At 43.3% G+C, this 230,686-nt stretch carries 192 protein-coding genes, 1 tRNA gene and 2 pseudogenes (2 of these 195 cut by a window edge); 145 read left to right on the top strand and 50 right to left on the bottom strand.

What is annotated here, in order from left to right; translation table 11 throughout:
• From tpiA to MHM87_RS01525, 5 genes are all read left to right on the top strand, one after another.
• Window positions 1–288, top strand: the 3' end of a protein-coding gene (tpiA, locus tag MHM87_RS01545; protein ID WP_039229431.1) for a triose-phosphate isomerase. Its footprint begins 456 nt before the window's first position; only the last 288 of its 744 coding nucleotides appear in the window; its start codon lies beyond the left edge, outside the window; it ends in the stop codon at window positions 286–288.
• 10 nt (window positions 289–298) lie between these two features.
• The gene (secG, locus tag MHM87_RS01540) at window positions 299–712 is read left to right on the top strand and encodes a preprotein translocase subunit SecG (protein ID WP_039232721.1); all 414 of its coding nucleotides are present in this window, start codon (window positions 299–301) and stop codon (window positions 710–712) included.
• A gap of 9 nt (window positions 713–721) precedes the next feature.
• Window positions 722–807: transfer RNA gene (locus tag MHM87_RS01535), tRNA-Leu, on the top strand.
• A gap of 235 nt (window positions 808–1,042) precedes the next feature.
• Complete coding sequence (locus MHM87_RS01530; protein ID WP_239257581.1) at window positions 1,043–3,337, top strand: GGDEF domain-containing protein; 2,295 nt, start codon at window positions 1,043–1,045, stop codon at window positions 3,335–3,337.
• Between the two features lie 193 nt (window positions 3,338–3,530).
• On the top strand, window positions 3,531–3,689 hold the full coding sequence (locus MHM87_RS01525; protein ID WP_014949371.1) for a YqaE/Pmp3 family membrane protein: 159 nt from the start codon (window positions 3,531–3,533) through the stop codon (window positions 3,687–3,689).
• A 162-nt stretch (window positions 3,690–3,851) separates the two neighbouring features.
• Here the strand turns inward: MHM87_RS01525 and MHM87_RS01520 are convergent, their stop codons facing one another.
• The 3 genes from MHM87_RS01520 to MHM87_RS01510 form a co-directional block, all read right to left on the bottom strand.
• Entirely contained in the window at window positions 3,852–4,307 is a 456-nt protein-coding gene (locus tag MHM87_RS01520) for a hemerythrin domain-containing protein (RefSeq protein ID WP_049587787.1), read from the bottom strand.
• Window positions 4,308–4,536: 229 nt separating this feature from the next.
• Window positions 4,537–5,892, bottom strand: coding sequence for an NADP-specific glutamate dehydrogenase (gene gdhA / locus MHM87_RS01515; RefSeq protein ID WP_239239986.1), 1,356 nt, complete (start codon window positions 5,890–5,892; stop codon window positions 4,537–4,539).
• Between the two features lie 7 nt (window positions 5,893–5,899).
• Window positions 5,900–7,528 carry a diacylglycerol kinase family protein gene (locus MHM87_RS01510; protein WP_239239988.1) on the bottom strand — a complete coding sequence of 543 codons (1,629 nt, stop codon included), beginning with the start codon at window positions 7,526–7,528 and terminating at the stop codon, window positions 5,900–5,902.
• A 150-nt stretch (window positions 7,529–7,678) separates the two neighbouring features.
• Between MHM87_RS01510 and MHM87_RS01505 the strand changes: the two genes are divergently transcribed.
• Both MHM87_RS01505 and MHM87_RS01500 read left to right on the top strand, forming a co-directional pair.
• On the top strand, window positions 7,679–8,209 hold the full coding sequence (locus MHM87_RS01505) for a DUF2878 domain-containing protein (RefSeq protein ID WP_239220225.1): 531 nt from the start codon (window positions 7,679–7,681) through the stop codon (window positions 8,207–8,209).
• 20 nt (window positions 8,210–8,229) lie between these two features.
• Window positions 8,230–8,934, top strand: a complete 705-nt coding sequence (locus MHM87_RS01500) for an SDR family NAD(P)-dependent oxidoreductase (RefSeq protein ID WP_014979228.1) — start codon at window positions 8,230–8,232, stop codon at window positions 8,932–8,934.
• A gap of 71 nt (window positions 8,935–9,005) precedes the next feature.
• Here MHM87_RS01500 and MHM87_RS01495 read toward each other — a convergent pair whose 3' ends face one another.
• Window positions 9,006–9,836 (bottom strand): HAD-IIB family hydrolase, encoded by an 831-nt coding sequence (locus MHM87_RS01495; RefSeq protein WP_187447564.1) that lies wholly within the window; start codon window positions 9,834–9,836, stop codon window positions 9,006–9,008.
• 179 nt (window positions 9,837–10,015) lie between these two features.
• Entirely contained in the window at window positions 10,016–10,606 is a 591-nt protein-coding gene (locus tag MHM87_RS01490; RefSeq protein ID WP_187447563.1) for a hypothetical protein, read from the bottom strand.
• 583 nt (window positions 10,607–11,189) lie between these two features.
• Here MHM87_RS01490 and MHM87_RS01485 point away from each other — a divergent pair.
• From MHM87_RS01485 to MHM87_RS01465, 5 genes are all read left to right on the top strand, one after another.
• Window positions 11,190–12,236 carry a DNA topoisomerase IB gene (locus tag MHM87_RS01485; RefSeq protein WP_239257580.1) on the top strand — a complete coding sequence of 349 codons (1,047 nt, stop codon included), beginning with the start codon at window positions 11,190–11,192 and terminating at the stop codon, window positions 12,234–12,236.
• A gap of 367 nt (window positions 12,237–12,603) precedes the next feature.
• Entirely contained in the window at window positions 12,604–14,118 is a 1,515-nt protein-coding gene (gene putP / locus MHM87_RS01480) for a sodium/proline symporter PutP (RefSeq protein WP_239257650.1), read from the top strand.
• A 16-nt stretch (window positions 14,119–14,134) separates the two neighbouring features.
• Entirely contained in the window at window positions 14,135–15,244 is a 1,110-nt protein-coding gene (gene proB / locus MHM87_RS01475) for a glutamate 5-kinase (RefSeq protein ID WP_049587803.1), read from the top strand.
• The gene (locus MHM87_RS01470) at window positions 15,241–16,488 is read left to right on the top strand and encodes a glutamate-5-semialdehyde dehydrogenase (protein WP_039229394.1); all 1,248 of its coding nucleotides are present in this window, start codon (window positions 15,241–15,243) and stop codon (window positions 16,486–16,488) included. Before proB ends, MHM87_RS01470 begins: the two co-directional genes overlap by 4 nt.
• A 132-nt stretch (window positions 16,489–16,620) precedes the next feature.
• The gene (locus MHM87_RS01465) at window positions 16,621–17,571 is read left to right on the top strand and encodes a mechanosensitive ion channel domain-containing protein (RefSeq protein WP_239257579.1); all 951 of its coding nucleotides are present in this window, start codon (window positions 16,621–16,623) and stop codon (window positions 17,569–17,571) included.
• A 3-nt stretch (window positions 17,572–17,574) separates the two neighbouring features.
• Here MHM87_RS01465 and MHM87_RS01460 read toward each other — a convergent pair whose 3' ends face one another.
• Entirely contained in the window at window positions 17,575–18,129 is a 555-nt protein-coding gene (locus MHM87_RS01460) for an HNH endonuclease (RefSeq protein ID WP_239257578.1), read from the bottom strand.
• Between the two features lie 339 nt (window positions 18,130–18,468).
• On the opposite strand from MHM87_RS01460, the gene pnp reads away from it, so the two are divergent.
• From pnp to MHM87_RS01420, 8 genes and pseudogenes are all read left to right on the top strand, one after another.
• A complete protein-coding gene (gene pnp, locus MHM87_RS01455; protein ID WP_044583850.1) occupies window positions 18,469–20,580 on the top strand; it encodes a polyribonucleotide nucleotidyltransferase in 2,112 nt (703 codons plus the stop codon).
• Window positions 20,581–20,741: 161 nt separating this feature from the next.
• On the top strand, window positions 20,742–21,035 hold the full coding sequence (locus MHM87_RS01450) for a DUF1244 domain-containing protein (protein ID WP_012518312.1): 294 nt from the start codon (window positions 20,742–20,744) through the stop codon (window positions 21,033–21,035).
• A gap of 451 nt (window positions 21,036–21,486) precedes the next feature.
• A complete protein-coding gene (locus MHM87_RS01445) occupies window positions 21,487–21,846 on the top strand; it encodes a hypothetical protein (protein WP_239257577.1) in 360 nt (119 codons plus the stop codon).
• 107 nt (window positions 21,847–21,953) lie between these two features.
• Window positions 21,954–22,421 (top strand): hypothetical protein, encoded by a 468-nt coding sequence (locus MHM87_RS01440; protein ID WP_239257576.1) that lies wholly within the window; start codon window positions 21,954–21,956, stop codon window positions 22,419–22,421.
• 141 nt (window positions 22,422–22,562) lie between these two features.
• The gene (locus tag MHM87_RS01435; RefSeq protein ID WP_239257575.1) at window positions 22,563–23,231 is read left to right on the top strand and encodes a hypothetical protein; all 669 of its coding nucleotides are present in this window, start codon (window positions 22,563–22,565) and stop codon (window positions 23,229–23,231) included.
• 470 nt (window positions 23,232–23,701) lie between these two features.
• Entirely contained in the window at window positions 23,702–24,136 is a 435-nt protein-coding gene (locus MHM87_RS01430; protein WP_187447554.1) for a hypothetical protein, read from the top strand.
• A gap of 48 nt (window positions 24,137–24,184) precedes the next feature.
• Window positions 24,185–24,406, top strand: a pseudogene (locus MHM87_RS01425) (acyltransferase); the annotation flags it as partial.
• Window positions 24,407–24,667: 261 nt separating this feature from the next.
• The gene (locus MHM87_RS01420; protein WP_239257574.1) at window positions 24,668–24,910 is read left to right on the top strand and encodes a hypothetical protein; all 243 of its coding nucleotides are present in this window, start codon (window positions 24,668–24,670) and stop codon (window positions 24,908–24,910) included.
• On the opposite strand, the gene MHM87_RS01415 is transcribed toward MHM87_RS01420, so the two are convergent.
• Window positions 24,907–25,056, bottom strand: a complete 150-nt coding sequence (locus MHM87_RS01415; protein WP_239257649.1) for a type II toxin-antitoxin system CcdA family antitoxin — start codon at window positions 25,054–25,056, stop codon at window positions 24,907–24,909. The two genes, MHM87_RS01420 and MHM87_RS01415, sit on opposite strands and share 4 nt — an antisense overlap.
• 380 nt (window positions 25,057–25,436) lie before the next feature.
• Between MHM87_RS01415 and MHM87_RS01410 the strand changes: the two genes are divergently transcribed.
• From MHM87_RS01410 to MHM87_RS01395, 4 genes and pseudogenes are all read left to right on the top strand, one after another.
• Entirely contained in the window at window positions 25,437–25,637 is a 201-nt protein-coding gene (locus MHM87_RS01410; protein ID WP_239257573.1) for a hypothetical protein, read from the top strand.
• 291 nt (window positions 25,638–25,928) lie between these two features.
• Window positions 25,929–26,285 carry an acyltransferase gene (locus tag MHM87_RS01405; RefSeq protein WP_239257648.1) on the top strand — a complete coding sequence of 119 codons (357 nt, stop codon included), beginning with the start codon at window positions 25,929–25,931 and terminating at the stop codon, window positions 26,283–26,285.
• Window positions 26,286–26,428: 143 nt separating this feature from the next.
• A complete protein-coding gene (locus tag MHM87_RS01400; protein WP_239257572.1) occupies window positions 26,429–26,674 on the top strand; it encodes a hypothetical protein in 246 nt (81 codons plus the stop codon).
• Window positions 26,675–26,932: 258 nt separating this feature from the next.
• Window positions 26,933–27,205 (top strand): annotated as a pseudogene (locus tag MHM87_RS01395) (AAA family ATPase); the annotation flags it as partial.
• Between the two features lie 543 nt (window positions 27,206–27,748).
• Here the strand turns inward: MHM87_RS01395 and MHM87_RS01390 are convergent.
• The 3 genes from MHM87_RS01390 to MHM87_RS01380 form a co-directional block, all read right to left on the bottom strand.
• Window positions 27,749–28,066 carry a CcdB family protein gene (locus tag MHM87_RS01390; protein WP_239257571.1) on the bottom strand — a complete coding sequence of 106 codons (318 nt, stop codon included), beginning with the start codon at window positions 28,064–28,066 and terminating at the stop codon, window positions 27,749–27,751.
• Complete coding sequence (locus MHM87_RS01385; RefSeq protein ID WP_156086393.1) at window positions 28,066–28,311, bottom strand: type II toxin-antitoxin system CcdA family antitoxin; 246 nt, start codon at window positions 28,309–28,311, stop codon at window positions 28,066–28,068. Before MHM87_RS01385 ends, MHM87_RS01390 begins: the two co-directional genes overlap by 1 nt.
• A gap of 141 nt (window positions 28,312–28,452) precedes the next feature.
• Complete coding sequence (locus MHM87_RS01380; RefSeq protein WP_239257570.1) at window positions 28,453–29,430, bottom strand: transposase; 978 nt, start codon at window positions 29,428–29,430, stop codon at window positions 28,453–28,455.
• A 353-nt stretch (window positions 29,431–29,783) separates the two neighbouring features.
• Here MHM87_RS01380 and MHM87_RS01375 point away from each other — a divergent pair, with 353 nt between their 5' ends.
• The 18 genes from MHM87_RS01375 to MHM87_RS01290 all read left to right on the top strand — a co-directional run bounded on the left by MHM87_RS01375 (window position 29,784) and on the right by MHM87_RS01290 (window position 41,796).
• Window positions 29,784–30,098, top strand: a complete 315-nt coding sequence (locus tag MHM87_RS01375) for a hypothetical protein (protein ID WP_239257569.1) — start codon at window positions 29,784–29,786, stop codon at window positions 30,096–30,098.
• A gap of 202 nt (window positions 30,099–30,300) precedes the next feature.
• On the top strand, window positions 30,301–30,915 hold the full coding sequence (locus MHM87_RS01370; RefSeq protein WP_239257568.1) for a hypothetical protein: 615 nt from the start codon (window positions 30,301–30,303) through the stop codon (window positions 30,913–30,915).
• A 333-nt stretch (window positions 30,916–31,248) separates the two neighbouring features.
• On the top strand, window positions 31,249–32,268 hold the full coding sequence (locus tag MHM87_RS01365) for a hypothetical protein (protein ID WP_014998281.1): 1,020 nt from the start codon (window positions 31,249–31,251) through the stop codon (window positions 32,266–32,268).
• Between the two features lie 162 nt (window positions 32,269–32,430).
• Window positions 32,431–32,925 (top strand): AAA family ATPase, encoded by a 495-nt coding sequence (locus tag MHM87_RS01360; protein ID WP_239257567.1) that lies wholly within the window; start codon window positions 32,431–32,433, stop codon window positions 32,923–32,925.
• A gap of 42 nt (window positions 32,926–32,967) precedes the next feature.
• Complete coding sequence (locus tag MHM87_RS01355) at window positions 32,968–33,435, top strand: nuclear transport factor 2 family protein (RefSeq protein ID WP_239257566.1); 468 nt, start codon at window positions 32,968–32,970, stop codon at window positions 33,433–33,435.
• A 106-nt stretch (window positions 33,436–33,541) separates the two neighbouring features.
• Complete coding sequence (locus MHM87_RS01350) at window positions 33,542–34,573, top strand: serine hydrolase domain-containing protein (RefSeq protein ID WP_239257565.1); 1,032 nt, start codon at window positions 33,542–33,544, stop codon at window positions 34,571–34,573.
• 176 nt (window positions 34,574–34,749) lie between these two features.
• On the top strand, window positions 34,750–35,067 hold the full coding sequence (locus MHM87_RS01345; protein WP_239257564.1) for a DUF6419 family natural product biosynthesis protein: 318 nt from the start codon (window positions 34,750–34,752) through the stop codon (window positions 35,065–35,067).
• Window positions 35,068–35,193: 126 nt separating this feature from the next.
• Window positions 35,194–35,475, top strand: a complete 282-nt coding sequence (locus tag MHM87_RS01340; protein ID WP_039232803.1) for a hypothetical protein — start codon at window positions 35,194–35,196, stop codon at window positions 35,473–35,475.
• A gap of 55 nt (window positions 35,476–35,530) precedes the next feature.
• Window positions 35,531–36,472, top strand: a complete 942-nt coding sequence (locus tag MHM87_RS01335) for a hypothetical protein (protein ID WP_049587828.1) — start codon at window positions 35,531–35,533, stop codon at window positions 36,470–36,472.
• 24 nt (window positions 36,473–36,496) lie between these two features.
• Window positions 36,497–36,901 carry an MAPEG family protein gene (locus MHM87_RS01330; protein WP_049587829.1) on the top strand — a complete coding sequence of 135 codons (405 nt, stop codon included), beginning with the start codon at window positions 36,497–36,499 and terminating at the stop codon, window positions 36,899–36,901.
• Window positions 36,902–36,915: 14 nt separating this feature from the next.
• On the top strand, window positions 36,916–37,140 hold the full coding sequence (locus tag MHM87_RS01325) for a hypothetical protein (RefSeq protein WP_049587831.1): 225 nt from the start codon (window positions 36,916–36,918) through the stop codon (window positions 37,138–37,140).
• Between the two features lie 21 nt (window positions 37,141–37,161).
• Window positions 37,162–37,419, top strand: a complete 258-nt coding sequence (locus MHM87_RS01320) for a hypothetical protein (RefSeq protein WP_049587833.1) — start codon at window positions 37,162–37,164, stop codon at window positions 37,417–37,419.
• A 46-nt stretch (window positions 37,420–37,465) separates the two neighbouring features.
• Complete coding sequence (locus MHM87_RS01315; protein WP_014976510.1) at window positions 37,466–38,011, top strand: hypothetical protein; 546 nt, start codon at window positions 37,466–37,468, stop codon at window positions 38,009–38,011.
• A 78-nt stretch (window positions 38,012–38,089) separates the two neighbouring features.
• Window positions 38,090–39,136 (top strand): DUF2157 domain-containing protein, encoded by a 1,047-nt coding sequence (locus MHM87_RS01310; protein WP_239257563.1) that lies wholly within the window; start codon window positions 38,090–38,092, stop codon window positions 39,134–39,136.
• A 407-nt stretch (window positions 39,137–39,543) separates the two neighbouring features.
• Window positions 39,544–39,720, top strand: coding sequence for a sporulation YhaL family protein (locus MHM87_RS01305; RefSeq protein WP_239257562.1), 177 nt, complete (start codon window positions 39,544–39,546; stop codon window positions 39,718–39,720).
• A 100-nt stretch (window positions 39,721–39,820) separates the two neighbouring features.
• Window positions 39,821–40,513, top strand: coding sequence for an energy transducer TonB (locus tag MHM87_RS01300; RefSeq protein ID WP_239257561.1), 693 nt, complete (start codon window positions 39,821–39,823; stop codon window positions 40,511–40,513).
• A 9-nt stretch (window positions 40,514–40,522) separates the two neighbouring features.
• Complete coding sequence (locus MHM87_RS01295; RefSeq protein WP_239257560.1) at window positions 40,523–41,125, top strand: RNA polymerase sigma factor; 603 nt, start codon at window positions 40,523–40,525, stop codon at window positions 41,123–41,125.
• Between the two features lie 2 nt (window positions 41,126–41,127).
• The gene (locus MHM87_RS01290; protein ID WP_239257559.1) at window positions 41,128–41,796 is read left to right on the top strand and encodes a hypothetical protein; all 669 of its coding nucleotides are present in this window, start codon (window positions 41,128–41,130) and stop codon (window positions 41,794–41,796) included.
• Window positions 41,797–41,889: 93 nt separating this feature from the next.
• On the opposite strand, the gene cdd is transcribed toward MHM87_RS01290, so the two are convergent.
• Window positions 41,890–42,297: a cytidine deaminase gene (cdd, locus tag MHM87_RS01285; protein WP_041693482.1), complete on the bottom strand. Its 408-nt coding sequence runs from the start codon at window positions 42,295–42,297 to the stop codon at window positions 41,890–41,892.
• Between the two features lie 135 nt (window positions 42,298–42,432).
• Between cdd and nlpI the strand changes: the two genes are divergently transcribed.
• Together nlpI and MHM87_RS01275 are read left to right on the top strand one after the other, a co-directional pair.
• Window positions 42,433–43,335 carry a lipoprotein NlpI gene (gene nlpI / locus MHM87_RS01280; RefSeq protein ID WP_014949420.1) on the top strand — a complete coding sequence of 301 codons (903 nt, stop codon included), beginning with the start codon at window positions 42,433–42,435 and terminating at the stop codon, window positions 43,333–43,335.
• Between the two features lie 12 nt (window positions 43,336–43,347).
• On the top strand, window positions 43,348–45,012 hold the full coding sequence (locus MHM87_RS01275) for a sel1 repeat family protein (protein WP_239257558.1): 1,665 nt from the start codon (window positions 43,348–43,350) through the stop codon (window positions 45,010–45,012).
• A 35-nt stretch (window positions 45,013–45,047) separates the two neighbouring features.
• On the opposite strand, the gene cysZ is transcribed toward MHM87_RS01275, so the two are convergent.
• Entirely contained in the window at window positions 45,048–45,785 is a 738-nt protein-coding gene (gene cysZ, locus MHM87_RS01270) for a sulfate transporter CysZ (RefSeq protein ID WP_014979262.1), read from the bottom strand.
• A 262-nt stretch (window positions 45,786–46,047) separates the two neighbouring features.
• On the opposite strand from cysZ, the gene smc reads away from it, so the two are divergent.
• The 3 genes from smc to ligA all read left to right on the top strand — a co-directional run bounded on the left by smc (window position 46,048) and on the right by ligA (window position 53,513).
• Window positions 46,048–49,587, top strand: a complete 3,540-nt coding sequence (gene smc, locus MHM87_RS01265; protein ID WP_239257557.1) for a chromosome segregation protein SMC — start codon at window positions 46,048–46,050, stop codon at window positions 49,585–49,587.
• A gap of 20 nt (window positions 49,588–49,607) precedes the next feature.
• A complete protein-coding gene (zipA, locus tag MHM87_RS01260) occupies window positions 49,608–51,185 on the top strand; it encodes a cell division protein ZipA (protein ID WP_239257556.1) in 1,578 nt (525 codons plus the stop codon).
• Between the two features lie 291 nt (window positions 51,186–51,476).
• Window positions 51,477–53,513, top strand: a complete 2,037-nt coding sequence (gene ligA / locus MHM87_RS01255; protein ID WP_239257555.1) for an NAD-dependent DNA ligase LigA — start codon at window positions 51,477–51,479, stop codon at window positions 53,511–53,513.
• 224 nt (window positions 53,514–53,737) lie between these two features.
• On the opposite strand, the gene MHM87_RS01250 is transcribed toward ligA, so the two are convergent.
• Complete coding sequence (locus MHM87_RS01250; RefSeq protein ID WP_014949426.1) at window positions 53,738–54,265, bottom strand: DUF2062 domain-containing protein; 528 nt, start codon at window positions 54,263–54,265, stop codon at window positions 53,738–53,740.
• Window positions 54,266–54,475: 210 nt separating this feature from the next.
• Between MHM87_RS01250 and MHM87_RS01245 the strand changes: the two genes are divergently transcribed.
• From MHM87_RS01245 to MHM87_RS01220, 6 genes are all read left to right on the top strand, one after another.
• A complete protein-coding gene (locus tag MHM87_RS01245) occupies window positions 54,476–57,070 on the top strand; it encodes a DNA internalization-related competence protein ComEC/Rec2 (RefSeq protein ID WP_239257554.1) in 2,595 nt (864 codons plus the stop codon).
• A 207-nt stretch (window positions 57,071–57,277) separates the two neighbouring features.
• Complete coding sequence (msbA, locus tag MHM87_RS01240; protein WP_014976526.1) at window positions 57,278–59,026, top strand: lipid A export permease/ATP-binding protein MsbA; 1,749 nt, start codon at window positions 57,278–57,280, stop codon at window positions 59,024–59,026.
• A complete protein-coding gene (gene lpxK, locus MHM87_RS01235; protein ID WP_239257553.1) occupies window positions 59,023–60,054 on the top strand; it encodes a tetraacyldisaccharide 4'-kinase in 1,032 nt (343 codons plus the stop codon). Before msbA ends, lpxK begins: the two co-directional genes overlap by 4 nt.
• Before the next feature lie 5 nt (window positions 60,055–60,059).
• A complete protein-coding gene (locus tag MHM87_RS01230) occupies window positions 60,060–60,254 on the top strand; it encodes a Trm112 family protein (RefSeq protein ID WP_014949430.1) in 195 nt (64 codons plus the stop codon).
• A gap of 42 nt (window positions 60,255–60,296) precedes the next feature.
• Entirely contained in the window at window positions 60,297–61,046 is a 750-nt protein-coding gene (kdsB, locus tag MHM87_RS01225) for a 3-deoxy-manno-octulosonate cytidylyltransferase (RefSeq protein WP_014976528.1), read from the top strand.
• Between the two features lie 131 nt (window positions 61,047–61,177).
• On the top strand, window positions 61,178–61,837 hold the full coding sequence (locus tag MHM87_RS01220; RefSeq protein ID WP_014949432.1) for an SDR family oxidoreductase: 660 nt from the start codon (window positions 61,178–61,180) through the stop codon (window positions 61,835–61,837).
• A gap of 158 nt (window positions 61,838–61,995) precedes the next feature.
• Here MHM87_RS01220 and MHM87_RS01215 read toward each other — a convergent pair whose 3' ends face one another.
• Both MHM87_RS01215 and rimO read right to left on the bottom strand, forming a co-directional pair.
• Window positions 61,996–62,808 (bottom strand): transporter substrate-binding domain-containing protein, encoded by an 813-nt coding sequence (locus MHM87_RS01215; RefSeq protein WP_168533538.1) that lies wholly within the window; start codon window positions 62,806–62,808, stop codon window positions 61,996–61,998.
• Window positions 62,809–62,969: 161 nt separating this feature from the next.
• Window positions 62,970–64,424 (bottom strand): 30S ribosomal protein S12 methylthiotransferase RimO, encoded by a 1,455-nt coding sequence (gene rimO, locus MHM87_RS01210; RefSeq protein WP_014949434.1) that lies wholly within the window; start codon window positions 64,422–64,424, stop codon window positions 62,970–62,972.
• 305 nt (window positions 64,425–64,729) lie between these two features.
• Between rimO and MHM87_RS01205 the strand changes: the two genes are divergently transcribed.
• The gene (locus MHM87_RS01205) at window positions 64,730–65,200 is read left to right on the top strand and encodes a DUF2919 family protein (RefSeq protein WP_239257552.1); all 471 of its coding nucleotides are present in this window, start codon (window positions 64,730–64,732) and stop codon (window positions 65,198–65,200) included.
• A gap of 90 nt (window positions 65,201–65,290) precedes the next feature.
• Here MHM87_RS01205 and MHM87_RS01200 read toward each other — a convergent pair whose 3' ends face one another.
• Both MHM87_RS01200 and tcdA read right to left on the bottom strand, forming a co-directional pair.
• Window positions 65,291–65,704 carry a hypothetical protein gene (locus MHM87_RS01200; protein WP_014949436.1) on the bottom strand — a complete coding sequence of 138 codons (414 nt, stop codon included), beginning with the start codon at window positions 65,702–65,704 and terminating at the stop codon, window positions 65,291–65,293.
• A 111-nt stretch (window positions 65,705–65,815) separates the two neighbouring features.
• Window positions 65,816–66,592 carry a tRNA cyclic N6-threonylcarbamoyladenosine(37) synthase TcdA gene (gene tcdA, locus MHM87_RS01195; protein ID WP_239257551.1) on the bottom strand — a complete coding sequence of 259 codons (777 nt, stop codon included), beginning with the start codon at window positions 66,590–66,592 and terminating at the stop codon, window positions 65,816–65,818.
• 220 nt (window positions 66,593–66,812) lie between these two features.
• On the opposite strand from tcdA, the gene MHM87_RS01190 reads away from it, so the two are divergent.
• The 4 genes from MHM87_RS01190 to MHM87_RS01175 all read left to right on the top strand — a co-directional run bounded on the left by MHM87_RS01190 (window position 66,813) and on the right by MHM87_RS01175 (window position 71,002).
• Window positions 66,813–67,778, top strand: coding sequence for a glutathione S-transferase family protein (locus tag MHM87_RS01190; RefSeq protein ID WP_239257550.1), 966 nt, complete (start codon window positions 66,813–66,815; stop codon window positions 67,776–67,778).
• A gap of 86 nt (window positions 67,779–67,864) precedes the next feature.
• Window positions 67,865–68,728 (top strand): pirin family protein, encoded by an 864-nt coding sequence (locus MHM87_RS01185; RefSeq protein ID WP_014979277.1) that lies wholly within the window; start codon window positions 67,865–67,867, stop codon window positions 68,726–68,728.
• A gap of 115 nt (window positions 68,729–68,843) precedes the next feature.
• Window positions 68,844–69,347: a GNAT family protein gene (locus MHM87_RS01180; protein ID WP_049587865.1), complete on the top strand. Its 504-nt coding sequence runs from the start codon at window positions 68,844–68,846 to the stop codon at window positions 69,345–69,347.
• A 194-nt stretch (window positions 69,348–69,541) separates the two neighbouring features.
• On the top strand, window positions 69,542–71,002 hold the full coding sequence (locus tag MHM87_RS01175; RefSeq protein ID WP_049587867.1) for a phosphomannomutase/phosphoglucomutase: 1,461 nt from the start codon (window positions 69,542–69,544) through the stop codon (window positions 71,000–71,002).
• Window positions 71,003–71,517: 515 nt separating this feature from the next.
• Here MHM87_RS01175 and MHM87_RS01170 read toward each other — a convergent pair.
• A complete protein-coding gene (locus tag MHM87_RS01170; RefSeq protein ID WP_014949443.1) occupies window positions 71,518–71,940 on the bottom strand; it encodes a DUF3429 domain-containing protein in 423 nt (140 codons plus the stop codon).
• Window positions 71,941–72,039: 99 nt separating this feature from the next.
• On the bottom strand, window positions 72,040–73,317 hold the full coding sequence (locus MHM87_RS01165) for a citrate synthase (RefSeq protein ID WP_014949444.1): 1,278 nt from the start codon (window positions 73,315–73,317) through the stop codon (window positions 72,040–72,042).
• Window positions 73,318–74,021: 704 nt separating this feature from the next.
• On the opposite strand from MHM87_RS01165, the gene sdhC reads away from it, so the two are divergent.
• The 19 genes from sdhC (at window position 74,022) to MHM87_RS01070 (ending at window position 107,180) form a co-directional block, all read left to right on the top strand.
• Complete coding sequence (sdhC, locus tag MHM87_RS01160; protein WP_014949445.1) at window positions 74,022–74,396, top strand: succinate dehydrogenase, cytochrome b556 subunit; 375 nt, start codon at window positions 74,022–74,024, stop codon at window positions 74,394–74,396.
• Complete coding sequence (gene sdhD, locus MHM87_RS01155) at window positions 74,390–74,737, top strand: succinate dehydrogenase, hydrophobic membrane anchor protein (RefSeq protein WP_014949446.1); 348 nt, start codon at window positions 74,390–74,392, stop codon at window positions 74,735–74,737. Before sdhC ends, sdhD begins: the two co-directional genes overlap by 7 nt.
• Before the next feature lies 1 nt (window position 74,738).
• Window positions 74,739–76,511, top strand: coding sequence for a succinate dehydrogenase flavoprotein subunit (gene sdhA, locus MHM87_RS01150; protein WP_014949447.1), 1,773 nt, complete (start codon window positions 74,739–74,741; stop codon window positions 76,509–76,511).
• Window positions 76,512–76,525: 14 nt separating this feature from the next.
• Window positions 76,526–77,236, top strand: a complete 711-nt coding sequence (locus MHM87_RS01145) for a succinate dehydrogenase iron-sulfur subunit (RefSeq protein WP_012518362.1) — start codon at window positions 76,526–76,528, stop codon at window positions 77,234–77,236.
• A 176-nt stretch (window positions 77,237–77,412) separates the two neighbouring features.
• Window positions 77,413–80,232 (top strand): 2-oxoglutarate dehydrogenase E1 component, encoded by a 2,820-nt coding sequence (gene sucA, locus MHM87_RS01140; RefSeq protein ID WP_239257549.1) that lies wholly within the window; start codon window positions 77,413–77,415, stop codon window positions 80,230–80,232.
• 9 nt (window positions 80,233–80,241) lie between these two features.
• On the top strand, window positions 80,242–81,753 hold the full coding sequence (odhB, locus tag MHM87_RS01135) for a 2-oxoglutarate dehydrogenase complex dihydrolipoyllysine-residue succinyltransferase (RefSeq protein ID WP_014949449.1): 1,512 nt from the start codon (window positions 80,242–80,244) through the stop codon (window positions 81,751–81,753).
• A gap of 152 nt (window positions 81,754–81,905) precedes the next feature.
• Window positions 81,906–83,072 (top strand): ADP-forming succinate--CoA ligase subunit beta, encoded by a 1,167-nt coding sequence (gene sucC, locus MHM87_RS01130; protein WP_014949450.1) that lies wholly within the window; start codon window positions 81,906–81,908, stop codon window positions 83,070–83,072.
• Entirely contained in the window at window positions 83,072–83,944 is an 873-nt protein-coding gene (gene sucD, locus MHM87_RS01125) for a succinate--CoA ligase subunit alpha (RefSeq protein ID WP_012518366.1), read from the top strand. The genes sucC and sucD overlap by 1 nt, the downstream gene beginning before the upstream one ends.
• A 328-nt stretch (window positions 83,945–84,272) precedes the next feature.
• Window positions 84,273–87,089, top strand: a complete 2,817-nt coding sequence (locus tag MHM87_RS01120) for a TonB-dependent receptor (protein ID WP_239257548.1) — start codon at window positions 84,273–84,275, stop codon at window positions 87,087–87,089.
• A gap of 130 nt (window positions 87,090–87,219) precedes the next feature.
• Entirely contained in the window at window positions 87,220–88,740 is a 1,521-nt protein-coding gene (locus tag MHM87_RS01115; RefSeq protein WP_239257547.1) for a tryptophan halogenase family protein, read from the top strand.
• 289 nt (window positions 88,741–89,029) lie between these two features.
• The gene (locus MHM87_RS01110; protein WP_239257546.1) at window positions 89,030–92,080 is read left to right on the top strand and encodes a TonB-dependent receptor; all 3,051 of its coding nucleotides are present in this window, start codon (window positions 89,030–89,032) and stop codon (window positions 92,078–92,080) included.
• Window positions 92,081–92,163: 83 nt separating this feature from the next.
• A complete protein-coding gene (locus tag MHM87_RS01105; RefSeq protein ID WP_239257545.1) occupies window positions 92,164–96,495 on the top strand; it encodes an alpha-1,6-glucosidase domain-containing protein in 4,332 nt (1,443 codons plus the stop codon).
• Between the two features lie 167 nt (window positions 96,496–96,662).
• Window positions 96,663–97,523: a patatin-like phospholipase family protein gene (locus MHM87_RS01100; RefSeq protein WP_014949455.1), complete on the top strand. Its 861-nt coding sequence runs from the start codon at window positions 96,663–96,665 to the stop codon at window positions 97,521–97,523.
• Between the two features lie 784 nt (window positions 97,524–98,307).
• A complete protein-coding gene (locus MHM87_RS01095; protein WP_207198495.1) occupies window positions 98,308–98,796 on the top strand; it encodes an RNA methyltransferase in 489 nt (162 codons plus the stop codon).
• A gap of 96 nt (window positions 98,797–98,892) precedes the next feature.
• The gene (locus tag MHM87_RS01090; protein ID WP_014949457.1) at window positions 98,893–99,789 is read left to right on the top strand and encodes a PEP-CTERM/exosortase system-associated acyltransferase; all 897 of its coding nucleotides are present in this window, start codon (window positions 98,893–98,895) and stop codon (window positions 99,787–99,789) included.
• A 122-nt stretch (window positions 99,790–99,911) separates the two neighbouring features.
• Complete coding sequence (locus MHM87_RS01085) at window positions 99,912–101,864, top strand: alpha-amylase family protein (RefSeq protein WP_239257544.1); 1,953 nt, start codon at window positions 99,912–99,914, stop codon at window positions 101,862–101,864.
• Window positions 101,865–102,020: 156 nt separating this feature from the next.
• Window positions 102,021–103,961 carry a glycoside hydrolase family 13 protein gene (locus MHM87_RS01080; RefSeq protein ID WP_239257543.1) on the top strand — a complete coding sequence of 647 codons (1,941 nt, stop codon included), beginning with the start codon at window positions 102,021–102,023 and terminating at the stop codon, window positions 103,959–103,961.
• Between the two features lie 38 nt (window positions 103,962–103,999).
• Window positions 104,000–105,481 (top strand): MFS transporter, encoded by a 1,482-nt coding sequence (locus tag MHM87_RS01075; RefSeq protein WP_239257542.1) that lies wholly within the window; start codon window positions 104,000–104,002, stop codon window positions 105,479–105,481.
• Between the two features lies 1 nt (window position 105,482).
• Window positions 105,483–107,180, top strand: a complete 1,698-nt coding sequence (locus MHM87_RS01070; protein ID WP_239257541.1) for an alpha-amylase family glycosyl hydrolase — start codon at window positions 105,483–105,485, stop codon at window positions 107,178–107,180.
• A gap of 102 nt (window positions 107,181–107,282) precedes the next feature.
• Here MHM87_RS01070 and MHM87_RS01065 read toward each other — a convergent pair whose 3' ends face one another.
• Window positions 107,283–108,305 carry a LacI family DNA-binding transcriptional regulator gene (locus MHM87_RS01065; protein WP_014949462.1) on the bottom strand — a complete coding sequence of 341 codons (1,023 nt, stop codon included), beginning with the start codon at window positions 108,303–108,305 and terminating at the stop codon, window positions 107,283–107,285.
• A 296-nt stretch (window positions 108,306–108,601) separates the two neighbouring features.
• On the opposite strand from MHM87_RS01065, the gene glnS reads away from it, so the two are divergent.
• Window positions 108,602–110,269, top strand: a complete 1,668-nt coding sequence (glnS, locus tag MHM87_RS01060; RefSeq protein ID WP_239257540.1) for a glutamine--tRNA ligase — start codon at window positions 108,602–108,604, stop codon at window positions 110,267–110,269.
• Window positions 110,270–110,364: 95 nt separating this feature from the next.
• Here glnS and MHM87_RS01055 read toward each other — a convergent pair whose 3' ends face one another.
• On the bottom strand, window positions 110,365–111,108 hold the full coding sequence (locus tag MHM87_RS01055; protein WP_014949464.1) for a YciK family oxidoreductase: 744 nt from the start codon (window positions 111,106–111,108) through the stop codon (window positions 110,365–110,367).
• Window positions 111,109–111,428: 320 nt separating this feature from the next.
• Between MHM87_RS01055 and MHM87_RS01050 the strand changes: the two genes are divergently transcribed.
• The 4 genes from MHM87_RS01050 (at window position 111,429) to MHM87_RS01035 (ending at window position 118,681) form a co-directional block, all read left to right on the top strand.
• Window positions 111,429–114,026, top strand: coding sequence for a VolA/Pla-1 family phospholipase (locus tag MHM87_RS01050; protein WP_239257539.1), 2,598 nt, complete (start codon window positions 111,429–111,431; stop codon window positions 114,024–114,026).
• 240 nt (window positions 114,027–114,266) lie between these two features.
• Window positions 114,267–116,789: an acylase gene (locus tag MHM87_RS01045; RefSeq protein ID WP_239257538.1), complete on the top strand. Its 2,523-nt coding sequence runs from the start codon at window positions 114,267–114,269 to the stop codon at window positions 116,787–116,789.
• Window positions 116,790–116,909: 120 nt separating this feature from the next.
• Entirely contained in the window at window positions 116,910–117,956 is a 1,047-nt protein-coding gene (sohB, locus tag MHM87_RS01040; RefSeq protein WP_039227763.1) for a protease SohB, read from the top strand.
• A gap of 101 nt (window positions 117,957–118,057) precedes the next feature.
• Window positions 118,058–118,681: a TetR/AcrR family transcriptional regulator gene (locus MHM87_RS01035; protein ID WP_014949468.1), complete on the top strand. Its 624-nt coding sequence runs from the start codon at window positions 118,058–118,060 to the stop codon at window positions 118,679–118,681.
• A 175-nt stretch (window positions 118,682–118,856) separates the two neighbouring features.
• On the opposite strand, the gene MHM87_RS01030 is transcribed toward MHM87_RS01035, so the two are convergent.
• Window positions 118,857–119,204 (bottom strand): hypothetical protein, encoded by a 348-nt coding sequence (locus MHM87_RS01030; RefSeq protein ID WP_014976552.1) that lies wholly within the window; start codon window positions 119,202–119,204, stop codon window positions 118,857–118,859.
• A 230-nt stretch (window positions 119,205–119,434) separates the two neighbouring features.
• Between MHM87_RS01030 and MHM87_RS01025 the strand changes: the two genes are divergently transcribed.
• Both MHM87_RS01025 and MHM87_RS01020 read left to right on the top strand, forming a co-directional pair.
• A complete protein-coding gene (locus MHM87_RS01025) occupies window positions 119,435–120,196 on the top strand; it encodes a Nif3-like dinuclear metal center hexameric protein (RefSeq protein WP_343213308.1) in 762 nt (253 codons plus the stop codon).
• 15 nt (window positions 120,197–120,211) lie between these two features.
• Window positions 120,212–120,958 (top strand): methyltransferase, encoded by a 747-nt coding sequence (locus tag MHM87_RS01020; protein ID WP_239257537.1) that lies wholly within the window; start codon window positions 120,212–120,214, stop codon window positions 120,956–120,958.
• A 93-nt stretch (window positions 120,959–121,051) separates the two neighbouring features.
• Here MHM87_RS01020 and MHM87_RS01015 read toward each other — a convergent pair whose 3' ends face one another.
• Together MHM87_RS01015 and MHM87_RS01010 are read right to left on the bottom strand one after the other, a co-directional pair.
• Window positions 121,052–122,092, bottom strand: coding sequence for a 2-hydroxyacid dehydrogenase (locus MHM87_RS01015; protein ID WP_061094988.1), 1,041 nt, complete (start codon window positions 122,090–122,092; stop codon window positions 121,052–121,054).
• A gap of 174 nt (window positions 122,093–122,266) precedes the next feature.
• Window positions 122,267–122,752: a glutathione peroxidase gene (locus tag MHM87_RS01010; RefSeq protein ID WP_061094989.1), complete on the bottom strand. Its 486-nt coding sequence runs from the start codon at window positions 122,750–122,752 to the stop codon at window positions 122,267–122,269.
• Between the two features lie 88 nt (window positions 122,753–122,840).
• Between MHM87_RS01010 and MHM87_RS01005 the strand changes: the two genes are divergently transcribed.
• Window positions 122,841–123,716: an NAD(P)-dependent oxidoreductase gene (locus tag MHM87_RS01005; protein ID WP_239257536.1), complete on the top strand. Its 876-nt coding sequence runs from the start codon at window positions 122,841–122,843 to the stop codon at window positions 123,714–123,716.
• 145 nt (window positions 123,717–123,861) lie between these two features.
• Here MHM87_RS01005 and MHM87_RS01000 read toward each other — a convergent pair whose 3' ends face one another.
• Window positions 123,862–125,445: a response regulator gene (locus MHM87_RS01000; RefSeq protein ID WP_343213309.1), complete on the bottom strand. Its 1,584-nt coding sequence runs from the start codon at window positions 125,443–125,445 to the stop codon at window positions 123,862–123,864.
• A 258-nt stretch (window positions 125,446–125,703) separates the two neighbouring features.
• Between MHM87_RS01000 and MHM87_RS00995 the strand changes: the two genes are divergently transcribed.
• From MHM87_RS00995 to MHM87_RS00985, 3 genes are all read left to right on the top strand, one after another.
• The gene (locus MHM87_RS00995) at window positions 125,704–126,858 is read left to right on the top strand and encodes an acyl-CoA dehydrogenase family protein (protein ID WP_039227752.1); all 1,155 of its coding nucleotides are present in this window, start codon (window positions 125,704–125,706) and stop codon (window positions 126,856–126,858) included.
• A gap of 59 nt (window positions 126,859–126,917) precedes the next feature.
• The gene (locus MHM87_RS00990; RefSeq protein WP_239257534.1) at window positions 126,918–128,048 is read left to right on the top strand and encodes an enoyl-CoA hydratase/isomerase family protein; all 1,131 of its coding nucleotides are present in this window, start codon (window positions 126,918–126,920) and stop codon (window positions 128,046–128,048) included.
• A 136-nt stretch (window positions 128,049–128,184) separates the two neighbouring features.
• Window positions 128,185–129,033 carry a putative RNA methyltransferase gene (locus MHM87_RS00985; RefSeq protein WP_239257533.1) on the top strand — a complete coding sequence of 283 codons (849 nt, stop codon included), beginning with the start codon at window positions 128,185–128,187 and terminating at the stop codon, window positions 129,031–129,033.
• Window positions 129,034–129,568: 535 nt separating this feature from the next.
• Here MHM87_RS00985 and MHM87_RS00980 read toward each other — a convergent pair.
• Window positions 129,569–131,095 (bottom strand): DUF3413 domain-containing protein, encoded by a 1,527-nt coding sequence (locus MHM87_RS00980; RefSeq protein ID WP_239257532.1) that lies wholly within the window; start codon window positions 131,093–131,095, stop codon window positions 129,569–129,571.
• A gap of 8 nt (window positions 131,096–131,103) precedes the next feature.
• The gene (locus MHM87_RS00975) at window positions 131,104–131,322 is read right to left on the bottom strand and encodes a DUF1414 domain-containing protein (RefSeq protein ID WP_069944332.1); all 219 of its coding nucleotides are present in this window, start codon (window positions 131,320–131,322) and stop codon (window positions 131,104–131,106) included.
• A 159-nt stretch (window positions 131,323–131,481) separates the two neighbouring features.
• Between MHM87_RS00975 and yejK the strand changes: the two genes are divergently transcribed.
• The 3 genes from yejK to MHM87_RS00960 all read left to right on the top strand — a co-directional run bounded on the left by yejK (window position 131,482) and on the right by MHM87_RS00960 (window position 134,477).
• Complete coding sequence (gene yejK, locus MHM87_RS00970; protein WP_014979307.1) at window positions 131,482–132,588, top strand: nucleoid-associated protein YejK; 1,107 nt, start codon at window positions 131,482–131,484, stop codon at window positions 132,586–132,588.
• 66 nt (window positions 132,589–132,654) lie between these two features.
• The gene (locus tag MHM87_RS00965) at window positions 132,655–133,530 is read left to right on the top strand and encodes a 6-carboxytetrahydropterin synthase (protein WP_239257531.1); all 876 of its coding nucleotides are present in this window, start codon (window positions 132,655–132,657) and stop codon (window positions 133,528–133,530) included.
• A gap of 38 nt (window positions 133,531–133,568) precedes the next feature.
• Window positions 133,569–134,477 (top strand): M23 family metallopeptidase, encoded by a 909-nt coding sequence (locus MHM87_RS00960; protein ID WP_239257530.1) that lies wholly within the window; start codon window positions 133,569–133,571, stop codon window positions 134,475–134,477.
• Between the two features lie 96 nt (window positions 134,478–134,573).
• Here the strand turns inward: MHM87_RS00960 and MHM87_RS00955 are convergent, their stop codons facing one another.
• A complete protein-coding gene (locus MHM87_RS00955; protein ID WP_239257529.1) occupies window positions 134,574–136,400 on the bottom strand; it encodes a PDZ domain-containing protein in 1,827 nt (608 codons plus the stop codon).
• Window positions 136,401–136,592: 192 nt separating this feature from the next.
• On the opposite strand from MHM87_RS00955, the gene MHM87_RS00950 reads away from it, so the two are divergent.
• From MHM87_RS00950 to MHM87_RS00935, 4 genes are all read left to right on the top strand, one after another.
• Window positions 136,593–137,276, top strand: a complete 684-nt coding sequence (locus MHM87_RS00950) for a PilZ domain-containing protein (RefSeq protein ID WP_239257528.1) — start codon at window positions 136,593–136,595, stop codon at window positions 137,274–137,276.
• A 60-nt stretch (window positions 137,277–137,336) separates the two neighbouring features.
• Window positions 137,337–137,798: an Mpo1-like protein gene (locus MHM87_RS00945; protein ID WP_239257527.1), complete on the top strand. Its 462-nt coding sequence runs from the start codon at window positions 137,337–137,339 to the stop codon at window positions 137,796–137,798.
• A gap of 147 nt (window positions 137,799–137,945) precedes the next feature.
• Window positions 137,946–139,019 carry a histidine kinase gene (locus tag MHM87_RS00940; protein WP_239257526.1) on the top strand — a complete coding sequence of 358 codons (1,074 nt, stop codon included), beginning with the start codon at window positions 137,946–137,948 and terminating at the stop codon, window positions 139,017–139,019.
• 1 nt (window position 139,020) lies between these two features.
• On the top strand, window positions 139,021–139,848 hold the full coding sequence (locus MHM87_RS00935) for a LytTR family DNA-binding domain-containing protein (protein WP_061095002.1): 828 nt from the start codon (window positions 139,021–139,023) through the stop codon (window positions 139,846–139,848).
• 111 nt (window positions 139,849–139,959) lie between these two features.
• On the opposite strand, the gene MHM87_RS00930 is transcribed toward MHM87_RS00935, so the two are convergent.
• A complete protein-coding gene (locus MHM87_RS00930; protein WP_014949508.1) occupies window positions 139,960–140,964 on the bottom strand; it encodes an ATP-dependent 6-phosphofructokinase in 1,005 nt (334 codons plus the stop codon).
• Between the two features lie 176 nt (window positions 140,965–141,140).
• Here MHM87_RS00930 and MHM87_RS00925 point away from each other — a divergent pair, with 176 nt between their 5' ends.
• Entirely contained in the window at window positions 141,141–141,983 is an 843-nt protein-coding gene (locus MHM87_RS00925; RefSeq protein WP_239257525.1) for a DUF6279 family lipoprotein, read from the top strand.
• A gap of 120 nt (window positions 141,984–142,103) precedes the next feature.
• On the opposite strand, the gene MHM87_RS00920 is transcribed toward MHM87_RS00925, so the two are convergent.
• Both MHM87_RS00920 and MHM87_RS00915 read right to left on the bottom strand, forming a co-directional pair.
• Complete coding sequence (locus MHM87_RS00920; protein ID WP_039227739.1) at window positions 142,104–142,649, bottom strand: hypothetical protein; 546 nt, start codon at window positions 142,647–142,649, stop codon at window positions 142,104–142,106.
• Between the two features lie 19 nt (window positions 142,650–142,668).
• Window positions 142,669–144,309, bottom strand: a complete 1,641-nt coding sequence (locus MHM87_RS00915; protein ID WP_069944342.1) for a response regulator — start codon at window positions 144,307–144,309, stop codon at window positions 142,669–142,671.
• Window positions 144,310–144,430: 121 nt separating this feature from the next.
• Between MHM87_RS00915 and MHM87_RS00910 the strand changes: the two genes are divergently transcribed.
• From MHM87_RS00910 to MHM87_RS00900, 3 genes are all read left to right on the top strand, one after another.
• Complete coding sequence (locus MHM87_RS00910) at window positions 144,431–144,985, top strand: VC2046/SO_2500 family protein (RefSeq protein ID WP_239257524.1); 555 nt, start codon at window positions 144,431–144,433, stop codon at window positions 144,983–144,985.
• Window positions 144,986–145,134: 149 nt separating this feature from the next.
• Window positions 145,135–146,130, top strand: coding sequence for a rhodanese-related sulfurtransferase (locus MHM87_RS00905; protein ID WP_239257523.1), 996 nt, complete (start codon window positions 145,135–145,137; stop codon window positions 146,128–146,130).
• Window positions 146,131–146,188: 58 nt separating this feature from the next.
• On the top strand, window positions 146,189–146,431 hold the full coding sequence (locus tag MHM87_RS00900; protein WP_012518428.1) for an EF-hand domain-containing protein: 243 nt from the start codon (window positions 146,189–146,191) through the stop codon (window positions 146,429–146,431).
• 331 nt (window positions 146,432–146,762) lie between these two features.
• Here MHM87_RS00900 and MHM87_RS00895 read toward each other — a convergent pair whose 3' ends face one another.
• From MHM87_RS00895 to MHM87_RS00870, 6 genes are all read right to left on the bottom strand, one after another.
• On the bottom strand, window positions 146,763–147,278 hold the full coding sequence (locus MHM87_RS00895) for a hypothetical protein (protein ID WP_049589234.1): 516 nt from the start codon (window positions 147,276–147,278) through the stop codon (window positions 146,763–146,765).
• Between the two features lie 842 nt (window positions 147,279–148,120).
• Window positions 148,121–149,140 carry a tryptophan--tRNA ligase gene (trpS, locus tag MHM87_RS00890; RefSeq protein WP_239257522.1) on the bottom strand — a complete coding sequence of 340 codons (1,020 nt, stop codon included), beginning with the start codon at window positions 149,138–149,140 and terminating at the stop codon, window positions 148,121–148,123.
• Window positions 149,141–149,740: 600 nt separating this feature from the next.
• Window positions 149,741–150,274, bottom strand: coding sequence for a hypothetical protein (locus MHM87_RS00885; protein ID WP_187447591.1), 534 nt, complete (start codon window positions 150,272–150,274; stop codon window positions 149,741–149,743).
• Window positions 150,275–150,518: 244 nt separating this feature from the next.
• Entirely contained in the window at window positions 150,519–151,844 is a 1,326-nt protein-coding gene (locus tag MHM87_RS00880; protein ID WP_239257646.1) for a DEAD/DEAH box helicase, read from the bottom strand.
• 278 nt (window positions 151,845–152,122) lie between these two features.
• A complete protein-coding gene (locus MHM87_RS00875; RefSeq protein ID WP_239219623.1) occupies window positions 152,123–152,776 on the bottom strand; it encodes a CoA transferase subunit B in 654 nt (217 codons plus the stop codon).
• Window positions 152,776–153,483, bottom strand: coding sequence for a CoA transferase subunit A (locus tag MHM87_RS00870; protein WP_039232997.1), 708 nt, complete (start codon window positions 153,481–153,483; stop codon window positions 152,776–152,778). The genes MHM87_RS00875 and MHM87_RS00870 overlap by 1 nt, the downstream gene beginning before the upstream one ends.
• Window positions 153,484–153,605: 122 nt before the next feature.
• Here MHM87_RS00870 and MHM87_RS00865 point away from each other — a divergent pair, with 122 nt between their 5' ends.
• Complete coding sequence (locus tag MHM87_RS00865) at window positions 153,606–154,490, top strand: LysR family transcriptional regulator (protein WP_239257521.1); 885 nt, start codon at window positions 153,606–153,608, stop codon at window positions 154,488–154,490.
• Between the two features lie 37 nt (window positions 154,491–154,527).
• On the opposite strand, the gene MHM87_RS00860 is transcribed toward MHM87_RS00865, so the two are convergent.
• Together MHM87_RS00860 and MHM87_RS00855 are read right to left on the bottom strand one after the other, a co-directional pair.
• Window positions 154,528–155,286 carry a hypothetical protein gene (locus tag MHM87_RS00860; protein ID WP_014949522.1) on the bottom strand — a complete coding sequence of 253 codons (759 nt, stop codon included), beginning with the start codon at window positions 155,284–155,286 and terminating at the stop codon, window positions 154,528–154,530.
• 95 nt (window positions 155,287–155,381) lie between these two features.
• Window positions 155,382–156,086, bottom strand: coding sequence for a HAMP domain-containing sensor histidine kinase (locus MHM87_RS00855; protein WP_014976578.1), 705 nt, complete (start codon window positions 156,084–156,086; stop codon window positions 155,382–155,384).
• Between the two features lie 208 nt (window positions 156,087–156,294).
• Between MHM87_RS00855 and cysB the strand changes: the two genes are divergently transcribed.
• The gene (gene cysB / locus MHM87_RS00850) at window positions 156,295–157,269 is read left to right on the top strand and encodes an HTH-type transcriptional regulator CysB (RefSeq protein ID WP_014949524.1); all 975 of its coding nucleotides are present in this window, start codon (window positions 156,295–156,297) and stop codon (window positions 157,267–157,269) included.
• Window positions 157,270–157,354: 85 nt separating this feature from the next.
• Here the strand turns inward: cysB and MHM87_RS00845 are convergent, their stop codons facing one another.
• The 3 genes from MHM87_RS00845 to pabB form a co-directional block, all read right to left on the bottom strand.
• The gene (locus tag MHM87_RS00845) at window positions 157,355–158,728 is read right to left on the bottom strand and encodes an L-serine ammonia-lyase (protein WP_049586260.1); all 1,374 of its coding nucleotides are present in this window, start codon (window positions 158,726–158,728) and stop codon (window positions 157,355–157,357) included.
• A gap of 153 nt (window positions 158,729–158,881) precedes the next feature.
• Window positions 158,882–159,454: a CoA pyrophosphatase gene (locus MHM87_RS00840; protein WP_049586261.1), complete on the bottom strand. Its 573-nt coding sequence runs from the start codon at window positions 159,452–159,454 to the stop codon at window positions 158,882–158,884.
• A 62-nt stretch (window positions 159,455–159,516) separates the two neighbouring features.
• On the bottom strand, window positions 159,517–160,956 hold the full coding sequence (gene pabB / locus MHM87_RS00835; RefSeq protein ID WP_239257520.1) for an aminodeoxychorismate synthase component I: 1,440 nt from the start codon (window positions 160,954–160,956) through the stop codon (window positions 159,517–159,519).
• A gap of 268 nt (window positions 160,957–161,224) precedes the next feature.
• Here pabB and MHM87_RS00830 point away from each other — a divergent pair, with 268 nt between their 5' ends.
• Complete coding sequence (locus MHM87_RS00830) at window positions 161,225–162,754, top strand: fumarate hydratase (protein ID WP_014949528.1); 1,530 nt, start codon at window positions 161,225–161,227, stop codon at window positions 162,752–162,754.
• Between the two features lie 234 nt (window positions 162,755–162,988).
• Window positions 162,989–164,278 carry a DNA recombination protein RmuC gene (rmuC, locus tag MHM87_RS00825; RefSeq protein ID WP_049586265.1) on the top strand — a complete coding sequence of 430 codons (1,290 nt, stop codon included), beginning with the start codon at window positions 162,989–162,991 and terminating at the stop codon, window positions 164,276–164,278.
• Window positions 164,279–164,320: 42 nt separating this feature from the next.
• Here rmuC and MHM87_RS19810 read toward each other — a convergent pair whose 3' ends face one another.
• Window positions 164,321–168,286 (bottom strand): S8 family serine peptidase, encoded by a 3,966-nt coding sequence (locus tag MHM87_RS19810; RefSeq protein WP_275442929.1) that lies wholly within the window; start codon window positions 168,284–168,286, stop codon window positions 164,321–164,323.
• A 501-nt stretch (window positions 168,287–168,787) separates the two neighbouring features.
• Between MHM87_RS19810 and MHM87_RS00805 the strand changes: the two genes are divergently transcribed.
• The 28 genes from MHM87_RS00805 (at window position 168,788) to rmf (ending at window position 209,177) form a co-directional block, all read left to right on the top strand.
• Window positions 168,788–169,975, top strand: coding sequence for a thiamine pyrophosphate-dependent dehydrogenase E1 component subunit alpha (locus MHM87_RS00805; RefSeq protein ID WP_014976583.1), 1,188 nt, complete (start codon window positions 168,788–168,790; stop codon window positions 169,973–169,975).
• Window positions 169,975–170,952 carry an alpha-ketoacid dehydrogenase subunit beta gene (locus MHM87_RS00800; RefSeq protein ID WP_061095031.1) on the top strand — a complete coding sequence of 326 codons (978 nt, stop codon included), beginning with the start codon at window positions 169,975–169,977 and terminating at the stop codon, window positions 170,950–170,952. Before MHM87_RS00805 ends, MHM87_RS00800 begins: the two co-directional genes overlap by 1 nt.
• A 16-nt stretch (window positions 170,953–170,968) precedes the next feature.
• Window positions 170,969–172,669: a dihydrolipoyllysine-residue acetyltransferase gene (locus MHM87_RS00795; RefSeq protein WP_239257519.1), complete on the top strand. Its 1,701-nt coding sequence runs from the start codon at window positions 170,969–170,971 to the stop codon at window positions 172,667–172,669.
• A gap of 147 nt (window positions 172,670–172,816) precedes the next feature.
• Window positions 172,817–173,695: a 23S rRNA (adenine(2030)-N(6))-methyltransferase RlmJ gene (gene rlmJ / locus MHM87_RS00790; RefSeq protein ID WP_239257518.1), complete on the top strand. Its 879-nt coding sequence runs from the start codon at window positions 172,817–172,819 to the stop codon at window positions 173,693–173,695.
• An 83-nt stretch (window positions 173,696–173,778) separates the two neighbouring features.
• Window positions 173,779–175,659, top strand: coding sequence for a phosphotransferase (locus tag MHM87_RS00785; RefSeq protein WP_239257517.1), 1,881 nt, complete (start codon window positions 173,779–173,781; stop codon window positions 175,657–175,659).
• Window positions 175,652–176,512, top strand: coding sequence for an acyl-CoA thioesterase II (tesB, locus tag MHM87_RS00780; protein WP_014949536.1), 861 nt, complete (start codon window positions 175,652–175,654; stop codon window positions 176,510–176,512). The genes MHM87_RS00785 and tesB overlap by 8 nt, the downstream gene beginning before the upstream one ends.
• Window positions 176,513–176,522: 10 nt before the next feature.
• Entirely contained in the window at window positions 176,523–177,047 is a 525-nt protein-coding gene (locus tag MHM87_RS00775; RefSeq protein ID WP_110289107.1) for a gamma carbonic anhydrase family protein, read from the top strand.
• 520 nt (window positions 177,048–177,567) lie between these two features.
• On the top strand, window positions 177,568–178,689 hold the full coding sequence (locus MHM87_RS00770; RefSeq protein WP_239257516.1) for an alanine--glyoxylate aminotransferase family protein: 1,122 nt from the start codon (window positions 177,568–177,570) through the stop codon (window positions 178,687–178,689).
• A gap of 391 nt (window positions 178,690–179,080) precedes the next feature.
• A complete protein-coding gene (locus MHM87_RS00765; RefSeq protein WP_239257515.1) occupies window positions 179,081–179,812 on the top strand; it encodes an SIMPL domain-containing protein in 732 nt (243 codons plus the stop codon).
• Between the two features lie 12 nt (window positions 179,813–179,824).
• Entirely contained in the window at window positions 179,825–180,280 is a 456-nt protein-coding gene (locus MHM87_RS00760; RefSeq protein WP_014949540.1) for a GAF domain-containing protein, read from the top strand.
• Window positions 180,281–180,282: 2 nt separating this feature from the next.
• Complete coding sequence (locus MHM87_RS00755; protein ID WP_014949541.1) at window positions 180,283–180,573, top strand: hypothetical protein; 291 nt, start codon at window positions 180,283–180,285, stop codon at window positions 180,571–180,573.
• Between the two features lie 16 nt (window positions 180,574–180,589).
• Window positions 180,590–181,258 carry an RNA chaperone ProQ gene (gene proQ / locus MHM87_RS00750; RefSeq protein ID WP_239257514.1) on the top strand — a complete coding sequence of 223 codons (669 nt, stop codon included), beginning with the start codon at window positions 180,590–180,592 and terminating at the stop codon, window positions 181,256–181,258.
• 3 nt (window positions 181,259–181,261) lie between these two features.
• Window positions 181,262–183,304: a carboxy terminal-processing peptidase gene (prc, locus tag MHM87_RS00745; RefSeq protein ID WP_014949543.1), complete on the top strand. Its 2,043-nt coding sequence runs from the start codon at window positions 181,262–181,264 to the stop codon at window positions 183,302–183,304.
• Window positions 183,305–183,386: 82 nt separating this feature from the next.
• Complete coding sequence (locus MHM87_RS00740; protein WP_014949544.1) at window positions 183,387–184,721, top strand: sodium-dependent transporter; 1,335 nt, start codon at window positions 183,387–183,389, stop codon at window positions 184,719–184,721.
• 72 nt (window positions 184,722–184,793) lie between these two features.
• Window positions 184,794–186,269 carry a Na+/H+ antiporter NhaC gene (gene nhaC, locus MHM87_RS00735; protein WP_171337039.1) on the top strand — a complete coding sequence of 492 codons (1,476 nt, stop codon included), beginning with the start codon at window positions 184,794–184,796 and terminating at the stop codon, window positions 186,267–186,269.
• Window positions 186,270–186,316: 47 nt separating this feature from the next.
• Window positions 186,317–188,926 carry an aminopeptidase N gene (pepN, locus tag MHM87_RS00730; protein ID WP_239257513.1) on the top strand — a complete coding sequence of 870 codons (2,610 nt, stop codon included), beginning with the start codon at window positions 186,317–186,319 and terminating at the stop codon, window positions 188,924–188,926.
• Window positions 188,913–189,155, top strand: a complete 243-nt coding sequence (locus tag MHM87_RS19805) for a DUF2835 family protein (RefSeq protein ID WP_014949547.1) — start codon at window positions 188,913–188,915, stop codon at window positions 189,153–189,155. The genes pepN and MHM87_RS19805 overlap by 14 nt, the downstream gene beginning before the upstream one ends.
• Window positions 189,156–189,488: 333 nt before the next feature.
• Window positions 189,489–191,549 (top strand): DUF1302 domain-containing protein, encoded by a 2,061-nt coding sequence (locus MHM87_RS00720; protein ID WP_239257512.1) that lies wholly within the window; start codon window positions 189,489–189,491, stop codon window positions 191,547–191,549.
• Window positions 191,550–191,560: 11 nt separating this feature from the next.
• Window positions 191,561–192,928, top strand: coding sequence for a DUF1329 domain-containing protein (locus MHM87_RS00715; RefSeq protein WP_239257511.1), 1,368 nt, complete (start codon window positions 191,561–191,563; stop codon window positions 192,926–192,928).
• A gap of 79 nt (window positions 192,929–193,007) precedes the next feature.
• Window positions 193,008–194,054, top strand: coding sequence for a YCF48-related protein (locus tag MHM87_RS00710; RefSeq protein WP_061485904.1), 1,047 nt, complete (start codon window positions 193,008–193,010; stop codon window positions 194,052–194,054).
• Window positions 194,055–194,069: 15 nt separating this feature from the next.
• Window positions 194,070–196,388: an MMPL family transporter gene (locus MHM87_RS00705; RefSeq protein ID WP_061485905.1), complete on the top strand. Its 2,319-nt coding sequence runs from the start codon at window positions 194,070–194,072 to the stop codon at window positions 196,386–196,388.
• A gap of 196 nt (window positions 196,389–196,584) precedes the next feature.
• On the top strand, window positions 196,585–201,423 hold the full coding sequence (locus MHM87_RS00700; RefSeq protein ID WP_239257510.1) for an NAD-glutamate dehydrogenase: 4,839 nt from the start codon (window positions 196,585–196,587) through the stop codon (window positions 201,421–201,423).
• A gap of 166 nt (window positions 201,424–201,589) precedes the next feature.
• The gene (gene pyrD, locus MHM87_RS00695) at window positions 201,590–202,597 is read left to right on the top strand and encodes a quinone-dependent dihydroorotate dehydrogenase (protein WP_014949553.1); all 1,008 of its coding nucleotides are present in this window, start codon (window positions 201,590–201,592) and stop codon (window positions 202,595–202,597) included.
• A gap of 67 nt (window positions 202,598–202,664) precedes the next feature.
• On the top strand, window positions 202,665–204,761 hold the full coding sequence (rlmKL, locus tag MHM87_RS00690) for a bifunctional 23S rRNA (guanine(2069)-N(7))-methyltransferase RlmK/23S rRNA (guanine(2445)-N(2))-methyltransferase RlmL (protein ID WP_239257509.1): 2,097 nt from the start codon (window positions 202,665–202,667) through the stop codon (window positions 204,759–204,761).
• A complete protein-coding gene (locus MHM87_RS00685; RefSeq protein WP_014949555.1) occupies window positions 204,758–204,991 on the top strand; it encodes a glutaredoxin family protein in 234 nt (77 codons plus the stop codon). The genes rlmKL and MHM87_RS00685 overlap by 4 nt, the downstream gene beginning before the upstream one ends.
• Window positions 204,988–206,928, top strand: a complete 1,941-nt coding sequence (locus MHM87_RS00680) for an ABC transporter ATP-binding protein (RefSeq protein WP_049586295.1) — start codon at window positions 204,988–204,990, stop codon at window positions 206,926–206,928. The genes MHM87_RS00685 and MHM87_RS00680 overlap by 4 nt, the downstream gene beginning before the upstream one ends.
• Before the next feature lie 12 nt (window positions 206,929–206,940).
• Window positions 206,941–208,698 (top strand): DUF3466 family protein, encoded by a 1,758-nt coding sequence (locus MHM87_RS00675; RefSeq protein WP_014949557.1) that lies wholly within the window; start codon window positions 206,941–206,943, stop codon window positions 208,696–208,698.
• Window positions 208,699–209,000: 302 nt separating this feature from the next.
• Window positions 209,001–209,177, top strand: a complete 177-nt coding sequence (rmf, locus tag MHM87_RS00670) for a ribosome modulation factor (protein WP_014949558.1) — start codon at window positions 209,001–209,003, stop codon at window positions 209,175–209,177.
• A 101-nt stretch (window positions 209,178–209,278) separates the two neighbouring features.
• On the opposite strand, the gene fabA is transcribed toward rmf, so the two are convergent.
• A complete protein-coding gene (gene fabA, locus MHM87_RS00665; protein ID WP_014949559.1) occupies window positions 209,279–209,797 on the bottom strand; it encodes a bifunctional 3-hydroxydecanoyl-ACP dehydratase/trans-2-decenoyl-ACP isomerase in 519 nt (172 codons plus the stop codon).
• Window positions 209,798–210,005: 208 nt separating this feature from the next.
• Between fabA and MHM87_RS00660 the strand changes: the two genes are divergently transcribed.
• Window positions 210,006–210,293 carry a hypothetical protein gene (locus MHM87_RS00660; protein ID WP_014976601.1) on the top strand — a complete coding sequence of 96 codons (288 nt, stop codon included), beginning with the start codon at window positions 210,006–210,008 and terminating at the stop codon, window positions 210,291–210,293.
• A 5-nt stretch (window positions 210,294–210,298) separates the two neighbouring features.
• Here MHM87_RS00660 and MHM87_RS00655 read toward each other — a convergent pair whose 3' ends face one another.
• On the bottom strand, window positions 210,299–211,930 hold the full coding sequence (locus MHM87_RS00655; protein ID WP_239257508.1) for an FAD-binding domain-containing protein: 1,632 nt from the start codon (window positions 211,928–211,930) through the stop codon (window positions 210,299–210,301).
• Window positions 211,931–211,942: 12 nt separating this feature from the next.
• Entirely contained in the window at window positions 211,943–213,250 is a 1,308-nt protein-coding gene (locus MHM87_RS00650) for a DASH family cryptochrome (protein WP_239257507.1), read from the bottom strand.
• 111 nt (window positions 213,251–213,361) lie between these two features.
• Here MHM87_RS00650 and MHM87_RS00645 point away from each other — a divergent pair, with 111 nt between their 5' ends.
• From MHM87_RS00645 to MHM87_RS00620, 6 genes are all read left to right on the top strand, one after another.
• Entirely contained in the window at window positions 213,362–214,786 is a 1,425-nt protein-coding gene (locus tag MHM87_RS00645) for a deoxyribodipyrimidine photo-lyase (protein WP_239257506.1), read from the top strand.
• Window positions 214,787–214,789: 3 nt separating this feature from the next.
• Window positions 214,790–216,328 carry a cryptochrome/photolyase family protein gene (locus MHM87_RS00640; protein ID WP_239257505.1) on the top strand — a complete coding sequence of 513 codons (1,539 nt, stop codon included), beginning with the start codon at window positions 214,790–214,792 and terminating at the stop codon, window positions 216,326–216,328.
• Complete coding sequence (locus MHM87_RS00635) at window positions 216,315–216,464, top strand: DUF2256 domain-containing protein (RefSeq protein WP_239257504.1); 150 nt, start codon at window positions 216,315–216,317, stop codon at window positions 216,462–216,464. The genes MHM87_RS00640 and MHM87_RS00635 overlap by 14 nt, the downstream gene beginning before the upstream one ends.
• Window positions 216,465–216,586: 122 nt before the next feature.
• On the top strand, window positions 216,587–217,891 hold the full coding sequence (locus MHM87_RS00630) for a DUF2254 domain-containing protein (RefSeq protein ID WP_239257503.1): 1,305 nt from the start codon (window positions 216,587–216,589) through the stop codon (window positions 217,889–217,891).
• Window positions 217,892–219,634: 1,743 nt separating this feature from the next.
• Entirely contained in the window at window positions 219,635–220,831 is a 1,197-nt protein-coding gene (locus tag MHM87_RS00625) for a tyrosine-type recombinase/integrase (RefSeq protein ID WP_239257502.1), read from the top strand.
• Window positions 220,832–221,035: 204 nt separating this feature from the next.
• A complete protein-coding gene (locus MHM87_RS00620; RefSeq protein WP_014949580.1) occupies window positions 221,036–221,386 on the top strand; it encodes a hypothetical protein in 351 nt (116 codons plus the stop codon).
• A 38-nt stretch (window positions 221,387–221,424) separates the two neighbouring features.
• On the opposite strand, the gene MHM87_RS00615 is transcribed toward MHM87_RS00620, so the two are convergent.
• Window positions 221,425–221,781: a diacylglycerol kinase gene (locus MHM87_RS00615; RefSeq protein WP_069944377.1), complete on the bottom strand. Its 357-nt coding sequence runs from the start codon at window positions 221,779–221,781 to the stop codon at window positions 221,425–221,427.
• Between the two features lie 125 nt (window positions 221,782–221,906).
• Window positions 221,907–222,329 (bottom strand): universal stress protein, encoded by a 423-nt coding sequence (locus MHM87_RS00610; protein WP_039233081.1) that lies wholly within the window; start codon window positions 222,327–222,329, stop codon window positions 221,907–221,909.
• Between the two features lie 203 nt (window positions 222,330–222,532).
• Here MHM87_RS00610 and MHM87_RS00605 point away from each other — a divergent pair, with 203 nt between their 5' ends.
• Window positions 222,533–223,009, top strand: coding sequence for a c-type cytochrome (locus MHM87_RS00605; RefSeq protein ID WP_014949583.1), 477 nt, complete (start codon window positions 222,533–222,535; stop codon window positions 223,007–223,009).
• Between the two features lie 78 nt (window positions 223,010–223,087).
• Here MHM87_RS00605 and MHM87_RS00600 read toward each other — a convergent pair whose 3' ends face one another.
• Complete coding sequence (locus MHM87_RS00600) at window positions 223,088–224,719, bottom strand: FMN-binding glutamate synthase family protein (RefSeq protein ID WP_239257501.1); 1,632 nt, start codon at window positions 224,717–224,719, stop codon at window positions 223,088–223,090.
• Window positions 224,720–225,058: 339 nt separating this feature from the next.
• Between MHM87_RS00600 and MHM87_RS00595 the strand changes: the two genes are divergently transcribed.
• The 3 genes from MHM87_RS00595 to bfr (MHM87_RS00585) all read left to right on the top strand — a co-directional run bounded on the left by MHM87_RS00595 (window position 225,059) and on the right by bfr (MHM87_RS00585) (window position 227,708).
• The gene (locus MHM87_RS00595; RefSeq protein ID WP_239257500.1) at window positions 225,059–226,630 is read left to right on the top strand and encodes a cation:proton antiporter family protein; all 1,572 of its coding nucleotides are present in this window, start codon (window positions 225,059–225,061) and stop codon (window positions 226,628–226,630) included.
• A 134-nt stretch (window positions 226,631–226,764) separates the two neighbouring features.
• Window positions 226,765–227,241: a bacterioferritin gene (gene bfr, locus MHM87_RS00590; protein ID WP_014949586.1), complete on the top strand. Its 477-nt coding sequence runs from the start codon at window positions 226,765–226,767 to the stop codon at window positions 227,239–227,241.
• Entirely contained in the window at window positions 227,241–227,708 is a 468-nt protein-coding gene (gene bfr, locus MHM87_RS00585; protein WP_014949587.1) for a bacterioferritin, read from the top strand. Before bfr (MHM87_RS00590) ends, bfr (MHM87_RS00585) begins: the two co-directional genes overlap by 1 nt.
• 122 nt (window positions 227,709–227,830) lie before the next feature.
• On the opposite strand, the gene MHM87_RS00580 is transcribed toward bfr (MHM87_RS00585), so the two are convergent.
• Entirely contained in the window at window positions 227,831–228,310 is a 480-nt protein-coding gene (locus MHM87_RS00580; protein ID WP_014976621.1) for a hypothetical protein, read from the bottom strand.
• A gap of 229 nt (window positions 228,311–228,539) precedes the next feature.
• Here MHM87_RS00580 and ccoN point away from each other — a divergent pair, with 229 nt between their 5' ends.
• The 3 genes in view from ccoN to MHM87_RS00565 are tightly spaced (at most 15 nt apart) and all read left to right on the top strand, a layout consistent with a single transcriptional unit that may run on beyond the window.
• The gene (gene ccoN, locus MHM87_RS00575; RefSeq protein ID WP_014949589.1) at window positions 228,540–229,973 is read left to right on the top strand and encodes a cytochrome-c oxidase, cbb3-type subunit I; all 1,434 of its coding nucleotides are present in this window, start codon (window positions 228,540–228,542) and stop codon (window positions 229,971–229,973) included.
• A 15-nt stretch (window positions 229,974–229,988) separates the two neighbouring features.
• Entirely contained in the window at window positions 229,989–230,594 is a 606-nt protein-coding gene (ccoO, locus tag MHM87_RS00570) for a cytochrome-c oxidase, cbb3-type subunit II (RefSeq protein WP_014949590.1), read from the top strand.
• A gap of 1 nt (window position 230,595) precedes the next feature.
• Window positions 230,596–230,686, top strand: the 5' portion of a protein-coding gene (locus MHM87_RS00565) for a cbb3-type cytochrome c oxidase subunit 3 (RefSeq protein ID WP_014949591.1). Its footprint extends 71 nt past the window's final position; the window shows 91 of its 162 coding nt (coding positions 1–91); it begins with the start codon at window positions 230,596–230,598; the stop codon falls past the right edge of the window.

Below are 230,686 nucleotides of genomic sequence, written 5' to 3'. Positions count from 1 at the left end.
GTAGATGAACTCAGCAAAACTGTTATTGCATACGAGCCGATTTGGGCAATTGGTACTGGTAAAACAGCCAGCCCTGAGCAAGCACAAGAAGTACACGAATTTATTCGCGGCTACTTTAATAAAGTAGACGCACAATTGGCTCAAGGCCTTCGTATTTTGTACGGTGGTAGTGTTAAGCCAGATAATGCTGAAACCCTATTTGCACAGAAAGATGTAGATGGCGGTTTAATTGGCGGAGCCAGTTTAAAAGCTGAAGATTTTATTTCAATTTGCCAAGCGGCAAACTGACGAGGTATTTATGATTTACGAAGTGCTATTAGTAGCATACCTAATTGTAGCGCTATTACTTATTGGATTTGTATTGATCCAACAAGGTAAAGGTGCAGATATGGGCGCTTCATTTGGCTCAGGCGGTTCAAACACTGTTTTCGGTTCATCAGGTTCAGGTAACTTCATGACTCGTACAACCGCTATATTAGCAGGCTTGTTCTTCTTAATTAGCCTTTCTTTGGGTGCAATGACTGCAAACCGTGAAAGCGCAGAAGATGAGTGGAACAACCTAGAAGTTCCAGCGGCAGTAGAAGAGCCAGTAGAGCTACCAGCTGATCAAGACGTACCAGTTATTGAAGATGCAGCTCAAAGTGACGTTCCTGTTGTTGAAAGCGATGTAACAGACGTACCAAAGTCTGACGACGCTGAAGGTTCAAACTAAAAAGTTTTCGCGGAAGTGGTGGAATTGGTAGACACGCCATCTTGAGGGGGTGGTGAGCATAGCTCGTGCGGGTTCAAGTCCCGCTTTCCGCACCAAATAAATGTAAAGGCCAGCGCAATGCTGGCCTTTTCTGTTTTTACACTGTGTAATTCTTGTTAAGGTGACCCTGTACGCTCACTTTTAACTGGCCTTGTTAATTGTAACAAAGCGTTAAAATCTAAAATTTACAGGATGTTATGTCTGTTCCTATTTTTATTATTCGGCTATGCTTTTCAATACTTAGTCACACTGTCTGCGACATAAACAAAACAATTTTTACGAGGCACTATAGTGCAAAAAACACTTAGTCAGAGTTTGTTCCAAACCCTATTCATAGGGATTGTGATAGCATCACTTCTGATAATTGGAGCAGTGTGGCGCTCAGCCAATACTCTCGTTGTTCAAAACATTGACCACAATATTGTTTTAGCAGAGAAAGTATTCGATAAAGTGGTTGCGGATCGTCAAGCTGTCATACGCAACGTTTCAAAAGTACTGTCTCGCTCATTTGATTTCAGGCGTGCGGTTGGCACAGAGAATATACCCTCTATTGAAGCGGCGTTTACCAGTTACGCGCAGCGACTAAACACAGATATCATCGCTCTGGTAAGTCTAGACCATCAAGTAGTTGTAACGCGTACAGACCTATTCGAAGTCGGTCAAAATGTGGAAAGTAGCCTAGCATTGGTTGCTAAAGGGAAAGACAGCGGTTTCTTCGTAGTCGATAACAAATTAGTACAGTTAAATCTAATTCGCGTAGAAATACCTACGCTTAGATATTACATGCTAATAGGCGTTGAGTTTGATAGCAGATTATTAGAAGAGCTAAAAGCGCTCGTAGACGCTGAAATTATTATCTCAAGAACTGATACCAATGACGTTCTTACGACTACCTTAAAAGAAAATGATGCGCAACGGATCCTCGCGTCAGAACACGACCCCTCGTGGATAGATGTAACGTTTAATGACGAGCTTACTTACTTTGCCCGTGAGGTGAATATTGCCTCTGATGGCAATTTGCCGGTTAAGATAACTCTAGCTGTAGATACAACGTCTTCATTTAGTGCTTTTACACGTATTCAATTGACGATTCTGGCATTTTGCTTAGTCGCAATATTCATTGCTCTGGGTCTTTCTCTGCTGCTTGCCAGGAACGTGAGTCGACCAGTGTCTACCTTGGTAAAAGCAGTGAATAAGGTCGCGTCAGGAAGCTATGGCGCAACCCTTGACGCACCGTCGAACCTCAAAGAGATTACCGAACTTGCCAACGCAGTCGACAGCATGCAAGCAAGTATTAAAAGCCGTGAAAATCATATTCGTTATCAAGCAGAACACGACGTGCTTACCGGGCTTTTCAATCGGAACTATGTTGAAGGCTTCTTCGAGTCACAACTGCAAGAAGAAAGAGAGTTACAGGTTGTTGCCATTACCGTAATCGGATTTCGAACCATTAACGACCTCTACGGTTACTCTAACGGCGATAATACACTGAAAGCATTGGCCGAGAGGCTTCAGCGTTGGCCTGGTACATCCGCAAGATTAGCTGGCGGTGAGATTTTATATATTACGCAAGATTCACTTAATGATGACCAGCTCGAAACGCTCAAGCACATATTGGAGCAACCAGTGGAAAGTAACCTGATTGCAATTCCAGTAAAAGTCGCCATGGCGGTTATCCAGTGCCCGCAAGATGCAACAACATCAGAAGAATTATTCAGAAAAATGAATATTGTTACTGATGAAGCGATACATAGCGACAGCTGGTGCGTTCGCTATAGGACAGAACTAGAAGATAAATACAATCGCAGACTATCAATTACCACTGAACTAAAACGTGCACTGGCTAGCCAGCAAAACGAACTGTCCATGGTTTACCAGCCAAAAATAGATCTGCAGACAATGAAAGTATGCAGCATGGAAGCGCTTATTCGCTGGAATAATAGTGTTCTGGGCTTCGTTCCACCTGATGAGTTTATTACCATCGCTGAGCAAGCAGGGTTAATTGAGCAAGTTACAACTTGGGTAATGAAGCAAACCATTTCAGACTTAGCTTATTTTAGAGGCATGGGGTATGGGTTCACCGTTGCGATGAACTTATCTACTCAGGATATTCAAAATAAGGTACTTCTAGGGAAGCTGGTGTCGCTTTTAACTCAGGAAGGTCTGTCACCTGAAGCTCTGGAACTTGAAATAACAGAAAGCGATTTAGTTGCTGACGCCTCGCTTGCTATAGAGAACCTTAATGAACTAACGGCGCGGGGCTTTCATTTCGCCATCGACGACTTTGGTACAGGCTATTCGTCGTTAGCCTATTTAAAGAACTTGCCCGTAAAAACGATTAAAATTGATAAGAGTTTTATTCTGTCGCTCGCGAGTGATGAAAACGACCAGCAAATTGTTCATACCGTGCTGAGTTTGGCGAATGTGTTTAATTTAAAGGTTGTGGCTGAAGGTGTTGAAGACGTAGCGTCGCTTGAAATCTTAAAGGACTGGGGCTGTGATATCGTTCAAGGTTATTACATTAGTCGCCCACTTAGCCGTTCAGACCTTGAAGACTGGCTTCAAAATACGCCTTTCGGTGAATAGCTATTTTTTCAAATTAAATTTATTGTTTTACAGTAATCACCATGCCTTTGCCGCAGTATTTGGCGACATGGCATCGTAAATGCAAAACAAATAATGAAGCGTGTAAAACGCTCTGCGGGCCTGATTTCTTCGCCAAAGTGTGAGTATTTTGCCCACTGAGTTGTGAAATTACTTCAAAAACAAGGAATTTATTATGGACATCATTCGTATACTTTTATCGATTTTACTTCCACCGCTGGGCGTATTTTTACAAGTGGGTATCGGTGCTCACTTTTGGATTAATATCCTTTTAACTATTCTTGGCTATTTCCCAGGTGTTATTCACGCTGTTTACATCATCGCTAAAAAGTAGGTGGTGAAAAACGCTGTATTGGCGGCTATGCAATAAATTGCATAGTCGTCGCGAGTACAGCAACCAAATATGAAATAAACAAAAGCCAGCTTTAATAGCTGGCTTTTTACGTGATGACTGTTTGTCGAATAGGACGATTTCGGCAACGTGACATATCCCATGTTAGGCGGTGAGCTTTTCGTCGTCTAACTCTTGCTTCATCTCTTTTTGATATTCATCTGCAAGTTTTGTTTTTTGGCGGTCATTAAGTACATTGCCTGCAACTTGGAAGAATTCCTGTTCTTCGTCGGCAAGGTGATGTTCCACCTTTTCCTGAAGTGTTTTCAAATGACGCAACCAAGCTGGTGAACTCATATCCGTATCATCGAGCTTTGCGAGTAGCTCATCAATTTCGTGATGCTCTGCAATGCCGTGACGTGTTAAATCTACAGTGGCATCTTTCTCCAGAAGATGAGAATAGAAATGGCGTTCTTCAGCGATGGCATGACTTTCAAGCTGTGTCTTAAGCTCTTGAAAATATTCACGGCGCGCAGCAGTGTTTCCGCTTGTTTCAGCTAGTATTTTAAGCAGTAAACGTTGCTTTTCATGGTCTTGACGCAAAGCTTCAAAAATTTTCATGGGTAGTTCCTTATAAATACCTAAAAAATGAATCACACCTGTGGTAATGCTATTTTTATTCCATGAATGGAATATCTGTTACGCGCTGATTTTTATAAGAAATTTCAAATGAAGTGACACAGAGTCATTGAATTGGGAAAGGGGACAACGCAAATTTTACAAGTCAGTTTCCGATAAATTCACGGCAGTAAGTCCGTGAATTTACCGAAAGAGGGAGATGGGATATGCGCTACACGCCTTGTGCGACCATGGCGTCAGCGAGTCTACGAAATGCTGCTACATTGGCGCCTTTCATATAATCAACGTAGCTGCTTCCAGCATCGCCTTCAGATTTACCCTCATCAACACAGCGCTGATGAATGCTTTCCATAATTGAATAGAGCTGTTCATCGAGTGCGCTTGCGTTACGTTGATTGAACATGGCGTTCTGGCTCATTTCTAAGCCCGATAGCGCAACGCCGCCAGCGTTTGATGCTTTGCCTGGTACGTATGCAATTTGGGCGTCTAAAAACAAAGCCTGCGCTTCATTTGTGCACGGCATATTCGCACCTTCTAGTACCATTTGGCAGCCGTTATCTAGCAGTGATTTTGCATCTTCTTCAAGTAGTTCGTTTTGCGTAGCGCAAGGCAGTGCTATGTCGCATTTTAAATGCCAAGGCTTTTTATCAGCTATCCACTTGCCCATGTTTTCATCTGCCATGTCAGCAAGGATATTGTTGCGGTTTGCATGGTTGTCGATTGCCCATTTAAACGCGGTATCAGTTAACCCATTCTCATTATGTAAAAGCCCTCGGCTATTAGACAGCGAAATAACTTTTCCGCCTTTCTCTACCGCTTTAAGTGCAGCATGCAACGCTACGTTTCCGGCTCCAGACACTGCAATGGTTTTGCCTTCAATTGGAGTACCTTGATGTCGACATACCGCTTCTAAAAAGTAAATTAAGCCAAAGCCTGTAGCTTCAGTACGTACATAGCTACCACCAAATTCTAAGCCTTTACCAGTTAATACGCCTTCGAACTTATTGTTTAGCCTGCGATATTCGCCATAAAGGTACCCTATTTCTCTCGCGCCGACGTTTATGTCACCTGCAGGTACATCGGTGTTCGCGCCAATATGTCGCTGTAATTCACGCATGAAGGCTTGGCAAAACAACATAATGTCGCGATCAGTACGCCCTTTGGGGTTAAAGTCTGACCCGCCTTTACCTCCACCCATGGGTAAGCCGGTCAGGGCATTTTTGAAACACTGTTCGAAAGCAAGAAACTTAAGCACCGATAAGTTGACGGTAGGATGAAAGCGCAAGCCACCTTTGTAAGGACCCATGGCTGAATTGTGCTGTACACGCCAACCTTGATTGACTTCAATATTGCCATCACTGTTCATCCACGACACGGTAAAATAAATAATGCGTTCAGGCATGCAAATGCGTCTTATAATATCGAACGCTTTGTAGTCTTTGTTTGCATTGTGAATAGGAACAATATCTTCTAATACTTCGTGTACCGCTTGTAGATATTCCGTTTCGTTAGCAAACTTCTCATTAAGAAAGGTATAGATTTCTTCAAAGTTACTTTTCTGAGTCATGTACTGCTTAATCCTTTTCTTCAAAATTGGTGAGAACGTTAAGGCTTCGAGGGCATGTTTTTATCTCAAGCTTTTCGCCTTCGTAGATCTCGCCGTCGACAGCATACGCCGTGGGCTTATCAAATGTTAACGTTATGCTTGATGCGCGTTCGTGCCGTATTGATTCAGATTGCTTCTTTGCTTCAGCTGGACTTAGCACTAGCTCTGCTAACGATGCGAATTGTTTATCAGAGCTGGGCTGAGGTAATAGCCAGGTCAAATCAAGCTTCCCATCGGTGATGTCAGGCGGCTCTGCGCCCTGAGCAAGTGCTGTGGTCATTGGGGCTGCGTTTGCAATAACAAAGCTCGGCGTTTCTAAGGTTTCAGCTGGCTGGTTGTCTTTTGCTACTTTAAACGTCATGTTTTCATTATTTGAAATCGCGTTCCATAGCCCTTTTAGGTAGGCAAACTGGCCGCCTACATTCTTTTCGTCGCGATCAGCGGCCGAAATCATTTTTTCCTCGAAGCCAACTGCTGCTACCAAAAGCATAACGTGGTCGTTACAGGTCGCGGTATCTATGGCTAAGGTGTTGCCCTCTATAATGATGTCGCATGCTGTACTAATAGGCATGACTTTACTAATGTAGCCATGCAACACTTGGCTCAGTGCGTTTGCTGTACCAAAAGGGATAATCCCCATGGTAACGTCGGTGTTGACCAAAGCCGAGGCGACTTCAGTTAACGTTCCATCGCCGCCGCATGCGACAATAATGTGGGCGCCGTCTTGTTTTGCCTTTTCTGCTAGTGCCTTACCATCTACTTCAGGTGTGGTTTCTTTCACGGTCACTTTGAATTTTTCATTTAATCGAGAAAGAACGTCATCTCGGTATTGCTCCCATTTACCGCCCCCGGCAACTGGGTTAACGATAAGGGTTAGATTCTTTTGTAGTGAAAGTAAGCCACCATCTCTAATCTGCTGCAGCGATGCTAATTGACGTTTGTTGAGCCTTGCTGTTTGGCGTATCTGGTTAATTTCATGTAATGCATCATCTACACTCAACGTAGGGTTTTTGGCCAGCAAATAGGCTGCAACCACCAGAACAGAGCGACCTCGTCCAAGCGCACAATGCACAACAACATTTTTCTTTTCAGAAATTTGCTGATTTAACCAATTTATTGCTAAAACAAGCTGTTCAGGAGTGGGGCTGGTATGGTCGAGTACCGGTACGTTTAAATAGCGGTAATCTTCTTGATATGCCGTCCAATCCAGTCCATCAAATTCAGCGGTTACGTCAAGAATGGCATCAATGTTGTTTTCGTTTAAAAGGCTAACGTGTTTTCCCGACATGCGGCACGCAAGGAATAAGTGCGGCTCAATTTTTTGTAGGGGGGGGACTTTATCCGTTCTGCGTGCGAATTCATTGTAAAGCCAAGAGCCCAGTAAAAAAGGTACAAAAATCCAGCGTATGTAGAATGGTATTGAGCCATCCTCACGTTTGCGAAACAGGCTTGGATAGTTGAGCAAATAGGCGCTGCTTACGGCAATAAGGGAAAATGCAATCCAACCAAATACCACTTTTAATAATATCACTGGCACGGTCAACGTTAGTGCTAACGCCACTAATGCACCAAGTACGTAATACTTCACCATTTTCACGATTAATACATCCTTTGTAATTGGAAAGAGCAAACAGTCTATGCATCTATACTTACACTAGAGCGTTTTCGTTTACTTTTGTCGCAATAGGGTTGAACTATCACTTACCGGTAAACGTATGCTTTGATATTGAAAATATGAGCGTTTCAAATGAAGAATAGTGCGGTACTAAAGGTTGCGAACTTTGTATGGTTCCAAGGAATTTGGTGGCTGGTCATCTTGTTCCAGAACAAAGCAGTAATTCCAGTGTTAGGGTTGATCCTTCTATGGATAACCATTTCGCCCAAGCGAGAGGAAGATATAAAGCTAATGGGCACGGTATTTTTACTGGGCACGGTGGTTGATGCACTTTTAACCCAAAGCGGGCTGTTCATTTTTAACGAGAAAGAAACGCTAGTCAGCTTCTGGCCAATTCCAATTTGGCTAAGTCTTCTATGGGCAGCCTTTGCAGGTACGGTCTATCACAGTTTAACCGCCTTTAATGGTCGAATGGCCGTTGCGGCGCTTGCTGGAGCTATCTTCGCGCCGCTCAGTTATATCGCCGGCGCCAAATTCGGTGCGGTTGAATTGGGCGCAAGCGTTATGCTTTCTTATATTTTTATCGCTCTAGTGTGGAGTGTAATCTTCCCGCTGTGTTTTTATTTATCCAATCGTTTTGAGGCAAAACAAGCCCAAGCGTAAATGCAAGGAGTGTATTGGCAATGACGAAAAACGTATTAGTTACAGGTGGAAACAGAGGTATAGGTCTAGAAATAGTAAAAGGAATGCTGTCTAAAGGCTATAAAGTGCTAATGGGGTGTCGAGACGAAGAGGCCGGCCTTGAAGCCAAGAAAGATATTGTGGGAGGGGATTTGCATATTATTGAGATGCCTCTTGATAACGAAACAGCCATCGTCGATGCGTTTGTTCGAGCTGAGGCCGTGTATGGCCCTATTGATATCCTCATAAACAATGCAGGTATCTTAGACGACACGCCATGGAAAGATGTAAATTCTGAGACGTTGGCTAAATCGATGCAAATTAATGTGAACGCCCCGCTTACACTTATCCAGCAAACGTTACCGCAAATGATTGAGCGAGGTTTTGGACGTATTATCAATGTAAGCTCTAGTTACGGTAGCTTCGCCGAGGGGCTGAAAGGGCCAATGTGCTATGCGATAACAAAGGCTGCTATTAATGCGCTTACGGTTAAGATGGCAGCGGTAGTTGATGAAGCTGCTGACGGTAAGTCTCTTGATGTAACCGTTAATAGCATGACCCCGGGTTGGGTGCATACCAGAATGGGTGGAAGTGATGCGCCCAAAACGCCCGAGGAGGGAGCAGATACGGCTATTTGGTTAGCAACCATGGAAGAGGGCGGCCCCCATGGCCAATTCTTAAAAGATAGAGAGCCTATAGAGTGGTAGCCTTAATTAACTAGCCTAATTCATATAGTTTGAAGGCTACCATTTTCACGATGCTTTTTAATCAGCATCTTCTAAAGTGAGAATCGCTCTCGTAGAAAGCGGGCGATTCCATCTTCATCGTGATGCCCAATGACGGAAGTGGCGGCGTCTTTGATATAAGGTTTAGCGTTAGAAGGTGCATAAGCCTCGTCTGCTAGCTTAAACATACTTAAATCATTATCACTGTCGCCAAACACAATAACGTTGCTTGCATTCAACTGTTGGCGCAAAAGCTCTACCGCACTACCTTTATTCGCAAGATTGTGGTGTACATCCATCCAACGGTACTCATCCCCTTCGATAGCTGGCCCAGAGTACGCTATCAGTCCTCCGTGCATGTTAAGCTGCTTATACATGTCATAGACTAGCGGTGCATCTCCGATCATACTAATGTTTGTAATATGTGCATTAGCAGGTAGCGACTCAATAGACGCTAGTCGCGCTTTAGTGCGCGAAAAATACTTTTCAATTAAATCGTGTTCCACCTGATGCTTAGGCGACGAATGGTAAATCACGTGCTCGTGATCTGGACTATCCATATTCACTGTGTTAATGAAAGGCGTGATATTGTTGTTTACGGCGTGCTCGATAATAAGATTTACTTCACTGGGCGCGAGCAAATTTTCGAGTGTTAGCGCGTTTCCGGCAGGATCCCAAATTGCCACCCCATTATTATAAATGTGAGGGAGTACAAAAGACTGACCTTGTAGCACAAATTGCGCTGAATGCATGGTACGACCCGTCGCTACGGTGAATGCAATGTCTCTCTCACCAAGCAAGCCCAACGTCTCTTTAGTAAACGAGGAGATTTCAGAAGACTTATTTAATAAAGTGCCATCTAAATCAAAAAATAGTAAATCCATACAATTGGTGCCTAATCTCTCTTTCAGAATAACGCCGACCAAACGACGAAGGGCAATAAACGTGGAGTGCGTTATATTGCCCTTCGAAAATATTGGAACAGCTAGATTGATAACTCCGCTATGATTACTGTATCACATTCTGCTTTGAAGCAGCGTTCCATATTATGTCGCTAGTCTTGCTACCGAATAGATTCGACCACTTTGTCGGTGTGCTGCTTCAGTAATTGCGAGACTTTAGAAGCAGACTGTGACTTTTTAAGGTTAATTACCAGCGCAACTTTACCATATCTAACCGCGTGTCTTACGGTCTGTATAACCTCATTTCTGTCTGGACGTAAACCGATTAAACCCGCTATGAATAACCCAATGAATATGCCTGGGCTAATTAGTGCTATGTAGGTAAATAAGGGATTTTGTTGAGTAAGCGCTGGGCCAAACTGCGTTAACAAAAATGCCGCCACTAAACCTACAATCAGACCGATTGAACCAAGCAACAGGTGGGACGACCACATGCTTTTGCCAATGGCAGCGCTGTTACGTTCAAGTTTTTCACTCATTTTAGGGTCGCCAGCTTCGATAATTTCTACTTGAGATACCTCAACAGATGTTTGGTCTTGAACTATCTCAAGTACTTCCTGCACTTTAAGTTTTGACGGAAATACAGCCGCGACTTGCAAATCACCGGTTGATACAACATGGGCTCTCAAATTCTCATGTTCATTACTGTTTTCGCTTTTTGACTCTACGTTTTTCGAACTTTGAACATTCATCTTTAAATCCTCGACTTCTTACTTGGACTCTCTAAATCAATCCACTTCACTTGCACTTCAAAGGGTATTGCTGTTCGGCTTCACCCAAGTGCATAGGTAACTCGACAACTATTGTTCATACTTATTCAAGTTGCATTCCGACGAAGAAAAGTAGCGGTTTATACTTTAGTATAAAAAAGAGAAAGTTCGTTTTTATACTATTGTTTTTTAGGGTTATTTTCGGAAGGTTAAATATGATTTATTAAGCTGGAAGGCGAAATAAAGAAGGATTTCGAAGCGATATGCTGAGTTTTAGCAAGCGTCGCTGCCGGACCAAACAACCGGTACTGTGATAATTTTACACATAGCGTGAAAATTCGTTATGGCCTTTAAAATCACTGTCTTGCCGTGGAAGCATCGGCTTGCGGCAAGGTTACTTGCGTGTAGTGATCATTTCTGTACGTTCTTCTGTAGATTCTATTTATAAATTGAGATTTGGTACCGTTGTTTGCAATCTGACTAAGAAAGCACAGCGAGCATCTACGGCCGTAGCAGCACCTTAACAGTCGGTCTTCTTAGCTGGTAAGGAAAGGAGTATCTATAAATGAAACGGATTAAGGGCTATTGCAACGTCTACTCTGATGATAGCCATCTATCAATAAGGCGCATCGCTTGCGGTAATAAACGGTTTTACTATCGCTATGCAAGTGGAAAAAAAGTCACAGGAGAGCGCGTGCTAAAGCGTATCAAAAAGCTTGTCATTCCTCCAAATTGGCGCGACACCTTTATAAGCCGTGACAGTAAAGCCAGCGTTCAAGCCGTCGGCTATGACGAAAAAGGGCGAAAACAATATATCTATCACGACAAATGGCACGAGCAGCAGCAAGTAAAAAAATTTGAGCGTTTGGTTGCCTTTGGTAATGCACTTCCTGAGTTCCGTAAGCACTGTCTTTCATTAATTTCACAGCCAACATGGACGCAAGAAAGAGCTTGCGCGCTGGTGTGCCTGTTGCTCGATTACACAGGTGCTAGAGTTGGCAACGCTCAATATAGCAAGGAAAATAACACATATGGGTTAACTACATTGCGGCGCAAGCATGTACAAGCGCAGTGTGACGATAGTGTTGAACTTGCTTACATTGGTAAGCACGGCAAACCAAGAACACTAAAAGTAAACGACCCTGAGCTTGCTTCATTAGTTTGTGACTGTGCGCAACAACAAGGTTACTGTTTATTTCGTTATCAAGATGAGAATAAACAATGGCACGACGTAACGAGCGAAGACGTTAATGCGTTCATCCACAACGAACTAAGTGAACAGTTCAGTTGTAAAGACTTTCGAACGTGGGCTTCAAGTCGATTTGCACTAACAAACCTGCCCAGTGTGTATGAACAGATAGCAAACTCCAGAACCAAGAAATGGGAGAGTACGTTAAGTAAGTGTGTTGCAGCAGAACTTGGCAATACTCCCACCGTTTGCAGGAAATATTATATTCATCCGAAACTATTTACTGTGAAAAATGACGAAAAGGCATGTGAGAAGCTAATTAATCGGGTTCGCTCGCTACATGGTGAAGATTGTACGCAACTTACCCATTTACTGCCTGTAGAAAAGCTTCTTTTGGATGTTATTTCGTCTGAGTGCGCGTAACAAAGTATTTTTAATGAAAATGTTTTAGCTGATAGTAAAGTTGCTGTTTTTTGCGACTTTTCAGCTAAAGTTAAATTGTTTCATAAATGACTTAGTGTTTTTAAGTTAATGAATACTAATGGTAATTTTGGATTTTATTAGCGTAATATGCTGTGAAACATGGTTGGTGCTAATTTAAACATAAGTGCCTGTTAAACGATGTTGTTTAAAAATTGCACTTGAAATTTTCTGTCAGATCCTTATATTGTTAGAGCTCTAATGATTATTGTTCGATTTAATTATTTGCTTTTGAATTTGAATTAGCAAAGGTTAAATGGCGTTATCATTTACGAGTTTTCGAAGAGCAATAGAGGAAATAGCGAACGTTATGCCAATGGAAAGTTACCTATCACTAGCGGTGTATTTTATAGCGATGTTAGGGATAGGGTTGTTTGCTTACCGACAATCTACCAGTGATATTTCTGGTTATATTTTGGGAGGGCGACAAGTTAGCCCTCAAGTAACCGCACTGTCTGCGGGGGCGTCTGACATGTCTGGTTGGATGCTAATGGGCTTACCAGGTGCAATGTACTTAACCGGTTTCGATGCGGTTTATATTGCAATAGGGTTGGTTGCAGGTGCGTTGGCCAATTATTTACTAGTAGCACCAAAACTTCGCGTTTATACCGAAGTTGCCAACGACTCGCTGACTGTGCCTGAGTTTTTTGCCAAGCGTTTTAATACGCCTAACTCAAGCTTACGCATTGTTTCAGCAGTGATTATCGTACTGTTTTTCACGCTATACACCTCTGCCGGGTTAGTTGCAGGTGGTAAGTTGTTTGAAAGCGCGTTTTCAGTCGATTATCAGTTAGGCTTATTTATCACGCTGGGTGTAGTGGTATCTTATACGCTACTTGGTGGTTTCTTGGCAGTAAGCCTTACGGACTTTGTACAAGGGTGCATTATGTTCGTGGCGCTGGTACTAGTTCCAATTGTCGCGTTTACCGAGTTCGATAGCGTGTCGCAAATGACAAGCGCCGCTTATCAATCTGTACCCAATTTTTCTGAATCGTTAGAAACGCTAACGATTGTAGGGTTGCTATCGAGTTTAGGTTGGGGCTTAGGTTACTTTGGACAGCCGCACATTATTGTTCGCTTTATGGCAATTCGTTCTGTTAATGCCATTGGCACAGCGCGAAATATTGGTATGTCGTGGATGTTAGTGACCATCATTGGTGCACTGGCAACAGGATTCGTAGGCATTGCTTATGCCAATCAGTTTGGTCTTGCTGTCGACGACCCTGAGACGATATTTATTGTTTTCTCACAATTGCTGTTCCACCCACTTATCAGTGGATTTTTAATGGCCGCTATTTTAGCCGCTATTATGAGTACAATTTCGTCGCAACTGCTGGTTAGCGCAAGTTCGTTAACCGAAGATATTTACCGCGTAATGGTAAATAAAAAGTCTTCAACCAAGGCGCTGAGTGAAAAGCAAACGGTAACAATTGGCCGTTATGGTGTAGCAGGTGTAGCTGTGGTTGCATTGTTATTAGCCATGGATGCGTCGAACACAATTTTATCTTTAGTAAGTAATGCTTGGGCAGGTTTTGGTGCAGCATTTGGTCCGTTAGTACTGTTTTGTCTGTATAAAAAGGACCTTACAGCGAAAGCGGCAATGGCGGGCATGATTGGCGGTGCGGTAACCGTATTGTTCTGGATTTATGCGCCCGTTTTAGCTGACGGTAAAACGTTAAGCAGCGTTATTTATGAAATTATTCCAGGGTTTGCGGTAAGTACGTTAACGCTTTATTTGGTAAGTCGCTTTAGCGAAAACCCATCGTCAAACGTACAGGCAACATTCGCGCAAGCCAGTGAAGAATTAGCAAATCAACAATCTTAAGGTTAAAAAGTTTATTATGAGTCATCCAAATTGGAAACGCGTAGTCATCAAAGTGGGTAGTGCATTGATATCGCCCAACCAACAAGGTTGTAGCAGTCATTACCTTTTGAGCATTGCGCAATTTATCGTGCGATGCAGAGCCAACGGTACACAAGTTGTACTCGTGTCTTCTGGTTCTGTCGCAGCGGGCGCGCATTTGTTTCCAGAGCAAGAAAAGTCAGATATTGCAGTTAAAAAAGCAATGGCAGCAGCGGGTCAAACCGAAATGATTGCCACATGGGACAGACTGTTTGATTTTCCGTCTGCTCAGATGCTTTTAACGCATGCTGACTTACGAGACAGAGAGCGTTACGTAAGTATCCGTGAAACGATATTTAGTTTATTGGACAACAATATTCTGCCTATCGTGAACGAAAACGACACTGTTACCACTGACAAATTGAAAGTGGGTGATAACGATAATTTATCAGCCATGGTGGCGTCGGCAGCTGAAGCAGATGCACTTATCATCTGTTCAGACATTGATGGGTTGTACGATAAGAACCCGCATGAACACGACGACGCACAATTGCTTAAATCAGTTAATACCATTGATCAAAGCATTTATGACATGGCTGGCGGTGCGGTAAAAGGCGGTGTAGGCACCGGTGGTATGCGCACTAAAATTGAAGCGGCCGAAAAAGCCGTTTCGCATGGTATAGATACATATATTATTAACGGCTTTACTGAACTGTCGTTTAATATGCTGCTAGCAGGTGAAAACCCAGGCACGCATTTCAAACCTCACGCCACGCCAATGCAAGAGAATGTGCATTGGATGCGCCATACGTCAAACGCGCAGGGTGAGGTGATAGTAGAAGGGGACTTTGACGCCTCTTTAGCTGGCGACGCAGAGCAACTGACAAGTAGCGAAATTATTGACGTGAAAGGTGAGTTCTCGGTAGGCGACACCATTCTAGTACGTAAAGAAGACGGTACTAAACTGGTAAAAGCCAAGTCGAATTACAGTAGCTGTTTATTGAATTTCATTGCGAATCAGGAAAACGAAGAATTCGCCCATGAGTTTGAGGAAAAGACTGGGCCAATTATTTCTGATCAGCACATAGCAAATCTGGAGAAAGAATGAGCATTATTACAGAGTTAGCACAACAGGCAAAAAAAGCTGCACGTACACTGGCTATTTTAAGCGAAAGCCAGAAAAACGCGGTGTTAACTGATATGGCCGCGGCAATTCGTGCAAATAAAAGCAAAATTATTGAAGTAAACGAAAAGGAAGTCGCGCGCGCCAAAGAGAATAACTTAGACGCAGCGATGGTTGACCGCTTAATCCTAAACGACGAGCGTATTGAAGCCATGGCTGAAGGCATCGAAGTTATCGTTGAACTAGACGATCCTGTGGGTAAAGAGCGCGTTATCGGTACACGTCCAAACGGTATTGAGATTAAGAAAATGCGTATACCGCTTGGTGTTGTGTGCATGATTTACGAAGCACGACCTAATGTTACTGCCGACGCAGGCGCGCTGTGCTTTAAATCGGGTAACGCAGTAATATTACGTGGTGGTAAAGAAGCACTAGATACAAGTTTAGCCATTGCTGAGCTTATGCAAGACGTGCTGGAGAAGCACAATTTACCAAAAGCGCTGGTAACGGTAGTTCCGAATCCAGATCGTGCATTAATGCAAGAGCTAATGGAGCAGCGTGATTATATCGACGTAATTATTCCTCGTGGTGGTGAAGGTCTAATCAACTACGTGACTGACAACGCTAAAGTGCCGGTAATCCAGCACTTTAAAGGTGTGTGTCACCTTTACGTAGACAAAGATGCCAATTTAGATAAAGCCATGGCGCTACTTCTAAATGGTAAAACACAGCGTACTGGCGTGTGTAATGCCTTAGAAGGATTGGTTGTACACCAAGCCGTTGCGGGTGATTTTCTGCCTAAAGTAGCCGACGCATTCAAAGAAAAGGGTGTCAAGGTTCACGTAAACGAAAAAGGCAGCCAATACTTTGATGGTGCTGACGTTATTTCTGAAGACGCGTACGGTGAAGAATATCTTGGCCTTGAAATCGCTATCCGTGTAGTTGACGATTTCGAAGCAGCGGTTGACCACATTGCGCAATTTGGTAGTAACCACACGGAAGTAATTTGTACGGAAGATGCTGAAAAAGGCAAGTTATTCCAACGCGCAGTTGATGCAAGTGTAGTAATGGTTAATGCGTCTTCACGTTTTTCTGACGGTAGCCAGCTTGGCTTAGGTGCAGAAATTGGTATTGCAACCACTAAGCTACATGCTTATGGCCCAATGGGCTTGGAGTCGTTGACTTCAGAAAAATATTTAGTGAATGGCGAAGGCCAAATTCGCGACTAATAAAAAGATGTTTTAACTGGTCGGCATTGTGCCACGAGTTTACATGCTTCATAATTAAAAGCGCTGACATTCGTCGGCGCTTTTTTTTTCGCCTATTCAAATATTTACCCTCGGAGTACAGACGGAGCTTACATGGAGATTGTGATAGACCCCGCGCAGTTATGGCATCAATTTATAAGTTTTGCCAATGATTATAAACTGCTGACATCTCTAGTACTTTTAATTGTACTGCTCTTTCTTAAAAAGGGTGTGTTGCGCCTTATCAGGCGCATTAGTTCTCATCGTGGCGAAGACCGCCGAAACCAAATCAATATCCTAGAGCAGCTGGGTAATGCCTTTATCATTATTGTATTAATGATGGTGTGGAGCTCTGAAATCCAAACACTGGCAATCTCCATTGCTGCCTTTATGGTGGCAATTGTGTTGGCAACCCGCGAGTTTATTCAGTGTTTTATGGGGTTCATTTACTACCTGGGCGCTCGGCCGTTCAGGGTAGGCGACTGGATCCAAATGAACAACATCATTGGTGAAGTGGTAGAAATGGACTGGGCAAAGACAGCGCTTTTAGAAGTAGACCCTGAAAGCTTTAACTACACGGGTAAACACGTGTACGTACCTAACAGTCAGCTAGTGACCCAAACCGTACGAAATCTTAACTTTATGCGTCGCTACCGTTTACACTCGTTTGAAATTGTTAACGAGCCTACGGTAAATGCATATAGCTTGTTACCCGCTTTTCATGCCCGAGCACAAGCGCACTGTGAATACTTTCGCGACGTAGCAGAGCGCTACAAAGGCCTAATTGAACGTCACTTAGAACAAGAGTTTATTCGCATTGACCCAGAGGTTGAGATTAAAACCAATGAACTTGCCAAAGTGGTGGTAAAGGTAAGCCTGTTTTGCCCTACAGCCGAAGCTCACGAGTTAGAGCATAAAATGTGCTCAGACTGGTTAAGTCTGTGGTTCAAAGCGCAAAAAGAAGAGCAACGCCAGCTTCATGCACAGCATAGCGATTCTTCTTCAGTGCAAAATCAAGCTAAAGCAATGCCCGAAGCACAGACAACTACTAGCGGTGCGCTATAGCGTTTATTCCAAGCACGTCCATGCTCTGTGGCTGGTAAAGTGGCCTTGTAAAAAGGCCATTTGGTCAGCCAAAATTCGCCTGTTCATTAAATAAAAACGCTCGTACACATTTGGCCTAAACGGAACTGCTAGTAGAGGCATGTTGGCTTCTTCTGGCGTTTTAGCACCTTTCGCGTGATTGCATCGCTGGCAAGCAGTGGCAACGTTCGTCCAACTGTCTTTTCCGCCGCGAGAGCGGGGGATAATGTGGTCTCGGGTAAGCTGCTTTGGCGTAAACTTATTGCCGCAGTACATACACAGGTAGCTATCGCGCCTAAACAAATAGCGATTAGTAAGGGCAACTTTGCCAGATAAATCTGTTACCTTGCCGTCGCACGCGATAATACTAGACAGGGTAAGCTGACTTTGCAGCCCTTCGTGATTCCAGCCTCCCTTAAGCGTAATAGCATCGCTACCTAGCTCAAATAGCACCTTATCTTGACTGTAAAGCTTTGCGGCTTGTTCAACATCTATCCACTCTTGTGGCATGCCTGCTTTATTAAGTCGAAGTACCAACATGGTTATCTCCTTTAGCACACTAATATTAGACGTTCTTGTTGTGGTTAATCACTTCTGCGCATTGGTCGCACGTGATGTTTATTTAAGTTCTTACGTTGTTCGCTTTTTGTTCTAGCATACGCTGTTTTGTGTCAGTATGATGAAAATATAGTCAATAATTGAAATTTCACAGATATTTCATATAGTCATGGTGCTATAGGTGGTAGCGGTTAATGACCAAATAACACGACAAATTCCGCGCGGGGCTACATTTGACCATGGTATTAACGCCACTTCATGGCTATACTATGCGCCGCGTTTAAAAGCGATAAAATAAAGATTGAAATTAAAGGACAAATAGTGACTCCTATTACTAAATCATTTCAGTATGGACAGCATACTGTAACTCTAGAGACGGGTGTAATTGCTCGTCAGGCAACAGCTGCGGTTCTTGCGAGCATGGACGATACGTCTGTACTGGTAACAGTAGTTGGTAAAAAAGAAGCCAAAGCAGATCAAGACTTCTTCCCACTTACTGTTAACTACCAAGAAAAAGCGTACGCTGCGGGTAAAATCCCAGGTGGTTTCTTCAAGCGTGAAGGTCGTCCATCTGAAGGTGAAACACTGATTGCACGTCTTATCGACCGTCCAATCCGCCCATTATTCCCAGAAGGTTTCAAAAACGAAGTACAAGTTGTTGTTACTGTAATGTCTGCTAACCCAGATATCCCTACAGACATCATCTCTATGATTGGTACTTCTGCAGCCCTTGCTATCTCTGGTATTCCTTTCAACGGCCCAATTGGTGCGGCTCGTGTTGGTTATAGCAACGGTGAATACATTCTAAATACACGCGCAGAAGAGCAAGCTGAAAGCGAGCTTGACCTTGTTGTTGCGGGTACTGAAGGCGCAGTACTTATGGTTGAATCAGAAGCAAGCGTGCTTTCTGAAGACACCATGCTAGGTGCGGTTATGTTCGGTCACGAGCAAATGCAAACTGTGGTTAACGCAGTTAACGAATTTGCTGCAGAAGTTGGCACTGAGAAGTGGGACTGGGCACCAGAAGCAGAAAACACTGCGCTTAAAGACAAAGTTAAAGCACTAGCTGAAGCAGAAATGACTGCGGCTTACCAGATTTCTGACAAGTTAGAGCGTAAAGACGCAGTAACTGCAGCAACTGAAAAAGCACTAGAAGCTATCCTTGCTGAAGACGAAGAACAAGATAAGAAAGAAGTACTAGACCTTCTTCACGACCTTGAGTCTGACGTAGTTCGTTCTCGCATCCTTTCTGGCGCACCGCGTATTGACGGTCGTGACCCAGCAATGATCCGTGCACTAGACGTAGCGACAGGTATTCTTCCTCGTACTCACGGTTCTGCACTATTTACTCGTGGTGAAACGCAGGCACTTGTGGCTGCCACGCTTGGTACAGAGCGTGACGCACAGATGATTGACGAGCTTCAAGGTAAGCGCGACAGCCGTTTCATGCTTCACTACAACTTCCCTCCATACTGTGTTGGTGAAACCGGTATGATTGGTTCACCTAAGCGTCGTGAAATTGGTCACGGTCGTCTAGCGAAGCGTGGTATTCAAGCAGTAATGCCAAGTGAAGAAGAATTCCCGTACGTAGTACGTGTGGTTTCTGAAATCACAGAATCAAACGGTTCATCTTCAATGGCGTCGGTATGTGGTACTTCACTAGCGCTTATGGATGCAGGTGTTCCAATTAAAGCGTCTGTTGCGGGTATCGCAATGGGTCTAGTTAAGAGTGACGACAATTTTGTTGTACTTTCAGACATCCTTGGTGACGAAGATCACCTTGGCGACATGGACTTTAAAGTAGCGGGTACTACCGAAGGTATTACTGCACTTCAAATGGACATTAAGATTGAAGGTATTACTAAAGAAATCATGCAAATTGCGCTTAAACAAGCAAAAGAAGCACGTTTGCACATTCTTAAAGTAATGGACGAAGCGATTGGCGGTCACCGTGAAGAGCTAAGTGAATTTGCTCCACGCATTTACACAATGAAGATTGACCAAGACAAGATTCGTGACGTTATCGGTAAAGGCGGCGCAATGATCCGTCAAATTACTGAAGAGTCTGACACTAACATCGAGATTGAAGACGACGGTACTATCAAAATCTTCGCGACAGAGCGTGCGAAAGCAGACATCGCTATTAGCAAGATTGAGCAAGTAACGGCTGAAATTGAAGTTGGTAAGACTTACAACGGTAAGATTACACGTATTGTAGACTTCGGTGCGTTCGTAGAAGTACTTCCAGGTAAAGAAGGTCTTGTTCACATTTCACAAATCGCTCACGAGCGTGTGAACAAAGTAACTGACTACTTAGAAGAAGGCCAAATGGTTGACGTTAAGGTTATGGAAATCGACCGCCAGAACCGTGTACGCCTAAGCATTAAAGAGCTTCTAGAAAAGCCTGCGCCTAAGTCTGACGACGCAGAGTAATGGCAATTAGGTTTTAAACCTAGTTAGCTGTATATAAGTAAAAAGGGAGCTTGGCTCCCTTTTTTCGTTTTGGGTTTTAAAAGAGATAGCGGGTTGGGTTTCATCCGTTAACCCACACATTCAAACCATAACGAAAAACGCTTTTTTAGAGGTATTAGATAATGGATAAGCAAACGCAAACCGAAGTAGAAGCAGCGGTATTCCGCCGCTTAGTAGAACACCTAGACGCAAATAAAGACGTTCAGAACATTGACCTGATGATTTTGGCCGACTTCTGCCGTAACTGTTTAGCAAAATGGTATTCGGCAGCTGCAAGCGAGCAGGGTGCTGATATCGACTACGAAGCCGCGCGCGAAGTGGTATATAAAATGCCGTATTCAGAGTGGAAAGAGAAGCATCAGCTTCCTGCTACTGATGAGCAGTTGGAGAAGCTAGCTGCTAGGCAGGGGAAGTAGTTTTTAGATAGGACGACATTTGTTTTTGTGTTTTGAAAGTCAGCTTATGCTGGCTTTTTTGTTTTTAGCTTGCGTGAAATACATCAAAATCATCTGCATGTCGATTTGGTGTTTTTAACTTTTGCGCAAAAAACGACGTTACGTTTTTTTCTTTATTTTTATGGTGGTTGTGGTTAAAGTAGTTGCATATACAAGGAGAAATTGTCCCAAAGTGGTGTGGATTAGCATGACGGTTTGGGGACGAGTAGACTGTTAGGCTACTCGATTAAGTTAAAGGATTATCATGGAAAATTTAGAGTTTCTTAAAGAGCCAGTATTTTGGGTATTAACGACAATTGGCTCAATAGCTCTTTCAATAATCGCAAATTTAGTAACCCCTAAAATTTAAAAAGTTTTAGCCAAAAACTCACAACAAAAAAAGGAAACGCTGGAAGCTAAAAATAGAGAGACATTGAGGAAAGTATTAAAGATTCAGCTTTCCGATACTTATAGAACGTCTTGGCAAATCGATGCTGTTCTAGAGTGTGTCAAAGGGGTGGGCATAATCTTATTATTTTTAGCCTTTTCAAGAGTATTCGCCATTTTTCCAATCTATGAATTAAGACTTATTGTTTATCCTGTTCTAGCTATAGGTGCGATCTATGGGTATAAACATATTCAATCGGGTCTTACAAATGCTTCATTGACTAAGCTAGCAGATGAACGTCAGAGCCTTTTTGAAGGTTCAAAAAATGGTTCAACAGATGATGAAGTACAAGAAATACTAAAAAAATGGGACATGGAGAATTTTGGTGTAACTGTTGAGCCGTAGCCTAACAAGTTGCTCAAGTAGGACGTAAAAAGCTTGGTTTGCGCTCCTGCGTCGCTAATTTTAGCCAAGCATTTACGCCTCTTAGCAAGGCGTTAGGGCTATTAGTCATGGATGAGTTCATCACGATAGATAAATTAATTACTTCAGTTCTGGTAGCCATACCAACAGCATTTTTGTCTGTTTATTTAGCTTTGAAGAAATATCGAACAGAAAAATGGTGGGATACTAAGTTATCTTGCTACTTAGACACAGTTAAAGCTTTAAATAGCTTGATTACATATTGCGATAGCCAGTTAGATGTCGAGTTTGAAGAGGTCTCTTATACAAAAGAACAAATTCAAACTAATGAGTCGGAGTTTCACGTAGCAAGATCTCACCTACAGGCACAAGTAAATTTGGGTGAGTTGTTCTTGAACAAAGCATCATATAAAGCAATATTCGACTTTAATAATCGCTTGTTTTCAGCAGAGCGCGAAAATGATAATGCAAAACGCATAGCTAGCATCCGAGTGGTCGCTGAAGAGTGCGTAGGAATTCTAGTTGATAATGCTAAAAAGGATCTTGGTGTAAAATAGCCCTAACAAGCGTATCAACGCATGGACTAATAAAGCTTGGCTTGGTTCGTGCCTCACCAATTTTTGCCAAGCTTTATTAGCCCGTCATGCGGGCGCTAGCTTACTTAAAATGGATATAACCACAATGGAAGCACCAAAAATATGAAGTCATTACTTTTTGCATTCTCTATGATTTTTTCATTCCCAACCTATTCTGCTTTAATTTCAGTCGATTTAGATTCGGCAGGAGATGGTCTTTTAACATACGATACTAGAACTAACCTTGAGTGGCTTGATTTGTCACTTACTGGCAGAAACTCGGTTAACAATATGCTTAATGGGATTAATGGCCGTGACTTTTTTTCTGAAGGCTTTACTCTTGCCTCGTATGATCAAGTTATAGATATATTCACTAGTGTAGGTATTTCAGAGTTTGGATTTACTAGACCAAATGCCGTCAACGATGCGGGAGCCGATCTATTAGCTAGTTTTGGTTTATTCCCTGAAGATGGTATGAGTAGAATAAATGGTATGGAAATATTTGTTTTTGGCCAATCTGGTGGATCCGCTAGTACATCACGTTATATCAGTATGGACAATAGAAATACCTTATCTGCAAGTGTGTTACCTGGATATTACTATGAGTTGAGCGGTGGAAAAATTGTTGCAGGTAGTCAACTAGCTATTAGAAATAGTACAGTCTACCCCTACCAGATTGGCCATGTTCTAGTCCGTCAGGCAACATCTGTGCATGTAACTGAGCCATCAATGTTCACCTTAATGAGCTTAATTATCCTTGGTTTTGCTTTCTCTCGGCGCGCCAAGCACTAAAGAAGACAGGCATTTCCACTACTGCCCCTATTTTATTACACTGATATCACTTCCTCCCGATGATCTGAGATTCTGTGTAGCGTGATTTTTTCATAGTCGTCTCCTGCATTAATCATTGCAAAAAACTCCAATTAAGTCTGTCTCAGTTTAGGGGAAGTGGACAGCTACCTATGTATTGCTGAGTGAAATATGTACAGTAAAGATCAACAGGCCCTAGAAAGACAGGCATGTTTATGTACTCCAGCTAATGCTGGCTTTTTTGTTTTTGGCATGCGTGAAATAAGACTAAACAAGACAGGCATGTTTAGTTCATTAAAGATGACATAACAGTTTTTCTTTATTTTTCTGTTGGTTGTGGGTTATTGTGGTTATTAATACAAGGACAGGTTTCCCGAGAGTGGTGTGGAATCGCATGACGGTTTGGGGATGAGTAAGCTGTTATATCTTTTAACCAAGTTAAGCACTTTTTTATGACTAAAAACGTTCATGAAGATATAAGAGCAACACAAGCGAAATGGCTTTACTCGGCGATATCAGGGTTTTGTGCTGCTTTTTTTCTGGCTTTATTTAGTGGGGCAGAGCAAATAAATACTTCTTGCAGTCTTGAGATCTCAACTATTTTATTTGCGATAGCTCTTCCTTTATTTTGCGTATTTTCAATAACTCACATTTATCTTCATGAGCAAACTCTTAAAATTGAGGATTACGAAAATATTCTGCGTAAAAAGTGGGTGCCTTGGTTAACCATTTTTGCCTTCGGTGTTCTAGTCTTTGCTATCGGCTTTTTAATTAATCACTTTTCGGCGATTGCATCATACGCTTATGTCTTGAGTATAGTGTTTTGCTTCATAACATTTTCTTTTATATACATAACAACGCATAAGGTCAAAGCGAGTTCAAAGTAAATATAAGACTAAATAAGACAGGCATGTTTGTGGATATACGGAATCACCATGAAAAGCAAACTTTCACTTGCACAATATGTTAAGAAGCGGAATGGGGTTCCATTAGGGGCAAGTGGCTCCATGACAAACATGCTTTCGCGCTCTTTTGGTGCCGCATCTTTTCCAATTTTTTGGCACTATTGGAATCCGATCTGGAGTTACTACTTATCTCGCAATGTCATGCGTCCACTTGCGAGTTTTCTTCCTGTTTCGTTAGCTACTTTTCTTACGACTAAATAAGACAGGCATGTTTAAAAACGACTAAATAAGAGAGGCATGTTTATGTACTCCAGCTGATGCTGGCTTTTTTTGTTTTTGTCTTACGTGAAATACACCAAATTCATCTGAACGTCGGTTTGGTGTTTTCTATAAATGGGCGAAAAACGACATTACAGTACTTTATTTCTCCGTTTGTTGTGGATTAGCATGACGGTTTGGGGACGAATAAACTATTTTGTAATTAAAATAAATCCACTTCGAAGGGGGAAGTAAATGGAAGCTTCCAAGGCACTAGGGCTTGCGGGTTTCATAATAGTAGGTGCAATTGGGCTATTAGCATATCTTTGTTATGACGCAAATCTTTTTACAGTAAAGGACTTTTTTAATTCGTCTTCTATTAAGGAAGACATGAAGTGGGTGGCTGGTATAGGTGCAGCAGTTGCCCTTCTACTTCTATCAGTTCCTGGCTTAATACTACTTTGGATGTCTGAAGTGGGTCATGAAATAGCGGACTAAAAAGACAGGCATGTTTGCGTAATACAACCGTTCTCAGCAACAAACTCGTTATACGCAGCTATGGCAGCTTTGTTTTCTTTTTTCCATCTTTCTTCTTCAACACTTTTTAACTTGTCTTTAAGTGCCTGTTCTAAGGTTGCAGACAGATTAACTTTTAAGTCTCTAGCTTTTGCAATAAGTCGCTGTTTAAGCTCAAATTAGTCGATTTTTTGGGCATTACTAAACAAGACAGGCATGTTTATGTCTACCCTCTAATACACATGAAGCGGAATGAAACATAACAAAAAATTAAGCCACTCATTTCGTTCGCTGGGTCGCATACATGCGGGGCGGCTTCGCTATTATGCCCCACTTGTATGCGCCCCTTATTTAAAAGTTAACTCCTTAAGAACCAAGATCAAATAATGAGTGATAAAAAGAAAATACTACTTTTGAGGTTGATGGTGATACCGTCGTTAGTTTTTTTCTATGTCTTTTTTCTGCAGCCTTTACACCTAAAGATACGCCCTCGGTAGATGCAAGTGTCATGAAAAAATGGGTGGAAGATAATAGAAAAACCGATAGTTATATGGTTTATTTGAGCGGGGGAAGTGTCAAAAAGAAGAAGCAGGCAATTCCTCAAGGGTTGTATAGAAAAATTGAAATTGGTGATCAAGTCAAGTTGAACATCCTAGATATTTTGTTTTTTGCTGTAGGAACACTAAACAAGACGGGCATGTTTATATAATGTCGTCAGACCACGGTAAATCCGATGGTGGTGGTACCGGAGATATCGGAAGCGACGAGTACTTGCACTATAAAATCCTGTAATATGTACTAGCTCATCGCTTCAAACATATTTGTTTCGGACTAAATAAGACAGTCACCTTTATGTGTATTAAACGACTAAAAAAGACAAACATATTTGTTTCAATAATGAACCACACTTAAAATACTTACTTACTTAACAGGACAGGCATGTTTATGTACTCCAGCTAATGCTGGCTTTTTTGTTTTTGGCTTGCGTGAAATACACTAAATTCATCTGGGGACTAAACAAGACAGTCATCTTTTTTATTGGAATCCGATCTGGGGTTACTACTTATCACGCAATGTTATGCGTCCACTTGCGAGTTTTCTTCCTGTTTCTTTAGCTAGTTTTCTTACATTTCTCGTTAGCGGCGCGCTTCATGATTTAGCGGTCTCAATCGTTGAGCTGAAAACCATTATCTTCTTCACACCTTGGTTTGGGTTAATGGGTTTGATTGTTGTAGTTTCTAAAAGGGCAGGGCTCTCATACGGCCATGTAAGTTGGCCTGTTCGTGCGTTAATAAATTCATCGTTTATTTTAGTATCGTTAGGTTTAATGTACTTCGTGGAAAAGTTGTATACATAACAAGACAGAGATAGGCGTATAGTCTTGCGTACATGAAGAGGAATGGTGGCTTAAAGACCTAGAGTTATAGTCTCGAAATTAAAAGCTCACTTTCAAGTGTCTCAAATTAGAAAAATAAATATCAATAAAAATTAGGAGAGAAAATGCACCCAAATAGACATGCTATCGCTTTTGGAAGTCTAGTATTTTTGGTGGTATCGATTGTTTTAATTATTGCGGCATTATTTTGGGGTTGGCCAAAATATAAAGTCTATAAGAAAGAAATGGATGGTATTGCTGCACTGAAAGAAGCAGAGTGGAGCAAGCAAATACTTATTGAAGAAGCCAAGGCTAGAGAGCAAGCAGCGTTAATGCAGGCGAAAGCCAGAGTCACACTGGCTCAAGCATAAGGTGAGGCTAAAATTGTACAAGCTAAAGCCGAAGGGCTAGCTGATATTGAGCGAGCAAAAGCCGCTGCTGAAGCTAATAGGATTATTGGCGAATCGCTTAAAGGCAATGAAGAATACCTTCGCTACGTTTGGATTAAAGGTCTTCAAGATGGAAATGGTGAACGCATTTATATTCCTACTGAAGCTGGCCTTCCAATACTCGAAGCGGGTAAGGCAGGGAAGTAATGCTCCTCTACTGGATAATAAGGGTTAAGAGCTATGGCAAAAATTTTAATATTTGGAAACTCTGGTTCAGGAAAATCTACGCTGGCAAAGCACTTATGCAAAACACAAGGTTTAGCTCATTTAGATCTAGATACATTAGCGTGGAAACCTACTAGTCCTCCTGAGAGAAAGCCTATTGATGAGTCTGCAGAAGAGATAAACACTTTTATTTCTTCCAACGACAAGTGGGTAATTGAAGGCTGTTATACAGACTTACTAAAAACTGTAGAACAGCAGTCTACTGAAATTATATTTATGAACTTACCTACTAAAAAAGACAGGCACCTTTACAAAGAATACTAACAATCGCCAGCGACAAAAATCCAAGGGCTCGTTTGGCTTTGCCCCTTTTTAAACAACATATGTCGTTAAACATTTAGGAATTAGTCACTATGGGACTAAATAAGACAGTCACCTTTATGTGTATTAAACGACTAAAAAAGACAAACATATTTGTTTCAATAATAAACCACACTTAAAATACTTACTTACTTAACAGGACAGGCATGTTTATGTACTCCAGCTAATGCTGGCTTTTTTGTTTTTGGCTTGCGTGAAATACACTAAATTCATCTGGGGACTAAACAAGACAGTCATCTTTTTTATACTTTGGATTGCGCTAAAAACGATGCAGTCAATGAATACTAAACAAGACAGGCATGTTGGCAATTCCGATGGTGGTGGTACCGGAGATATCGGAAGCGACGAGTACTCGCACTATAAAGCCCTGTAATTTTTACTAGCTCATCGCTTTACTTTTCTAGCCAAATTACGCCGTCATGTCCACTTGGCGGAGCCTGAAATCGAAGGCTATATCCCAGTAATAGCAAAGTCTATTGCATCTATTAGCAATTCGCGGGATTGCGCTAAAGAACCGATGCAGTCCTGTAGCACATCTTCGGGTATGGAACTCAGTTGTTGAGTCAGGAATAGGTATGTCTCGCCTTCGAATTCTATCTCCGGCGTAAGGTTTTTCATATAAAGACTATTTTTAGTCTTATTCTTCGTCAGCGGTACAACTAACCTTGTTGCTAATTGGTCAATTACAGAGTTCTGAACATCTACAAGAAAGGGGTAAGCTCTATTTGTTTTTGAGCTTGGGTTTCTGTAAACATCAAACTGTGCCATTAGAAATTCCTGTACTCATCACCTATACTGCCGTTCTCAGCAACAAACTCGTTGTACGCAGCTATGGCAGCTTTGTTTTCTTTTTTCCACCTTTCATCTTCAACACTTTTCAACTTGTCTTTAAGTGCCTGTTCTAAGGTTGCAGACAGGTTAACTTTTAAGTCTCTAGCTTTTTGCAATAAATCGCTGTTTAAGCTTAAATTAGTCGCTTTTTTTGGGGCATGGATGTCATATAAATCTTGCATGCTATCACTCCAAATTGTTCTACATATTAAGTATACGCATAGGGATGCGCATTGCAAAAAATAGGTTCTTAACAAGCCCGGAATTGTTATGTAGAGATGTATACATATAGTGCCGGTCTTACTCTCAATTAAACTGCAAAATTAACCGAGTAATCGCATCGCACTGTGTCGGCACTGAACCCGTTGCTGATGTTGATTCTGCGCGTATAGCTCTAGGTGAATTACTTTGCCGGCGGCGTGCTTAAAGCAGGTTTCAAATTGCGTGGTTAATGTTATCCAATGTTCGTGTTCAATATTGAGACGCTCTAAAATAGGGGGTAGGTTATGTTGAACCTTGCCGCGCTTGTTTGGATGAAGATGTCGGCTGGTTACATCTACAAGCTGTAAGTAGTCTGGAAGAGTAAAAGGTAAACCGTGTGGCATCTCTTGTCTTGGATTGCCTGCAAAAGGCATAAGTCTTTTAGGTGTTTTGCCTAGCCTGGCTGCGTTAATACGGTATTTAATACTGGTATGATCCGATGCCTCAGGAGTTTTGGCCATCTTTGCTCGTACTGGGTTTAAATCAACATAAGCCATACAGGCGGCAAGGGCTGACTCATCTAATAGCGCTTGTGACTTAAACCGTCCTTCCCAAAAATGACCAGTACAGTCATCCTCTTTATTTGCGGCCCTGGCAATGTATTCATTCAGTGCACGCATAAACCAACTGATATCGACTAGCCTTTTACGCCATACTTCAGCCGTTAACTCAACCGTTTTAATTTGGATTTCACGTAATTCTTTGCGTAAATCTGGTGATAGGTAGCGCTGTGAGATTAATGTGCCTTTGTACAGTTTATGCCAACGTTGAATTACGTCTTCTGTACTTAGTGCGTCTGCTTTCTCTTTGTTTACGTGTAATACCAGATGCGTATGATTACTCATTACCGCATAAGCGCATACATCGATGGCAAAAACCTCACTTAAAATATGAATACGGTCTTCTACCCATTGGCGACGATGCTCAAAGCTTCTACCGTTTTCCTCGCCACATAGGAAAGCACGACGAACGCAGCGGGAAACACAGTGGTAATAGGGCGTATCCGATAAACTAATTTGAGACTTTCGGGCTTTAGGCATTGCGACTGTCCGACTCTGATTAACTCGATTAGCAGTTTGGATGGGTATTTAGATTAAAGAAAGTGTACGAAGGGACAGTTTGGGTGTTTTCGAATTATGTCTGTCTTGCTTACGTTGTTGTACTCACTCTCTTGCGCCAAAAAAATTCAATAAAGTCTTTTTAAGCTGCCATAATTATTACTGATCTGTCAGAACACCAATAAAAGGATATTACTATGACACTTTGCAAGACTAACGCTTTTTTTATGGCTTGTTTAATTATGTTAGCAGGCTGCTCGAAAAGTCAGCAGGAATTATTAAAAGGCCATTAGGAATGTAATGGACAAGACGATGGCGTCAAGTTCACGGGGAGTGTGGAGTATGTAAGTAATGGCAGCTCAAACGTGATGCTTGAAATGAGTATGAAAGAGTCGGGTACAGAGGTTGAATTCGATGTTATAGCTCAAGGCACTTGGGAGCTCAATAAAAACGAATTACTTGAGTCATTTACTAAGCTTACTATTACCCGTTTTATTGTAGATGGACGCAATTTACCACCTGAACAATTTCCTCAACAATTGAAAGAAGCCTTTATTGGAACCGCCACGGGTTCAGAAATCATACAGTTGGATGAAAGGGTTTTATTAACTAAAAATGGGGGCTCTAAAACTACTTGTTCTCGTCAATAATCTGAAAGTCTTTGAATTCTAGAAACTAAACGCTGGCTCTGTTGTGCCAGCGAGGACTAAGCAAGACACAGGACAAAACGAGACAGGCATCTTTGTCTAAAAGGGTCTACATTATGGGTCTGTCTAACTCGTTATTTTTACGTCGGTATCCGCTATATATGGAAGCCCACTGTAGTGGATAAAACCAAGTTGGAATCAAGGAATGATGAAGAGATTACTGATAGTTATAACTGCTCTTGTTGTTATAGGCTGTAATGAAAATCAGCCGAAAAACCACTCCCCAGAAATTGCATTAGCGAAGATAATCGGCAATGGAAATCAAACCGTTGTAAATGACGTTAAACTCTACCTTTCTGATAAGAATGCATACAAACTAAAACACAAAGACGGACTAGAAGAAAGCGGATTTGATGGAGCCTTTGAAAATTCATTTGACCTTACATTTGTAATTATAGAAGGTCTAAAAAGCATCAACCGTGTAGTGATTGTAGATTGGAGAGAGGATGCGCAACATGTCTTCGATTTATTAAACGATTTATCTAAAAATGCACTTTCTACTTGCAGCATATCGAGCCAGCTGGCGGACGATATGATGCAAACTCAGTTCAATATATCTTACTACTTAGAATCTAGTGAATCTGGCTTTTTATTCTCAACCTGTGCAAAAAGCATGGGGTTAGAAATTATTGGCATTGACGATGGATCAGACTCGTTCGTCTTGTCTTTAATACCAAGTGGCAACGCGGCAAAACTCAAAACATATTCGCAGCAACTAAAATTGAATATAAAGACATACGATAACCGTGTGACTAGTTAGTTGGAGCGAAGAAGAACGTGCTGCGATAGCTTTTTTGTACTGCTTAAATTTTTCTATTTTTTTTCGAGGCAAAAATGACCAAAAATGAATTACCTATTATTACTAAACAAGCGCTGTCTGAATATCTAGAGGAACCAGGAAGCGTTCTCTATAGTAGTCATGAAGCATAAAGGCCTACCTCATTTAAGTCGCTACTCTCCTGTAGGTAAAACTGAAGTTATCAAGTGGCTGTTAAGTAAGATACAACAAGTCAATTAACATCGCAGCTTTGATGCAGCCGCAGAAGGCTGTATCAAAGCTGTTACCTGTTACTCACTTAAAGGAATGCAAAGCATGCTCTACAAAATAGAAGAACAAGCAGAAGTATTTGAAAAGTTGGAACCCGTAGAGTTCAAAGACTTTTCTAGCTTTGGAAAATTAGAGAAAGATCTAGAAAACTTAATTGCGAACAGTATTTTAGACGTCTTATTTGAAGACGCTAGATTGATGCCGGTGTTTCAAGAACGACAATGGCAGGCAGAAGCTGACATATATGCACTGAATGAAAGTGGCGAATTAGTTATATTCGAGCTAAAGCGTGCATCTGCCGGGAAAGATGCTGTTCATCAAGCGCTGAGATATGCGCAAGATGCTGGTCAATGGAGCTATCAAAAATTAGAAAATAAGTTCAAAGAATATAGCAAAGGCGACATGTCGCTAGTTGAAGCACACAGAGAGGCTTTTAGTCTTGAGCACCAATTAGAGCCTAAAGAAATTAATAATAAACAGCACTTATTAGTTATCGGCAGTGCAGCGGATGACTCACTAATATCTTCCGTCGATTACTGGAAGAAAAGTGGTATATCTATCGATTTCTTGCCCTATAGAATTTATGAACTTGCTGGCGAAAAGTACTTTGAGTTCTTTGCGCTTCCCTATGATAAGCACAAAAACCCAAGTGATGTAAAAGGTGTATTATTTGATACAAATCGCAGTTGGAATGAGGACTCTATTTGGTCGATGATGGATAATAGTCGTCTGGAGGCGTATGGAGACGCCAAAAGGTTTGTTCACCATGTTCATATAGGCGACATTGTTTTCTTTTCCCACAAATGGTGTGGCTTGATAGCTGCTGCAAAAGTGAAAGGTGAGGTTAAAGCGCCAGACAGTGAAACACTGTATCGAGACGTAGAGTTTTTAACTCCCATCCCAAACCGAAACGATAACACGTTATTGGCTATGCCTTTTTCAGAAGTGAGTTCTAAAACAGGTAAAAGTTTCTTTTGGGCCAGAACGATAAAAGTACCTTACTTAACGAAAAGCGAAGCACTTGAGTTAGTCGATGAGCTTAATAATTATTTACATCGCACTTAACAAGTTAACGCGGTTGGGGTTCTTCACAGTCAAAACCTTAAGCGCTAGTGCACTTTTAATGGCCTTTTGGTAGTTTCTGGCTACGTTGCCGTGGACTGTTACAGGTCGTTTAAAACGCATTGTTAGTTCAGCATTTTATTAGTTGATTTAAGGAGGGTGGTTTTGGCAAAAATTTTAATATTTGGAAACTCTGGTTCTGGAAAATCTACGCTGGCACAACACTTATGCAAAACACAAGGTTTGGCTCATTTAGATCTAGATACATTAGCGTGGAAACCTACTAGCCCACCTGAGAGAAAGCCTATCAAGGAGTCTGAAGAAGAGATAAAGGCTTTTATTTCTTCTAACGACAAATGGGTAATTGAAGGCTGTTATACAGACTTACTAAAAACTGTAGAACAGCAGTCTACTGAAATTATATTTATGAACTTACCCATTGAATCCTGTATTTCAAACGCAAAGACGAGACCTTGGGAGCCCCATAAATACAAGACAAAGCAAGCCCAAGATGACAACTTAGCAATGCTTATTGATTGGATTGGGCAATATTCCGATAGAAACGATACATTTTCTTATGCGGCACATAAGCAGTTTTATGATAGCTACCAAGGTCATAAAAAGATGATTACGCAAAATGTCCCAGCCGAGACAAGTTAGGCAAATTCGTTAATATATGAAATAGGTGAAACGGAGTTTTTAGTGAAAATAAATCTGCTTCTTGCATTATCACTTCTAGTGTCAGCTACGGTTTCGGCTGAAGACATTAAAATAGATCTTAATCAGCTTGCCCAACAGTACTTCGACACAATGGTTGCAACTCAGGCTCCTGGCGCTACAAAAGTTGAGCTTGAAAATCACTTAAATTTGCTCGCGGATGATGTTGGTCATTCACATTTGCCATGGGTGATAGACGATACGCGATTACCTGACGGTAAGGAGCAAATGAGAGAGGGCATGACGTTCTATCTAGGCGCACACACAGAATACAGTGCAGAGCTGTTAGATGTTTTTACATTTAATCATTCTGCTATTGCTATCAGATATAAGAATTATGCCAAGGGCGTGCACCCGCAAAACAATCAACCTATTGAATACAGTCAAGTAATGATGGAAGTACTAGAAATAGAGAACGGTAAGATTGCTGTAATTCGAAAGTACCATGAGTAAGTTTCATTTTCGATAGCCGTTTAGGTAACAATTGTATTTTCGGTTGCAATAAGTTGGCGTACACCTAGTGATAGTGTTACAAGATGATCTTTAAGGGCAGGGTAAAATGACGAAGAACCGAAGAACAGCCATTATCAGGCTTCTTCTGCTAGTCAGTACTATTGTTTCCTTGTTTTTCGTTCCGTGGATATTGGTTAAAGCCTGGATCCTACCTTTGCCACACACAGTACAAGAACAAGTTGATGAGGCAATTAGCCATGGCTTTGACGGCATGATTGTTTACGTGGATCAGGCGGGAAAACCTCCAGCTTTCTACACAGCAGGCTGGAAAGACAGAGATAACAGAATACCCGCTGCCCCCGACGCTTTATTTAAAATTGCCAGTATCAGTAAGTTGTACATTGCTGTGGCTATCACCAAAATGGCGCGAGAACAGCGACTATCCCTAGACGATTTACTCGTTGATCATTTACCCGAACTCAAAGACAGAATTGAGCATTCAGAAAAAATAACGCTTAAAATGATGGTGCAGCATAAGTCAGGAATCCCTAACTTTACTGATAATGCTGCCTACTGGGAAAACGAACCGGAAAACGGCAAGCGAGCGCTCGACTTCGCGCTAGATCTTCCGGCGAGTTTTGAGCCCGGTGATGGATATGAGTATTCCAACACGAACTATCTGCTGCTTCGCAATATTATGGATAAGGTTTTGGGGTACAGTCACCACGCGTACATTAAGCAAAACATCTTACTTCCACTTCAATTGAACAACACCTATTTTTCATTAAGCGAAGTCAATATGGACAACGTGATGAGCGGCTATTACGTTGGTTACGAGGAAGATGTTAAGGCGCGTGACTACGGTATGCTAGCGACAGCAGAAGACGTGGGTAAGTTCTTACGAGCGCTAAATAACGGCGCTATTTTCGATGAAGGCGAAGCGGAACTTTACCCTTATGTTTTCGAGCATGGAGGCTTGGTTATCGGTTACCAGAGCCTTGCAGAATATGACAAAGACCTCGATACCGTGGTTGTTCAATTTATCAATACCACTGACTTTGACGGTTATGAATGGAACTTGTCTGAAATCACAATAAGCCGAATCTTTAAAATACTAAGAAAAGCAGAAAACGAGTAGGTGGTAGGCTTGGTTCAACGCTTTTTCAGTGTAGGCCAATCATTACAAGTTAGAAAATAATGGGTGGCAACAGAACGGTTTTTATTATGTGCTTAGTATATTAATTCGCCGTTTTTACTCTATGCTTTTAGTGGTTATTTTGTATCTTCAGCTGCTCGGCAAAAAAGGGGCAAAACGTGAAAAAACTCTTCTTATTGTTATCTGTGCTTATATCGGTTTTATGTTTGCTACTGGCCGCTGCGCCATTTACTCCGGCAGTTGCGGGCTCGTTTTTAATGCTTGTCCTCGCTGGAGTTTTAGGCTTTAAAGGGTATTCAAAAATAAGCTTGCTTTTGCTTTGTATCAACACCTTTTCGATAGTTGTCAGCCCCAACATAAACGAGTCTAGTTTTGCCGGATTAACTGTAATATCGATTATCTTTATTTTCTCTTTCACCGGTGTAGCACTTGGTCTGCCGAAAGGTGTTCAAAGATATGATAGTTGCGTTGATTGATGTTTGAGTATTCAAATATTCAGATGTTAGAGTGGATAATTAAAGGGATTAAAAAAACGTTGCCCCGTTTTGTTTCAACCGCTAGAGTTTAAAAACTCGCCGCCTACAAAAGCAAGGATGTTATTTATGGTCAAGTATGAACTTCCCGCCAGAATTGTATTATCGCTATTTACTGTCATTCCTCTTTTTTTCGCTTATTCCACGCTTCAAAGCAGTCAGCCGTTGCTATTCATTTCAATGCTTCTTGCATCGGTACTGTTTTTGGTAACGCAACTAAACATAAAACAGTTTTTAATGCCTAAACGCCAACCCAATGCCAAATTACTTAATATGCAAAAGGCCTTAGGAACCGCTTCGGTTGTTTTATTGATGTTAAATATTGCGTTCAAAGACATAATGTTGTTCTAGAAGAATTTACTTTTTTGCCCAGAAAAAATAAAAAAACAACGCCAAAGGAAGGCCAATGAAGAAGCATTTAGTATCGCTTTTAATCTTATCAATCCCTTTTATTTGTCTTTCTGAAGTGTTACCCAGTGAATTTAAGAATAACTTAATTTACCTCAAACCAAAGCTCGCGGACGGAACTACCCTGACGTTTTTTACTGATACTGGTGGTGGTTGGAATGCGATCTCACGAGAGCTTAGCGAAAAATATGGTTGGGAGATAAGTCAAAAAGAATCTGAAAATGGGGTTATCGAGGTTACCGATATGCCTCAGTTTGATCCAGAAGCGTCAATCCCCATGGCGGGATTGAATAATTGGTGGGCTGGAAAATTACAAGTAGTACCATCCGAAGAATTTAGTTCGACTACGAAAAGCGACGGAACGCTAGGCGGACGTTGGCATGCTGAAAAAGTAATTAGTTTTAATTACCCTGAGAAAAAAGTAGAAGTGCTAGATGAAACTCCTACATCAACTGCGTTTTCGACGGTTCCTTTGGGATTTCAAAAGGGCCTGGATGGTGGTTATACAATGGCTTTTCCAAGTATCGATATCTCAGTTAATAACAGAAGCATTCCGATGTTATTAGATTCAGGTGCTTCGGCATGGCCATCGACAGAGGCGATGGAAAAAGGAGGGCTAGAAAGCGGTCAAGTTGCGACTTCTTTCATTGTCGCTTCAATATTCGATGATTGGGTGAAGTCTAACCCGGAATGGTTAGTGATTGAGGATGCCTGTGATTTTTCTCATCAACCCATGATTCGTGTTCCTCATGTAAGAATTGGAAATAAAACCGTTGGCCCAGTTTGGTTCACAAGAAGAGCAGACAGTAGTTTCCACCAATTTATGTCTTCGATGATGGATAGGCGCATTGATGGCGCGTTAGGAGGTTCAGCGCTTCTGTACCTAAGACTCATTGTTGATTACCCCAACGAGCAAGCGTTGATAGCTAACGAAATTTGATAACAACGAGATAATTAAACCAAGATGTCTAATTTAATAACCCTTATGTTTATGCACATTCTTCTTTGTGCATTGCTCTACGTATTTCTCACGCTAGCTCGCGCGCCTTCGGTATGGGGAGTAGGGAAAAACAAAGATGGTTCAAACCCGTTTGCTGATATACAGCCTAAAGTAAGTGCGAATCTGAGCAATCAGTTTGAGTGGCCGTTATTTTTTCACGCTGTTTGCGCCTTGCTAATTGCCTTAGGTGAGCCAATTAGCAATTCGCAAATCTCCCTTGCGTGGGTATTTGTTATTGGCAGGGTGCTGCATAGTCTTGTACAAATATTTACTGACAATATTAGGTTGCGTGGTTTGGTGTTTACTGTCAATTTCGTAGCTGTATTAGCAATGTGGTTGTTGCTTTTTATAGAAAAGGTTTTAGGTTAAAGAGCGTAAAGGTTATGGAAGAAGTATTTGAACCGCTGGGCCGCTTTATACTTCGAGTAATAAAGTGGATTATCATAGACGCTATTATGGAATTCGTTTTGAAGGGCACGGGCCATGTGGTGCTCAAATTGCTGACCTTCGGCAAGTATCCAAGAGCAGGTCGTGATGAGGGAAGGACCGTTGCTGTTGGTTTTATAAGCTTTGTGGTGGTTTTTGTCTGTCTTGCAATGATTGCTTAGTATTAAAAAAGGATATCTGCGATGAAATTAGAAAAGTGGGCGAGCATAAGAGAAAAAGGAAAACAGCGCTTCGTTCTAGTTTACGGCGTTTTAGGCTGGGGAGTCTCTACTGGTTTATTATGGTCATTACTTATGGCGTTTATAGAGCCTTCCGAAAATGTCTGGGGTAGACTCGTCATTGCGATGATCATCTTTCCCATTGCGGGTATCGTTTTTGGCCACTTAACGTGGGATAAATCTGAAAAAGCTTTTGGAAAAGAAACGACGAAAACTGTATAGAATTGCTAGAACATGTCTTGTAATAACCAATGAAGGGAAGCCGCTGTTGTTAAGTATCAAAAAATTATTTGTTGTTTCATTAACTTTGCTTGTAGTTAGTTGTGCCAATATACCTATTGCAACAATGCTTGAGTTTCGCTCATTTGATGAGGAGAAATTTGTTGAACTCGACCCCAATCATTTACTTACGAAGATTCACTTAGACAAGCCTGCCGAAATAAAACCAGAAAGCACCTGGCTTACCTTGGGTGTTAGCTCCTCAGAGCAAGAAAGAAGTTTTAAGTATAATCTTGAGGTTATTTCAGAAAAAACACTGCCGGCCGAGTCAGGATGGCTGAGTAAAACGCCAGTGCGAACTGAGTACATTTTAGGGTTAAGTGCCGACGCAATAAAAGAATTCACTGAACTTCAAGAGTTCATGGGTTCTGCATCGCCAACGGGCTTTGATCTTCACGTCAATACTGGGTTTAAAGAGGCGGCAAATGAAATGACAAGCATCACTATGTCTATCTTTTTAAAGCTTTACGCTGATGAAGACTATTTTACGCTAATCGATAGAGCGGAATTAGATATCGAGAAAGGAAGCGAGTAACTTCTATTAGGCTGGCTTTTTACCCATAACAAAGTAAAGTAATAATCTTCAGCTCTTCAAGCTTATTTAGAGAAGTACATGGAAGTATCTAAAGCCAGTATTCAAAAAGCAGTAGCTAACAATATCATCTCCGAGCAACAGGGCATTGCTCTGTACAATTTCTTCCAAGAAGAAAATCAGCATACTCCCTCTTTCACCTTCACGCATATTCTGTACTACTTAGGTGGCCTTATTGCAATTGGCGCCATGACTCTATTTATGAATTTAGGTTGGGAGCAATTTGGTGGTGCCGGCATCGTATTTATCTCTATGCTTTATGCTGGCGTGGGCTTAAAGCTTGCCAATTCCTTTGCTCGTAAGCATTTAATAATACCAGCAGGGATCTGTGCCACGTTTGTAGTTTTTTTAACGCCAATTGCTATCTACGGAGCTCAGCAATGGTTAGGGCTATGGCCCGACGACAATACGGTTTTTCGCCAGTTTCACCACCGCATTAAATGGCTATGGTTATATATGGAACTTGGAACGCTAGTAACTGGACTTGTCGTAGCATGGCGATATAAATACCCGTTCTTAATAATGCCGATTGCGGTAACGCTCTGGTATATCAGTATGGACGCTGTGATGCTCGTTATTGACCATGAGGACTTATGGAACAGCTACACGTGGCAATTTCGAGCACTTGTGTCGATGTACTTTGGCGCGTTGATGACGCTATTGGCGTTCTGGGTGGACATCAGGGCGCGAAACACAGCAGATTACGCGTTTTGGCTTTATCTTTTCGGCGTTTTAGCGTTTTGGGGCGGCCTTACCAGCCAAGATTCAGACAGCGAACTGTCTAAATTTATCTATTTCTGTATAAACCTTGCCATGATTGGCGCTGGTGCTCTGTTGGTTCGACGTGTATTTGTCATATTTGGTGCTTTGGGATGCTGTTTATATTTAGGTCATCTTGCTTCTACCGTTTTTGAAGATAGTTGGCTTTTTCCAGTGGCGCTATCAGCGATCGGTTTAGGCGTCGTATATTCGGGAATTTGGTGGCAAAAGAATGAAGCTCGTATAACAAAGAGTGCGCAAGCGATACTGCCGAAAGCGCTACAGGAACTATTAGCTAATAAAGTCTAGATAAGCGAATCAATAGCCAGAAACTGCAGGAGATTCAGATTTACAACCCGCAAAATAGTAGTATCCATTACGCTAGTTGCTCTGCCACAAAAGTAGGGCCTCATTGTGTAGGCGTGGTTGGGGCTTTTTTGTGGGGCGGTGATTTTATTGTTGGCTCGATAGGTATCTCTTCCCATCATCTTTGGCTACTGTACTTGGGCTACGGCGTACTCGGCGGCTTCGGGCTTGGGCACGGTTATGATGGTTAATCAAATGCCAGCCATCAAAGACGGACAGTCTGTAATGGCTATTGGTGTTGAAGTTTCTGAATAACTAAGCTGGTGGTGTAGTTACAATGGTGATCTAATTAACCTACTTAAACAAATAGATGTTAAAGTTATTTCACGAAATTGTGATTTGGGAATGATATGGACTTTCTTTTTAATGTTTTGATTTGGGTAGGCGTTGTTATTTTTGCCATATTTTTTATTGGATTTATGGCCGCTGCTAAGCTGAATAAACGCCAAGAAGAAAACCGCGCCAATCAGACGTCTGTAGAGCCTACTCGTGAAGGCGAAAAGCCGAGTAACCAAAATAAAAGTTAACCTTTCGTTCATTGTAAAACGTCAACGTTAAATAAAAACGTTCACATTTATTCACCCCTTTATATCAGTTCCCCCGTTTAGTGAAAAAAGGGGGAACATTATGCAAACAACAATTTTACCAAACGCCAACCCAAAGCACTTAACACACCAAAGTGTACTACCGTTTGAAAAAGCGCCTTTCGCTAAACGTGCTTTAAACGCGGCCACAATTGCTATAGCTGGATGTACCGTTACGGCAGGGCTTTTCGTATTAATGGCAGAGCTCATTAAGCAAGACAAAGTAAACATAAGCGAAGCCCCACCGGTGTTCTTTGAGCCCATTATTTACCAACCTGAAGACGAACGGACCATCACTAAAAAACCTATGGTGCCAATTGAGCAGGTAATTAAAACGCCACCTCAAAAAGTTATCGAGATTGACCCTGAGCCCAATGAAGGCCCAGGCGGCTTTGAGATAAAAACGCACATACCTAATACGGGGTTAGATTTGTCGATTAACTTGAACAGTGCGCAAGGTGATATGCAAGCCACACCCCAATTTAGGGTAGACCCCACTTATCCACCTGAGGCCAGTCGCGACGGTATTGAAGGCTGGGTAAAGCTAGGGTTTACAATAAGTGCTAGTGGCTCAGTGTCTGATATTACAGTACTAGATTCAGAGCCCAAGCGCGTGTTCGATAGAGCTGCGCGCAGAGCGCTTAAAAAATGGAAGTACAAACCCAAGCTGAATGGCGGTAAACCTGTTAGTCAATCAGGTATGGTTGTAGTATTAGATTTCAAATTAGAACAATAAGGACTGCCTATGAGTATAGGCGCAAGCTTGCAAAGCCTGTTTCAAGGCAAGCGCGAAAAAGTGCTGGGAGTGAGTGAAAGGCTAATGCTGCGGTACAGCGCAAAAGGTGATGAAGCATCGTTAGCCGCGCTGTTTGACTTACACAGCCATAAGCTATTTTATTTTTTGAAGGTGTTAAGTGATAGCACTGTTGCAGAAGATATGTGTCAGCGCACTTGGATTAAGGTTATCGAAAATCGTCACTTATTTAAAAGCGGCGATAATTTTCAGGCTTGGCTTTTCACTATTGGTAGGCGGACGCTTATTGATGAATTCAGAAAAAACGCCAAGCTTGAATTTAACAACGAGGCAGTTGAGTCGTTTTCGTTAAGCGAGTTACTTAAAAATGCACAGTCTTCGGTAGAGGACGATGTAGCAAAAGGGATAGAAAAAGACGTGTTTAAGGCATGTATTCAGCAGTTACCCTACAAGCAGAAAGAGGCGCTTTCGCTACAGTTTGAAGGTTTTTCGTTAGCGGAAATCGCCACTATTTGCGGCGCTGAAAAAGAAACGATTAAAACCCGAATACGTTATGCCAAAGACAGCCTTAAAACCATGCTGGAGAAAATGTAATCATGTCTACATCAGATAAAGAGCTACAAGATGCGTTCAAACGCAGCCAGCAGGTACAAAAGCAAAATGATGGAATGAGTGAAAAGGCTAATGCTCGAATTCGTGAAAGGGTTCTCGCGCACAACAAGGCAATAGAAAGTGATAGTGGAATAAAACGCGTATTTGCCGTTACGGCTGCTAATATTCGAGCGTACTTCGCTTCTTCAACCCTACGTTTCACGGCTGTGGCATTTGCTATTGTCGCAATGTTGGGCGTATACAATATCGGTACATTCCAACGTAATAGTTCGTCGCCTTTTCAAACGGCAGCACACCGTGTAGACATTGTTCAATATCACGGATTCGAAGGGGAAGATAAGCTGCTAGCTGGTAAAGCCGGTACTGATTATAAAGCGCGATTTAATGCCTATACTCAACAATATCTTGAAAGCAATTTAGTCGCTAGAGCGGTTACGTTAGAGCCAGCCACGCTTACGGCGCAAAATGGGTATTGGCTCTTGGTGAGCTGCAAAAATCAGCAAGTTGTGGTTTCTGAAAACCTTATCGCATCATTAAATATTAACGGTCGCATAGAAGGGGATATCAATATTGGCACGCATGTAGCGCTCGCCTTTGATGCGCAAGGAAGAATACTTTCAATTAAACAGTCGAGTAAGCCGTTGATGTGCTGATTTATATGGCGTTTAGCTGGATGCGTTCGTAAACGAGGTAAGGGCGGTGAAACTCGCTCGAGCCTCGATTACGAACAGTATTTTAGGAATGACTTATTTGTCTAAATCGTGTGCTCTAAAGGCATTTGGAAGTAACTCACCAATGGTGGTTTCGAATGTCTCGCCGTTTTGACTTACCATGGTAACGGGAGTTTCATCTGGGGCAAATTCAGCAATTTTCTGTCTGCATCCACCGCACGGAAAGCAAAACTCGTCGTTCGGGCTCGCAATAACGATATGCGAAATACGTTTTTGTCCCTGTGTGACCATATTGCCAATAGCTGTAGCTTCAGCACATTGTCCTAATGGAAAAGCAGCACTTTCTACATTACAACCAGAGAAGGTTTCGCCACTTGGAGTAAGCAACGCAGCACCAACTTTAAAGTTGGAATAAGGTGAGTGTGAGTTTTTCTGTGCGTCAAAAGCAAGTTGTGATAGTTGTTCTAAATTATTTTTCTTCATAGCTACCTGTGTTAACCACCCAATACGCTTTACTTTTATCATCAAATGCGAGAAGGTTGGCGGCATTAGCGCCGCAACAAGCGTATACTTAATGCTCAGGCGGTTTTTTCTTTTTTTATAGAATGCTTTTTTACCATGTGCAGAAACGTTAGTCTCATCTTTTTTTCTCTATTCGCTGCTATTTTAACCGGTTGTGCGCAAACACCACCTGTTTCAGAAAGACCACAAATGGGAAACCTGCTTTTAGCCGAACCTGCACCCATTAATCCTCGTTCCGAAATGGCTATTGCTCGTTACAATCAGGTGCTTACCAGCCCTGCGTTATCAGATGAAGACAAAGCTGAACTGCACTTTCAGCGAGGCATGTTGTACGACAGCGTGGGCCTATCGGGCTTAGCGCAGTTTGATTACACCCAAGCCATTAATTTAAAGCCAGATTTGGCTGAAGCCTATAATTCTATGGGTATTCACTATATTCAGCAGAACGACTTTATTCAGGCTTACGACGCATTCGACTCCACGCTGGAAATCAACCCAGAGTATGATTTCGCGTTCCTAAATCGCGGTATTGCGCTTTATTACGGTGGCCGCGCCGAACTCGCGACCAACGATCTTAACCGCTTTTTTGAAAAAGATGACAGCGATCCATTTCGCGCTCTGTGGGCTTACTTTGCGCATCACGACGTGTCAGAGCTTGAAGGACAAAAATACTTGGCTTCTATTCGACCAACGCTGGACAACCAGCACTGGGCTACTACGCTGGTGGATTTGTTTTTAGGTACTGTTGATGAGAACGATGTACTTAACTCATTGTTAGACGGTGTGAAAAGCCAAAAAGCGTTAACAGACAGGTTGTGTGAAGCGTATTTTTACTTAGGTAAATTTCATACCCAGCGCGGCAACAGCGGTATTGCATCAAATTACTTCAAGCTTGCATTAAGCACCAATGTATTTGATTACGTTGAACACCGCTACGCACGAATGGAACTTAACCGTTTGCGTGAACTAGCTAGCAGCGATCTGGTTAGCGAAGAGTAAGCAGCAAGCGTTATGCGAGGCTTATTTTTAGCAGTGTTCGCACTGCTCATAGTTGCGGGCGATAGCGGACGCTATGTCCCGCAACTAATTGCTAATGCAAGCAAGGTACTTACGCCGGCAAGCCTAGTGTCAGATAGCGACCCAACTGAAAAGGCGAGCTCTGCTTCAGCAAATACTGCCGACGGCATGGCACAGGACAGCACAGAATCTTCTCCCGACGCTCAAACTTCGGATATTACCGAACGTTTCAATTATTCTGACTATCACCTTAAGCATGACGCACTAGCGCTACTTTGGTTAGCTGCAAAGCAGGGCAGTGAAAATGCACAGGCACGCTTGCTCGGTGAATTTGAGCGTGCGTATAACGCAGGCTTCATTGCTACTGACTATATCGATGAAGCCACTGCAACCTATTTTCTAGAGAAGCTAGTGAATCTTGAAAACGCAGACGCTGCATGGCTGCTGTACCAAATATTAGGTGAAGAAGGTGCGTCACAGCGCTTTATGCGCTTAGCGGCGCTCGGCGAGGTCGCAGAAGCACAGCTTGCGTTTGCAATGTCTACCGATTCGCCAGAAAAACGTGAGAAGTGGCTGGTACGCGCGGCTTCACAAAACTACGTACCCGCACAGGCCGCATTGGCCGATTGGTATCTTCTACACGGGCAACAACAACTAGCGAAACCACTGCTCGCAGCAACAGCAACCTTAGACATGCAAAGTGCATTTAAGTATGCTCGCCTTCTGTGGGACGAAAGGGAATTTTCTGAGGCCAAGCAGCATTTTAGCTTTGCCGCGAAGAAAGGGCATCTTCAAGCGGAAAAAGCCTTAGAGGCCATCAATCTCTACTCGCCGTATTCTATACAGCAAGCACTAAAGCAGTCTCCTTCATTTAACTGGGAGAATGAAGGGAAATGCCTTCAGCGTATTCAGCCTTTTGCTACCAGTTTAGCTACTATCATGCGTGCTCACAGTCTTTATAACTCATTCAACGACGACAAGCGCCTGCAGAACCTTTCTATTTGCCTGGCCCCGCCTATTTGGCTTAAACCCGATGTACTAAGCTGCGATCCGGATTATAAGAACGCTGGGATCTTAGGCTGTAGTATTACTCCTTTGGCAAGCATTGCGAAAAAGCAGAAATTTAGTCATGCAGTAGTAGTGGCAGAGCAGGGTAAGGCAAATGTTCAAAACGGCGTAATGTACTTAGACATTAGTGACGCTTATTCAGTGTTTGTTCACGAGCTAGCGCACTTCGCAGGCTTCGCTGACGAATATCCTATTGGCAAGGGCATGGCGAATAGGCTGTGCGATGAAGATGGAATAAGCGATTTTGCACCACCAAACCTAATCGTAGACTCTGAGTATTGGTACGCACCTCACGAAACGGTTGAAAATTGGCTAGAGATAGATCCTGCAACCATTATTGCACGCGCCAAAACGTGCACCGTATTGGGGAAAAACAGCTATAAGCCCAGCCGCAGAATTACCTTTATGGAACATCACGATAGCGGCGTGATCCCGCCATTATATTTGGTACTGTGGCAGCAACAGTTGGAAAAACAAAATGCCCAGCGACCTATCTCAATGAATTTCTTCCAGGCGTTCCACAATAGCGGCAACCAAAAAGAAGCCGCACACTGGTTAGCTGAATACGAAGCGTTTACTGGTGGCAAATAACCGCAGTTGTCATCATTAAAACAATACACTCGCCACTATTTGGCGAGTGTATCTTTAAGCTCTCTTACCCACATAGACGTTGCACCACAAATTGCTACGGGCATAACGATAAAGTTAACCACGGGAATAAGTGAGAATATATTCACCATCATTCCGAACGTCATCGCTTTCCCTTTGTGTTCACCAAGGTGCAGGCGCATGCGCGTAAAATCTATTTTGTGGTTGTCGTATGGGTAATCGCAGTACTGAATTGCCATCATCCAGGCGTTAAATAAAAACCACAAGACTTGCCCAATAATAGGTAGGAAAAAGAACAATAACAAAAAACCAATAGCGCGAGGTAAATACCAAACGAGCTTGGTAAGTTCACGGCCTACAGTTCTAGGAATGTCTTTAACTAAAGACATCACGCCCTCGTCACCTAAATCTTGACCCGTTAAATGACGCTCAACCTTTTCTGATAACACACCGTTAAACGGCGCTGCAATCCAGTTTGCCAGTGTGCCAAAGATCAGTGCGAAAATGAGCAATACGCTGATGACTGCTAGGGGCCACAAGAAAAAGCTGATCGCTGTTTTGATCCAGCCTAACCATTCAGGTACGAGATCAATCACATAAGCGATACCCATTTCTATTTGGCCAAATAAGAAGTAAAAAGCCACAGAAAAAAGCACTAAGTTTATTGTTAGGGGTACAAAAACAAAACGCTTCAACCCTTTGGTTTTTATAAGCGAAAAGCCTTCAAAGAAATAATGTACACCGCCTGAACTCATTCGTACTCCTTCGCGTTTGAAACGCTGTGTTTGTTAACTATCTGCTCTATCATACGCGCTTGGCGTATTCTCTGCCTAACTCAGTGAAATGGTAATTGTTACAAGCTGTTAGATTTGGTAGAGTCGAAGCATAATAACAAAAGAATCTTCCGTGTGATTGCATCATTTCTACATCAACTGCTATTTCAGCCGATGGTTAGCTGGTTTCTGGCTAATATCAAGGCGATACCGCGTGCAGCTTTGTGTTTAAGAGGGATGATGTGTGAGGCTTAAAAAGATTAAGCTCGCGGGTTTCAAGTCCTTTGTTGAGCCAACTACTATTCCATTCCCCGGCGAAATGACCGCCATCGTAGGTCCTAACGGCTGCGGCAAGTCGAATGTCATTGATGCTGTACGTTGGGTTTTAGGTGAAAGTTCTGCCAAAAACTTACGCGGCGATGCAATGACCGACGTGATTTTTAATGGCTCTTCGTCTCGTAAGCCAGTGGGGCAATGTAGCGTTGAACTTGTTTTCGATAACAGTGCAGGGCGGATAGCGGGTGAATTTGCCAACTACAATGAGCTATCTGTTAAACGCTTAGTTACACGGGACGCCACCTCTACCTATTTTCTAAACGGCACTAAATGTCGCCGGCGTGATGTCACCGATCTGTTTTTAGGAACAGGGCTAGGCCCCCGGTCTTACGCCATCATTGAGCAAGGTATGATCTCGCGGCTTATTGAATCTAAGCCACAGGATTTGCGTGTATTCATAGAAGAAGCCGCGGGTATCTCAAAGTACAAAGAGCGCCGCAGAGAGACAGAAAACCGTATAAGGCACACGCAAGATAACCTTGAACGCTTGAATGATGTGCGCGATGAATTGGGCAAGCAGCTCGAAAAATTACAGCGTCAGGCTGCTGCGGCTACTCGATACAAAACGCTACGTGCACAAGCCAGAGAGCTAAAAGGCCAGTTAGCAGCCCTTCGTTTTCTGAAAAATAGTGAACATATTGAAGCGCTGCAAAAACAGCAGCAAGCACTCCAGTTAGAAGTTGACGACTTAGTGGCTCGACTACAGGGCGATGAAGCGGGGCTTGAGTCGTACAAAACCAAGCAGCTAGAAACAAAACAAACGATAGATGATCTTCAGCAGCAGCTGTTTACTACCAGTAACGCAATAACACGACTAGAGCAAAATGCGCTGCACGCAAAACAACGCAAAGGGCAGGTAGAGCAAGAGTTAGCACGAATTAGCGAGCAACACGGATTGCTTAACCACTCTATTGATGAGGCACAGGAAGCGCTTGCGGTATCAAACGAGGCGCTTGAAAACATTGAGCCTGAATTTGCCCTTAAGGAAGCAGAGTTAGAGCATGCCAAAGAGCGTTTTGAAGACGCTGAACAAGCGCTAAGAGAATTTAACGCACAAGCGCGAGCGCAAGAACAAACCTACAATCAACTTCGTCAGAATGTTCAGCAATGCCATAGCCAAATTCAGTCAACGATGAGCATGCAGTTACGCACTTCTCAGCGTATCAGCGAACTACAAGACGAGCTAAAACAGCTAGATGAAGAAGATTTTGCCAGTCAGATAACACTTTTAGAAGAGCAATGTAGCGAACTCGATTTTGACATTGATGAAGCTAAGCAATTACTTCAAGAGTCCAATCAAAAGGTGTCGCAGCAACAAGGCGAAGTCAACGCTATAGAAGCGAAGCGCCGTGATACCCAGGGCCAGTTACAAACTGCACTGTCGACAAAAGCTGCGCTAGAAGCGCTTCAACAAGATGCCTCAAATAATGAAGACGTAACGTTAGACGGGATAGAAAAGCTGTGGCAGCAGTTTAGCTCTAACCAAACTCTTGCACCTTGTGTAGAATCGATTTTACAACACGCTAAAGACCCCGTTGTTGCCAAAAGCCATGACATACAGGCACTGCTTCAAAACCACGCTTATTTGCCAAGCGGCATTAAAGTGTTTACCGATAAGGCGTTTGTAAGCACTGCCAAATCGGGTTCACTAGCACACGCTCTATTAACTGAAACACGCAGTAATGAATCGTCAATACAGCGTGTTCCCGCATTTTTTAATGACATTTACCTTTGTAGCAACGATGACGAACTTGCGGAAACGATTGAAAGTGCTTTTGTAAGCGTTCTTGATAAAGAAGATGAACCTGAAGGCCTAGCCAAGGGGTTTACTAGCGCAATCTCGCCTTCAGGGTTGTGGGCAAGCTCACAGTGGGTAGTGAAACCTGGCGAAGCAAGCGACGGTGCTTTGCAGCGGGCGAACAAAATTAAGGGACTGGTAGACAGCATTGAAGAAACTGAAAGCCTTATAGATGAGATTGAGCATTCATTAGAGCGCGCCAAACAGGCACTTGAACAGAGCGAAGCGCAAAAGCAGGCTATTCAGAGCGCCTTGGGTGAAAAAGAAAACCAGCGCGCACAGATTAAAAATAAACTTTCTTTGCTTGAAATGCAGCAAGAGCAACAGTCTACACGCACTGCCAAACTTAATGACGAGTTAGCAAAGCAAGAGTTAATGTTAGCGAAAGAAGAAGAGCAGTTAGCTCAGCTTTCGGAAAAGTTAGAGCTTCAAGAGGCACAAATTCTTGAACACGAAGTACACATTGACGATGTGAATGCTAAGCGAGATGCAAATGAGCGAACTATGTCAGAGTTGCGCGTGTTAGTAGATACATTAACATCGCAAAATCATGAACTTGCACTTAAGAAGCAGCAACTAGAGAACCATAAGAATTTATATAGTCAACAGGTTACACGTAACCTTCAGCAGCGTGAAGAGTACATAAAAAACAAAGAAAGATTACAAAAAGAACTTACACAGCTGACGTCTCCTGAAGAAATTCAAGAAGCAGAGCTACAGTCGTTGTTAGAGAATAAAGCGGAATTAGAACAGCTGAAAAGTGCTAAGCAAAGTAGTCTTGAAGATATAGAGCAGTGGTTGCGAGAAGCCGAAAAAGGGCATCAAGCTCTGGGTAAAGATATTCAAACGCGACAGACAAACATCGATAAACTCAACATTGATATTGAAGGATATCGGGTACGTGCGAATACGATTTTAGAACAGCTTGATGAAACGCAGCAATCGCTGAAGAGCATTCTAGAAACCTTACCTGAAGATGCCGAAGAGAAGCGCTGGCAAGAAGACCTTGAAAAAACGCAGGCTAATTTGCAGCGCTTAGGTGCTGTGAACTTAGCTGCGGTTGAAGAATATGAAACCCAGTCGGAAAGAAAGTCACATTTAGATACACAGCACAACGACCTTACTGAAGCCTTGGAAACGCTACAATCGGCCATTCGGAAAATTGATAAAGAAACCCGCACGCGCTTTTCTACTACCTTTGAACAGGTTAACGAAGACCTTAAAACGTTATTTCCCAAAGTGTTTGGGGGCGGTTCGGCGTATCTTGCGCTTACCGATGACGATTTGTTAGAAACTGGGGTGACGATAATGGCTCGCCCCCCTGGTAAGAAAAATAGTACGATTCACCTCTTAAGCGGTGGAGAAAAAGCACTAACCGCTTTATCATTGGTGTTTGCTATTTTCAGATTAAATCCGGCTCCATTTTGTTTGCTGGATGAAGTAGATGCACCATTGGATGATGCAAATGTAGGGCGCTTTTGTAACTTAGTGTCAGAAATGTCACAAACAGTGCAGTTTATTTATATCACCCACAATAAAATAGCGATGGAAATGGCCAGTCACCTCACCGGTGTTACCATGGCGGAACCGGGAGTTTCGCGCATGGTGGCGGTAGATGTGGACGAGGCTGTAGCCTTCGCAGAAGCATAACAAAGGGCGAAAGAAATTAAATGGAAGATCAATTACGTCTATTTTTACTCCTTGGAGGCACGGTTTTTATCATCGCAGTGCTTGCCCATGGTATTTGGAAAATTCGTAAAAACAGTAAGCCTTCGGAAAAAGAGCGCTTAGAGCCCCGTCAGTGGCAAGATGATGACAACGATTTCGAGTCCGACGAGCAAGAAGGCTTTGACGAGCTTGGCATTGGCGCGGTGCGCGTGGTGAGCAAATCACAAAACCAAGAGCATGAGGCTGCAAGCAATGTATCGACGAATACGGCAAATGGCCCTGCACATCACGATATCAATGAAAAACATGCTTACAGCAGCGAAGAACTTGATGACGACGATAGCTTGTCTCAACATGCCACGTCAAAAGAGCACGGTGATGGAAAAGAGGGCGCACACGGTGAGCATGCGGGTAAACGCTCAAGCAGCGTTGGTAATTCAGCTATGCCGTCTGACGGGAAAGAAGAAGCTGAGAAAGCACCAAAGCTCTATGGCTCTGTGGTTACGAATCCGAAGCCACACATGAAAGGGCAAACTCGTCCCGATGGCCCATCAACAAAAGGTGCTAACAGAGGCGACGAAAACCTTGCCGCGTTCCCTGAACCTCCAGGCTTCTTACTTCGTGAAGGCGAAGAGCAAGAGGAAACGTCTTTAGCGTCGCATGCTCAGCGTGAAGAGAGTGAACAGCCAAATACTCCAAGTATTCAAGAGAGAGCGGATAACGCGCAATCGCATGACCCAATTCAGAGTCAGGCGGGCGGTCATCAAGAAAGAGGGCGTGCAGAGCCAGTTCGTCCTGCACAGAAGTTTTATATCGACCCAACGCTGGAGGAAGAGCCTGAAACAGTGCAGCCGCCGGCTAAAAACGAAAGAGAAGTTGCTGATTTTAGTTTAGATGCACCCGAAGAGTCTGTTTCATCCAGCGATGTTCATGAAGAAAATGAACAGCCGCGACGTTTTGCACGTAACAAACGAAGCAAAACGCCAGTGAGAAGACGTGAAGAGCCGAATTTTGGTGACGATCAAATGCGTATTGATTTTGACACCAGCGAAGCAGCTAGCGCTGATTTTGGCGATGAAAGCTTTAGTGCTAATGAATCAGGCATTGATGGTGCTGGAAGTACACCAAAGACCGCTAAGTCGTCGATTGAACCCGAGGTTTTAGTATTAAATGTAAGAACGCCAGAAGGCGAGCCCATTTCAGGCGCGGCGCTACTACCTATGCTATTAACATTAGGGTTTAAATTTGGCGATCAAGACATCTTCCACCGTCACGTAAACTCAAATGGCAAAGGGCCAGTATTGTTTAGCCTTGCTAACATGTTTAAGCCTGGGGTTTTCGATATTGATAACCTAGAGAACTTTGAAACCCAAGGTATTTCGCTGTTTATGATATTGCCTATTGAGGGTGACCCTCATCAAGTGTTTAACATGATGCACAATGCAGCCCGCAAATTGGCAGATGAGTTCGGCGCACAAGTACTTGATGGACGCCGAAGCGTATTAACGAAGCAGGGCTTACAGCAATACGTCGAGAAAATTCGTGAGTTCGAGCGCAAGCGTATGATTGCGCGCAGCTAGCGTTAATTTATCACTTGCGCCTCAATCTTATGGATTATTCATGTAGGTGCAAAAACAAAAAAGGACTTGGCCCATACCCAGGTCCTTTTCTATTGATTAGGGTCTGTTGATCTTTGATGTATAACAAGGGCTAGCAAGCCATAGCATTGTAGCGTGGCTGTACGTTTCACAACCTGACTGAAATAGATCAGGTTTTTGCAGCCCATTTGGAACATACAGCGGCTTGGGCGAATAGGCCTTGGCAACGAATTGTAATACTTTTAACTATTTAAACGGCGTGACAACAACTCCATGTCAGATTCTTTAGAACAATCAAAGCAACAAATAGCAACACTTCGCAACACACTTAATGAGTACAACTATCAGTACTATGTGATGGATGACCCTTCGGTTCCTGATGCAGTATATGATAGAGATATGCAGGCGCTTATTGCGCTAGAAAAACAATATCCTACGCTTCAAAGCCCGAACTCTCCCAGTCAAAAAGTAGGGGGCGCAGCGTTATCGGCCTTTGAACAAGTTACCCATGATGTTCCTATGCTGTCGCTGGATAACGCCTTTGATGAAGATTCACTGCTTGCCTTCGAAAAACGTTTAAAAGACAGACTAAAAGATTCGGCAACGTTAGATTTTAGCTGCGAACCCAAGCTAGATGGTTTAGCGGTAAGTATTCTGTATGAAAATGGCGAATTAGTGCGTGCTGCAACCCGTGGTGACGGTCAGGTAGGAGAGAATATCACGGCTAACGTGCGTACCATCTCTAATGTGCCGTTAACGCTTCGTGGTGATCATTATCCTGAGCGCGTAGAAGTGCGCGGTGAAGTGTTTATGCCCCGTGATGGCTTTGCAAAACTCAACGAACACCAAAAAGAAACGGGGGGTAAGGTTTTTGCCAACCCTCGTAATGCTGCGGCCGGCAGCTTACGACAGTTAGACTCTAAAATTACGGCCAAGCGCCCGCTGATGTTTTATGCTTATTCGCTAGGCGTAGTGCAACCTGAAAGTTTTGAACTGCCCACAACACACAGCGAGCGCCTTAAGCAGTTGGGTAATTGGGGGCTGCCGCTGTGCCCTGATATCGATACTGCTGATGGCGGTAAGGGCTGCTTGGCATACTACAACCACATTCTGGAAAAGCGCGACAGTTTGCCATACGACATTGACGGCGTGGTGTTTAAGGTAAACCGTATTGACCTGCAAAATGCCCTTGGCTTTGTGGCGCGAGCGCCTCGCTGGGCCATTGCACAGAAGTTTCCTGCACAAGAAGAAGTAACTAAGCTACTTGACGTTGAGTTTCAGGTAGGAAGGACTGGTGCGATCACGCCGGTTGCCCGTTTAGAGCCCGTGTTTGTAGGCGGAGTAACAGTATCTAATGCTACTCTTCACAATCAGGACGAAATTTCCAGATTAGGCGTTAAAGTTGGCGACACCGTGGTAATCCGCCGTGCGGGTGACGTTATTCCTCAGGTCGTGTCTGTGGTAGAAGCTAATCGCACAGGTAGCGAAACTGACATTAGCTTCCCAAGCCAATGCCCGGTTTGTGACTCGCAGGTTGAAAAACTAGAAGATGAAGCGGTTGCCCGCTGCACCGGTGGATTAATTTGTGCCGCACAACGCAAACAGGCGCTTAAGCATTTTGCTTCGCGTAAAGCATTCGATATTGATGGTCTGGGCGACAAGTTAGTCGATCAGTTAGTTGACGCTGATCTTGTGCACAGTCCCGCCGACTTTTTCACGCTTTCGTTAGGCGATGTTGTTGGGCTAGAGCGCATGGCTGAAAAGTCTGCCAGTAAGCTACTGGCATCGCTTGAAGCTTCAAAGCAAACCACGCTTGCCAAGTTCCTATACGCATTGGGGATCCGTGAGGTTGGCGAAGCTACTGCGGCAAACTTGGCTGCGCACTTCGAAACCTTGGAGGCTATTCGCGAGGCGTCGCTTGAAGCACTGGTTAAAGTCCAAGACGTTGGTGAAGTGGTGGCTACCCACATTTTCAATTTCTTTAACGAGTCACACAATACCGATGTTATTGATGCGCTATTAAAAGAAGGAATTAATTGGCCAGCTATTGTAAAGCCAGATTCGGATAATTTGCCTCTTGAAGGCAAAACATGCGTTATTACAGGTACGCTCAGCGAAATGGGGCGTTCTGACGCGAAAGCACGTTTGCAGTTACTTGGTGCAAAAGTGGCAGGCTCGGTAAGTAAGAATACCGACTTCCTAGTTGCAGGAGAAAAAGCGGGTTCCAAATTAACTAAAGCACAAGAACTAGATGTGGAGGTATGGGACGAAGCTGCGCTTATCGCTTTTTTATCTGAGCATGAAAAGTAGCCTGCTTGGCTTAAATTCAATAAGAGAGCTCGGCGTAATGGTTTTCCTGAATAAATTAGCGCCGAACTCATATTGATTGTTACCAATAAAAAACGCCACTTATACGAAGTGGCGTTTTTTGTAATTCTTGCTCTGTCTTTTACGGCGTACTTTGTACTGAACGTTGTAAGGGGCTTGAGAAAAGGTAAACATTTCTACAAACCCTCAAGTGTAGGGCTCTCACGCTAGTGGGCTTCTTGATTCCGCATTTGTCTGCGTCTTTCCCAGGCTTTTTTCACTTGAAAGCGCCAAACCCAGTTCAAAGAGAAATAACCCGCTAGCCCAAACACGACCGAGCAAATTCCACACCCGACTAAAAATGCAGGGCCAATGGTATTAATGCTTTCTACAACCCACTGCCAACTAAACTGAAATTCAAAATGCTCAGGCTTGGTCCCAAGTACAGTAGTACCAACCTTGTAAGCCCCATAGAATATAGGCGGAATAGTAAATGGGTTAGTCACCCAAACAGTTGCAACAGATAAGGGCAGGTTTGCTCGAAATGGAATAGCTAAACCGGCAGAAAGCCACATTTGAAACGGTACCGGCCAAAACGCGAAAAATAAACCTATGCCAAATGCACCAGATGCAGAACGACGGTTTAAGTGCCAAAGATTAGGCTCGTGCAATACGCTACCAAAAATTTTTAAAGCTTTGTTTTGCTTAATGCTTTGGTGATCTGGCAAAAAACGTCGGATAAATTTCTTAGGCATAAATATCAATGCATCTCGAAAATAAAATCAAAAAAGACAGAAAAAATAACAGTAAACGGAATTGCGCAACATGAATTTGCACCACCCACATTCACTCACTGTCAATTGCTACGTGAAAACATGGTCAATCGTATCACAATTTGCTTAAGCTGTTTTTGCGCTAGCGCAATAAGTGCAGTTTTCTGGCAAAAACTTCCAAGTACTCACAGCATGGCACTGATGATTGCCATTTTAATAATATCTGTGACTATCATTATATTCATTTCGACGACAAAACCCGCTGAACATCATGCATTTCCAGAGGTGCTGCTATGTTGGGCAGTGAGCGGGCTGCTGTCTGGAGTACTTTGGGTGGCGAGTGTAGGGCATTTTTACTACGCTTGGCAACTGCCCCAAGGGAAAATTCAACAAGATGTCACAATTTCAGGTCGAGTTGTGTCGGGGGGATGTGTCTTCGGCACAGCTAGGGTGCCGGAAGCGACTTATCACTATGTTGTCGCTATTGAGTCTGTCGACCGTGAAAGCACAGCGACATTTCTAGACAACGGTATACTTTCCCCCTTGCCTAAGCGTGTTTTAACTAGCACGTTTAATTTCAAAGCTCGTCTTACTCACCAACGTTATGAATTCCCAAATGATCGAAAAAGCGAAGGCTTAGCCAACAAGAAAATCGCATATGCTCAACAGGGGACTATAGGCGTGCGGCCTCAATCAGTTTCTCCGTCCCAGGTGAAATTAAATTGTTTGCACAACGGTGATACCTTCACCGCAATTGTAAAACTTAAACCTGCATACGGTACGGCTAATCCTGTTGGAGCTAGCCGACAACAGCAGTTGGTTAGCCAATTTATTCATGCAACTGGTTATATCAAGTCGATAGAGCACGATAAAACAAAGCATAATCACTCAGTGCGTTATGAACTTGCTACAACATTGCAGAAGCTAGACCTTGTTCATGAAAAATGGTGGCGCACATTGCTGCTAGGGGATAAAACGGGCTTTACGTTGGGTGATTGGACGCTGTTACAACGCACCGGCACTGGGCACATGTTTAGTATATCAGGCATGCATCTATCACTTATCGCTGGGGTCTGCTTATTGTTTTTTAACCCTGTTATATTTTTACTCACGCATGTTACTAGCCTATTAGGCAGAGCGAAATATTGGTTAGTACGTTCAGCCTCCATCAACTATCCGGCAACAGGTCGAAAGAATAGAGTGCGGGAAATAAGTAAGATGTTTCAAACCAGCGCGCCAATTAGAGCCTCTGTACTTTGTGTGCTTATTGTTGCTTGTTTTTGTTACGCATTGCTTAGTGGAAGCGCGTTGCCAGTTGTGCGTGCGCTGATACTGGTAACTATGGGGTGCGTGCTGTCTCTTACTCGACATGCATGGCGGCCAGTAAATGTTGCGCTCACAATGCTTACTTCGAGCTTGTTGCTCTTTCCTCTCTCTATATTAGGCGCTAGCTTTTACTTGAGCATAGGGGCTGTACTGTGCATTTGGTTTTTAGTTGTTGTTTGGGGGCTACAGCGAGCACCATGGTATGTGTCTTTGTTTAAACTACAAGTAGCGCTTACCGTAATAATGATGCCGCTAACCCTAATATGGTTTGGTAGCGCCAGTTTTGTTGCAGTTGTTACCAACTTAATCGCCTTGCCCGTCATATCGTTACTTTTACCTATTTGTTTAATTTCGTTGTTAGTCCTTCATTTTGCTGAGTTGCCTTTCGCACAACAAGTTACGGGCATGCTTATGCATTACAGTGATGTGTGTTTAGGGTATTTGTTATCGCTTTTGAACGTTCTTAGTCAGTTTTCTGGGAGCGCTATCAATTTTTACGTAAGTAGTGGTGCGGCACTTTGTCTAATTGTCGCTTTTTTTATTTTTCTTTTGCCAACATGGCGTTACAAAGCTATCTGCGTAGCGCTTCTCTTGCTCCCATCGCTAAGCATTTTTCAAAAGTGGTTACCTACCAATGAATCGATATGGGCGCTGCATGTATTTGATGGGGGCCAGGCCAGTGCTATTGCAGTGACTGCGGGAGGCCGGGCTATGATTATTGATTCTGGTGCTCAGTTTAATGGCAATGCTCATACTGCAACGAAACACCTGTTACCTTTTTTGGAAAGTAGGCATATTTCAAATATAGATGTTGTAGTTCATACGCATAGTGACAACGATCATGCAGGAGGCGCATTAGCCATTGAACAACACGCCTTAGCTAAAGAAGCCACTTTCTATACACCAACATTAGGTTGTGAGCGAGGAAAGCGTATACGCTGGCAGAATTTAACAATCAATTTTCTATGGCCGCCAAATGGCAACAAAGAAGACAACAATGCCATGTCGTGTGTGGTTAAAATAACAAGCGACGCTGGTAGCGTGTTAATTCCTGGTGACATTGAGAAAACAAGTGAGTACGCGTTGATAACCCGTGAAATCATGGATGGTTTTTCAGAGGGGGCTTCAATGGATACTTTAGCGAGTTCTACAAATCTAAGTGCCGACATTCTTATTGCGCCGCATCACGGAAGCAAAACGTCTTCTACTAATGTTTTTATAGAACACGTTGCACCAAAAGCTGTGATCTTTACGCAAGGTTATGAGAATCGATGGCAGTTTCCTGCGTATGTTGTGGCTAAACGTTACGAGCGTTTGGGCGTAACGCAATATTTAACAAGCTATCACGGATATATAAGCGCAACTTTCGATAAGGATTCTTTTCACATAGATTCCCAACGTGGAACGTTGAACAATCGCTGGTATTTACCAGGCATTACACCGCGACACCTCAAAGACTAAATAATATCGTCAAATGCCAAAAATATTAGCTTGTAACGAAACGAAGATGTGCACGAATACCTTTAAATAGGTATGAAGTGGCCACACATTATTCACTTAGTTGGCAGACTAACCAATTTTGCCGCTATATTAGTGAATTAGAGCGAGAACGAGTACAATACTTTCAACGCGTTTTTGTTAACGTTTCAAACAGGTTAAAAAAACTACATGCAACAAGCCGACAACTCGGATTATCAAATTAAGCGCTTTTTACAGTACCTTAAAGCGTATAAAGTGCCTTTCGTTTTTGCCATCATTGGTATGATTGGTTATTCCGCGGTAGATACCTTCGTATTTTCCCAGCTTCAGCCAATGATTGACGAATCACTGGGGAAAAACGATCATGACTATCTACGTCTAGCCGCATATGCGATTGTGCCGCTCTTTTTGTTACGGGGTGTTTTCAACTTTTTAGGTAGTTACACGCTAAGCTGGATTGGTGCTCAGGTGGTAATGCGCATGCGCCAGCAGTTGTTTGAAAAATACATTCATCTTCCAGTGGCATTTCACGATAATCATGCAGTTGGCGGGCTTATCAGTAAAGTCACCTACGACACAGAGCAAGTGGCTAATGCATCTGGTAAGGCGCTGCTAACATTGGTGAGGGAAGGCGCACTGGTCATCGGTTTGCTGTGTGTCATGTTCTATTACTCATGGCAGCTTTCGCTCATATTTCTTTTAATTGGCCCAATTGTGGCGGTGATTGTTTCTATCGTCAGTAAGCGTTTTCGCGTTGTAAGTAAAAACATTCAACAATCAATGGGCAACCTAACATCGTCGGTAGAGCAAGCGGTGAAAGGTCACAAAGTTGTGATCATGTTTGGCGGTCAAGAAATAGAGCAAAAGCGTTTCGAGCAGAAAAACAATCACAACCGTCAACAGTCAATGAAGCTGAATGTCACCTCTATTTTGAGTGTGTCTTCAATACAGGTAATAGCGTCAATTGCCCTTGCAGTCGTTCTGTTTATTGCCAGCACGCCCGGTATGCTTGAAAAGCTTACAGCAGGCGTATTTATTAATGTGGTCTTTTGTATGGTGATGCTGCTTAAACCTCTTAAACAGCTCACTACCATTAATAACCAATTTCAAAAAGGTATGGCAGCCTGCGCCAGTATTTTTGAAATTCTTGATGAAGCAGACGAAGAAGATAAAGGGAAAACCAAAGTAGAGCGCGCAACAGGAAAAATTGAATTTGACGACGTTACATTCTCTTATCCAGGAAAACAGACGCCCGCGTTATCTAATGTGAGCTTTATCGCAAACCCTGGGCAGTCGATTGCTTTGGTAGGGCGCTCGGGAAGTGGTAAATCGACTATCTCGTCGCTGCTTACACGCTTTTATGTACCGCAAGAAGGTGAAATTCGCTTGGATGACACGGCGCTCAACGATATTGATCTTAAAGATCTGCGGGCGCAGTTCGCCGTGGTATCGCAAAACGTTACGCTATTTAACGATACCATAGCTAACAATATTGCTTATGGTGCGCGCCAAAATGTATCTCGCAAAGACATCGAGAATGCGGCAAAAATGGCGCATGTTGAAGAGTTCTTATCGAACTTACCTGAAGGACTAGATACGGTAATTGGTGAAAACGGCTTGATGCTTTCGGGCGGCCAGCGTCAGCGTATTGCCATTGCAAGGGCAATACTTGCCGAAGCGCCCATACTTATTCTGGATGAAGCGACATCTGCCCTTGATACAGAGTCTGAGCGTTTGATCCAAGACGCATTAGAAACGCTGCAAAAACGATGCACCAGCATTGTTGTGGCGCACCGTTTGTCTACCATCGAAAACGCAGATTGCATTATGGTAGTGGAGCAGGGGCGCATTATTGAAAAAGGTAAACACAACGAATTGCTTGAAAAAGGTGGTCATTACGCGCAACTGCACGCGTTGCAATTTGGTGAGACTAAGTGAGTCAATCACAAAGCAAAACCAAGCACGATAAATGGTATTTCGGCCATCCTTTAGTGTGGCTGCTCTCACCATTTGCGCTGCTGTTCTACTTTATTTCCGCAATTCGCCGGTTACTTTTTAAAATTGGATTCAAAAAGGCCTTTACGGCTAACGCTCCCGTGATTGTCGTTGGCAACATATCAGTGGGCGGCAACGGAAAAACGCCAGTCGTATTAGCTTTAGCCGATTATTACCAGAAGCAGGGCATAAAGGTCGGTATTTTAAGTCGTGGTTATGGCGCTAAATCATCAGAATACCCGCGATTAGTGAAAGGCGAAGATGATGCGTCTGAAGTGGGTGACGAACCTCGTTTACTGGCCATTAGAAGCCAGTGCGACGTTGTTATCGATCCAGTCCGCGCACGTGGAGCCGCGTACTTAAGTGACGAATTACACTGTGATTTAATTATTTGTGATGACGGTCTTCAACATTACGCGCTTCATCGCGACGTTGAAATTGTAGTGATGGACGACAGAAAAGTAGGCAGTGGTTATTTGCTGCCAATGGGGCCCCTTCGCGAAGGACAATGGCGCCTTGGTACCGTTGATGCGCTAATACATAATAGCCGTTCGATGCCGACATTTAGCCATGCTGTAGCGCCTCAATATTTAATGACCTTAGTAGCAGGGGACTTCACCTCTGTTTCAAACAGAGTAAGAACCAGTCCCCTTGAAGAGATACATAAAGTGCCGTGCAGCGCAATTGCTGGAATAGGTTCACCTCAGCGTTTTTTCTCTCAGCTTAAAGAAATGGGTATCCAGCTTTCTTCGGCTACACCGCTGGCGGATCACCATGCGATCACACGGTCAGACATACCGAATGGCAGAGTGTTAATGACAGAAAAAGACGCCGTTAAAGCTGCACCTTTTGCTCATAACGACTGCTGGTTTTTACCTGTTACCGCGCATTTAGCGCCAGACTTTTTTAATTTAGTAAATGTGAAACTTGCCAAGGCAGGTTTAAAGATCAACCAAGACGGACAGGAATAATAACAATGGCCTTTGATAAAAAGCTTTTAGAAGTTTTGGCTTGCCCAGTGTGTAAGGGAAAATTAGTTCTAAGTGATGATAGCACCCAGTTAGTGTGTCGATTTGATAGATTGGCTTTCGATATAAAAGATGGCATCCCTGTACTTATCGAAAGTAAAGCAACAGCATTGTCGTTAGACGATGTTGACGCAACACGGTAATAAAACGTTAAACTAAGTGGTAAATAAGGGCGAAATAAAGTTATGTCATTTACAGTTGTGATCCCTGCTCGATACGGCTCAAGTCGGTTTCCTGGCAAACCCTTAGCGCTTATTGACGGAAAGCCGATGATTCAACATGTGGTTGAACGTGCTAAAGAAGCTGGAGCCGATAACGTCATTGTTGCCACGGACGATGAACGTATTCAAAACGTTGTGCTTGGTTTTGCTCAAGTATGCATGACGTCTGTCAACCACCAATCTGGAACAGAGCGCATTGCCGAGGTTATCGAAAAAGAAGGCATTGCGAGTTCTACTATTGTGGTTAACGTACAGGGGGATGAGCCATTTATTCCCGCTGAAAACATCAGGCAGGTTGCAGATAATCTTGCCAATGCGCCCCAGTGCCAGATGGCTACGTTATCTACGCCTATTGAACGTGTTGAGGATGTGTTTAACCCCAATATCGTTAAGGTGTTGGTAAACGAAAAGGGTGAGTCTATCTATTTTTCACGTTCTCCTATTCCTTTTGAACGCGATCACATGATGGCAAACCCGCAATCTGCAAATACGTCGCTGTACAAACGCCATATAGGTATTTATGCCTATCGTGCTGAATACGTTAAGCAATATGTTGCCTATGCGCCTAGCTCTCTGGAGCAAATTGAATCCTTAGAACAGCTTCGAGCCATATGGTATGGCGATAAGATTCACTGTGAGGTGGCGATAGCGCCACCGCCAGTTGGAATTGATACCCCGGAAGATCTAGAACGTCTTTTAAAGACTATAAGTTAATAAGAAATGAGTGCTGAAATAGGGCTGACGCTTTGTAGTAAATTAGCAACAAGCTTTATCTAAACAGCCAGTTCTTGTAAAAGGTGAGTGAAACCTTTTAAACGCATACACATAGTAACAAGGGAACCGTTATGAACGTAGTTATTACCGGTGGCAACAGAGGCATAGGCCTTGCGCTCACCAAGCAATATAAAGCACGTGGTGCGAAAGTTTATGCTACCTGTCGAAACAGTTGCGACGAGCTAAACAGTGCTGGTGTGACAATCATCAAAGGTGTGGACGTATCCCAACCAGAAATGTTGGCTGAAAAGCTTGCACCTTTAATGGACGTTAACATCGATTTGCTCATTAATAATGCCGGAGTGCTCGGACGCGAGAGTATTGACGATTGGGATCCAAATACCATCGACTATCAATTTAGGGTTAATGCATTAGGTCCATTGTTAGTTACTCAAACACTATTACCGGCAATGGCAAAAGACGGTAAAATTGCCATGATTACCAGTCGCATGGGTTCAATGGCAGACAATGGGTCAGGCGGCTACTATGGCTACCGAATGTCCAAAGCCGCACTAAACGCGGCGGGAGTGTCCATGGCGAATGATCTGAAACCCAAGGGAATTGCAGTAGGTATTTTCCATCCTGGATTCGTTCAAACAGAAATGGTGAATGGAGCGGGAGATATTGATGCTGATACCTGTGCTGAGCGTTTGTCACAACGCATAGATGAGCTAAATGTATCTAACGCAGGTCGCTTCATCCATTCAAATGGTGACGAGTTGCCTTGGTAGGTTTAATGTTGGCTTGCCACAAACTCAATCAATAATGCATCACACCAAGAGAGCGCTTACGAAAAGCGCTCTTTTACTTTTAAACTACACCTGTCTTTAATTGCACGTGTCCTTAACTACACGTGTTCTTAACTACATGATTCCAATGCGCCCTAGCTTTAGCGCGTTAAATCATACGTATCAATGATTTGCTTAATAGACCCGTCTTTTAAACGACCGCTAAGGGCTTGGTTAAACTCTGGAAATAGTGATGCGCACTTAGATTTGGCGGAGATAGCAAAATGTACATTGTTTGAAGATATAGGTGACTGGCTTATTCGCATGCCATCATTTTCTGGGTCGTTCAAGTGGCTTAGTGCTGCGCTTTGTGGTGAAACTGCGTAATCAGCACGATGTCGACGCATCATTTCATACATTTTGTCGTGGTTTTTAACTTCGATAATATTCAAGTTTGATTTAATGCTATCGAATTTTTCACCTAAGCTTATTCCTCGAGGCATCACACCAATATATTGCGCGAGTGCGTTAAGCGAAAGATCGGTACCTCGCGTTTGAGAAAGCGAAGGAGAGAGCACAACGTAAACCTCTTCTGCTGCAAACGGTGCGGTGATAAGCCATTTTCGACTACGAGCTTCGTTCCAATAGTTTCCCGCCAAAATATCAAGCTCGCCCGCGTCGAGTTTGGATTCTATTCGTTTCCAGGGGAGCCCGGTTTCTATCTTTAGTGCGACACCTAAATCCCGTGCTAGCAGGGTTAAAACGTCAAATGCTATCCCCGTAGCTTTCAACCTTCCTTCAAACTCGTTAAATGCGTAGGGAAACCACTGTTGTGCTCCCGCGGTGTGTAAAGTCTTGCACTCTGTACTGGCGAGTGCACGAGGGTTGAATACGAAAGTCAAAATGAGCACTATGCCAAATGACAAGATGTGGCGGGAAGAGTGTTTCAGTTTGGAGTAGGGTAACATTGCCATATTTTATTCACGTACCACAGAAGATGGCATTGATAGTTTTACTTGTTTAATTATGTATAGGGTCTGTTATACATAAAACCCTATCGACTGGCAATTAGCCGATAGGGTTACAAAAATAACGAATAGATGACTTTCGAGTTTAGACTGCAGTTAATCGAAAGTTACAGCGCGGGATCAGCGCCTTCGTCTTCTTCGTCTTGGTCTTCAGACAATACTGCCCATACGTCGTGTTCGTTAGCGTGAATAACTTCAGCCCATACACGATCGCCAGGTTTTACGTCATAAACACCGTTTAAATGAACCAGACCATCAACTTCCGGTGCGTCTGCATAGGTACGGCCGACGGCACCTTCCGCATCAACGCTGTCGATAACAACTTGATATTCGTTACCGATTCTCGCTTGAAGTCGCGCTGCGCTTATTTCGCCCTGTACTTCCATAAACCGTGCAAGGCGAGCTTGTTTCACTTCTTCTGGCACTGGGTCAGGGAGGTCATTTGCTCTTGCACCTTCAACAGGGGAATAGGCGAATGCACCAACACGATCAAGCTGCGCTTCGCGAAGGAAGTCCAATAACTCTTCAAACTCTTCTTCCGTTTCGCCCGGAAAGCCGACGATGAATGTCGAACGAATGACTAATGATGGGCACTGTTCGCGCCACTTTTTAACGCGCTCTAGCACGCGCTCAGCACTACCTGGGCGTTTCATTAACTTAAGAATACGTTTGTTGGCGTGTTGAAACGGAATATCCAAGTAAGGAAGGATTTTACCTTCGTTCATTAGTGGAATTAGGTCATCCACATGCGGGTAAGGGTACACGTAATGTAATCGGACCCAAATGCCCATTTCGCCCAGCTTTTCACACAACTGTTGCATGTGTGCTTTAACCGGCATGCCGTTCCAAAAGCCCGTTCTATGCTTAACATCAACACCATAGGCGCTAGTGTCTTGTGAAATAACCAATAGCTCTTTAACACCAGCATCTTTCAAACGCTTAGCTTCATCGAGTACGTTACCCACTGGGCGGCTGACAAGGTCGCCACGCATAGAAGGAATGATACAGAACGTGCAACGGTGGTTACAGCCTTCTGAAATCTTCAAGTAAGCATAATGACGAGGCGTTAATTTAACGCCGTGATCAGGAATAAGGTCTTCAAACGGATTGTGCTGGGGTTTTGGAAGATGATCGTGTACTTGCTCAACTACCGTTTCGTAGGCATGAGGCCCCGTGATAGCCAGTACATTCGGATGAAGCTCTCTAATTTCGTCTTCTTTAACACCTAAACACCCGGTAACGATAACTTTGCCGTTTTCTTTAAGTGCTTCGCCTATAGTGTCTAATGACTCTTCTACCGCCGCGTCAATGAATCCACAGGTGTTAACGATAACCAAGTCGGCATCGTTGTAGGTAGGGACTACGTCATAACCTTCGGTGCGAAGTTGAGTAAGAATACGCTCTGAATCAACTAAGTTCTTAGGGCAACCTAAGCTAACAAAACCAATTCTGCTGCCATTGCTTTGTTGCGAAGGTTTGTTGTCACTTAATACCTTCACTGGCGTTTCTAGCGTGGTGGTTTTATTTACTACTTTGTTTGGATTAAACGTTTCTACTGTCATCTAAAATATCACCTGGAAAATGACTGAGCTTAAAATGGCCGCGGATTATACAGGAAAACACGCTTGTACGCAGTATATATAATTAGCGACCAAGATATAAATTATTGACGCATTCTCACAGTACAGCCGTAATTTAGGCACTAAACGTGAAAACAAGTGTAAACGGCCACGGGTTTCATTGTAAAAGCGGCACGAACAAGGTTTAAAAACACCTTACTCACCCCCACATTTATCACTTCTTGAAAGTAAACATATCAGAGTTGAATGCGCTTTAGGGTTCAAATTAATAAAATAGAAGTGAATGCATGCTTAAATTACCGCTAACTTTTTATGATGAGTCAGGGCGAATTCTACCTCCCCGTTGGCTTTACAGCGTGTTTATACTTCTATGCATTGACTGGCTCGCGTTCGTCTTTTCTCTGGCTTCCCGCACTCAAACTAGTGAGTTACTTACGTTCTTTTACCCACAAAAAGAAACGTTAGGGTTGGGGTTAGCGGCAAGTTTACCGGTGTTAATTGCGTTATCTTTGGTTAGTCAACGAGATCGCTTATGGAAAAAAGGCTTTTTAGCATGGTGCCGATGGGTTATTCCGCTGGCTCAATTGGGGGTGTTGGCATTGTTAAGTGTTCAGCTTTACTACGCTATGCATCATCACTGGGGGTTTGAAACTATTACGGGTGTAAAAATCGTTTTTTACAGTATAGCCTTGTACGCAATTTCAAAAAGTCGTCATTTAAAGTGGATGGTAGAGGATTGGGAAACACCTAACCCCTGAACCTCATTCTCCAAAAACATCTTTATCGGAAATATATTAAATGCACTCAATTGAACAGACGTAAAACTGAGTGCAAAATCTGTCAGAACGTTAGTGGCTGCGTAAGTGGTTCCCCAACGCCTGTTCATAGTAGGCAAATACGCTGATTTGACTGTCGTTAACCAGACGTTCATAGCAAATACCCGCTAAGGCATAGGTATTTTCACCAACCTGAAGAAAAACGGCAGGTGCTTTAGGATTTGACTGATCGTAAATCCATTCACCATCTAGCTGCGCTTTTAAAATTTCTCCAACGTAAGCGCCAAAGATATTACAGATGGTGAACACTGCTTCATCTTCTAACGCTAAATCGTGATATTTATCTACGAAACTAAGTAAAATGTCGTCCACCAGTGCTACGCTAGCGGGTGAGTGGTCGAGTACAATATCGAACTCATCAGCTGCTGTTACCACAGCGTCCTTCGCGCAATCTGCCATTAATTTATTGAGTTCATCAGGTGACATGTTGTTCTCCTTCTCACCGATACTTTTGGTATAACAAGCTAACGCTTAAAAAGTCGTTAAGACAAGGTGTTATAAGTTTTTGACTATTGTGCGCAAGTTATCGGCTAAAGTCTATTTTTGTCCAGTTAATCTATTTATTACACTTGCAGCGGCAAACATACCAAAGGTGGCGGTTACCGTGACCACAGCACCAAAGCCGCCTGCACAGTCTAGTCGAGTACCACCTTCCATTGCAGATTTGTTGTAACAAACCGAGCCGTCAGGTTGTGGGTAGCGCAATTGCTCTGTTGAATAGATACACTCAACGCCAAAGCGGCGTTTTGGATTTTTACTAAAATTATAGTTACGTCTAAGCTCACTGCGTAGCTTAGCTGCTAGGGGGTCTTGTGTTGTTTTAGCTAAATCGCCTTTAGTGACTTGAGTTGGGTCTATTTGACCGCCCGCGCCGCCAACCGTAACAATGTGAATTTTATTGCGTTTACAGTGAGCTATCATCGCCGCTTTAGCGCGAATACTGTCGGTGGCATCGACCACAGCGTGCATTTCTTTGGTTAAAAGTGTGGCCGTATTGTCTGGGGTGACAAAATCCTCAATACATTTCACTTTGCAAGCAGGATTTATCAAGTGAATTCTCGATGCAACGGCGTCGACCTTTGCTTCTCCTATGGTATTAGAAAGCGCGTGAATTTGGCGATTTGTATTAGTTACGCAAACATCGTCTAAATCAATAAGGGTTATAGTACCAATGCCCGAACGAGCTAGTGCTTCTGCAGTCCAACTTCCCACACCGCCAATACCGACTACAGCCACATGACTGTTGGCTAAATTATTAGTTTGCTGTGCGCCATATAAACGCACAATACCGCCTAAACGTGGATCATCAGACATGTTTCACTTCACTTAAAAATAAACTAACTCAAAGGCGTGTGTTTACACAAAAACGTGCAAGCACGCTAGCAGGGCGCGCATCATCTCAAAAGTGGACACTAAAGATCAATACACTCCAGTTTTTTCGAATAATAAATCCGATTTTAAGCGACATACGTTCTACCCAATACATGTTTAAATGAATTCATTGTTTAATGAAGTAATAAAAAGGGGCAGGCATATGGGCTTACTCATTGATGGAAAATGGCAAGATAAGTGGTACGACACCAGCAAAAATGGTGGGAAATTTGAGCGCCAAGCATCTAAATTTCGTGACAAAGTCAGTAACGAAGATGGTTCCACGTTTCCCGCTGAATCTGATCGCTATCATCTTTATGTCTCGTTAGCTTGTCCTTGGGCCCACAGAGCGCTCATATTTAGAAAGTTAAAGGGATTGGAGGCGCATATTGATGTTTCGGTGGTACACCCTGAGATGCTTGATCAAGGCTGGGAGTTTAAAGATTACCCAGGATCAACGGGGGATAAGCTTTATAACTTCGATTATGCGCATCAAATTTATACTAAGGCAGAACCTGAGATAACCACCCGTGTCACTGTTCCAATCCTTTGGGATAAACGAACAGAAACTATCGTTAATAATGAATCAGCTGAAATTATCCGTATTTTTAACAGTGGGTTTAATTCACTGACTAATAATGAAGACGATTATTATCCTAACGCCCAACGTGAAGAAATTGATGCCATCAACAATATGGTGTATCACGACATAAATAATGGCGTGTATAAAGCTGGATTTGCTACAACGCAAGAGGCCTATGAAGAGGCAGTAACTGCATTGTTCTGCGCGCTAGATAGGGTTGAAGAAAGGTTGAGTAAACAACGTTATTTGGTTGGCAGCAAAATAACAGAAGCTGACTGGCGCTTATTTACCACGCTGATACGCTTCGACGCTGTGTATCACGGGCACTTTAAATGCAATAAAAAACAAATTGCAGACTATCCAAATATTTACGGCTATATGAAAGAACTTTATCAAGTTCCGGGTGTTGCTGAAACGGTAAACTTCGACCATATCAAAAGGCACTATTACTACAGCCATACTATGATAAATCCAACCCAGGTAATCCCCGTTGGGCCAGAGCAAGATCTTATGTCGCCTCACGGTCGCGATAAAATAGGACGTTAAAGCACCCAAATGGTCAGTAATACAAAAAGCTAAACGCGAAGTTCGTAAAAGATAGTGAAGGTTAAGATTTAAGGTAGATACACATTATGTCAGTGGAAGTGAGTGAACAAAAATCGATAGAGAAAGTGGTTACAGGTATGCCAACAAGTGATGGTGCAGGCGTGTCGCTTACTCGTATTATCGGACAACCTGATCTACCTCGCCTCGATCCCTTTTTAATGTTGGATTTTTTTGGTTCAGATAATCCAGGTGAATACATTGCTGGTTTTCCACCACATCCTCACCGTGGTTTTCAGACAGTTACTTATATGCTTGCAGGAAAAATGCGCCATAAAGACTCTGTAGGCAATGAGGGGGTTATTGATGCTGGTGGCATTCAATGGATGAATGCGGGTCGAGGCATAATACATGAAGAAATGCCAGAGCAGGAGGAGGGCTTGTTACAAGGCTTTCAGCTGTGGGTGAATCTTCCGGCCGTAGAGAAAATGTCAGCGCCGAACTATCAAGACATACAGCCAGATAGTGTGCCTACAGTACACATTCAAGATGCAGTAATAAAAGTGTTAGCAGGTGAAATTGACGGTGTGAAAGGGCCTGTGAAGACAACGGCGGTTGCTCCTACTTTTTTAGACGTTGCACTACGAAGCGGGAGTTCGGAAATTGCACTGGGTTCGGATGAAGCTGCCTTTATTTATGTGTACGAGGGAATCGTGGTCATTAATAGCGGCGAACTTAGCAAAGAAACAATTGTGTCGCAGGGAGAGCTGGGTGTTTTGTCACAAAGTGGCAAGCAGCTATCTGTATCCGCTGATACGGGTTGTAAGTTTATAGTGGTCTCAGGTAAACCTATTGAAGAGCCTGTGGTCCAATATGGGCCTTTTGTAATGAACACTCAGCAGGAAATTGTTCAGGCATTTAACGATTACCAAAGCGGTTCATTAGCAAAGTAGATACAAGGTTTGCCTGTTTTGATTCGACGATGGGTAATTATCTATGCGGACTGGTATTAGACTGGGCTTTTAATCAATACCTTTTCGTTAGGTTCAGCAAGGAGTAGCACTGCCAATGCATTTTGAAAGCGTCGCCGAAAAACACGTGCTATCACTTTTAGAATTTGAACGTAGTAACAAAGCCTATTTTGAATTGTCTATAGCACCAAGAGAGGCAGCGTTTTATTCATTGGATGGCGTTGGCTACCACATTAGCGAATTGCTTTACTTACAACAGCAGAAAAGAGCTTGGGGTTATGTGCTTGTTGATGAGCTACGAAATAACCAGATTGTAGCGCGTGCTAACATCAAAAATAGAGCAGGCGACAAGGCGGAAATCGGCTATCGAGTTGCAGAGAAGGATTGTGGAAAAGGCATTGCTTCTCACTGCGTCTCATTTTTAATTGAGGAGGCCAAAAGCATGGGCATAAAATTGCTCACTGCTGAAGTCATGGATAATAACGCCGCTTCTGAAAAAGTTCTTATCAAGAATGGTTTTAGTCCAAAGCTGTGCTTTCGCCGAAAGTATCGTCATCAAGGCGCTTTCCATAACAGTATCTACTTCGAACTCGCGCTTTAAACTCATCGATTGAAAACAGCGTGAGCAAAACGTTGCGCTGTTCAAATTGAATTAGTAATTCACTCCCTCTAATGATTTAATATCAGTATGTCTAATCTCTTTTACGACAATAACAAAGGGGCGTATGCGCTTTTTTGTTGTAAAAAGCGATAATGTAATCATAAATAGTTAAAACACAGGGAATTTCGATCCAAATGGCAACCCCAATTACCTGCTTTAAAGCGTACGATATTCGTGGCGAATTGAACTCACAACTGACTGAAGATGTAGCGTATCGAATTGGCTATGCTTTTGCGCAAGAATTAAGTGCGAAAACTGTTGTTGTTGGTAGTGATGTGCGTCTTACGTCAACACCATTAAAATTAGCGTTAAGCGCGGGTCTAATCGATGCTGGTGCAACAGTGACCGATATTGGCATGGCAGGAACAGAAGAAATTTATTTCGCTACCAAACACCTTGGCGTTGATGGTGGTATTGAAGTAACGGCAAGTCATAACCCCATTAATTACAACGGTATGAAACTGGTGAAGTCAGGCTCTGTTCCAATTAGTGGCGACACAGGCCTAAACGCGATAAAAGAGAAAGCGGAAGCACTAGAAGATAGCTTCGTGTCAGAGCGATTAGCACACTACACTGAGGGGGCGTTGATTGATGCTGATGCGTTTTTTAACGGTACGGCCCATGTAAAAGAAGACAAGCTTTCTGAAACCGATAAATATGCAGTTAAATCGTGTATGTCTGACTATGTTTCTCACATGCTTTCTTACGTTAATTTGAGCAATTTTACGCCGTTAAAAGTGGTGGTTAATGCAGGTAATGGTGCCGCAGGCCCCGCGCTAGACGCTATTGAAAAAGAAATGAAAGTGCAGGGTGTTCCGATAGAGTTTGTTAAAGTACATCACAATGCTAATGGCACATTTCCAAACGGCATCCCCAATCCATTGTTGCCTGAAAACCGTGCTGACACGGCTGACGCTGTTAAAGCGTCGGGAGCTGATTTTGGCATTGCATGGGATGGTGATTTCGACCGTTGCTTCTTGTTTGACGCTGATGGTGAATTTATTGAAGGATATTATATCGTTGGCTTGCTTGCTGAAGCCTTTATCGAGAAAAACACCGACAGTAAAATCATTTATGACCCTCGCGTATACTGGAATACAGAAGATATCGTAGCGAACGCAGGTGGTACACCTATTAAGTCGAAAACCGGCCATGCGTTTATTAAGGAGCGTATGCGCAAAGAAGATGCGGTCTATGGCGGTGAAATGAGTGCTCACCATTACTTTAGAGATTTTGCCTACTGTGATTCAGGCATGATCCCTTGGTTGTTAATTGCCGAATTGGTGTGTGTGAAAAAGCAAACACTAGCGAGTATGGTAAAAGCGCGAATTGAAGCGTTTCCATCTTCTGGTGAAATTAACAGTAAACTAAAAGATGCTGACGCAGCGCTGGAACGCGTTACAAGTAAATATCAGCCACTAGCCAGCGTAATCGATACTACCGATGGTTTGGGTCTGGAGTTTGGCACATGGCGCTTTAATTTACGTAAATCGAATACTGAGCCAGTTATTCGTTTAAACGTCGAAAGCAAAGGCGACATTGCGTTGATGGAACAAAAAACCGAAGAGCTACTTTCACTTATTCGCGCTGAATAATCACGGTACTTTTCGTTATTAACGCTAGGGCCTGTTGACCTTTGGTGTACGAATTTTGGTCTAAGTGGAAGCCTTTCAATCGCGAAACAGTCCTGCAAGCCTAGCGGGCTAAGTTAAAGGACTGTGACAAAGAGTAAAAGGCTTCCATAACGACCCCTTCGGGCAGCGCCTTTGAGCCATCTATACTGCGTTGAATGTTTTCGATTTAGAACCACTAAACCGCCAAACATCCGCCTTGTCTAGATGGCACACAGACCGCTGCAAAAATGTACAGCAAAGGTCAACAGGCCCTAGATAAGTAAAAAGCGAAGGCGATAATATAGCGATATTATCGCCTTTTTTGTTTTCGAGATTTATACCTGTTAAATCATTGTTTATCAATTATTTATAAAGGTTATGCGTAACCGCTTTGATTGAGTTAGACACTCGCTTAATCACTGCAGCCTTTTGCCTCTATTACTTTTATTGCAATTAACTAATGTCATGCCTTTAACGCTAAGCTGTGAGTAACAACGTTAGACGAGCAAGTAAATCATCCAGGCGTGACAGATAACAACGACACTTGTTAATCCCATCCGCAAGCTTATGTAACTTACAATCTGCTCTTTAGGAAGACTAAGGATAAACTTGTCGTAAATAAGTACGGCGACGTAGCTTAGCGATAAAACACCAAACACCTTCACGTCGTGAGAGAACACTAAACACAACCACCCAATTATGGTCGGCAACATAGCGACTAGCATTTGCTTGTCGTAACGTTGATTACTTATTGCGTCCCACCAATGGATACCACCAAAGAAAGATAATAGCACGGCTGAGTATTGGACAAAGTAAACGGCGCTTTGTGTAAGCGATAACAGGTTAAGCTGATAAGCCAGTGGCATAGCCACAAAAGGAATGAGACCGGCAATACCTAGAAAAACCGCTGAATAGGGCATTGTTGTTCCTTGAAGTAATCTTGTATAAACAAAAATAGCGCCTTAAAGGCGCTATTTTTACTATTAAGCGTAATACTTAGTTCAGTATTTACTAATTTACTACTTAATTGGCGTGTACTTACGCTGGTTATGACCAGTGTAAAGCTGACGAGGACGACCAATTTTTTGTTTAGGGTCGCTCATCATTTCATGCCAGTGTGAAATCCAACCTACTGTACGGGACAGGGCAAAAATACACGTAAACATGTTCGTTGGAATACCAATCGCTTTAAGTACGATACCAGAATAGAAGTCTACGTTCGGGAACAGTTTCTTCTCTGCGAAGTACGGGTCACTTAACGCAATCTTTTCTAGTTCCATCGCTACTTCTAGTAGTGGATCTTTTACATTAAGCTCGCTTAATACTTCGTGGCAGCTTTCACGCATTACTGTTGCACGTGGATCGTGGTTCTTATAAACACGGTGACCGAAGCCCATAAGACGGAATGGGTCATTCTTGTCTTTAGCGCGTGCAATAAACTCAGGAATACGATCAACTGTGCCAATTTCTTCTAGCATGTTCAGACATGCTTCGTTTGCACCACCATGAGCAGGACCCCAAAGTGAAGCAACACCAGCTGAAATACATGCATATGGGTTTGCACCAGAAGAACCGGCAAGACGAACGGTAGACGTTGAAGCATTCTGTTCGTGGTCTGCGTGAAGCGTAAAGATACGGTCCATCGCACGCTCAACAGCTGGGCTGATTTGATATTCTTCTGCCGGTACAGAGAACATCATGTTCAGGAAGTTAGCTGCATAGCTTAAGTCGTTTCGTGGATAAACAAACGGCTGACCTACATTGTACTTGTAGCACATAGCAACAAGAGTAGGCATTTTAGCAATTAGACGGTGCGCGCTGCGAATGCGCTGTTCTTCATTAGAAACGTCTAAATCGCTGTGGTAGAACGAAGACATCGCGCCAACAGTACCACATAGCATTGCCATAGGGTGGGCGTCGTTGCGGAAACCGTGGAAGAACATGTTAATTTGTTCATGTACCATGGTGTGACGAGTAATTGTCTCTTTAAATTCTTCGTACTGTTCTTTTGTTGGTGCATCACCGTGAAGAAGCATGTGACAAACTTCTAAGTAGTCTGCGTCACGCGCTAGTTCTTCGATAGGGAAACCGCGGTGTAATAATACACCTTGAGCGCCATCAATGTAGGTAATTGAAGACTCGCAAGATCCTGTCGCCATAAAACCTGGGTCGTACGTGAAATAACCGTGCTGGCCTAACGTACGGACATCGATTACATCTTGTCCTTCGGTGCCAGACAAGATAGGAAGCTCGATTTCCTTACCGCCGGCTTTAAGAATGGCTTTCTGATCTGCCATAAAATGCTCTCCTCAGAATGGTTCTGTTTGCAGCGAAAACGGACGAAAATATCCGCTTCGTTGGGAAAAGTGGGCGTATTTGTACTTTATTATGCACCAACAAGTCAATTTAATTGCATATTTGCACAATAAATATTCCGAATTGCTTAAAAAAATACTAGCAATCAGATAACGATTAATTAACTCGTTGGGATTTCACTTTGCCCGATACGGTGCAATTATCAATGGCTTTTCGATAAAGGTAAACCACCGAACGATAAATATATTAACAGGTTAGTTTAAAAAGTAACCTTTTGATGAGGAATAAATACGCATACAGATTAAAAGTGCTTAATTTCTCGTTGTTATGCATAGTTATTCCATTTAGCTGCTGGTAAACTTCTTAACACTGTAATTGCGCTCGTTTAAACGAGTTGCGCTCAATTTTGATCTCTTTTTATTCAAAATAATTATCTTAAAAGTGTATATAGCGACTAAAGTCTTACTACGGCACAAAAAATTGTAATTATATACTACGCTGGATATACTCAGCGGTGCTTTGGAAATGGAATAATTATTCTGTTACAGGCATTAAAGAATAATTCACAAATTGTTAACAACTCAATGGATGAGGCAATTAACAGGTTAAAAATCGAATTCACTTACTCAGGACATAATAAAGGTAAGAAATTCATTATCCCCTACGGATTAAACAGGCATACATTGTGAAAAAGCAAAGACCAGTAAATTTAGAACTCAATACTATTAAATTTCCGCCCTCTGCTATTTCGTCAATTCTCCACCGTGTAACCGGTGTTGCAATGTTCTTCGCGCTACTTTTTGTTATCTGGGCATGGGCAGTTTCTGTTCATTCGCCTGAAGGTTTCGCGGACGTACAAGCAATCATGGACGGTTTCTTTGGAAAATTTGTCGCAATTGGCACAGCTTCAGCGCTGACATATCACATTCTAGGCGGCCTAAGACACGTTGTTATGGATTTAGGTCACTGGGAAGAATTAGAGTCGGGTAACACAAGTGCAAAAGCAGTAATCGCACTTTGGGTTGTACTGACCGTAGTATTGGGAGTTGCATTATGGTAACCAACCAAGCAAGCATTAAGCGTGACGGCGTACAAGACTACGTTTCACTTCGCGCTACAGCAGCAATTATTTTCGCGTACTCGGTTTTCATGGCGTGGTTCTTTATTACCACCGATAACCTAACGTTTATCGAATGGCGAGGGTTGTTCTCTGGCCTGGCTATGAAAGTTTTCACATTGGCAGCACTAGTAGCAGTGATGATCCACGTGCGCATCGGCCTTTGGCAGGTGCTTACAGACTATGTTAAATCAGCAGGTCTGCGCGCAGGACTACAATATATCTTAAATATCATCGCGTTCGGCTATGTAGCTGTTGGCCTATTCGTATTGTGGGGAGTGTAAAATGAGTTTACCCGTTCACGAGTTTGATGCAGTAGTAATTGGTGCTGGCGGTGCAGGTATGCGCGCAGCACTACAGATTTCGCAGTCTGGTAAATCATGTGCACTGTTATCAAAAGTATTTCCAACCCGTTCTCATACTGTGTCTGCTCAAGGTGGTATTACTGTAGCACTTGGTAATTCACACGAAGACAATTGGGAATGGCACATGTATGACACCGTTAAGGGTTCTGATTATATCGGTGACCAAGACGCTATCGAATACATGTGTAAAACTGGTCCAGAAGCAATTATCGAAATGGAAAATATGGGTCTACCATTTTCTCGTTTCGAAAACGGTAAAATCTACCAGCGTCCTTTTGGCGGTCAGTCTAAGAACTTTGGTGGCGAGCAGGGCGCTCGTACAGCAGCTGCAGCTGACCGTACTGGTCACGCGCTTCTACACCTTCTTTACCAGCAAAACGTAAAGAACAAAACAAAAGTTTTCTCTGAGTGGTATGCACTTGACCTTGTTAAGAACCAAGACGGAGACGTTGTTGGTTGTACCGCGATTGATATCGAATCTGGTGAAGTAGTTTACTTCAAGTCTCGCGCTGTTGTATTAGCAACAGGCGGTGCAGGTCGAATCTACGCATCTACTACAAACGCACACATCAATACTGGTGACGGTGTTGGTATGGCACTTCGTGCAGGCGTTGCAGTTCAAGATATGGAAATGTGGCAGTTCCACCCAACGGGTATCGCTGGCGCAGGAACATTGGTAACAGAAGGTTGTCGTGGTGAAGGTGGTTACCTTCTAAACAAAGACGGCGAACGTTTCATGGAACGTTATGCGCCTAACGCGAAAGACCTTGCTGGTCGTGACGTTGTTGCCCGTTCAATGATGACTGAAATTCGTGAAGGTCGTGGTTGTGAAGGCCCATGGGGTACTCACATTAAGCTTAAGCTTGACCACCTTGGTAAAGACGTTCTTGAGTCTCGTCTACCTGGTATCCTTGAACTTTCACGTACGTTTGCACACGTTGACCCAGTGAAAGAGCCAATTCCAGTAATTCCTACTTGTCACTATATGATGGGTGGTATTCCTACAAATGTTGATGGCCAATGTCTAACGGTTGATGAAAACGGTAACGACAAGGTTGTTAACGGTTTATTTGCCTGTGGTGAGATTGCCTGTGTATCTGTACACGGTGCGAACCGTCTTGGCGGTAACTCACTTCTTGACCTTGTTGTATTCGGTCGCGCGACTGGTTTACACCTTGGTAAGACATTGTCTGAAATGGCACCAACACGCGACGCATCAGAGTCTGATCTTGAAGCCTCTATGACGCGTTTCAACCGTTGGGAAAATTCAGAGAAAGGTAAGGGCGAAGACCCAGTACAAATTAAGAAAGACTTGCAGAAATGCATGCAGCTTAACTTCTCAGTATTCCGTGAAGGTGAAGCAATGGCGGAAGGTCTTAAAGAGCTTAGCGAAATTCGCGAGCGTCTTAAGCATGCACGCCTTGACGACAAGAGCGCAGACTTCAATACCCAGCGTATTGAATGTTTAGAGCTTGATAACCTAATGGAAACCGCGTACAGCACAGCAGTAGCAGCGAACTTCAGAACGGAAAGCCGTGGTGCTCACAGCCGCTTCGACTTCCCGGACCGTGATGACGATAACTGGTTATGCCACAGCATCTACGATCCGAACACTGATAAAATGCTCAAACGTGAAGTGAATATGGCGCCTAAGCTTAGGGAAGCATTCCCGCCTAAAGTGCGTTCATATTAAGAGAGGCAACGATCATGCAATTAACTTTTTCGATTTATCGTTACAACCCAGAAGTAGATGCGAAGCCTCGCATGCAAGACTACACTCTAGAAGTAGAGGAAGGTCAGGACATGATGGTGCTAGACGCGCTACTTGCACTTAAAGAGCAAGATCCGACGCTTTCTTTCCGTCGCTCTTGCCGTGAAGGTGTGTGTGGTTCAGACGGTGTGAACATGAACGGCAAAAATGGCCTTGCGTGTATCACTCCTTTATCTGCACTGGGCAAAGGTAAAATAGTAGTTCGTCCACTTCCAGGTCTACCTGTTGTACGTGACCTTGTTGTTGATATGACGCAGTTCTACACACAGTACGAAAAGATTAAGCCGTTCTTAATCAACGACAGTAAGCAGCCGCCAGCGCGTGAACACTTACAGTCACCTGAAGAGCGTGCGAAACTTGACGGTCTTTACGAGTGTATTCTATGTGCATGTTGTTCAACGTCATGCCCATCTTTCTGGTGGAACCCTGATAAGTTCATCGGTCCTGCTGGTCTACTTCACGCGTATCGTTTCCTTATCGATAGCCGTGATACGGCAACTGAAGAGCGTCTTAACGACCTTGATGATGCGTTCAGCGTATTCCGCTGTCACGGTATCATGAACTGTGTAAGTGTATGTCCTAAGGGCTTAAACCCTACAAAAGCGATAGGCCAAATTAAGTCTATGCTTTTACAACGGGCTGTTTAGTACTATATTCTGATAACTTCCTAAAGTTACAGATAGTGATGCTCTAAATAGCCATCCCAAAAGGATGGCTATTTTTTTATATATTCGCTGTTATAACACTTGGTTATGCTGAGAATAACCTTATAATACATCTTGATTGTTAACTAGATTTTATAAAACGTAGCAAGGCAAATTAAATGCAAGAAAGCGTGATGAAAGCGTGGTGGGATTCCTCGCACATGGCAGGTGCCAACGCTGCCTATGTTGAAGAGTTGTATGAAACTTATTTAGAAGACCCGCAAAGTGTCTCTGAAAATTGGCGACAAATCTTCGATAACCTCCCCAAAGTCGATGGCGTAGAGTTAGAAACCAATCATACAACAATTAAAAATCAATTTAGGCAACTTGCTGCGTTAGGGCCAACCGCCCGCATGTCTAGTCCGTCTGTGCCTTCTGCAAATGTTTCAGACGACAGGCAAGTTAAAGTTCTTCAGTTAATCAATGCGTTCCGCTTCCGCGGTCATCAGCACGCAAACCTTGACCCGCTAGGTCTATGGAAACAAGAGCGTGTACGCGACTTAGAACTTTCTCACCACAGCCTTTCTGAGCAAGATTTCGATTCAGTATTCAATGTAGGTTCGTATGCCATTGGCAAAGATTCAATGCCATTGGGTGAACTGTTTAAATCGTTAAACCGCACATACTGTGGCTCTATCGGTGCAGAGTACATGCATATTACCGATACTGAACAGAAACGCTGGTTGCAACAAAAAATTGAATCTGTTCAAGCAAAGCCTGAAATTTCTCGCGACGAAAAGCTAGGAATTCTTAAAGGTCTTACTGCGGCTGACGGAATGGAAAAGTACTTGGGTTCTAAATTCCCAGGGGCAAAGCGTTTCTCTCTAGAAGGCGGCGATGCACTTATTCCTATGCTGAAAGGTTTAATCACCAAGGCTGGCACTGCTGGTACCAAAGAAGTGGTTATCGGCATGGCTCACCGTGGTCGTTTGAACGTGCTAGTTAACGTATTGGGTAAAAACCCATCGGTGCTGTTTGATGAATTTTCCGGTAAGCACGACGACTCACTAGGCGCGGGTGACGTGAAATACCACGCAGGTTTCTCGTCTGACTTCGCGACTCCAGGCGGCAATGTTCACTTAGCACTAGCGTTTAACCCGTCTCACCTTGAGATTGTAAACCCTGTAGTTATGGGGTCTGTACGTGCACGTCTTGCGCGTCGCAATGATGACACGAATACAGTACTGCCTATCACTATTCACGGTGACTCGGCAATTGCTGGTCAGGGTGTAGTACAAGAAACCTTCAACATGTCGCAAACTCGCGGCTTTGCTGTAGGTGGTACGGTTCGTATTGTGGTAAATAACCAAGTTGGTTTCACCACATCGAAGACTGAAGATACCCGTTCAACGCAATATTGTACTGACATCGCGAAGATGGTACAGGCACCGATTTTCCATGTGAACTCAGACGATCCAGAAGCGGTTGCCTTTGTTACGCAGCTTGCGCTTGAATACCGTAATAAGTTTAAGAAAGACGTTGTAATTGATTTAGTTTGTTACCGTCGTCATGGTCACAACGAAGCGGATGAGCCAAACGCCACGCAGCCGTTGATGTACCAAAAAATTAAAAAGCATCCAGTTCCACGCGTAATCTATGCTGATCAGCTAATTGCTGAAGGTGTGATAGAGCAACGTGATGCAGATCGTTATGTTGAAGAGTACCGTGAAGCTCTTGACCATGGCGCGTGCGTTGTTGAAGAGTGGCGTCCAATGACAGAGCACAGCGTTGACTGGTCTCCATATCTTGGTCACGACTGGGATACGCCTTACGATGGTTCGCTTTCAGTTGAGAAGCTCAAAGAGCTAGGTGAGTCAATCACTACTATTCCTGAAGAGCACAAGCTTCAGTCTCGCGTAAACAAGCTTTACCAAGACCGTAAAGCGATGGTTGCTGGCGAGAAAATGCTTGATTGGGGCATGGCTGAAAACTTGGCCTATGCAACTATCGTTGATGCCGGCGAAGATATTCGTATTACCGGTCAGGATTCAGGCCGTGGTACTTTCTTCCACCGTCACGCGGTGTTACACAATCAAAAAGATGCGTCGACATATATGCCACTACAGCATATTCGTGAAGGACAGGGCGAGATCGAAATTTACGACTCTGTGCTTTCAGAAGAAGCGGTTATGGCATTTGAGTATGGTTATGCGACAGCGGAGCCTACGTGTCTGACAATTTGGGAAGCCCAGTTTGGTGACTTCGCTAACGGCGCTCAGGTTGTATTTGATCAGTTCTTGAGCTCAGGTGAAGCGAAGTGGGGCCGTTTGTGTGGCCTAACCGTTTTACTTCCACATGGTTATGAAGGCCAAGGCCCAGAGCATAGTTCTGCGCGTCTTGAGCGATTCTTGCAAATGTGTGCTGACCACAACTGGCAAGTGTGTGTACCTTCAACACCCGCTCAGGTTTACAACATGCTTAGACGCCAAGTGGTTCGTCCAATGCGTAAACCACTTATCGTGATGTCACCTAAGTCACTATTACGTCATCCAATGGCTGTATCTTCGTTAGAGGAACTTGCAGAAGGCAAATTCCATAACGTAATTGGCGAAATTGATGATATCGATCCGAAGAATGTGAAGCGTGTTGTTATGTGTTCAGGCAAGGTTTACTACGATTTGTTAGACCAGCGCCGTAAAAATGAGCAAACAGACGTCGCTATCATCCGTTTAGAGCAACTTTATCCATTCCCACAAGAAGAATGCGCTAAAGTTGTGGCACAATACAGCCACGTAAAAGATTGGGTTTGGTGTCAAGAAGAGCCTCAAAACCAAGGCGCTTGGTACTGTAGCCAACACCATTTCTGGCAAGCAATTCCAGATGGTGCAAAATTAACATATGCAGGCCGTGATGCATCCTCGTCACCTGCAGTAGGTTATGTATCCGTTCACAACCAGCAACAGAAAGCCCTGGTTGAAAACGCACTCACAATTAAATAAGGAACAGTAATGACAATTGAGATAAAAGTTCCGGTTCTACCTGAGTCAGTTGCCGATGCCACCATTGCAACCTGGCACGTAAAGGCCGGTGACGCAGTTAAACGAGACCAGAACCTGGTTGATATTGAAACTGATAAAGTGGTTTTAGAAGTTGTGGCGCCAGCGGACGGTACAATTGGTGAGATCCTAAACGAAGAGGGTGCAACTGTTTTAGGCGAGCAAGTTATTGCTAAACTAGAAAAGGGTGGTGCTGCTGCACCAGCTGAAGCTAAAACAGAAAGCAAAGCGAAAGACGATTCTAAATCAGATGCGGCTCCAGCGGCTTCTGGAAAAACATCTGATGTTAAAGTACCAGTACTTCCTGAATCTGTAGCTGACGCGACAATCGCAACGTGGCACGTAGCTGTAGGTGAAGCAGTTTCTCGCGACCAAAACTTGGTTGATATCGAAACTGATAAAGTAGTACTAGAAGTTGTTGCTCCTGCAGACGGTTCTCTTGCTGAAATTATCGCAGAAGAGGGCGCCACCGTAACAGCTGAAGAAGTGATTGCTAAATTTGTAGAAGGTGCAGCAAGCGGCGCTTCTGCTCCAGCAGCGTCAAGCGAAAGCGATGACAGTGACGAGAGCAGTGATGCGCTTAGTCCTTCTGTTCGTCGTTTACTTGCAGAAAAAGGTGTTGACGCAGCTAAAGTGAAAGGCACTGGCAAAAATGGCCGTATCACTAAAGAAGACGTAGAGAAATACCTTAAAGGCGGCGACAGCTCAGCGAAGGCAGCGCCTGCTGCGTCTGAATCTGTTTCAGCTGACTTACCAACGGGTAATCGTACCGAGAAGCGTGTTCCAATGACGCGTCTTCGCAAGACAATTGCTAACCGTCTTCTTGAAGCGAAGAACTCTACGGCAATGCTAACAACGTTTAACGAAGTAAACATGAAGCCAATCATGGACCTTCGTAAGCAGTACCAAGACAGCTTTGAGAAGCGTCACGGTATTCGCCTTGGTTTCATGTCTTTCTACGTGAAAGCGGTAACCGAAGCCCTTAAGCGTTTCCCTGAAGTTAACGCGTCTATCGACGGTGATGACATTGTTTATCACAACTACTTCGATGTATCGATTGCTGTTTCTACACCACGTGGCCTTGTAACACCAGTACTTAAAGATACTGACACACTAGGCATGGCAGGTGTTGAAAAAGGAATTAAGGAACTAGCACTTAAAGGCCGTGACGGTAAGCTGTCATTGGCTGAACTACAAGGTGGTAATTTCACAATCACCAACGGTGGTGTGTTTGGTTCACTAATGTCTACACCAATCATTAACCCGCCACAGAGCGCTATCTTGGGTATGCATAAAATCCAAGACCGTCCAATGGCTGTTAATGGCAAAGTAGAAATTCTACCAATGATGTACCTAGCGCTTTCTTATGACCACCGTATTATCGATGGTAAAGAATCAGTAGGTTTCTTGGTAACCGTTAAAGAGATGCTAGAAGATCCAACACGTCTACTTCTAGACGTATAAGACTTTCGTCTCACGGAATTGTGGTTAGGCGCTTAGCTTGTGTATGCCTGCTTTGCGCCTAACGCAACGCTGATATTTGCCCTATAATATCAGTCAAAATAATCAAGTCGCATTTGCGGCTTTTGTCTTACTAAAAATCGGATAGAAACACCATGAATTTGCATGAATACCAAGGTAAGCAGTTATTCAAAGAATACGGTTTGCCTGTTTCTGAAGGATACGCAGCAGACACTGCTCAAGGTGCTGTAGAAGCCGCTGACCGAATTGGCGGAAACGAGTGGGTAGTTAAGTGTCAGGTACACGCGGGCGGTCGCGGTAAAGCTGGCGGTGTAAAGCTAGTTAAAAACAAAGACGACATTCGCGCTTTCGCTGAAAACTGGCTTGGCAAAAATTTGGTGACTTTCCAGACTGACGAAAACGGTCAGCCTGTGAGCAAAATCCTAGTTGAATCTTGCACAGATATCGCTAACGAGCTTTACCTTGGTGCAGTAGTTGACCGTACAACCCGTCGCGTTGTATTCATGGCATCTACTGAAGGTGGCGTTGAGATTGAAACTGTTGCAGAAGAAACTCCAGAGAAAATCCTTAAAGCTGAAATCGACCCAATTGTAGGTCCTCAGCCTTATCAAGCGCGCGAAATGGCGTTTGCTCTAGGTCTTTCTGGCGTACAAATCAAGCAATTCACTCAAATCTTCCTTGGCCTAGCTAAGATGTTTGAAGAGCTTGACGTTGCGCTTATCGAAATCAACCCGCTAGTTATCAAAACTGACGGTAACCTACACTGCCTAGACGCGAAAGTAGGTATCGATGGTAACGCGCTATATCGTCAGCCTAAGCTGAAAGATATGCAAGATCCTTCACAAGAAGATGCGCGTGAAGCTCATGCTGCTCAGTGGGAACTAAACTATGTTGCGCTAGACGGTAATGTAGGTTGTATGGTTAACGGTGCAGGCCTAGCAATGGGTACTATGGACATCGTAAACCTACACGGTGGCAAGCCAGCTAACTTCCTAGACGTTGGTGGCGGCGCAACTAAAGAGCGTGTAGCTGAAGCATTCAAAATCATCCTTTCTGATGACAATGTTAAAGCGGTATTGGTTAATATCTTCGGTGGTATCGTTCGCTGTGACATGATTGCAGAAGGTATCATTGGTGCGGTTAAAGAAGTTGGCGTAGAAGTACCTGTAGTTGTACGTCTTGAAGGTACCAATGCAGAACTTGGCCGTGAAGTTCTAGCGAACTCTGGTCTAGATATCATTGCTGCTGAATCGCTAACTGATGCAGCGCAGAAAGTTGTTGCTGCAGCGGAGGGCAAATAATGTCTGTATTAATTAATAAAGATACTAAAGTAATTTGTCAGGGTTTCACTGGCGGTCAGGGTACTTTCCACTCTGAGCAAGCAATTGCTTACGGTACGCAAATGGTTGGTGGTGTAACACCAGGTAAAGGCGGTACTGAGCACCTAGGTCTTCCAGTATTCAATACTGTACGTGAAGCGGTAGAAGCAACTGGCGCAACTGCAACAGTTATCTATGTACCAGCACCTTTCTGTAAAGATTCAATTGTTGAAGCTGCAGATGCGGGTATCGAGCTAATCGTATGTATCACTGAAGGTATCCCAACGCTAGATATGCTTTACGTTAAAGAATACGTAGAAGCGAAAGGCGTTCGCATGATCGGTCCAAACTGCCCAGGTGTAATCACTCCTGGAGAGTGTAAAATTGGTATCATGCCTGGTCACATCCACAAGCCTGGTAAAGTAGGTATTGTTTCTCGCTCTGGTACACTTACATACGAAGCGGTTAAGCAAACCACTGACGAAGGTTTTGGCCAGTCTACTTGTGTTGGTATCGGTGGCGACCCAATTCCTGGTTCAAACTTCATCGACATCCTTCAGATGTTCCAAGACGATCCACAAACTGAAGCTATCGTAATGATCGGTGAGATCGGTGGTACAGCTGAAGAAGAAGCAGCAGCGTTCATTAAAGCTAATGTAACAAAGCCTGTTGTTTCTTACATTGCTGGTGTTACTGCTCCTCCAGGTAAGCGTATGGGTCACGCTGGTGCAATCATCGCAGGCGGTAAAGGTACTGCTGATGAGAAATTCAAAGCACTAGAAGACGCTGGCGTTAAAACTGTACGTTCACTTGCTGAAATCGGCAAGGCGCTTCGCGAGACTACAGGTTGGTAAGCTAACGCTTAACAATTTTGTGATAAAAGCCCGCTTTAAGCGGGCTTTTTTGTGCGCGCTTATTAACAACTCTGCAGAAATTCATGTAACAAAATTACAACGATCTGCCGTAAAAGCCCCGTATAATCCATATTGTGTTGTTAAATTACATAAAGGCCTGCATATCCTTTGTTAACGGCGTGTTGCACAAATTTTATTGAATACGTATGCAGGCAATTGTGCAAACCCTAGGTCCTCTATAGCATTATGTGGACGAGATGTATTGTCATTTAATTGTCATAAGAACAACAAAAAGACAACAACTATAACCGTATGGGACACCCGTTTTATGAAACAATTTAAACCCAACCTAATTAAAGCTGCGCTTATTTCAGGCGGTATGGCGTTTGGTAGTGCACCAGCATTTGCACAAGATGCAAACACTGATGCTGTTGACGAAGCAAACCTTGAAGTTATTCAGGTTAGCGGTATTCGCGGCAGCTTACAGCGTGCTCAAGCAATCAAAATGGATAACACCTCAATTGTTGAAGCGTTATCAGCAGAAGATATTGGTAAGTTACCAGATACCAGTATCGCAGAATCAATCGCACGTCTTCCTGGTGTAACCGGTGAACGTCGTAACGGTCGTACAAGTGGTATCTCTGTTCGTGGTTTTAACGAGAACTACGTTGGTACGTCACTGAACGGTCGTGAGCTTCTAGGTATGGGTGATAACCGTGGGGTTGAGTTTGACCTTTATCCAACGGAAATCATTTCAAACATTCTGGTATACAAAACACCAGAAGCGGGCATGACTACCCAAAATATCGGTGGTTCAATTGACCTTCAAACGGTTAAGCCTCTAACGGCAGAAAGCACGTTTACCGTAAACGGCACGTTCGAAAAGAATGCTGAAGACTCTCCAAACCCAGATTTTGACAACGACGGTCACCGCATTTCTGTAAACTTTGTCGATCAATTTGCTGACGATACGATTGGTTTAGCGTTAACTGTTGCGAGCATGGAGTCTCCGCGCCAGGAGCAACACTTCCGCGGTTGGGGTTATGCGGGTGTGAACTTTGATAATGAGCGCCGTGACCTAGACCCTGTAGAAGTTCCTGAAGGTACAGTAGTTCTTGGTGGTCACGATTCATTCCAGCGTTCAGCAATGCTAGAACGAGACTCAATTGCCGCTGTTGTTGAATGGGCGCCTACCGACAAGCTCAATATCCAACTTGATGCACTTTATATCGATTTCGTTGAAGACGACGTACGTCGTGGTCTTGAAGAAGGCGGTGCAGAGTGGGGTACAAGCGCTTACACTATCACTGGTGTTGAAAACGGACTGGTAACCAGCGGTTACTCTGATGGTTTCTATAGCGTTGTTCGTAACGATGCGCGTCGTCAAGAAGCAGACCTAACCACAGTAGGCATTAATGCTGAATACCAAATCAACGACTCTTGGACACTAGAACTAGATTACTCTACTGGTAAAGTTGAAAAAGAAATTGTCGATGTAGAAAGCTACTCAGGTGTAGGTCGTGCTGGTACTGAAGGCCGTCCAATAACTGCACGTAGCTGGGAAATGACATCTTCTGGTGTAATGTTCTCTGACCACCCAACTATTGCACCGGTTGACCTTACCGACCCAACACTTATTAGCCTTGCAGGTCCGCAAGCATGGGGCGCACGTCCGTTACTTGAGTCTAATGCACAGGATGGTTTCGTAAACCAGCCGCTTTTCGAAGAAGAGCTTGATACCCTTCGTTTCGACGTTAAAGGCTATGTAGATTGGGGTGTGGTAACTGGCCTATCTGCTGGTGTTGTATATTCTGACCGCTCTAAATCTAAAGACAATAACGGTGCTTACCTAACAGCGCCTTCGTTTCCTGGAAATGCTGCTATTCCTGAAGTGCTAGGCGTAACGAACCTTAACTTTATTGGAATTGACGGCGTGTTAGCGTACGACTCGTTAGGTCTTTTCGAAAGTGGTTATTACATTGAAAGCGATGCAAGCCGCGTACAAAACGATCGCTTAGGTGATACTTACACCGTCGATGAAGAGCTACTTACCCTTTACACCAAACTAGATTTGGAAATGGAAGTTGGCGATATTTGGGTGCGCGGTAACGTAGGCCTGCAAGTAGTAAGTGCAGATCAAGAATCAACAGGTTTCTCTGCAACGTCTGATCGCGAAGGTTACACCATTGCTAGCCCTGTAACAGGTGGCGCAGACTACACAGATGTTCTTCCAACACTTAACCTTTCAGCAGAAGTGGCTGAGGGCCAGTTTGTGCGCTTGGGCTTGAGTAAAGTTATTTCTCGTCCGCGTATGGATGACATGCGTCCAAATACTCAGGTTACGTTCTCGTTCAACGATAACCAAATCACTAGCCCTGACATTGAAAATGGTCCATGGGGTGGTAGTTCGGGTAACCCTGAATTGCGTCCACTTGAAGCAAACCAGTTTGACCTAGCTTATGAGAATTACTTTGCAGATACAGGTTATGTAGCTGTGTCGTTCTTCTATAAAGACATTAAAAACTGGCACCGTAGCACGTCAATTGTGGCTGATTTCACAGAGTTTTATATTCCTGAGCTACATCAGGGCTCTGAAGGTCAAACTCCTGTATTGTTCACAGGTCAAGTAAGCAGTGTATTAGATGGGTTCGAAGGCTTTGTTCGCGGTTACGAATTACAAGGTTCACTTCCATTTGACATGATCCATGACTCACTTGAAGGCTTCGGTTTGTTCGCGAGTGCAACCTTCATGGATGGTGAAGTTGACGCGGCACCTGGCCAAACTGAAACACGTATTCCTGGCTTGTCTGAAGAGTCGTACAGTATGACTTTCTTTTATGAAAATGCTGGCTTTGAGTTCCGTTTGGCTGCAACAAAACGCGATCAGTTCCTGACTGAGGAAAGAGGTACAAGTCTTGCGCTTGTTGATGCAACAAAGCAAGGCGGTACGCTTGTTGATGCGCAAATTGGCTATGACTTCAGCGAGTCTGGTATCGAATATCTAGAAGGTCTACGTGTTACTTTACAAGCACAGAACCTGACCGATGAAGATGATATTCAAGCGTCAGCGGCTGACGGCCGTCAAATCACGCAGTTCCAAACTTATGGAACGAACTACTTGCTAGGATTTAACTACAAGTTCTAATTTCTTCGTGTGTGTAAAGCCACCTGCTGCTTTTTGTTTTAGCTTGTGCTAAAAGAGAGAGCAAATGGTGGCTTTTCTTTTTGTATGAAAGGAACCCTTCAAAATTTTTGGTACGAATTGCGAGAAGTTTATGCAAGATCCTCATAATAAACCGATAAAGCGTGTAGTGATTGCCGGCGGTGGAACGGCTGGTTGGTTAGCTGCATCATTAATGAAAAAGGTGTTGGGTAAAGCAGTTGATATTACTCTGGTTGAATCTGAAGCGATTGGTACGGTCGGTGTTGGCGAAGCTACCATCCCCCCAATACGCCTAGTAAACCAAGTGTTAGGTATCGACGAAGCACAGTTTCTTCATGATACTAAAGCAACGATAAAACTTGCTATACGGTTCGAAAATTGGAAAACGAAGGGTGAAAGCTACTATCACACCTTTGGTGCGCCGGGCAAAAGCATGGCGTTTTGTCATTTTCATCACTATTGGGTAAAGGCGCGCCAGCAAGGCCTAAAAGACGACCTGTGGGATTTTGACCTAAATTACCATGCCGCTGAAGCGGGACGATTTGCGCAGATAAATGCCAAAGACCCAGTCGTTGAGCTACCTTTCGCCTATCACTTTGACGCCAGTTTATACGCTCAGTATTTACGAAAGCTGAGTGAAAATATGGGGGTTGTACGCAAAGAAGGTAAAATTTCACGTGTTCAACGTTTTACCGACAGCGGTTTTATTCAAGCACTTCACTTAGAAAAGGGGGACGTGGTTGAAGGGGACTTATTTGTTGATTGCACGGGCTTTAAGGGGCTATTGATAGAGGAAGCGCTGGGCGCTGGCTACGACGATTGGTCTCACTTACTTCCTTGTGATAGTGCCATTGCTGTACCGTCTGAGCGACATGAAAAAACCGCGCCTTACACGCGCTCTATTGCCCACGATGCGGGTTGGCAATGGAGGATCCCACTGCAACACAGAAATGGTAATGGCCACGTATATAGTTCACGCTATATCAGTGATGATCAGGCCTGTGACACCTTGTTCTCAAACTTAGATACCAAACCATTGGGCGACCCTAAACTGATAAAGTTTACGACGGGCAGACGACGTAAGCAGTGGTACAAAAACGTAGTAGCAGTAGGTCTATCAAGTGGATTCTTAGAGCCACTTGAATCTACCAGTATTCACCTCATTCAATCTGCAATTGTTCGCTTAATTCAGTTGTTTCCCCACAACGGCTTTGCACCGAGTTTGGAAACGGAATATAACAAGCAGTCTGAATTAGAGTTTGAACAAATCAGAGATTTTCTTGTTTTGCATTACACCGTAAATGAGCGAACCGATAGCGCCTTTTTCAATGACATGCGAAATATTACTTTGCCCGATTCCCTAGCACATAAAATTGCGTTGTTTAAAGAAAGCGGTAATCTGCTACGAGAACAGAATGATCTATTCCTTGAAAGCTCATGGCTACAGGTATTGTACGGTCAGGGGATCACTCCTAAGGATTATCACGGTTTGGTAGACAGTGTGCCTGAAGTTCAGTTAAATCAAATGTTAACAAGGTTATTGGAAATCAAAAAAGAGCCCATTGCTAAGCTGCCGACACATGACGAGTATATAAATGGGATGGTTGCAAAGTATAAACGCGCAATGAGTTGAATAATTTCATATGGTTAGAAGTGCTGCGAACGAACGCATCAGCTAACTAAACAGGTAAAGGATAAAGCAGCCAAAAGGCTGCTTTATTCGTTTTTAAGGATGAATTGTTACAATTATGCTGGTTTTTTACTGGTAAATTAAAAATATGTTGCGCCGATGTAAATGAATACGTATGCATAGCATTGCTCCCTTTTTATACAAAACAGTAGTATTGGTGTTGAACCATAAGAGGCATTTTTGGGGGTGGTAGTCCTAAAAGTGTCGATAATAAACAAGGAATGGGACACCAATGAAAACATTCAAACCCAGCACCATCATGGCGGCCTTGATAAGTAGTGGGGTCGCGTTTAGCGCAGCTCCTCTTTATGCCCAAGAGTCACCAGACACCTCAATAGACGAAGTTGAACGACCACAAGAAGATACCCTGGAACGTATTGAAGTACGTGGTTTCAGTACCAGCTTAATCCAATCATTAAACCAGAAACGCTTCTCCGATACGGTTTCTGAACAAATATCCGCAGATGATCTAGGCGGGCTTCCAGATGTATCTATGGCAGATGCACTGACGCGCTTACCGGGTATTTCAGCAGTACGTACCGGTGGCCAAGCAGCACAAATTAACATTCGTGGTTTGTCAGGCGACTTCGTGTTTTCTACATTAAACGGTAGAGAGCAAGTTTCGACAAGTGGTAGTCGCGCTATTGAGTTTGATCAATATCCGTCTGAACTTATCAGTGAAGCTGCGGTTTATAAATCACCCAAGGCATCGCTTATTGAAGGCGGTATCGCTGGTACGGTAGAGCTAAAAACAGCATCGCCTCTCGCTATTGAAGATCAACACAAGTTCAGCGCGAACATGCGTGGAATGTACAATGACCGTGCGTCAGAGGTGAGTGATGCTACAGAGTATGGACATAGACTGAGTTTTTCATATCAAGGTAAATTCCTTGACGATACGCTAGGTGTATCACTAGGTTATGCTCGTTTATTCCAACCGAGCGTTTCTACTCAATTCATTGGTTTAGCTTATAACGGTCAAGTTGATGTAGACGGACTTGAAGGTGATATAGACGGGCCAGCAGACTGCCCCAATTGTGAACTCATTTCAGAAGGCTTTGAAATGCAGCACAAGGGCGGGGAAGAGACTCGCGATGGTTACGTTGCGGCGTTTGAATGGGCACCTATCGATACCTTTACACTTAAAGCTGATGCTTTTATCTCGAAATTTGACTCCGAAGCCTTTGCACGTGGGTTTCGCGTTAAGCTAGGTGGAATAAACGCTGGTATAACTAATCCTGTAGTAGTAAATAATAGCGTAATTGGCGGCACATTTTCTCGTACAGACAATAGCTTTACCCGTGTTGAGTTGGTAAACGACGACAATCAAGATTTCGACAGTGTTACCAACTTAGGCGTGAATGCTAGCTGGGAGATATCGCCAGATTTAGCGGTTCAGTTTGACGTCTCCCGTTCAAGTGCTGAAAGCGACTTCAGAAACGGTTTACTTTGGTCGCTTGTTGGCGAAGATGCGACAGCGGCAAACCCCGTGTTCGACGAAAACGTCCAAATTTCTTATTTACTCAACGGTTTAAACTTACCTGATATCGGTTTTAATCAAAGTGATGCTTTTACAGACCTAGACCGTGTAATGGTAAGTAAATACGGTATTTATCCGTATGAAAACAAAGATGAGTTAGACGCCTATCGCGTAGACTTCCAATATTATGTCGATGTGCCAATCATTTCTGGCTTTGAATTTGGCTATCGTTACTCAGACCGGGAATATAACAATGACCGCTCTGTGTTTGAATACGGGAACGATAGTGCATTCTCAGTAAGCGAACCGCCACTTCAGTTAACTTCTGATATGGTCGAAGAGGTTAATTGGAGCGGTGATTTTGGTTATTTTCCAAGTTATCTTTCCGTTGATCTAGACAGTGCACTTAATGCTTGGTTTCCAAGCGGTAGGCCACAGCCTGTTCAAACATGGGGACCAGGAGCTGCCGGCGTTATCAATGGTCCAGGTACCGGGCCTGCTACTGCATGGACGCTACAAGAAAGTGGCGATGTATTTGAAACTGTGAATTCTGCCTACTTGATGGCAAACATTAATACAGAAATTGGCAGTATCCCTGTTACAGGTAATGTTGGTGTTCGTTACGTTAAAAGTAAACAAAGTTCAACGACGCTACAGCGTGCTACTCAGTTAATTGAAGACCTAGAGACCGGAACATCGGTTGAAGTTAGTGACCCTACGGCTGGTGCACAAAACATTACCGACGACGTAGGGTTAATTAATAACTTTTATCGCCCTGCGTTGATAAGTCACGAATATTCTGACGTTTTGCCTTCAATTAACCTGAACTTTAAACTTACAGATGACACGCAACTTCGTGTAGCTGCTGCAAAAGTGATGGGCAGAGCGCCAATAAACCGTTTTGCCGCAAATGCGTCAACCACTATTGAAACGGTTACCGCTTTCCAAGACAGAGACTCGGGTGAAATTACGCTTTCCAACCCTACGGCAAGGGTTAGTGGTAGCGCCCGTAACAGCCCTTATTTAGAGCCATTCTATGCAACTCAATACGACGTTTCGTGGGAGTATTATTTCTCAGATACGGAAGGCGCATTAGTTGTCGCTGGCTTTTATAAAGACATTGAATCGTTCGTAGAAGATATTGAAATAGAGCCTTATGATTTTGAAGCAAACGGCATTGTAATTCCTGATAACATAAGTGTGCCGGTTTATTTGACGCCAGAGTTTGCAGGGCAGGAAGCCGAACTAGCGCTCGATGAAAATGGCGACCCTATCTTTATTACCGTCCCCACTGAAAATGGTAGCTACAGCACAGCCGTAAATAATGCCGAAGGTGGCTATATTCGCGGTTTAGAAATCGCCTATACGCAAATTTATAGCATGCTGCCTGGCATGTGGTCAGGCTTAGGCATTAGCGCAAGTTACTCTTACACCGAAAGTGAAATTCAACGCACGCTAGGTGATGACGTGTATGCAGCTAACTTACCAGGTCTTTCTGAAAACGTTGCTACGCTAACCGTGTTTTGGGAATACGAAGGTTTTGAAACTCGCTTGTCCAGCCGATATCGCGACGCATTTGTTTCGCAGCAAGTAGCGGTAAACGATCAGGTGGTTAATTTTGATGAAGAATTGGTTATTGATTACCAAGCGTCGTACGAGATTAACGACAATTGGAGCGTACTATTTCAAGTTAACAACCTAACAGACGAGCCAACGAAGAGCTATTTCTCATCAGAAGAGCAAACCGGCACTATCCAATACTTTGGTACGCAATATTACCTAGGGATGACATATCAACTATGAAAAACAGCATCTTAGGTAATTTATTTAGCAACACGACGGAATATTCGGTTGCCAAAAGTAGCGAAAATATTCAGGAGAATTCTATGTTTACTAAAAAAAGAGTAGTGCGCGCTGCGTTACTCGTAGTAGGCGCATATACACTTGCAGGTTGCGGTGGCTCGGGCGTAGAGTCGGGCACCAACGATCTGCTTACCTGTGAGGTTCCAAATGTACCTAATTCATCAGGTACGGCTTGTGAACCGCCACCACCTATTCAATGCGATGCGCCGCTCGTACCTAATGAAGCGAACGATGCATGTGAAGCCGGTGCTGATCCAAGTTTACCTGCACCTGTATTTACCCCTTCATCTAATCAAGCTGTACTTTATTATAATCGGGCTGCTGTTGACGCTGATAACTCAAGTAACGATGCAGCTTATGAAGGCTGGAGGCTACATACTTGGAACAATGACGAGTGTGATGCTTATGCTGACGCAGACACGGATTGGGCCAACGGTCGCATTCATAGCGGTATCGATCCAAACTATGGTGCGTATTGGATTCTAGACCTTAAAGAAGGGTATGGAAGCTGTCACAATTTCATCATCCACAAAGGCACTGACGATGCCGGAAAAGAAATGGGGGGCGGAGACTTCCAGGGTTCTTTAGTACAAGATGATGAAACATTTGTACGCATGAATTTTACCCTCTCTGGCGAGGCAACCATATTCGAGTTTCCTATCATGTCTCTTGGTCCTCAGCCTGTTGATATCGAGGGTTTTGGCGCGCATTGGTTAGATGCCAACACTATTTTATGGGACGTACCTGAAACTGTTTCAGAGGTGAAACTTCACTATTCAGCACAGGCTGACTTAGAGAGCACGCTGGAAGAGGGTATTAACGGTACTCAAGTAACGTTAATGAGTACAACACTTACCGAAGAGCAATCTGCCCGTGCGCCGCACTTATCTGCTATGCAGGCTTGGGAAGGCGACTGGTCGGTTGAAGATGCTAAAACCGTGTTGACGACACAAGCCGTAGTAGGGGGTTACGATGCTGACGGTGCGCTTGTTGTTGCGACCGGGATCCAACTGGCTAACGGAATAGACGCACTATATACGCTCGGTGAAGACGATGCCGACGAAGCGCAACTTGGTGGTATCTACTCTGATACAGGTATTACTGCCGCATTGTGGGCGCCTACTGCTTCAAATGTTGATCTTCTGATTTATAACGACAACAAGACATTGAGCCAGCGTATTGATATGGTTCGCGATGATACGTCTGGTGTCTGGCGTCATGAAGGCGATATGTCCCTTGACCGTCAGCTTTACCGTTATGAAGTTACCGTCTATCACCCTATTACGGGGAATGTAGAAACGCTGCTTGTTACAGACCCATATTCTGTGTCACTAAGCACAAACGGCCGTTTCTCTCGCTTCGTAAATCTAGCTGATGATGATTTAAAACCACAAGGCTGGGATACTCATACTATTCCGACGGTTGAAAATTATGAAGATGCAGTCATTTACGAAGGACACGTTCGTGACTTTAGCGTACGTGATATGTCTACGTCTGAGGAAAATAGAGGTAAATACCTTGCCTTTACTGAAGAGGGCACAGCACCGGTTGAGCACCTTAAAAAGCTTGTTGAAGCAGGGCTTACTTACTTCCATATACTTCCAGCAAATGACATTGCAACCATCGATGAAGATCCAACAAAAACGGTAGATTTATACGATACGGTAGGCAAACTGTGTCGCTTAAATAGCAGTGCTGCGGTATGTGAAGAAGAAAGCGCTGATGCATTGCTAATTGACGTTTACAACGGTTACGATCCTTTATCTCAAGCGGGTAAAGCTCAGCAGCTTACTAATGATTTACGCAATCTAGATACATTCAACTGGGGCTATGATCCTCATCACTTTAACGCGCCGGAAGGCAGCTATGCGTCGAGTGCAGAAGGAGTAGAACGCATTGTAGAAATGCGCGCCATGATCCAAGCACTTCACGAGATGGGGCTACGTGTTGCACTTGATGTAGTCTATAACCATACCAATGCGTCTGGTGTTTTCAGTAAGTCAGTATTAGACAAAGCGGTACCGGGTTACTATCACCGTTATGAAGTGGATACTGGTGCGATTGTTCGTGAAACGTGCTGTGATGACACAGAGCCTCGCAACGTCATGATGGAAAAGTTCATGGAAGACTCGCTGCTAATGTGGACTGAGCATTATAAGTATGATTCATTCCGTTTCGACATCATGAGCCAAGCTACAAAAGACACTATGGTACGCTTGCGTGATGCAGTCCAAACTATAGATGCTGACAACTATTTCTACGGTGAAGGCTGGACTAAAATAGACCGCGGTTACGAGCAAGCGAGCCAACTCAATATGGCCGGTACTGAGATTGGTACCTATAATGACCGTATTCGCGAAGCTATTCGCCAAGGCGCTATCTTTAGGCCGGAAGATGAAGGGCTATTAAGCGCGCAAGACCGTGTAAAAATGGGCATGATCGGAACGTTAAAAGACTATGTTTTGGAGACGTCTTCAGGAAGTGCAGGCGCTACCAGTAACTTAGGCGGCTATGCAGAAGATCCTGCGGATATCATTAACTACGTGTCGAAGCACGATAATGAAACACTGTGGGATCAGTTAAACTACACGCTTCCACAAGATATTACTCTAGAACAGCGGGTTCGTGCCCAAAATGTAGCAATGGGTATTAATCTTGTGTCTCAAGGTATTCCATTTTTACAAATGGGCGGCGACATGCTTCGCTCAAAATCAATGGATAGAAATACCTATGATGCGGGCGACTGGTTTAACTTTGTCGACTTCACCTACGAAACGAACAACTGGAACGTAGGTTTACCGTTGGCACAAGACAACGAAGCCCGTTGGGAAGAAATGGGTGAATTCATTTACAATCCAAATCGCGCGGCCTCAATGGCAGATATTATGTTTGCCTCTGATGTGTTTGCAGAATTGCTTAATATTCGAATGACAAGTCCGCTGTTTAGATTAACCACCGCTGAAGACATCATCGACCGTATAGGTTTCCACAATATTGGTGAACGCCAGCAGCGTGGTCTTATAGCGATGAGTATTGATGACGGCATATCTGAAAACAGCGAAGTACCTCGCCAAGATTTAGACATAATGAATGATGCGGTTATGGTGCTAGTGAATACAGGGTATGAAGATAAGTCTATCACGGTAAACACAGCAACAGGTTTTTCGCTTCACGCCACACAAATGAATTCTGTCGATGCTGCGGTACGCGGCGCCACATTTGTAGAAGGTGAAGATGGTAATGGAACCTTTACCGTTCCGGCACTAACTATTGCTGTTTTCGTAAAACCACAGTCTGGAGCTCAAGGTTATGGTCTATCAGCGTATGCCACGTCTGGTGCGCCTGATGTTGTTCCTTACGGCGACACCATCGCTTACCTGCGTGGAGATATGAATGGTTGGTCAACGGATGATGCATTTACCTATCAGGGTGACGGTAAGTACACCGTAACAGCTACACTTGAAGGTGGCGTTACATATGGATTCAAATTCGCATCTGAAGATTGGAGTACAGTGAACTTTGGCGCAGCGGATGGTGAAGAAGGTACAGTAATAGCGGGCGAAGAAAAGGTTCTTGCACGTACTAATACCAACCTTTCATTTACACCAGCGACGAGCGCGACCTATCTGTTTACTATTGATGCGACTGATAGCGAAGCACCAATCCTTATGGTTGAGAACGAAGAGCCCTATGTTGGCACACCAGTGTATCTTCGTGGTGCAATGAACGACTGGGGTACGGCTGAGGAGTTTGCGTACCAAGGCGGACGTATTTACACTTTCTCTCGTGATGTTGAACCAGGAACTTACGAGTTTAAGGTTGCTTCAGAAGATTGGAGTACCGTGAACTTCGGTGCGATATCAGCCGATGATTCAGATCGCAACCTTGCGCCTGGTCAGACTTTGGGGCTCGCCGCTACTAACGACAATCTTATTTTGAACATTGAAACCGCCGACCGCTATGTGTTCGTATTCAACGTCACTGATTTAGATGCGCCAACCATTGGTGTATTTAAAGAAGCGTTTTGGGGCGACACTCAAGTTTATATCCGTGGTGGTATGAATGGCTGGGGAGCTGTCGATATGTTTGAATATCAAGGAGAAGGTGTTTATACCGCAGACATTGAATTGAGCGCAGGTAGTATTGAATTCAAAGTCGCTTCTGAAGACTGGTCGACAGTAAACCTTGGCAACCCGAACGATGCAGCAAGCAACGTAGTAACTCCTAGCGAGCCGAAAACACTTGGCGCAAGTAACAATAATCTAATGATTGAAGTTGCAGAGTCTGGTCTATACGAGTTTAAGGTATCTGGCCCTGATGGAAATGCACCTACGTTAACGGTTACGAAAAAGTAAGACCGAATAAACGCTAATTTGGTAAATTACAAATAAACCAAGATTTAAAAACCGCGACGTAGTTCGCGGTTTTTTTGTTTTTGGCATATCTCTTGATTCTCTAGTAGTATCACCAAGAAAATAGTGGTCGTACCAGAGTGGTTGAATTTATTCAAAAGGAGATGAAAATGAAACGTGCACTTGTTGTTGAAGGTGGCGCTATGCGCGGAGTTTTTGCAGCAGGCGTGTTAGATAAATTCATGGAACATGACTACCATTCGTTCGACTTTGCGATTGGTGTTTCAGCTGGCGCAACTAATCTTTCAACCTACGTGTCGAAAATGCATGGGCTTAGTAAAACCATCATCACGCAATACGCCACAAAGAGGGAGTTTTTTAGCCCGCTTCGTTTCATAAAAGGTGGGCACATGACAGATGTTCATTGGCTATGGCATCACTCTAAACAGTCCATGAATATTCCTGCACCAGGTGAAAAAAGCAGCATGCCACTGTATGTTGGGATTACTAATGCAGAGTCAGGTGAATGTGAATATATACAAGCCACCAAAGATAATGTTGATGATTTAATGGTAGCTTCCTGTGCGTTGCCAACTGCATACCGAGACGAAATTTCAATAAACGGTACGCGATACTTGGACGGGGGAGTGGCAGATGCAATACCTGCTATCCAAGCATACAAAATGGGTGCGAAGGATATCACGGTTATTCTTTCTCAACCGTTAGGTTTTACAAAACCAGAAGTAAAGTCTGTTTGGCTAATGCAAAAGATGTATGGCAACCAGCCTGCGCTACTCGATAAGATGTTGCAGCGTGCAGCCATTTATAACGAAACGTTAGCTTTTCTCAATAATCCACCCGACGACTGCACAATCCGTGTGATAGCGCCTGATGAAGCTTTTTGCGTTAAGCGTTTAACTATGGATAAGAAGAAGTTATTGCGAGGCTACGGTCAAGGGCGGCGCATGGCAAGACGCTATCTTAAACATTGCTATGAGAATTCAGTGGAAAGACAGCGCAAAAGCGCATAGCTACCGAACTGATTTCTTCTTTCTGTACAAAGCCTGTATGCAAATCGCAACAAAAGGCTTATATAGCTTGGTTTTTTTTCCAAGCTTTTTTTTATCTCCAATAAAACTCTAATTTTCAGTATTTTAGCCTGTTTCAATTTGGCAACAGTTTAAACTTAAGTTACTAATTCTTACTTCTAGTACCAGTCTTACACATCGTGAATTGTTGAATTTAGCAACGCTATTTCCCTTACATCGCTTATAACTAGCGCTTTTGTCTTCCCGTTTGAACATAAGTTGCCATTTTTCCTATTTTAGTAACATTTTGAAAAAAATGAATTTTATCGAGTTTATGAAGCATTCTTATGTAAACTTTGCAGGCAATGTGCAATATTTTCATTAAACTGGTCTGCATCTTGCTGAACAGGTGGCAATAAACGCTGTTTTTTTAACGATGCGAAGATGTCAGGTGGTTCATTTATCTCAACATTAAATCCTTCTTAAAAAAGGGATTGAGTAAATAGACCAAACTGTCACACGTTATTAAAATATAGAAATTATAATCGACCACGCTTTGCAATATCACGTGCTTCTCGATAACAAGAGGAGACCAATGCTCATTGGCAGAAATGCTTATTGGCATAGTTGAATCGCGAGTTTTGTGTCTACCGCTTTTTAGATAAATTTAATCATACTTAAGGTTAGTTTACGCTAACCTGTCTAGAAGCGTGATAAAGAACGTGGCAATATCAAATGCTGAATAAAAAATAAAATAAATACAAACGTGCAAATTGCGAATCAGAAAATGTCAATTGGGTTAATAAACCCGAAAAATCCCGTAAATGTTGCTTCTATACTGCGAGCTGCAGGTTGTTATGGTGTGGCCAGCGTTTTTTATACTGGTCAGCGCTATCGATTTGCTAAAGATTTTAATGCGGATACGAAAGCGTTTCATAAAGTCATTCCGACCATTGGGGTCGACGACTTAAAAGAAGTAGTGCCTGAAGGTGCGTCAGTCGTAGCGGTTGAACTGGTAGAGGGTGCTACACCACTACCTTTGTTTGAGCACCCGAGCAATGCGTTTTACTTGCTAGGTCCTGAAGATGGCAGTATTGGCGAAGACGTTTTGTCTTGGTGCGATCATGTTGTCTACGTTCCTACTTTTTCATGCATGAATTTAGCGGCCACAGCAAATGTGTTGCTGTATGACCGTCTGTCAAAGTCTGATTACGTAAGTGGGGATGCACTTATCAGACAAAGTAGAGATACGAATAACAAATCTAAGATTAAATAGTAATTAAATAACTAAGGCTGTCGTTGCGAACAGGAAGTTACCCACAAGCCTAATAATAAATTAAATCAGGGGAGCTTTGCGTTGAAGATGAGAACAATGAGCGCAGTTCGAGCGTTTAATGGCGCCGTGTCTAACAAACTGAGTCGACTACCACAAACATTTTCTAGGGTACTCCCTAGTCGTTTCTCACTCGAAGAGAGTATTTCTAATTTCTTCTTTAGCCGTTACGAACTTGTGATTGCTAACGAAGAAAGTGAAAAGCAGGTGAGTTATAAAACGCGACACAAAGTGTATTGTGAAGAAATGAACTTCGAGCAGAAAAATGCCACTGCATTAGAAAAAGACAAGTTTGATGATCGCGCGATCAATTGCTACATCAAGCATTTGCCAACAGGAGAGTGTGCAGGCACGATAAGGTTGGTCTTGCCAACTGAAGCTGGCTTGGCACTTCCATTAGAAGAAAAGTGTGCGGAAGTAATTGGCGATGGTGCATTGCTACCTTCAAACTTGTCTCCACAAAGCGTCTGTGAAATCTCTCGCCTTGCAATACCGAGAGAATTTAGAGTGCGACAGTTACGCTCTAAAATCCTACCCTCTGAAAAAATTGAAAAAGTTAAACAAAAGAAAAATGTTCCATTTAACGTTGAGCATTTTCCTTATCTTTCAATTGCGCTGTACTTAATGGCAACGAGTGTGTGCCTTCATTTAAACGTTAAGCATGCCTATGTGCTAATGGAGCCTAAGTTAGCAAGAAGAATGAAGGCATTCGGTATTCATTTTAATCCAGTAGGTGAAGCTATTGAATTCAATGGCAAACGTATGCCATATAGATTGTCACCGCACGTACTGCTTGATGATTTAGCAAAACCACTAAAAGGTTTTCACAGAAAGATTCATTCAGAACTAAATAGTGCGTTACAAGCTATTGGCGATGTGGCCGTTCCCACCATTGAGCATACTCGAAAGCCGCTTCGCATAGCCCATGCAGCATGACACCATGCTATCTGGAATACTAAGCCGCCTCGTCAGGCGGTTTTTTTATGTTTGAATACGTATGCATGTTTTTTAACATTCAGTTAACGCGTATCCTGTTGGCATAATTTACGTTTATCACAATGATTACCATGCCAAATTTCCAATTTCGTTTTTGTCTTAAACCCTTGTCAATTGCTATCCTGTCAATTGGATTAACAGCGTGTACAGGGCCGACCTCTTCAGTGAATAATCTAAAACCGGTGACCAAAGACGCTAGCCTGAAACCATCTGATCAAAGCAGTGAAAGTTCGACGCTAAACGATTCGGCTGAAAGGCAAGGTAAACCTGTTGTTTATCAAGTTTTTACTCGCTTGTTTGGAAACACGAATACAAATAACCAGCCTTGGGGCACAATTGAGCACAATGGGGTAGGTAAGTTTAGTGATTTTACTCCCGAAGCGCTAAAGGCCATAAAATCTTTGGGAACCAGTCATATCTGGTATACCGGTGTGCCTCACCATGCGGTGATTAATGACTACACTGAATTTGGTATTTCAAACGACGACCCAGATGTAGTGAAAGGCAGAGCGGGCTCTCCCTACGCAGTTAAAGATTACTACAACGTTAATCCAGACCTAGCCGATGATCCAGCCAAGCGTTTAGAAGAATTTGAAGCGCTAATCGCCAGGACTCACGCAGCGGGAATGAAGGTTATTATCGATATCGTGCCTAATCATGTCGCCCGTGATTACCATTCACTTTCTGCACCTGAAGGTGTAAGTGATTTCGGCGCGCACGACGACACGTCTGTTGAATACGCCCGTGATAACAACTTTTACTATGTAGTAGGTGAAGCGTTTCAAGTGCCCACAGCTGATAACTATCAACCTCTAGGTGGTGAAAAGCATCCACTATCTGACGGTAAGTTCGAAGAGTTTCCAGCAAAATGGACAGGCAACGGTGCTAGAGCTTCGAAACCGGATATAAACGACTGGTATGAGACCGTAAAAGTGAACTATGGCGTGAAGCCTGACGGCACCTACGACTTTCCAGTTTTACCTGAAGAGTACAGTGATAAGTCTTTTGAAGAACATGCCGCATTTTGGCAAGGAAAAGACGTACCAGATTCGTGGTATAAATTCAGAGATATTGCACATTATTGGATAGATAAAGGTGTCGACGGTTTCCGCTACGATATGGCCGAAATGGTCCCTGTCGAGTTTTGGTCGTTTCTAAATAGCAGTATTAAACAAAAGGCACCTAATGCGTTCTTGCTAGCGGAAGTTTATCAACCAGATAAGTATCGCGAGTATATCCACCAAGGCAAAATGGACTACCTTTACGACAAGGTGGGTTTCTACGACACAGTAAAAACGATTATGCAGGGGAGTGGAGAAGTAAGCACACTGGTTACTATTCATAATGAAATCAATGATATCGCCCCGCATATGCTTCATTTTTTAGAAAATCACGACGAACAACGTATCGCCAGCCCCGACTTTGCCGGTAGTGCCCAGAAAGGTAAACCCGCGCTTGCAGTGAGTGCGCTTATTAGCAGTTCGCCTACGTTGTTGTACTTTGGTCAAGATGTGGGTGAAGACGGTAGCGAGGAGACGGGTTTTGGAGATCCAACACGTACGTCAATTTTCGATTATGTAGGTGTTCCTGCCCATCAGCGTTTTATGAACGACGGTAAGTTTGATGCAGGCAAATCTACCGAAGATGAAAAAGCACTTCACCAATTTTATCAAGACGTGATGGCTATTGCTGCCACAAACCCTGCTGTTACAGGTGAATATCAAAGCCTACACGCGCTCAATCTTGATGTGAAAGATTCAGCCTATACTGAGCAGCAATTTGCTTTTGTGCGCGCGCAAGGTGAGCACGGATTTGTGGTTGTGGCTAATTTTAACGATAAGCCTACAGGTGCAATGAAGCTTGTTGTTCCTTCAAATGTTTTAGGTAAAGATAGCGATCGGATCACGCTAGCGCCTATGCTTTCTCATGAAGGCATAACACTAGAAAAAGCGGGCATTAACTACAACGCTTCGTTCTCATTGGAAGGGCTTGAGACTAAAGTATTCGCCTTCTAATTAGGTTTTATCACTTGCTGCTGAGTTAACGCGAAACACCATGTTTTTTTACATGGTGTTTCGTGAATACGTATGCAGAGCATTGGTCAGATCGGACGGGCAAGGTAGTATCTCATCACCATCTTGTACTTAACGTATTTTTAACATGGGGTTGATGTGCCAAAACGTAATCGTGTAACTAATGACAGTGGTCATAAAAAAATCCAAAAGCGCGCAATTCCGCTTCTCCTCAGCTGTATCACTACATTTCCTTTGTTCTCAGTTCAATCATCTGCAAACAGTGGCATTGATGTTTACCCGCCGAATTGGTGGGTTGGTATGCAAAACAGTAATGTAGAATTGATGCTTTATGGTGATGGTGTTGCCGATGACACTGTTTCAATAGCGAAAGGCGATGTAAGAGTTAAGCATAGCCAAGCCCTTGATAGTGAAAACTATCTATTCGTAACGCTAGACACGTCGAATGTTAGTGCCCAAGAACTAGTTATCAGGCTTACTGACAGCGATGGTACGACCCGTGATTTAACTTACACGTTAGAAAAAAGAGCACAAGGCTCAGCGTCGCGCGAAGGCTTTGGGCCTCAAGATGCTATTTATCTTATTGCCCCCGACAGATATGCCAATGGTAATGTGGAAAATGATAATGTTAAGGGTTATGGCGATCCCGCAGACCGTTCATTCAAAGGTGGTCGTCACGGTGGTGACATTCAAGGTATTGTTGATAACCTCAACTACATTCAGGATATGGGCTTTACTCAAATATGGACAATGCCCATGCTCGAAAATGCCATGGATAAATACAGTTATCATGGCTATTCCACCACGGACTACTACAAAATAGACCCTAGATTTGGTTCTAATGACGATTTTATTGCGTTAAGCACTGAAGCTAAATCAAAGGGTCTTGGCATTATAATGGATATGGTACTTAACCATATAGGCAGTAATCATTTATGGATGAAAGATACGCCGTCACACAACTGGATCAATAACAACGGTAAGTTTGTAGGGACAACCCACAAGCGTGAAGCTCTTCACGACCCTCACGCCATAGCAAGCGATATAAAAGGGTTTAGCGATGGTTGGTTTGTGCCAACCATGCCGGACTTAAATCAGCGCAATCCGCATTTAGCGAACTACCTTATTCAAAACGCGATTTGGTGGGTTGAAAGCGCTGGGCTAAGTGGAATACGTGTGGATACGTACTCCTATCCTGATAAGGCGTTTTTGAGCCAATGGACAAACCGCATAATGGACGAGTACCCGAATTTCAATATAGTAGGGGAAGAGTGGTCAGTTAACCCCGCAATCACGGCATATTGGCAGGCGGGTAGCCACCGCCACGATGATTACGATAGCGCTCTACCATCGGTTATGGATTTCCCGCTTCAAGCCGCAGTCGTTGAAGCGTTGAGCAATGACGAAAGCTGGAATTCTGGCTTCATCTCTGTATACGAAACCTTAGCTACTGACTTTTTGTATGGCGACCCGAATAATTTGGTCATCTTTCCTGATAACCACGATATGAGCCGCATTTTTACTCAGCTCGGTCATGATAAAGACAAATGGAATATGGCGATGACGCTATTGCTCACTACGCGCGGTATTCCACAAGTTTTTTACGGTACAGAAATTTTAATGGGTAACGAAGGCAGTGAAGACCACGGTATTATTCGTTCTGACTTTCCAGGCGGGTGGCCTTCGGACAATGACAAAAACGCTTTTACCGGGCACGGTTTAACGGATGATGAGCGTTGGGCACAGCAGCGTGTGAAGGGCTTACTTCAACTGCGTAAATCACACCCTTTGCAGTTTAAAGGCCTGTTGAAGCATTTTGCACCGGAGAATGGGGTTTATACCTATATTCGAGAGGTAAATGTCGATTCAGCCAGTGGTGCAGATAAATCAAATACTAATCAGTCTGATAAAATATTGGTCATCTTAAATAAAAAGCCAGTGGACCTGCCTCTAAATAAGTATGCAGAGGTGCTAAGCACACACCAGACGTTAACACGAGTTAGCGATGGGATATCTTTTAAGACGACGGATACCTTAAGCTTACCAGCAATGTCTGCTAGTGTTTTCATTGTGCAGTAATCGTATTAACTATAGTAAAACAATAAATAGAGCAAAGTATGCAAGCAACTCAACCACGCCTTTCTTTCTGGCAAATATGGAACGTCAGCTTTGGCTTTCTAGGTGTTCAATTCGGTTTTGCACTGCAAAACGCAAACGTAAGTCGGATCCTTTCAGACTTAGGGGCAGACCTTCACTCGCTATCACTATTTTGGCTCGTCGCGCCAATCATGGGGTTAATCGTTCAACCAATTGTTGGCTCAGCATCTGATAGAACGTGGAATCGATTAGGTCGACGCCGCCCGTTCATTCTTGCTGGTGCAATCGCCGCAGTATTGGGTATGATTTTACTGCCCAATGCGCCGATATTTGTTGCCTTCTTGGCACCTATGGTAATGGGCGCGTTAATGGTTGCACTGATGGACGCGTCGTTTAACGTATGCTTTCAGCCGTTCCGCTCATTGGTGTCAGACATGGTACCGCCGTCACAACGTAATGTTGGCTATTCGATTCAGTCGTTACTGATTAATATAGGCGCAGTTATCGGCTCAATACTGCCATTTGTACTTACCAATGTTATTGGCCTTGAAAATACGGCACAAATGGGTGAGGTTGCACCTTCTGTTGTTTGGGCTTTCTACATTGGCGCTACAGTACTGCTTGGTACGGTCATTTGGACGGTAGTTCGTACCAAAGAATACGCACCAGATGAATACAACCGCTATAAAGGGCTTACCGAAGAGCAGCCTGCAAATGAAAAAGCGCCTAAAGCACCGCTAGGACAACGCTTAAGTGAGTTTTTTACGTTAGTAAAAGATATGCCAAAGACGATGAAACAACTTGCTGTCGTGCAGTTTTTCTCGTGGTTTGCGCTCTTTATTATGTGGGTATATACCACACCTGCTATTACGCAACATATATGGAATGTAGATAAGCAGTGGTTTGATCCAAGTTATATTGCTGCAGCCCCGATGGTGCCTGAAACCATCATCATGGCCAAGGGAGCTGCTGGTGATTGGGTAGGGATTCTATTTGCTGCGTATTCGGTATTTGCTGCTATTTTTTCTATTTTCTTGGCAAAACTTGCTGACAAGTTTGGTCGCAAAACGGTTTACGCTTCGTCTTTAGCGCTAGGTGGCCTGAGCTACGTAAGCTTCTTGTTATTCCAAGACCTAACGATGATCAACGTAAACTTACTGATTACTGAAGTAACAGTACCTTTGGGCGCAGTGAAGCTGTTAATCCCTATGGTAGGCGTAGGTATTGCGTGGGCTGCTATTCTTGCTATGCCTTACGCTATGCTAGCTGGTGCGTTACCTGCAAATAAAACGGGTGTTTATATGGGTATCTTCAACTTTACCGTTGCTGCCCCTCAAATTGTATCGGGCCTAACTGCTGGTTGGATTCTAAGTTCTGTTTTCGACAACGACGCAAAGTACATTATCGTTGTTGCCGGAGTTTCTATGTTAATTGGTGCGGTTTCAGTTTTCTTCGTGAACGAGACCGATAAGAAAGAAATTGAAGAAGCGCAGGGAGCTTAATATGTCATTTAATCGTACAACAATCGCATTAACGTTAGCGGGTTTATTTTGCTCAGCCTGCTCGAGTACATCTGTTCCTTCATCTAACGATACACAAGAAAACAGCCACGCTATCGTGGGTACCACTACGCCATTTGCTAGCGAAGCGGTGTACTTTGTTGTGACAGATCGTTTTGTAGACGGCGACCCTTCGAACAATCATGAAGAGCAGGGAGGCGATCACCCTACGTGGCAACTGCCCTTAGAAGGTCCTGAAGGTAAGAAAGCTTATGTGGGTTACATGGGCGGTGATTTACAGGGTATCTTAAAGAACGCCGATTATATTAAAGAAATGGGGTTCACAGCAGTATGGATGACGCCTGTCCACGATAACCCGGACTATGCGTTTAATGGCGATGAACCCATTACTTATGGAGGTGCCTTTAAAGACGGTGGTAAAACGGGTTATCACGGCTATTGGGCAACTAATTTCTATAAAGCTGACGAGCATTTGGTTAGCGCCAATTTAAGCGTTAGTGACTATACGGCGAAAATGCGTCAGCATGGTCTTAAGTCCGTGTTTGATATTGTGGCAAATCATGGCACACCAAGCTTCACCATGGAAGAGGACTTACCCGGCTACGGGGAAATATATGACAGTGATGGAAATCTGGTTGCTGATCATCAAAACTTGGCGCCTGAAGAGCTTGACCCTGAAAACAACCCGCTTCATAGCTTTTTTCACAACTATCCAGATTTAGTCAAGCTTTCTAATCTAGATGACGAAAACCCCGCCGTACGCGATTATCTCATCAACAGCTATTTGTATTGGATTTCTCAAGGTGCTGATGCATTTAGAATAGATACAATCAGGCATGTACCTCATGCGTTTTGGCGTGAAGCGTCAGATCGTATACGCGAGCAAAACCCTGACTTTTTTATGTTTGGCGAAGCATTTGACTATGAGGCGAACAACATTGCCCAACATACGTTACCGAAAAATGGGGGCGTCAGTGTATTAGACTTTCCTATGCAAAAGGCCATGGTGAATGTATTTGAAAAGCCGCTAGAGAGTGACTTTGCTGACTTAGAAACGGTGCTTCATCTTACGCACGGGCCATATAACAATCCGTATGAATTAACTACGTTCTACGATAACCACGATATGGCGCGCATTAATGCCACTGATGAAGGCTTTATTAATGCGCATAATTGGTTGTTTACAGTAAGAGGCATTCCGGTAGTCTACATGGGTTCTGAAATTGGCTTCATGCGCGGTACGGCGGAACATGCTGGCAATCGTAACTATGTTGGCCAAGAGCGCCTAGACCAAGCCAAGACACATCCTATTCAACAGGCGCTAACAAAGATTGCTAATGTGCGTAAAAACACGGTAGCACTGCAGCGCGGTGTTCAAGTCAACGTTGAACTTGACGGTCATCAAGCGGCGTTTTATCGCGTTGTTGATACTGCAGAAACACAGCAGACAGCACTTGTATTACTTAATAAGGGTAATGCCGCACAATCTTTTGAGGTTAGTGACTTTATGCAATCGGGCGACTGGACGGAACAATTATCTGGAGAAACGCAAACGGTAGAACTCGGTGATGCGTTAACCGCAACGGTTAAGCCCAATGGCGTTCAGGTATGGGTGCGCGAAGGTCAAGTAAGTAACAGCGCATTACTTGCTCAAATTAAGCATCAGTTGGCCCGCCAATAAAACGTGTTTAGCGCACAATAAAAAAGCCCCGTGGTTGTTTAACGCCCGGGGCTTTTTGTTAATCAGTGATTGCTTAATTTCTAGCGTGTAATTTGCGCACGCTTACTCACTGCCACATGACTGCCTAATAATAATATCCGCAGGCATTAAATAATCCTGAACGTCTTCGTTGTTAATGGCTTTTAATAAGGTGTTTACCAATAACTCTCCCGCCAGTTTGGTATTTTGCTGAACAGTGGTGAGCGAAGGCGTGGTGTAGGCTGAAACCGCAATATTGTCATAGCCAACCACGGCTACATCATCAGGCACATTCACTTTTGCCTGGCGCAGCGCTCTAAGCACGCCCATTGCAATAAGGTCTGATGCGCAGACAATTGCTTGGGGAAGTTCGCCACTTTGCAGCAATGATTTCACCGCTTCTGACCCCGCATCCTCAGTCGAAATAGCATTGCGTTGAACACTTGACTGATCGAGCCCATGAGATTGAAGTGTTTCAAAATAACCGTTAAAACGCGCTTTGAATTCAGGGGCGTGATCGCCGTTGTCGCCAATAAACGCAAAGGAAGTTTTACCCAAGCCAATTAAATGTGACGTTATGCTTTGGCCACCTTGATAGTTATCACAACCGATACTAACCCCTGGGTGGGCTTCATCTGGCGCACCCCAACGAACAAAGTGGGTGCCCTGCGATTCAAGTTGCGCGACTTTGTTTTGGTAATCAGTATAGTCGCCATATCCTAATAGAATAATGCCGTCAGCCTTATTTGAGTCTTCATATTCTGCGTGCCAGTCATCATCTAAATTTTGGAAGGACACAAGCAGATCATAGTTTGCTTGCGCACACGCGCGGGTAATACTGCCGAGCATCGCTAGGAAGAACGGATTAATCATCGAATCATCGGACGTAGGATCTTCAAACAAGAGTAGGGCAATTGTGCTGCTCTTTTGCTTTCTCAAGTTACTTGCGTTTTTATCCACTTTGTAATTGAGTTCCCGAGCAATACGCTGAACGCGATCTCTAGTTTCTTGATTAACTAGCGGGCTATTATTTAACGCTCGCGAAACTGTCGACTGCGAAACACCTGCCAAGTGGGCAATGTCAAAAGAGGTTGCTTTTTCTTTCATAAACACCATGATTTGCTGCTACGACCTTGTTGTCGCGAATTTAGATTACCATATTTTTATAAAGACGCGCGCATTTTGAGACGCAGTCGCTCAAATGCCACGCAAAGTTACGATTTCGTCAGTGCTTATTTATATTTTGGAAGTCATAACGGCATTTAGTTTTAGAAGGTATTTGCAGATCGCTCTTAATTCAATCACTTGTCAGGCTTCTTTGAATAAAACATGGTTGAAGTAATTGCGAGAGTGTTATACTCAGCGAGATTTTGAAATATTACGTGCATAAGGGGAACAAGCGAATGGCCGAGACTGAACATCGTCCGACCAATTTTATCCGTCAGATTATTGATAAAGACCTGTCTAGTGGTCTACATGACGCAATTAAAACACGGTTTCCACCAGAGCCGAATGGCTTCTTACACATTGGCCACGCCAAGTCTATCTGCTTGAATTTTGGTATTGCTCAAGACTACACAGGTACGTGCAATTTACGCTTTGACGATACCAACCCTGCAAAAGAAGACATTACCTTCGTTAATTCAATTAAGGAAGATGTGCAATGGCTTGGATTTACGTGGGACGGAGAAGCGCGCTATTCATCGAATTACTTTGACCAACTACACGCATACGCCGTTGAACTTATTGAAAAAGGCTTAGCCTATGTAGATTTTTCAGCGCAAGACGTTATGCGCGAAATGCGTGGCACACTTAAAGAGCCTGGTCAAAATAGCCCTTATCGCGATACAGACGTTGAAACTAACCTCAGTGAGTTTGCCAAAATGACGGCAGGCGAATATAAAGAAGGTGAGTGTAGTCTGCGTGCGAAAATTGATATGGCATCGCCATTTATGTGTATGCGTGACCCGGTAATTTATCGCGTTAAGCATGCTCACCATCATCAAACTGGTGATAAATGGTGCGTGTATCCAATGTACGATTTTACACATTGTATCTCAGACGCCATTGAGGGAATAACGCACTCCCTGTGTACATTAGAGTTCCAGGATAACCGTCGTCTTTATGATTGGGTTATCGAAAACATTTCTATCGACTGCACGCCAAGACAGTATGAATTCTCACGTCTTAATCTAGAATATACGGTATTAAGCAAGCGTCGTCTTATTCAGTTAGTCGAAGAAAACCATGTACATGGCTGGGACGACCCACGCATGCCTACCATTGCAGGTTTACGCCGTCGCGGCTACACACCGGGTTCAATCGTTGAGTTTTGTAAACGCATTGGTGTGACTAAGATGGACAACATGGTTGAAATGTCCATGCTAGAAGCGTGCATACGCGACGACCTAAATGCAAATGCTCCTCGCGCAATGGCCGTACTAGATCCAATAAAGCTCGTTATCGAAAATTATGAGGAAGGCCAGACAGAAACGCTGGTTGCGCCCAATCATCCTAACGATGAAAGTATGGGTACGCGTAACATCGGCTTCAGTCGCGAAGTGTATATAGAAGCAGAAGACTTCCGAGAGTCGGCGAACAAGAAGTTTAAGCGCTTAGTGCTTGATAAAGAAGTTCGTCTTCGCAACGCCTACGTGGTTAAAGCTAATCGCGTGGAAAAAGATGAAAATGGTAATGTCACTACCGTTTACTGCACGTATGACCCTGATACGCTTGGTAAAGATCCGGCTGATGGCCGCAAAGTTAAAGGTGTTATTCATTGGGTGGACGCAGCTACGGCACAGGCAGCGGAGTTTAGGCTTTACGACCGCTTGTTTAACGTGCCTAACCCAGCAGCGGAAGAGAACTTTACCGATGCGATTAACCCTGACTCGTTGGAAGTAAAACACGGTTGGGTAGAAGCCGGATTGGCAGACAATGTTCCTGAAGTAGGAGCATGGCAGTTTGAACGCACTGGCTACTTCTGTGTAGATAAAGACAGCACAGACGACAAGCCGGTCTTTAACCGCACTGTAGGTCTAAGAGATACATGGGCCAAAATGGGCGAGTAGGCACTGGCCTTTAGCCATTTATGCGCTGTAAATAAAAAACCGCTTAAGTGCTGCTTAAGCGGTTTTTTTGTTTAATGGAACATTGCTTTCGTTAATTACTTTGGTTGGCAATCAAGTGACTGTCCGGTTGTTTCCTTGCTGTCTTCGCCCATAAGATAAAGATACGTAGGCATAATATCTTCAGGTGTTTTTAGTGTATCAGGGTTTTCTGCTGGAAACGCTTGAGCGCGCATTTGTGTGCGGGTACCACCTGGATTAATACAGTTAAAGCGCAGTGACTTATTTCGATATTCATCAGCAAGGGTTTGCATAACGCCTTCTGTTGCGAATTTTGATACGGCGTACGTTCCCCAAAATGCGCGACCTTTTCTGCCTACGCTAGAGGTGGTGAAAATTACCGATGCACTTTCTGCCTTCTCTAGAGCGGGAATAAGCGCTTGTGTCATGAAAACCATGCCATTTAGATTAATTTGCATCACGTCTTGCCATTCTTGCGCATCAATATCTTTAAATGCACTTAGGTGGCCTAAAATACTCGCATTGTGAAGAACACCATCTAATCGGCCAAACTGGTCAATAATGGTTTGCGTCATTTGCTGATAATGAGAGGGCGTTGCGCCTTTGATATCTAAAGGAACAATGGCGGGTTCTTGACCACCTGCTGCGACAATGTCGTCGTACACAGCTTCAAGTTTAGACACGGTGCGGCCTAATAAAATACAAATAGCGCCATGTGCAGCATACGTTTTTGCGGCTTGTGCACCAATTCCATCGCCAGCCCCGGTGATAAGAATAACTTTATCGCGCAATAAATCCGCTGGTGCGTTGTAATCGTTCATCATTTTCCTTCAAAAGGTTCATTTATATCGCAATGATTGGGGCCTGTAGACCCAATTAAGAATCAAACCCCAGATCATACTCAGCCTGACTCACAAGTAAAACAATGAATGAAAATTTCTTCAAACGTAAAAAAAGTTAACAAAAGTAGTTAACAAAACTTTGCAAAGTTGCAACAAAGTCAATAAGATTGAGGAAGATACAACTGGTCTAACATGTTTAAAACTATCATCTACGCCTGTAAAGACAGGGTAGACCAAGCTACTTTTAATAGAGTTAAGTTTTAGACACAGAATAACAACAATGCTTGTAGGGAGTAGAGATGAGAAAACTCGTATTAAGTTCCAGTGTGGCCCTTGCGCTGGGTCTAGCAGGCTGTGGTGGCTCCGATGAAACCCTTTCCGACATTCAGGCCGAAACAGAAGTCCAAACACCATTTTCACGAATCGTTTTTGACCCAGCTAATGGGAACTTGAACATTCCAAACGACCTTCTGATGCTTCCAGGCGATGATGGTTTCTTTGATTACACACTGAATATTCCGGTCGATGACCCTACAGATTTTGCTGACCCGCAAAATGCACTCAACGTGTTAGACGGTTGGTCAACTCAACACCCGTTTGTAATCAATGTAGAAACACCTGCCGGCACATCGCTTGATGCAAGTACCTTATCTTCTGGCGTGTTGCTTTTTGAAGCAACGTTAGGTCTTGACCAAAGTGATCCTGACTGTGCGCAGGTTACAACACCTTCTGCGGGTTGTAAGCTTGGCGATCAACTTACCTTTGGTGTTGATTACGTACTCAGCCTTGCTGATAGCAACACAATCACTTTTGTTCCCCTCAAGCCGCTAAAAGCAGCTCAGGGCTACATGTTAGTAATGACCACTGATTTGAAAGACTCTTCTGGCAAATCGGTTCAGGGTTCAACTACGTGGGACTCAGTAAGACAAGACATCGACACTAATCCTCTATCAAGTGCAGCACAGCTTCAATTACAAGGCTTAGTTAATTCGTTAGTTAATCCAGTGCTTGGTGCGGGTTTCGACCGTGAAGACATTACTTACGTGTCAGCTTTCACCACACAGTCTATTGCCAACTCGCTTGATACCATCAAGAAGGTCATGATTAGCCGTTTTGCACAGCTGGCTGCTGGCGGTGACCCGTCCGCTCCAACTGCACTACCTGCAATCACGGTAAGCGATGTATCTGCAGCGCCTAATGCCATGGAAGCACTTGGTCTTGTAAACGCTACTGTTGTAGCTGGCGCAGTAGAGCAGGGTAAACAAGGTCTACCAGATAACATTCAAGCAGCGATTGACGCTACTGATTTCAGCTTATTAGAAACTTGTGCAGGACTTGCGGGTACGGCGTCTGGTCAACTTTCTGCTCAATGGGGTACGCTGAACGAATTTGCTGTTGGTGTTTCTACGGGCATTTTAGCGCAAGCCGGTCCATTCTGTGCAGCTCAACGTTATGAAGGTAATATTGCGTTGCCTTATTTCTTGGGTGTTCCAAGTGCAGAGAACCCACTTGCTCCAGTAAATGATTTCTGGAAGGCAGCTTGTGACAGCGGAATTGTTTTAGCTGGTGCTCCTCAAGAATTACTTGCAGACGCAGAGCCAGGTCCTAATGCAGCAATGTGTTCTTCACTAGGCCTTGCTGACGTTCGTATTAACGGCGAAATGTTAGATAGCGCAAGAAACATTACTAAATTCAACCCATATCCACAGCCTACTGGCGGAAACATGGGTACAGAAACGTTAGACGTTCAGGTTACTATTCCTGACCCAGCAATTGCAGGTGCTTTAGGTTTTCCTATCAGCATGCCTGAAGCCGGTTGGCCAGTGGTTATTTTAGCGCACGGCATTACCAGCCAAAAAGAAGATATGCTTGCCATCACTGGTACTCTGTCTCTAGCAGGTATTGCGTCAGTAGCAATCGACCAACCATTACACGGTAGCCGCGGTTTTGACCTTAATGGCGACGGTACAGATGAACTGAACGCGACTACGGTTAGCGCAACTCACTATATGAACCTTGCCAGCTTGCCTACGGCTCGCGACAATCTACGCCAAAGCGTGTCAGATTTACTTGGTCTACGTTTAGGACTAAACGCAGTTGTCGATACCACAGCAGCGCAAAATGTTAAGTTTGATATGTCACGTGTATCGATTATGGGTGTGTCTCTAGGCGCTATCACTGGTGGTAATTTTGCTTCAGTGGCAAACACGTCGATGGGCGGCGATTTAGCAGCACTTGATGGCATGTTTGCTGTCAAGCAAGCTTCTCTTGAGTCTCCAGGGGGCGGTGTTGCTCAGTTCCTAATTGAGTCAGCCGCGTTTGGTCCTCTTATCAAAGGTCTGTTGCTGTCTCAGGCTTCTGAAGAGTTTGTTGCCTTGCTAAATCAACTGTATGAAACCACTGATGTGAGCGAAGAACAACTTCGCGCAGCGGTAGCGATTTTCGAAGAAAATCTTACTGCTGAGCAGGCTGCCCAAGTAAATGCAGTATTTGCAGAGTTTGCTTTTGCTGCGCAAACGGTAATGGATGCAGGAGACCCTACTAACTACGCTCAGACACTGGGTAGCAATACGCCAGTTCATATGATGACCGTAGTGGGTGATGGCAGCGACGCGAACCTTCCGGATCAAGTTATTCCAATTTCAACAGCGTTACCATTGTCAGGTCAGCTTCCTCTGGCAGCGACCATTGGCTTAGAGCAAGTGACAACCACGCAAGGTCCTGGTACAGATCCAATTAGCGGAATTGTACAGTTCAATAGTGGTGCTCATGCTTCTAGCTTAAGCCCTGCGGCGAGCGCAGCGGTAACAACGGAAATGCAAAAAGAAGTGGCGGGTTATATTGCGTCTGACGCACTTGTACTGCCAATTTCTGATGAAAGTGTTGTAGCGAACTAACCAAGGGTAGTTTGCTCCAATGGGCAGCGTTACAACTGCTTACATTTTATAGAAAGAAAGCCGGCGTTATTGCCGGCTTTTTTGTAGAAAAATTATAATGTTGTTTGAATGTTTTCATTTGTTAATGTAGTGTGAATTCAGGTCGGATCAGTTTTACTTATGCTGTAATTAACACCGCTTTGAAGACGCGTGCGGTAAGAGTGGTTGACCTTTTTCATTTATCATTAGGGAACATTTGAGATGATTGACAACACCTTTAACGCTAAACGGACGCTTATTGCGTTATCACTCACTGCACTTCTCGGTGCGTGCGGCGATAACGATAACGACTTTTCTAACGTAGAACAACCAGCGCCCACAACGCCTTCGACACCCGAACCAACACCAGCACCAATTCCAGCATTTTCTCCTGACGGTACACTGTCCGCGGATGTTACCTGGACCACCTATGGCGTTCCGCATGTAAAAGCCGATAACCTAGAAAGTTTGGCTTACGGTGTGGGTTATGCGTTTGCACGCGATAACCTTTGCGTACTGGCCGACCAGATTGTGAAGTATAACTCTGAGAGAGCTAAGTATTTTGGTCCAGATACTGTACCTGGTAGCGGTGATTCAGAGCACCTTATTAACGATTTCGGTTTTCTTACTCTAGGTATTAGAGAGTTAGCAGAAGAGAACTTACCTCGGTTGTCTGCTAATTCACGTGCAATGTTTCAAGGCTACACTGCTGGATACAACCGGTACTTAGCTGAAACTCCTGTAGAAGAACAAGATCAAAGCTGTGCTGGCCAACCATGGGTCACTGAAATTGATAGTGTGGATCTATTAACGTACTCATTAGGCGTGGCGCTATTACCTGGGGCCGCTAATTTCTTAGGACCTATGTTTATTGCAGCGCCTGAAGGTGAGAGTTATCTACCTACTCCAGCTGCGTCCTCAAGTGACGTTGCTTCTACATTTAAGATTTCACCAACGGTAGGTCTGCCTGAAAAAAATCCTCAAGAAATGGGCTCTAATGGTTGGGGGTTAGGCAGCGATAAAACGACCAATGGCAAAGGTATGGTTTTAGGCAATCCGCATTTTCCTCACACAGGAAACCTACGCTTTTGGAATTTCCATGCTCAAGTACCCGGACACTTGAATGTAACAGGTGGCTCGTTGATGGGATTGCCTGGTGCAGTAAATATCGGATTTAACGAAAACGTTGCATGGACACACACCTTCTCGACGGCTGAACATTTTGTTGTGTATCAGCTGACCCTCGACGAAAATGATGAATCTGGCCTTACCCATATGGTTGATGGCACTAGACGCACCATCTATGAAAAGCCACTTCAAATTGATGTCGCAGTGGGTGGAGGGCAAACCATTAAGCTTAATAAGACCGCGTATTACACCAACTACGGTCCAATGATTGAAGTGCCTGGTAACTTTGATTGGAATGGTAACAATGCCTTTGCCATCAAAGACGCAAATCTGCCTAACTTCGATATTGTAGACCATTGGCTTGCCATGAATATGGCGACATCCATGGACGAATTTAAGCAGGCGTTTAAAGATTACGACGGTGTTATTTTCAATAATACAATGGCTGCCTCTGATGATGGTCAAGTATTCTACATTGACGATTCAACCGTGCCGAATCTAACCGAAACCGCAATTGAGCAACTAACTACAAACCCGTTACTTATTCAAACTAAAGCAGCTGCTGGCTTTACCGTATTACCGGGTAACATTTCGCAGTTTGATTTCGAAGGACCCGTTCCATACGAAGAAGCGCCTAAGTACGAGGGCACGGATTCAGTTCAAAACTCGAACGACAGCTATTGGTTAACTAATTTAAACTCACCAATTGTTGTAAGCAATCCGCTATTTGGTAGCGTGGAATATCAACAAACACTACGCTCAAGAATGGGTCAACAGTTTATTGAAAACGAAGCAGGAAGTGACGGAACCTTTACGCCAGATGAAGTGGAAGGCTTACTGTTTAATAACAGAAGTTATTTAGCAGAGAATATTTTGCCTTCACTGCTTTCGCTATGCGCCGCGCAAGGTTCAACACCTGTAGATGTAGACGGAACTAGCGTTGATGTTTCACAAGCCTGTGCTGCGTTGGAGGATTGGGATGGGACCATGAACCTTACAAGTACTGGTGCACACGTGTTTAGAGAATTTGCATTCCAGTTTAACCAAGCGCCACAGTGGGAGACGCCGTTTTCACTAGAATCACCAGTCACTACGCCTTCTGGCTTGATGCAAAATGACGTTACTCTTGAACAATTGGCAAGAGCAACTCAAGTTATTGAGCAAGCAGGTGTCGCATTTGACGCGCCGCTAGGGGACGTTCAGTTTGTTGAGCGAAGCCTGCCAGATGGCACGGCGTCTGGTATCAAACTACCATGGGCTGGTGCACACAATATTGAAGGTGGCTTTAACGTGTTTGACGTTATAAGCAACAGGAACGGTACGTTGCTTCCACGTCATAACTACGAGCCTGTGAATAGTAACACCATAATGAGTGCAGAAGCTGAAGGCTACCATATTAACTATGGCACCAGTTGGGCTATGGTTATTAACTTCACTGATGAAGGCCCCAAGGGACGGGGTATTCTAACCTACTCACAATCTCGCAAGTATGGCAGTGAACACTTCTTAGACCAAACTCAGCTTTATTCTACGCAGCCTACGCTAAGAGATATCTTCTTTACTGACGAGGAGATAGAGGCTAACAAGATAGAGCAAGTTACCCTATCGTCAGAATAAGATGAGACTGGTATTATAACGTAATTAGCAAAGCGGCGTTGCTTTTCACAAAGCAAGGCCGCTATTTACGTTGTGGGTAAACAACGACGCTTACCCGTTTTATTTTACTAGGAGTAAAGTTTGGAGTTTTTGTACGAGTACGGTTTGTTTGTTGCCAAGGCAGTAACGCTAGTAATCGCTTTTATTGTGGTTGTATCTACCATTGTTGGCTTAGCGAGTAAGCAAAAGCATGGGAAAGGGCAACTTGAGATCGTGTCTATTTCTGAGCAGTTGAAAGACATTACAAATTACGCGAAACAGGTTCTGTTAGATAAAAATGCGTTAAAGAAATTAGCCAAGGAACAGAAAAAAGAAGCGAAAGCTAAAAATAAAGCAAAAAACAAAGCCAAAATCACAGAACAGGGCGAAGAGTCTGAGAAGTCCCGTCTTTATGTCATCGACTTTAAAGGTTCGATGGACGCCAATGAAGTGGAACACTTACGAGAAGAAATTACCGCTATCTTATGTGTAGCGAATAAAGAAGACGAAGTCTTGGTTCGACTTGAAAGTGGTGGGGGTGTTGTACACGGCTATGGACTTGCAGCGTCTCAACTTCAGCGTATCAAGGAAAAGGGTCTTAAACTAACGATTGCGGTAGATAAAGTGGCGGCAAGCGGTGGTTACATGATGGCTTGTGTTGCAGATAAATTACTGGCGTCTCAATTTGCTTACATTGGCAGCATAGGCGTTTTAGCTCAGTTGCCTAACTTCAATAAACTATTGAAGAAAAATGATATTGAGTTTGAACAACACACCGCTGGTGAATTCAAGCGTACTCTAACCGTATTTGGTGAGAACAACGATGAAGGCCGCGCGAAATTTAAAGAAGAAATAGAAGAGATTCATGTACTGTTCAAAGACTTCGTTCAAAGCCAGCGTCCAGATATGGACATCGATAAAGTCGCCACAGGCGAGTATTGGCCAGGTATTAAAGCTAAGTCGCTTGGCTTAATTGACGACATCACAACCTCAGATGACTATATTCTTTCTCATTATCCCGCACGCGAAATATTTAGTGTTAAGTATGCTGTGAAGAAAAATGTAGCAGAGAAACTGGGGATGTCTGCAGCAAATGTTGTTGAGCGCGTGTTTATGAAATCAATGAGCAAAGCGCGTCACTGGTTTTAATAGCGACAATTTGTCTGTGTTGATAATTCAGGACCGATAAAACGATTGTTAACACAGACGTACGTTAAATTTTTAACCTACAAAAAGATAATAAAAAGAATATGGCACGGCATACTAAAACCGATATATTAGATGCGGCAGAGTACTTATTTTCTCAAAGCGGGTTTACTCAAACATCCATGCGCGAGATTACTGCCAGAGCAGAAGTGAATTTGGCGTCGGTGAACTATCACTTCGGCAGTAAGAAGAATTTAATTCAAGCCGTGTTTAAAAGGTACTTTGATCACCTAATGCCGCAGGTAGAGTCTTGCTTGGCGTCTTTGACACCTATGGAAGGTGCGAAGGGCGTTGAGCAACTCTTGTATTCGTTGATCCCTCCTATGCTTAACCTCAACACCATTTCAGAGCAGGGTACTTCTACGTTTGTTAAGTTGCTAGGACGTGGCTACAACGAAACTCAGGGGCATTTGCGTAAGTTCTTAATGAATGATTACGGTGATTGTATCCGTGCACTTGTCGACGCTATAAGGCGTTGTCTTCCTGATTTACCTGAGGAAGAACTATTCTGGCGCTTGCATTTTGCGATGGGAAGTTTTGTATTTTCAATGGCGTCGAGCCAAGCGCTAACAGAAATAGCTGAGTCTGACTTTCACAAGCATGTCGATATAAAAGAAGTTATCCAGCACCTAGTTCCATTCGTAGCCCAAGGGCTAGCAGGCAAATAATTCAAGCGCGCTCGTTAAACACTCAGTTGAGAAAGAGTGGTAAGCTATTATTATTTCATAATAAATAGTGAAGGGGCCACATAACATAAGTGCCTCAACGACACTTACGGTATGCGACATTTATTGAGTTTTTACACCAGTAGCTAAACTAGATATTAAATCAGGTTATGCAAAATTATCGAGGAAGGGTTGCGCCAGGCGCCTCTGCATTGAGCTTTTCTGCCCAGAAATCCTTTACCGAAAATCCTGACTTTTTGGATGAAGGTGCCTTTTTCTTCGCTGGTTTCGCTGCGGCTTTTGCCTCTTTCTTTGGCGCTTTTTTCTCTTCGCTTTCACTCGTGGCGTCAGAAGAGCCAGAAGCTAACGACGCTGTCATCTCTTGAAGCTGTGCTAAACGGACGTTCTTACCGCCATCTACACTGTACCAACCACTTTTGCTCTCAATAGATGGTGCTTTGCCGTTCGCCTTTTTATAAGCTTCGGTAAATGCTGCTACCACTTCGTCTTTGTCTAAGTTTGCCATGCTTTTTTGCTCTTTATTTTGTTAAGATGACGAACGCTATGCGACGTATGTAATTGCTATAACGCTGAGAAAAACTCGCCCAGCGTAACGACCAAGCCAGCAAGTGTCGCAAAACTAAAATTGGATCTACTCACCACTCATAATTGTCTAATTACAGGTATAATGCTAAACGTTCGCGTCTTTTTATAACGTTTTTTGAACAATTTGTCTAACTTTCAACCGGAGGACTTGTGTCTATTACCCGCCTAGAACTACAAAATTATCTTGATGGAATGTTAAGGGTTAGCGAGATCAGTGATTATTGCCCCAATGGATTACAGGTAGAGGGCGCAAGTAAAATTGAGAAGATAGTTACCGGTGTAACTGCGTCACAAGCACTCGTTGATGCCGCCATAGAAGCTAAGGCAGATGCGCTAATTGTTCACCATGGTTATTTTTGGAAAGGTGAGTCACAAGTGATTGCGGGCATGAAAAAGCGCCGCCTTCAAGCGCTACTGTCAAATGATATCAATTTGTTTGCTTATCACCTTCCACTGGATGTACACCCTGAATTTGGCAACAACCGACAACTTGCATCGCTATTAGGCATTCAAAATATAAGTGCGGTGAGCGGTGTGAAGCCTGTTGGCGTTGTTATGCACGGAAATTTTGAAGGAGAAATTGAAGGGTCAGCGTTACAGGTTAAATTACAGAAGTTGCTGGGGAGAGACGTGCTGATTGAGGGGCCTGTATCAAAACCTATATCGAAGCTTGCTTGGTGCACGGGAGGTGGACAAGGGTTCATCGAACAAGCGGTTGAACTGGGCGTCGATGCATTTATTACCGGAGAAGTGTCTGAACAAACTGTACACACGGCAAGGGAAATGGGGATAACTTTTTTTGCTGCTGGTCATCATGCTACTGAACGCTACGGTGTGAAATCCTTAGGAGAGCACATTGGGCAGCAATTCGACGTGCCTGTCGAGTTTATTGATATTGACAATCCTGCTTAGCGATGACTGTAGTATATGAATAACGATCGTATTTTCGATGGTATTGCAGAAAAATTCTCAAGCAATATATATGGCACTACTAAGGGAAAGCTCAGGCACACCTTATTATGTGATGTTCTCGAGCCTTATTTAACCACGCCTGTTCGCGCTATTGAAATAGGCGGGGGTACAGGTGTTATGACAGCGCATATTGCTTCTAAAGGGCATTCTGTTGTGTTAACTGACGCATCGAGGGATGTACTTAAACAAGCTGAGACACTGCTTGCAGATGCACCAAATATTACAATTAGGCATCAATATTTGCAGCAGATTGAGGATTTAGACAGTTTTGATTTAGTGATTTGTCATGCGGTTTTAGAGTGGCTGGATGCGCCCTTTGATGCTATCGACTTTATGTATAAAAACATGAAGCCAGGGTCCCGTTTAAGCCTAAGCTTTTTCAACCAAGATGCGAATTTGTTTGCCAATGCTATCTACGGCAATTTTGATTACATCGCGAAAGGGATGAAAGTTAAAAAGCAAGTTAGACTGAATCCAAAACAGCCGTTAAGTGCAACCCGCGTGGTTGAACATTGTGAATCATTGGGTTTCAAAATTATCGAAAAAGCAGGCATTCGTTGTTTCCATGATTACATGCGAGATATAACCCATCAAAGCAGCAAATTTGATGACTTACTTGCGCTAGAGCGGCAGTATCATAGGCAAGCGCCTTACCTTTGGTTAGGAAAATATTTTCAGCTGATTCTAGAAAAAGAGAAATAGAAAAAGCCAGTAAAAAAGAGTTTGTTGGATTTTTACGTGGCGGACTACATAGGGTTATGAGCGCGCTAATACGTAGATAGTTGTAGTGACGCCTTAGAGCGCGTTCTCACCCGTCATAATATTATTGACCGTGATTTTTGCGATTTCCTCTAAGGCTTCGAGCGTGAAGAACCCTTGGTGGCCCGTTATTAAAACGTTCGGAAACGTAGTTAAGCGCTGAAAAATATCATCCTGAATTATGTCTTGTGAATGATCGTTAAAAAACAGTTCGGATTCTCTTTCGTAGACATCTAGCCCTAGATATCCAATTTTTTTCGACTTAAGCCCTTTAATGATGGCATTGTCATCGACGAGCCCGCCTCTTGACGTATTAATTAGCATGACGCCTTGAGGCATTTTATCAATACGCTTAGCATTGATTATATGATGACTCTGTTCGTTGAGCGGGCAGTGCAGGGTAACTATAACGCTTTTTTCAAGTAGTTCATTTAGCGTTACATAATGGGCTCCCATTGCGGTTACATCACTATTTGGATGCGGATCGAAGCAAAGCACATGACATCCAAACCCCAATAGTATGCGAATAACCGCTTGTCCAATCTTTCCTGTGCCAATTACCCCTACGGTTTTACCGTGAAGCGTAAAGCCCATCAATCCTCCAAGATTGAAGTTGCCTTCGCGTACTCGGTTGTATGCTTTATGTGTTTTTCGGTTCAACGTAAGGATTAGCGCAATTGTATGTTCAGCTACGGTTTCAGGGCTATAAGCGGGTACGCGGCTTACAGTGATACCTGCCTTTGCTGCTGCATCCACATCAACATTGTTGAAGCCAGCGCAGCGAAGCGCAATATGTTTAACCCCACAGTGTTTTAGAACTTCAATGGTTTTCCTATTAATGTCGTCATTTACAAACACAACAACATCGCTGAATCCACTGCAACTCGCTGCGGTTGAAGCGTTCAGTGGGTGTTCAAAAAATGTGGCATTGATGGTTTTGTCACTAGCACCGTTTAATGTTTCCAGCAATTCAGAAAACAGAGCGTGTTCATAAGAGCGAGTACTAAAAAAAGCGATGTTTTTGTGTTGTTGGTCGCTGAGGTTATCGTGCGCTTTTTTACGTGCAGAGGTATTCATTTTAGTACCCAGTTAAGTCACTTAGACGGCAAAAAATTACCACATTCACATTCAAACTACATAGATGTAGATCAATAAATCTAGCGGGATGTATTGAGCACTAACGCATTAGGTATATTTCAAAACGCTCGTTCACTGCCGCCATGCCGGCGGCTATCTAAACTGCAATGCGTACTAATTCGCTGATAAAAGCTTAGCGATGTCTTTCTCAATGGCTTCTGGTTTTACAGTAGGTGCATAACGTTTTAGCACCTTGCCTTGAGCATTAACTAAGAACTTAGTGAAGTTCCATTTTATACGTTTTGTGCCAAGAAGACCGGGGGCTTCGTTTTTCAATTCCTCAAAGAGCGGATTGGCATCTGGACCATTTACATTTGTTTTCTTAAATAATGGGAATGAAACGCCAAAATTAAGGCTACAAAATTGCGCAATATCTTCGTCGCTACCTGGCTCTTGATGTCCGAACTGATCGCAGGGAAACCCTAAAATTTCAAAGCCCTTATCGTTGTATTTTTTATAGAGCGACTCTAGTCCTTCATATTGAGGAGTAAAGCCACATTTGCTTGCCGTATTAACAATAAGTAATACCTTACCCTTGTATTGTTCAAGGGTAGTTTGTTCACCGTTGTTCAACGTAATAGCGTGTTCATAGAGCGCCAAAATTATTTTCCTATATTTTTGTTGTTGTTAAGTCTGTTACTCTTAGGTAATCCAACCATCTTTGTTAAGTATCTAGAGTATATTTTGTATGAGTAATTTGAAAGTGAGTTTTTTGGGCTTGGGTGTAATGGGCTATCCTATGGCAGGGCACTTGAGAAAAGCTGGCTATTCGGTCACTGTTTATAATCGTACCTCTCAAAAGGCACAGGATTGGCTAACAACCTATAACACTGGCGACGCTAAAGTCAGTGCTAGCAATACTGTTGCGCAGGCGTGTGAAGGCGCTGACATCGTATTTATGTGTGTGGGTAACGACAATGATGTAAGAGATGTGGGCACACAGGCGTTAGCAGTGATGAAGACGGGCAGTGTGCTGGTCGATCATACGACTGCATCAGCAGATATTGCCAGAGAACTATATAAAAGCTGCCAAGATAAGCAAGTTGGCTTCTTGGATGCACCGGTTTCTGGTGGCCAGGCTGGGGCTGAGAACGGGCAGCTGACCATTATGGTGGGCGGCGATGAAGACGTATACAGCACGGTTGAGCCGGTAATGGCACATTATGCACGACACAGTCAGCTACTCGGTAAGAGTGGCAGCGGTCAACTAGCAAAAATGATGAATCAGATTTGTATTGCCGGCATCGTACAGGGCTTGGCCGAAGCATTGCATTTTGGCCAGCGTGCTGGGCTTGATTGTAATGCGGTTGTCGATGTTATTAGCAAAGGCGCAGCTCAGTCGTGGCAGATGGAAAACAGAGCCAGCACTATGCTAAATAACAGCTTTGATTTTGGTTTTGCTGTTGATTGGATGCGTAAAGACTTAAGCATTGCATTGGATGAAGCGCGTAAGAACGGCTCGACTTTGGCGCTTACGGCACTTGTTGATCAATATTATGCAGATGTTCAAAAGCTTGGTGGCGGCCGTTGGGATACATCGAGTTTGCTTACCCGACTAAAATAACGCTAACAGACTAACAAGAATAAAAGGCCCGCTGGTTTACAATAAAATGTACTAAACAGCGAAAAACAGTGGCGTTCTGGAAGCGGTGAGTTGTTATCCACAACGCAGGTTATGGATGTTACTTTAGTCATTTGCTAATTAAACATTACAGCGCCTGTTCGTGAGCCGATAGCGTAAGCTGTTCCAAACGGGCCTTGTTAACGTCATTCAAGGGGAGTGACATTATCTTGTCGAGTAGCTGTCTGACGTTAAATTTTCGGTAAACACCTGTGTCTGACTCAATCATGCACTGAAGAAGGTTTAAGCCAAATGCTGCGGTATCGGGGGAGAGTTGGAAAGCGTCATAAAAATGCCTCATTGCCTTGTTGAATAAGCCTTCGATAAAGAGTTGTGTGCCGGCCTCGTTTATAGAAATGGCCTGTTCGTGATTTAAACCTAACCTTTCACCACCCGAAAAAATCAGCTCGTCATTCATAACCTGTTCTGAAATAGCTTGTAACTCTGCGTTTTTGCGCTTAGCCATCAAGAGTAACTCACCAGCTTTGCGTTCATCTCCAAGACCGTGATGTACTTTTGCGGCAATAACGAGGATAGACGGCTCAGTGCGAAGGTAGTTGTCGACGTAGTCGCTTTCAAGCAAATGTGCTGCTTTTTCTAAGTCGCCGTCCAGCACAGCCGAGAAAGCCAGAAGGTAGTCTCTTTTTTGTAAAGTCTGCGGGTCGCCCTGACTTCTTCCGGCAATGCCTACTAATTTTCTAGCCTGAGACAAGCTTTCTTTTCTATTGGTTTCAGGCGACTCTTCTGCAAGAAACAAATAGAACTCAGCGAGCTCAAACGTAAAGTCATTGAACCTGTCTTTTGCACTGCGATGCATAGCCCGTTTCTTCTGTAAGAGATCGATGGCTTCTACAACCTTGTCCTGCTTTTGATAGGCAATGGTTTTTAACTTTGCAGCTGGTAGGCTTAATTCACTAAACTTAATTTCATTTAAGTATTTTTCTACTTGATCGTAGGAGTCTTGTTCAAATGATATGGATGCAAGCCATTCAAATGCCTTGTCGCGAGCCAAGCTAGAGTTAACCATTTGGCTCAAATGGCTTTTACAATGTGGCCATTGACCCGAAGCGTACTGGCACTTTACTTTTCCCCATTGTGCCCAAAGAACTTTGTCAGAGCGGGTTAACACGTCGTCATAAATACTCAACGCTCGTTGCAAATCACCATTCTCGAAAAGAAGACGGGCATAAAGCTTTCTAATTTCAGCAACAAGCCGAGGAGGAATGCCTTCGGTGATCTTAGCTCTAACGACACTAATTGCTCGGTCAAGTTGTTTGTTATCCAGCGCGTGCAATACGTTTTTAACAAAGTCTCGATAACTTAAGTAATGGTTAATTTGGCGGGTTAGTGAAGCAATGGTGTATGGCTTAATAAGCAAAACGTCAGGCTGTAAATCCATTATACGGCCAATAATTTGCGGTGAGCGATCAGACGTTAAGAAAATAATGCCTGTGCTAGGTCTTATAAAGCCTGCCTCTCTTAAACTCTGGATCCATTCCACGCCTGTTTTGCCTTGACCTAGGTGATAGTCCATTAACAGGAGTTCAAAGTTTTGCTTTTTAAGTGCCGCTTTCAGTTCTACACCAGATGCAAAGCTACTTACCGATAAGTTAGCAATTGACATTAAATGTCCTCGAAGCGCAGTCCGAGCAGTAGCATTGTCTTCTACTATAGCTATTCTGAATTCCACGGCGACCAAACAAGGTTTACTTACATCAACCTAGCTTATAGCGGCGAGATAAAAGTGCATTATTAAAAAGGATAACTTTTTTCTGCTTCGTGCTGGAGTCTATAAAGAAACAGCATTTCTCGTCACAAAATATTTACGTTAACCCTCAATGTTTTTAAATAAAAATTTACCTTTACGTTTACGTAAGGGGTAAGTATTGGTTATTGTAGTTCAAAAGCAAATCAATTGAGGGTATGCCTAATGAATTTTGAATTAACCGATGACCAGTTAGCCTTTGAAGACACCGCCCGTCAATTCGCTCAGCAAGAGCTAGCACCTAACGCCGCTATGTGGGATAGAGAACATCACTTCCCAGTAGAAGCAATAAAGAAAGCGGGTGAATTAGGCTTCTGTGGATTGTATGCGCCTGAGAGTGCAGGTGGGCTGGGTTTATCCAGGCTCGATTCCTCCATAATCTTCGAGCAGCTTTCAATGGGATGTACCACGACTACAGCTATGTTAACCATACATAACATGGCAACGTGGATGATTGCCACTTGGGGCACCAGTGAAGTTAAAGATATGTGGTGTGACCAACTGGTAACCGGTGACAAGCTGGCATCATATTGCCTAACCGAGCCTGGCGCTGGTTCTGATGCAGCGTCGCTAAAAACAAAGGCGACGAAAGCTGACGGTGGGTATGTCCTTAACGGGTCTAAGGTGTTTATCTCTGGTGCTGGCAGTACGGATGTTCTTGTTGTAATGGCGCGTACAGGGGAAGATGGTCCTAAGGGCGTATCTGCATTCGCGGTTCCGGCTAATGCCGACGGGATTGAGTACGGTAAAGCCGAAGAAAAAATGGGGTGGAATGCACAGCCCACTCGTATGATCACGTTCGATAACGTGAAATTAGATGCTAGTTGGTTACTTGGCGAGGAAGGACAAGGCTTTAAAATGGCCATGCAAGGGCTTGATGGCGGCCGAATTAATATTGCAACTTGCTCGGTAGGAACTGCACAGCAGGCGCTAAACGTTGCGCGTGACTACATGAATGAACGTGAGCAGTTTGGTAAACCTATTGCAGGTTTCCAGGCATTACAGTTTAAATTAGCTGATATGGCTACTGAACTTGTTGCAGCGAGACAAATGGTACGTATGGCGGCTTGTAAGCTGGATAATAACGACCCAGACAAAACCACCTATTGCGCTATGGCGAAAAGGTTCGCGACAGATGTTGGCTTCAATGTATGTAACGATGCCCTTCAGCTACACGGCGGGTACGGTTATATCAAAGAATATCCGTTGGAGCGTCACTTCAGAGATGTTCGCGTACATCAAATATTGGAAGGCACCAATGAAATTATGCGCGTTATCATTGGTAGACGTTTGCTGTCAGATGAGAGAAGTGTACTGTAGTACACTTCGCTAACGAACTAATTCGGGCACGATTTAATGGATTATGGGAAGGAGTGAAAATGACAGATGTGGAATCGGTAGTCATTGTTGATGAAATCAATACGTCTAGCAACGACTACACAATAGGCCGTTTAACGCTTAACAAGCCAAAGGCATTAAATGCATTGGATTTGGAAATGGCTGGCATCATGCTTGACGCTCTTCAGCGATGGCAGTCTCGCAACGATATCGTAGCTGTTGTGATCGATGCTGCTGGCGAGAAGGCATTTTGCGCCGGTGGTGACATAGTGTCTATGTACAAATCGATGGTGGAAGCTAATGGGCAAATTCCAGCTTTCTTAGAAACATTTTTCAAAACTGAGTACACGCTAGATTATACTATTCACAATTACAGTAAGCCCATTGTTGTATGGGGCAGTGGAATTGTTATGGGCGGTGGCATGGGGCTTCTATGCGGTGCAAGCCATCGAATAGTAACCGAAACCTCTCGTCTTGCTATGCCGGAAATTACGATAGGTTTGTACCCGGACGTAGGCGGAAGCTATTTTCTACCTCGCTTACCAGGAAAAGCCGGTCTCTTCCTAGGTTTAACAGGCGGCCAAATGAATGGCTCCGATGCTTGCTTTGTAGGGCTTGCAGACAGTTTGCTGGCGAGTACAGAAAAAGACACTTTGCTTAATACCCTCGTAGAATACACGTGGGAAAAGACCGACAGCGAAAGTTTGGCTTCTAGTGTTTCGCACATTATCGACACAATGAAAACGCCAGAAGAACTTCCCAATGGCAACGTTGAGCCGAATATGGCACTTATTAATGACTTGTGTTCGGCTGACAATGTTACCGACGTAGTTCATGCCATTCTTAACGCAGACATGAGTGAGAATAAGTGGTTACAGAGAGCGCAAAGCACTCTAGCCAAAGGTTCTCCTATCACTATGCATTTGGTGTTCGAGCAATGTAAGAAAGGTGCGAATATGACGTTGGCTGACTGTTTTAGAATGGAAGCTGATATGTCCTGTCGATGTGGAGAAAGTGGTGAGTTCCAAGAGGGTGTAAGAGCGCTTTTGATTGATAAAGACATGTCACCACAGTGGAAATACAAAACAGTAGATGAAGTGCCGCAAAGCGCAATAGCACATTTCTTCACTTCTCCATGGGCTGAAGAGCAACATCCATTGGCAAAGCTGTAGTGTAAAAGTTCTCCAAATAAGCACGAAAGCGCCCAGTATTACTATTAACTCGGCGTGTGATGTTGTTACGCTTATTGCCGTAAAGGTGTCGGGTTTGATATCCTTTACGGCAAATTCTCAGTAAAAAGAACCTGTCATGTGGCACTGCCCACTTTGTAAACTTCCTATCTCATTACATACAACGCCTATTCGCTGCGAAAACAACCATACCTTCGATAGAGCGAAATCTGGTTACGTTAACCTTTTGCCCGTTCAATTTAAAAAATCGAAACTTCCGGGTGACGACAAAGCAATGGTGAGAGCCAGAAGGGAATTCCACCAATTAAATGCCTATAAGCCGTTGAAAGATAAATTAGTGACGCTGGTGAAAAAGGTACTAAATGAAACGGCAGCCAATGAAGAAGCATCAAAGAATGCCATAAAGGTTTATGACGCGGGTTGTGGTGAGGGGAGTTACTTGGATGCGATGGTACAAGGACTTTCAGCGAGTGGCTTAAAGGTTGAAGGAGCAGGTAGCGATATCGCCAAAATCGCAGTAGAGCTGGCAGCTAAAGCGTACAAACAAGCACAGTTCGTTGTTGCTAGCAGTTTCGATTTACCCCTAAGCGGTAACTCGCAAGACGTGATGATTCAAGTTTTCGCACCTGGGAGTAATGAAGAATATGTGAGGGCTCTTAAAAACAATGGCCTTTTAGTGACGGTCGATCCAGCGCCTGAACACCTGTTTGAGCTTAAACAGCAGGTGTACGACAATCCAAGACAGCATGAAATCGACAACCAAGAACGAGATGGGCTTACACGGGTTTACAATGAGTGTTTTTCCTTTCCTATCCATTTCGAAAGCGAAGAACATGCGCTGGCACTTATCAAAATGACGCCGTTTTACTGGAAACTGCCAAACGGCAAAATCGATGAGATTGTTGAAACGTTGAAAAGCGTAACCGCAGACTTCCATATTCAGCTATGGCAAAAAACACCACAGTAATATCTAATACCAGTCCGCATAGATCATTACCCACTCAGCGAGAGTTAAAATGTTCGTAATCGCGGCGTGTTACCGCAGGTATAGTGGTTCTACATCGAGGTAACACAACAAAGTGTACGGACATTTTAAACTCGCCCTTCGGGAAGGTCTGGCAAGCTTCCTAGCTTCATTCTGAGAATTTGAAAGGAAACAGCCATTCCTGCATTCCCACGCTTCGCTAGGAAACTTGCCAGCGCCTTCTGAGTGGGCAATTATCTTTGCGGATTGGTATAAAGTGGATTACCCATCGGATTCAATGGTGGGTAGACATTCACGCCTCTAGCTAGATGGCCTAAAACTATAGTCTTTATTAGTTTGCGTCCTTAACACAGTGTGTTGCGAGAACCCGTTTGGGCTGGTGTTTCGTAAAGTGCTGGTTTTCTGGATTATATATGTAAAACAATTAGATGAGTGGTTATGCGTAACCTATTTTGGGTGGTTGTACTTAACACCGAAGCGCTTAGCGGCAGACTTTCCTTAGTCTGCCGCCAGAATTTTAATTCTGTGTTGAGAATCGTGATAGGTGTTTAATAGCCTGACTTAATAAATCGACATTTAGCGCTTCTTTACTGCGCTTGCCGGTCGCCATGTCGCTTATTTCATAGCTGCCATTACTAAGTACGTCAGTACGCTTATTGTCATGGAACACAACAATGCGTTCACCAGAGGTGCTAACTAGCCATGGTCTTGAAGGAGAAAGTAAGCTTTGGCCAGTAGAATAAAACGTAGCAGGGGCGTTACATCCCAATGCTCCTAAAATGGTAGGCGCTAAATCTTCCGTGCTGGCTAAGCTAGCATTCAGTTTAAGGGTACTGTACAGCGTGCCTTTGCCACTTTCGCTACCAAAGCCAGTTGCAACAATCACATCGTGTTTGCGCGCTAACGTGTTTTTTACATAGCTTTCGATATCAGCACTCTTCATAAACGCAATATGCAAACCATCATGGTTGTTGCTCAGCGGTTGCAAATAGCCCGCTAATTGAGGCAACGGCAACGCTTCATCGCTGTGAATAGAGACCGGCATGCCAGACCCCAATGGAAGCGCTAATAACACCGGACGCTTTTGAGATAAAGCGTCTTGGTATATTTCGGGAACACCAAATAGCGTAGTAGTCATTAAGCCTTCTATGCTACTGGCCGTCGAATAGTAATTGGCTACTTTGTTTAAGGTGTTGCGCTTAATGTTACTTAAGTCCACCGCCTGTTCGTTATCAGTCTGGACAACCACGGTTAAGTTTCTATTAGTTTCAATAGAACAATAAACCGGCTCGGCTGGGTAAGTAATATTGTGAATATCAGGGTTGAACTGAAGTTGTTTTCGTTCTTCATAAGCCGCTAAGTCAAGCAAGCCATAACGCGACATCGTTGTTTTAGCAGTCGCAGGATAAGAAAGCGGAAACATGTTGTCCTGCTTGATGATAGGTTGATACAACTTGGCATCAGCCCACACGTGTATAGCGTGACTGGTAACAAAACAGCTGACAAAAAATGTAGTAACAGGGATGCCCACTTTATGGCGAGTGAAGCGTTCAACACGCTTCCAGATTGCATTGGCTAAGACCAGCTGGAAGCCAAGCCAAACGATAAATAGAAGAAATAAAAATGCCCACTGTTGCCAGCTTTCTATCGCCATTGTTGACTGAGCTTCACTGCGCAGTAAGTCAGCTGCGTGAAAGCTAATATGGAAGCCTGTGCGATTAAATAGCAACGCATCGAAAGCCAAGAGCGCTAGCCCCACAGCTGCAATAATAGACGCGCTGACCTTTATGACTCTGGGGTTGTTAACCAAATAGCAAAGAGGGAGAATAAAAATGACAAAGCCAAAAAAGGTCATAAAACCAATATGACCGAACCAGTTGGCTAGAAGATACAAGGTGCCGACACCTGTGCCAGGCATAGGTGATGAGAAAACAAAAATCGAGGCAATAACTATGGCGATGATAATGTTCGCCAAGGCAAACCAATGCCCCCAATTTACCAGTTTAGTAACACGCTGGCGACGAGGTGATTCGGCAAGTATCATGCAATCCCTTAGCTATTTTTAACGCTTTTCTTGAGTACGTCGGCAAACTGCGCTGCCATGGCTTCGCGATTTTCAGGGGCTACCTGAGTATTTAAAATGTGCGTAATGACATTTCCTAACACCATAAGTGAAAGATCGCGGTTTGCACCGCCTTCTTCAAGGGTTAGAATAACGTTATTCATTAGCGTTTCGAATTCGTCGTTGCTATAGCGGCTCTGTTGGGGCATTGCTACGCCTCTTTTTTATGATTTCTTTGATAAAAAGAATGGTTTTACACGTAAAATGATTATAATCGTTGTTTGAGTGAGTACAATCATTCATTCTAAAATCCCGCAATTCTTTGGATATTTCTGACATTTTTTAAGCAACAGGACACCCGATACTCTATGAGTGCACTGATTCATCACTTTGTTGTACATCGTTTGATTGTAAACAAAGAAGAGAAAATTGAAGCAATTCCACGTGACAACTGCTTAGCTGTTACTCCGGAAATCGAGCTTCTTGCCCATCAAATAAACCACAGTTTCAATGCTAAACCTGGAAAAGGGGTTGGCCACTTCGTGACGGAAGTTACCCGTGAAGCAAAAGTGGAAAACGAAGAAGGCGAAGCGACTACTCAAAAAAGCACCGAGAACGTAGCAGAGTTCGCGGAAGGCCTTAAGCAATACATGGATATTCAAAAAGCGGCGGGTGATAACGTTGAAGATGCATTCCATGCGTTTTCGGTATCAGCGACCAATCGCTTAGTTCGCACTTTGGCAGAAACGGGTACGGTTGAGACCGGTTTTCTTATTTTCTGCCAGTATGAGTATTTAGCCACACAGTATTTGATGATTGCATTGTTAAATACCCGCTCGCACGTTGAAGTGACAAACTCTTTAGACCTTTCCGCGCGTGAACACTTAGATTTAGCAAAAATGCAGCTCGCTGTGCGGTTCGATTTAACCCAGTGGGATATTCAGCCAGAGCAGCAGCGTTACGTTAGTTTTATTAAAGGTAGAATGGGACGTAAGGTATCAGACTTCTTTATGCAGTTTGTAGGCTGCGAAGAGCTGGTTGATGTTAAACAGCAAAATAAACAACTGATTTCTACAGTTGATGCCTACCTAGCCAGTGAGTCACTAGACCCGCAAGAGCAGCACCAGCATAGAGAAGAAGTTAAATCGTACTTTAAAGAAAAGATTGATGCGGGCGAGAGTTTATCGGTAGATGAACTGGCTAACCGACTTCCACAAAATGAAGAAACTAGCAGTAACTTTTCTGCGTTTACACAGTCTATGGAAGTACCGCTTGAAAAAGAAATTCAGCCAGACCCTGCAGCGCTGAAACAACTTGCTAAATTTACCGGTCAGGGCGGTGGTATATCGCTTAGCTTCGAACGCAAATTAATGGGCGATCGGGTATTTTACGACCCAGCTACTGATACGCTAACAATCCGTGGAATTCCACCTAATTTAAAAGATCAGCTTAATCGCCAATCTTCAATGGACTAGTCGCTGCGAAGCAAAGATAAAAAACGTATACTAGTTAGTAGAATATAAACTCGATTCAAGGGTGTTATGCAATTATTTGTAAATGATTTGACAGTGATGGACTTCTCTTACCTTTGCTCAAAGCGCGGTATGGTAGGGGAAAGCTGGATTGTCGATGTGATTTTGGACGGTGAGCTCAACGAAGAGAGCATGGTTCAAGACTTTGGTCACGTGAAAAAGAACTTAAAGCGACTAATCGACGAATATGTTGATCACAAGTTGCTTGTACCTGCTGAATACAGCGGTTCAGAGGTTATTCACGACGACGATTCTGAACAGGTAGAAGCGCGCTTTACCTGCATTGATGGGCGTAGCATCATGCTACATTGCCCCGCTGAAGCTTATGCATTTGTTTATTCTGATGAGATAAACATGGAATCTGTTGGCGTTTACTTAAAAGAAGTATTGGCGACACATCTTCCAGAAAACGTTGAAAACATTACGCTGCATCTACGTGAGGAAGTCATTAATTCTCCGTATTATCACTATACCCACGGGCTTAAAAAGCACGACGGTAATTGTCAGCGTATAGCGCACGGTCACCGTTCGCGAATCGATATTATCCTTGACGGCAAAGTGTGTGTTGAAAGTCAGCAGTACTGGGCTGACCGTTGGGCCGACATCTATATAGCTACCCGTGAAGACGAAATAGCGTACAGCGACAGAAAGCTTAAAGGTCAAGTTTCAAATGACGCGGATTACTACTGTTTTGCTTACGAGTCGTCACAAGGCTATTTTGAACTATTAATTCCTAAGTCAGATTGTGAAGTCATCGAAACCGACTCAACAGTCGAGTGTTTGGCGCAGTATCTGCTTGAAGAGCAGAAGAAACGCACGCCTGATGGCGTTTGCCAAGTTATTGCTTATGAGGGCGTAGGTAAAGGCGCCACAGTAAAGGGTTAACATTCGACTACTGCTCGTTATAGGGAAAGAAAACATCTATGGCATTCACGCCTTCAAAAAACGCATTGCATAGCGCACTATCTCGTGTAATGAGTTGTGTAGTGGCAATTAGCACAGTTGCCTCTATGCCATTTGCTTACGCAGAGGTAGAGTTAAACGGCCAAAAAGAAGCGTTATCTAGTCAAGAGCAAGTAAACGTTGTGTTGAACGGTAAGTTTACGCAAGGTGCCTTACTGCGCGGGCAAGCTCCCGCTGGGTCCAAAGTCACGCTTAATGGCGAAACTGTTCAAACCAACAAAGACGGAAAATTTGTTGTTGGCTTTGAACGGGAAGCGCCACTGCAGCAAACGTTGGTTGTAAAATTAGACAACGGCCAAAAGTGGCAGCGAGACATTACCCTTGAAAAACGCGAATACAACATTCAGCGAATTGACGGGCTAGAGCAAAAAATGGTTTCTCCGCCAGAAGAAGTGACGGCGCGTATTAAGCAAGACAATATCAACGTTGCTAACGCGCGAAGCGGTAATACTGACTTAGATGCATTATTCACCCGGTTTGAGTGGCCTGCGAAAGGCGTTATTTCCGGTGTTTACGGTAGTCAGCGCATTCTAAATGGCGTGCCGAAATGGCCGCATTATGGTTTGGACATCGCCAATGAAACGGGCACGCCTGTGTATGCCCCAGTTGATGGTGTGGTAACAATGGCTGATGATCTCTATTATTCGGGTAACACCTTGATTCTCGACCACGGCATGCGCGTGTTTTCAACGTTTCTTCATATGGATACTATAACGGTAGAAGTGGGTGAAACCGTCAAGCAAGGCGAGCAGATTGGAACGATAGGTTCAACAGGGCGCTCTACAGGGCCGCATCTGGATTGGCGTATTAATTTGGGCAACACTCGTTTAGACCCACAGACTATTATTTCGGGGTCGCCCGAACAGTAACCATTAATTTGATTTTGTTTTAACGGTCATAAAGAAAAAGGCGCTTTCAGGTAAACTCTCAAAGCGCCTTTTTAGTTTTTACGCTACAGGGCGGAGTTATTTCCCCAGCCACTGATTAAGCTTTTCTTCATCAGTGATTTCAAAGTAAGCCATTTCTTTTCTTGCCTGAGTTACCTCAAGAGGCAGCGTTAGAAGTCGCCCGTCACGAATAAGCGTTAATTCTACCTTTGGCGTTTGAGCATTATCTAATAGGCGCTGAAGCTTCTGGGCATTGACGATATGACCGTCTAACCCAATGATGACATCGTTTAAAAGAACACCTGCCTTCATTGCGGCAAGACCCTCAAATACCTGCATTACCGTAAGTCCGAAGGTAGCTGGCTTTAACGTGGCGCCAAGCTGATTTTTAATAGCAGGCAGCGAGGAGGCACCGCCTTTATCTTCACCTGACACGCGAGCACGAACCGCATAGTTAACGCCCATTTCAGATACTAACGAAGCCAATTCTACATCGTCTGTGCCATACACCACGCGATTTAAGTATTCTGAAACATCAATGCCAAAATGCGTTGTACATAGATTTTGGATCACGTCATCAGGCGTACCTTTTTCATCCACGCCATAGTGTTTCCACAATAAGTGCATCAAGGTATCTAAATTCACTTGTTCGCTTGACTGCTTACGAAGGAGTAAATCTAACCCAAGGGCGATAATGCCACCCTTTGTGTAATAACTGACAATATTGTTAGTAGCGCTAGCGTCTTGCTTATAAAACTTTGTCCATGCGTCGAAGCTACTTTCTGCTGCACTTTGTTTAAAGCGACCAGCGTTTTGCAAAAGTCGACTGACATTTTGCGCAACAATATCGAGGTATTTCTGTGGTTCGATAACGCCGGCTCTAGCAAGGGTGACGTCATCATAGAAACTGGTAAAGCCTTCATAAATCCACAGCTGATTGGTGTATGTTTCCTGAGATAAGTCTGGTTTCACCATTACGCTAGGTTTAATGCGCTTAACATGCCATGTGTGGAAAAATTCATGGCTGCACAGACTTAAGAATGTGATGTAGCTGTCGGTTTTTTTCTCACTTTCACCCACTTGAGGAAGGTCGAAGCGAGGGTAAAGAAGGGCAGTAGAATACTTATGCTCTAAACCGCCGAACCCATTGTCGGCAAGCAGCGTCATAAACAGATAGTTATTAATAGGTTGTGGAGCACTAAACAAATCTAGGTGGTGCTTGCAAATTGGCGTTAAGTCATTTGCTATGCGCTCATAATCAATATTGTTGTTACCTGAGAAAAGTAACGTAAACGTAATGCCGTCAACTTCAAAGCTGTGAGTGTCTGCAATGCCCACATAAATGGGATGATCAATGAGCTCATCGTAATTTTTTTCAATGAAGTGCCACCGAGAAGGGCTTGTGCTTTCACAACGAGAAGGCATAGACGTATAAGCCTTCCAATCTGCGATTGTCGAATCGTTGTCGTTAAGCTCAATGTCCACCTCACACGGCACTTTCTCGAAGCCGGAAACGTTTAGAAACGCACTGGTTCCATTTATAAACGCATATTGGTCGTTCATAAAAGCAGAGCGAATAGATAAGTCGTTGGCATAAACCGAGTAAACGACCGTACATGGTTTTCCATCTGTTTCTACACGCCAAGTTTGTTTATCGAGCTTAGTTACCGAAAGGCTATAAACGCTTCTATCGCCAACATTTTCAGTACTATGACCTTCAGAAGTGTTTGCAGTTAGCTCGATAATGCTTTTTGCAAAATCGCGCACCATGTAGCTTCCCGGGATCCAGCTTGGAAGGCTAAGCTCAATTGATGAGCCAGAATGCTCAGGTATTTGCAGCGCGACAGTAAATTGATGGGCACGCCAATTGGAAATAGTTAACGTATAGCGAAGAGCAGAAGTCATAAACGTCCGAAAAGATAAGCAAAACTATCCCTCAACTATATCAACCTATTGAGTTAATCCCAATAGATTGCCTGCTACTAAGGGGCAATATTTACGTTTATTGAACATGGTTTTCAATCGTAGTATTGATAAGTTTTTGTTTGATGCGTACATTGAGTTAAATGATATTAAATCCAGCAATAACAAATACAAATGGCTGAAAAAATACAAAGCAATTTACTAAGCGAAGATAATTTGGAATCGTTGCGTACGCTGGTACCTGGCGATACAGTAGATTTACAAATTGCTATGCCTGCAGCGCCAAAGCGTGTGAAGACTGACTACATAGGCATGCTTATTGATGAATGTTTGCTTTTTCATATTCCAACATCGGCGAAGTGGATTACCGTTAGGGATGCTTTGACTGTTGGCAACGATATCGTGGTGCGTTCTGTGCTTGAGGGTGACACTGGCCTGGTTATTGCGTTTAAAGTGAAAGTACTCAAATTGCTTTCCAAGCCATCAGGCTTACTTATTACAACCTTTCCGAAACGTATTGAAAGTATAGGACTTCGCGCTGTAAAGCGTGCTCAACTTGGCGTTTCAGTAACGTTAGAAGCTGACGTTTATCCCAGTGACGAAAACGTAACGGGGATCATCATCGATTTAAGTGAAAAAGGGTGCAAAGTAGCATTACAGGTCAAGCCAAATTGGCCGGTAATGCTCGATGAAGCTGAGGTTAAGCTAAACTATTCGTTGGACGGTAAAGAAGTAGCGCTTACTGCAAAAGTTAAAAATCATAAGCTTGATAGTGATGTGGTTTATTATGGGCTCGCCTTTACCTGTGAAGAAAAATTGATAAAAACGCTGTTGTCCCGACACACATTGTTAACGTAGGAAAACAATAGTTGGGTGCTCTTTAGATAATAATCAAAATAACAGGCTAAGGGGATCTACATGAGAAGTATTGAGCGACTTTTAATGCAGTATGGTGAGAGCCACCAAAATAAAACTAACATTATCATTCATGCTATAGCCGTACCCAGCATCTATTTCGTAACGATAGGTTTGCTGTGGAGTTTGCCGATACCTGAAATGATAGCGCAGTTCGATATAACGTGGGCGCATATCATAGCGGTTCCTGTATTGTATTATTATTTTATGTTGTCTGGTCCGATTGGGGCTGCAATGACCCTCTTAACTATACTGTGTTTCGGTGCAGTTAATACCCTAGACCACTTCAGTATCTCAGTATGGTTATTTTCTCTTGTACTGTTTGTCGTTATGTGGATTTTGCAGTTTATTGGCCATCATATCGAGGGCAAAAAGCCTTCGTTTTTTGACGATTTGCGCTTCTTGCTGGTTGGCCCAGCCTGGTGGTGGGTGCACTGGCTGAAAAGAATGAATATCAGTTACTGAGCTTAATCAGCGAATTGATATAGCCAAAACATGTCTAATTTCAAGATTTTGCCCTGCGACAAGAAGCATAAGGGGCACGACCAAGGCGCTTGGGTCGTGGCAAGGCTTGCGTATAATCTTCTTATAAGTTTTTAAATTGGTAATATTGTGAGTCGCTTTCAGCGTGTAATAGAAAGTAATGAACGTTTATTTTGGACATTGCACAGTGCAGGCTGGGCAGGGTTCGCAATAATTTATTACATCGGATCTTTTCTCCATGATGTTCGACCCATTTGGGTTTTCATCATCATGCTTAATGCCTATGCAGGATGGTTGCTAACCATTCCGCTTCGCTACATCTATCGATGGGCAAGAAAGCAATCACCGCTCAACATGATCATCATAGTTATTGTGAGTTGCTACTTAATTGCTTTGCTATGGGCCGTGGTTAAAAACATTAACTACTGGGAAATCTACAAGCACGGATATCGCCCAGACGAATGGTATATGTATTTTACCAACACTATTAACTCGCTAATAATGGTGGGTTGTTGGAGTGGTGTGTACTTTGGCATCAAGAACTTCCAAATGCTTCAAAAAGAGAAGCAGAACGCGCTAAAGGCGAGTACCATGGCGCACCAAGCTCACATAAAGATGTTGCGCTATCAACTCAACCCGCATTTTCTCTTCAATACGCTTAACGCTATCTCAACCCTTATTCTTTTAAAAGAGAACGACACAGCAGAAGCGATGGTGTCGCGTTTGAGTGACTTTCTACGTTATTCATTAGACAACGACCCGATAAAGCGAGTACCGCTAGGTCAGGAAATAAAGGCATTACGACTCTATCTAGAGATAGAGAAGGTACGTTTTGACGATCGTCTAGAAGTGCTATGGGACATCGATGAAGGGTGTGAAAGTGCACTTGTGCCGAGCATGATCTTGCAGCCCATTATTGAAAACTCAATAAAGCACGCCATATCTAAGATGGAAAATGGTGGTCGTATAGCGATTACGGCACGTACATTTGGCAATGATTTGTTAATGGATGTTGCCGATAACGGCCCTGGTGCAGATATCAAAGACGGAACACTTAGTCGAGAAAACGGCGTAGGCCTAGCCAATATAAAAGAGCGTTTGCAATCCCTCTATCAGCGTAATTTTGCATTCTCTATAGAACACAATCAGCCTTCAGGCGTGCGAGTTAGAATACGCATTCCCTATGAAGTTAAGGACGTATAACATGACAAAGCAAGTGATTAAAACCATTGTAGTGGACGACGAACCTTTAGCACGCAAGGGCCTTCGTGCCAGGTTAGAGCGTCATGATGATGTGCAGGTGCTTGCAGAGTGTCAGAACGGCCTAGAAGCTGTAAGTAGCATTTCTCAACATCGTCCAGATTTGGTGTTTTTAGATATTCAAATGCCTGGCTTAAACGGCTTTCAGGTTATTCACAAGTTGCGCGAACTGAAACAGCCCATTCCCATGATCGTTTTCATAACTGCTTATGACAGCTACGCAATAAAAGCATTTGACGTGCATGCTTTAGATTATCTGTTAAAGCCAGCAGACGACGAGCGCTTAGGTGCGGCGTTAAATAAAGTACGTGAATATTACTCAACTCAACATCAAGATGAGCAGTCACAAAAATTGGTAAGCCTTGTTGCTGAACTTACTGGCGATGATTGCGAAGAGATTTTACGCAAGTTAGCTAATGGTGAGCCGGTTGAAACCAATCCATACCCAGATGTATTGGCTATTAAAGATGGCTCAGAAGTAACGCGCGTAAACGTTCAAGACATTCAATGGATTGATGCTGCAGGTGATTATATGTGCGTTCACGCACTGGATGGCATGCATATAATGCGCAAAACCATGAAAGAACTTGAGCAGGAACTCAACCCACAGTTCTTTGTTCGAGTGCACCGTTCAGCTATTGCTAATATCCGTTTTGTTAAAAAGTTAGTGAGCCATATTAGTGGCGAATATCATTTAATACTTCAAAATGATACAGAACTTAAAGTGAGTCGCAGTCATCGTGATAAAGTGAAAGCGGCAATGAAGATGTAAACAAGCTTGAGCATTAAGTACTAAAAGGCGGTGTTTTATTATAAAGCACCGCCTTTTTTGTTTTTACAATCTATAAAAGTTTCAAGTTAAACAGCGTCTGAACCATCTTACTTAGTCGCAGCTGTATCTTTCGTTCATTAGGGTACGCATAGCGTCAACCCGGGCTTGATTGAGGGGTTTTGTTTCTTCCCAAGTTTTGGGTAGAGGTACGGTAATAGGGCGCTGATTAACTTCACCAACCATTATGTTGGTGACGTCGCTTCCTACTAAGCTTATGGCGAATTCGCCAAGAGTAGTGGCGAGTAGTCGGTCCTGTGCTACCGGCGAGCCGCCACGTTGGACATGTCCCAAGGTTACTGGCCTAACGTCGTTGATATTGTGATACTGCAAAGCTTCGGTTAATCCTGTTAAGCCATTAGGCCAAACGTTTTCAGCTACTACAACAATAAAACTGACGGGCCCTTTCAAAGCACGCTGCGCTTTTATCTGGTTTACGATCTTTTTGATTTCAGTCTCAGCGGATTCAAAAAACTCAGGAACAACCACATAGTCAGCCGCAGCGGAAAGGGCACCATTTAATGCTAAAAAGCCAGCATTGCGACCCATTACTTCTACAAGGAAAATACGTTCGAACGCATCAGCTGTATCACGAACTTTATCGATAGAACTCATGGCGGTATCTATTGCGGTAAAGTAGCCTATAGTCGCATCAGTACCCGCTATATCGTTATCAATTGTTCCCGGAATACCAAGAATCTGGCCATCCCATAGTTCGCTCAACTTTGCTGCGCCGCGAAAAGATCCGTCACCACCGATTACAATAAGTGTGTCGATCTCGGCTTGTCTCAAGTTATCAGCCGCTTTGATAAGCCCTTCACGATTTTTAAATTCTTTACACCTTGCGCTGTGTAGTATGGTGCCGCCTTGCTGGATAAGATTGTGCGTTGAATCAAGAGATAGAGGAATAAACTCTTGCTGTAGTAATCCGTTGTAGCCGTGCTTGTAGCCAAGCAAGGTGAAGTTAGCTTTCTGACACGCAATAATTGCGGCACGTATACATGCATTCATACCTGGGGCGTCGCCACCAGAGGTTAAAATTGCGACACGTTTTGACACATTAAAGTCCTTCTTTTTACAGGCAATGCCATTAAAGTAGAGTAAAGGCTGTGCAACGTAAAGTTCTCTATTGCGGATATTTATTGCGTAATATCAAAGTAAAATTCAATTTTTCGGTACACAGCAATACGCGTTTTTACTTGTCACGACGTAACTAACGTAAAAAAGGAAATACTATGCGTTCATTGTTGGTTGTTGTCTTTATTATTTTTCTTACTTCATGCAGTTCTAAGCTTGCCTATAACAACCTAGATTGGTGGGTGTATTGGTACATGGACGACTACATCGAGCTTAAAGATGAGCAAGAGGAGAAGTTTGATGCGCATTTACAAAATTGGTTGAGCTGGCACAAGAAGAGTGAGCTTACTCGTTATAAAGCGCAATTAGAGGATATAAAAAAGCAGATTCAGAGTGACACCCTTAACTCGAGTATTGTTTATAACAACCTTGAGCTAGCTAGATCGCATTGGGAGCGCGTACGAGACGAGGTCAGTCCTGAATTAGCGGCTATTGCTAAAACACTCGATGATGAACAAGTTGTCACCCTGTTTGCGGCTTTAGAAAAAGACAATAAAGAAGAAGAGGAAGAGCGACAAGAGGCGCTGGAAAAGTCTGAAGCAGAGAGACTTAAAGATAGAATCGAGCGAATACAAGAAACAATAAGTGAGCGTATTGGAGATCTAAGTAAAGAGCAAAAACAAATTGTTAGCACCTACGCGCAACAGTTTATTTCCACAGGTGACGCTTGGATAACGTATCGCAGAAACATTCAAAATGCGGCAAGAAAGTTATTCGTTTCGCGCAAGCAAAACGAAAGGTTTGAGCAAGAATTGGTGTCGCTAATGCAAAATCCGGATAATTATAAAAGCGATGTGTACAAGCAAAGTAGTGCTCATAATATGACTGTGACGGCAACGCTACTGGCCGAGATATTTTCAACTCTTTCAGAGAAACAGCGTCAAACACTGATTGAAAACGTGGATGAGCTAATCGAAACGGTTGATAATTTTATGGATTAATTAGTAATACTCTGGCTCAGTACACATTCAGCTCGGTCGATACAGTACTGGTCTTCTCGTAATACAAGAAGAAAACTCCGACTTATGGTGGTAGCACTCAGTACTAAATAAGGTATTAAGTTATAATTCTTTCCAATCGATTTTAAGAACTTTACCTTCTTCGTTAGCAACGAAAAGGGGAAGTTCGGTCAATTTAGTGTTTTTTTGTTTTAATGTTTTAAGGTTCTCGTAGGAATACTGCCTCTGTATATGCCACTCTACCTTATTCCTTGATTTGTATTCTAAATCAATATTCCACCTACCCAGATAAGAAACCGCGCTTGGTTGAAGCGAGAAAAAGCAGCCATCGCATTCAGGTTTTTTAAAACGTCTTACCCCAATGTTCGAAAAAGCTGGAGTTATCGATTTTAGATAGTATTTGCCAGTTTTAACTTTGACGAGTTTTGGGAGGTGTTTCTCGTTAGCTTGACTACCCTCGAATTGCTGTGTGCTAGGTACTTTTAATCCGCGAATAACAAATATTTCACCACTGTTTAGCTCTTCAAATGTCATTCTGTGAATACCAGCATCGGCTAGTACAAAAGACTCGTTCTGACTTAGCGCCTGTTCATTGGCGCTAACCTCGTCGATTAAAATTGCCACCAGTAAAAAAACTAACAATCTCATAGCTCACCAGTTTTCTAATTCAAAAGCCAATATATTTAGAGAGTTCATCTCTAAGGTTGGTGTATTTTTCTTTGTAAGGCGCCTTAAGTGACATATCGTCAATCAATTTAAACAGCCGCTTACACTCATTAATGAGTTTCATTTCGGCTTTATCTTCTTTGATTGCAATTTGTAGAAGACACTGTAATAGATTAAGCGCAACCCCTGTATTTACAGGAGCAAAGCCTTGAGCAAGGGCAAACGAAGCTTTAGCACGTTCGTAATCTTGCTGCTGATAGTGTTGAATGCCTTCGCGGTTGAACTGTTGATAACTGGCTAAGTTTTTCTGAGCATTGAGGGCTTGCGCATCAAGCATGTTTAGACTGTTTTGGTCGAGCTCATCCTGTCTTGAAGTTAAAAGTGCATTCAACTGTAGCGCATCATCAAACTCACCCAGTTTATACATAACGTTAATACTGTCAGGAATAAACGCGGTAGGAACTTCCGTGTACTTATCATCAAGAAGCGTTTGTGACGTTGTTAAGTGGCGTTTGGCATCAATCAGTTTGCCGTCTATAGCGCTAATTCTAGCGTTGACGATTGTGCCAAATATATCTACGTCAAAATCTCTGTCCATTTTTTGAAGATGTTCATCAAACTTTCCTCGTTGCAGGGTAAGTAATGCTTCTTGCTGATACTTATTGCGCTGGCGCTTGTCGTCTGCAAACTCTGCGACATCTAAAAGGCTTCGGATAATACCGCACCAGTGTAAACTTGTTTTGTGAACGGTTCGTTTTGATAAATCCCAGATCGCTTGGCTTGAACTCGCTGCCAGCACTAAATCGTCATTTTGCCGACCTATTTCACAGGCTTTGAAATGCCTGGGTAAGGAGTAGGGTGACAGTTTTATTGCTTCTTTTATTGCATCTAGTGCTTTGTCGCCAGCTGTGGTGGCTTGGTGTGCTTGCGCAAGAATATCGTGGGCGTCTGCATTGAACCGGTTACGCTTTAGCGTTCTCTTGGCAATTGAAATCGCTTTCTCATATTCCTTTAAAAGCAAGTAAGTTTTTCCAATAGCTATTTGTGCCCACAGCACGGGTTTTCCGTCAATGTAGTCACGTAACACATCTAGCGCTTTATCGGGTTGCTTTATACGCCAGTATAGCTCGACTAATAGCTGTTCACAGTGACCTTTATAGTGGGAAGGGGCGTCAAGTAACGCTTCGATATGGTCGATCGCACTGTTTATTTCACCTTGTTCAACGAGACTAAACGCTTGCTGGAGAAACTGTCTTTTTTGCCACGCACGAACAATACGAGACTTCAGCTGAACTTGAGAAAAGGGCTTAATTAAAAAATCATCGGGTCTACGTTCAATACTGCCCAACACTACCGGTCGAGCGCTATCTGCGCTTATCAGAATGAACACCGATGTGGGACTGATAAGCCTTCGAGTGCGCAACTCTTCAATGAGCTCATAGCCATTCTTGTTGTCAGCTCCCAAGTGTAGATCACAAATGACAATATCAAACTTATGCTTTTTACATAGTGATACCGCTTGTTCAGCAGATGACTTCGTAACTACATCAGATGCGCCCATCGAATGCATCAGCCCCTTTAATAAAAGAAGGAAAGGGCGTTGGTCTTCAACAATCAGTACTTGTTTGTTGCTAAATTGCATTTCAAATCCATGAATGAGCGCGCGATTACTTTATAGGAGTATATCTAATTTTAGATAATAAGCTTAAGAAAAACATTATCTTGCCGAAAACATAAGTATACATATGAAGTTGTAAATAAGAATGTCGCAAGAAACTGTCGAAGCTCGTGAGCAAATAACTATTGACCCCAGTATATACTGGGAGCGCAGTGGTGTGCTTGCTAAAGCATCTGCGCAGGGAGCGTTGTTCTCTTTATATCTTGCTATGCAACAACATAGTGTGGCTGAGCCATTTGAAATTGAAGCGGTAGCGTCAGAATCTGATGATAAAAGTAGCATCGAATCCAAGCTTGCATCGTTAAATTATTATAGAAGACCATCGCTAGCCGCTAATGAAAGCGAATGGGGAAAAATGCGCGTTTTGTCTGAGTTAGTATCTCAAGACTATGCGGCAGCAAGGTTATATTTAAGTATGAATCCCTCTCCACTTTCACAAACTGATGATGCTAAACGTCTACCCGACGATGTAGTAGATAATTGTAGTTTGGCAACACAAAAGCGGTTGAAAAAGGAATACGCTAACACCGTGAAGGAAGATAATACGCTGCTATACGATATCCTTTCATCACAAGATAAAGAATACCATTCACAACAAGAAAATTCGTCACACTTCACATCTTTTGAGAATATTGCGTAGCAGTTATTTCAATTCGTTGTTGCGTGCTATGTTTGCGTTGACGTGCGAGCGCTAATTCGTATCCGCCCTAGTTTTTATCATTCCTTTTTGTTATATTGCGCGCCGCATTTTTGCACTGGTCTTACGCTCCAATCAGCAAAGGTTAAAATATGTCTAAATATATTGTATGCGCAATGTATAAATTTGTTGCGCTTGAAAACTTCAAAGAAATCCGCCAACCGCTTCTAGAAACAATGGAAACTAATGGCATCAAAGGTACACTTCTTCTTGCCCACGAAGGGATAAACGGTACGGTTTCTGGCACCCGCGAAGGTATCGACGCATTACTTGCTTATTTAAACAGCGACGAGCGTATTAATCCTATTTCTTGCAAAGAATCTCTTCACGATGAACAGCCGTTCTATCGCACCAAGGTAAAACTGAAAAAAGAAATTGTGACCATGGGCGTTGAGGGTATTGACCCTCGCAAAACCGTTGGTACTTACGTAAAACCTAAAGACTGGAACGCACTTATTAGCGACCCAGATGTTACGGTTATTGACACGCGAAACGGTTATGAAATTGAAATTGGTACGTTCAAACACGCTATCGACCCTAAAACCGAAACGTTTCGTGAGTTTCCTGAATACGTAGCGAAAGAGCTCGACCCGTCGAAAAATAAAAAAGTGGCAATGTTCTGCACCGGTGGTATTCGCTGTGAAAAATCGACGGCTTACTTGAAAGAGCAAGGGTTTGACGAGGTTTATCACTTAGAAGGCGGTATTCTACAGTACCTTGAAGATGTACCGAAAGAAGAGTCATTGTGGGAAGGCGATTGCTTTGTATTTGATAATCGCGTTGCAGTTAACCATGACTTAGAGAAAAGCCATTATGAGCAGTGCTACGCGTGTAGACTTCCAATTACTGAAGAAGACAAGCAGAGTGATAAGTATGAGCCGGGTGTAAGCTGCCCACACTGCTTTGGTACCCATACCGACGATCAAATTGCTCGCTTTAGAGAACGTGAAAAACAGGTTCAACTGGCAAAAGAGCGTCAACAAGAACACGTAGGAACGGAAGCGCGTTTGACCATGGAACAAAAGCGTCAGGAAAAAGCAGAAGCTCAACGTTTACGCGCACTTAAAGCAAAAGAAAATCAGGCGTAGACAGCTAGAAAGAAGGGCGTTACACTCGTGCTTATTGCAGTTGAAATAAGGAATGCGAGTGAGCACTCAACTTTCAGAATCTAAAATTGAAGAAATTAGAAAGGACTTCAGCTTTTTCGATCGTGATGGCAACGGCCAAATCGATTTGCCGGAGTTCATCGAGCTTCTAACCGTTATTTCACCAAAAACGAAAGCTAGCCACGTACAAGAAGGCTTTAAGCTTATCGATAGTAACGACGACGGTTACATCGACTTTGAAGAGTTTTTGGAGTGGTGGCAAGAAGGATGGTGGGAATACTAAGTTTAAACTTAGTAACACTTATCGTCGACTGAGGCTTTTCGACACGCTAGGCTAAGCGTGGAAACGAGGGCTAGGCCACGTAAAAGAACCAAGTGAAAACGAGTGCTTTTAAGCACTCGTTTTTTTATGTGTTGAGCTTGGTCATTCGTGTTGGGAGTGAGATATAGCTTCCTTTGAATAGCCTTCAATGTCGGCTTCGAGCGTTTAGCGGACGTTGGACATAACTTTTGCGGAAGTCCGCTTCAGACAAGGAGCGGACGTCCAATGATGTGATATCTGCTTATTGCTTTTGTTGTAAGTTGATATCGGAATTTATTGGCAGTCTTTGATTTTAAGAAGATAACCTGGACCAGTCTATTTTGTCCTTATAGCTTTGTGGTTGCTGATCAATCGATTGCATTACTTTTTCAAGTATCGTAGCTGCCGAGGCGCCTTTCTCTCGTTCTTGAGCAATCAAAATTTCATTTTGTTTAAGCAATGATTCGTTCTGGCTAGCAAAGAGAACTTCACTTGCATCAGTTACTGGCTGACCAGTTCTAGTGTATGTTGCTCCGTTACCTGTAGCCGGATTCAAACTAGAGATATCGATTAAAGGGTTATTAAGTCCGTATGTAAAAGCCGCAAGCATTTCTTCGGCTTTTTGATTGCTTTGATTGGCTACTTGCATCACAAAACTATTCGAAAACTCTCTGCCTTTTTCCTTCGCAGCCAGATCTAGCGCTGGCTTTGAAAGTGTGACTGTATCTCCTTGGCTTGTAGGCGCTTCATCAACGACATCTTGGGGCTTTGTTTCAGACTGCTTATATGTTTGTATAGGAGACGTTGCGTAACTGGATGATATGAGCATAATTTTGCCGAACTATTAATTGATGATAATAAAGAGCAATTCTTAGACCAAAACTGAACAGTATTCATTTCAGAAAAGTGCATTTTTCTTCAATAACAGATAGCTTAAAAGTTATGATTATGAGGCTTTCATCCGACTTACCACCATTAAACTACTGATAACTTAATACGGCTTTACCGGAACTGTAATAAGGCTATTTGTGCAAAACTAGCTTTGTTCGCGCGGTTTAACCGAAGAGACGCTTTTAGATTCTTGAAGTTATCCAACTGATTAACGTCGAGGCAATACTTTTCCGTTTGACGGCAGGCATTGTCCTTCTGAGATTCGATAGCTCCCTCGACCCTATTGTTTGATGTTTCGCTCCTGAACGACCGCAATACGTACTTTTTTGCCGTTTAATTACAAATATTCGAAAGGCTGCTATTGGCTAATAGCTGTCGGTGAGGTAATCGTATTAATCAAAACTATCAGTACAATTAGGTGTCACTGATTGTGAGGTCTTGTTGCTAGTAAAGAGGCTCGAGTTCGCTAATTTTAGACCGAGAAGCTTTACAGAAAGGTAACGTTAATCGTCATTAACGTTACTTGAGCTACCAATTATTATTTTGTACCGCTTGATATTTACTAAATGAGCAAATTGGTGTTAACAAAATGATATGTGTGATTACGTCAAAGTCGTACGGTATTTGTATCGTTAGATTCATTCAATTCATTTTACGTTTACTGCTTTTCAGCTTCCTTCCACCTTTTAAAGATGCGCATAGTTTTATAACTGTGCGCCTTTCTATATTCTTTAGCCTGATGAATTTTGGTTAATTTGCCTTCTCTTCTATCCATATAAGTCAGAACAGGTTCAACCCGAAAACACTTTTTACTCTGAGAAGAATGTCGTTGGTTTTTTCTCGTGAAATTTCGCTACCTGCTCGTAATATATCGATTAACTGCGCCTTATCCTTAAGGTATTTCTCCCGGCGCTCACGTATTGGCTTCAACACCTCTTGCAGGCACTCTTCCAGTATCTTCTTTGTCGTTCCATCACCAAGGCCACCACGTTGATAGTGTTTTTTGAGTTGACTGACATACTTTATATCTGGGTGAAAAGCATCTAAATACGTGAATACAACATTTCCTTCTACTTTACCTGGGTCTTCAACTTTCAGGTGGTCAGGGTCTGTGTACATGCTACGAACAGCGGTGCTTATCTCTTTTTCTGTAGCGCCAAGGTTTATGGTATTACCCATCGATTTACTCATTTTGTTTTTGCCGTCAGTGCTAGGTAGTCGTGATGCATTGCTGAGTAATGGCTTACACTCTTTCAACACTGGCTTTCCTGCTAATGAGTTAATCTTCCTTACGATTTCATTGGTTTGTTCAATCATTGGCAATTGGTCATCACCAACTGGAACTAGTGTCGCGTTAAACGCGGTGATGTCAGCCGCTTGAGATATTGGATATGTTAAGAAGCCTGCGGGTAAAGAGCGCTCAAAGCCTTTGCTTTTGATTTCACTTTTTACGGTAGGATTACGCTCAAGTCGAGTTACAGTTACCACGTTACTGTAATACATAGTCAACTCAGCGAGTGCTGGTAGCTGTGATTGCAGGCAAACAGTTGTCTTCCTTGGGTCTATGCCAACAGCCAGATAATCAGCCACCACATTTAATATGCTAGATGATACCTTTGATGGATTGTGTGCATTGTCCGTCAGACCTTGCATGTCAGCGACAAGAATGGTCTGGTCATGCTCGTCCTGCAAGGATACACGCTGCTTTAGCGAGCCAACGTAATGACCTAAGTGAAGAGGCCCAGTCGCTCGGTCGCCAGTGAGAATGACTTGTCGTTCGGTATTTGTTTGATTGGTCACGATATATCTCCAATTAAATGAAACGTGCTACTGGAGATATAAAGAACATACAGACTTAGCTACCTTCCAGCAGCAAAAGAATGTACGAATTCCGTGCCGCTCAGAGTGAGCGCCACCAGTTGAAAGAAGAGGTTGTGTTGATAAGTATCTTTTTCATTTAGATAGGCTATCAAATTAAATTGTGCGTCACAACCACTTGTGTTTTGGTCATTGTCTACCAGAAAAGTTTGACTTTGTGCTATTCGATTACTCGCTGTAAATTCTACTTCTTACTTAATCCCTTCTTCTAAGAATTCATCAATGCTTGAGCCTATAGGCATAGTGCTCTCCCATCTGTTTCGTGATGTGTTAGGTCAGGCATTAAATTATGCTTACATGTGATTTAATATCGATAAAGTGCTTTGGGCTTGTGAGTGTTTATTGTTGAAGTTGCATGAACATCTAAATGAAACAAGTCTTGTAATGTCTGCTTTTGGCACAAAACAGAAGTAGTCGAATAAAAGTAGGATTGTCAGTATCTTCTCTCAAACGAAACTTTAACACAAACGCTACTCTAAACAATCACCGCCGCCCTAAAAAGCAATCCTTGGTGAATACAAATTACCAATCAGCGCTGTATACTATATTGGCTGCGGACGCTTCTACTTCTAGTGGGGCTTTATCGAAACCGTAGTCAGCCATGTCGAAAAAGTGTTGGGTGACAACTTCATCTAAACTGGCTCGTTCAATCTGTAACACATGCACTAATTCGTGGGCTAACTTGGGTCTATTAAGCTCGAAATCTTTACGAGCATAAATCGAATAGCCGAAAACTTGTGCGTTATTTATTATTCCTTCTCCAACAAGTCCAACGGCTTCGCCAAACACTTTGAGCGCGAAGTTTTCGTAGGGATAAGGCACTTCATCTACATAAACAATTCTTACTTTTTTAGGCTGTTTTATGCCTATCTCCGCTGCTAGCGCCAATTCTTGTTCATTTAACGGTTGACCTATTTTTAAGCCTTTCATATCTGTTTCATGTGCCCACTCTATGTATTGCGGCAACAATACGCGTGCTATTATTTTTTCATAGGAGAGTGCCACAACGACTATTACTATAAACAAGGCTAACGATACGAACTTTATAAATTTCATGTGGTTAAAATCCATTTTAAAAGAGGGGAGTGTGTGCCGCTTACACGCTTTGTTGCAAACAGTTGAAGCGTGTAGTCAGCACAATCGACTTGTTGCTATATGCGTAGTAGAGCATATGATGGCGAAGTGTTCCATCAAAGGGCTGCAGGAAATGTGATTAAAAACAAAGTGAAAGGTTACACACCGCTATTCAATAGTGAATTGTGACTAGCGGCGGTGATGGTTCAGACTACGATATAGAGTTTTACTCGTCGTCGTCAGACAGAGTGTTTCTTGGCTTGCGTTTCACAGGAACCATACCAATGTCTTCTCCAGACATGGTATCGACACGTTTTTTAGTGCCAGGTTTTACTGGTTTCGCTACGCGCTTTTTACCACTTTTCGCATTTGATTGTTTCGATACTTTTTTCTTCGGCGTAAAACCTTTGAAAGACGTCGAGAATTCGTCATGCGGTGAACACTCTAACGCATATTGAAGGTGATTTTTAAGCCCCTCGAAACTGTTCCAATCACGAGGGCCAATTAGCGAGAATGCTTCGCCTTTTTGCCCAGCACGGCCTGTACGGCCGATACGGTGAATGTATTCATCAGCGTTCTTAGGAAGGTCAAAGTTAACCACCAATCCTACTTTTGATAGATCTAGTCCACGAGAGGCGAGGTCGGTAGTAACCAGAATACTGTGCTGTCCACGAGCAAACGCACTCATTACTGCTGCGCGTTGGCTTTGTAGCATATCACCACGAAGCGCAATAGCTTCTAAGTTTTGTTCGTTAAGCAGTGCTGCAATTCTATCGGTATCTTCACGGGTAGCTGTAAATACGATAGCTTGGTTGTAGGTACGATTGGCTAGTTCAAACTGTAAAATTTGATCTTTGTTATCAACATTGTCTGCAAAGAAGCACTTCTGTTCGATATCGCCATGCTCTGCGGTTGAGTCTCCTACAGCTACACGAACAGCACCTTTGGTTAACTGCGTTGTCATATGCTTTAGCTCAATATTATCGAGCGTGGCAGAAAACAACATAGTTTGACGCTTTCTGTGATCAGCATAGTCGTTAATCATTTTAAGCTGAGCAGAGAAGCCTAAGTCTAACATTCGGTCGGCTTCATCAAAGATAAGCAACTCTAAACCGTTTAAATACACACTTTTATCTAATAGATGGTCGGCTACACGACCAGCGGTACCAACGATAATGTGAGGGTTACAGCGAAGCGCTTTAACTTGGTCGTTATAATTTTCACCACCCACAATAAGTGAACAAGTAAGATTTAGCCCGGTACACATTGATTTAGCTTCAATGAAAACTTGTTTGGCTAGCTCACGAGTTGGCGCAAGAATAAGTGCGCGTGGGTCTTGACGACTAAGGGCTTTTTGCGACATTAGCCTGTTTATAGCTGGCACTAAAAAGGCGAAGGTTTTACCTGACCCCGTTTTTGATGACGCAATTATATCTTTGCCCTGAATAGCAGGCAGCATAGTGCGTTCTTGAATTTCGGTAAGCGTCGAAATGTTTTTCGTTTCGAGCTTAGAAATAATTTTGTGGTGAACAGGTAAATCAGTAACTAGCAAGAAGGTATAGCCTTTTTTAAAATGACATTCGGGCGCATTATCCCTTAATGCACGGTGCATTTAAAGGTTTATTGGAAAGGCTTGTAAGTTTGCACACTGAAGGCAGGTACTTGTAACAATCGTTACTCAACGAAGAATATAAAGTTAAAGCAAAAATGTGAGTTAACTCAATGGCGCGCTTACCACAAGAGCATAAATGCTGAATGATAAGCGCGACATTGCGAAGCAAAATTAAATGAGAAGTACAATTAAATGAAAAGTACAATTAAACGCAGAGTTTAAAACTGCATTTCAGGTACATTTTCAGGAACAACAAGCTTTCCGCCCGTTTTGCCTTTAATTTCGTCAACGCTGACGCCCGGGGCGCGTTCTTGAAGCACAAATGCGCCGTCTTCAACACTCAGCACTGCTAAGTCGGTAATAATGCGCGTAATACAGTTAACACCGGTTAACGGTAAGGTGCATTCGCCAAGTAGTTTTGGGTTACCGTGTTTGTCGGTATGGGTCATAGTAACAATTATGTTCTTTGCTCCAGCAACTAAGTCCATAGCGCCGCCCATGCCTTTAACGAGTTTGCCCGGTATCATCCAAGACGCAATATTGCCCGATACATCAACCTCAAATGCGCCAAGTACAGTAAAATCAACGTGGCCGCCGCGGATCATGGCAAAGCTCTCGGCGCTACTAAAAATAGATGCGCCTGTGATAGCCGTTACCGTTTCTTTACCAGCGTTTATCATATCAGCGTCAATTTCATTTTCAGTCGGGTAACGTCCCATGCCCAAAAGGCCGTTTTCTGATTGCAGCATCACGCTGATGTCATCTGGTACATAGTTAGCTGCAAGGGTAGGGATACCAATGCCTAAATTAACGTAATCGCCATCTTTAAATTCCTGAGCGACGCGCATTGCGATTTGTTCTCTACTAAGCATTACACTGACTCCTTGCTAACTACACGGCGTTCAATACGTTTTTCAAATGAACCTTGAATGACACGGTTAACATAAATCCCTGGTGTGTGGATCTCGCTAGGGTTCAATTCACCAGGCTCTACAATTTCCTCTGCTTCTACCACAGTGACTTTACCTGCAGTAGCCGCCATAGGATTAAAGTTTTGTGCTGTATGGCGATAAATACAGTTTCCGTAAGTATCTGCTTTCCATGCTTTTACAATGGCAAAGTCGCCAGTAATAGCATGTTCAAGAATATAAGGGCGACCGTTGAATTCTTTGACTTCTTTTCCTTCACCAACAGGCGTACCATAACCTGTGGCAGTGTAGAAGGCAGGAATGCCAGCACCACCAGCGCGCATTTTTTCCGCCAGCGTTCCTTGAGGTGTAAGCTCAACTTCCAACTCACCGTTAAGCAGTTGTTTTTCAAACAGGGCATTTTCACCTACATAAGAAGACACCATTTTGGCTATTTGCTTATCTTCCAATAAAAGGCCTAATCCAAATCCATCTACACCGCAGTTATTAGAAACTACCGTAAGTCCAGATACGCCCATTTTCTTAATTTGGCCTATCAGTCCTTCGGGTATACCACACAATCCGAAACCGCCCGCAATAACTGTCATACCATTTTCAAGGCCAGCCATTGCTTCTTCGTATGAGGATACAACTTTGTTAAATCCCGCCATTCTCTATCTCCAATGCATTTGTTAAAAATAAGTATCGACATTGTTGCTTCATTTGTAAAATCGAATTAATCTTGCAATTAATAAAAACTATTTATTAATCGCTGAGATCAGTTGAAAAGTTTATGGATGTTTCATACCGTCAAATAAAAGCGTTTGTAGAAGTGGCCAAGTCATCAACCTTTGCTGAAGCCGCGGTAAATCTACATTTAACACAGCCAGCTTTGTCATCGGCAATAAAAAAAATGGAAGAGCAGTTAGGCGGTAAGTTATTCCAACGCAATACACGCAATGTAAGCCTAACACCAGAAGGAGAGGTGTTGTTTCCAAATGCTTTGAGGCTACTGCACGACTGGGACAATACTTTTTCTGATATTCAAAATTTGTTTGCTATGGCGAAAGGGCAGCTTACCATTTGCACTATGCCGTCATTTGCCGAGTCTCATTTACCGAATATCTTGTCAGTATTTCATCAACGAATTCCAAACGTAAACTTACGAATTGTCGATGTAGTAATGGAACAGGTAATTCATGAAGTTACTACAGGCCGCAGCGAGATTGGGTTCTCGTTTGAGCCAGAGCGCAAAGATGGTTTAGTGTTTAAAAGCCTTTTTGCTGATGAGTTTGTTGTTGTGACCAACAAAGCACAATCAGCCCATTTAGGGGACAAGTTGCATTGGCAGGACTGTCTAAAACTTCCATTGGTAATGATGAATAGGGGATCTGCGGTACGCCACTGGACTCAATCTAAGCTAGCACAATATGGTGAGCTGAATATAATCGCGGAAACGGGGCAGCTATCTACACTAGGAAAGCTTATTCTAAATGGTTTAGGTATATCTATTATGCCGGCGATTTGTAAAGCGCAAATGGAGGGATTGGGGCTAGTAACAAAAGAAATTAGTGACATGCCTCTGGTGAAAAATATTGGAATAATTCGAAATGCGCGAAAAGGGTTATCGCTGCCGGCTCAATCTATGTGGGACATGGCCGTAGCGCATTATGAGTGAAATAATGCGCTTTATAGTTTCTAAGAAAAGGTTCGACCTACCACTTCTTCTTAGGTGCGAACAACTCGTCTAACTCGTCTCTTTCTTCTTCTTGCTTCTTGGCGCGATCTTTTTCGTTCACGCTCTTAAGGTTACTTTGGATTTCGTGTAACCACTCGTTAAGTGTAGCAAGTTTAGACATTGAGTATTCGTCTTGGGGATTTTGATTTTCTAGTGCGTTTTTAGCCTTTTCAAAATACTGTCTGGCTGATCCAAGCATATTGGTTTGAAGTGCAGCGCGGCCGCGCTTAATCAATGTTTCTACATTTACTTTTACCTGCAAGCGTTCAAGCTGCTTATCTTCATCCATGAATACTTTAGAATCAATTTGCCCTTTGCTATGTTCTGAACGAAGAATAATGCGCAGTTTCTTAACGGCCTGAATGTATTGAATGATCATTTTGTCGTTGTCGGGTAACGCGAAATCGTTAGTGATACCGCTATTGTCCGAAAGAGCAGCGGCGGTTGCTTGCTCACTGCTTGAGATACGCTGTTTTAGTTCAGATGTACTCGATAAATCGTTCATTGCTTTCAAGGCATTTAGAATACGATTGTGAAGTATGCCCATAATGCGCGAAGAAACAGGCATGTTTACACAGGCGGCAATAACGTTCTCAGTTTCGTCGACAATAGTACGCTGTTTGGCAAGTTCAGTTCTGCGCTCAGCCTCTTGCTTTTGACGATGTTGTTGCATTGCATTGATAAAAATAGCTGCGATTAGCAAAACAACAATTAATATAATAATAATCACGTACATGCGTGTGTTTCCGTCTGTTTTTTATTTTTTATAACGTTAACGTATTACTACGTACGAGCGTTACTTTCTGTATTACTTAATGTTATCGGTCAATCTTACGGTATTTTTACTTCAAATACACTTCCACCGAGACTCCCGCCGTTGGAAAGGGCAATTGAGCCCACTTTATCTCCTTGAGAATGTGCGTTTGCAATTAACTTCGCAAAAAATAACCCCAACCCCGTTCTTCCTTGGCTTAACTCAAAGTCACAGAGCTCTTCGTGGCTTTTAGTTAACATCGCTTCGGGATAGCCACGACCATCATCCTCTATTTTAATGGTCATGAAGTCGTTCTCGTCTGCCTTGGCACTTACTATTATTTTGGATGTTCCATAGCGCATTGCGTTAATGATTACATCGTTTAATAACAAATAAATTAACTCACTGTCTAAGTACCAGCTAAGGTCATCTTCTATAGCGATGCTTATATCAATATTTTTCTGAGATACATATAACGCATTAGAGCCAACAACATCTTCAACCAAATCTTTGATGAAACTTTCGTCAACGGTAATGGGTAAACTTTCTAATTCAGCCCTGTACAAAGAGAGTACTTGAACAAGATTGGTGTTGAGCCTGGATGCTTCATAATGAACACTCGCAACCTGCTCTCTAGCTTTCTCGTCGTGAGGAGAAAGGGCGTCGCTGAGTGTTTCAATAGATTGAATAAGGAGAAAAAGTGAATTTTTCATATCGTGCACAGCAGCTGCCAACACCGATGAAAAATCAATTGTGGATGTAACTTGTTTACTGCTACTCATTATCTATCTAACACCGTGCTTTTTAATCACCTACCCATAATGTAGAAGAAATCGGACAAAGGCGAATAAATCCCACTCGAAAATGCAAAAATTCAATTATTTTCAACTTTATAATGCCAATTTCGTAATAGCAACTAGTAAAAAAAGGTGGTTTTGGTTATAACGGGGGGAGTACAGTGTCAGTCTATCGCATTAAACGGTGTAAAATATGAAGCTACAGCAACTACGGTATATCGTAGAAGTCCTCAATAACAATTTGAACGTGTCAGCAACAGCAGAAAGTTTATATACCTCACAGCCGGGTATCAGCAAACAAGTTCGCATGTTGGAAGATGAACTAGGTGTTCAGATTTTTGGCCGTAGCGGTAAGCATTTAACACACGTAACAGACGCGGGTAATGATGTAATCAATATAGCTCGTGAAATACTAGCCAAAGTAGAGAGTATTAAAGCGGTAGCAAGGGAGCACACGCTTCCAGATCAAGGTAAACTCAATATTGCGACTACGCATACGCAAGCCCGTTATGCATTACCTGACGTTATTCAGGGCTTCATGAGCAAGTATCCAAAAGTGTCATTACACATGCATCAGGGCACGCCGTCTCAAATTAGCGACCTGGCTGCCAAAGGCGAAGCCGATTTTGCTATCGCTACCGAGGCTCTTCACTTGTACAACGATTTGGTCATGCTTCCTTGTTATCACTGGAATCGCAGTGTAATAGTAAACAAGGACCATCCCTTGTCGAAAAAGGGCACTATCGATATTTCAGACATTGCCAAATATCCGTTGGTTACTTATGTTTTCGGTTTTACTGGGCGCTCTGAATTAGACCAAGCGTTTGAAAGAGCAGGGCTAACACCTAAAATCGTGTTTACCGCAACAGATGCCGACGTTATTAAAACCTATGTTCGATTAGGTGTCGGTATTGGTGTTATTGCGTCGATGGCGGTAAGCGAAGAATTAGATGATGATCTTGTGAAGATAGATGCAAGTCACCTGTTCGATTACAGCACGACGAAAATTGGATTTAGGAAGGGGTCGTTCTTAAGAAGTTATATGTACGACTTCATTGAGCGTTTTGCGCCTCATCTGACCAAGGACAAGGTTGAGAAAGCTATGATGCTGAAAAATAACGAAGAAGTGGAAAAAATGTTTAAAGGCGTGACGCTTCCAGTAAAGTAAACGTAGCGCTTGTTGAAAACGTTCATTAAAAAGGGGCTAATTGCCCCTTTTTTCATTCCATACATTGTCTAGTTAAAACGAGGCGCTAACATTCGATAATATTTACCGCGAGTCCACCTCTCGCCGTTTCTTTATATTTAGTCTTCATATCATTACCGGTATCGCGCATGGTTTTAATAACCTTATCTAGCGATACTTTTTGCTCACCGGTTCCGCGCAGTGCAAGACGAGAAGCATTAATGGCTTTGATTGCACCCATGGCATTTCGCTCAATGCACGGAACCTGAACCAGACCACCAACAGGATCACAAGTAAGGCCGAGGTTGTGCTCCATACCGATTTCCGCAGCGTTCTCTACCGAGGCAGCTGTGCCCCCCATAATTTCAGCTAACGCGCCTGCAGCCATTGAACAAGCGACGCCTACTTCTCCTTGGCAACCTACTTCAGCACCTGAGATTGACGCATTCTCTTTATAGAGAATACCAATAGCGCCTGCGGTAAGCAGGAATCGACTTGCTACTTCTTCATCAACAGGTCGAATAAACTTATCTACGTACTGTAGAACAGCCGGAATGATACCCGCTGCACCATTTGTAGGTGCAGTTACAACACGGCCGCCAGCTGCATTTTCTTCGTTTACAGCTAAAGCAAACAAGTTAACCCAATCCATAGTCTGCATAGGGTCATTTGTGTGTTCAGTTTGAAGTCGACGGTATAGTCCAGGTGCGCGGCGAACTACTTTAAGCCCGCCAGGTAAAATACCTTCGCTTTCGATACCTCGTTGAATACAAGCTTTCATTACTAACCAAATGTTGTGTAGCTGTTGCTTCACTTCGTGCTTGGGCCTGAAAGTTGATTCGTTACGTAGCATCAGTGAACTAATGCTTAAGCCGTTAGTTTTACACAGAGCAAGAAGGTCACCGGCCGTTTTAAAAGGGAAGGGTACTGATGCTTGCAGGCTGGCCGCATGCGCTTTGGTCGCATCGAAGTCTTCGTCTTTTATGATGAAGCCACCGCCAATACTGTAATAAGTTTGCTGTTTTACAAGCTCATCTTTAGCGTACGCATAAAACGTTAAGGCATTAGCATGTTTGGGGAGCGTTTTACGGCGGTGAAAAACAATGGCGTTTTTGTTAGGAAAGCGCACTAATTTCTGGCCATTAAGGCAAAGCTTTTCCGTGTTGCGTATTTCTTCAAGTTTAGTCTCGATGCTGTCCACATCGATAACGTCTGGAAGTTCTCCTAGTAAACCAAGGATAACAGCTTTTCCTGTTCCGTGGCCGATACCGGTTTGGCCTAATGACCCAAACAGTTCAACTTTCACGCTATCCACTGAATCAAAAAGCGCAGCTTCCTGAGCGAGCTCGGTGACAAACTCGGCGCCTGCTTTCATTGGTCCTACGGTGTGCGAACTCGATGGGCCAATGCCCACGCTGAACATATCAAATACACTGATCATAAACTTTCAAAATTAAAACAAAGTAATAGTAAGATCATGCATCCACCACGGAAAAACCACAATACAGAAAAGCTAATAAAGGGATTAGTTTTGCTAATACGCTGTAAAGTTTAATTTATAGTGCACACAAGAGCGGATAAGCAAATACAAAGGCTAAGGATGAATATGATGAGATAGATTGCGTAACATTGCCGCCGTTGCGCCCCATATCATGCGGTTTTTCCATGGGATAAAGTAAATTGGAAATGCCTTTTTATCGCGATGCGTCGTGTGAACTAAATGATTTTTTCTGTCTAAAACATGTGCGAGCGGTACTTCAAAAGCGCTTTCTACCTCATTTTTGTCAATAATCGGTGTAAAGTCAGGATTTACAAAGCCAACAACTGGCGCAATTTCATATCCGCTGATTGTTCGGTATCTAGGCAACATTCCTACTACGTCTACGTGAGTAGCGGGTAAACCAACTTCTTCTTCAGCTTCTCTAAGTGCCGCGTCAAAAAAAGAGTTGTCAGCTTCGTCGACCGCTCCGCCTGGAAAACTGATTTGACCTGGATGATGCTTGAGGTGGTGCGCTCTTTCGGTAAGCAGTAGTTGAAGCGAATTGCCATAATCTATCAGAGGGATAAGTACAGCCGCAGGGCGCCCTGTTTTTCGCAACGGAAAATCTGGCTCGGTGTGAGGCTGCCTTAAGTGGTGAAACTGTGATAGAAATTCGTTCTTTGTCATAGATATTTGCTTACAACCTATATGCTTACCTTTGTGCTAGCACATCACATACAAATACTGTGCTATTGGTTAATTGATTCAAGTACTGGCAGTATTCTAGACACTTTATCTAGGGTTTCTTGATATTCTTCGCTAGAAACCGAATCAAGCACAATACCACCACCGGCCCAGCAATGTAATCGACGGTTCTCTGCCAATACGGTTCTAATACAAATACTTGAATCCATGTCTTCACGAAAACCCATATAGAACACGCTGCCACAGTAGATATTCCGGCGGTGAGGCTCTAGCTCATCGATAACTTCCATCGCGCGGATTTTCGGTGCCCCAGTTATTGACCCCCCAGGAAATGCTGATGCCAGAAGCGATAAAGGCGAAGAAGACTCATTCAATTCACCAGTTACCGTACTTACTAAATGGTGCACAGCCTGATAACTTTCAAGAGCAAAGAGTGCGGGTACGTTCACCGAGTGAGGTTTGCAGTGCTTTGAAATATCGTTGCGCAGCAGATCTACAATCATAAGATTTTCTGCACGGTCTTTTTCTGCTGAGAGCAAGCTCTGAGCACTGGCGGCATCTTCTGCTTTGTCTTCAAATCGCGGGCGTGTACCCTTTATCGGTTTTGTCTCTACAACCCCATCTTTAACGCGTAGAAAGCGTTCTGGTGAAATGGAAGCAATACAGCCTTGGGGCAGGTTATAAAAAGCTGAAAATGGCGCTTGATTTTGATTGCGTAGCTCACAATATGCTTGCCACATATTTCCTTCAAACGCTGCGCTAAAACGTTGCGCCATATTTACTTGGTAGCAGTCACCGGCACGCAAATAGGCGTGTATTTTATCCAAACAAGCTTCATATTCCGTTTTAGACAAATTTGATTCGAACCGCGACGTTAACTTGAATTTTGGCTCAGGTGTTTCGTCGTTGAACGAAGAAAAAAACTGAGTCAGTGGTTGACTGTCAACGGAGCAATAATAGATGTAACCTGTTTTTGTATCTTCAATAAGTGAACGAAGATAAAGGCCAACCGCGAAATCAGGGGTTTCGTAGTCATTTTTGGCGATGCTTGGCATCGTTTCGTAAAAGCGCCCAGTGTCATAGCCTGCCATACCAGCCACACCGATAATAAAAGGGAGGTGCGCTGTATTTACACTGGCATGTATGTTCACATTTGAAACGCGCGCATGTAAGTGTGTTTGCACCGCTTCAAAGGGGGTCAATGTCAATTGCTGACGCTTTGAAGTGTTTAGTTCGATGAGTTGAACCTTATCACCTTTTGCTTCGATAACTGCGGAAGGTGAAAATGCCATAATATTGAAGCGTCCTTCACTTTTCGACGAACCAGAAGTATCGAGTAAAAGAGAATATGGGCGTGTAGAGACTCGCTTAAAAAGTGCATTGAAAACGGCTGTGTTCTCGTCACAATTTAGCGCTAATTTATCGGCTAATTCCTCTGCAGTGAAACGGGAAACATGAACGTGAATAGTATCTGCGTGTGACATAGGTGTTTTCTGTACTTCTTTTTATCGTGGGCGTTTGGTGCTTGAATTAAGCACAAACTTCCTTCTATTTTTAACTGGCGTTAACAAATAAGGGCTAATAACCGATCACATTAGGCTGCTTTTTCAGATATCCCTTCAGCATAGTTTTTAAAAATGACTGGAATTAGCCACAAGCACATGGTTTTACATGGTGCGTTGTCTTTAGATGCGCTAGTATACGCTTTTTTAGCTAGCTAAGACCACGAAAGCCAAATAAAAAGAGGATGTCATGACCGTTATCCGTCAACAAGACTTCATTGACAGCATTGAAGATGCCCTGCAATTTATTTCTTATTATCACCCGCTCGATTACGTTAAAGCCGTAGAAGAAGCCTATAAAAAGGAAAAGAGCCAAGCCGCGAAAGACGCGATGGCGCAAATTCTTATCAACTCACGCATGTCTGCAGAGGGTAAACGCCCTTTGTGTCAAGACACGGGGATCGTAACCTGTTTTGTTAAAGTTGGTATGGGTGTGACATGGGATAAAACTGACATGACCGTTCAAGAAATGGTTGATGAAGGTACACGTCGTGCATACCTTAATCCAGACAATCCACTTCGCGCCTCTATCGTTGCTGACCCTGCCGGTGCGCGCAAAAACACCAAAGACAATACGCCATCTGTTGTGCATATCGACATGGTAGCGGGTGAAAAGATCGAAGTGATGATCGCGGCTAAAGGCGGCGGTTCTGAAAACAAGTCTAAAATGGTAATGCTTAACCCAAGCGATGATATTGCTGACTGGGTAGTAAAAACTTTGCCGACGATGGGGGCAGGCTGGTGCCCTCCAGGTATGCTGGGAATAGGCATTGGCGGTACGGCTGAAAAAGCAGCGGTACTTGCAAAAGAAAGCCTTATGGACCCAGTAGACATCCAAGAGCTTATAGAGCGCGGCCCGCAAACTACCGACGAAAAACTTCGCTTAGAAATTTTTGACCGCGTAAACAAGTTGGGTATCGGTGCGCAAGGCCTAGGTGGTTTAACGACCGTTGTTGACGTTAAGATTAAGTCGCTACCTACTCACGCTGCGTCAAAACCTGTAGCAATGATCCCTAACTGTGCGGCGACTCGTCACGCACACTTTTATCTAGATGGTTCGGGTCCAGCGGAGCTTACGCCACCTAAATTAGAAGATTGGCCAGAAGTAACTTGGGAAGTGAGCGAAAACACTCGCCGCGTTAACCTTGATGAAGTAACAAAAGAAGATATCCAAGAGTGGAAAGTAGGCGAAACGGTACTGCTGTCTGGTAAGATGCTTACCGGTCGTGATGCTGCTCACAAGCGCATTCAAACCATGATGGAAAATGGTGAAGGTTTACCAGAGGGCGTTGATCTAACAAACCGCTTTATCTATTACGTTGGTCCTGTTGACGCTGTAGGTGACGAAGTGGTTGGTCCGGCTGGCCCAACAACGGCTACGCGTATGGATAAGTTCACTGACATGATGCTAGAGAAAACAGGCCTTATTGGCATGATTGGAAAAGCAGAGCGTGGTCCAGCAACCGTTGATTCAATTGCTAAACACAAAGCGGTTTATCTAATGGCAGTTGGAGGTGCAGCGTACCTTGTATCTAAAGCCATTAAGAAATCTCGTGTCGTAGCATTCGAGGACTTAGGTATGGAAGCAATTTACGAGTTCGACGTAGAAGACATGCCAGTAACCGTTGCAGTAGACAGCACGGGTGCCAATGCTCACAAAAATGGTCCGGCCATTTGGAAAGCAAAAATTGAAGAGCTTGATGCCTCGCTATCTAAATAGTGAGGAAGGCAAAACTTAAGATGAGCCGTTCTGCTTAAGAAAACTAATTTGGTTTTTCATCACAGTATAAAAAACGGGTGCAATAGCACCCGTTTTCATTTGTGTAGTTTCATTTTTTCAAAGGTTTACGTGCTAGACGTTTTTGCCCCAATTTCATTTTAAATTTATACCAGTTGGTATATTTATCTGATTTTGTTTATAGTGCTGTACAAAATAACAGTATGAACGTGCACTATGTTAATTAACCTTATTTCTAGCGAACCCATTTCCTTTCTAATAGCCTTCGTAAGTGTGTGTGCTTTTTCACTTTATTCATTTATTCGAGGCCAGGCGAATGCCACCAAGATAGCGCAGCTTTCGCAAATCAATGAGCAGCTACAAAATGATTTGAATAGCGAGCGTATTGCTATTGCCAAGCTTCAAGCACAAAACGAAGCGCACCAAGCAAGAATTCAGGCGCTTCATGCTGCGCATGAAGATAAGCTTGCGTCTATGAATGCATCTGAACAACGTCTGCATACGCAATTCGAAAATCTAGCAAATCGGATATTTGAAGAAAAGCAACAGCGTTACACGCAACAAACAAAACACAATATAGAAGCTGTTTTGGCGCCATTCAAAAACGAGTTAGATGGTTTTAAACGTCAAATCTCAGAACAACATATACGTGAGGGGCAGGAGCGAGCCTCACTTAAAACAGAGATTCTAAGTTTAAAGGCTCTCAACCAGAAAATTACGGAAGAAGCTGCAGCGCTGACCAATGCACTAAAAGGTGACAATAAAAAGCAAGGAAACTGGGGCGAAGTAGTGCTTGAGCGGATACTCAAAGAATCTGGTTTACGCGAGGGTCATGAATTTGAAACACAAATGTCAGCAACATCAGAGCACGGCAAGCGATTTCAACCAGATGTCGTGGTGCATTTGCCAAATGATAAAGATGTGATCATAGATTCAAAAGTAAGTTTGGCGGCCTATGAAAGGTATTACAACTGTGATGATGAAGCTGAGAAAGCGCAATTTTTAAGTCAACATGTGGCGTCTATAAAAGGGCACATCAAAGGCTTAGGCGCGAAGGACTACCAAACGCTTAAAGGCATAAAGACACTGGATTATGTGTTACTTTTCATTCCCATTGAGCCTGCATTTCTGATTGCTGTCGAAGAAGAACCAGATTTAGTCACAATGGCACTTAATCACAATATCATGTTGGTTAGCCCAACTAATTTACTGGTTGCACTGCGTACTATTAATAACATTTGGCAGTATGAGTACCAAAATCAAAACGCACAGCTTATTGCGGAACAAGCAGCAAAGCTTTATGACAAGTTCGTTGGGTTTGTGACGGATATGGAAAAAGTAGGTAAGTCGATGGATATCGCTCACGCAAACTACGAACAAGCAATGAATAAGTTAACCAGTGGAAGAGGGAACTTGGTAAGGCAAATAGAAAAGTTTAGAGAACTTGGCGTACAACCCAGTAAGCGAATGTCTCAGCACTTACAGCAACTTTCTCAAGACGATTAAAAAAGGCCGCAATTGCGGCCTTTTTTCTCTTATCAAAAAACGTTATGAACGTTTCATGCGTCTACGTAGGTAAACTGCTGGAGCAAGAAGCAATGCAATCCAGCCCATTGAACCACCAGACTTATCGTTAACGCGAATAGTCACGCTTTCTGTAGTAGTTTCAATACCATCTGAAGCCGTTACTTGAACCGTTACACGGTTAGACTGTTCGTTACTAGGCGCTGTATCAGTGAACGAAGTGCGCTCTACACCGTTAATGGTGATAGTCACATCGTCTCCGTCTGCGTCAGTTGCAGAAGCAGTTACAGTGTAAGACTGACCTTCATCAACGCTAGTTGGAGCAGATATTGAAATAACTGGAGCATCTTGCACACCTGCAACCGCTACAGTTACTGTGCCTTCACCGATAGCTTCACCAAGTACTTCTTCACCTTCTTCCGTGGTAGTACCCATTACACGCACAGTGTAAGTAAACGAATCTTCACCGAAGAAGTCTGCATTAGGTGTATAAGTTATCGTACCGTCATCATTAATTGCTACAGTACCGTTTTGCGCTTCAGCAACCACTTCTAGCGTTGATGGGTCTAGCTCTTCTCTATCAACTTCAATAGGCGTATAAGTTCTGAAGTCACCTGACAGTGATTCCATCTCAAACGTATTGAAAATCATATCTTCCATCTCGTTAGCCAAGATGTTCGCTGTGATAGAGGCGTCTTCATCAACAGAAAGCACATCATCCATTAGTTCGCCTGATGGCTTAACTGAACCGCTGTAGCTAACGGTAATCTGATCGCCAGGGATGGTAACGATACCAAACTCATCACCCTCAACTGGAAGAGAACCTACAATACCAGTAGATAACTGTGCAGCGTGGGTATAACCAACTGTACCTGACGCATTTTCGAAGCCTACAACAGTAGGTGTGCCATTAGGGCTCATTGGGCCATAAGCAAATGAAAATGAGGCAGCGTTGCGGTCGTACCATATCTGGAAGTTTACACTAGAACCAGTGTCGCCCCACAGCATCGCGTTTTCCCACTCAACAACAAAGAACTGGTTAGTACTGGTGTTAAGCGTCGCCGCATACATTGTACCTGTGCCAGTATCGTCATCAGCAGTACCATCTAGATCGAGATCTGTCCAGTAAGGTGCTATAACATTGTTTGGCTCAGACGCACCTGGAAGTGATTGTGGACGATACTCAGTCACTTGACCAGATGATGTACCTAGCGAGATAAAACCGTTAGAAGATACTTGGACGTTTGTGTAGGTCTGTCCCATGTACTCTATGTCAATGAATGACTCTACCGTTATTGCTGCATCGTCACAGGTTTCACTACATACGATAGGGTCTACCACAAAAGGTAGATTTCTCATTGGCAAGTACCCAAATGGCGCAGCCGTTTCAACTAGCTCAAGCGTCGCTGTGTTAAGAGCACCTTCCCAGCGCACTTCACGTTTTTCTGCATCGTAGGTCACAGGCTCTTGGTTGCCATTCTTGACCGCTGAAATACTAGAAACGTCGATATCGTACTTTTCATCAACTGTCGAAGTTACACCAATTAGGCCTGTTACACCTGAGTTTGTAACCGATGCCGACGTAACTACTGTTTCATTTTCAGCTGCAAACGTGTTGCTTACTGAGCTGTTAAATAATTCAGGTTCATCGGTATTGATCGGGTAAATAGCAACAGGTATGAAATAATCAGTGGTTTCATCGTTAGTGTCCGCCCAGTTGATACCACCGAATAACCATTCGCCAGAACCTGCCAATGATACATCTACCGAAACCATGATTTGTGCAGATGCACCAGCAGGTAGGCTTGCCATTGCAGGCGTAACCGTAGCAACAATATTATCATCATCAAACATTGTGGTCGCGTCTACTGTCACATCAGCGTCGCTTGTATTAGTCACAGTGATAGACATTTCGCACGTGATATAACACTCAGATGAAACAAGGCTTAGGTCGCTGTATGTTAGTTCAACAGATGTTGCACGAGGAAGATCTAAACGACCTGCACCCATGTCAAAGTTGTCTGCTGCGGTAGACGCATCTTCTTTCAAAATATCGCGAATTGAAGAAGTAACAAGCGCACTCTTTATCTGCTGTGCAGTCCAATCAGGATGCATTTGCTTAAGAAGTGCAGCTGCACCAGCTACGTGTGGCGATGCCATTGAAGTACCGTTCTTGAACGAGAAGTTCTGGTCTTCGTGTCCTGGTGCATCCGGTGATTCGCCAGAGAAGATGCGAGTACCAGGAGCAGCAATATTAGGCTTAAGGAACGTCGGGTCGCCGTTAGGACCGCGAGAGCTGCTTTCATTCATGATGTCAGCAAGGCTATCTGAAACAACGCGAACAATATCGCTACCGATAGTTACATTTAGCGACTCATCAGTAGTTTCAGCTAGGTTAGCAAGCGCTAAACCTGGTGTAGCAGGAAGCATAAGTGATGGAATTGTTTGAGCTTCACTTAAGCCGCCCATTAATATTGGCGCTTCACCGCGTCCATCAACGTTATGAATAAGAACAGCTGTTGCTCCCGCAGCCTCTGCGTTTTCAATTTTAGTCACGAAACCACACGTACCACGGCTGATAAGCGCAATTGCACCATCGAACGCGCCCGCAGCAAATGCATCACAACCTTCTACGTTTGCCGCATCTACTTCGCCTGCATAAACAACAGGTGCAGTAATTGGGCTATCAAATACAATGGCAGGGTTGCCCACTGAGTAAAGTGCCGGAATAGAACCTAAAGTGGTGTCGCCTTCAACGGTCACCTCGTTTGCGAACAAACGACCCGTTGTTGTATTTGCGACCGTTATTACGTCTTCTGAACAACCAGGACAGCCAATAGTGCCAGCACCCGGACCATCGTTACCCGCTGCAAAAACGGTAACAACGCCCGCATCGTGCATGGCTTCAAGTACGTCTTCATATACTGAGCCGTTAGGGTTTCCACCTGCACCGCCACCCCACGAGTTATTTACAATGTCAGCACCATCTGTAAGCGCAGCTTCAAGCATAGAAAGCAGCATTGAAGAAGCACCGCTAGAAGAAGCAGGGTTAGCTGGTGTGGCATACAAACCTTTGTAAACCATTAGATAAGCAGCTGGCGCAACACCAGAGATTTCAGCTTCTGCACCATCGCGCTCTGCCATTACTCCGTAATTACCTACTGCGGTACCTGCTACGTGCGTACCGTGTCCATTGAATCCTAGCGGGCTCTCGTATTCTTCTTCAACAACAGAGAAGCCTTCTACGATGTCTGCTGCGCGAGCAACAATTAGTTTATTGTTACAAAAATCAGGAACTTCTGAACAGTAGTCGTCAGTAGGAAGTGTCGCAGCATCAGGTGCTGTAAAATTTTCACCACTGAATAAAGGGTTTTCTGGACGAATACCACTATCGATGATCGCCACTTTCACGCCTGCACCGGCGCTTTCCTTCCCGCCGAACTGTTCCCACGTTTGAACTGCACCGATCAGATCCAAACTCGCGTCCATTTGGGCATGGTGTACTAAGTCTGGGTATACCGCTTTTACTGTCGAAAGGCTGGAAAGCTTATCAAGTGCACTCTTTGAAACGATACCCGCAAAACCATTAAATGCTGCTGTGTAAGACATGTCAGCTTTGAATGACTTATCGAATGACTTGATAGACTGGATAACCGATTGCTGTTGAGCTTCAAGGAAAGATTGATATTCCTTCGCTGCATTTGACTTGAAATTTACCTTTTGACCTTTGTGGGCAGCCATGCTGCTTACACTTGGATTTACTGCGCTGAATTGCGCCATAGGCACGTCAGTAAGTTGTACGATAACACGTACGCTATCACTATCCGCTTGGATTGCATTTGCAAGAATATTCTTTTTGTCGAAGGATGCTTCGATGGCGTTACGTTGTTCAACGCTGTGGCCAGATAATTGATTTGATATTGCTAGTGCACCAAAGGCTGAGCCTGCTAATGCGGTAGCAATAACCGTATTAAGGATTGTTTTTTTCATAATTATTCTCGTGTGAATAGTTCCCTGGAGCCCAACGATTTTTTTGTTTGCTTAAAAGGTCATTCGCCTTTTTTAAAACGCAACTTATCGCTGTGACTATTTATTACTAGCACACTTTTTTTCTTTTTGTAACGTGTGTTTCTGCAATACACAATTTACACATTTTGTTACATTTAACGACGATTAGTCGTTGCATAGATAACTCCCTTTTTTCATTGAAGTTCTAAACAGTAGATTATTGGATAAATAAGCTTTTAAAACGCTAGAAACTCTATTACTGGATGTGAATGAGAAATGATTGTCCTACTCGGTTTTCATATTTTTTACATGGGGTTTACGTTTTTAGGACGAATATCCTTTTCATTTAGACTAATTGAGTATGTCTATTTCACCCATTTGAAAAAATGCCAATGAATAAGTAGGACGCTCCTGCAATTTCTCAACTAGCATATTGTTATCACTATAAGTCGCTATTAACCCTCATATTTAAGGGGAACAAACGTGAAAGACAGAAATCATTTGGCCGAAGTAAAAACAACAAATAAGGTCGAAATTATTACTAAAGGGGTTGTTGATATCCCAATGCTGCAAATCCTTTCTGCCGAAGGTGAACTCATTGAAAAAGCAGTTGAACCTGACCTCAGCAAAGAAGAAGCATTAAAAATATTTAATACCATGCATTACATTAGAGTATTGGATGAACGTATGGTGGGTGCACAGCGCCAAGGTCGTATTAGTTTTTACTTGGCCAGCACAGGTGAAGAGGCGGCTTCAGTTGCAAGTGCTGCAGCACTCTCAGATGACGACATGATCATGTCTCAGTACCGCGAGCAAGGCGCATTAGCATACCGCGGATACACCACAGAACAGTTTATGAACCAAATGTTTAGCAATAAAGACGACCCTAACAAAGGACGTCAAATGCCTATCCATTATGGTGACAAGCCACTTAACTTCATGACGATATCTTCTCCACTAGGCACACAGATCCCTCAAGCATCTGGTTACGCCTATGGCCAAAAAATGTCGGGTAAAGATGTGGTTACTATCTGTTACTTCGGTGAAGGTGCAGCGTCTGAAGGAGACTTCCACGCAGGGTTAAATATGGCCGCTGTTTTAAACTGCCCAGTTATCTTCTTTTGCCGTAATAATGGCTACGCCATTTCAACACCAGCAGAAGAGCAATTCGCGGGTGACGGCATTGCTTCTCGTGGCTTAGGTTACGGTATTAAAACTATCCGTGTTGATGGTAACGATGTGTTAGCCATTTATGCAGCTACTAAAGAAGCCCGTCGTATCGCCATTGAAGAAAAGTGTCCTGTACTTATTGAAGCCATGACTTATCGCTTAGCGGCGCACTCCACGTCAGACGACCCAACAGGCTATCGCTCTCGTGAAGAAGAAGATAAGTGGCGTGCAAAAGACCCTATCGCTCGTATGGCGAAATGGTTAGAAAGCAAAGGCTGGTTTGACGAGGCTGAGAACCAAAAGCGCGTCGATAAAGCAAGACAAGACGTTTTAGCAGCAATGAAGAGTTGTGAAAAGACTGACGTATGTGCCATTGAAGACATTGTCGAAGATGTATACGACACAGCACCTTGGCACTTAAAAGAACAGCTCAGTGAATTGAAAGCGCATATTAAGAAGTACCCGAAGATGTACCCTAAAACAGCAGGGAGAGTAAAGTAATGGCTAAGATGAATCTACTTCAAGCAATTAATAATGCACTCATCACAGCCATGACCGAAGATGAAAAAGTAATGGTCTTTGGTGAAGACGTGGGCCATTTTGGTGGTGTGTTCCGTGCAACCAGTCACCTTCAAGAAAAATTTGGTAAGGCGCGTTGCTTTAACACGCCGCTTACTGAACAAGGCATTATTGGCTTCGCGAACGGCTTGGCCTCACAAGGCTCTGTACCTGTTGCTGAAATTCAATTTGGTGATTACATTTTCCCTGCATTCGATCAAATTGTGAATGAGACGGCTAAATGGCGCTACCGTTCAGGCGGTCAGTTCGATGTTGGTACGCTAACAATTCGTACACCTTATGGTGGCGGTATCGCAGGCGGCCACTACCACAGTCAATCACCAGAGGCATTCTTCGCTCACTGCCCAGGGTTAAAGATTGTTATCCCTCGTGACCCATATCAGGCGAAAGGTTTGTTGCTTGCGTCAATTCGAGATAAAAACCCCGTATTGTTTATGGAGCCTAAACGTCTTTACCGCGCTTCTGTATCGGAAGTGCCTGAAGAAGATTACGAACTACCGTTAGGTAAGGCAGATATTGTTCAAGAAGGTAGCGATATCACGTTACTAGGGTGGGGCGCACAAATAGAAATTCTGCAAAAAGCCGCAGAAATGGCTCTTGAAGATGGTGTGTCATGTGAAATCATTGATTTGCGCAGTATATTACCGTGGGACGTTGAAACGGTTATGCAATCTGTAATGAAAACAGGTCGCTTACTGATAAACCACGAAGCACCGCTAACGGGTGGCTTTGCGAGTGAAATCGCAGCGAGCATTCAGGAACGTTGTTTCTTATATCTTGAAGCGCCTATTGCAAGAGTGTGTGGTTTAGACACGCCGTATCCTTTGGCGCACGAAAAAGAATATATGCCAGATGAAACAAAGACGTACGAAGCCATAAAACGTACGCTTCACTACTAAGCCGGGGGACGATGAAATGACAATTGAATTTATCTTACCGGACATTGGTGAAGGTATAGTTGAATGCGAACTTCTGGAATGGTTAGTTTCTGAAGGTGAGCATATAGAAGAAGATCAACCTGTCGCGGAAGTAATGACCGACAAGGCTACCGTGCAAATTCCTGCAATGCATGCGGGTGTGGTTAATAAACTGCATTACGCGGTAGGCGATATTGCTAAAGTGCACGCACCATTATTCTCTATGACGCCAGATGATGGCGACGCTAACTCAGATACACATGAAGACGCGCAAGCGGAAGTAAAAGACAATGCGTCTGAAACAGCGACAGCGAATGATAGTGCTTCTTCAGGCGCTTCAAACGGCAAGCACATCGAAGACTTTATTTTGCCAGATATTGGTGAAGGTATTGTCGAGTGCGAAATTGTGAAATGGAACGTGGCTGAAGGCGATGAAATTGAAGAAGATCAAGCCGTTGTAGAAGTGATGACCGATAAAGCGGTGGTAGAAATACCTGCTAAAAACGCGGGCACAGTGCATCGTCTTTATTACGCGCAAGGCGATATAGCGAAAGTGCATAGTGCATTGTTTGCGTTAGAAGTTGCCGGTGAAGTCACAACTACTAGCGGTACTAATGACGAATCACCGTCAGCAAACAACAGCGCTTCAAGCGTTGCATCTCAAAGTTCAGTGAACACGCAAACAAACGGTTCAAGTCAGCAATCAGCGCAAATTGCTCCTTCAAAATTCAGCGACGGCGAATACGAGCCACCTATCGCTATAGAAGGTAAAGTGTTGGCTAGCCCCGCGGTAAGACGTGTTGCAAGAGAAAAGAATATCGACCTTTCTACTGTGGAAGGCTCGGGTAAAAAGGGACGGATCCTTAAGTCTGACGTGTTGAATCTACAACATTCGAATGTTGACACGTCGTCTCAAAATACGTCATCTTCTGCGCCAAGCTCATCTAACGCAGAAAAAGGTGATTTGAATAGCACAAGCACTGTGCTTAAAGGCAGCGTTAGAACAGAAAAAGTACGCGGTATTCAGGCAGCTATGGCGAAGCAAATGTCGGCTTCGGTCTATACTATCCCGCACTTCACAGTTAGTGATGAGTTGGTAATGGACAACCTGATGTCGCTACGCAAGCTGCTTAAACCTGAATTTGAAGCGAAGAACGTAAAACTCAGCTTTATGCCGTTTTTCGTTAAAGCAATGTCGTTGGCACTTAATGAGTTCCCTGTCATTAACAGTCAGCTTAACGAAGACGCCACTGAGATAAGCTACTTCGCAGATCACAATATTGGTTTTGCAGTAGACTCTAAAATTGGTTTGCTTGTACCCAATATTAAGCGTGTTCAAGACCTATCTCTGTTGGATATTGCTGTTCAAATGCAGGATATTATCGAACAAGCCAGAGCGGGCCGCGTGGCTGGCGAGCACCTAAAAGGCGGTACGATTAGTATCTCTAATATCGGTGCAATAGGCGGTATTACCGCAACGCCAGTAATTAATAAGCCAGAAGCTGCTATTGTTGCTCTCGGTAAAACGCAGAAACTTCCGCGTTTTGATGATGAAGGGAATGTTAGCGCGCAAAATATCATGGCGGTTAATTGGTCTGGCGACCACCGTATTATTGATGGTGCGACTATGGTGCGATTCAATAATCTATGGATGAGTTACCTAACTCAGCCAGAAAAAATGTTGATGCACCTTAAGTGATATCATTCAAAGCAATTTGATTTGCAGTAACAATATTTTAAAAGGGCCAATAGCAAAACTATTGGCCCTTTTTTGATTTGTATACCTCAAAGCGCGTTAACGTTATTATAGAGCACTATAAACAAACGAAAATTTTACTGAGGTTTTGTGCTTAGTTATCAACATGCCTTTCATGCGGGCAACCACGCTGATGTCATCAAACATCTTTGTTGGATTGGCGTTATCAACGCATTAAAGAAAAAAGATAAACCTTTTACGCTTTTCGACACCCACGCAGGCGCGGGCGCGTACGATCTAACCGATGCCATGTCATCAAAAAATAAAGAGTATGAGACGGGTATATCTCGTTTGCTTATAGATGATAAAGGCGTTCAGGACTTGCCAAATTTGTTGGCCGACTATTTATCGTTGTGTGAACCGTTTTTAGCACAACAACAATATCCGGGCTCACCGGCAATAAGCGCAAAAGCGAAAAGGGATAGTGATAATTTACACCTAATGGAACTTCATCCTGCGGAATTCGATAAACTAGACAAAAACGTATCCCGTTTACGTACCCTTAATAGCCACGTCCATAAACGTGACGGGTACGAAGGGCTTCGTGCACTCACGCCACCTAAACCCAATCGCGGTGCTATTTTAATCGACCCCCCTTATGAGCGCGTGAATGAATATAGCGACCTTGTTAAGGGTGTGGAGCAGGTATTCAAACGCTGGCAGCAGGCACAAATCGTAGTGTGGTATCCACTATTGTCAGAGAGGGCTGGCGCCAAAAGTGGTGCAAGTGAAGCTATGTGTGAAAAGCTTGCAGCAATGGGTAAACCCTGTTTTAAAGCAGAAATATGCGTGGAAGAAAATACCGCTGATGCCGGAATGTATGGTTCGGGCGTATTCGTTTTGAACCCGCCTTGGCAGCTAGATACTAATTTAAAAAGCGCGTTAGAAAGCGTTGTTGGTATGCTAGGTGAAAATGAAGCAGGTTATCACGCTACAGCGCATGTTACCTGGATAAACGAAGATAATTGATTGCTGTGCAGTTTAACAATGGTAAGCGTATCGCTGCTGATTAATCTGTTTCAAAAAGTCACTAAAAGCGTGAAGTAAAAAACATGTCGCAACTCAAAGGCCTAAAACATTTCTATATACCCGATGAGCAGTCGATATATCTGCTATCTCATGCGGATGCGAAAAAACTAAAAGACTGGGTAAACCTTTGTATCTCGCAGTTAGAAGGGTTGGGGTACAGTGACATCGAACTTTTAGGGAAAGGAGCCTTTGGGTTTGCGTTTGCAGGGAACGCGCCAAGCGGTGAATCACGGGTATTTAAGTTTTCGCGAATAACGTTGCCGCAGCATGTGCAAGATAGACTAGAAGAGGAAGCTTTTATGCTTTCTCACGTTAATCATGAGTTTGTACCGCGGTTTATTGAATATCAACAAATACGCAAACAATCCATCTTAGTTATGGGGCGAGCACCCGGCGAAGACCTAGAAAAAGTCAGCTTGAAAACAGGCCCACTTTCGCCCCGTATTATCGTCAAAATTGCAGTGCAGGTCGGCGAACTTTTATCCAGTTTTCGCCAATACAGTGAAAATGGAGAAATTAAACCCATTGTGCACGGAGACATAAAGCCCTCGAATCTGGTTTGGGATGCCGAAAATGAATCGGTTGGATTGATTGATTGGGGCTCTTCAGTGTTCGCACAGACTGACATCACTGGGCAATATGTAGGTAACAATGTAATGGATTTAATGTCGGGTGAACTGCATCAAACTAATGCTCGACTTGGCGATGTTTATTTTATTGGCGAGGAGCAGCTTAATGGCGCACTCTCCAGCCCCCGCTTCGATGAACAAGGCTTGGCCAGTACATTATATGCATTGGCATCAGGGCAATCGTGTCGTTACGGAAGCAAGGTTATTACACCTTCATCCCTTGGTCTTCCTAAAATGCTTGCTAATATCCTTGAGCACATGCTCAGTGAAGATCCAGAAAAGAGAAGGCAGGGCGGAGATTACCTGTTTAATCATCTCCACGTTTTGAAGAATATGGTTTTCACTCAAGACAAGCCAACGCAATATACACCGTTAATCCCTACATGGCTGGCCCACACTCAGAACCGTGCTGATATTGAAACCGTTGTTTACAGCTCTCGAAAATCTTACCTACGCCAACAGGCAAGACTCTCTGACTCGTTAGATGAAAAAGACGTAGAGGAACTTCGTTATATAGACGATGCGCAATTTGACCGCTACTACAAAAACTATCTACAAGGCATGGGGGATACCGAAAAAGCATTTGTTTCTGCAATAAGCAGACTAGGCCGTTACCCTGTAGTTGGCGGTATGGCTGTGCGCTGGGAGCCAGAAGGTATATATGTCGATTCAAGCTTGAACTTATATGATGAATCAATGAAAGCAGCGTTTGATTTAGCAGTGAATAATGTCATTAATTTAGCAAGGGCTATTCACAAGCCCGCGGTGTTCAAATGTTGTATGTTCAACGCCAAAAACACGCTGCACATTGAACGCGAAAGTGAAGATGAAGAATTTAAACCAGCAGGCGGGATGTTTATTCCCTACGAGCTATCACGGGTTTCTGCACAAAAGGATGAAAGCCGGACTCACTCATATTTCGAAGATGGCGATGATCCGGACGAACTATTAAAGCTGCCTCAGGAGATTATCGATACCATCGTTCAACTTAATACAATACATCACACTGGTTGTATTATATTTGAAGCATTACCGCGGCATTTGAAAATTCACAACTATTACACGTTGCTTGATCACAGCCAAGAAGAGCGCTTCCACGCATTATTAGCGCAACTCGTTCAGCAAATTCCCAAAATAAAAGGGCTAGGCATTTCAGGGTTTATGAAGTTACCCTATAAAGATACGCGCTTTTTCGAGCATAAAGCAAAATTGCCTGAAAAGTACTACCCGCGAAACCCAAAAGCAGTAATTGAAGAGAAAGTACAACATGTCTGAGATTAAACTATCGTCACTTTTTGAACTCGAAACAGTGGAGGCTGGCATCTATCGAGGTCAAAGCTGGGATTTAGGCTTCCGCGCCTTGTTTGGTGGACAAGTTTTGGGGCAAGCGTTAGCAGCTGCATACGAAACAGTGGAGGCTGGTAGAGTCGCACACTCATTCCACACTTATTTTTTACTACCAGGCGATGCTAAAAAGCCTGTAGTTTACGATGTTGAAGTAGTGCGAGACGGCAGAAGTTTCTCTGCTCGACGGGTTAAAGCCATTCAGGATGGTAGAAATATTTTCTACATGACAGCGTCTTTTCAGGTTCCTCAAGATGGCATGGAGCATCAAAACCCAACAATGCCAGATGTGCCTGCGCCGGAAGATGTGCAGTCTGACATTGAATTCTATGAAGCTAACTTCAATAAAATTGCACGGCCTATGCAAGAAGCGTTGAGCTATCATAAACCTGTAGATATCCGCACGGTAGATGCAGCTAACTCTTACCAGTCAGCGAAACGCGAACCGACGCGTTATATTTGGTTAAAAGCAAGAGACACAATGAATGCATCATTGACTGTTCATCAAGCTGCGCTTGCTTACGCATCAGATTATCATTTTCTCAGTACGTCTCTTCAACCACACGGTGTTGCGGTAACCGATAAATCACTTCGAATCGCAACGATAGACCATGCTATGTGGTTCCACCGCCCAATCAATATGAACGAATGGTTATTGTATGCAATGGAGAGTCCCTTTAGCGGAGGCTCTAGAGGTTTGGTACGCGGACAAATATTTAACCAAAATGGTGAACTTGTTGCGTCAACCATGCAAGAAGGATTAATGAGAAAAGTAGACGAATAGGGAGAGGGTAATGCGCTACAAATTAGGTTCTACATCACCGCTGGTTGATGAAAGTACGTTTATAGCGCCAGGCGCACATGTTATTGGTAATGTTGAACTCAAAGTGGGTTCAAGCGTTTGGTTCAATGCGGTTATACGCGGCGATATGGACAAGATAACCGTTGGTAAAAATACGAATATCCAAGATGGCAGCGTATTACACACCGATGCAGGTATTCCTTTAGTGCTAGGTGAAGGGGTAACAGTAGGACATAAAGTCATGCTTCACGGCTGCGAGATTGGTGACTATTCCTTGATAGGAATTAACGCTGTCGTATTAAACGGTGCAAAAATTGGAAAGTACTGCATCATTGGCGCTAACGCTTTGATAACGGAAAACATGGAAATTCCTGATTACAGTTTAGTAGTTGGAGCGCCTGGTAAAGTCATTAGAACATTTGATGAGAAGATCGAACCCAAACTAAAAGCGTCCGCTGAACATTACGTAGATAACGCCAAAACATATAAGTCATCATTACAGCCAGTTGATAGCTGAAATTTAAGACTAGGCTGTTCGCGATATTTTGAATCCCCATAAAAAATGCCCAGAACAAACGTTCCGGGCCTAGGGGAATGGCTCATTGCTGAGCCGTGCGCTAACTTTTACACAGGAGAGTTTAAATAAAATCTTTTAAACGGACAATGAGTATAGAATACATTTGTTTAAATTATAAACAATTTTTGTGTGAATTTTATCTTACACTCTCAAAGTCAATTTAATTGTAGAACTTATACGTTAGTAATCAATGGACTAAAGACTGGTCGGATGTGGTGTTTTTTGAGTAAAAAGGTGTACAGTTTATATCCACATGTTGCACACATTTTATCCACGTGATGAAGCGTTGTTAATGTATACCCTTGTTAAATATATAGACATACTTTCATTCATGTAAGTTATGTTGAAAACAGACGGTTGTACCATGCCATTATCCTTGTAGTATGACGTCAACGTTCATGCTAAATATGCGTGATACTGACTCTAAAAACAGGCTCTTACATTAATACGAGGATGGATTATGCAATCATTTTCTACTTTTATTCCCCCTGAACGGACTTTGATGGGTCCAGGACCATCCGATGTTAACCCCAGAATTCTAAACGCCATGGCGAGACCCACCCTGGGTCATCTCGATCCATTATTCATTGAGTTAATGGACCAAACCAAACAGCTTTTACAATATGCATTTAAAACTGACAATGCACTTACTATGCCTATTTCTGCTCCGGGCTCAGCAGGAATGGAGGCATGTTTTGTTAATCTTGTAGAACCAGGCGATAAGGTACTCGTGTGTATTAACGGCGTATTTGGCAATCGAATGGTCGAAAACGTAGAGCGTTGTGGTGGTGAGGCTATTACCGTCAACAATACATGGGGCGAGCAAACTGACCTTAATGTGGTAGAAGACACCCTTAAAGCCAATCCGGATATTAAGATCCTTGCCTTTGTTCACGCAGAAACATCTACGGGCGTACGCAATGAAGCCAAAGCGCTTTGTGAGCTGGCTAAAAAGTATGATTGTCTTAGCATTGTTGATGCAGTTACCTCTCTAGGAGGTATCGAGTTAGATGTTGACGGTTGGAGCATTGACGCTATTTATTCAGGTTCACAGAAGTGTTTGAGTTGCGTGCCGGGTATCTCTCCTGTTTCATTTAGTGAAAGAGCAGTTAACGTTATTCAAAACCGAAAAACGAAAGTGCAAAGCTGGTTTCTAGACATGAACTTGATTGTTGGTTATTGGGGGCAGGGCGCCAAGCGTGCCTACCACCATACCGCACCTGTCAACAGTATGTACGCTATGTACGAAGCACTTCTGATTTTAAAAGAAGAAGGCTTAGAAAATGCGTGGCAGCGTCATGCATTGGGTCATGATAAACTTGCGCAGGGTCTAAGTGAACTTGGGTTAGAGCTAACGGTAGACAGTGCTTATCGTTTGCCTCAATTAAATGTAGTTAAAATTCCAGACGGCGTAGACGATGCTGCCGTTCGCAAGCAATTGCTTGAAGATTTTAATTTAGAAATCGGCGCCGGTTTAGGCGATCATGCCGGTAAAGTATGGCGAATTGGTCTTATGGGATACGCATGTAAGCCCCGTAATATCGATCACTGCCTTGCTGCGTTGCGCACTGTGCTTAAGTAAAACGCCTAACGCCTTTTAATCTTTTCGGTCAACACGTTCAGCGAGATGCTTTGCTGAACGGTTGGCTTTTAACCATTTAGCATATAAAACCCATTTAACATTGCGCTTTGATATCAGTCCGCATAGATCATTACCCACTCAGTGAGATTTAAAATCTTCGTAATCACGTCGTGTTACCGCAGGTATAGTGGCACTACATCAAGTTGACTGGTATTACTTATCCATTTTTGGGTCTTGCCTCATAAAAAGCGCATCTCGGCGAAGTTATATCTCTTCTCGTCTTAGTTCAGTGCTAAGATTTCGTTTATTGCGTATATTCATAAACTATTCAGTTTTAAACATTTATCCTTTAGGTAACGTAATTAAAAGGCACCATAAAAAAGGAATCTCTATGAAAATGATCACGCGTACTAATACTTATTCGACAGCTAAAAGTGTAGTTAAAAAAGCATTGTTAGCATCATCATTTATTGCCTTATCTGCACCTATGGTTGCTGCACAGGCCGCACAAGAAGCGGTTATAAATGTGCAAGGCGTAGGAGCGGTAGAAGTTACACCAAACGCTTATTCAGTCACACTCGTTGTTGAAGAAGAAGGTAATACAGTAGGTAAACTGAACACTCAGCTTGATTCGGACCTCCGCTCTATTGTTAAGTTCTTGCTTAATCAAGGTATAGATGAAAAGCACATTCAGAGTATGCAAGTACGCTTACAACCTCGCTATATCAATACGCCTCAAGGCCGTCAGCAAGAAGGTTTCACGTTGTCACGAGATATCACCGTCACATCTACTGACCTTGAAACTTATGACAAAGTATTAGATGGCGTGCTCAAACGAGGTGTTGATCGCATACAACAATTCAACTTTATTTCAGTTGGTGAAGGCGATGCCTATCAAAAAGCACTTATCTCTGCGGTAAAAGACGCAAAGCAACGTGCACACTTATTAGCAAAAGAATTAGAGATTGAAGTAGGTGAAGTTGTTGCAATCTCAGAATCTGGTGGCAATATGCCGATTCCAGTAATGCGCGCAGAAGCTTTTGCCAAAGACATGTCTATGTCTTTACCTGGCCAAGAGCGCATAGAAGCGCGTGTTAATGTGTCTTTTAACATTGTTCAATAGCAGGAAATTCGTTTGAAAGAACAACAGTACGGTCAGTTAATAAACCAAGCAAAGAGCTTGGTTTCTGGCGAGCACGATCTTATCGCTAACATGGCAAATATAAGTGCGCTGCTTTTCAATAGCCTCGAAGAGGTGAATTGGGCAGGTTTTTACCTTTATAAAGAAGAGCAGTTGGTACTCGGTCCATTTCAGGGGCAACCAGCATGTATTCGCATTCCACTTGGAAAAGGCGTTTGCGGAACGAGTGCAAGTACCAGAACTGTTCAGCGTATAGCAGACGTTCATCAGTTCGAAGGACACATTGCCTGCGATGCAGCGTCAAACTCTGAGATTGTTGTTCCACTAGTGCTAAACGATGTGCTGGTTGGCGTACTTGATATCGACAGCCCTGTTTTTGAACGCTTTACCGAAGAAGACGAAAAAGGGCTCGTTGAAATTGCTCAAATTCTTATGGATTCGCAGAAATAATTATGAAATCCAGTGTTGATATTCACGTTGTTTTATCCACGTATGAGGATATGGAAGACTTTCATGATGACCCAGATGAGGCATCTGAACGTTTAAATTTCATCTTACATGCGGTGTACGACAATGCAGAAGAAGATATTGAAACACAGCGTTTAGAGCAAATTTTGCACTACGCATGGGAATCTTGGCAACAAGATAAGCATTTATTAGAAATAGATGACGACGAATTGCTTGATTGGGTTGACCACACGCTGGCAACTTGGGATGATGCAAGTAACGATGAAATCTCCTGAATAATTTAGAAAGTTAATGGAATCACCAGAGAAGTTTACCAACAGTAAGGAAGTGATAGCTTTCCTTGCAGAGACCTTTCCGAAATGTTTTAGCATTGAAGGCGAGGCCCGCCCACTTAAGATCGGTATTTTTCAAGATCTTGCCACACGTTTAGAAGAAGAGGAACGCGTTAGCAAAACCTTACTTCGTTCTACACTACGACATTACACCAACAGCTGGCGCTATCTTCATAGCATCAAAGAAGGTGCAAACCGTGTAGATTTAGACGGCATTGAAGGCGATGCAATTGAAAAAGAACACGCTGATCATGCGCAGCAGCAGTTAGAAGAAAGCAAAGCAAAAGCAGCTGAAAAGCGCAAAGCTAAGCTAGCTCAGCAGCCTAAGCGAAAAGATAAACGTCAATTTAATCGTCCAAAAGGTGAAAAATCTGCAAATTCGGACCATGCTGATACTAAGCGCGGAACTAAACCGAAAAATAACAGACCAAACAATACACCACCTGCGAAATTGACAGATAGCGATTTACAGCAAGGTACGCAAGTTACCGTTAAATTAGGTAAAGCACCTATGCCTGCAGTAATTACCGAAGTAGCTAAAGATGGCATTCACGTTCAATTAGACTCAGGCATGGTAGTTAAAGTAAACGCAGACGCTTTACGTTTGGCACGCTCCAAGAGGTCGTAAAATATGAGAGACATCCTTCGAATTTCCATCGCCAGTGCTTTTCTTACCGTTGGGGTAGGAGCAGGCGCAGTTACGTCAACACCAGAGGTAGACGAGCTTCCCATTTTACAACAGGAATCTCAACACAGTGTTGCAGCTAAGCGAGTAAGCGCACTCTTTACCAGGGCGCACTACAAGGAAATTTCGTTGGATGATGCACTCTCAGCTAGAGTTTACCAGCGCTTCATCGATTCATTAGATCACAATAAACAAGTGTTATTGCTGTCTGATGTTGTGGGTTTTGAGAAATACCGCACATTGTTTGATGATGCGCTGAGTAAAGGCAACCTCTCTGTTGCCTATGATATGTATAACGTAAGCGCAAAACGACGCATTGAGCGTTATGAATTTGCACTTGCACTGTTAGAAAAAGGCCCGTTCGACTTTGAAAAAGAAGGCGATAAGTTTTTTTACGACAGAGAAGATGCTGAATGGCCAGCTAATAAAGCTGAGCTGGATGAAATTTGGCGTCAACGCGTTAAATACGACGCGTTAAATCTAATACTTGCAGACAAAACATGGGAAGAGGCGAAAGAACTTCTTACCAAACGCTATACGCGAGCGATTAAGCGCACTAAGCAAGCAAAGAGCGAAGACGTTTTTCAAACTGCAATGAATGCATTCGCACGTACAATTGAAGCTCACACCAGTTACTTATCTCCGCGTAACGCTGAACGTTTCCAAATGGACATGAACTTGTCGTTCGAAGGTATTGGTGCGGTTTTGCAAAGCGAAGATGATTACACGGTAATCAAAAGCGTTGTACCTGGCGGTCCTGCAGACGAGTCTGGCGCAATAAAACCAGAAGATAAAATTGTTGGCGTAGCACAAGACGACGAAGAGTTTGTTGATGTGATTGGTTGGCGATTGGACGAAGTGGTTGAGTTAATTAAAGGCCCGAAAGGAAGTACTGTTCGTCTACAGGTTGAAAAAGGAGCCACGGACGCGAAAACCACGTCGGTAGTTAGCCTTACTCGCGATAAAATTAAGTTAGAAGATCGCGCAGCCAAATCGGAAGTATATGTGCCAGAGACTGGTCCTCACGCGGGTGAACCTCTAGGTGTAATCACCATTCCAAGTTTTTATAACAACCTTAGTATGGATGTTGCAAAAGAAATAGAAAGCTTGAAAGCGCAAAACGTTAAAGGCGTTATCGTAGACTTGCGCGGTAATGGCGGTGGTTCTCTAACCGAAGCAACGTTACTTACTGGCCTATTTATCGAAAAAGGCCCGGTGGTTCAAATTCGATACGGTCAAAGCAAAGTTAGCGTTAACCGTGATACAGATGGCGAAGTGGCTTACGATGGCCCGTTAACCGTATTAGTTGACAGATATAGCGCATCTGCTTCAGAGATTTTTGCGGCAGCGATGCAAGACTACAACCGTGCTCTCATCGTAGGTGAACAAACCTTCGGGAAAGGGACAGTGCAGCAGCATCGCGGTTTAGGTAAAATTTATGACCTTTACGATAACCCATTAGGTAGTGTTCAGTTTACTATCGCCAAGTTCTATCGCATTGACGGCGGCAGTACCCAGCATAAAGGCGTTATTCCTGACATTCTTTATCCATCGGCGGTTGAACCAGCTGAATGGGGAGAAAGCCAAGCGGAAAATGCGTTGCCATGGGACAGTATCAATCGCGCTAACTATACGACGTTTGCAGACGGTACTGCTGCGCTTGATGTTTTAACAGCGAAGCACAACAAACGTATTTTACAAGATCCTGAGTTTTCTTATATCCAAGACGACATAAAGGAATATAAGGAAAATAAAGACAAGAACTTCATCTCATTAGTTAAATCTGTACGTGAAGGCGAGAAGAAAGAGGCGGAAGAGAAGTCGCTTGCTCGTGCTAACGAACGTTTACAGCGATTGGGAATGGAAACTGTCACAACATTGGACGACCTACCTGAAGATATGGAAGAATTAGATCCATTCTTGGACGAGGCAGCCAATATTACTTTCGATATGATCGAAACAGGCCGTTACGCTATCACAAGAAATTAAGTGATTAGAAAAAAGGGCTGGTCTAGGGCCAGCCCTTTTTTTGTGTCTATAAATTATTAAAACAATAATAAAGGGAAATAACATGGCTATCAGAGGCGAATTTTCCTCTCGAATAGGGTTCGTGCTAGCAGCGGCAGGCTCGGCAGTAGGACTAGGTAATATTTGGGGCTTTCCTACAAAGGTAGCAAGTAACGGTGGCGCAGCATTTGTTCTCGTATACTTACTGCTGGCTTTTGTACTCGCTTATCCCGTACTTATGGCAGAACTTATAATCGGTCGTAGTTCACGTTCGAATATGGTTGACGCTTTAGGTAAAATATCAGGCAATTTCGTCGGAAGGCTAACGGGCATTTGGGGCTGTGTTACCGTGTCACTTATCCTTGCATTCTACGCTATTGTAGGCGGATGGATGCTGGTTTATTTCGCCGATGCAGCCGTAAGCATGGTGGGATTTACGAGTGCTAGCGACTGGCTACTCACTTCATCAGTTACGCGTAACATTATTTTCTGCTTCTTATTCATGGGCTTAACTGCATTTATCGTTGTCGGAGGTGTAAAGTCCGGCATTGAGAAGTGGTCGGTGCGTTTGATGCCTACATTGGTTATTCTCATTCTTGCACTGATTGTTTATGTGAGCCTACAGCCTGGTGCCGTAGAAGGTTGGTCAGCATATTTAGTACCTGACTTCTCTCGCGTTCTAGACCCAGACTTATTAATTAACGCCATGGGACAAGCCTTTTTCTCAATGTCTTTAGGTGTGGGTACCATGCTGGTTTATGGTTCATACTTAAGTAAAAATGAAAATCTACCTAGCATTGGTGCGTCGGTAGCGCTTGTCGATATCGGTGTTGCGGTTATTGCGGGTATGCTTATTATCCCGGCCATGTACGTTGCATTAAACAACGGCGTTGAAATCTTCACACCTGAAGGCGCGTTAATCCAAGGTGACACGCTGATTTTCAAAGTACTACCAGCACTGTTTGATACCATTGGTAGCGTAGGTCTTTTCGTTGCTTTTACCTTTTTCGCGCTAATGGCGATTGCTGCCGTCACGTCTTCAATTTCAATGTTGGAAGTTCCCGTTGCGTTTATGGTAGAAAGTAAAGGTCTTCAACGTAAAAAGGCCGTGTTATTAATGGCATCGGTCATCTTTGTATTAAGCTGCATCATCATTTTAAATTTTGAAACCTTGTTCGGCTTTGTTATCGCATTAACTACCGAGTATAGCCAACCGTTACTAGGACTCGCCTTGTGTATTTTCGCAGGTTGGGTGTGGCGCAGAGATGCAATACTCGATGAACTTAAACAAGGTGATCAGTTTGCTGAACACAGCATTTTCTGGAAGATTTGGCCTTGGTACGTACGCTTTGTGTGTCCCGTTATCATTGCGCTTATGTTCTACCGCTCAGTCTTCTAAAGCATTCTGGTAAAAAGCGGACAGCACGCTTAACGCGTTACAAATACAATAATAAGGTTTTAAAAAACGACAATGACGAATAAAGAAATAAAAACGCCGTCACTTCTCGATGCAATGCTTCCTATTCTTGCGTTAGTCATAATGATGGGAAGCGCAGTTTATTTGTTTGCCGATAACTCTTCTTACGGTCCAAACCAAATTGCACTTCTTTTAGCGATGGGCTTAGCTGCTATCATTGGAATGAAAAATGGCTACAGCTGGAAAACTATCGAAAAGGGCATTGTAGACGGTATCTCAATGTCTTTAGGTGCTTGCTTAATTCTGTTAGCGGTAGGTTCTCTTATTGGCACATGGATGCTAGCCGGAACCGTGCCTACGCTTATCTATTTCGGTTTAGAGTTGCTTAACCCCTCGTTTTTCTATGCTGCCGCTTGTCTGATTTGTGCGGTTGTTGCAATGAGTATAGGTAGTTCTTGGACTACCGCGGCGACTGTGGGTGTTGCGCTAATGGGGGTTTCTGCAGGCATGGAAATGTCGGCAGCCATAACCGCCGGCGCAGTAGTATCAGGTTCGTACTTTGGCGATAAAATTTCGCCCTTATCTGAAACAACAAACTTAGCGCCTGCCGTTGCGGGCACGGATTTATTTGAGCACATCCGTTACATGCTTTGGACGACGATTCCGAGCTTTGTTATTGCGCTTATTCTATTTACAGTACTGGGCTTTAGTGAAGTGGGTGAGGCCAAAGCAGAACGCATTGAGCAGATGCAACTTTTGTTAAACGAGTCTTTTGACTTAGGTTGGCATTTGTTAATTCCCCTTGTCGTTTTGCTCACCTTAGCGATTAAAAAGATGCCTGCGTTTCCAGCTGTTTTTATCGGCGCTTTGTTAGGTGGAGTCTGGGCAGTTGTATTCCAGTGGGATGTGGTTACTTCTATGGCAAATGGTGACGACTCGGTGAATGTAGGTGCGTTGAAGGTAGTTTGGACCGCGCTATTCGATGGCGTAAGCTTCTCAACACCTGACGAGAACTTAAACAGCTTGCTTTCTCGTGGTGGCATGTCTTCTATGTTAAATACTATTTGGTTGATCATCTGTGCAATGTCGTTTGGTGCCGTATTAGAGCGTGTTGGCCTATTAAAGCGTGCAGTTTCTGCCATATTAATTGGTGCAAAATCCGCAGGGGATATGGTGAGCAGAACCATTCTTACTTGTTTTGGTACCAACCTGGTTACTGCAGATCAGTATATTTCAATCGTGATGCCAGGCCGTATGTACAAAGAAGAATTCAAAAAACGTGGTTTAGACCAATTGAATCTTTCTCGCAGCCTTGAAGACGGCGGCACACTTACGTCTCCACTTATTCCTTGGAACACCTGTGGTGCTTACATGCACAGTGTTTTATTAGTCAATCCATTTGATTACGTATTCTATGCATTCTTCAACGTAATCAACCCGATCCTTGCTGTTATTTATGCGTATTTAGGTATTAAGATTTTACGTATTACGCCACCGCATGTTGAAGTAAACAGCAAAGATACGGTTTAACACAGAGTTCCAATTAAACCCACGTAGGCTTTCTTCCAGGAGGATCTATGTCAGTTCAAGCTAAACGCCGGGCGGATTACCAGCCGCCCGCTTTTTCAATAGCGACAGTTGACCTACATATAACGCTACACCCAACGCAAACCAAAGTTATCAGCACGTTGTCCGTCACTCGTAATGGCGCGCACGATAGTCCATTAGTACTTGATGGCGATAATTTATCGCTAGATTCTATTTCTATTAACGGTACGCACCTATCTGATAATGAATACACGGTAACAGATAGCGCTTTAAGCGTGGTTACTGAACTTGATGAGTTCGTCTTAGAAATTACCAATACCATTGCCCCTGAGCACAACAAAGCGCTGGAAGGCTTGTATTTATCAGGTGGTGCCTATTGTACGCAGTGTGAAGCGGAAGGGTTTCGTCGCATTACGTACTTCATGGACCGCCCGGATGTTTTGTCGGTCTACACAGTGACGGTAGTTGCCGACAAATCAGTACCGATGCTTTTGGCCAATGGCAACCCAGTGGACAAGGGCGAAGTTGACGAAAATACGCATTTTGTTAAATGGCACGATCCACATCCAAAACCTTGCTACCTTTTTGCTCTAGTTGCCGGTGACTTCGATTTACTCACCGATAGCTACACCACCACTAGCGGTAAAGAGGTTGCGCTAGAACTTTATGTTGATAAAGGCAAAAAGTCTCAAGGTATTTTCGCATTAGAATCTCTCAAACGGGCGATGAAGTGGGACGAAGATGTGTTCGGGTTAGAGTACGACTTAGATATCTACATGATTGTTGCCGTCGATTTCTTCAATATGGGAGCGATGGAAAACAAGGGCTTAAATGTATTTAACAGTAAGTTTGTATTAGCCGATCAAAAAAGTGCCACCGACGATGACTTTTTTAATGTTGAGTCGGTTATCGCGCACGAGTACTTCCACAACTGGACCGGCAACCGGGTTACTTGTCGCGATTGGTTCCAGCTAAGCCTTAAAGAGGGGCTTACTGTATTTAGAGACCAACAGTTCAGCGCTGATATGACTTCGGCGTTAAGTAATCGTATAAAGCACGTTCGTGTTATACGAGAACACCAGTTTGCAGAAGATGCGAGTGCAATGAGTCATCCAATTCGTCCAGAAGAAGTCATTGAAATGAACAACTTCTACACGGTGACGGTTTATGACAAAGGCGCTGAAGTTATTCGCATGTTCCACACATTATTGGGGCCTGACGGATTCAGACGTGGTATGGACGAGTACTTTAGAAGACACGACGGTCAGGCTGTCACCTGTGATGACTTCATTTCAGCAATGCAGTCTGCTACTGATTTAGATTTAACCCAGTTTACCCGCTGGTATAGTCAATCTGGTACGCCAGTGATTTCTGTCGCACACAGCACTGAGGTCGATGATGATGGCATTGTTAAGCATAGCTTTACATTGTCACAGCACACACCTGCAACCTCCGATCAGAAAGAAAAGCTTCCTCTATATATTCCTGTAAATATCGAGATTATTGATGATGAGGGGAAAAGCTATACAGACAACGAGTCGTTAATTCAAAACGGCATGGTCATTTTAAAAGATGATTCTTTGCGTTTTACTGTAGAAGCCAAAACTACTAATTTAACACCTGTAGTATTGGGTAACTTCTCAGCGCCAGCGAAAGTAGAAAACCCATTGGGGACAGAGTCTTTACTTACTATATTTAAGCATGCGAAGGATCCATTTAATCGGTGGGATGCAATGCAAACGTTGTATGACCGCTGTGTGAAGCAATTAGAGGAATCGCCGGGGTCTGGTATCAGCAATGAAATCTGGAACGGTATCAAGCAAGCGATTGCCCAAGAGCAGAACAACCTTGAATTGCTGAGTGAATGTTTAGTCATACCTTCGTTTGAGACTCTGTGCCAAAGCCGAAGTAACATAAACGTATCCGCACTTTCGAAAGCGAGAAAAGCGTTCTGCGACCAGTTTGCTCGCGCACTCGAAAAAGAGCTAAAACAAGTCTTCGAAAATATCGAGAAAAGCGCGTATTGCTACACGCAAGAAGCGGTGAATCAACGTCGCTGCAAAAATGTCGTGCTTGCACACTTAGCGCGGTTACCCCAACACGAGCATATTGTGGTTTCTCAGTTTGATACCGCTGATAATATGACAGATACGCTAGGCGCGTTGAGAAGCGCACAACACTGTAGCGCCACCACTTTCGACAGTTTGATGGCTCAGTTTGAGGAATCGTGGAATCATGACCCGCTTGTTTTGGACAAATGGTTCGCACTCCACGCTACACAAAATCGAGACGATATCTTTGCGACTATCACAATGTTATGTGAGCACCCTCAGTTCGCAATGAGTAACCCGAACCGTGTTCGTTCTGTTATTGGTAGCTTCGCTTTCTATAACAGCGAAAGGTTTCATGCACTCGATGGCAGTGGATATAAATTTGTAACCGACTACTTACTTAAGCTCGATGCGGTCAACCCACAGGTTGCCGCCCGTATTGTAACGCCACTGACGCAATGGCAGGGCTTTGCAAGCGAGCATCAGGTTCATATGAAGCAACAGCTTGGCCGTTTGCTTAATCACAAAGGTTTAAGTAAAGATTTGTTTGAGAAAGTAAGTAAAAGCCTTGCTTATGACAAGCATTAGCCAAACTGACTCGGTTTTTTACTTTTCAATAAATGCACCTTACAAGCAATGTGAGGTGCTTTATATTCCATCTATGCCAGATGTGGTCATGGTCAGTGAATCAGGCCTTAGCGTCCAAGTACCGACCAACCGGCTCAGGCAATTTGTTACGTCTGATGGTATTAAAGGTCGTTTTAGGATGATTATTGATGCCAACAAAAAAATAAAATCCTTTGAAAGGCTCGCATAGAGCCTTTTTTGTACGCGACGAGTTACTCTCTTGTATACGAGCTTTCACCACTCCCATACGTAACACTTATGCGTTTTCTTTTGTCATTGAGCGTTCCAAAATACTTAACGCAACAGTTTCGCAATATTTCTGTACATTTTTCCTGCAAGTTTATAAATGCCTTTTATACTCACAATAAAGCAATAACTATTTGATACGACTAATGTTGTAAATTTTGTTAACTGGTAGGATTAGTTCTTGCGGTTATGGCAAAATGATGTAATGATTTTGTTAATCGTTATGGTTGGTCATGATGTCACGTATTAAGTCACATCGACTTGGGAGTATAAAAATATGAAAAACGGGCCTAGCGCTTTTAAGATATCACCGGTAGCAGCGGGAGTTCTCTCACTGCTAGGTGCTGCTGCAATACCAGCACACGCTGCGAATTGGCAAGTGGGTGATGTAAGTATTTCTTTAGATTCAACATTTACATTAGCTACAAGTATTCGAACAGAGGCAAGAGATTACGACCTTATAGGTAACAGTAACCATCCTCAATTCGACTGGAGCGGTTATCACGCAGCTTTCAACCCTTTATACCCAAGTGGCGACGTGTGGGGTTTAGCAGATGGCGGTTATTCCACCAATGGTGACCTTGGTAACCTTGCACACGATCCAGGTGACGCGTTTGCAACGCAAATTTCAGGTACTCATGAATTAGATATCAATTTTGGCGACTATGGTTTCTTCGCCCGTGGTTTCTGGTTCTACGACTTTGAGCAAATGGACGGCGACCGTCCATACTCTAACCCAATAACGGGTAACCAATACGACTTGTGTCAAGACCCTGAAGCAGAAGACCTACTGTGTACCGATGTACGTCTTTACGACGCATTCTTCTATGGCGACTGGTGGATTGGCGACAAACCACTTACGCTTCGTGTAGGCCGTCAGGTGATCAGTTGGGGTGAAAGTACATTCATCCAGCACGGTATTAACACAACGAACCCTGTTGATGTAACACGAGCTCGTGCTCCAGGTGCAGAACTTAAAGAAGTATTCCTTCCAGTAGGGATGGTGTACGCGTCTTTAGGTTTGACTGACACAGTGAGTATTTCTGGTTATTACCAGTACGAATGGCAGCGCAGCTGGCTTCCAGTTTCTGGCAGTTACTTCGCGGGCAACGATTTTGCAGGTGAGGGCGGTCAACGCCAAAACGTCCAGCTTGGTTTCAGTGGTAACCCAGACATCGACTTAGATCACCTTCTCACTGCGTTAAACGGATACGGTGATTTACTTCGCTCTGGCGCTAATCCAGAGGACATTTCGCAAGCCTACCTTGCTTATCCAACCAAAGTGGCTATTCGTGGTTTTTCTGACGCAGCGCACAACGACGCCGACGATCAAGGTCAATACGGTTTACGCTTGACGTGGTTTGCCGAGAATTTGAATGAAACAGAGTTTAGTTTCTATCACATCAATTACCACAGCCAACGCCCGCTTATTTCAGGTAAGACATCAGACTTTACTGCTGAAGGTATTGGCGCAGATCTCGCGTTCCTAGCATCTAATACCGTTACTCGCGACAACATCACTGAACTGGGTGCATTTACACAGTCAGAGTTCTTCTACCCAGAAGATATCAAACTCTATGGTATGAGCTTTAACACTAATATCGGTACTACGGCTCTTGCGGGTGAATTTGCTTACCGCGTGGATGAGCCGCTTCAAATCGATGATGTTGAATTGCTGTATATGGGGATGCCAGAGCAATTGGCAAATGCGGGGCTACGTCCAGACTTAGCGGGTATCTCCCAGCTCAACAACATTGGTCGTGCAGTAGGACCAGGCGAGACAGCGGAAGGTTATCTATTCTCTGATACATGGCAAATGCAGTTTACTGCCTCACACGTATTTGGCCCTAAATTTGGTTCTGACAACTTCGTACTATTAGGCGAAGTAGGCTATGTGAACGTTGTAGATATGCCAGATCCGAACGTAATTCGCTTAAATGCGCCTGGTACAGCACGTACGCCGTCACTAGAGCCTATCAATGGCAATAGTCGTGAAGGTTTACACCAAGCGCTATCAGGCGGACCAGAGACTAACCCGTTTGCTACTGACGATGCGTGGGGTTACCGTTTACTTGCTGTTGCTGATTACAACGACATCATGGCCGGAATTAACTTACGTGCTCGTGCAACATTCTCTCACGATGTAGAGGGTACAACACCAGACCCTCTATTCCTTTTCACAGAAGATGTTAAGTCTGCTGCAATTTCATTGACGTTCGACTACCTAAGCAAGTGGTCAGCAACAGCGTCGTACAGCGCTTTCTGGGGCGGTATTGGTACTACTAATGCGCTATCAGACAGAGACTTCGTTTCATTTAACATCAAATATGCAATCTAAGAGTGGTATTTATGATTAGAAAAGTAGGAATTATCGCTGCGGCTTTATCACTTGCTCTGTCAGGTGCAAGCGCGATGGCAAAGGTGTCTGACGCAGATGCCAATAAACTAGGTAACGAATTGACGCCACTGGGCGCTATGAAAGCAGGTAATGCAGACGGCAGTATCCCAGCGTGGACTGGCGGTATTACTTCAGCACCAGCGGGCTACACAGTGGGTGATCACCATCCAGACCCGTACCCTGAAGATAAAGTGCTATTTGAAATCACTGCACAAAACTACAAAGAATATGCGGACTTTCTATCTGAAGGTCAGAAAAAGCTTTTCGAAGCTTACCCTGAAACCTTCCGTATGCCGGTTTACCCAACGCGTCGTTCTGCGTCTAATCCCCAGGCTATCTACGATGCAACTAAGGTAAATGCAACTAGCGCGGAGCTATTAGACGGCGGTAACGGAATTAAAGGGGCTGTTCTCGGTATTCCGTTCCCAATTCCACAAAATGGTCTTGAATCAATTTGGAACCATATACTTCGCTATCGCGGTGAAGCGGTTCAGCGTAATGGTGGTCAAGCTGCGGTAACAACTGGTGGTGATTACAACGTAATCGGTTTTGACGAGCAGTTATTAATTAAGTACGCAGAAGAAGGTGCTACACCAGAAAAGCTTACTGACGAAAACGTCCTTTTCATGTTTAAACAAAAAGTAACAAAGCCTGCTCGTTTGGCGGGTACAGCGCTGCTTGTACATGAAACAGTTGACCAAGTAAAAGAGCCGCGTAAAGCATGGACCTACAACACGGGTCAGCGCCGTGTACGTCTAGCACCAAACATTGCTTATGATACACCTGGAACCGCAGCTGATGGCCTTCGTACTACCGATGACTTTGATATGTTTAACGGTTCACCAAACCGTTACAACTGGAAGTTAGTGGGTAAGAAAGAAATGTTCGTTGCATACAACAACTATGCACTTCATTCAGATAATGCGAAGTACGATGACATCTTAAAGCCAAACCACGTTAACCCAGACCTAACACGTTGGGAAAAACACCGCGTTTGGGAAGTAGAAGCCACATTGAAAGACGGTTTCCGTCATATTTATCAAAAGCGTGTATTCTTCATTGATGAAGATAGCTGGCAAATTCAAGTTGCTGATATGTATGATAATCGTGGCGAACTTTATCGTGTTGGTGTAGCGTATGGTGTGAACTATTATGAAGTACCTACCCAGTGGTCTACTCTGGATGTGTACCATGACTTGAACTCACGTCGTTACCTGGCTATTGGCCTCGATAACGAAGAAGAGATGTACGACTTCACCGTTCGCCCACGAGATGTGGAATTCACACCTCAGGCGTTACGACGAGAAGGTATGCGCTAATCGCCTTAAACAACAAACGGTTGGCAATTGCCAGCCGTTTTTGTATGCAGACAATTATAAATAGGGGGAATGGTTAATTATGAAAAAAACCATTGCAGCGTGCATTGCCGCCACTTTCGCAGTTAATTACTCTACAACTGCAATCGCCGAAGAAGCATTCATGGCACCATTGGTTGAGCAATCGGTTCTTTTGGACATAGACGCTGATACATTTGTCGTTATTGTCGGTGAACGCGGTCACGTGTTAGTTTCAGAGGATGGTGAGGCATTTAATCAAAAAGCCGTACCAACACAATCAACGCTTACAGCGACAACTGTTGTAGGTGATAATATTTGGGCAGTGGGCCACGACGCTGTCATTCTTCATTCTTCAGATAAAGGCGAGACGTGGGAGATACAAAATTTCCAACCTGACCTTCAGCGCCCATTTCTAGACGTATTATTCTTCAATGAAAAGCAGGGGATTGCTACAGGTGCCTATGGCTTGTTCTATCGAACCTTAGACGGTGGAAAAACGTGGACGGCAGAACGTCATGCCAGTCTGCTTGACCCAATGGATCAAGAATACCTTGAAGATATTCGAAAAGAAGATGAAGACTTCTATCAGCAAGAACTTGAATCTATTTTACCCCACTTAAACAGAATTACCCTTGATGGTGATACGCTTTACCTAGCAGGCGAAGCCGGTCTGCTAGCCAAAAGTACCAATATGGGAGAATCGTGGGAACGGTATTACGTCGACTATACAGGATCGTTTTTCGATATTAAGCCGCTTGATGAAAATACCGTTCTAGCGGTTGGCCTTCGCGGAAATATATTTGTTAACAGAAACGAAGGTGAGTGGGAATACGTACAAACTTGCTCAACCAGCACACTAAATTCAATTCTAATTGGTTCTGAATCGAAGGTTTATGCTTTGGGTAACAACGGGATGATGGTAAGCGCACAGCGACCTTTACCCACCAGTATGCGAGACCCCTATGCAAACCTTTCAGATTGCGAAGCTGATGAAGGCATTGTCGTTTCACAAATTAAAGACAAAGCCGCGCTTCTTAATGCAACACAGTTTAATGGTAAGAATATTGCCGTTACTGCGAATGGCATTAAAACGTTGAATTTAAAATAGGGCAGTATAAAAACAATGACCCATTTTCTTGAAAAATTAGTATTCGGAAACCGTAAAATTGTCGTAGCCTTGTTTGCTATAGCCACAGTTTTCCTTGGTTACCAAGCTTCACAAATGCGCTTAGACGCAGGTTTTGAAAAGAACATACCGCTAAATCACGAATACATGAAAACGTACATTGAGCACCGCCAAGATTTTGGTGGCGCTAACAATATATTAGTTTCTGTTTGTGATAAAAACGATAACATCTACAATCAAAACTTCTTCGATACCTTAAAGAATGTTCACGACCAACTCTTCTTTATTAATGGGGTGAACCGTTCGTTAGTTATTTCGCTTTTCTCTCCTTCAACCCGCTTTACTGAAATTGTAGAAGGCGGCTTTGCAGGCGGGCCAGTCATTCCTGCCGACTTTAATTCTGCAAGCCCAGAAGCATTAGAGTTGGTGGCAGCTAACGTAGAAAAGGCAAACATTGTCGGAAGACAAGTATCCAGTGATTACAGCTGCGCAATGGTAACAGCGCAATTGCTCGATATTGACCCGCAAACTGGCGAGCCTCTCAATACATTGGCATTAGCAGCAGAGCTTGAAGAGCAGCTTCGCGGTCAATATGAAAACGAAAATACGTCTATTCATATAATTGGCTTTGCGAAAATGATTGGCGATGTGGCCGACGGTGCAAAAGACGTGTTGATCTTTTTCGCCATTGCTATCGCGATTACTGCCGTAATGGTGTATTTCTTCTCGCGCAGCATCATGCTTACGTTATTGCCATTAGTATGCTCAATCATTGCCGTTATCTGGCAGCTAGGCCTGCTTACTTCAATTGGCTTTGGTATGGACCCTATGTCAATACTGGTGCCATTTTTGGTATTTGCCATTGGTGTGAGCCACGGCGTACAAATGATTAACGCGGTAGAAAAACAAGCAGTAACCGGTATTGGTGCTAAACGGGCATCTATGGCGGCATTCAGAAACTTGCTGGTTCCAGGCGGAATTGCATTGTTATCTGATACGGTTGGCTTTATGACGTTATTAGTAATCGATATCGGCATTATTCGCGAGTTGGCGATTACGGCAAGTATGGGTGTAGCGGTAATCATTCTTACCAACTTGTTGCTGCTGCCTGTGCTGATGAGCTTCTTAAAACTTGACCAGAAATATGTCGAAAAATTCGCGGGTAAAGAAAACGCTAATTCGAAATTCTGGGAAGTCATTGCTGCTTGTTCACGTAAAAAGCCTGCGGCAATAATTCTTATCGTTACTGCTATCCTATTCGTGTTTGGTCATTTCCAAGCTCAGAATATGAAGATAGGGGACTTACATGCGGGTGCACCTGCGCTTCATGAAACATCACGCTACAATCAGGACACTTTCCTGATTACCGATAAGTACGAAGTAACGGTAGATTACATTTCTATTTTGGTTGAAACCACACCAGAAGCTTGTACGTCACACAGCGTGATGAAGGCCATGGACGATTTCCAGTGGAAAATGGAAAATGTTCAAGGCGTTCAATCGGCGGTTTCGTTGGCATCTGTAGCAAAAATTGTTAACGCAGGTTACAACGAAGGCAACGTTAAGTGGCAGGTACTCCCTCGTAACCAGCAAACATTGGTGCAGGCAATTTCTCGCGTTCCAACGTCGTCTGGCTTACTTAACGGCGACTGCTCGGTCATGCCAATTATTCTGTTTATGGAGGACCACAAAGCAGAAACGATCTCTCGTGTCGTTGAAGCGGTAAAAGCGTATCGCGATGAATATCAAACCGATGATATGAAGTTCAGTCTTGCTTCTGGGCCTGTTGGCGTGATGGCCGCAACTAATGAAGCAGTTAGTGCAGCGCAGGACCCTATGATGCTTTATGTATTTGGCGCCGTTATTGCGTTGTGTCTAGTTAGCTTCCGCTCGCTGCGTGCTACGTTAGTTGTTGTTATTCCGCTGTATGTGGTGTCTGTACTGGCGCAAGCCTTAATGACATACCTTCAAATTGGCCTCACCGTTTCTACATTACCAGTTATCGCACTTGGCGTGGGTATAGGTGTGGACTATGGTATTTATATACTCTCTACCAAGAGCTTAATGCTGAAGAAAGGCGCTACCGTTCAAGAAGCATATTTCGCTGCATTAAAAGAACGTGGAAGTGCTGTGCTATTTACCGGTATTACGCTGGCAATAGGCGTGAGCACATGGGTGTTCTCTTCGCTTAAGTTCCAAATGGATATGGGCATTTTGCTTACATTTATGTTCGTCGTGAACATGCTTGGAGCAATAATTGTACTGCCTGCACTAGCAAGATTCCTATGGTGGAACAAGAATGACCCTGATGCATAAAATATTTTTGCATAGCTAAGCATTAAAAAGGGCCTTTAGGCCCTTTTTTTTGGGTGTTTTCTGCATACTTATCTATGCTGTTAATATAAGGTTAAAAATGGGCTTTCATTAGCGTCATTTATTAGAGAAAATAGTTAGGTACTCGGCACTTATACCAAGCTGGATTGGTATTACGACATTCAAAAAAGGTTAACAAATGACAGTCACCTCACAGCGACACTCAGTACTGCTAGACAATGTATTTGCACTTATCGACAAAAAAGTAGATACCAAGCAGAAGTCTCTTGTGCAGCAATTCGGACGTCTGTTGTATAAAAATATTTCAAGCGATGACCTAGAAAATCGCAACGACAGCGACCTTTATGGTGCAACACTTAGTTTATGGAATGGCTTGGCGAAGTTTGAACATACGTCGCCATACATACGCGTATTTAACCCGGAAATTGCCAAACACGGCTGGCACTCAAGCCACACAATTGTTGAGATTATTGTGTCGGATATGCCATTCTTGGTTGACTCGGTGCGCATGTTGCTAAATCGTTTGAACATCACCGCACATTTATTCCTTCACAGCCCAATTGGCATTAAGCGCGACAAAGCGAACAAAGTTGAAGCGTTTGCTGAGCCAGGCCAATCGCTTGAAGGTGCGAAAAAAGAAACGGTCATCTTTATCGAAATCGATAGACAAACATCGAAAAAAGATATCGATGCTCTAACACAAGAACTGCACTCTGTCGTTGATGAAGTTTCTCTGGCAGTTCAAGACTGGCAAGGCATGACAAATACCTTGCAAGACGTAATTAAAAACAATGCTAAATTTAACTGGCCTGTATCTGCAGAAGCCAAAAAGCAAACTAAAGCTTACTTAGAATGGTTAGGCGATCACAACTTCACAATGATGGGTTACCGTTATTATGACGTTAAAGCCATTGAAGGGGACCATAGATGGATCCCTCAAAACGACACCAGTTTGGGTTTGCTTAAAAACTCAGTAAACGACCGAGAGCGTTTGTTGTCTCGCTTACCTGCGTCGGCTCGTGCGGAAGCGCTTAGCAAAAACCCATTGATTCTGACCAAAACAAATTCGCGCGCGCGAGTACACCGTCCTGCATATATGGACTATGTAGGCGTGAAGGTGTTTAACAAAGAAGGTCAGGTTGTTGGTGAGCACCGCTTTTTAGGTCTGTATTCTGCCTCTTTCTATAACAACAGCGTAACTCAGCTTCCGATTTTACGTGAAAAAATCAAACGTATTTGTGAGCTATCTGGTTTCGAGCCTGGAACTCACGCATACAAAGCGTTTGCAAATATTATAGAAACCTACCCACGAGATGAGTTGCTACAAACGCCAGCGGAAGAGCTAGCGCAAATTGTGATGGGTATTTTTCAAATGCAAGAGCGTGGAATTTCACGTTTATTCATTCGAAAAGACATTTTTGGCCGCTTTTTCTCGTGCATGGTGTTTGTGCCAAGAGAGCGCTATAACACCCAGTTACGCAAAGAAACCCAAGCGCTACTTAAAGCGTCATTGGGCGCAACTGAAGAAGTGGAATTTACTACGTTCTTCTCAGAGTCTGTATATGCCCGTACGCATTACATTGCTAGAGTCAACGACAACAACGCGGAATTCGATGTGAAGGAAATAGAGCAAAACATTATTGAGTTGACCAAAACCTGGAATGACAGACTCGCGTCAGCTATTTCAGCGGCACACGGTGAGGCTTCGGGTAAAGCGTTGGAACGCAAATACAACAATGCTTTCTCTCGCAGCTATATGGAGCATAACCTACCGTCAGCAGCGCTTGTAGATATTGGCAAACTAGAGATGTTAGACGACAACCACACACTGGATATGTTGTTCTATCGTCCACAAGAAGAAGACGCTGACAGCCAGGTAGTTAAGCTTAAGCTTTTCCACCGTGCCGAGCCTATCCATTTGTCTGACGTGTTACCGATGCTTGAGAATTTTGGGTTACGCGTAATCGATGAAAGTCCTTATAAAGTCACGTGTTCAGAAGGTGAACGTAACTGGGTCATGGACTTCACCATGTTACATAAAAGTGGTCAGCACTTTGACATGGAAAACGCCCAGATTCTCTTTCAAGATGCCTTCGCCAAAGTGTGGTACAAGACACTAGAAGACGACGCGTTTAACCGCCTTATCCTTGGCGCGAATATGACTGGCCGTAAAGTTACGGTACTCCGTGCTTATGCTAAATACATGCGCCAGACCGGCAGTTCTTTCAGCCGTGACTACATCGCAAACACACTAGCTAACTATCCAGACATTGCTCGTTTACTCGTAGACTTTTTCGACCAGCGTTTTAATCCTAAGAAAAAGCGCAATGAGAAAAAAGAGGAAGGTATTCTTGAGACTATTAAGGAACAGTTAGATAACGTTAGCAACTTGGATGATGACCGAATTATTCGTCGTTATCTGGATATGATGTCTGCAACGTTACGTACAAACTTCTATCAGGCAGACGATGCCGGCAATGAAAAATCATATGTATCATTTAAGATGATGCCTGAACTCATTCCTGACATGCCATTACCACTGCCTAAGTTTGAAATTTTTGTTTACAGTCCTCGCGTTGAAGGTGTGCACCTGCGTGGCGGCAAAGTTGCCCGCGGCGGTCTTCGTTGGTCTGATAGACAAGAAGACTTCAGAACAGAAGTACTCGGCCTAGTAAAAGCGCAACAAGTTAAAAACACGGTGATCGTGCCGGTTGGTGCAAAAGGTGGTTTCGTTTGTAAGAACCTACCTGTAGGCGAAGGTCGCGCAGCTATTCAGGCTGAAGGCCAAGCATGCTATCGCACTTTCATCACCAGCTTGTTAGATATTACTGACAACATTGTAAATGGTGAAATTGTTCCCCCTAAGGATGTTGTTCGCCTTGATGATGACGACCCTTATTTGGTTGTTGCTGCAGATAAAGGCACTGCCACGTTCTCTGATATCGCAAACGGTATTGCAGAAGAGTTTGGGTTTTGGCTGGGCGATGCATTTGCATCTGGCGGTAGTATTGGATACGACCATAAGAAAATGGGTATTACTGCACGCGGCGGATGGGAGTCGGTTAAACGTCATTTCAGAGAAATTGGTATCGACTGTCAGACCACTGACTTTACCGCTGTTGGTGTGGGCGACATGGCAGGTGACGTATTCGGTAACGGTATGTTGCTATCAGAGCATACGCGACTAATCGCTGCGTTTAACCATTTACATATTTTCTTCGATCCAAGCCCAGATGCAGCAGCAAGTTATAAAGAGCGTCAACGCCTGTTTGAGAACCCAAGCCTAAGCTGGGAAGACTATGACAGTAAGCTGATTTCAAAAGGCGGTGGCGTATTTAGCCGCGCGTCTAAATCTATCAAGCTTACACCTGAAATGAAAAAGTGGTTAGGTACGCGTCAGCTAACGATGACGCCTAATGAGCTAATTCACAATATATTGAAAATGCCAGTCGACCTACTGTGGAACGGTGGAATCGGTACGTATATTAAGAGCAAGAAAGAATCTCACTCAGACGTAGGTGACCGTGCTAATGATGACTTACGCGTCAATGGTCGTGACGTCCAAGCTAAAATTGTGGGCGAGGGCGGTAACTTAGGTCTAACGCAGTTAGGTCGTATTGAGTATGCGTCTAACGGTGGCCGAGTTAACACTGACTTCATCGATAACGTAGGTGGGGTTGATTGCTCGGATAACGAAGTAAACATCAAAATCTTGCTTAACAGCCTAGTTAACGACGGTGAACTTACGCTTAAACAGCGTAATAAGTTGCTCTACGATATGACCGACGATGTAAGTCGAATTGTACTGAAAGACTGCTACCGTCAAACTCAGTCTATCTCTATTACTGAGTTAGCTGGCGTTAAGCAACTTAAAGAACAGCTTCGCTTTATCCACGGTCTTGAGCGTGAAGGTCAGCTAAACCGTGAATTGGAATTTATTCCAAGTGACGATGAGATTTCAGATCGCGTAGCCACGGATCAAGGTTTAACTCGCCCAGAGTTAAGCGTATTGATTGCGTACGGCAAAATGGTACTTAAAGATGCGCTTAATATTCCGGAAATTACTGACAATCCTTACCACGGTAAGTTGTTAGTAGAAGCCTTCCCTAAAGTGCTCCGCGAAAAATTCGCAACACACATGCAACAGCATCCGCTTAGAAGCGAAATTATTGCGACTAAGTTAACCAACAACATGGTTAACGACATGGGCCTTAACTTCGTGTTTAGAATGCAGGAAGAAACTGGCGCAAGTGTGAGCGAAATTGCTGACGCATACGCAATTGTTCACGGTATCTTTAACATGAAGACGCTGTGGGAGCGCATCGAACAACTGGATAACGTTATTCCAGCTCAGCTACAGCTTAAAATGTTGGATGAAGCACGTAGAATTATGCGTCGCGCTTCGCGCTGGTACATTCGCCACGGCAATAAAACGCAATCCATTGAAGAAGCCATCGCGAGCTACCGTGGTACCTTCGATATCTTATCGAAGAACCTGCAAAACTATCTTGTTAAAAGTGAATATGCTCAGCTTGAAGCTGTAACGCAGAAATATATCGACAAGGGCGTTCCTGAAGATATCGCTTACCAGGTTGCAAGCTTCTCTAACATGTTCTCTAGCTTTGACCTTGCGCAAATCGTTGAAGCAGATAAGCACGATACCGATGTAGTCGCTAAGCTTTACTATCAGCTAGGTTCTCGTTTAGAACTTCACTGGTTCTTAGATCAGATAAACAACCAGGCGGTAAGCAACCACTGGCAAGCGTTAGCTCGCGCCTCGTATCGTGAAGAGTTAGATTGGCAGCAGCGTTCCATTGCAGCAAATCTTTTAGCTTCTCGCGAAGACGTAAGTAGTGCAGATCAAATTCTTGATGAGTGGATTGAAAGCAATCAGGTCTTACTTAAGCGCTGGTATCACATGATGTCTGAGTTTAAGACCAGTACAACGCACGAATTTGCGAAATTTTCTGTCGCTTTACGTGAATTGATGCTTTTAAGCGTGAAGTCTAACCATTAGAATACACGCACCTTAATGATTTAAGCCCTGTTTATCAGGGCTTTTTATTGGCCGACTGAACATTGCTGTACGTTTTTGCAGCATCGTTTGTAAATGCAAACCTCATACAAGCGCAAGATACGTTGATGATCAACAGGCCCTTAATTAGCGAGCGGTAAAAATAACCATGCAATCTCTAGTGCAAAAATTCTTGCTTCAGTGTGAACCTGAAAAAAGTCACGATTTCACCATTAACTGGTTAAACAAGACCCAACATACACCGCTGAAATGGATGTACAGCACACCGACGATAAAAAAGCCCGTTACCGTTGCCGGCATGACCTTCGATAACCCGGTAGGACTTGCCGCCGGTCTTGATAAGAACGGCGATTGTATTGATGCATTTGCGAGCATGGGATTTGGTTTTGTTGAGATAGGAACGGTAACGCCTCGTCCGCAGCCAGGAAACCCAAAACCTCGTTTATTCAGAATTCCGGAAAAGCACGCCATTATTAATCGCATGGGATTTAATAATAAAGGTGTTGATCATCTTGTCGAACAAGTGAAAAAGGCTCAGTTTAAAGGGCCTATTGGTATTAATATTGGTAAAAATAAAGATACCGAAGAAGCGAATGCGCTCGACGATTACCTGATTTGTTTAAACAAAGTTTATCCTTACGCAAGCTACGTCACTATTAACATTTCGTCACCGAACACACCTGGCCTAAGAAACCTTCAATACGGTGAAGCGCTCGATAAGCTGTTAGTTGGCCTAAAAGCAGCACAGGAAACGCTAACGCAAACCCACGGTAAATATGTGCCGCTGTTCATTAAAATAGCGCCAGATTTGAGCGATGTGGAAATTGACAGTATCGCTGCCTCGCTAATTAACAGCAAAATGGATGGCGTAATTGCTACTAATACGACACTTTCACGTGATGCCGTTGCCGGATTACAGCACGCTGAGGAAATGGGCGGTTTAAGTGGCTCAGTTATGACAGATATGAGCTTAGAAGTAACACGCAAGCTAAACAAAGCACTTGACCGCGCTATTCCTATTATTGGCGTTGGTGGTATTGACTCACCCGAAGCGGCACAAGCACGCTTGGACGCTGGCGCATCACTGGTGCAGGTCTACTCGGCTTTTATTTATCAAGGCCCATCGCTCGTTAAACGCATCGTAAACGCGTTATAATATACCCAAACCAATCTCTCGTGTACGTGCTTTTTCTTAGGCACGTACATCAAAAACAGGTACATGAATGAATACTATTCTGGTTACGACCAGTCGCGGTCTTGACGAACTATTAAAACAAGAAGTGCTACGCCTTTGCCCTGATGCGCAAGTTAAGCAAGGGCCTGGCACTATTCAGTTTGAAGGCTCAAAAGAGGATGCGTATAAACTTTGCTTATGGTCACGCTTAGCTAACCGCGTAGTTTGGGTGTTGGCATCAGGCAAAGCAGGCGATGCAGATGCACTGTATAACACGGCTATGGGTATTGATTGGCAAATGCAGATGGATTCACGTCATACCTTATCTGTACAGTTTATCGGCACAAACTTTGCCATAAAAAACACTCAATTTGGTGCGGTTCGTGTTAAAGACGCCATAGTAGATTCATTTGTAGAGCAAGGCTTACCGCGCCCATCAGTAGAACGAAAGAGCCCTGATATTTCTGTGTATGCAAGACTACATCGCGATAATGTAATTTTAGGCATAGATTTAGCGGGGGCCAGTCTGCACCAACGCGCATACCGACAAGAAACCGGTGACGCGCCGCTTAAAGAGCATATCGCAAGCGCAATGCTAATGCGTAGTGGATGGACAGAGAATACCGATGCGCCATTGGTCGACCTAATGTGTGGCTCGGGCACCATCGCGATTGAGGCAGCCTACATCGCTCGCAATATTGCGCCAGGTATAAAGCGTATGTATTGGGGCTTTACTAAGTGGCTCGGCCACGAAGAGAAGCTTTGGGATGATTTGGTAGAACAAGCTATTTCCGTTCAGAAGCCTAGCTGCAGTGGTATTTACGCGGGTGATTTCAGCCGTAAAATGGTAGCAATTGCAAAAGCAAACGCTGATTTTGCTGGCGTATTTAACGATATTTCGTTCTCACAGCAAGACGCAACAAAATCTTCTCCTCCCGTTGCCACACCAGGCTACGTCGTTTCAAACCCTCCTTACGGAGAACGTTTGGGCGAGCTAACATCGTTAATACCGCTTTTTAGTGATTGGGGTAAGCGTTTTAAAGAAGCCTGGAAGGGATGGCATGTGTCGCTTCTTAGCAGCAATCGTGATTTGCTTCGGGTTTTAAAGCTTCGCGCCACCAAAGACTATGCCATGAATAACGGTAAGCTGGAATGTCGTTTAGCGAATTATGTGTTGGATGAAGAAAACACGGTACAGTTTAGCGAGGACGCTAGCAACCACGAGTTTGCCAATCGTTTGAAGAAAAACCTCAAACGCATGAAAGGCTGGATCAAGAACGCTAACACTAACTGTTACCGCATATACGATGCTGACCTGCCAGATTATAACGTTGCAGTAGATAGATATGGTGACTGGCTGGTCGTTCAAGAATACGCGCCGCCAAAAACGGTTTCTGAAGATAAAGCACGCAAGCGTCTGCAAGAAGTCTTGCTTCATTTGCCAGCAATAACAGGTGTTTCACCAAAACAGATAGCGCTTAAAGTGCGTAGCCAACAAAAAGGTACAAAACAGTACGAGAAAATTAATCAGACTGGCGACATGATGGAAGTGTTTGAAAATGGCGCTCGTTTCCTGGTTAACCTTACTGACTACTTGGACACAGGCCTTTTCTTAGATCACCGTAATACCCGCCAAAAAGTGCAGGCGTTGTCCCAAGGTAAAGACGTTCTTAACTTGTTTTCATATACGGGTAGTGTGTCGGTATTCGCCGCTAAAGGTGGCGCAAAGTCTGTAACGACAGTGGATATGTCTAATACTTATTTAGAGTGGGCAAAGAAGAACGTAGCGCTGAACAAACTCACTGCGCCTCATGCTTTTATTCAAGCTGACTGCACCACTTGGTTAGGCACGCATAAAGGCAAATACGACTTAATTTTTATCGACCCACCTTCATTTTCGAATTCAAAGCGTATGCAAAATACGTGGGATGTGCAGCGCGACCACGTAAAAATGCTTACCGATGCTAAAGCGTGCTTAAAAGAGCAGGGGATCATCATCTTCTCTAACAACAAGCGTGGCTTTAAGCTAGATGAGACAGCCATGAGTGAACTGGGCTTGTCAGTAGACAATATTACCAAAGACACAATTCCAGAAGATTTTGCACGTAAAGGCAATATCCATCAGTGCTGGGTACTAGCTTCATGAAAATTTATTTTTACACCGGGCCGCAATGTAGCCTGTGCGACTTAGCCGATGTTGAGCTTCAACAAACGTCTATGTTTTCATCGCTTAATATAGAGAAGGTTAACATTCGCACTAGCACTGAGCTTTATCATTTGTACGGTGCAAGGATCCCCGTTTTGAAACGGGCAGATAATGAAAAAGAAATCGGCTGGCCTTTTAATACCGCCGATTTAGAGGAGTTTCTTCAGTGAGCATTTTGCAGTTAAAAAACATCACTGTTATTTATGGGAATCCGCCGCTGTTAGACGGTGTCGAACTGGTTGTACAGCCTAAAGAGCGCGTCTGCTTAGTAGGTCGCAACGGTAGTGGTAAATCAACGCTAATGAAAGTTATCGCTGGCGATATTATTGCCGATGATGGGCAGCGTATAATTGAAAATAATACGGTCATTGCGCGCCTAGAGCAGGACCCGCCCCAAACTACCGATGTGACGCTTTTTGACTATGTTGCCGAAGGCTTATCTGACGTAGGTGAAACACTGAAAGCCTACTTTCATCAAACCCGTATCGTTGGTGAAGATCCAAGCGAATCGAATTTAAATAAATTACAGCGACTACAAGAACAGTTAGAAGCCAGAGACGCGTGGCAGTTTGAACAGCAAATTGAACAGACGCTAACCATGCTAAAGCTAGACCCTGAGATATCGCTATCTACTCTTTCTGGGGGATGGCGTAGAAAAGCAGCGCTAGCTCGTGCGCTTGTTCGACAGCCGGATTTGCTCCTGTTAGACGAACCAACTAACCACCTTGATATTGAAATGATCCGCTGGCTTGAATCCAGCTTGAGTAATTACCAAGGCGCAATTGTGTTTGTGAGCCACGACCGTGCATTTATACGTGCCATGGCTACGCGAATTATTGATCTAGACCGCGGCTCGGTTACGAGCTATCCGGGTAACTACGAAACTTATTTAGAAAAGAAGCAGCACGATTTAGAGGTTGAAGCTTCACAAAACGCTGAATTTGATAAAAAACTAGCGCAAGAAGAGGTATGGATTCGTCAGGGCATTAAAGCCCGCCGTACCCGCAACGAAGGCCGAGTAAGAGCGCTGAAAAAACTACGCGAGGAGCGTAAAGCGAGAAGAGCGGTTCAGGGCAATGCGGTAGTCAATCAACACCAGGGCGCGCGCTCTGGAAAGATGGTGTTTGAAGTAAAAGACTTAAGCTATAGCATTGAAGGCAAGCCTATTGTTGAAGGGTTAAACCTGAATGTTTTGCGTGGTGACAAGCTTGCTCTCATTGGTCCTAATGGTAGCGGTAAAAGTACGCTTATCAAGCTTCTACTCGGCGAACTCCAGCCCGATAGCGGCAACTGCAAACAAGGCACTAACCTTGAAGTTGCTTACTTTGACCAGCACCGCCACGGGCTGGATTTAGAAAAGTCTGTGATAGACGCGGTAGGCGACGGTAAACGCGATCTGATGGTAAATGGCCACCCACGCCATGTGATCAGCTATTTACAAGATTACTTGTTTACGCCTGAACGCGTTAATGCACCGGTTAAGTCGCTATCAGGTGGAGAAAAAAACCGCCTGATGCTAGCAAAACTGATGCTTAAACCGAGCAACGTTTTGGTGCTGGATGAGCCTACCAATGACTTAGACGTTGAAACCTTGGAAATGCTCGAAACCTTACTCAACGAATATACCGGCACCGTGCTTTTAGTAAGTCACGATAGGGAATTTGTTGATAACGTAGCAAATAGTAGCGTGGTATTCGAGGGTAATGGAATGCTTCGCGAATTTATTGGGGGTTTCACTGACGTAGAAAACTGGTATAAAGAGCAACAGGAAAAACGTCAGCAAATCGAAAAGGAAGAAAAAGCCAAGGTAAAGAATGAAACTAATTCAGCTTCAGACAGTCCTAGTGCTAAGTCTTCTCCCCGTAAGACGAAAAAGCTATCATACAAAGACCAGCGTGAACTTGAGTCCTTACCGAAAGAGCTAGAGACACTTGAGGAAGAGCTTGAGGCTATGCAAGAAAAAGTGAACGACCCGGACTTTTTCAAACAAGACAGTGACATTACTGCCAAGGCGTTAGCCGAGCTGGCAGATAAAGAAGAATTACTTTCCCAGAAATATGCGCGCTGGGATGAACTAGAAAGTATGCTGGAAGATAATCAGCAGTAAATAGGATTTTAAATGAAACGAACTCAGCTTGCCGCCGCCGTTCTGTTGGCAACAGGAAGTGTTTCGGCATTCGCCGCGACCTATTCAGTGACGCCTCTTCCTTTACAGGATACCGCTAGAAACAATTTTGCTCGTTCGATTGATAACTCAGGCAAAATGTTGTCTGTCGTTCAACTGGAGTTCAATCCACCAATCGACGCAGAGCAGCTTGAAGAAGACACGACTTTTTTTGACCAGTTCGGTGAGAGTCTAGAAAACGAAGATGACGCACGCCAGGGTGTTTTTACAGACATAGACTACACCACGGTAGTAAACTATCTTCTATCGAACCCAAATCTTACAACGGGACAGAAGCTAGCGTCGTATAGAACCTATGCAACCGACACTCAAGATATATCATTAGTACCAGGTCTTGATGAAGTTACAGACAAATTTGATGACTATACGCGATCTGTTGAATCGACTGGTCGTGACAGCTTGAACGGTAACTTTATTGTCGGTGATTCTTCGGGACTGGTTGTTCTAGACCCATATGAGAACGAAGATGGCGATACATTAAACTACACGTATCCAGAGTCAGCACAACAAGCCTTTGTTCAAGCATCTGGAGAGACTAAAGTACTTCCAGCTGTTGATGACACTGTAGGAGGGTTCTCTTCAGCTCGAGCAATAAACGCAAACTTACAGGTTGCAGGTTTCAGTACTGTTAGTTTCCGCGATGATGTTGCCGATGCTGTTGAAACGTGTACAGACGATGAGTCTCGTGGTGACACATCTGAAGGTCGCTGCCTGTTTACTATTTATAATGGCGATTTTGCTGTTCCACGTATTTCTAGCTACTTCATTAATTCATCTACAAATTACTTACCGAGCTTCGTATTGCTGTCTGAGGTTAACGCTACCATTTGGCAGATCGATGTCAACGGCGATGTAATCAGCACCGATACCTACCCGTTATTATTTGAACCTGATGAAGACGATACACGCCACTATTTCACGTATGCCTATGACATAAATAACCAAGGTATCGCAGTCGGTGAAGGCCTTACTGGAGATCGCATTACGATAACGCGCCCAAATACATCAGGCAGGACTGAAAGTGAACGAGTTGCAACGGTTTTCAGAGACGGTGAAACCATTGAACTTCTTCCACGCGAAGAAAATATCATTAGCCAAGCTATCGCAATTAATGATGAAAATTGGGTGACGGGTGCAGTGCTTCGTTCACAAAGCGATATCGCACGTTCTCGTTTGTTTGTATACAACCTTGATACCCAAGAACAGCATTACCCTGATGGCTTCTTCGTGAGTGCTGGTGTGACTGCGAATGCCATTAACAATAATAATATCGTAGTGGGTAAGGCAGACGTGGATGCAACGAGTGATACGCTTCGCGATACAGCGGCATTTATGTACAACATTGATACTGAAGAGTTTACTAACTTAAATGATTTAGTTTCTTGTGATAACCCATATGAGCTAATTGAAGCAGTAGATATCAACGATGATAATGAGATCATTGCGAATGCGAGAATTAAAGCTACGAACAAGTATGTAACGGGTAACGATATAATTAATTCAGACGGTGAAACAGAAGAAATCGACTCCGTAGTGGCGGTTAAACTGTCTCCGTTATCGAATGGTTCCATAGATGAATGTGAAATTCCTGAGGACGAACAGCCCTATGAGCGAAAAGGAGCTGCAACAGGTTTACTCGCATTTTTTGGTCTATTTGCTGCAGTATTTATGCGTAGACGTTTAAAGAAATAGCTGACCATATGGACAATATGTAATCAACATTAAAAGAGCCACCTATGCGTGGCTTTTTTTATGCCTAAAAAACGTAAAAAAAGACATATTTATGCATAAAAAATGTAACATAAATTTCATAGAAACTTCATTTATTTAAATTTTGTCAAGCCCTTTTATTTTTTATTTTTCTTGAACCATTTAGTTAATTGCACTATCACAGTATTGTACGCAATCACTTTTCCGGCACTATCAACCGAAATGATGTAGAGCGCTCGAGAAAATGATTTGTTGTACTTTCAACAAACAAAAGAGGCTAATCAATGAAAAGACAAAAAAGAGATAAACTGACACGCGCCCATTCGAAAGGCTATCAAGCTGGCATTAGCGGTCGTTCAAAGGAAAATTGTCCATTTCAGCAAAACGATGCACGTTCACAGTGGTTAGGTGGATGGCGCGAGGCAGTAGAAGACAGACACTTAGGTTTAAGTGTTAAATAACACTTCTCTTTTATGAACTGATTATGCAAAAAGGAAAGCCCCTGAAAAGGGGCTTTTTTGTTGGTCAACGTTAATTGACCTTATAGCTCTATAAAGGCAGTTTAGAAGTTTGAGGTATCTTGGAACAAGCCAACTTTCAAATCTTTCGCTACGTAAATCTCACGGCCATCAACTTCTACTGAACCATCTGCCATACCCATGAAAAGTTTACGCTTTATCACGCGCTTCATCGTGATCTTATACGTTACCTTCTTAGCGGTTGGAAGGATTTGACCGGTAAATTTAACTTCACCTACACCTAAAGCTCGGCCTTTACCAGGGCCGCCGCTCCAACCTAAGAAGAAACCAACTAACTGCCACATCGCGTCTAGGCCTAGGCATCCCGGCATTACCGGATCACCTGGGAAGTGACAATCAAAAAACCATAAATCGGGGGTAATATCTAATTCAGCGATAATTTCGCCTTTCCCATGCTCACCGCCATCTTCTGTAATTGAAACTACGCGGTCCATCATTAACATGTTAGGTGCGGGAAGTTGACTGTTACCTGGGCCAAACATTTCACCACGGCTACACGCCAATAAATCTTCTTTGTTAAAACTATTTTTCTTCTCTGACATTCCCAACTCGTTGCTGTTATTAAAGTGACGCTGCTAATTTAGCGAACAGTTGTACGCCAAACAACTCTGAACAGTCATTTTTCTGAAGAAAAACGCATGCTAATATAGGTTTAGCAACTTTGGCTTGTACAAACATCGTTCTACACGTGTGATTTTTGTACGACTTCTAAATACAAGCTCTACAGTAACGTAACATTGTGTGAAAACTATGACAGAACAAACAACGAAAAAAAGCATTAAAAAGAGTGCCGCAGATAGAGCTAAAGCCAACGCTGATAAACAACGAAGGTTCAGAGAAAGGCAAAAAGACGCAGGTAAGAAACTTGTACGGGGCTATGTTAGCCCTGAAGCAAAGGCATGTTATGATGAAATACGCGACAAAACTGGCTGGACTGACAGTGAAGCTATGTCAAATGCCATGCGGCTTATGTACGCAGCTTACAAATGCGGACAAATTAAACTACTGAATGAATGGCTTCGCAAAAATAACCGTTAGCCGGTTTATTTAATTTTTGTTTTCAGCCATGCACGACTTGGACTATTTTGCATGGTGTGGCGTTTCACAATGCGATGCGCTTCTTTAACCACATCATCTCGCTCGCGATAGTCCCATAAGCGCTTTGCCGTGATGCGATTATTCTCTGTTATATCAACGAGCGGTTCAACGTAGTCGCGTTCAACGTCAAAATCTAACATTTGCGCTTCTAGGGGCGGCAATAAGTGAGGGGCGTGAACAGCTTCACTGGGTAATTTAGCAAGTTCTGGCACCCACTTCTTAATGAATACACCTTCAGGATCTAATTTTGAAGATTGTGTTGCAGGGTTGTATAACCGCACGGTGTGAATGCCGGTTACGCTAGCCTGCATCTGTATTTGGGGGTAATGAATACCTGGCTCAAAATCTAAGAACTGTGTTGCCAAATAATGCGCTGCCTTTAGCCAATGTACATTTAGGTGATGACACAGAAAACTGGTTACCATGGCGCGCATTCGAAAGTTTAAGTACCCGGTATACTTAAGTGCTCGCATGCAGGCATCTACCAACGGATAGCCGGTCAATCCCATTGTCCAAAGGTAAAAGCGACGCTCGGCTTCTGGACCACCTATAAACGGAAAGTTTTCGTATCCACTATTCATTGGTCGCCATTCAATACTGTGTTCGCTCTCAAATTTTTGAATAAAATGGCAGTGCCAATGTAACCGAGACGTTAAAGCGGCTAGGGCGCGACTCCATTGTTTTCTATCAGAATTCGGCAGTAACTTTTTCGTCTGCTTTTGATGTTGAACGCTTTGGTAAACTTGCTTAATTGATAGATTGCCCCATGCCAAGTAGGGACTTAAACGAGAACATGCCCGTCTTGCATATTCCGGCTTAGAAATATGTTGATGGTAGTATTGTCCTCTAGCATCGAAAAAATCTTTTAATACTTGCCAAGCACGCCTTTCACCGCCTGGCTGCATCTTGTTTAATTTTTTTAACTTGTCTAAAACATCTTGCCGATAATAATTCGATTTCTCGCTAAAATGAGTGCCGGTTTGACTAGTAATATGACAATCAAACAGACCAAGCTCATCTAAATTTTTGCAAGCAGTATTGATGTTGTTGTGCTGGGTCCAGTCGACCCAATTAACGCTGTTTATATCAATATCATAGGTTTTCGTTCTAAAGTGACGATCCCAGTTTTGCTGCCATTGCTCACGGTGAGGCAAACCACGCATTACTGCGCCATACTGGGACTCAATATGGTTTATTTTCTTTTTCTTCAAATAGTTACTTACTGAAATGTCACGGTTATGCGTAACGCTCAACCCTATTTCTTGGTAACTCCTAACCGCTGAAATGGCGTAGTGCTGGGCAATAAATTCGAGCGCATCAATAACTTCACAGTGTAAGGTCAGTAAACGGGCGTCTGAAGGCAACTGGGCGTTAATGTCGTCGATACTTTGCTGGATAAATTGCCAATGACGCATGTCCATATGCGGGTCGGCTATAAGGGAAGGTTCCCAACAAAAAAGCGGAAGAATGTTTTCGTTTTTTTCAACTGCACGGTAGAGAGGCTCGTGGTCTCGAAGACGAAGGTCACGTTTAAACCATATGACAGTCACAGATTGTTTAGAATGTACTGGAACCATATGACGAACTAACTACAACCACTTTTTACGAAATTGGCCGTCCGAATCATAAATCTCAGTCTGCTTTTGAAGGTTGAACTGTCTGTGGCCTCGAGGGTCGCTTCCAACACCAGCTAAGTAAAGCCAATTGCCCCAATTACTCCCCACATCGTAATCGATTAATTGATGCTCAAACCACGCTGCACCGAATCGCCAGTCCTGCCTTAGTTCGTGAACAAAACAGCTCGCAACCAGTTGCCTGCCTCGGTTTGACATATAGCCAGTTTCAGCGAGTTGTCGCATGCAAGCATCGACTATCGGATAACCGGTTTTTCCTTCGCACCATAACGCAAAGGTTTCCGGACAATGCTGTGTCGACGGCTTTTTACCCTGGATACCGCCAAAACGAAACCAATTGGCCCCGTATTTACACTGTAACCAGTGAAAAAATTCGCGCCAAAGTAATTCAAAATATATCCAATAAGTGGAATCGTTTTTTTCAACGGTTGCTTCAAACTGTTGAACTTGCCGAATGACTTCCCGTGCAGACAGCGACCCGTTCGCTAACCAAGCCGAAAGCTTGGTACTGTCTTGCCAAGTATCTAAAGCGTTCCTTGTGTCTTTATACGTTGCTGCAGCTTTCCAATCGAAGAGATAAGTATTTAAATGCGTCAGCGCTGCTGTTTCACCTCCAACAAACGATGATTGAGACGGGCTTGGTAAATCAGTATCAATGGCGAATAAAAAAGACTCATCTAATTGCGGTGTAAAAGGGCTTGGTAAGCTTTCCATGGGTGGATGGACAGGTAATGGCTTACAGTGCTTTTCCACTTTTCTGCGAAACGGACTAAAAACGTCGGGCATCTCTTTTATGTTGAAAGGAAGGGTTTGTGCATCAAATAAGCCAAACGTCGGAGTTTCTATTACTGTTACCGAATCGAAAAAGCGCTTTACTGCATTTAATTGTGCTCTCTCATCAAAACCACAGTGCTCGCTTACCCCAAGGTGAGAATATTGTCCGGACTTCATCAATTGAACTAAACACTCAGCAGGGGCGCCTTTGACAATGAGCAAATCATGTCCGAGCTTAGCTAATTGCCGTTTTAAATCCACAAGTGTTTGAAGCAGGAATGTGTGCCTATGTTTCCCCATAGGCGCAAAACCATATGTCGTAGGTGTAAACGCTTTATCATCAAGAATATAAAGAAAGGTAACCTGCTGAACTGCTTCACACAGCGCAGAAATAGCAGCATTATCGTGAAGTCTAAGGTCATGTCGAAACCAATATAAACCTCGTTGATTGTTGTTCGTACGTTTTGTTTGTTGGTGGTGATTTATCATACTAATTTTGAGTGCTTTTTTACTATTTCTACGGATCCTGAATCCGAGTTTTATCGTAGTACATGCAATACGAATAATATTAAGATTTGGCGCAACGCCTGAGGAAAAAAAGTGACCGTTCCCGTTAGTATAATGTGGTTCAGACAAGACCTTCGTGTAAAAGACAATCCGGCCTTAAACGCTGCCTGTGATATGGGAAAAATAGTACCCATCTACATATATGATGACACTGCACCTAATGGCAGAGAGCCTGGGGGGGCAAGTAAATGGTGGCTGTATCATTCACTCTCTTCGCTCAATAAACGCTTGAACGGACATTTACAAATATTTAAGGGTGACCCACAGACGCTTATTCCAAATTTAATGAAGTCATTTAACGCTAAAGGTATCTTTTGGAATCGGTGCTATGAGCCATGGCAAATAAACCGCGATAAAACGATCAAGAAAACCTTAATCGAGCATGATTATGAAGCCCATAGCTGTAACGGCAGCTTACTATGGGAGCCAATGAAAGTATTGAAGAAAGACGGTACACCGTATCGCGTATTTACACCCTACTACAAGAAGGGCTGCCTGCAGGTTGAAGAGCCTCGTTATCCCAAAGCACCACCCGCACGTATTACTTATGCGGATGTCGACAACGACAGCGATGGATTAACATCGCTAGACTTACTCCCTTCCATCAACTGGGATGCAACCATTGAAAAAGAGTGGTCACCAGGCGAAGACGGCGCCGCTGATAATTTAGCTGACTTTATTGAAAATTCAGCACGTAAATACAAAGACGGCAGAGACATACCGTCAGCCAATGGGACATCGCGTTTGTCGCCGCATTTACACTTTGGTGAAGTGTCTCCAAATCAAGTTTGGTACGCGATAAAAGACAAGTTTGGAAATAGTGAAGACAAAAGCATTGAAACCTACTTGAGTGAGTTAGGTTGGCGCGAGTTCAGCTATTATTTGCTGTTCCATTTTCCTACTTTGCCTAATAAGAACTTCAACGAAAAGTTCGATAAGTTTCCTTGGCGCACAGATGCGAAAGCGCTTAGAGCGTGGCAAAAGGGAAATACAGGCATTCCTATCGTAGACGCTGGCATGCGCGAACTGTGGCAAACGGGCTACATGCACAATCGAGTTCGCATGATCGTGGGCTCGTTTTTAGTGAAAAATCTATTACTCAGTTGGCATGAAGGCGAGCGATGGTTTTGGGATACATTGTTGGATGCCGACCTTGCGAGTAACAGTGCAAGTTGGCAATGGGTTGCGGGTTCTGGCGCTGATGCTGCGCCTTACTTCAGGATATTTAACCCAATACTACAGGGCGAAAAATTTGATAAAAAGGGCAACTATGTGCGTAAGTATTGCCCTGAATTGAAAAAGCTGTCAGACAAGTATATCCATAAGCCATGGGAAGCCCCTTCGGCGATATTGAAAGATGCAGGTATAGAACTTGGTAAGGAATACCCAAAACCTATTGTTGATTTAAAAGCATCGCGTCAACGCGCGCTAGACGCATTCCAAACATTAAAAGAGTAGGGTATGGCAGCACTTATTTTAGTTTTAGGCGATCAGCTTACCGAGACGTTGCCAGCAATTGCCAATGCAGTAAAAAGCAAAGACACAATCTTGATGGCCGAAGTCCGTGAAGAAGCCACCTACGTTAAGCACCATAAGAAGAAGATAGCGTTTTTGTTTAGCGCAATGCGTCATTTTGCCAAAGCGTTGCGAGACGACAATTTTAACGTTAACTATGTTCATTATAGCGACACAAACAATCAGGGCGATTTGCTCGCTCAGGTTAAGCATGAACTTAACGGAAATGATTTTGACGAAGTAAAGGTGACTATGCCCGGAGAGTACCGCTTACTCAAAAGCATGGAGCAATGGGAAAACGTGCTTGGCATACCCGTTAGTATATGTGATGACAATCGCTTTTTATCGTCCCCACAAGAATTCACGGATTGGGCTGAAGGCAAGAAACAACTTCGAATGGAGTTTTTTTACCGTGAGATGCGTCGCAAACACAACGTGCTCATGGAAGGAAAAAATCCCATTGGCGGTAAGTGGAATTACGATGCCCAGAATCGCGAAGCAATGCCTGAAACCCAGAGAGTACCGAAGCATTCTACGTTTGAGATTGATGACATTACTTCGAAAGTTATTGAGCTCGTAAAAAGCGAGTTTAGCGATCATTTTGGTGATATCAATCACTTCCACTTTGCGGTAACTCGAAAAGATGCACTCAGCGTATTGAATACTTTTATAGAAGAAAGATTACCTAACTTTGGTCAGTATCAAGACGCCATGGTGGAAGGCAAGCCTTGGCTTTACCATTCACATATCGCGTTTTATTTGAACTGCGGTTTATTGACGCCAAAAGAAGCCATTCATGCAGCCGAGCAAGCTTACCATGCAGGGCAAGTTCCACTGAATTCTGCTGAAGGGTTCATTCGCCAGATTCTGGGCTGGCGGGAGTATGTTAGAGGGTTCTACTGGCACTTTATGCCAAATCTAAAAACTGATAACTACTTCAATAACAGCCGCGCATTACCCTCGTTCTTTTGGGACGCCCAGACGAATATGAACTGCATGCGCCAGTGTATTAAAGAAACGCAGCAGAACGCTTATGCCCACCACATACAAAGATTGATGGTTATTGGTAATTTTAGTCTTTTAACTGAACTTAGCCCTGAGGAAGTGCAGGCATGGTATCTGTTAGTGTATGCCGACGCATATGAATGGGTTGAACTTCCTAATGTTGCGGGCATGATTTTGTACAGCGACGGTGGAAACTTAGCTAGCAAGCCCTATGTCGCTAGTGGTAGCTATATCAATAAAATGAGTAACTACTGCAAAAACTGTGGGTATCAGGTTTCGAAAAAAACCGGTCCAAAGGCGTGCCCGTTCAACTATTTGTATTGGCATTTTATTGATAAGCATAAAGAAAAATTAAGTAATAACCACCGCATGGCCATGATTTATAAGACCTACGGGCGAATGAAAGAAGAAAACATAGAAACTATGAAGCAGGATGCCTCAACATTCCTGACTAAGCTAACCAAAAATGAAGAAGTCTGATTTACCCACCAAAATTTGTCCGGTTTGTCAGAGACCATTTACTTGGCGCAAAAAATGGGAAAAGAACTGGGAGAATGTACGTTATTGCTCGAAGCGTTGCACTGGTAATAGGAAAAGCGCTGAAGGCAAACAATAATTGTGAAATAGTCTTTTATCCAGGCTCACGCCACAATTAAAAACCACGTTATGAAATGGTCTAGTTAAACATTTGTTTCTAGCGGTACGTATAAAACGTAGTGGAAATACAAGGAGTGTTTTATGGAAGCACCGATCACCGTAGATAGACTGCGTTTCCTTTTATACAGTGTAAAAGAAAAGCTTTGGGTAAAACCTCTTGGCTTTTGTTTGCTCTCAATCTTTGCTGTATTCGTCGCTAAAGTAGCAGAGGGGACTTCATTGGCTGAGCATATTCCTGAAATAAAACCCGAATCAGTTGAAACACTGCTTTCAATTATGGCATCTAGCATGATGGTGATCGCCACGTTTTCTGCAGGTACCATGGTTAATGCTTATGCTTCGGCCAGTCAGTCGTCAACGCCGCGTTCTCTAAGCCTTATAATATCCGATGATGTATCACAAAATGCTCTGTCAGTTTTCATAGGCGCTTTTATTTATAGTGCTGTAGCGCTTACTGCAATGACTCAAGCTTTTTTCGATGAAGCCGGGCTTTTCATTTTATTTTGTCTAACCTGTCTGGCTTTTTCGATAGTTATTTTAACTTTTATCCGTTGGGTAGACAGCGTTGCACGATTAGGGCGCGTGGGGTCAACCTTATTAAAAGTGGAGCACGCCACGACACGCGCAATTAAAAATAGAATAGATATGCCGTGCTTAGGCGCAGTACCGCAAGAGCAAATAAAAGAGCAGGGGACGCATGCCATTTATACTAAACAAGTGGGCTATATTCAGCTTATAGACATTGCCAAACTGCAACACTGGGCTAATAAAAACGACGGTTTTATCAATGTTGCCATGTTACCCGGAGAGTTTGTCTCTCCAGAGCGTGCCATAGCTTATTCGAATAAAAAGGTAGTATCAGATGAAATTGTTGACGCATTTACTATAGGTGAAGCCAGATCCTTTGAGGCTGATCCTCGCTTTGGCTTTATCGTACTAGCCGAAATTGCATCTCGTGCATTATCACCATCGGTTAATGACCATGGTACTGCAATAAATACCATTAGCAGCATTACACGCCTTATGTTGTTGTGGCACAAGCCCAAATCCGAAACTGAAACCGAAAACTCACAAAACGATAGCACTCAGCATGAGGAGTTTAAATATGACCGCATTTCATTGCCTACGTTAAATGTGAATGATCTTTTTGACGATGCTTACACCAGCATTGCCCGTGATGGTGCTGCTAATATTGAAGTTGCTATCCGAATACAAAAGTCACTAAAAACAATTAAAGCGTGCTTTAAAGATGGAGGTACAAGCATAGAAAGAGATTTTGTTGAGGCGGCGTCTAAGTTAGCGAAGCAAAGTTATGAACGTGCAAAGTTGGCATTGGATTACGAAGACGATATTAAGCGAATTGAGCGCGTTTATAATGATAACTAAACGTGTAAGTTATTACTGCCAAAATCACTGCTAAAAATGCTTAAAGTAAACAACTAGCCAGTCTATATAATCTCTGCATACCACAAACCATGTAATCTACGTAAATGATCGATCGAGTGTCTTTTTGTAGTTAATCAGATTTAATCTGATTAACTACAACTCAGATAAACACAGCAACATTCTAAATAGCTAAAAATCCACATTTAATAAATTAAAGCCTAGTATAAAAATTCAAAGACTGCGTCTTTCTGTTTGTTAGTTATACCCATAATTAATCAAAAAACTAACGTGACGCTACGTGAAATAAAATACATTTTGCGAGGTGTAGTGCTACAGATTTCACGTAGCGCACGATTTATAAATTCCATGTCTAAATCCAAAGTTCATAGCAACTTTCAATAAAAACCACTGACACAAGTGAAGCAATTGCGGTAAGGCCGAAGCACTAAAACAGCTACCGCGCAAAAAGGTCTGTAAGTAATCACAGTCAACAAACCAACCAAATAGAGCGACATCAACGCTCTAATCTTCCAAACACCTAATTGCGCATAATGTATATTATGTTAAATAGAACATCAAAGTTGATGGTGAATGAGCCAGATGGAGCTTTGCAAAGTGCTTTACGCTATCCTTCTCGTAATATTTAGGTATTCGCAAGGTTTAATGACAACTAGCACAGATAAATAATAGACTTAATCATGTTCCTAAAAACATTTATCAGGCTTTATTCTTCTTTGCTTTTTATAATGAATGTACAGCCAGTAATATTAATTATTAACTCAATCAGCCAAAGGCTTAACGCTGATGAATTAAATAAAGGATCCTAATTATTTCTAAGATAAGACGACTAGTTGTAAGGTTAAGGTTTTTCTAACATTTAGCGTTACATGTAATAATTACGGCCCGTAAAACTCATTTATTGATTGCTCTTTATTTTAAATATCATCAATTATCTATACTTCTTATTAAATTAAACATCGTGCATGAAGACCGTTCGTTGTTTTAAAGTTGGGTGGCGTGGATAGCACGTAGAATTAAAACATAATCGACGCGATGTTTATTGAATTCATATCTGCGTAGACGTCGTTTATTCGGCTACGTACCGTATCGACGTCTTATTATCGTCGTACTGTAGTCGCCATTAGATAGGCGCTCTATGAAAAGCGTATAAAAAGCAAAGGTAATAGCTTCTAGGTTATCGCCTATTCCGCTTTTGTAACGTTTATTTTTAACTCGTTTGGTTTTGAAAAATGTGCGATTAGCCAGCAAACATGTTGGGAGTAAATCATGTGAAGTATTTCTTTAATAAATAAGCTCTTAGGGTGTTTTTCCATCACTTTTCAGCTTATTTTTTAGGCGTCGCTACGTGAAATCTGAGCGCGCATTAGGGGTGTTACCTTGCAGATTTCACGTAGCGCACGATTTGAATTGCACAAAAAAAGTACTCTCTCAGCAGGCCATAAGCCTTATCTAGCGATATGATTTGGAATAATTACGAGATAGGCCAACAATTGACGGCATTGAAACACCCAAACTGTTTATATATACAGTAATATGATAGAGTAGCACTGTACTTGAGATTATAATAGTAAAGCGGTTTGTGGAGTGATGAATGGATTAGTGCGTAGCTTCACGCATGATAATTACAGTTATCATGCGTGAATATTGTTATATATCAATAGCTTATCAAGTTCTGTTAAATCTAGCATAATAGTTACAATAATGTCTTCACCAGGTTGCTCAATGCCCTCAAAAACTAATAGCTCATACTTGCTCACAACTCAATTAGTTAACAGCAACAGTAATAGCAGCTCACAGCCACAAGACTCAAGTAGCGCGACGGTTCCAGCTTTTGGTATCGAGTACTCTCGTAGTAAGCAGCACACGTCAGGTTCTGACGACCTAACAACAAGTCAATGTTCATCTTCTGATAAAAACGTTGAAAGCTATTATCAAGATATTTTTACTAAGCTTCCATACAATACACAACGGGCATACATTAGTGACTACAATGAGTTCGCAATTTTTTGTAAGCAAGCTGGATTAAGTGGCTTTAAGAACAACTTCGAACACAATGAGATCTGCATTAAACAATATGTTGAAGCGTTGTGTCGTTCTCCCCTAGCCTATAGAACCATTAAGCGTCGGTTATCTGCCCTTAGTAAATTTTTGGGCGTGGCTAAATTGCCAAACCCCATTATTAGATCTGCGTATCTAAGAGACTTTATCCGTTTATCGCTTATAGAGAATAGAAAGTTTCGCTTGTCTCACAAACAAGCGGTTCCGCTTACCATAGATATGCTTGAACAAATAAACAATGCAATTATTCCTGATTCTTTATTAGAACTCCGCGACCTTGCAATCATTAACCTGATGTTTGATGCATTACTTCGCGCTGATGAATTAGTTCGAGTTTGCATCGAGGATATATCTGCGCGTAATAACACGCTGTTGGTTGTTTCTTCGAAAAGCGACCAGTCTGGTCAAGGTCAATATCGCTATATTTCTTCCAGCACCATATCTATGGTTCAAGAGTATATTAACGAAGCTAATCTTGATCCAAAGACTAAAGCAACCCGCCTTTCTTCAGATTTACGCGGGCTGCACAAAGGCGTTTTGTTTAGACGACTAACAAACCATAAAACAGCACTTTTGCCATTTGATGAGAACATTCCCAGCCATAAGGCAAATGTACTTAACTATTCGAGTGTCTACAGGATTTGGCAACGTATTGCTCAACGCGCAGGTATTAGCGAAAACATTACCCCTCATAGTGGTCGTGTTGGTGGTGCAGTTTCTCTAGCCGAAGATGGCGCATCTTTACCCGAGCTTCAACTGGCTGGAGGTTGGCAATCACCTGAAATGCCTGGGCATTATACAAAACAGGCTAACGTAAAGCGTGGTGGAATGGCAAAATTGTCGGCAAAACGAAAAAGATAAAGCTCATTAAATACAGTAACTTAATTAATGCATGGTTACGCATAACCAGCGACATCAGTAACAATGTCAAACTCACCTACTCTCTACATCCTTTTACCAATCTGAAACTGTATTACTCGCGTATCAAAAGGTAAATTTGCCCTAAACCTATATTAATGAATAGGTTTTCTAAGTTGGCAAACATTCAAGTAAAAGGAGTGATATATGAGTAGCGGTATTGATACAAAGCATGGAAAATTACTCGCGGAAATGGTGGTTCCCTCGTCGTCATGGAATGTCCAACCCGAGAAGCAAGACCCATTCAAGTCACAAGAAGCAGCACTAGATTATTTAAACTCAAACAATGAGCCGTTATATCTCCACGTGCCATTAGCTCAATCTGATGATTACGTGAGAATCTGCGTAACTTCACGAGGCGATGATGTTGTTTTTACGATAAAAGATATCAATAACGGTGGTGAAACTTCATTGCATTATTCGCACATTAAAAATTTAGATAGCACAATTAGAACCTTAGTATCAGAATGTTGTGACCAGAAAATCAAAGCCCTATAAATTAGGGCTTTCTTTCCGTCTAAAAATCGCAAATTGCACTACCAAAGAATGCTAATCCACGTAAAGCCGGCCATCATTAGGCTAATGAACACTGCTGCAGAGCCGATATCTTTAGCTCGCCCTATTAATAAATGGATGTCTGTGCTGACATGATCACAGAGTTTCTCAATAGCGGTGTTGAGTAGCTCAGTGATAAGCACTATCAGTAAAGATATCACCAGCAATATACGTTCTACATGCGTAACGTCGATGAAAAACGCTATAGGTGTCATTATCAATATTGCGAAAATTTCTTGTCTGACCGCAGCTTCACTTAAAAAGGCTGCTCGAAGCCCCTTAAGTGAATAGTAAGTGGCATAGAGTACACGTAAAATACCTTTCCGTTTCGTTATCATGATAAGTAATTTTAAGATTAGTTACAGCTTTACAAAACGTAACTGACCTTCGTTACATCTGCATGACGGCGAAGGTATTTATCATGAATATTTAAGGCATTTTCGACGCTAATCGCCGCATTAATTTATACTTTCACAGCTAGCACGTCTGTTTTAACACCATGTAGTACTGCATTGGCCGTTGACCCAAGTAACAAACGAAGACCGCTCTGGCCATGGGTGCCGACAACAATGAGATCTGCATTAATCTTTTCGGCCATATGGTGAATCTCATCAGCAGGTGAACCTATCTCTACATTGATGTGGCTGTAAGGTATATCGTGTTTTGCGGCAACGTCTTTTAATTGCCTTATTGCCTGCTCTCTTACTTCCTCTGAAAAATCCCGTTCTAAAAATAGTCCGTAAGGCTCTACATTGGTTTGTGGATAAGCAACATACAGGAGGTGAATTTTGTGACTATTGCCCGCTATTGCAATGGCTTTCTCCACCACTAATTCGTAGTCAGAATAAATATCTATAGGTACTAAAATTGTCTCGTAACCTTGCATTGTGGCTGTCCTCAATTTTTGTTAGGTAGCAGTGCTTTTCTACCATACCGTTAACTAATTCCATTAAATAGTAGTGCTATACAAATAATTATTCTTTGAGCTAGGTCAATGATTAGTCTGCAGCCTCATTCATAATCAGTGTATGCACATTAATTCTAGCGAACATTACGTATCCTTACCGTAAAAGAAAGAGGGAAATGAGTATGAAAACGGCAATAGTTGTTATAGCAACGCTTCTCCTTTTCGCCTGTGACCAGGGCGCGCAGTCACCTCGCGGCTTTAGCTTGCCAGAAGGCAATATGGAAAAAGGCTATTTGGTATTTAAAAAGTATCAGTGCCAAGACTGTCACAGAATTGCAGGAGAAAAAGAGTCCGACAATGCGCAATACCTAGTCGCGAAGCCTATTCCGTTGGGAGGCAGCAGTGGAAGAATTAAAACTTATGCAGAGTTGGTGACAAGTATTATTAACCCATCACACAAACTTACTCCTCGACAGCCTGCCAGTTTCACCAGCGAAGACGGTGTGTCATTAATGCGAGTTGTAAACGACGAGCTAACCGTTTCCGAACTAATAGATTTAGTGGCGTATCTTCAGCCTAAATATAAAGTAACACCCTACAGGACTAGTGATTACCGCCTCTATCAACTGCGTATTCCAAGCGAGCAATCTAAAGATTAACTCGCAGTTTTAGGCATTAAAAATCGTTAAGCGTGACTCCACAATCGGTATTTGATTAGGAGTCATGGCTTAGTTTTTTTAAGATACCGCTTTCGTTTCTTTCTCTATTTCTGCCAATAAACTACAAGGCATAAAGCTTTCAGAATTTGCTTCTTTTAAGTGTAATTTAAATCTATCGGGAACGTCGTCGGTTAAGAAACTTCCTGTTTTAACTAACGGGAAAATTTCGTCGTAACGCGCAATATGACACTGATCTACTCGCCTAAATATATGGGTACGATTTAGTTCGCTAGTTCTCACATGTCCTGTAGAAGACAAGATATCCATCAGCGCATGAATAGTTTTTTTGTGAAAGCGGTACACGCGCTCGTACTTGTCTTCAACGTTTAAGCCCTTGGCAAGCTTGGGGTCTTGCGTTGCTACACCGGTCGGACATTTATTCGTATTGCATGACAGCGACTGAACACATCCAAGTGCCAACATCATTCCTCTGGCACTGTTACATAGATCGGCGCCTAAACTTAGATTTTTCGCTAACTGAAAAGCGGTAATGATTTTTCCAGAAGCAATGATTTTAATTTTGTCGCGAATACCAAAACCAGTGAGACAATCGTCAACAAACGCCAACGCTTCACGCAGAGGAAATCCTATAGAGTTTGTGTACTCAAGCGGTGCGGCGCCGGTACCTCCTTCGCCCCCGTCTACCGTTATAAAATCTGGCGTTACGTCCTTCTCTACCATGGCTTTGCACATGGCAATAAACTCACTTTTTCTACCCAGCGCCAGCTTAATACCCACTGGTTTATATCCACTTAACTTGCGTAACTGACTAATAAAATCAACCATTTCTAAAGGCGTTGCAAACGCTTTATGTCTAGGGGGAGAATCAACTTGAGTTCCAGGCTCAACCCCTCTTATTTTAGCTATTTCAGGGGTATTTTTATACGCAGGTAAAATACCACCATGTCCAGGCTTAGCGCCCTGGCTTAGCTTTATTTCTATCATTTTTACATTGTCGAGTTTGGCTTTTTCTTCAAAAAGAACAGGATCGAAACCGCCATCTTTACTTCTACAACCAAAGTATCCCGTACCAATTTGCCAAACGATATCGCCACCATTTTCGAGGTGATATGGGGTTAGACCACCCTCACCTGTGTTATGGTAAAACCCGCCTTTTGCAGCACCTTTATTTAGCGCCAAAATGGCATTTTTTGACAAGCTTCCAAAGCTCATTGCGCTTATGTTAAGTATGCTTGCACGATACGGCTTTTTGCAATGAGGGCCACCTACCGTCACTCGGGGATCTTCATCCATGTCTTCCACTTCGCGAGCAGATAAAGAATGGCCAATCCACTCATACCCATCTTTATACGTATCTAGCTGAGTACCGAAGGGAACAGTTTCTCTACTGTTTTTCGCACGTTGATAAACAATCGAACGAAACATGCGGGAAATAGGTGCTCCGCCAGTATCGGTTTCTATGATGTATTGCTGGATGTAGGGCCTTAGTCCCTCGACAGTCCATCGTACCCTGCCAATTAATGGAAAGTTCTTTAAAATGGCATGTTTTGTTTGGAAGGCATCATATAGACCAAAAATGAGTAGCGTGACTGATAAAAGTAAAAACCACCACACGGGCGCCCACAATACGCCAATCACCACATTGAAAGCGACCAGCAGGGTTAGCACAGTTATAATTGTTAAACGCATTCAAAATCCTTCTTTATTTTTGGTCATATCTAAACAAAATAATATGCCTACAACCCTGTTCAATACACCTGAAATCGGGAACTAGATTTACTTTAGCGGTAAATGACTGATTTAGGGGTTAAATATACTGAGCCGGCTTTTAGCTCAATTGGGTTACGCGTTACCAAAATGTGCAATTACAATGCTTTTTTAGCTGCGAAAACAAGCCATTGCATGCTAGTCTAAAACCTTTCAATTAGCGAGTTGAGAGAGCGATTTGTAGCTATCACTGGTTAATAGATGATGTGACCTATACAAAGGTAACGGATTTTACGTTCAACATTTTCTGAAAGGTAATTCATGGAGTATGCATTTCTTTTTTTCGCATTTGTTTGCGGCTTAACGGTTAAACTTATTGGCATTCCTCCTTTAGTTGGCTACTTGGTAGCTGGCTTTTTATTAAATTTTGCAGGCTACACGCTCACTGAAGATTTAACCCAAATAGCCAACTTGGGCATCACCATTATGCTTTTTACCATCGGTCTGAAACTTAACATCCGCGATTTGAGTCGTCGAGAAGTTTGGGCGGGAAGCGTTTCACATACCTTAGTATGGGTGGGCGTTATTACCTGTTGCGTCTATGCGATTGGTGCGGTTGCTGCAAATTTCGTTGATGGGCTTACATGGAAAAGCGCTGCGCTTATCGCTTTTGCCCTTAGTTTCAGTAGCACAGTGTGCGTGGTTAAAGTATTAGAAGAAAGTGGCGAAAGTAAAACCCGCCACGGCCGCCTTGCCATTGGCATTTTGGTCATGCAAGACGTTTTTGCTGTTATCTTCCTTGTTGCAGCAACTGGAAAGCTCCCCTCTGTGTGGGCGCTTGCGTTGTTGGCCTTATTCCCAGCAATGCCAATCATAAACAAAATGATTAATAAGTCGGGCCACGGTGAACTGCTTCCGCTTACTGGCTTTATCCTCGCCTTAGGTGGCTATCACTTGTTTGAGCTGGTTAACATTAAAGGCGATCTTGGGGCACTAATCTTTGGAATCATGTTAGCCCAACATGAAAAGGCTTCGGAGCTAGCGAAGTCGCTGCTTAGTTTTAAGGATCTCTTCTTAATCGGCTTCTTCCTTACTATCGGTCTTACCGCCCTTCCCGATCTTAGTATGATTGTCCTAGCTATCGTGTTCTGCTTATTTATACCGTTAAAAGCAGCACTCTTTTTCGGCTTATTTACGTCACTTCGCCTTCGCGGTCGCACGGCTTACTTGAGCAGCTTGGTGCTTTCAAATTACAGTGAATTTGGCCTTATTGTTGGCGCGCTAGCCGTTTCATTAGGTTTATTGGCAAACTCTTGGTTAGTGGTGATTGCTTTAGCCGTATCTATTTCATTCGTTATTACCAGCGTGCTCTATCGCAATTCCCATTCTCAATATCACAATCATAAACACACCATTAAACGTTTTGAGAAAAACGAGCGCTTAAAAGAAGACATTTATCCTACTCTCCACAACGCGGAGTTTTTAGTGTTGGGGATGGGACGAGTTGGTCGCGGTGCCTTCAATGCGTTATCTAAATTAAGTGATGTGAGCGTATGGGGAATGGACGCCGACCGAGTAAAAGTAAAAGAGTTATCAGACGAAGGCTTAAACGTAATATGCGGCGACGGTGAAGACGTCGATTTGTGGGATAATTTAGATATCAAACAGATTCAGCTTGTTTTGCTTGCTCTGCCTTCTATCCAGGACTCAATAAACATCACACGTCAGCTTAAAAACGCGGGCTATGTTGGAAAAGTCGCAGCCATTGCACGCTATGAGGATGAAGTGTCACATCTATTAGAAAATGGTGTAGATAAAGTCTTCAACTTCTTTACCGAAGCAGGGCTTGGTTTTGCTGAAGAAAGTCTTGCTTATGCGCATGCACAACAGTAATGCTGTTCTAAATGCGAACAATGGATGAATTGAGAAACGTTATCGTTTGTAAACAACTGTTTTACAAAGACTTTTTTGACATGCGGTCAAATTTAGACTAAACTTCACGCAAATACGTTAATAGGGTTTACACAATGCAAGGTGATAAACAAGTTGTTGCAAAATTGAACGAAGTACTGACAAGTGAACTTACTTCGATAAATCAATACTTTCTGCACGCTCGTATGTTCAAAAACTGGGGTTTTTCTGAACTTAACGAAAAGAATTATAAAAAGTCTATCAAGGACATGAAGCAAGCGGACGATCTTATCGAGCGCATTTTATTCCTTGAGGGCCTTCCTAATCTTCAAGCGTTAGGCAAACTTTATATCGGTGAAGATACCGTTGAAATGCTGTCATGTGATGCGCGTTTTCAAAAAGAACAGCTTCCACTACTTCGTGAAGCTATCGCGCTATGTGAAGAAAAGCAGGATTATGTTTCTCGTGATTTGCTTGAAGACCTTCTTGAATATGAAGAAGAGCACCTAGACTGGATTGAAACGCAAGAATACCAAATTGATGCTATGGGTATAGAGAACTACCTACAAGCGCAAGTAATGGGAGATGACTAATGAAAGGTAACCAAGCAATCATCAATGGCTTAAACGAACTACTCTCTTATGAGTTAGCCGCCATGGATCAGTATTTCATTCACTCTCAGATGTATCTTGATTGGGGTTTGAATAAGCTTTACGAACGCATCGATCATGAATTTGATGACGAGCGTGGACATGCAACTAAGCTAATAGAACGCATGCTGTTTTTAGAAGGTACGCCTGACATGACGAAGCGCACAGGCTTCAAGGTGGGTAAAGATGTACCTGAAATGCTTGAAAGCGATTTACGTGTTGAATATGAAGTTGATGCAAAGTTACGTGAAGTTATTGCGCTTTGTGAAACCGAGAAAGACTATGTTACTCGTGACATGCTAATTGTACTACTAGACGATACAGAGATGGATCACGCACACTGGCTAGAGCAGCAGCTTGGCCTTATTAAGCGACTAGGTATTCAAAACTACCTTCAGTCTCAAATGTAAGAAATAGCGTTCACGCTACAATTTACAGGTAATTAATAAAAGGCCGCTCTTAAATAAAGAGCGGCCTTTTTTGCTTGTTTACTCCCCTTTCTTTAGGGAGAGTCTTATTGCTTTTAAAACAGTTACTGCTGTGTAACAAAATACAAATAGCTGGGGCTTTCTTTATCTTTAATATTTAGACGTAGCTGCCATTTCATCACTGGCTCACTACAGCTACCTAACATAAACCAACCTGACCACTTTCCTTGACCATCGTTATCTAACAGCACGGGAATTTTGCCCATATACATGTTTACCCCTTCAATCCATGCGCTCTCTATTTCCTCTCCCTCAGGAACTAAGAGCTTAACCGTTACTGACTCTTCGGCTTCAGGCATGGCTGAAAAAGTGGCAATTGCTAACCTGTCATCAATTAAGAATTCGCAAGTTTCATTGACAAAGTTGCAGCTGTTTCCTATTCCATTAACTACGCTAGTGTCTTTTAACACCGATGACTGGAATTTATGTGCAAGGTATACACACACGGCTACAACAATAATAGCCACTAATGGAAGCTGGGAATGTAAAAATTTTGATCGTTTATTGTTATCGTTATTTAGCATTTCTTAAATTTTGTGTATTTCTTCATTGACGGAGATCAAGCTTAGGTAGTTTATGGTATCTTTTTGTAATTAAAAACCTTATCATCCGCGTACCAACTGGCTTGGAGACAATAATTATTACTCTTTCCGAGCTCGGTGTGAAGCGTTATTCCTTAGCTGATACACGTCTCGACCGTACTATTCCGGCAGTTGGAGACCATAGTTCATTTGAAGTGGAAGATTCATTAAAATGAGTGAAATAAGCCAAGCACAACCTGACTACAATTATAAAGTAGTTAGGCAATTTACCATCATGACCATAGTCTGGGGTATCATTGGTATGGGCCTAGGGGTATTTATTGCCGCGCAGTTATTTGCACCTATGCTTAACTTTGACACACCATGGCTAACATTCTCACGTTTGCGTCCGTTGCACACTAACGCCGTTATTTTTGCCTTCGGCGGCTGTGCGCTATTTGCAACGTCGTACTACATCGTTCAGCGTACCTGCCAGGTAAGACTGTTCAGTGACAAACTTGCCGCATTTACCTTTTGGGGTTGGCAAGCCGTTATCGTTTTAGCTGTTATCACCCTGCCTATGGGTTTAACCAGCTCAAAAGAATACGCTGAACTAGAATGGCCAATTGATATCCTTTTGGCACTGGTTTGGGTCGCTTATATCATTAACTTCTTCGGAACCCTAGTAATCCGTAAAGTTTCGCACATTTATGTTGCAAACTGGTTCTTAGGCGCGTTCATGTTAACTGTTGCAATTCTTCATATTGGTAACAGCATGGCTATTCCGGTATCTTTCACCAAATCGTATTCACTGTATGCAGGCGCAGTAGACGCTATGATGCAGTGGTGGTACGGCCATAACGCGGTAGGCTTTTTCCTGACTGCGGGCTTCCTTGGTATGATGTACTACTTCGTACCTAAGCAAGCTGGTCGCCCGGTTTATTCATACAGACTTTCAATTGTTCACTTCTGGGCACTTATCTCTCTGTATATCTGGGCTGGTCCTCACCACCTTCACTACACTGCCCTACCAGACTGGACTCAGTCACTAGGTATGGTGATGTCTATTATCCTATTCGTTCCATCTTGGGGTGGTATGATTAACGGTATTATGACGCTATCTGGCGCGTGGCATAAACTTCGCACCGACCCAGTATTGCGTTTCCTTATTGTTTCATTGTCTTTCTACGGTATGTCTACCTTCGAAGGCCCAATGATGGCAATCAAGACCGTTAATGCACTGTCTCACTACACTGACTGGACAATTGGTCACGTACACTCTGGTGCTCTAGGTTGGGTTGCAATGGTTTCAATTGGTTCAATTTACCACTTAATTCCAGTGCTATTCGGTCAGCGCGCTATGTATAGCACGAAGCTAGTTAACGTACACTTCTGGTTCGCAACTATCGGTGTTGTTCTATACATCGTAGCAATGTGGATGTCTGGTGTACTACAGGGTCTAATGTGGCGTGCAGTAAATGCTGACGGTACGTTAACCTATAGCTTTGTTGAGTCATTAGAAGCGTCTAAGCCTTTCTATGTGGTTCGTTTCATTGGTGGTTGTTTCGTGGTAGCAGGTATGCTTGTTATGGCATACAACACATGGAAAACCGTTCGTGCACCTAAAGGCAGTATCGCTGCAGACCCAGCGACTCAGCCGGCGTAGTAAAGGAGACGAATAATGAAAAACGCACATGAGTTAATTGAAAAGAACGTCGGTCTGTTAACGGTATTAATCCTTATCGCTATCAGCTTCGGTGCCATGGTTCAAATAACGCCGTTGATGTTTCAACAGCAAACCATGGAACCAGTAACAGGCTTACGTCCATATACCGCGCTTGAGCTTGAAGGCCGTGATATCTACATCCGTGAAGGTTGTGTAGGTTGTCACAGCCAGATGATCCGTCCATTCCGCGCTGAAACAGAGCGTTATGGTCACTACAGCGTTGCTGGCGAATCAGTATGGGAGCACCCTTTCCTTTGGGGTTCTAAGCGTACTGGTCCTGACCTAGCACGTGTTGGTGGTCGTTACAGCGACGAATGGCACCGAGTTCACCTGCTTAATCCTCGTAACGTGGTACCAGAGTCGAATATGCCAGGTTTCCCTTGGCTTGCGGAAAACACGCTTAATGGCGAGTTAACAGCTGAAAAAATGGAAGTATTCCGTGGATTTGGCGTTCCGTATACCGACGAAGATATCGCGGGTGCGAAAGCGGCAGTACAGGGCAAAACGGAAATGCAGGCCCTTATTGCTTATCTACAATCTCTTGGCACACATTTGAAATAATATGGACCAGGGAATTGTAGGCAGCATTTTTACTGTCATCGTCTTTGTAAGCTTCATCGGTGTTGTATGGTGGGCGTTCAGCAGCCGCAACA

The sequence above is a fragment of the Alteromonas sp. Cnat3-28 genome (genome assembly GCF_022348265.1).
In the GTDB taxonomy this organism is placed as follows: domain Bacteria; phylum Pseudomonadota; class Gammaproteobacteria; order Enterobacterales; family Alteromonadaceae; genus Alteromonas; species Alteromonas macleodii.
The sequence above is the reverse complement of the archived record's forward strand: the minus strand, read 5'-3'. Positions and strand labels throughout refer to the sequence as shown.

Excerpts from the sequence above, each read along its gene's own strand:
- MHM87_RS01015 (WP_061094988.1), bottom strand. The coding sequence starts at position 122,092 with ATGAATACCTCTGCACGTAAAAAAGCGCACGATAACCTCAGCGACCAA.
- MHM87_RS00950 (WP_239257528.1), top strand. The coding sequence starts at position 136,593 with ATGGCTGAAAAAATACAAAGCAATTTACTAAGCGAAGATAATTTGGAA.
- MHM87_RS00925 (WP_239257525.1), top strand. The coding sequence starts at position 141,141 with ATGCGTTCATTGTTGGTTGTTGTCTTTATTATTTTTCTTACTTCATGC.
- MHM87_RS01020 (WP_239257537.1), top strand. The coding sequence starts at position 120,212 with ATGAATAACGATCGTATTTTCGATGGTATTGCAGAAAAATTCTCAAGC.
- MHM87_RS01450 (WP_012518312.1), top strand. The coding sequence starts at position 20,742 with ATGGATAAGCAAACGCAAACCGAAGTAGAAGCAGCGGTATTCCGCCGC.
- MHM87_RS01390 (WP_239257571.1), bottom strand. The coding sequence starts at position 28,066 with ATGGCACAGTTTGATGTTTACAGAAACCCAAGCTCAAAAACAAATAGA.
- MHM87_RS01385 (WP_156086393.1), bottom strand. The coding sequence starts at position 28,311 with ATGCAAGATTTATATGACATCCATGCCCCAAAAAAAGCGACTAATTTA.
- MHM87_RS01045 (WP_239257538.1), top strand. The coding sequence starts at position 114,267 with ATGATTGACAACACCTTTAACGCTAAACGGACGCTTATTGCGTTATCA.
- nlpI (WP_014949420.1), top strand. The coding sequence starts at position 42,433 with ATGTGCAGAAACGTTAGTCTCATCTTTTTTTCTCTATTCGCTGCTATT.
- MHM87_RS00625 (WP_239257502.1), top strand. The coding sequence starts at position 219,635 with ATGCCCTCAAAAACTAATAGCTCATACTTGCTCACAACTCAATTAGTT.
- MHM87_RS01070 (WP_239257541.1), top strand. The coding sequence starts at position 105,483 with ATGTCATTTAATCGTACAACAATCGCATTAACGTTAGCGGGTTTATTT.
- MHM87_RS01075 (WP_239257542.1), top strand. The coding sequence starts at position 104,000 with ATGCAAGCAACTCAACCACGCCTTTCTTTCTGGCAAATATGGAACGTC.
- MHM87_RS00630 (WP_239257503.1), top strand. The coding sequence starts at position 216,587 with ATGGAAGCACCGATCACCGTAGATAGACTGCGTTTCCTTTTATACAGT.
- MHM87_RS00995 (WP_039227752.1), top strand. The coding sequence starts at position 125,704 with ATGAATTTTGAATTAACCGATGACCAGTTAGCCTTTGAAGACACCGCC.
- MHM87_RS01100 (WP_014949455.1), top strand. The coding sequence starts at position 96,663 with ATGAAACGTGCACTTGTTGTTGAAGGTGGCGCTATGCGCGGAGTTTTT.
- MHM87_RS00605 (WP_014949583.1), top strand. The coding sequence starts at position 222,533 with ATGAAAACGGCAATAGTTGTTATAGCAACGCTTCTCCTTTTCGCCTGT.
- MHM87_RS01485 (WP_239257580.1), top strand. The coding sequence starts at position 11,190 with ATGAAACGGATTAAGGGCTATTGCAACGTCTACTCTGATGATAGCCAT.
- MHM87_RS01050 (WP_239257539.1), top strand. The coding sequence starts at position 111,429 with ATGAGAAAACTCGTATTAAGTTCCAGTGTGGCCCTTGCGCTGGGTCTA.
- MHM87_RS00870 (WP_039232997.1), bottom strand. The coding sequence starts at position 153,483 with ATGGCGGGATTTAACAAAGTTGTATCCTCATACGAAGAAGCAATGGCT.
- pyrD (WP_014949553.1), top strand. The coding sequence starts at position 201,590 with ATGCAATCTCTAGTGCAAAAATTCTTGCTTCAGTGTGAACCTGAAAAA.
- MHM87_RS00855 (WP_014976578.1), bottom strand. The coding sequence starts at position 156,086 with ATGAGTAGCAGTAAACAAGTTACATCCACAATTGATTTTTCATCGGTG.
- nhaC (WP_171337039.1), top strand. The coding sequence starts at position 184,794 with ATGACGAATAAAGAAATAAAAACGCCGTCACTTCTCGATGCAATGCTT.
- MHM87_RS00765 (WP_239257515.1), top strand. The coding sequence starts at position 179,081 with ATGAAAATGATCACGCGTACTAATACTTATTCGACAGCTAAAAGTGTA.
- MHM87_RS00905 (WP_239257523.1), top strand. The coding sequence starts at position 145,135 with ATGTCTAAATATATTGTATGCGCAATGTATAAATTTGTTGCGCTTGAA.
- MHM87_RS00600 (WP_239257501.1), bottom strand. The coding sequence starts at position 224,719 with ATGCGTTTAACAATTATAACTGTGCTAACCCTGCTGGTCGCTTTCAAT.
- MHM87_RS01175 (WP_049587867.1), top strand. The coding sequence starts at position 69,542 with ATGGCAACCCCAATTACCTGCTTTAAAGCGTACGATATTCGTGGCGAA.
- MHM87_RS01335 (WP_049587828.1), top strand. The coding sequence starts at position 35,531 with ATGAAGAAGCATTTAGTATCGCTTTTAATCTTATCAATCCCTTTTATT.
- MHM87_RS01115 (WP_239257547.1), top strand. The coding sequence starts at position 87,220 with ATGCAAGATCCTCATAATAAACCGATAAAGCGTGTAGTGATTGCCGGC.
- MHM87_RS01460 (WP_239257578.1), bottom strand. The coding sequence starts at position 18,129 with ATGTTGGTACTTCGACTTAATAAAGCAGGCATGCCACAAGAGTGGATA.
- MHM87_RS00775 (WP_110289107.1), top strand. The coding sequence starts at position 176,523 with ATGCGCTACAAATTAGGTTCTACATCACCGCTGGTTGATGAAAGTACG.
- sucD (WP_012518366.1), top strand. The coding sequence starts at position 83,072 with ATGTCTGTATTAATTAATAAAGATACTAAAGTAATTTGTCAGGGTTTC.
- MHM87_RS00875 (WP_239219623.1), bottom strand. The coding sequence starts at position 152,776 with ATGCTTAGTAGAGAACAAATCGCAATGCGCGTCGCTCAGGAATTTAAA.
- MHM87_RS01400 (WP_239257572.1), top strand. The coding sequence starts at position 26,429 with ATGCACCCAAATAGACATGCTATCGCTTTTGGAAGTCTAGTATTTTTG.
- zipA (WP_239257556.1), top strand. The coding sequence starts at position 49,608 with ATGGAAGATCAATTACGTCTATTTTTACTCCTTGGAGGCACGGTTTTT.
- MHM87_RS01300 (WP_239257561.1), top strand. The coding sequence starts at position 39,821 with ATGCAAACAACAATTTTACCAAACGCCAACCCAAAGCACTTAACACAC.
- MHM87_RS00885 (WP_187447591.1), bottom strand. The coding sequence starts at position 150,274 with ATGAAATTTATAAAGTTCGTATCGTTAGCCTTGTTTATAGTAATAGTC.
- MHM87_RS00860 (WP_014949522.1), bottom strand. The coding sequence starts at position 155,286 with ATGTACGTGATTATTATTATATTAATTGTTGTTTTGCTAATCGCAGCT.
- MHM87_RS00830 (WP_014949528.1), top strand. The coding sequence starts at position 161,225 with ATGACCGTTATCCGTCAACAAGACTTCATTGACAGCATTGAAGATGCC.
- MHM87_RS01500 (WP_014979228.1), top strand. The coding sequence starts at position 8,230 with ATGACGAAAAACGTATTAGTTACAGGTGGAAACAGAGGTATAGGTCTA.
- MHM87_RS19805 (WP_014949547.1), top strand. The coding sequence starts at position 188,913 with ATGACAAGCATTAGCCAAACTGACTCGGTTTTTTACTTTTCAATAAAT.
- MHM87_RS00910 (WP_239257524.1), top strand. The coding sequence starts at position 144,431 with ATGTCGCAAGAAACTGTCGAAGCTCGTGAGCAAATAACTATTGACCCC.
- MHM87_RS01230 (WP_014949430.1), top strand. The coding sequence starts at position 60,060 with ATGGCCTTTGATAAAAAGCTTTTAGAAGTTTTGGCTTGCCCAGTGTGT.
- rmuC (WP_049586265.1), top strand. The coding sequence starts at position 162,989 with ATGTTAATTAACCTTATTTCTAGCGAACCCATTTCCTTTCTAATAGCC.
- MHM87_RS00720 (WP_239257512.1), top strand. The coding sequence starts at position 189,489 with ATGAAAAACGGGCCTAGCGCTTTTAAGATATCACCGGTAGCAGCGGGA.
- MHM87_RS00705 (WP_061485905.1), top strand. The coding sequence starts at position 194,070 with ATGACCCATTTTCTTGAAAAATTAGTATTCGGAAACCGTAAAATTGTC.
- yejK (WP_014979307.1), top strand. The coding sequence starts at position 131,482 with ATGAGTGCACTGATTCATCACTTTGTTGTACATCGTTTGATTGTAAAC.
- MHM87_RS00920 (WP_039227739.1), bottom strand. The coding sequence starts at position 142,649 with ATGAGATTGTTAGTTTTTTTACTGGTGGCAATTTTAATCGACGAGGTT.
- MHM87_RS01030 (WP_014976552.1), bottom strand. The coding sequence starts at position 119,204 with ATGGCAAACTTAGACAAAGACGAAGTGGTAGCAGCATTTACCGAAGCT.
- MHM87_RS01055 (WP_014949464.1), bottom strand. The coding sequence starts at position 111,108 with ATGAACGATTACAACGCACCAGCGGATTTATTGCGCGATAAAGTTATT.
- fabA (WP_014949559.1), bottom strand. The coding sequence starts at position 209,797 with ATGTCAGAGAAGAAAAATAGTTTTAACAAAGAAGATTTATTGGCGTGT.
- MHM87_RS01380 (WP_239257570.1), bottom strand. The coding sequence starts at position 29,430 with ATGCCTAAAGCCCGAAAGTCTCAAATTAGTTTATCGGATACGCCCTAT.
- MHM87_RS00660 (WP_014976601.1), top strand. The coding sequence starts at position 210,006 with ATGACAGAACAAACAACGAAAAAAAGCATTAAAAAGAGTGCCGCAGAT.
- MHM87_RS00740 (WP_014949544.1), top strand. The coding sequence starts at position 183,387 with ATGGCTATCAGAGGCGAATTTTCCTCTCGAATAGGGTTCGTGCTAGCA.
- ccoN (WP_014949589.1), top strand. The coding sequence starts at position 228,540 with ATGAGTGAAATAAGCCAAGCACAACCTGACTACAATTATAAAGTAGTT.
- kdsB (WP_014976528.1), top strand. The coding sequence starts at position 60,297 with ATGTCATTTACAGTTGTGATCCCTGCTCGATACGGCTCAAGTCGGTTT.
- MHM87_RS01110 (WP_239257546.1), top strand. The coding sequence starts at position 89,030 with ATGAAAACATTCAAACCCAGCACCATCATGGCGGCCTTGATAAGTAGT.
- MHM87_RS01440 (WP_239257576.1), top strand. The coding sequence starts at position 21,954 with ATGGATGAGTTCATCACGATAGATAAATTAATTACTTCAGTTCTGGTA.
- MHM87_RS00770 (WP_239257516.1), top strand. The coding sequence starts at position 177,568 with ATGCAATCATTTTCTACTTTTATTCCCCCTGAACGGACTTTGATGGGT.
- MHM87_RS00840 (WP_049586261.1), bottom strand. The coding sequence starts at position 159,454 with ATGACAAAGAACGAATTTCTATCACAGTTTCACCACTTAAGGCAGCCT.
- MHM87_RS01220 (WP_014949432.1), top strand. The coding sequence starts at position 61,178 with ATGAACGTAGTTATTACCGGTGGCAACAGAGGCATAGGCCTTGCGCTC.
- MHM87_RS00895 (WP_049589234.1), bottom strand. The coding sequence starts at position 147,278 with ATGCTCATATCATCCAGTTACGCAACGTCTCCTATACAAACATATAAG.
- MHM87_RS00620 (WP_014949580.1), top strand. The coding sequence starts at position 221,036 with ATGAGTAGCGGTATTGATACAAAGCATGGAAAATTACTCGCGGAAATG.
- MHM87_RS00710 (WP_061485904.1), top strand. The coding sequence starts at position 193,008 with ATGAAAAAAACCATTGCAGCGTGCATTGCCGCCACTTTCGCAGTTAAT.
- prc (WP_014949543.1), top strand. The coding sequence starts at position 181,262 with ATGAGAGACATCCTTCGAATTTCCATCGCCAGTGCTTTTCTTACCGTT.
- sucC (WP_014949450.1), top strand. The coding sequence starts at position 81,906 with ATGAATTTGCATGAATACCAAGGTAAGCAGTTATTCAAAGAATACGGT.
- MHM87_RS00990 (WP_239257534.1), top strand. The coding sequence starts at position 126,918 with ATGACAGATGTGGAATCGGTAGTCATTGTTGATGAAATCAATACGTCT.
- MHM87_RS01350 (WP_239257565.1), top strand. The coding sequence starts at position 33,542 with ATGACGAAGAACCGAAGAACAGCCATTATCAGGCTTCTTCTGCTAGTC.
- MHM87_RS00650 (WP_239257507.1), bottom strand. The coding sequence starts at position 213,250 with ATGATAAATCACCACCAACAAACAAAACGTACGAACAACAATCAACGA.
- MHM87_RS01330 (WP_049587829.1), top strand. The coding sequence starts at position 36,497 with ATGTCTAATTTAATAACCCTTATGTTTATGCACATTCTTCTTTGTGCA.
- MHM87_RS01090 (WP_014949457.1), top strand. The coding sequence starts at position 98,893 with ATGAGCGCAGTTCGAGCGTTTAATGGCGCCGTGTCTAACAAACTGAGT.
- MHM87_RS00655 (WP_239257508.1), bottom strand. The coding sequence starts at position 211,930 with ATGGTTCCAGTACATTCTAAACAATCTGTGACTGTCATATGGTTTAAA.
- MHM87_RS00800 (WP_061095031.1), top strand. The coding sequence starts at position 169,975 with ATGGCTAAGATGAATCTACTTCAAGCAATTAATAATGCACTCATCACA.
- sucA (WP_239257549.1), top strand. The coding sequence starts at position 77,413 with ATGCAAGAAAGCGTGATGAAAGCGTGGTGGGATTCCTCGCACATGGCA.
- MHM87_RS01520 (WP_049587787.1), bottom strand. The coding sequence starts at position 4,307 with ATGAAAATTTTTGAAGCTTTGCGTCAAGACCATGAAAAGCAACGTTTA.
- MHM87_RS01310 (WP_239257563.1), top strand. The coding sequence starts at position 38,090 with ATGGAAGTATCTAAAGCCAGTATTCAAAAAGCAGTAGCTAACAATATC.
- MHM87_RS01370 (WP_239257568.1), top strand. The coding sequence starts at position 30,301 with ATGATGAAGAGATTACTGATAGTTATAACTGCTCTTGTTGTTATAGGC.
- msbA (WP_014976526.1), top strand. The coding sequence starts at position 57,278 with ATGCAACAAGCCGACAACTCGGATTATCAAATTAAGCGCTTTTTACAG.
- odhB (WP_014949449.1), top strand. The coding sequence starts at position 80,242 with ATGACAATTGAGATAAAAGTTCCGGTTCTACCTGAGTCAGTTGCCGAT.
- proB (WP_049587803.1), top strand. The coding sequence starts at position 14,135 with ATGAGTCATCCAAATTGGAAACGCGTAGTCATCAAAGTGGGTAGTGCA.
- cysB (WP_014949524.1), top strand. The coding sequence starts at position 156,295 with ATGAAGCTACAGCAACTACGGTATATCGTAGAAGTCCTCAATAACAAT.
- MHM87_RS01505 (WP_239220225.1), top strand. The coding sequence starts at position 7,679 with ATGAAGAATAGTGCGGTACTAAAGGTTGCGAACTTTGTATGGTTCCAA.
- MHM87_RS00615 (WP_069944377.1), bottom strand. The coding sequence starts at position 221,781 with ATGATAACGAAACGGAAAGGTATTTTACGTGTACTCTATGCCACTTAC.
- MHM87_RS00845 (WP_049586260.1), bottom strand. The coding sequence starts at position 158,728 with ATGATCAGTGTATTTGATATGTTCAGCGTGGGCATTGGCCCATCGAGT.
- MHM87_RS00980 (WP_239257532.1), bottom strand. The coding sequence starts at position 131,095 with ATGATACTTGCCGAATCACCTCGTCGCCAGCGTGTTACTAAACTGGTA.
- proQ (WP_239257514.1), top strand. The coding sequence starts at position 180,590 with ATGGAATCACCAGAGAAGTTTACCAACAGTAAGGAAGTGATAGCTTTC.
- MHM87_RS01410 (WP_239257573.1), top strand. The coding sequence starts at position 25,437 with ATGAAAAAATGGGTGGAAGATAATAGAAAAACCGATAGTTATATGGTT.
- MHM87_RS01185 (WP_014979277.1), top strand. The coding sequence starts at position 67,865 with ATGTCAGTGGAAGTGAGTGAACAAAAATCGATAGAGAAAGTGGTTACA.
- MHM87_RS01465 (WP_239257579.1), top strand. The coding sequence starts at position 16,621 with ATGGAGATTGTGATAGACCCCGCGCAGTTATGGCATCAATTTATAAGT.
- MHM87_RS01490 (WP_187447563.1), bottom strand. The coding sequence starts at position 10,606 with ATGAATGTTCAAAGTTCGAAAAACGTAGAGTCAAAAAGCGAAAACAGT.
- MHM87_RS00610 (WP_039233081.1), bottom strand. The coding sequence starts at position 222,329 with ATGCAAGGTTACGAGACAATTTTAGTACCTATAGATATTTATTCTGAC.
- MHM87_RS01525 (WP_014949371.1), top strand. The coding sequence starts at position 3,531 with ATGGACATCATTCGTATACTTTTATCGATTTTACTTCCACCGCTGGGC.
- MHM87_RS01005 (WP_239257536.1), top strand. The coding sequence starts at position 122,841 with ATGAGTAATTTGAAAGTGAGTTTTTTGGGCTTGGGTGTAATGGGCTAT.
- MHM87_RS00700 (WP_239257510.1), top strand. The coding sequence starts at position 196,585 with ATGACAGTCACCTCACAGCGACACTCAGTACTGCTAGACAATGTATTT.
- MHM87_RS00675 (WP_014949557.1), top strand. The coding sequence starts at position 206,941 with ATGAAACGAACTCAGCTTGCCGCCGCCGTTCTGTTGGCAACAGGAAGT.
- MHM87_RS01470 (WP_039229394.1), top strand. The coding sequence starts at position 15,241 with ATGAGCATTATTACAGAGTTAGCACAACAGGCAAAAAAAGCTGCACGT.
- bfr (WP_014949586.1), top strand. The coding sequence starts at position 226,765 with ATGCAAGGTGATAAACAAGTTGTTGCAAAATTGAACGAAGTACTGACA.
- MHM87_RS01365 (WP_014998281.1), top strand. The coding sequence starts at position 31,249 with ATGCTCTACAAAATAGAAGAACAAGCAGAAGTATTTGAAAAGTTGGAA.
- rlmKL (WP_239257509.1), top strand. The coding sequence starts at position 202,665 with ATGAATACTATTCTGGTTACGACCAGTCGCGGTCTTGACGAACTATTA.
- bfr (WP_014949587.1), top strand. The coding sequence starts at position 227,241 with ATGAAAGGTAACCAAGCAATCATCAATGGCTTAAACGAACTACTCTCT.
- pabB (WP_239257520.1), bottom strand. The coding sequence starts at position 160,956 with ATGTCACACGCAGATACTATTCACGTTCATGTTTCCCGTTTCACTGCA.
- MHM87_RS01290 (WP_239257559.1), top strand. The coding sequence starts at position 41,128 with ATGTCTACATCAGATAAAGAGCTACAAGATGCGTTCAAACGCAGCCAG.
- MHM87_RS01105 (WP_239257545.1), top strand. The coding sequence starts at position 92,164 with ATGTTTACTAAAAAAAGAGTAGTGCGCGCTGCGTTACTCGTAGTAGGC.
- sdhD (WP_014949446.1), top strand. The coding sequence starts at position 74,390 with ATGGTAACCAACCAAGCAAGCATTAAGCGTGACGGCGTACAAGACTAC.
- MHM87_RS01095 (WP_207198495.1), top strand. The coding sequence starts at position 98,308 with ATGTCAATTGGGTTAATAAACCCGAAAAATCCCGTAAATGTTGCTTCT.
- MHM87_RS01165 (WP_014949444.1), bottom strand. The coding sequence starts at position 73,317 with ATGGCAGATCAGAAAGCCATTCTTAAAGCCGGCGGTAAGGAAATCGAG.
- secG (WP_039232721.1), top strand. The coding sequence starts at position 299 with ATGATTTACGAAGTGCTATTAGTAGCATACCTAATTGTAGCGCTATTA.
- MHM87_RS01320 (WP_049587833.1), top strand. The coding sequence starts at position 37,162 with ATGAAATTAGAAAAGTGGGCGAGCATAAGAGAAAAAGGAAAACAGCGC.
- MHM87_RS01145 (WP_012518362.1), top strand. The coding sequence starts at position 76,526 with ATGCAATTAACTTTTTCGATTTATCGTTACAACCCAGAAGTAGATGCG.
- MHM87_RS01430 (WP_187447554.1), top strand. The coding sequence starts at position 23,702 with ATGACTAAAAACGTTCATGAAGATATAAGAGCAACACAAGCGAAATGG.
- MHM87_RS01420 (WP_239257574.1), top strand. The coding sequence starts at position 24,668 with ATGGAAGCTTCCAAGGCACTAGGGCTTGCGGGTTTCATAATAGTAGGT.
- MHM87_RS00580 (WP_014976621.1), bottom strand. The coding sequence starts at position 228,310 with ATGCTAAATAACGATAACAATAAACGATCAAAATTTTTACATTCCCAG.
- MHM87_RS01200 (WP_014949436.1), bottom strand. The coding sequence starts at position 65,704 with ATGTCACCTGATGAACTCAATAAATTAATGGCAGATTGCGCGAAGGAC.
- putP (WP_239257650.1), top strand. The coding sequence starts at position 12,604 with ATGCCAATGGAAAGTTACCTATCACTAGCGGTGTATTTTATAGCGATG.
- MHM87_RS00755 (WP_014949541.1), top strand. The coding sequence starts at position 180,283 with ATGAAATCCAGTGTTGATATTCACGTTGTTTTATCCACGTATGAGGAT.
- MHM87_RS00785 (WP_239257517.1), top strand. The coding sequence starts at position 173,779 with ATGTCGCAACTCAAAGGCCTAAAACATTTCTATATACCCGATGAGCAG.
- MHM87_RS00865 (WP_239257521.1), top strand. The coding sequence starts at position 153,606 with ATGGATGTTTCATACCGTCAAATAAAAGCGTTTGTAGAAGTGGCCAAG.
- MHM87_RS01190 (WP_239257550.1), top strand. The coding sequence starts at position 66,813 with ATGGGCTTACTCATTGATGGAAAATGGCAAGATAAGTGGTACGACACC.
- MHM87_RS01035 (WP_014949468.1), top strand. The coding sequence starts at position 118,058 with ATGGCACGGCATACTAAAACCGATATATTAGATGCGGCAGAGTACTTA.
- MHM87_RS00935 (WP_061095002.1), top strand. The coding sequence starts at position 139,021 with ATGACAAAGCAAGTGATTAAAACCATTGTAGTGGACGACGAACCTTTA.
- MHM87_RS01495 (WP_187447564.1), bottom strand. The coding sequence starts at position 9,836 with ATGGATTTACTATTTTTTGATTTAGATGGCACTTTATTAAATAAGTCT.
- MHM87_RS00985 (WP_239257533.1), top strand. The coding sequence starts at position 128,185 with ATGTGGCACTGCCCACTTTGTAAACTTCCTATCTCATTACATACAACG.
- MHM87_RS01065 (WP_014949462.1), bottom strand. The coding sequence starts at position 108,305 with ATGAAAGAAAAAGCAACCTCTTTTGACATTGCCCACTTGGCAGGTGTT.
- MHM87_RS00915 (WP_069944342.1), bottom strand. The coding sequence starts at position 144,309 with ATGCAATTTAGCAACAAACAAGTACTGATTGTTGAAGACCAACGCCCT.
- MHM87_RS01120 (WP_239257548.1), top strand. The coding sequence starts at position 84,273 with ATGAAACAATTTAAACCCAACCTAATTAAAGCTGCGCTTATTTCAGGC.
- MHM87_RS00975 (WP_069944332.1), bottom strand. The coding sequence starts at position 131,322 with ATGCCCCAACAGAGCCGCTATAGCAACGACGAATTCGAAACGCTAATG.
- tcdA (WP_239257551.1), bottom strand. The coding sequence starts at position 66,592 with ATGTCTGATGATCCACGTTTAGGCGGTATTGTGCGTTTATATGGCGCA.
- rmf (WP_014949558.1), top strand. The coding sequence starts at position 209,001 with ATGAAAAGACAAAAAAGAGATAAACTGACACGCGCCCATTCGAAAGGC.
- MHM87_RS01295 (WP_239257560.1), top strand. The coding sequence starts at position 40,523 with ATGAGTATAGGCGCAAGCTTGCAAAGCCTGTTTCAAGGCAAGCGCGAA.
- MHM87_RS01170 (WP_014949443.1), bottom strand. The coding sequence starts at position 71,940 with ATGCCCTATTCAGCGGTTTTTCTAGGTATTGCCGGTCTCATTCCTTTT.
- MHM87_RS01275 (WP_239257558.1), top strand. The coding sequence starts at position 43,348 with ATGCGAGGCTTATTTTTAGCAGTGTTCGCACTGCTCATAGTTGCGGGC.
- pepN (WP_239257513.1), top strand. The coding sequence starts at position 186,317 with ATGTCAGTTCAAGCTAAACGCCGGGCGGATTACCAGCCGCCCGCTTTT.
- cdd (WP_041693482.1), bottom strand. The coding sequence starts at position 42,297 with ATGAAGAAAAATAATTTAGAACAACTATCACAACTTGCTTTTGACGCA.
- MHM87_RS00795 (WP_239257519.1), top strand. The coding sequence starts at position 170,969 with ATGACAATTGAATTTATCTTACCGGACATTGGTGAAGGTATAGTTGAA.
- MHM87_RS01085 (WP_239257544.1), top strand. The coding sequence starts at position 99,912 with ATGATTACCATGCCAAATTTCCAATTTCGTTTTTGTCTTAAACCCTTG.
- MHM87_RS00685 (WP_014949555.1), top strand. The coding sequence starts at position 204,758 with ATGAAAATTTATTTTTACACCGGGCCGCAATGTAGCCTGTGCGACTTA.
- gdhA (WP_239239986.1), bottom strand. The coding sequence starts at position 5,892 with ATGACTCAGAAAAGTAACTTTGAAGAAATCTATACCTTTCTTAATGAG.
- MHM87_RS01245 (WP_239257554.1), top strand. The coding sequence starts at position 54,476 with ATGGCACTGATGATTGCCATTTTAATAATATCTGTGACTATCATTATA.
- MHM87_RS01340 (WP_039232803.1), top strand. The coding sequence starts at position 35,194 with ATGGTCAAGTATGAACTTCCCGCCAGAATTGTATTATCGCTATTTACT.
- cysZ (WP_014979262.1), bottom strand. The coding sequence starts at position 45,785 with ATGAGTTCAGGCGGTGTACATTATTTCTTTGAAGGCTTTTCGCTTATA.
- MHM87_RS00640 (WP_239257505.1), top strand. The coding sequence starts at position 214,790 with ATGGCAGCACTTATTTTAGTTTTAGGCGATCAGCTTACCGAGACGTTG.
- MHM87_RS01325 (WP_049587831.1), top strand. The coding sequence starts at position 36,916 with ATGGAAGAAGTATTTGAACCGCTGGGCCGCTTTATACTTCGAGTAATA.
- MHM87_RS00945 (WP_239257527.1), top strand. The coding sequence starts at position 137,337 with ATGAGAAGTATTGAGCGACTTTTAATGCAGTATGGTGAGAGCCACCAA.
- ligA (WP_239257555.1), top strand. The coding sequence starts at position 51,477 with ATGTCAGATTCTTTAGAACAATCAAAGCAACAAATAGCAACACTTCGC.
- rimO (WP_014949434.1), bottom strand. The coding sequence starts at position 64,424 with ATGACAGTAGAAACGTTTAATCCAAACAAAGTAGTAAATAAAACCACC.
- glnS (WP_239257540.1), top strand. The coding sequence starts at position 108,602 with ATGGCCGAGACTGAACATCGTCCGACCAATTTTATCCGTCAGATTATT.
- MHM87_RS01180 (WP_049587865.1), top strand. The coding sequence starts at position 68,844 with ATGCATTTTGAAAGCGTCGCCGAAAAACACGTGCTATCACTTTTAGAA.
- MHM87_RS01205 (WP_239257552.1), top strand. The coding sequence starts at position 64,730 with ATGCTTAAATTACCGCTAACTTTTTATGATGAGTCAGGGCGAATTCTA.
- MHM87_RS01305 (WP_239257562.1), top strand. The coding sequence starts at position 39,544 with ATGGACTTTCTTTTTAATGTTTTGATTTGGGTAGGCGTTGTTATTTTT.
- ccoO (WP_014949590.1), top strand. The coding sequence starts at position 229,989 with ATGAAAAACGCACATGAGTTAATTGAAAAGAACGTCGGTCTGTTAACG.
- MHM87_RS01435 (WP_239257575.1), top strand. The coding sequence starts at position 22,563 with ATGAAGTCATTACTTTTTGCATTCTCTATGATTTTTTCATTCCCAACC.
- MHM87_RS00715 (WP_239257511.1), top strand. The coding sequence starts at position 191,561 with ATGATTAGAAAAGTAGGAATTATCGCTGCGGCTTTATCACTTGCTCTG.
- sdhA (WP_014949447.1), top strand. The coding sequence starts at position 74,739 with ATGAGTTTACCCGTTCACGAGTTTGATGCAGTAGTAATTGGTGCTGGC.
- MHM87_RS00960 (WP_239257530.1), top strand. The coding sequence starts at position 133,569 with ATGGCATTCACGCCTTCAAAAAACGCATTGCATAGCGCACTATCTCGT.
- MHM87_RS00595 (WP_239257500.1), top strand. The coding sequence starts at position 225,059 with ATGGAGTATGCATTTCTTTTTTTCGCATTTGTTTGCGGCTTAACGGTT.
- MHM87_RS01215 (WP_168533538.1), bottom strand. The coding sequence starts at position 62,808 with ATGGCAATGTTACCCTACTCCAAACTGAAACACTCTTCCCGCCACATC.
- MHM87_RS19810 (WP_275442929.1), bottom strand. The coding sequence starts at position 168,286 with ATGAAAAAAACAATCCTTAATACGGTTATTGCTACCGCATTAGCAGGC.
- MHM87_RS01250 (WP_014949426.1), bottom strand. The coding sequence starts at position 54,265 with ATGCCTAAGAAATTTATCCGACGTTTTTTGCCAGATCACCAAAGCATT.
- tesB (WP_014949536.1), top strand. The coding sequence starts at position 175,652 with ATGTCTGAGATTAAACTATCGTCACTTTTTGAACTCGAAACAGTGGAG.
- MHM87_RS00955 (WP_239257529.1), bottom strand. The coding sequence starts at position 136,400 with ATGACTTCTGCTCTTCGCTATACGTTAACTATTTCCAATTGGCGTGCC.
- MHM87_RS00965 (WP_239257531.1), top strand. The coding sequence starts at position 132,655 with ATGCAATTATTTGTAAATGATTTGACAGTGATGGACTTCTCTTACCTT.
- MHM87_RS00635 (WP_239257504.1), top strand. The coding sequence starts at position 216,315 with ATGAAGAAGTCTGATTTACCCACCAAAATTTGTCCGGTTTGTCAGAGA.